211 protein-coding genes, 9 tRNA genes and 2 pseudogenes (1 of these 222 running past the window's edge) are annotated in these 230,686 nt (G+C 36.2%); 80 read left to right on the top strand and 142 right to left on the bottom strand.

The window, feature by feature from the left end; all coding sequences use genetic code 11:
* Positions 1-146 precede the first annotated feature (146 nt).
* From SKM54_RS01415 to SKM54_RS01405, 3 genes are all read left to right on the top strand, one after another.
* Positions 147-1,136 (top strand): LysR family transcriptional regulator, encoded by a 990-nt coding sequence (locus SKM54_RS01415; protein ID WP_154773415.1) that lies wholly within the window; start codon positions 147-149, stop codon positions 1,134-1,136.
* 128 nt (positions 1,137-1,264) lie between these two features.
* Positions 1,265-2,587 (top strand): hemolysin family protein, encoded by a 1,323-nt coding sequence (locus tag SKM54_RS01410; protein ID WP_311917718.1) that lies wholly within the window; start codon positions 1,265-1,267, stop codon positions 2,585-2,587.
* 398 nt (positions 2,588-2,985) lie between these two features.
* Entirely contained in the window at positions 2,986-4,326 is a 1,341-nt protein-coding gene (locus SKM54_RS01405; protein WP_321089591.1) for a CitMHS family transporter, read from the top strand.
* Between the two features lie 65 nt (positions 4,327-4,391).
* On the opposite strand, the gene SKM54_RS01400 is transcribed toward SKM54_RS01405, so the two are convergent.
* The 4 genes from SKM54_RS01400 to SKM54_RS01385 form a co-directional block, all read right to left on the bottom strand.
* Positions 4,392-4,895, bottom strand: a complete 504-nt coding sequence (locus tag SKM54_RS01400) for a hypothetical protein (protein WP_154773414.1) — start codon at positions 4,893-4,895, stop codon at positions 4,392-4,394.
* Positions 4,896-5,087: 192 nt separating this feature from the next.
* Positions 5,088-6,080, bottom strand: coding sequence for an NAD(P)H-quinone oxidoreductase (locus tag SKM54_RS01395; protein ID WP_321090900.1), 993 nt, complete (start codon positions 6,078-6,080; stop codon positions 5,088-5,090).
* Positions 6,081-6,212: 132 nt separating this feature from the next.
* Positions 6,213-6,455 carry a DUF2798 domain-containing protein gene (locus SKM54_RS01390; RefSeq protein WP_154773019.1) on the bottom strand — a complete coding sequence of 81 codons (243 nt, stop codon included), beginning with the start codon at positions 6,453-6,455 and terminating at the stop codon, positions 6,213-6,215.
* Between the two features lie 9 nt (positions 6,456-6,464).
* Positions 6,465-6,986, bottom strand: a complete 522-nt coding sequence (locus SKM54_RS01385; protein WP_407061149.1) for a PadR family transcriptional regulator — start codon at positions 6,984-6,986, stop codon at positions 6,465-6,467.
* 149 nt (positions 6,987-7,135) lie between these two features.
* On the opposite strand from SKM54_RS01385, the gene SKM54_RS01380 reads away from it, so the two are divergent.
* On the top strand, positions 7,136-7,435 hold the full coding sequence (locus tag SKM54_RS01380) for a hypothetical protein (protein ID WP_321090902.1): 300 nt from the start codon (positions 7,136-7,138) through the stop codon (positions 7,433-7,435).
* 99 nt (positions 7,436-7,534) lie between these two features.
* Here SKM54_RS01380 and cysN read toward each other — a convergent pair whose 3' ends face one another.
* Positions 7,535-9,151: a sulfate adenylyltransferase subunit CysN gene (gene cysN / locus SKM54_RS01375; protein WP_321090903.1), complete on the bottom strand. Its 1,617-nt coding sequence runs from the start codon at positions 9,149-9,151 to the stop codon at positions 7,535-7,537.
* A 160-nt stretch (positions 9,152-9,311) separates the two neighbouring features.
* Complete coding sequence (cysD, locus tag SKM54_RS01370) at positions 9,312-10,226, bottom strand: sulfate adenylyltransferase subunit CysD (RefSeq protein WP_154773023.1); 915 nt, start codon at positions 10,224-10,226, stop codon at positions 9,312-9,314.
* Between the two features lie 321 nt (positions 10,227-10,547).
* Between cysD and SKM54_RS01365 the strand changes: the two genes are divergently transcribed.
* Positions 10,548-11,090, top strand: a complete 543-nt coding sequence (locus tag SKM54_RS01365; protein ID WP_248101768.1) for a hypothetical protein — start codon at positions 10,548-10,550, stop codon at positions 11,088-11,090.
* 54 nt (positions 11,091-11,144) lie between these two features.
* On the opposite strand, the gene lysS is transcribed toward SKM54_RS01365, so the two are convergent.
* Positions 11,145-12,674 (bottom strand): lysine--tRNA ligase, encoded by a 1,530-nt coding sequence (lysS, locus tag SKM54_RS01360; RefSeq protein WP_321090904.1) that lies wholly within the window; start codon positions 12,672-12,674, stop codon positions 11,145-11,147.
* 328 nt (positions 12,675-13,002) lie between these two features.
* On the opposite strand from lysS, the gene SKM54_RS01355 reads away from it, so the two are divergent.
* Positions 13,003-13,500 (top strand): YqiA/YcfP family alpha/beta fold hydrolase, encoded by a 498-nt coding sequence (locus SKM54_RS01355; RefSeq protein WP_321090905.1) that lies wholly within the window; start codon positions 13,003-13,005, stop codon positions 13,498-13,500.
* A gap of 69 nt (positions 13,501-13,569) precedes the next feature.
* Here the strand turns inward: SKM54_RS01355 and SKM54_RS01350 are convergent, their stop codons facing one another.
* On the bottom strand, positions 13,570-14,112 hold the full coding sequence (locus SKM54_RS01350; RefSeq protein ID WP_154773027.1) for an adenine phosphoribosyltransferase: 543 nt from the start codon (positions 14,110-14,112) through the stop codon (positions 13,570-13,572).
* A gap of 494 nt (positions 14,113-14,606) precedes the next feature.
* Here SKM54_RS01350 and rubA point away from each other — a divergent pair, with 494 nt between their 5' ends.
* From rubA to oxyR, 4 genes are all read left to right on the top strand, one after another.
* Positions 14,607-14,771 (top strand): rubredoxin RubA, encoded by a 165-nt coding sequence (gene rubA, locus SKM54_RS01345; protein ID WP_321088071.1) that lies wholly within the window; start codon positions 14,607-14,609, stop codon positions 14,769-14,771.
* A gap of 66 nt (positions 14,772-14,837) precedes the next feature.
* The gene (locus tag SKM54_RS01340) at positions 14,838-16,016 is read left to right on the top strand and encodes an NAD(P)/FAD-dependent oxidoreductase (RefSeq protein WP_321090906.1); all 1,179 of its coding nucleotides are present in this window, start codon (positions 14,838-14,840) and stop codon (positions 16,014-16,016) included.
* Between the two features lie 49 nt (positions 16,017-16,065).
* Positions 16,066-17,010 (top strand): alpha/beta fold hydrolase, encoded by a 945-nt coding sequence (locus SKM54_RS01335; RefSeq protein WP_321090907.1) that lies wholly within the window; start codon positions 16,066-16,068, stop codon positions 17,008-17,010.
* Positions 17,011-17,016: 6 nt separating this feature from the next.
* A complete protein-coding gene (gene oxyR, locus SKM54_RS01330) occupies positions 17,017-17,922 on the top strand; it encodes a LysR family transcriptional regulator OxyR (protein WP_154773031.1) in 906 nt (301 codons plus the stop codon).
* Between the two features lie 63 nt (positions 17,923-17,985).
* Here the strand turns inward: oxyR and ppk1 are convergent, their stop codons facing one another.
* Together ppk1 and mtgA are read right to left on the bottom strand one after the other, a co-directional pair.
* Positions 17,986-20,067, bottom strand: a complete 2,082-nt coding sequence (ppk1, locus tag SKM54_RS01325; protein WP_321090908.1) for a polyphosphate kinase 1 — start codon at positions 20,065-20,067, stop codon at positions 17,986-17,988.
* Positions 20,068-20,188: 121 nt separating this feature from the next.
* Entirely contained in the window at positions 20,189-20,863 is a 675-nt protein-coding gene (mtgA, locus tag SKM54_RS01320; protein WP_171501297.1) for a monofunctional biosynthetic peptidoglycan transglycosylase, read from the bottom strand.
* 109 nt (positions 20,864-20,972) lie between these two features.
* Between mtgA and SKM54_RS01315 the strand changes: the two genes are divergently transcribed.
* A complete protein-coding gene (locus tag SKM54_RS01315) occupies positions 20,973-21,779 on the top strand; it encodes a rhomboid family intramembrane serine protease (protein ID WP_321090909.1) in 807 nt (268 codons plus the stop codon).
* 37 nt (positions 21,780-21,816) lie between these two features.
* Here SKM54_RS01315 and SKM54_RS01310 read toward each other — a convergent pair whose 3' ends face one another.
* The gene (locus tag SKM54_RS01310; RefSeq protein ID WP_321093703.1) at positions 21,817-24,300 is read right to left on the bottom strand and encodes an ABC transporter permease; all 2,484 of its coding nucleotides are present in this window, start codon (positions 24,298-24,300) and stop codon (positions 21,817-21,819) included.
* 2 nt (positions 24,301-24,302) lie between these two features.
* Positions 24,303-25,028 (bottom strand): ABC transporter ATP-binding protein, encoded by a 726-nt coding sequence (locus SKM54_RS01305; protein ID WP_248101777.1) that lies wholly within the window; start codon positions 25,026-25,028, stop codon positions 24,303-24,305.
* An 11-nt stretch (positions 25,029-25,039) separates the two neighbouring features.
* Between SKM54_RS01305 and SKM54_RS01300 the strand changes: the two genes are divergently transcribed.
* Positions 25,040-25,669, top strand: coding sequence for an arylesterase (locus SKM54_RS01300; protein ID WP_248101780.1), 630 nt, complete (start codon positions 25,040-25,042; stop codon positions 25,667-25,669).
* A 34-nt stretch (positions 25,670-25,703) separates the two neighbouring features.
* On the opposite strand, the gene SKM54_RS01295 is transcribed toward SKM54_RS01300, so the two are convergent.
* Positions 25,704-26,318: a carbonic anhydrase gene (locus SKM54_RS01295; protein ID WP_154773037.1), complete on the bottom strand. Its 615-nt coding sequence runs from the start codon at positions 26,316-26,318 to the stop codon at positions 25,704-25,706.
* A gap of 308 nt (positions 26,319-26,626) precedes the next feature.
* Here SKM54_RS01295 and SKM54_RS01290 point away from each other — a divergent pair, with 308 nt between their 5' ends.
* Together SKM54_RS01290 and SKM54_RS01285 are read left to right on the top strand one after the other, a co-directional pair.
* Complete coding sequence (locus SKM54_RS01290) at positions 26,627-27,661, top strand: alpha/beta fold hydrolase (protein ID WP_321090911.1); 1,035 nt, start codon at positions 26,627-26,629, stop codon at positions 27,659-27,661.
* Positions 27,662-27,676: 15 nt separating this feature from the next.
* The gene (locus SKM54_RS01285) at positions 27,677-28,678 is read left to right on the top strand and encodes a hypothetical protein (protein WP_321090912.1); all 1,002 of its coding nucleotides are present in this window, start codon (positions 27,677-27,679) and stop codon (positions 28,676-28,678) included.
* A gap of 45 nt (positions 28,679-28,723) precedes the next feature.
* Here the strand turns inward: SKM54_RS01285 and SKM54_RS01280 are convergent, their stop codons facing one another.
* From SKM54_RS01280 to nfuA, 4 genes are all read right to left on the bottom strand, one after another.
* Entirely contained in the window at positions 28,724-30,742 is a 2,019-nt protein-coding gene (locus tag SKM54_RS01280) for a ligand-gated channel protein (RefSeq protein ID WP_321090913.1), read from the bottom strand.
* Between the two features lie 213 nt (positions 30,743-30,955).
* Positions 30,956-32,236 (bottom strand): class I SAM-dependent methyltransferase, encoded by a 1,281-nt coding sequence (locus SKM54_RS01275; protein WP_321090914.1) that lies wholly within the window; start codon positions 32,234-32,236, stop codon positions 30,956-30,958.
* A 73-nt stretch (positions 32,237-32,309) separates the two neighbouring features.
* Positions 32,310-34,415, bottom strand: coding sequence for a TonB-dependent receptor domain-containing protein (locus SKM54_RS01270; RefSeq protein ID WP_321090915.1), 2,106 nt, complete (start codon positions 34,413-34,415; stop codon positions 32,310-32,312).
* A 168-nt stretch (positions 34,416-34,583) separates the two neighbouring features.
* Positions 34,584-35,222: a Fe-S biogenesis protein NfuA gene (nfuA, locus tag SKM54_RS01265; protein WP_154773043.1), complete on the bottom strand. Its 639-nt coding sequence runs from the start codon at positions 35,220-35,222 to the stop codon at positions 34,584-34,586.
* Between the two features lie 160 nt (positions 35,223-35,382).
* Here nfuA and SKM54_RS01260 point away from each other — a divergent pair, with 160 nt between their 5' ends.
* The gene (locus SKM54_RS01260) at positions 35,383-36,000 is read left to right on the top strand and encodes a rhomboid family intramembrane serine protease (protein ID WP_321089580.1); all 618 of its coding nucleotides are present in this window, start codon (positions 35,383-35,385) and stop codon (positions 35,998-36,000) included.
* Positions 36,001-36,064: 64 nt separating this feature from the next.
* On the opposite strand, the gene SKM54_RS01255 is transcribed toward SKM54_RS01260, so the two are convergent.
* A complete protein-coding gene (locus SKM54_RS01255; protein WP_248101789.1) occupies positions 36,065-36,361 on the bottom strand; it encodes a DUF7710 domain-containing protein in 297 nt (98 codons plus the stop codon).
* Between the two features lie 388 nt (positions 36,362-36,749).
* Between SKM54_RS01255 and SKM54_RS01250 the strand changes: the two genes are divergently transcribed.
* Positions 36,750-38,297, top strand: a complete 1,548-nt coding sequence (locus SKM54_RS01250; RefSeq protein WP_154773046.1) for a hypothetical protein — start codon at positions 36,750-36,752, stop codon at positions 38,295-38,297.
* A 101-nt stretch (positions 38,298-38,398) separates the two neighbouring features.
* Here the strand turns inward: SKM54_RS01250 and SKM54_RS01245 are convergent, their stop codons facing one another.
* The 3 genes from SKM54_RS01245 to SKM54_RS01235 form a co-directional block, all read right to left on the bottom strand.
* Positions 38,399-40,021 (bottom strand): inorganic phosphate transporter, encoded by a 1,623-nt coding sequence (locus tag SKM54_RS01245; RefSeq protein ID WP_154773047.1) that lies wholly within the window; start codon positions 40,019-40,021, stop codon positions 38,399-38,401.
* Between the two features lie 354 nt (positions 40,022-40,375).
* Entirely contained in the window at positions 40,376-40,894 is a 519-nt protein-coding gene (locus SKM54_RS01240; RefSeq protein WP_321090917.1) for an OmpA family protein, read from the bottom strand.
* Positions 40,895-40,954: 60 nt separating this feature from the next.
* Positions 40,955-43,954, bottom strand: coding sequence for an autotransporter outer membrane beta-barrel domain-containing protein (locus SKM54_RS01235; RefSeq protein ID WP_321090918.1), 3,000 nt, complete (start codon positions 43,952-43,954; stop codon positions 40,955-40,957).
* A gap of 336 nt (positions 43,955-44,290) precedes the next feature.
* Here SKM54_RS01235 and metH point away from each other — a divergent pair, with 336 nt between their 5' ends.
* Positions 44,291-47,977, top strand: a complete 3,687-nt coding sequence (metH, locus tag SKM54_RS01230; protein ID WP_321093700.1) for a methionine synthase — start codon at positions 44,291-44,293, stop codon at positions 47,975-47,977.
* Between the two features lie 206 nt (positions 47,978-48,183).
* Positions 48,184-49,014 carry a TIGR02391 family protein gene (locus tag SKM54_RS01225; RefSeq protein WP_321089577.1) on the top strand — a complete coding sequence of 277 codons (831 nt, stop codon included), beginning with the start codon at positions 48,184-48,186 and terminating at the stop codon, positions 49,012-49,014.
* A 92-nt stretch (positions 49,015-49,106) separates the two neighbouring features.
* Here the strand turns inward: SKM54_RS01225 and SKM54_RS01220 are convergent, their stop codons facing one another.
* From SKM54_RS01220 to SKM54_RS01195, 6 genes are all read right to left on the bottom strand, one after another.
* Positions 49,107-49,469: an endonuclease domain-containing protein gene (locus SKM54_RS01220; RefSeq protein WP_321089576.1), complete on the bottom strand. Its 363-nt coding sequence runs from the start codon at positions 49,467-49,469 to the stop codon at positions 49,107-49,109.
* A gap of 66 nt (positions 49,470-49,535) precedes the next feature.
* Positions 49,536-50,114, bottom strand: coding sequence for a nicotinamide riboside transporter PnuC (pnuC, locus tag SKM54_RS01215; RefSeq protein WP_321093698.1), 579 nt, complete (start codon positions 50,112-50,114; stop codon positions 49,536-49,538).
* A 141-nt stretch (positions 50,115-50,255) separates the two neighbouring features.
* Entirely contained in the window at positions 50,256-50,771 is a 516-nt protein-coding gene (locus SKM54_RS01210) for a hypothetical protein (RefSeq protein ID WP_321090922.1), read from the bottom strand.
* A gap of 193 nt (positions 50,772-50,964) precedes the next feature.
* Positions 50,965-51,303, bottom strand: a complete 339-nt coding sequence (locus SKM54_RS01205; protein ID WP_171501382.1) for an FKBP-type peptidyl-prolyl cis-trans isomerase — start codon at positions 51,301-51,303, stop codon at positions 50,965-50,967.
* A 203-nt stretch (positions 51,304-51,506) separates the two neighbouring features.
* Positions 51,507-52,037: a YaeQ family protein gene (locus SKM54_RS01200; protein ID WP_154772825.1), complete on the bottom strand. Its 531-nt coding sequence runs from the start codon at positions 52,035-52,037 to the stop codon at positions 51,507-51,509.
* Between the two features lie 60 nt (positions 52,038-52,097).
* Positions 52,098-53,102, bottom strand: a complete 1,005-nt coding sequence (locus SKM54_RS01195; protein ID WP_321090923.1) for a CobW family GTP-binding protein — start codon at positions 53,100-53,102, stop codon at positions 52,098-52,100.
* 406 nt (positions 53,103-53,508) lie between these two features.
* On the opposite strand from SKM54_RS01195, the gene SKM54_RS01190 reads away from it, so the two are divergent.
* Together SKM54_RS01190 and SKM54_RS01185 are read left to right on the top strand one after the other, a co-directional pair.
* Complete coding sequence (locus tag SKM54_RS01190) at positions 53,509-53,694, top strand: hypothetical protein (protein WP_154772827.1); 186 nt, start codon at positions 53,509-53,511, stop codon at positions 53,692-53,694.
* A gap of 319 nt (positions 53,695-54,013) precedes the next feature.
* Positions 54,014-55,621, top strand: a complete 1,608-nt coding sequence (locus tag SKM54_RS01185; RefSeq protein WP_321090998.1) for a bifunctional 3-(3-hydroxy-phenyl)propionate/3-hydroxycinnamic acid hydroxylase — start codon at positions 54,014-54,016, stop codon at positions 55,619-55,621.
* A gap of 111 nt (positions 55,622-55,732) precedes the next feature.
* Here the strand turns inward: SKM54_RS01185 and SKM54_RS01180 are convergent, their stop codons facing one another.
* The 9 genes from SKM54_RS01180 to SKM54_RS01140 form a co-directional block, all read right to left on the bottom strand.
* Complete coding sequence (locus SKM54_RS01180) at positions 55,733-56,305, bottom strand: hypothetical protein (protein WP_321090924.1); 573 nt, start codon at positions 56,303-56,305, stop codon at positions 55,733-55,735.
* 152 nt (positions 56,306-56,457) lie between these two features.
* Positions 56,458-57,351 (bottom strand): LysR substrate-binding domain-containing protein, encoded by an 894-nt coding sequence (locus tag SKM54_RS01175; protein WP_154772828.1) that lies wholly within the window; start codon positions 57,349-57,351, stop codon positions 56,458-56,460.
* 9 nt (positions 57,352-57,360) lie between these two features.
* Positions 57,361-58,581 carry an MFS transporter gene (locus SKM54_RS01170; RefSeq protein ID WP_407060888.1) on the bottom strand — a complete coding sequence of 407 codons (1,221 nt, stop codon included), beginning with the start codon at positions 58,579-58,581 and terminating at the stop codon, positions 57,361-57,363.
* Positions 58,571-59,137, bottom strand: a complete 567-nt coding sequence (locus SKM54_RS01165) for a TetR/AcrR family transcriptional regulator (protein ID WP_154772830.1) — start codon at positions 59,135-59,137, stop codon at positions 58,571-58,573. Before SKM54_RS01165 ends, SKM54_RS01170 begins: the two co-directional genes overlap by 11 nt.
* 135 nt (positions 59,138-59,272) lie before the next feature.
* Positions 59,273-59,788 (bottom strand): acyl-CoA thioesterase, encoded by a 516-nt coding sequence (locus tag SKM54_RS01160; protein ID WP_154772831.1) that lies wholly within the window; start codon positions 59,786-59,788, stop codon positions 59,273-59,275.
* Positions 59,789-60,095: 307 nt separating this feature from the next.
* A complete protein-coding gene (locus tag SKM54_RS01155; protein ID WP_154772832.1) occupies positions 60,096-60,281 on the bottom strand; it encodes a hypothetical protein in 186 nt (61 codons plus the stop codon).
* Between the two features lie 267 nt (positions 60,282-60,548).
* Complete coding sequence (locus SKM54_RS01150) at positions 60,549-61,535, bottom strand: patatin-like phospholipase family protein (RefSeq protein WP_321093692.1); 987 nt, start codon at positions 61,533-61,535, stop codon at positions 60,549-60,551.
* A gap of 162 nt (positions 61,536-61,697) precedes the next feature.
* Positions 61,698-63,173 carry an alanine/glycine:cation symporter family protein gene (locus SKM54_RS01145; protein ID WP_321093689.1) on the bottom strand — a complete coding sequence of 492 codons (1,476 nt, stop codon included), beginning with the start codon at positions 63,171-63,173 and terminating at the stop codon, positions 61,698-61,700.
* A 215-nt stretch (positions 63,174-63,388) separates the two neighbouring features.
* Positions 63,389-64,687: a DcaP family trimeric outer membrane transporter gene (locus SKM54_RS01140; protein WP_321093687.1), complete on the bottom strand. Its 1,299-nt coding sequence runs from the start codon at positions 64,685-64,687 to the stop codon at positions 63,389-63,391.
* Positions 64,688-65,349: 662 nt separating this feature from the next.
* On the opposite strand from SKM54_RS01140, the gene yccS reads away from it, so the two are divergent.
* From yccS to SKM54_RS01125, 3 genes are all read left to right on the top strand, one after another.
* Positions 65,350-67,524, top strand: coding sequence for a YccS family putative transporter (yccS, locus tag SKM54_RS01135; RefSeq protein WP_321093684.1), 2,175 nt, complete (start codon positions 65,350-65,352; stop codon positions 67,522-67,524).
* An 84-nt stretch (positions 67,525-67,608) separates the two neighbouring features.
* Positions 67,609-68,169 (top strand): hypothetical protein, encoded by a 561-nt coding sequence (locus tag SKM54_RS01130; RefSeq protein WP_321093682.1) that lies wholly within the window; start codon positions 67,609-67,611, stop codon positions 68,167-68,169.
* Positions 68,170-68,319: 150 nt separating this feature from the next.
* A complete protein-coding gene (locus tag SKM54_RS01125; protein ID WP_321093679.1) occupies positions 68,320-70,911 on the top strand; it encodes a sulfite reductase flavoprotein subunit alpha in 2,592 nt (863 codons plus the stop codon).
* Positions 70,912-71,028: 117 nt separating this feature from the next.
* Here SKM54_RS01125 and SKM54_RS01120 read toward each other — a convergent pair whose 3' ends face one another.
* From SKM54_RS01120 to SKM54_RS01070, 11 genes are all read right to left on the bottom strand, one after another.
* Entirely contained in the window at positions 71,029-71,487 is a 459-nt protein-coding gene (locus SKM54_RS01120) for a DUF2750 domain-containing protein (RefSeq protein WP_321090930.1), read from the bottom strand.
* A gap of 63 nt (positions 71,488-71,550) precedes the next feature.
* Positions 71,551-71,626, bottom strand: a tRNA-Val gene (locus SKM54_RS01115).
* A gap of 86 nt (positions 71,627-71,712) precedes the next feature.
* Positions 71,713-71,789 (bottom strand) — tRNA-Asp (locus tag SKM54_RS01110).
* A gap of 47 nt (positions 71,790-71,836) precedes the next feature.
* A tRNA-Val gene (locus SKM54_RS01105) sits at positions 71,837-71,912 on the bottom strand.
* Between the two features lie 29 nt (positions 71,913-71,941).
* Positions 71,942-72,018 (bottom strand) — tRNA-Asp (locus tag SKM54_RS01100).
* 12 nt (positions 72,019-72,030) lie between these two features.
* Positions 72,031-72,106, bottom strand: a tRNA-Val gene (locus SKM54_RS01095).
* 22 nt (positions 72,107-72,128) lie between these two features.
* Positions 72,129-72,205, bottom strand: a tRNA-Asp gene (locus tag SKM54_RS01090).
* Positions 72,206-72,256: 51 nt separating this feature from the next.
* Positions 72,257-72,333 (bottom strand) — tRNA-Asp (locus tag SKM54_RS01085).
* 28 nt (positions 72,334-72,361) lie between these two features.
* Positions 72,362-72,437 (bottom strand) — tRNA-Val (locus SKM54_RS01080).
* A gap of 234 nt (positions 72,438-72,671) precedes the next feature.
* Positions 72,672-73,178: a cell wall-recycling L,D-carboxypeptidase ElsL gene (gene elsL, locus SKM54_RS01075; RefSeq protein ID WP_321093677.1), complete on the bottom strand. Its 507-nt coding sequence runs from the start codon at positions 73,176-73,178 to the stop codon at positions 72,672-72,674.
* The gene (locus tag SKM54_RS01070) at positions 73,175-73,558 is read right to left on the bottom strand and encodes a YbaN family protein (RefSeq protein WP_321089567.1); all 384 of its coding nucleotides are present in this window, start codon (positions 73,556-73,558) and stop codon (positions 73,175-73,177) included. The genes elsL and SKM54_RS01070 overlap by 4 nt, the downstream gene beginning before the upstream one ends.
* 89 nt (positions 73,559-73,647) lie before the next feature.
* Between SKM54_RS01070 and SKM54_RS01065 the strand changes: the two genes are divergently transcribed.
* The 3 genes from SKM54_RS01065 (at position 73,648) to dapE (ending at position 76,025) form a co-directional block, all read left to right on the top strand.
* Positions 73,648-74,505 (top strand): DUF1853 family protein, encoded by an 858-nt coding sequence (locus SKM54_RS01065; RefSeq protein ID WP_321093675.1) that lies wholly within the window; start codon positions 73,648-73,650, stop codon positions 74,503-74,505.
* A gap of 117 nt (positions 74,506-74,622) precedes the next feature.
* On the top strand, positions 74,623-74,772 hold the full coding sequence (locus SKM54_RS01060) for an entericidin A/B family lipoprotein (RefSeq protein WP_154772843.1): 150 nt from the start codon (positions 74,623-74,625) through the stop codon (positions 74,770-74,772).
* Between the two features lie 119 nt (positions 74,773-74,891).
* Complete coding sequence (gene dapE, locus SKM54_RS01055; protein ID WP_321093673.1) at positions 74,892-76,025, top strand: succinyl-diaminopimelate desuccinylase; 1,134 nt, start codon at positions 74,892-74,894, stop codon at positions 76,023-76,025.
* A 92-nt stretch (positions 76,026-76,117) separates the two neighbouring features.
* Here dapE and SKM54_RS01050 read toward each other — a convergent pair whose 3' ends face one another.
* The 6 genes from SKM54_RS01050 to pilG all read right to left on the bottom strand — a co-directional run bounded on the left by SKM54_RS01050 (position 76,118) and on the right by pilG (position 84,987).
* Entirely contained in the window at positions 76,118-76,579 is a 462-nt protein-coding gene (locus tag SKM54_RS01050) for a hypothetical protein (protein WP_171501278.1), read from the bottom strand.
* A 4-nt stretch (positions 76,580-76,583) separates the two neighbouring features.
* A complete protein-coding gene (locus SKM54_RS01045) occupies positions 76,584-81,392 on the bottom strand; it encodes a hybrid sensor histidine kinase/response regulator (RefSeq protein WP_321093670.1) in 4,809 nt (1,602 codons plus the stop codon).
* A 155-nt stretch (positions 81,393-81,547) separates the two neighbouring features.
* Complete coding sequence (locus SKM54_RS01040) at positions 81,548-83,617, bottom strand: methyl-accepting chemotaxis protein (RefSeq protein ID WP_154772846.1); 2,070 nt, start codon at positions 83,615-83,617, stop codon at positions 81,548-81,550.
* Positions 83,618-83,673: 56 nt separating this feature from the next.
* Positions 83,674-84,204, bottom strand: a complete 531-nt coding sequence (locus SKM54_RS01035; RefSeq protein WP_154772847.1) for a chemotaxis protein CheW — start codon at positions 84,202-84,204, stop codon at positions 83,674-83,676.
* A gap of 3 nt (positions 84,205-84,207) precedes the next feature.
* Entirely contained in the window at positions 84,208-84,576 is a 369-nt protein-coding gene (locus SKM54_RS01030) for a response regulator (protein ID WP_154772848.1), read from the bottom strand.
* Positions 84,577-84,603: 27 nt separating this feature from the next.
* Entirely contained in the window at positions 84,604-84,987 is a 384-nt protein-coding gene (gene pilG, locus SKM54_RS01025; protein WP_154772849.1) for a twitching motility response regulator PilG, read from the bottom strand.
* 346 nt (positions 84,988-85,333) lie between these two features.
* Here pilG and SKM54_RS01020 point away from each other — a divergent pair, with 346 nt between their 5' ends.
* From SKM54_RS01020 to SKM54_RS01005, 4 genes are all read left to right on the top strand, one after another.
* Complete coding sequence (locus tag SKM54_RS01020) at positions 85,334-85,903, top strand: hypothetical protein (RefSeq protein WP_154772863.1); 570 nt, start codon at positions 85,334-85,336, stop codon at positions 85,901-85,903.
* A 38-nt stretch (positions 85,904-85,941) separates the two neighbouring features.
* Positions 85,942-87,060 (top strand): efflux RND transporter periplasmic adaptor subunit, encoded by a 1,119-nt coding sequence (locus SKM54_RS01015; RefSeq protein WP_154772850.1) that lies wholly within the window; start codon positions 85,942-85,944, stop codon positions 87,058-87,060.
* Between the two features lie 18 nt (positions 87,061-87,078).
* Positions 87,079-90,183, top strand: a complete 3,105-nt coding sequence (locus SKM54_RS01010; protein WP_321089563.1) for an efflux RND transporter permease subunit — start codon at positions 87,079-87,081, stop codon at positions 90,181-90,183.
* Positions 90,184-90,292: 109 nt separating this feature from the next.
* The gene (locus SKM54_RS01005; protein ID WP_321093667.1) at positions 90,293-92,008 is read left to right on the top strand and encodes a proline--tRNA ligase; all 1,716 of its coding nucleotides are present in this window, start codon (positions 90,293-90,295) and stop codon (positions 92,006-92,008) included.
* 123 nt (positions 92,009-92,131) lie between these two features.
* On the opposite strand, the gene dcd is transcribed toward SKM54_RS01005, so the two are convergent.
* Both dcd and SKM54_RS00995 read right to left on the bottom strand, forming a co-directional pair.
* Positions 92,132-92,701 (bottom strand): dCTP deaminase, encoded by a 570-nt coding sequence (gene dcd / locus SKM54_RS01000; protein ID WP_152875746.1) that lies wholly within the window; start codon positions 92,699-92,701, stop codon positions 92,132-92,134.
* A 124-nt stretch (positions 92,702-92,825) separates the two neighbouring features.
* Positions 92,826-92,915 (bottom strand): annotated as a pseudogene (locus tag SKM54_RS00995) (LysE family translocator); the annotation flags it as partial.
* A gap of 186 nt (positions 92,916-93,101) precedes the next feature.
* Between SKM54_RS00995 and SKM54_RS00990 the strand changes: the two are divergent.
* Genes SKM54_RS00990 through SKM54_RS00980 form a run of 3 tightly spaced genes read left to right on the top strand, consistent with a single transcriptional unit; the run spans position 93,102 to position 96,591 of the window.
* The gene (locus SKM54_RS00990; protein WP_311917752.1) at positions 93,102-94,100 is read left to right on the top strand and encodes a TAXI family TRAP transporter solute-binding subunit; all 999 of its coding nucleotides are present in this window, start codon (positions 93,102-93,104) and stop codon (positions 94,098-94,100) included.
* The gene (locus SKM54_RS00985) at positions 94,100-94,582 is read left to right on the top strand and encodes a DUF1850 domain-containing protein (protein WP_154772854.1); all 483 of its coding nucleotides are present in this window, start codon (positions 94,100-94,102) and stop codon (positions 94,580-94,582) included. Before SKM54_RS00990 ends, SKM54_RS00985 begins: the two co-directional genes overlap by 1 nt.
* The gene (locus tag SKM54_RS00980; protein ID WP_154772855.1) at positions 94,579-96,591 is read left to right on the top strand and encodes a TRAP transporter permease; all 2,013 of its coding nucleotides are present in this window, start codon (positions 94,579-94,581) and stop codon (positions 96,589-96,591) included. The genes SKM54_RS00985 and SKM54_RS00980 overlap by 4 nt, the downstream gene beginning before the upstream one ends.
* 48 nt (positions 96,592-96,639) lie before the next feature.
* Here SKM54_RS00980 and SKM54_RS00975 read toward each other — a convergent pair whose 3' ends face one another.
* The 3 genes from SKM54_RS00975 to SKM54_RS00965 form a co-directional block, all read right to left on the bottom strand.
* Positions 96,640-96,816: a hypothetical protein gene (locus SKM54_RS00975; protein ID WP_154772856.1), complete on the bottom strand. Its 177-nt coding sequence runs from the start codon at positions 96,814-96,816 to the stop codon at positions 96,640-96,642.
* A 173-nt stretch (positions 96,817-96,989) separates the two neighbouring features.
* Positions 96,990-98,228: an iron-sulfur cluster carrier protein ApbC gene (gene apbC, locus SKM54_RS00970; protein ID WP_321093664.1), complete on the bottom strand. Its 1,239-nt coding sequence runs from the start codon at positions 98,226-98,228 to the stop codon at positions 96,990-96,992.
* Between the two features lie 209 nt (positions 98,229-98,437).
* Entirely contained in the window at positions 98,438-98,824 is a 387-nt protein-coding gene (locus tag SKM54_RS00965) for a hypothetical protein (RefSeq protein WP_321093663.1), read from the bottom strand.
* Between the two features lie 152 nt (positions 98,825-98,976).
* On the opposite strand from SKM54_RS00965, the gene SKM54_RS00960 reads away from it, so the two are divergent.
* Positions 98,977-99,198 (top strand): DUF6500 family protein, encoded by a 222-nt coding sequence (locus SKM54_RS00960; protein ID WP_407060919.1) that lies wholly within the window; start codon positions 98,977-98,979, stop codon positions 99,196-99,198.
* 28 nt (positions 99,199-99,226) lie between these two features.
* Here SKM54_RS00960 and SKM54_RS00955 read toward each other — a convergent pair whose 3' ends face one another.
* Positions 99,227-100,024, bottom strand: a complete 798-nt coding sequence (locus tag SKM54_RS00955) for a hypothetical protein (protein WP_321093661.1) — start codon at positions 100,022-100,024, stop codon at positions 99,227-99,229.
* A 173-nt stretch (positions 100,025-100,197) separates the two neighbouring features.
* On the opposite strand from SKM54_RS00955, the gene metG reads away from it, so the two are divergent.
* Positions 100,198-102,258, top strand: coding sequence for a methionine--tRNA ligase (gene metG / locus SKM54_RS00950; protein ID WP_321093660.1), 2,061 nt, complete (start codon positions 100,198-100,200; stop codon positions 102,256-102,258).
* A gap of 157 nt (positions 102,259-102,415) precedes the next feature.
* On the opposite strand, the gene SKM54_RS00945 is transcribed toward metG, so the two are convergent.
* Positions 102,416-103,384 carry a hypothetical protein gene (locus SKM54_RS00945; RefSeq protein WP_321093658.1) on the bottom strand — a complete coding sequence of 323 codons (969 nt, stop codon included), beginning with the start codon at positions 103,382-103,384 and terminating at the stop codon, positions 102,416-102,418.
* A 148-nt stretch (positions 103,385-103,532) separates the two neighbouring features.
* Here SKM54_RS00945 and SKM54_RS00940 point away from each other — a divergent pair.
* Positions 103,533-103,655 (top strand): annotated as a pseudogene (locus tag SKM54_RS00940) (MBL fold metallo-hydrolase); the annotation flags it as partial.
* Positions 103,656-103,828: 173 nt separating this feature from the next.
* On the opposite strand, the gene SKM54_RS00935 reads toward SKM54_RS00940, so the two are convergent.
* From SKM54_RS00935 to SKM54_RS00915, 5 genes are all read right to left on the bottom strand, one after another.
* Positions 103,829-104,479: a DUF799 domain-containing protein gene (locus SKM54_RS00935; RefSeq protein ID WP_321093656.1), complete on the bottom strand. Its 651-nt coding sequence runs from the start codon at positions 104,477-104,479 to the stop codon at positions 103,829-103,831.
* A complete protein-coding gene (locus SKM54_RS00930; protein ID WP_321093653.1) occupies positions 104,476-104,850 on the bottom strand; it encodes a DUF4810 domain-containing protein in 375 nt (124 codons plus the stop codon). Before SKM54_RS00930 ends, SKM54_RS00935 begins: the two co-directional genes overlap by 4 nt.
* A 13-nt stretch (positions 104,851-104,863) precedes the next feature.
* Positions 104,864-105,538, bottom strand: coding sequence for a CsgG/HfaB family protein (locus tag SKM54_RS00925; protein ID WP_407061290.1), 675 nt, complete (start codon positions 105,536-105,538; stop codon positions 104,864-104,866).
* An 87-nt stretch (positions 105,539-105,625) separates the two neighbouring features.
* Positions 105,626-106,249, bottom strand: coding sequence for a LysE family translocator (locus tag SKM54_RS00920; RefSeq protein ID WP_248101617.1), 624 nt, complete (start codon positions 106,247-106,249; stop codon positions 105,626-105,628).
* A gap of 89 nt (positions 106,250-106,338) precedes the next feature.
* Complete coding sequence (locus SKM54_RS00915; RefSeq protein WP_321090942.1) at positions 106,339-106,521, bottom strand: NF038215 family lipoprotein; 183 nt, start codon at positions 106,519-106,521, stop codon at positions 106,339-106,341.
* A 159-nt stretch (positions 106,522-106,680) separates the two neighbouring features.
* Between SKM54_RS00915 and SKM54_RS00910 the strand changes: the two genes are divergently transcribed.
* On the top strand, positions 106,681-107,550 hold the full coding sequence (locus SKM54_RS00910) for a 1-aminocyclopropane-1-carboxylate deaminase/D-cysteine desulfhydrase (protein ID WP_321093649.1): 870 nt from the start codon (positions 106,681-106,683) through the stop codon (positions 107,548-107,550).
* Between the two features lie 60 nt (positions 107,551-107,610).
* Entirely contained in the window at positions 107,611-108,810 is a 1,200-nt protein-coding gene (locus SKM54_RS00905; protein ID WP_321093647.1) for a BaiN/RdsA family NAD(P)/FAD-dependent oxidoreductase, read from the top strand.
* A 7-nt stretch (positions 108,811-108,817) separates the two neighbouring features.
* Here the strand turns inward: SKM54_RS00905 and SKM54_RS00900 are convergent, their stop codons facing one another.
* Complete coding sequence (locus SKM54_RS00900) at positions 108,818-108,958, bottom strand: hypothetical protein (protein WP_154772534.1); 141 nt, start codon at positions 108,956-108,958, stop codon at positions 108,818-108,820.
* 140 nt (positions 108,959-109,098) lie between these two features.
* On the bottom strand, positions 109,099-109,245 hold the full coding sequence (locus SKM54_RS00895; protein WP_321090945.1) for a hypothetical protein: 147 nt from the start codon (positions 109,243-109,245) through the stop codon (positions 109,099-109,101).
* Positions 109,246-109,473: 228 nt separating this feature from the next.
* Here SKM54_RS00895 and SKM54_RS00890 point away from each other — a divergent pair, with 228 nt between their 5' ends.
* On the top strand, positions 109,474-109,896 hold the full coding sequence (locus SKM54_RS00890) for a hypothetical protein (RefSeq protein WP_154772533.1): 423 nt from the start codon (positions 109,474-109,476) through the stop codon (positions 109,894-109,896).
* 158 nt (positions 109,897-110,054) lie between these two features.
* On the opposite strand, the gene SKM54_RS00885 is transcribed toward SKM54_RS00890, so the two are convergent.
* Positions 110,055-110,816, bottom strand: coding sequence for a ferredoxin--NADP reductase (locus tag SKM54_RS00885; protein ID WP_321090947.1), 762 nt, complete (start codon positions 110,814-110,816; stop codon positions 110,055-110,057).
* 84 nt (positions 110,817-110,900) lie between these two features.
* Here SKM54_RS00885 and gigC point away from each other — a divergent pair, with 84 nt between their 5' ends.
* Positions 110,901-111,779, top strand: a complete 879-nt coding sequence (gigC, locus tag SKM54_RS00880) for a LysR family transcriptional regulator (protein WP_248101631.1) — start codon at positions 110,901-110,903, stop codon at positions 111,777-111,779.
* A gap of 80 nt (positions 111,780-111,859) precedes the next feature.
* On the opposite strand, the gene SKM54_RS00875 is transcribed toward gigC, so the two are convergent.
* The 16 genes from SKM54_RS00875 to ndhC all read right to left on the bottom strand — a co-directional run bounded on the left by SKM54_RS00875 (position 111,860) and on the right by ndhC (position 128,844).
* Positions 111,860-112,549 (bottom strand): cold shock domain-containing protein, encoded by a 690-nt coding sequence (locus SKM54_RS00875; RefSeq protein WP_321093645.1) that lies wholly within the window; start codon positions 112,547-112,549, stop codon positions 111,860-111,862.
* A 102-nt stretch (positions 112,550-112,651) separates the two neighbouring features.
* Positions 112,652-112,945 (bottom strand): cold shock domain-containing protein, encoded by a 294-nt coding sequence (locus SKM54_RS00870; protein ID WP_154772529.1) that lies wholly within the window; start codon positions 112,943-112,945, stop codon positions 112,652-112,654.
* An 83-nt stretch (positions 112,946-113,028) separates the two neighbouring features.
* A complete protein-coding gene (gene upp / locus SKM54_RS00865) occupies positions 113,029-113,664 on the bottom strand; it encodes a uracil phosphoribosyltransferase (RefSeq protein ID WP_171501248.1) in 636 nt (211 codons plus the stop codon).
* Between the two features lie 120 nt (positions 113,665-113,784).
* Positions 113,785-115,278, bottom strand: coding sequence for an NADH-quinone oxidoreductase subunit NuoN (nuoN, locus tag SKM54_RS00860; protein WP_154772528.1), 1,494 nt, complete (start codon positions 115,276-115,278; stop codon positions 113,785-113,787).
* A 3-nt stretch (positions 115,279-115,281) separates the two neighbouring features.
* Positions 115,282-116,889: an NADH-quinone oxidoreductase subunit M gene (gene nuoM, locus SKM54_RS00855; protein ID WP_248101753.1), complete on the bottom strand. Its 1,608-nt coding sequence runs from the start codon at positions 116,887-116,889 to the stop codon at positions 115,282-115,284.
* A gap of 7 nt (positions 116,890-116,896) precedes the next feature.
* Positions 116,897-118,792 (bottom strand): NADH-quinone oxidoreductase subunit L, encoded by a 1,896-nt coding sequence (gene nuoL, locus SKM54_RS00850; RefSeq protein ID WP_154772526.1) that lies wholly within the window; start codon positions 118,790-118,792, stop codon positions 116,897-116,899.
* Positions 118,789-119,097: an NADH-quinone oxidoreductase subunit NuoK gene (nuoK, locus tag SKM54_RS00845; RefSeq protein ID WP_154772525.1), complete on the bottom strand. Its 309-nt coding sequence runs from the start codon at positions 119,095-119,097 to the stop codon at positions 118,789-118,791. Before nuoK ends, nuoL begins: the two co-directional genes overlap by 4 nt.
* Complete coding sequence (gene nuoJ, locus SKM54_RS00840) at positions 119,097-119,615, bottom strand: NADH-quinone oxidoreductase subunit J (RefSeq protein WP_248101755.1); 519 nt, start codon at positions 119,613-119,615, stop codon at positions 119,097-119,099. The genes nuoK and nuoJ overlap by 1 nt, the downstream gene beginning before the upstream one ends.
* Entirely contained in the window at positions 119,615-120,157 is a 543-nt protein-coding gene (gene nuoI / locus SKM54_RS00835) for an NADH-quinone oxidoreductase subunit NuoI (protein ID WP_154772523.1), read from the bottom strand. Before nuoI ends, nuoJ begins: the two co-directional genes overlap by 1 nt.
* Before the next feature lie 18 nt (positions 120,158-120,175).
* Positions 120,176-121,192, bottom strand: a complete 1,017-nt coding sequence (nuoH, locus tag SKM54_RS00830) for an NADH-quinone oxidoreductase subunit NuoH (protein ID WP_321087753.1) — start codon at positions 121,190-121,192, stop codon at positions 120,176-120,178.
* A 3-nt stretch (positions 121,193-121,195) separates the two neighbouring features.
* Positions 121,196-123,877, bottom strand: coding sequence for an NADH-quinone oxidoreductase subunit NuoG (gene nuoG, locus SKM54_RS00825; RefSeq protein WP_321093644.1), 2,682 nt, complete (start codon positions 123,875-123,877; stop codon positions 121,196-121,198).
* A gap of 11 nt (positions 123,878-123,888) precedes the next feature.
* The gene (gene nuoF / locus SKM54_RS00820) at positions 123,889-125,217 is read right to left on the bottom strand and encodes an NADH-quinone oxidoreductase subunit NuoF (protein ID WP_154772520.1); all 1,329 of its coding nucleotides are present in this window, start codon (positions 125,215-125,217) and stop codon (positions 123,889-123,891) included.
* On the bottom strand, positions 125,214-125,723 hold the full coding sequence (gene nuoE / locus SKM54_RS00815) for an NADH-quinone oxidoreductase subunit NuoE (RefSeq protein WP_154772519.1): 510 nt from the start codon (positions 125,721-125,723) through the stop codon (positions 125,214-125,216). Before nuoE ends, nuoF begins: the two co-directional genes overlap by 4 nt.
* Before the next feature lie 14 nt (positions 125,724-125,737).
* Positions 125,738-127,525: an NADH-quinone oxidoreductase subunit C/D gene (gene nuoC, locus SKM54_RS00810; RefSeq protein WP_154772518.1), complete on the bottom strand. Its 1,788-nt coding sequence runs from the start codon at positions 127,523-127,525 to the stop codon at positions 125,738-125,740.
* A gap of 86 nt (positions 127,526-127,611) precedes the next feature.
* Positions 127,612-128,289 (bottom strand): NuoB/complex I 20 kDa subunit family protein, encoded by a 678-nt coding sequence (locus tag SKM54_RS00805; RefSeq protein ID WP_154772517.1) that lies wholly within the window; start codon positions 128,287-128,289, stop codon positions 127,612-127,614.
* A 6-nt stretch (positions 128,290-128,295) separates the two neighbouring features.
* Positions 128,296-128,844: an NADH-quinone oxidoreductase subunit A gene (ndhC, locus tag SKM54_RS00800; RefSeq protein WP_154772516.1), complete on the bottom strand. Its 549-nt coding sequence runs from the start codon at positions 128,842-128,844 to the stop codon at positions 128,296-128,298.
* 475 nt (positions 128,845-129,319) lie between these two features.
* Between ndhC and SKM54_RS00795 the strand changes: the two genes are divergently transcribed.
* A complete protein-coding gene (locus SKM54_RS00795; RefSeq protein WP_154772515.1) occupies positions 129,320-129,676 on the top strand; it encodes a hypothetical protein in 357 nt (118 codons plus the stop codon).
* Between the two features lie 65 nt (positions 129,677-129,741).
* On the opposite strand, the gene SKM54_RS00790 is transcribed toward SKM54_RS00795, so the two are convergent.
* Positions 129,742-130,650 (bottom strand): polyprenyl synthetase family protein, encoded by a 909-nt coding sequence (locus SKM54_RS00790; RefSeq protein WP_321093642.1) that lies wholly within the window; start codon positions 130,648-130,650, stop codon positions 129,742-129,744.
* Between the two features lie 209 nt (positions 130,651-130,859).
* Positions 130,860-132,050, bottom strand: coding sequence for a 2-methylaconitate cis-trans isomerase PrpF (prpF, locus tag SKM54_RS00785; protein ID WP_321093640.1), 1,191 nt, complete (start codon positions 132,048-132,050; stop codon positions 130,860-130,862).
* 317 nt (positions 132,051-132,367) lie between these two features.
* Here prpF and SKM54_RS00780 point away from each other — a divergent pair, with 317 nt between their 5' ends.
* From SKM54_RS00780 to SKM54_RS00755, 6 genes are all read left to right on the top strand, one after another.
* Positions 132,368-133,747 carry an amino acid permease gene (locus SKM54_RS00780; RefSeq protein WP_321093638.1) on the top strand — a complete coding sequence of 460 codons (1,380 nt, stop codon included), beginning with the start codon at positions 132,368-132,370 and terminating at the stop codon, positions 133,745-133,747.
* 101 nt (positions 133,748-133,848) lie between these two features.
* A tRNA-Arg gene (locus SKM54_RS00775) sits at positions 133,849-133,924 on the top strand.
* A gap of 295 nt (positions 133,925-134,219) precedes the next feature.
* Positions 134,220-135,518 carry an OmpP1/FadL family transporter gene (locus SKM54_RS00770; protein WP_321093635.1) on the top strand — a complete coding sequence of 433 codons (1,299 nt, stop codon included), beginning with the start codon at positions 134,220-134,222 and terminating at the stop codon, positions 135,516-135,518.
* A gap of 407 nt (positions 135,519-135,925) precedes the next feature.
* The gene (locus SKM54_RS00765) at positions 135,926-137,236 is read left to right on the top strand and encodes an OmpP1/FadL family transporter (RefSeq protein WP_321093632.1); all 1,311 of its coding nucleotides are present in this window, start codon (positions 135,926-135,928) and stop codon (positions 137,234-137,236) included.
* A 316-nt stretch (positions 137,237-137,552) separates the two neighbouring features.
* A complete protein-coding gene (locus SKM54_RS00760) occupies positions 137,553-138,680 on the top strand; it encodes an OmpP1/FadL family transporter (protein ID WP_321093629.1) in 1,128 nt (375 codons plus the stop codon).
* A gap of 465 nt (positions 138,681-139,145) precedes the next feature.
* Complete coding sequence (locus tag SKM54_RS00755) at positions 139,146-140,537, top strand: outer membrane protein transport protein (RefSeq protein ID WP_321093627.1); 1,392 nt, start codon at positions 139,146-139,148, stop codon at positions 140,535-140,537.
* 58 nt (positions 140,538-140,595) lie between these two features.
* On the opposite strand, the gene thrH is transcribed toward SKM54_RS00755, so the two are convergent.
* Entirely contained in the window at positions 140,596-141,213 is a 618-nt protein-coding gene (thrH, locus tag SKM54_RS00750; protein WP_154772510.1) for a bifunctional phosphoserine phosphatase/homoserine phosphotransferase ThrH, read from the bottom strand.
* 199 nt (positions 141,214-141,412) lie between these two features.
* On the opposite strand from thrH, the gene SKM54_RS00745 reads away from it, so the two are divergent.
* Both SKM54_RS00745 and SKM54_RS00740 read left to right on the top strand, forming a co-directional pair.
* On the top strand, positions 141,413-142,147 hold the full coding sequence (locus tag SKM54_RS00745) for a phosphoadenylyl-sulfate reductase (protein WP_248101660.1): 735 nt from the start codon (positions 141,413-141,415) through the stop codon (positions 142,145-142,147).
* A gap of 177 nt (positions 142,148-142,324) precedes the next feature.
* Entirely contained in the window at positions 142,325-143,695 is a 1,371-nt protein-coding gene (locus SKM54_RS00740) for a WS/DGAT/MGAT family O-acyltransferase (protein ID WP_321093624.1), read from the top strand.
* A 44-nt stretch (positions 143,696-143,739) separates the two neighbouring features.
* Here SKM54_RS00740 and SKM54_RS00735 read toward each other — a convergent pair whose 3' ends face one another.
* The 6 genes from SKM54_RS00735 to SKM54_RS00710 form a co-directional block, all read right to left on the bottom strand.
* Positions 143,740-143,910 carry a PA1571 family protein gene (locus tag SKM54_RS00735; RefSeq protein ID WP_171501247.1) on the bottom strand — a complete coding sequence of 57 codons (171 nt, stop codon included), beginning with the start codon at positions 143,908-143,910 and terminating at the stop codon, positions 143,740-143,742.
* Between the two features lie 136 nt (positions 143,911-144,046).
* Complete coding sequence (gene rng / locus SKM54_RS00730; RefSeq protein ID WP_248101666.1) at positions 144,047-145,501, bottom strand: ribonuclease G; 1,455 nt, start codon at positions 145,499-145,501, stop codon at positions 144,047-144,049.
* A 37-nt stretch (positions 145,502-145,538) separates the two neighbouring features.
* Positions 145,539-146,105, bottom strand: a complete 567-nt coding sequence (locus SKM54_RS00725; RefSeq protein WP_321089540.1) for a Maf family nucleotide pyrophosphatase — start codon at positions 146,103-146,105, stop codon at positions 145,539-145,541.
* A complete protein-coding gene (mreD, locus tag SKM54_RS00720) occupies positions 146,093-146,584 on the bottom strand; it encodes a rod shape-determining protein MreD (RefSeq protein ID WP_154772505.1) in 492 nt (163 codons plus the stop codon). Before mreD ends, SKM54_RS00725 begins: the two co-directional genes overlap by 13 nt.
* Positions 146,571-147,428 carry a rod shape-determining protein MreC gene (gene mreC, locus SKM54_RS00715; RefSeq protein WP_171501246.1) on the bottom strand — a complete coding sequence of 286 codons (858 nt, stop codon included), beginning with the start codon at positions 147,426-147,428 and terminating at the stop codon, positions 146,571-146,573. Before mreC ends, mreD begins: the two co-directional genes overlap by 14 nt.
* A 15-nt stretch (positions 147,429-147,443) precedes the next feature.
* A complete protein-coding gene (locus SKM54_RS00710) occupies positions 147,444-148,490 on the bottom strand; it encodes a rod shape-determining protein (RefSeq protein WP_171501245.1) in 1,047 nt (348 codons plus the stop codon).
* 135 nt (positions 148,491-148,625) lie between these two features.
* Between SKM54_RS00710 and gatC the strand changes: the two genes are divergently transcribed.
* Genes gatC through gatB form a run of 3 tightly spaced genes read left to right on the top strand, consistent with a single transcriptional unit; the run spans position 148,626 to position 151,951 of the window.
* On the top strand, positions 148,626-148,940 hold the full coding sequence (gatC, locus tag SKM54_RS00705; protein WP_154772504.1) for an Asp-tRNA(Asn)/Glu-tRNA(Gln) amidotransferase subunit GatC: 315 nt from the start codon (positions 148,626-148,628) through the stop codon (positions 148,938-148,940).
* Positions 148,941-148,991: 51 nt separating this feature from the next.
* The gene (gene gatA / locus SKM54_RS00700) at positions 148,992-150,470 is read left to right on the top strand and encodes an Asp-tRNA(Asn)/Glu-tRNA(Gln) amidotransferase subunit GatA (protein ID WP_321093620.1); all 1,479 of its coding nucleotides are present in this window, start codon (positions 148,992-148,994) and stop codon (positions 150,468-150,470) included.
* Complete coding sequence (gene gatB, locus SKM54_RS00695; RefSeq protein WP_321093617.1) at positions 150,470-151,951, top strand: Asp-tRNA(Asn)/Glu-tRNA(Gln) amidotransferase subunit GatB; 1,482 nt, start codon at positions 150,470-150,472, stop codon at positions 151,949-151,951. The genes gatA and gatB overlap by 1 nt, the downstream gene beginning before the upstream one ends.
* 41 nt (positions 151,952-151,992) lie before the next feature.
* Here gatB and SKM54_RS00690 read toward each other — a convergent pair whose 3' ends face one another.
* On the bottom strand, positions 151,993-153,219 hold the full coding sequence (locus SKM54_RS00690) for an SEC-C domain-containing protein (RefSeq protein WP_321093615.1): 1,227 nt from the start codon (positions 153,217-153,219) through the stop codon (positions 151,993-151,995).
* A gap of 365 nt (positions 153,220-153,584) precedes the next feature.
* Here SKM54_RS00690 and SKM54_RS00685 point away from each other — a divergent pair, with 365 nt between their 5' ends.
* Entirely contained in the window at positions 153,585-154,490 is a 906-nt protein-coding gene (locus tag SKM54_RS00685; RefSeq protein WP_321093613.1) for an NADP-dependent oxidoreductase, read from the top strand.
* A 78-nt stretch (positions 154,491-154,568) separates the two neighbouring features.
* Here the strand turns inward: SKM54_RS00685 and SKM54_RS00680 are convergent, their stop codons facing one another.
* Together SKM54_RS00680 and sbmA are read right to left on the bottom strand one after the other, a co-directional pair.
* Positions 154,569-155,069, bottom strand: coding sequence for a hypothetical protein (locus SKM54_RS00680; RefSeq protein WP_321093611.1), 501 nt, complete (start codon positions 155,067-155,069; stop codon positions 154,569-154,571).
* 103 nt (positions 155,070-155,172) lie between these two features.
* Positions 155,173-156,378, bottom strand: a complete 1,206-nt coding sequence (gene sbmA / locus SKM54_RS00675; protein WP_154772498.1) for a peptide antibiotic transporter SbmA — start codon at positions 156,376-156,378, stop codon at positions 155,173-155,175.
* Between the two features lie 273 nt (positions 156,379-156,651).
* On the opposite strand from sbmA, the gene SKM54_RS00670 reads away from it, so the two are divergent.
* On the top strand, positions 156,652-156,852 hold the full coding sequence (locus SKM54_RS00670; protein WP_321093609.1) for a hypothetical protein: 201 nt from the start codon (positions 156,652-156,654) through the stop codon (positions 156,850-156,852).
* A 40-nt stretch (positions 156,853-156,892) separates the two neighbouring features.
* Here SKM54_RS00670 and lysM read toward each other — a convergent pair whose 3' ends face one another.
* The 6 genes from lysM to SKM54_RS00640 form a co-directional block, all read right to left on the bottom strand.
* Positions 156,893-157,363 carry a peptidoglycan-binding protein LysM gene (lysM, locus tag SKM54_RS00665; RefSeq protein ID WP_154772496.1) on the bottom strand — a complete coding sequence of 157 codons (471 nt, stop codon included), beginning with the start codon at positions 157,361-157,363 and terminating at the stop codon, positions 156,893-156,895.
* A 174-nt stretch (positions 157,364-157,537) separates the two neighbouring features.
* Positions 157,538-157,774 (bottom strand): acyl carrier protein, encoded by a 237-nt coding sequence (acpP, locus tag SKM54_RS00660; protein WP_171501244.1) that lies wholly within the window; start codon positions 157,772-157,774, stop codon positions 157,538-157,540.
* An 82-nt stretch (positions 157,775-157,856) separates the two neighbouring features.
* A complete protein-coding gene (gene fabG / locus SKM54_RS00655) occupies positions 157,857-158,591 on the bottom strand; it encodes a 3-oxoacyl-ACP reductase FabG (protein WP_154772494.1) in 735 nt (244 codons plus the stop codon).
* Positions 158,588-159,574 carry an ACP S-malonyltransferase gene (gene fabD / locus SKM54_RS00650; RefSeq protein ID WP_248101698.1) on the bottom strand — a complete coding sequence of 329 codons (987 nt, stop codon included), beginning with the start codon at positions 159,572-159,574 and terminating at the stop codon, positions 158,588-158,590. The genes fabG and fabD overlap by 4 nt, the downstream gene beginning before the upstream one ends.
* A gap of 189 nt (positions 159,575-159,763) precedes the next feature.
* Positions 159,764-159,946, bottom strand: a complete 183-nt coding sequence (gene rpmF, locus SKM54_RS00645; RefSeq protein ID WP_004279227.1) for a 50S ribosomal protein L32 — start codon at positions 159,944-159,946, stop codon at positions 159,764-159,766.
* Between the two features lie 76 nt (positions 159,947-160,022).
* Entirely contained in the window at positions 160,023-160,580 is a 558-nt protein-coding gene (locus SKM54_RS00640) for a YceD family protein (protein WP_154772492.1), read from the bottom strand.
* A gap of 97 nt (positions 160,581-160,677) precedes the next feature.
* Between SKM54_RS00640 and SKM54_RS00635 the strand changes: the two genes are divergently transcribed.
* The 5 genes from SKM54_RS00635 (at position 160,678) to rluB (ending at position 164,710) form a co-directional block, all read left to right on the top strand.
* Positions 160,678-161,340, top strand: a complete 663-nt coding sequence (locus tag SKM54_RS00635) for an elongation factor P hydroxylase (protein ID WP_248101701.1) — start codon at positions 160,678-160,680, stop codon at positions 161,338-161,340.
* A gap of 82 nt (positions 161,341-161,422) precedes the next feature.
* A complete protein-coding gene (locus tag SKM54_RS00630) occupies positions 161,423-162,040 on the top strand; it encodes an L-threonylcarbamoyladenylate synthase (protein WP_154772490.1) in 618 nt (205 codons plus the stop codon).
* 243 nt (positions 162,041-162,283) lie between these two features.
* Positions 162,284-163,078 (top strand): segregation and condensation protein A, encoded by a 795-nt coding sequence (locus tag SKM54_RS00625; protein ID WP_154772489.1) that lies wholly within the window; start codon positions 162,284-162,286, stop codon positions 163,076-163,078.
* Positions 163,075-163,665, top strand: a complete 591-nt coding sequence (scpB, locus tag SKM54_RS00620) for an SMC-Scp complex subunit ScpB (protein ID WP_154772488.1) — start codon at positions 163,075-163,077, stop codon at positions 163,663-163,665. Before SKM54_RS00625 ends, scpB begins: the two co-directional genes overlap by 4 nt.
* Before the next feature lie 40 nt (positions 163,666-163,705).
* Positions 163,706-164,710 (top strand): 23S rRNA pseudouridine(2605) synthase RluB, encoded by a 1,005-nt coding sequence (gene rluB / locus SKM54_RS00615; RefSeq protein WP_321087735.1) that lies wholly within the window; start codon positions 163,706-163,708, stop codon positions 164,708-164,710.
* Between the two features lie 63 nt (positions 164,711-164,773).
* Here rluB and bioD read toward each other — a convergent pair whose 3' ends face one another.
* The 5 genes from bioD to SKM54_RS00590 form a co-directional block, all read right to left on the bottom strand.
* The gene (gene bioD / locus SKM54_RS00610) at positions 164,774-165,415 is read right to left on the bottom strand and encodes a dethiobiotin synthase (protein WP_154772486.1); all 642 of its coding nucleotides are present in this window, start codon (positions 165,413-165,415) and stop codon (positions 164,774-164,776) included.
* Positions 165,416-166,180, bottom strand: a complete 765-nt coding sequence (gene bioC, locus SKM54_RS00605) for a malonyl-ACP O-methyltransferase BioC (RefSeq protein ID WP_154772485.1) — start codon at positions 166,178-166,180, stop codon at positions 165,416-165,418.
* The gene (locus SKM54_RS00600; RefSeq protein WP_321093607.1) at positions 166,177-167,334 is read right to left on the bottom strand and encodes an 8-amino-7-oxononanoate synthase; all 1,158 of its coding nucleotides are present in this window, start codon (positions 167,332-167,334) and stop codon (positions 166,177-166,179) included. Before SKM54_RS00600 ends, bioC begins: the two co-directional genes overlap by 4 nt.
* Positions 167,331-168,626, bottom strand: coding sequence for an adenosylmethionine--8-amino-7-oxononanoate transaminase (gene bioA / locus SKM54_RS00595; protein ID WP_321093604.1), 1,296 nt, complete (start codon positions 168,624-168,626; stop codon positions 167,331-167,333). Before bioA ends, SKM54_RS00600 begins: the two co-directional genes overlap by 4 nt.
* 88 nt (positions 168,627-168,714) lie before the next feature.
* A complete protein-coding gene (locus tag SKM54_RS00590) occupies positions 168,715-169,440 on the bottom strand; it encodes a YqiA/YcfP family alpha/beta fold hydrolase (RefSeq protein ID WP_321093601.1) in 726 nt (241 codons plus the stop codon).
* 172 nt (positions 169,441-169,612) lie between these two features.
* Here SKM54_RS00590 and phoA point away from each other — a divergent pair, with 172 nt between their 5' ends.
* Complete coding sequence (gene phoA / locus SKM54_RS00585) at positions 169,613-171,031, top strand: alkaline phosphatase (RefSeq protein ID WP_321093598.1); 1,419 nt, start codon at positions 169,613-169,615, stop codon at positions 171,029-171,031.
* Between the two features lie 62 nt (positions 171,032-171,093).
* Here phoA and ftn read toward each other — a convergent pair whose 3' ends face one another.
* From ftn to SKM54_RS00550, 7 genes are all read right to left on the bottom strand, one after another.
* Positions 171,094-171,558 (bottom strand): heteropolymeric bacterioferritin subunit Ftn, encoded by a 465-nt coding sequence (ftn, locus tag SKM54_RS00580; protein ID WP_154772480.1) that lies wholly within the window; start codon positions 171,556-171,558, stop codon positions 171,094-171,096.
* Between the two features lie 193 nt (positions 171,559-171,751).
* The gene (gene rlmF / locus SKM54_RS00575; RefSeq protein ID WP_321093597.1) at positions 171,752-172,750 is read right to left on the bottom strand and encodes a 23S rRNA (adenine(1618)-N(6))-methyltransferase RlmF; all 999 of its coding nucleotides are present in this window, start codon (positions 172,748-172,750) and stop codon (positions 171,752-171,754) included.
* A gap of 234 nt (positions 172,751-172,984) precedes the next feature.
* The gene (gene ligA / locus SKM54_RS00570) at positions 172,985-175,024 is read right to left on the bottom strand and encodes an NAD-dependent DNA ligase LigA (protein ID WP_321093595.1); all 2,040 of its coding nucleotides are present in this window, start codon (positions 175,022-175,024) and stop codon (positions 172,985-172,987) included.
* A gap of 102 nt (positions 175,025-175,126) precedes the next feature.
* Positions 175,127-176,128, bottom strand: a complete 1,002-nt coding sequence (locus tag SKM54_RS00565; RefSeq protein WP_321093591.1) for a cell division protein ZipA C-terminal FtsZ-binding domain-containing protein — start codon at positions 176,126-176,128, stop codon at positions 175,127-175,129.
* A 1-nt stretch (position 176,129) separates the two neighbouring features.
* Positions 176,130-179,582, bottom strand: a complete 3,453-nt coding sequence (gene smc, locus SKM54_RS00560) for a chromosome segregation protein SMC (protein ID WP_321093587.1) — start codon at positions 179,580-179,582, stop codon at positions 176,130-176,132.
* 10 nt (positions 179,583-179,592) lie between these two features.
* Positions 179,593-180,288 (bottom strand): GntR family transcriptional regulator, encoded by a 696-nt coding sequence (locus tag SKM54_RS00555; protein WP_321089520.1) that lies wholly within the window; start codon positions 180,286-180,288, stop codon positions 179,593-179,595.
* 139 nt (positions 180,289-180,427) lie between these two features.
* The gene (locus SKM54_RS00550) at positions 180,428-181,237 is read right to left on the bottom strand and encodes a sulfite exporter TauE/SafE family protein (protein ID WP_321093585.1); all 810 of its coding nucleotides are present in this window, start codon (positions 181,235-181,237) and stop codon (positions 180,428-180,430) included.
* Positions 181,238-181,266: 29 nt separating this feature from the next.
* Here SKM54_RS00550 and SKM54_RS00545 point away from each other — a divergent pair, with 29 nt between their 5' ends.
* The 3 genes from SKM54_RS00545 (at position 181,267) to SKM54_RS00535 (ending at position 183,541) form a co-directional block, all read left to right on the top strand.
* Positions 181,267-182,046 carry a biotin--[acetyl-CoA-carboxylase] ligase gene (locus SKM54_RS00545; RefSeq protein ID WP_154772977.1) on the top strand — a complete coding sequence of 260 codons (780 nt, stop codon included), beginning with the start codon at positions 181,267-181,269 and terminating at the stop codon, positions 182,044-182,046.
* A gap of 10 nt (positions 182,047-182,056) precedes the next feature.
* The gene (locus SKM54_RS00540; protein ID WP_321093582.1) at positions 182,057-182,788 is read left to right on the top strand and encodes a type III pantothenate kinase; all 732 of its coding nucleotides are present in this window, start codon (positions 182,057-182,059) and stop codon (positions 182,786-182,788) included.
* Between the two features lie 462 nt (positions 182,789-183,250).
* Positions 183,251-183,541, top strand: a complete 291-nt coding sequence (locus tag SKM54_RS00535) for a hypothetical protein (RefSeq protein WP_321090971.1) — start codon at positions 183,251-183,253, stop codon at positions 183,539-183,541.
* A gap of 69 nt (positions 183,542-183,610) precedes the next feature.
* Here the strand turns inward: SKM54_RS00535 and ffh are convergent, their stop codons facing one another.
* Positions 183,611-185,011 (bottom strand): signal recognition particle protein, encoded by a 1,401-nt coding sequence (gene ffh, locus SKM54_RS00530; RefSeq protein ID WP_154772974.1) that lies wholly within the window; start codon positions 185,009-185,011, stop codon positions 183,611-183,613.
* 138 nt (positions 185,012-185,149) lie between these two features.
* Between ffh and SKM54_RS00525 the strand changes: the two genes are divergently transcribed.
* Positions 185,150-185,959 (top strand): cytochrome C assembly family protein, encoded by an 810-nt coding sequence (locus tag SKM54_RS00525; protein ID WP_154772973.1) that lies wholly within the window; start codon positions 185,150-185,152, stop codon positions 185,957-185,959.
* A 141-nt stretch (positions 185,960-186,100) separates the two neighbouring features.
* Here the strand turns inward: SKM54_RS00525 and SKM54_RS00520 are convergent, their stop codons facing one another.
* From SKM54_RS00520 to SKM54_RS00510, 3 genes are all read right to left on the bottom strand, one after another.
* Entirely contained in the window at positions 186,101-186,298 is a 198-nt protein-coding gene (locus tag SKM54_RS00520; RefSeq protein WP_154772972.1) for a hypothetical protein, read from the bottom strand.
* Positions 186,299-186,363: 65 nt separating this feature from the next.
* Positions 186,364-186,591, bottom strand: coding sequence for a hypothetical protein (locus SKM54_RS00515; RefSeq protein ID WP_154772971.1), 228 nt, complete (start codon positions 186,589-186,591; stop codon positions 186,364-186,366).
* A gap of 107 nt (positions 186,592-186,698) precedes the next feature.
* Positions 186,699-186,914 (bottom strand): cold-shock protein, encoded by a 216-nt coding sequence (locus tag SKM54_RS00510; protein ID WP_154772970.1) that lies wholly within the window; start codon positions 186,912-186,914, stop codon positions 186,699-186,701.
* Positions 186,915-187,373: 459 nt separating this feature from the next.
* Here SKM54_RS00510 and SKM54_RS00505 point away from each other — a divergent pair, with 459 nt between their 5' ends.
* Positions 187,374-188,303: a tRNA dihydrouridine synthase gene (locus SKM54_RS00505; protein WP_321093579.1), complete on the top strand. Its 930-nt coding sequence runs from the start codon at positions 187,374-187,376 to the stop codon at positions 188,301-188,303.
* Positions 188,304-188,359: 56 nt separating this feature from the next.
* Here the strand turns inward: SKM54_RS00505 and SKM54_RS00500 are convergent, their stop codons facing one another.
* Positions 188,360-188,470: a hypothetical protein gene (locus SKM54_RS00500; protein WP_228273451.1), complete on the bottom strand. Its 111-nt coding sequence runs from the start codon at positions 188,468-188,470 to the stop codon at positions 188,360-188,362.
* A gap of 213 nt (positions 188,471-188,683) precedes the next feature.
* Complete coding sequence (locus tag SKM54_RS00495; protein WP_321093576.1) at positions 188,684-189,715, bottom strand: molecular chaperone DnaJ; 1,032 nt, start codon at positions 189,713-189,715, stop codon at positions 188,684-188,686.
* Between the two features lie 563 nt (positions 189,716-190,278).
* Between SKM54_RS00495 and SKM54_RS00490 the strand changes: the two genes are divergently transcribed.
* From SKM54_RS00490 to SKM54_RS00465, 6 genes are all read left to right on the top strand, one after another.
* Entirely contained in the window at positions 190,279-191,223 is a 945-nt protein-coding gene (locus SKM54_RS00490; protein ID WP_321088686.1) for a transporter substrate-binding domain-containing protein, read from the top strand.
* 66 nt (positions 191,224-191,289) lie between these two features.
* On the top strand, positions 191,290-192,033 hold the full coding sequence (locus tag SKM54_RS00485; protein WP_154772966.1) for an amino acid ABC transporter permease: 744 nt from the start codon (positions 191,290-191,292) through the stop codon (positions 192,031-192,033).
* Complete coding sequence (locus SKM54_RS00480; RefSeq protein WP_248103852.1) at positions 192,033-192,716, top strand: ABC transporter permease subunit; 684 nt, start codon at positions 192,033-192,035, stop codon at positions 192,714-192,716. Before SKM54_RS00485 ends, SKM54_RS00480 begins: the two co-directional genes overlap by 1 nt.
* 14 nt (positions 192,717-192,730) lie before the next feature.
* Entirely contained in the window at positions 192,731-193,459 is a 729-nt protein-coding gene (locus tag SKM54_RS00475; protein ID WP_248103869.1) for an amino acid ABC transporter ATP-binding protein, read from the top strand.
* A 131-nt stretch (positions 193,460-193,590) separates the two neighbouring features.
* The gene (locus tag SKM54_RS00470) at positions 193,591-194,265 is read left to right on the top strand and encodes a phosphatase PAP2 family protein (protein WP_248103849.1); all 675 of its coding nucleotides are present in this window, start codon (positions 193,591-193,593) and stop codon (positions 194,263-194,265) included.
* An 82-nt stretch (positions 194,266-194,347) separates the two neighbouring features.
* Positions 194,348-195,157 carry a BUD32 family EKC/KEOPS complex subunit gene (locus SKM54_RS00465; RefSeq protein WP_248103846.1) on the top strand — a complete coding sequence of 270 codons (810 nt, stop codon included), beginning with the start codon at positions 194,348-194,350 and terminating at the stop codon, positions 195,155-195,157.
* On the opposite strand, the gene SKM54_RS00460 is transcribed toward SKM54_RS00465, so the two are convergent.
* From SKM54_RS00460 to SKM54_RS00445, 4 genes are all read right to left on the bottom strand, one after another.
* On the bottom strand, positions 195,123-196,460 hold the full coding sequence (locus SKM54_RS00460) for an ATP-binding protein (protein ID WP_321093573.1): 1,338 nt from the start codon (positions 196,458-196,460) through the stop codon (positions 195,123-195,125). The two genes, SKM54_RS00465 and SKM54_RS00460, sit on opposite strands and share 35 nt — an antisense overlap.
* 9 nt (positions 196,461-196,469) lie before the next feature.
* Positions 196,470-197,147, bottom strand: a complete 678-nt coding sequence (locus SKM54_RS00455) for a response regulator transcription factor (RefSeq protein ID WP_321093571.1) — start codon at positions 197,145-197,147, stop codon at positions 196,470-196,472.
* A 3-nt stretch (positions 197,148-197,150) separates the two neighbouring features.
* Entirely contained in the window at positions 197,151-198,827 is a 1,677-nt protein-coding gene (locus tag SKM54_RS00450) for a phosphoethanolamine transferase (protein ID WP_321093569.1), read from the bottom strand.
* 171 nt (positions 198,828-198,998) lie between these two features.
* Positions 198,999-200,252 (bottom strand): MFS transporter, encoded by a 1,254-nt coding sequence (locus SKM54_RS00445; RefSeq protein ID WP_321093567.1) that lies wholly within the window; start codon positions 200,250-200,252, stop codon positions 198,999-199,001.
* Positions 200,253-200,381: 129 nt separating this feature from the next.
* On the opposite strand from SKM54_RS00445, the gene SKM54_RS00440 reads away from it, so the two are divergent.
* The 5 genes from SKM54_RS00440 to putP all read left to right on the top strand — a co-directional run bounded on the left by SKM54_RS00440 (position 200,382) and on the right by putP (position 205,156).
* Positions 200,382-201,008 (top strand): 1-acyl-sn-glycerol-3-phosphate acyltransferase, encoded by a 627-nt coding sequence (locus tag SKM54_RS00440; protein ID WP_321093564.1) that lies wholly within the window; start codon positions 200,382-200,384, stop codon positions 201,006-201,008.
* A 62-nt stretch (positions 201,009-201,070) separates the two neighbouring features.
* The gene (locus SKM54_RS00435; RefSeq protein ID WP_321093562.1) at positions 201,071-201,988 is read left to right on the top strand and encodes a patatin-like phospholipase family protein; all 918 of its coding nucleotides are present in this window, start codon (positions 201,071-201,073) and stop codon (positions 201,986-201,988) included.
* Between the two features lie 112 nt (positions 201,989-202,100).
* On the top strand, positions 202,101-202,586 hold the full coding sequence (locus tag SKM54_RS00430; protein WP_248103904.1) for an NfeD family protein: 486 nt from the start codon (positions 202,101-202,103) through the stop codon (positions 202,584-202,586).
* Position 202,587: 1 nt separating this feature from the next.
* Positions 202,588-203,442: an SPFH domain-containing protein gene (locus tag SKM54_RS00425; protein ID WP_154772955.1), complete on the top strand. Its 855-nt coding sequence runs from the start codon at positions 202,588-202,590 to the stop codon at positions 203,440-203,442.
* Between the two features lie 223 nt (positions 203,443-203,665).
* Positions 203,666-205,156, top strand: a complete 1,491-nt coding sequence (gene putP, locus SKM54_RS00420) for a sodium/proline symporter PutP (protein WP_407061289.1) — start codon at positions 203,666-203,668, stop codon at positions 205,154-205,156.
* A 107-nt stretch (positions 205,157-205,263) separates the two neighbouring features.
* On the opposite strand, the gene bfmS is transcribed toward putP, so the two are convergent.
* Positions 205,264-206,925, bottom strand: a complete 1,662-nt coding sequence (bfmS, locus tag SKM54_RS00415) for a sensor histidine kinase BfmS (protein ID WP_321093558.1) — start codon at positions 206,923-206,925, stop codon at positions 205,264-205,266.
* Positions 206,926-206,964: 39 nt separating this feature from the next.
* Entirely contained in the window at positions 206,965-207,681 is a 717-nt protein-coding gene (bfmR, locus tag SKM54_RS00410) for a response regulator transcription factor BfmR (protein ID WP_154772953.1), read from the bottom strand.
* Between the two features lie 594 nt (positions 207,682-208,275).
* Here bfmR and SKM54_RS00405 point away from each other — a divergent pair.
* The 3 genes from SKM54_RS00405 to SKM54_RS00395 all read left to right on the top strand — a co-directional run bounded on the left by SKM54_RS00405 (position 208,276) and on the right by SKM54_RS00395 (position 214,672).
* Positions 208,276-211,107, top strand: a complete 2,832-nt coding sequence (locus tag SKM54_RS00405; protein WP_248103909.1) for a ribonucleoside-diphosphate reductase subunit alpha — start codon at positions 208,276-208,278, stop codon at positions 211,105-211,107.
* Between the two features lie 809 nt (positions 211,108-211,916).
* Entirely contained in the window at positions 211,917-213,200 is a 1,284-nt protein-coding gene (locus SKM54_RS00400; protein ID WP_154772951.1) for a ribonucleotide-diphosphate reductase subunit beta, read from the top strand.
* 86 nt (positions 213,201-213,286) lie between these two features.
* Positions 213,287-214,672, top strand: coding sequence for a coiled-coil domain-containing protein (locus SKM54_RS00395; protein WP_321093555.1), 1,386 nt, complete (start codon positions 213,287-213,289; stop codon positions 214,670-214,672).
* Between the two features lie 65 nt (positions 214,673-214,737).
* On the opposite strand, the gene SKM54_RS00390 is transcribed toward SKM54_RS00395, so the two are convergent.
* From SKM54_RS00390 to SKM54_RS00325, 14 genes are all read right to left on the bottom strand, one after another.
* Entirely contained in the window at positions 214,738-215,940 is a 1,203-nt protein-coding gene (locus SKM54_RS00390) for a hypothetical protein (protein WP_407060886.1), read from the bottom strand.
* Positions 215,941-216,329: 389 nt separating this feature from the next.
* Positions 216,330-217,970 (bottom strand): thiamine pyrophosphate-binding protein, encoded by a 1,641-nt coding sequence (locus SKM54_RS00385; protein ID WP_321089503.1) that lies wholly within the window; start codon positions 217,968-217,970, stop codon positions 216,330-216,332.
* A 48-nt stretch (positions 217,971-218,018) separates the two neighbouring features.
* Positions 218,019-219,485 carry an aldehyde dehydrogenase gene (locus tag SKM54_RS00380; RefSeq protein ID WP_321093553.1) on the bottom strand — a complete coding sequence of 489 codons (1,467 nt, stop codon included), beginning with the start codon at positions 219,483-219,485 and terminating at the stop codon, positions 218,019-218,021.
* A gap of 18 nt (positions 219,486-219,503) precedes the next feature.
* Positions 219,504-220,295: an aspartate dehydrogenase gene (locus SKM54_RS00375; RefSeq protein WP_321093550.1), complete on the bottom strand. Its 792-nt coding sequence runs from the start codon at positions 220,293-220,295 to the stop codon at positions 219,504-219,506.
* Between the two features lie 9 nt (positions 220,296-220,304).
* Entirely contained in the window at positions 220,305-221,099 is a 795-nt protein-coding gene (locus SKM54_RS00370) for an SDR family oxidoreductase (RefSeq protein ID WP_321093548.1), read from the bottom strand.
* 21 nt (positions 221,100-221,120) lie between these two features.
* The gene (locus SKM54_RS00365) at positions 221,121-221,933 is read right to left on the bottom strand and encodes an alpha/beta fold hydrolase (RefSeq protein WP_321093546.1); all 813 of its coding nucleotides are present in this window, start codon (positions 221,931-221,933) and stop codon (positions 221,121-221,123) included.
* Between the two features lie 20 nt (positions 221,934-221,953).
* On the bottom strand, positions 221,954-222,475 hold the full coding sequence (locus tag SKM54_RS00360) for a cupin domain-containing protein (RefSeq protein WP_321089497.1): 522 nt from the start codon (positions 222,473-222,475) through the stop codon (positions 221,954-221,956).
* 112 nt (positions 222,476-222,587) lie between these two features.
* Entirely contained in the window at positions 222,588-223,811 is a 1,224-nt protein-coding gene (locus tag SKM54_RS00355) for an MFS transporter (protein WP_321089496.1), read from the bottom strand.
* Between the two features lie 44 nt (positions 223,812-223,855).
* Positions 223,856-225,064, bottom strand: a complete 1,209-nt coding sequence (locus SKM54_RS00350; RefSeq protein ID WP_321093543.1) for an NAD(P)/FAD-dependent oxidoreductase — start codon at positions 225,062-225,064, stop codon at positions 223,856-223,858.
* A gap of 27 nt (positions 225,065-225,091) precedes the next feature.
* On the bottom strand, positions 225,092-226,021 hold the full coding sequence (locus SKM54_RS00345) for a VOC family protein (RefSeq protein WP_321093540.1): 930 nt from the start codon (positions 226,019-226,021) through the stop codon (positions 225,092-225,094).
* Positions 226,022-226,031: 10 nt separating this feature from the next.
* A complete protein-coding gene (locus tag SKM54_RS00340; RefSeq protein ID WP_321093537.1) occupies positions 226,032-226,796 on the bottom strand; it encodes an SDR family oxidoreductase in 765 nt (254 codons plus the stop codon).
* A complete protein-coding gene (locus tag SKM54_RS00335) occupies positions 226,789-227,856 on the bottom strand; it encodes a Rieske 2Fe-2S domain-containing protein (protein ID WP_407061288.1) in 1,068 nt (355 codons plus the stop codon). Before SKM54_RS00335 ends, SKM54_RS00340 begins: the two co-directional genes overlap by 8 nt.
* A gap of 17 nt (positions 227,857-227,873) precedes the next feature.
* Entirely contained in the window at positions 227,874-228,173 is a 300-nt protein-coding gene (locus SKM54_RS00330; protein ID WP_321093531.1) for a recombinase-like helix-turn-helix domain-containing protein, read from the bottom strand.
* A 27-nt stretch (positions 228,174-228,200) separates the two neighbouring features.
* Positions 228,201-228,506: a non-heme iron oxygenase ferredoxin subunit gene (locus tag SKM54_RS00325; protein ID WP_321089490.1), complete on the bottom strand. Its 306-nt coding sequence runs from the start codon at positions 228,504-228,506 to the stop codon at positions 228,201-228,203.
* 263 nt (positions 228,507-228,769) lie between these two features.
* Between SKM54_RS00325 and SKM54_RS00320 the strand changes: the two genes are divergently transcribed.
* Entirely contained in the window at positions 228,770-229,585 is an 816-nt protein-coding gene (locus tag SKM54_RS00320) for an IclR family transcriptional regulator (RefSeq protein ID WP_321089489.1), read from the top strand.
* A gap of 205 nt (positions 229,586-229,790) precedes the next feature.
* Here SKM54_RS00320 and SKM54_RS00315 read toward each other — a convergent pair whose 3' ends face one another.
* Positions 229,791-230,195: an NUDIX hydrolase gene (locus SKM54_RS00315; RefSeq protein ID WP_154772711.1), complete on the bottom strand. Its 405-nt coding sequence runs from the start codon at positions 230,193-230,195 to the stop codon at positions 229,791-229,793.
* An 81-nt stretch (positions 230,196-230,276) separates the two neighbouring features.
* On the bottom strand, positions 230,277-230,686 hold the 3' portion of the coding sequence (locus tag SKM54_RS00310; protein ID WP_321089487.1) for a nuclear transport factor 2 family protein. Its footprint extends 4 nt past the window's final position; the window shows 410 of its 414 coding nt (coding positions 5-414); the start codon falls outside the window, past its right edge; it ends in the stop codon at positions 230,277-230,279.

Genomic DNA, 230,686 nt, shown 5'->3' with positions numbered 1-230,686 from the left:
TCATGTCTTAATAATCATTCAATCTAAATAAATACAGTATTTTAAGATAACTAATTCGTTGTTTTTTCCATCATATTTCTACACAAATCATACTCCTTATGGCATAATCACCATAATTTCTTGATTTTATTTTCGGTATTTTCTGTATGAATCTAGAGCGGGTAGATCTTAATCTTCTTATTTATCTTGATGTACTATTACGTGAAAAAAATGTAACTCGTGCGGCAGAACAATTGGGTGTAACCCAACCTGCAATGAGTAACATTTTACGCAGACTACGCAATTTATTTAACGATCCGCTTCTCATTCGTTCTTCTGAAGGAATGACCCCAACAGAACGTGCATTAGAACTACAACCACGTATTCGTGATGCTTTATCTGATTTATCGATGATTTTGGAGCCTCGCACAGAGTTCCGCCCTTATACATCGAATCGTGTATTCCGCATTATGACTTCAGATTATGCAGAGGCAACACTAGTTCCCCGCCTAGTTAAAGCTTTACGTTCTGAAGCACCTAATGTTGTACTCGACTTTTTAACGCCAAGTGATGTGTCTTACAGAGATATGGAACAAGGTAAAGTCGATCTTGCTATTAATAGATTCAATGAAATTCCACAAAGCTTTCATCAGGTTTTAGTTTGGCGTGATAGTTTTTCTTGCTTGTTAAATCAAAAGCATCCTGCTGCTGCCAATTTAAACTTAAAAAGCTACTTAGATGCACAGCATATTTGGGTATCTAAAACAGGTATGGGCGTTGGCTTTGGTGTGAATCCTGAAAAACAAGCTGGCTTAGGCTGGATTGATCAAGCTTTAGAGCGTATTGGTCAAAAGCGTAAAATTTCAGTATTTACTCGCCACTACCAAATGCCTGCCCTTTTAGCTTCGAATGTAGATTTAATTGCAACATTACCTACACGTATTGCAAGCTTACAATCGAACAGTCAAAATCTATTAATTAAAGACCCTCCTTTTTATATTCCTGAGTTTGAATTAAAAATGGCATGGTGTCCTTTACTTCATCATCACCCTGCACATCGTTGGTTACGCCAACTTATTTTGTATGTTGCACGCCAAATGATTGAAGAAGAGAATCGTGAGTTTTTATTAAATAACACTCAAAATTCTACGTATTAATTCCTTTTTATTTATAAGTTCTTATTTATTAAGATTATCCTTTATGAACCTGAGTAAATATTTTTATATGAGCTCAGGTTAATTTGTGTTAAAAATATTCATAATAATGATGAGCCACAGGTGGATTCGTGAGCCTTTTTCAAAATATCCTGATAATTATTGTCCTTATTGCAGGGGCAGGTTTTTTATCTTTAACTGAAATTGCACTTGCTGGTGCAAGAAAAGTTAAACTTAAAATTCTTGCAGAATCGGGTGAAGACCGAGCGCAGAAGGTATTAGATTTACAGGAAAATTCAGCAGACTTTTTTGCAGCATCTCAAATTGGTTTAAATGCTGTTGCAATTTTAGGTGGTATTTTAGGTGAAGGTGCTTTTCGCCCCTATTTCCTTAATTTTGTGAATGGGTTCTACTCAGGTCCTTGGGCAGAAACCATTAGCTTCACATTATCTTTCACCCTAGTAACTTCATTATTTATTTTATTTGCAGACTTAATGCCAAAACGCTTGGCAATGATTGCACCTGAAAAAATTGCAATTTCTGTTATTAACCCTATTCAAGTATTTATTGTTGTATGTAAGCCATTGGCTTGGTTTATTAACAGTATTGCAAACGTGCTATTTAAAATATTTAAAGTAAACACAGTTCGTGATGACAACATCACTTTTGCAGATATCTCTGCTGTTATGGATGCAGGTGCCTTAGCAGGTGTTGTGCAGAAACAAGAACACCATTTCATTGAAAACGTATTTGAACTTGAAGAACGAAATGTTCCTTCAAGCATGACAACACGTGAAAACGTCGTATATTTCACTTTAAAAGAATCTGAAGAGAGTATTCGTCAAAAACTTGCACAATTTCCCTACTCGAAATTTTTAGTGTGTAGTGAAAATATTGATGATGTTATTGGCTATGTAGATGCTAAAGATATTTTGGTTCGCATCTTAAATAATCAATCTTTATTACAACTGAATGAAAATACTATTCGTAATGTTTTAACCATTCCAGATACTTTAACTCTTTCAGAATTGCTTGATCGCTTCCGCTCTAGCAAAGAAAAATTTGCTGTCGTTATTAATGAATATGCACTTGTTGTTGGCGTAATTACACTTTCAGACATTATGACAACGGTAATGGGTGACTGGGTTATACCAATAGAAGCAGATCAACAAATTATTAAACGTGATGAAAATTCATGGTTAATTGAAGGCAGCACGCCAATTGAAGACATTAAACATGCGCTTGAAATCGATGAAATGCCTGACGATGAAAACTATGAAACCTTAGCTGGCTACATGATGTACAGCTTACGTAAAATTCCACGTCCTGCTGACTTTGTTATTTACTCAGGTTTCAAATTTGAAGTTGTCGATGTAGACCATTTTAAAATTGATCAACTCTTAGTTACTCGATTAATTGATAGCTCAGACCTATTAAAAGAAGAATCAGAATAATCTGATTCTTCTTTTAATTTCACTACTATTCACATAATAAATATAACAAGCTAATTCCAACACTATCTTATTCAATAAATTTTTTATTTATGCATTCTTTTGCACTTATTTAGCTATAAAAACAAAGTAAAATTTGCGGTGAATTTAATCATTTTTACTCAGTAGATACATAGAATTACTCAATGTTACTAGTACTTACAAGCCTCCAGGCTACTTCTTAAACTATATTAAAAAAAATGAAAGATAAACTATTGTTTTATTTACACCATTTTCCAACAAAATAGCCATTTATTTCACATTTAATTCACTTTGTTTCTAATTAATCAGTTTTTCACTAGTATCGGTACGTTTTTAATAAAAAAACTAGATTTACAAACATAATTCAAAGGATTGAAACAATGCTGACCATTCTTGGTCTGAGCATGATTTTGTGCTTCATGTACTTAATCATGTCTAGACGCCTTACACCTCTTGTTGCACTTACATTAATTCCTGTTCTTTTTGCACTTATTGCATACGGTCTTAGTTTTTTTGTTGAAGGATTAGATCATATTCAGCTAAATGAATTAGGTGAAATGATGCTCGAAGGTGTGAAGAAACTAGCACCTACTGGTGTGATGTTACTTTTCGCAATCCTTTATTTTGCAGTGATGATTGATACAGGTTTGTTTGACCCCTCTGTAAAATGGATTTTACGCCTTGTAAAAGGTGATCCACTGAAAGTGGTCATGGGTACAATTACCTTAACACTCATTGTTTCTTTAGATGGTGATGGTTCTACAACGTATATGATCTGTGTGGCAGCAATGTTACCGCTATACAAACGTTTAGGTATGAGCCCTCTTATTATGGCGTGCTTAATGATGCTTGCGAGTGGCATTATGAACTTAACACCTTGGGGCGGCCCAACTGCACGTGCAGCAAGCGCATTGCATGTAGACCCAAGTGATGTATTTATTCCAATGATTTTGCCAATGATTTGCGCAATTTTCTGGCTCTATTTCGTCGGCTTTATGTATGGCCGTATGGAGCGTAAACGCTTAGGTATTGTTGAGTTAGACGTTAGCCACGGCGATTCTATTCAAATTTCGAATAACCCTGAAGCAAACCGCGCACATTTACGTTGGTTCAATGCTCTACTTACTCTTGCACTTATGGTGTCTTTAGTTCTTGGTATTTTACCAATGTCTATTTTATTCATGATTGCGCTCTGTATTGCACTTGTCGTGAACTATAAAGATATCGACATGCAAAAAGCACTTGTCGCAAGCCATGCAGGTAGTGCACTTAACGTTGTAGGTATTATTTTTGCCGCAGGTATTTTCACAGGTATTTTAGCTGGAACAGGCATGGTAGAAGCGATGTCTAAAGAGCTTGTTGCCATTATTCCTGAAAGTATGGGACCTTTTCTTGCCCCAATTACAGCAATTGTCAGCATGCCTTTAACATTCTTTATGTCGAATGATGCTTTCTACTACGGTGTACTTCCAATTCTTTCAGAAGCTGCTATTCATTATGGTATTAGCCCTGTAGAAATGGCACGTGCATCTATTGTAGGTCAGCCTGTGCATTTACTCTCTCCTCTTGTTCCATCAACTTACTTACTTGTTGGTTTAGCAGGCATTGAGTTTGGTGCACATCAAAAATTCACTATTAAATGGGCAATTTTAACCTGTTTAGTGATGCTTGCTGCAGCACTTCTATTTGGTGTATTCCCGCTTTATTCAACACTCGGTTAATCTCCAAAGTATAAAAAAAGCACCTTATAGGTGCTTTTTTATTGGTGTTAAACAAGTAATTTAAATTACTTGCTTAACAATGCATCTAAGACTGCTTGGTAGTGAATGTTAATATCATCTTCCAAAATTTTATAAGCATTATCGAACTGAACCATAGGCCAGCCTTCTTTCCAAAATGGGAAAATGTTATGCAAATCATGAGTTACTATTGCATCTTCACGGCTAATTGCTTGTGCAACTTGTGATAGTACTTGTGCTGTTTCCGCACCATCAATTGCTAAATAATCAATTCCACGTACCTTCAAAATACGAATACGGTCTTTTTTATAACGAATTTTTTTCGCCTGACCTTCATTTAAGCCTAAAGCCAAAGTCACAGCTTCAACAAAGCGCTCTTCAAATGCTGTATGCAATGATACAAGTGCTTGTTTATGTGCTTCTTGACGACCTGCTTTACCGCCATTACGAATAATCTCTTTTGCTTCTGTATTGAGCTCATCGTTTTTCATGGATTGTAAAATATCTACAATTTCGATATCGCTTAAAGATTCAGGAGATTGGTCAGTCATGAAATGCCTTTGGACAAATAAATATATAAAAACGTATTTTCGCATAAATCTGCGTGGAAATATATCTGAATCGGAAAGCGAATATTGAGACGCAATGTACTTATTAAGCCACTTTTTAAATAAAAAATCCCAACAATGCTTTAAAACACGTTGGGATTTTTCTAAATATCGCAATTAAGGCTATGAGATAGATTAAATCACCTCAACCACAACTTTACCTATATGCTCGCCTGTATCCATACATGCATGTGCATCTTGAATTTGGTCAAATTTGAATGTTTTATAAATCATTGGTAAGCATTCGCCTTTTGCCCAAAGTGGTGCAACATTAGCTTTTAAGCCTTCCGTAATTTCAGCTTTTTCTGCGGTATTACGCGCACGCATTGTCGAACCTGTAATGGTCAAGCGTTTCATCATAATTTGACCGAGTTTTACATCTTTGGCTTTTGCACCACCTAAGAATGCGATATAAACCAAGCGTCCATCACGACGTAATAGGTTTAAGTTTTGTGCTAAATATGGTGCACCCACAATATCTAAAATAACATCTACACCTGCGTTTTCTGTTGCTTCATTAATCACTTGCTCAAAGTCTTGAGTTTTGTAGTTAATGGCTGTAGTGATGTTTGAAATTGCTGTTACTTTTTCATCTGAACCCACTGTTGCAAAGGTTTTCATGCCCAAGGCATTACACAGCATAAGTGCCGTTGTACCTATTCCACTTGTACCACCATGAATGAGTACGGTTTCACCTGCTTTGGCTTTACCCATTTGGAATACGTTTGCCCAAACGGTATAGAAAGTTTCTGGAATTGCAGCCGCTTGTACATAGCTCACATTTTCAGGAATAGTTAAAGTTTGGCTTTCAGGTACAACGCAATATTCTGCGTATCCACCGCCATTGGTCAGTCCGCAAACTTTATCGCCCACTTTAAATTGTGTCACATTTTCACCAACGGCAAATACTTCGCCTGCAACTTCCAAACCCGGCACAGGTGTTACGCCTTTTGGCATTGGGTATAAACCCTGACGCTGTAAAATGTCTGGACGATTAATACCAAATGCATGTACTTTTACAAGCACTTCATCTGCTTTTGGGCTTGGAATTGCTACAGTTTCATAGGCAAGTTTATCGATATCGCCCGGTTCTGTAATAATGACTTGTTGCATGCTTGCTTGTGACATTTGCTTTTCCTTATTTATTTACTATTCATGTTTCTTGTGCTTATTTGAACATAGTTAATTCATGCTTAGAAGCCAATTTACACTTATGTCCAATGTAGAATCATCAAGTTATTAAATAGCATAACTGCATTGTTATTTTGGTGAATCAACAAATTTCATTAAAAAATTACGTACAATTGGCAATACAATTAAAATTAATGGAAATGCCAACAACCAAGATTTTGCCCAAGCAAATAACCAAAGTTCTAAAAAGTTATGTACCAATCCTAAATTTAGAATCATGTTGTAGCATGAAATCGCACCACTCATAATGCCAGATAAAATGAGTGGCATAAGCCATGTCAGATGTTTTGGATGAAATTTAATTTTGCTCATAATAATTTTTCAGCCTATATCTTTAATTTGCATTGCTGCTTGGTGAATTATTTTTGCAATACTTGCGACTTTATCAGGATGAATTTCATCATCTTGTAAATGCTGTCTAAGCGAAACTTTGAGTTGATCCATTGCTTCTTTTATTTGGGTTAATTCCACATTATTTTGAATTTTTATACGTGTATTAAAACGGCAAAGCGTTTTATCTATTTTTTGTTTTTGCGCTTGAAGATGCTCAATGCCTTTTGAATTGATGTGATATTGCTTGCGACCATCTTCGCTTAAATGAACTTCTGTATAACCTTGTTCTTCTAAGTAGTTAATGGTTGGGCAAATGGTACCCGTGCTTGGCTTGTAGTTTCCACCAACTAAGTTTGCAACGTCTTTGATAATGTCATAGCTGAATTTAGGCTGTTGTGAGATGAAATGAAGTACGAGCAATTTCATTTCGCCTGTTTCAAACAAGCGTTTTCTTGACTTTGAAGTACCATCAATTTCAGCAATAATTTCTGAGTTTGGCATAGCAAAGATATATCTTACAATTAAATAAGATATATCTTAATGTAACTTCTTAAAATTTAAAAGCATATACATTATATTTTTTGTAATATTTAATACTTCACTTATCATTCATTAAGCTTTATTTTAACTCGACTATCATTTTAATTTTAAAAAGAAAAATGGCTTCATCGCATAATCATGATATTTTTTTAGCCTCTTTCATTCCTTCACTTTTTATTGTTGGATGGACTTGGTTATTACATTTTCCATGGGATTGGGTTTTCTATACAGTAGCTGCTGTCGAGTTACTGATATTTCTAATTATTTGGGGTTTTGAACGACAAGCGAATGATGTAAAAGGCGCAAGCGGTTGGATGCTATTTTTTTCTGTCTTTTTACAATTTTTTATTTTAGTTGGAATAACTGTATTACGTCTGATTGTTTTGATTGCACAATTATTTTTTATTGGCTTTTTATAAATAAGTTTTTGAATTTCATCACTAGCTTAATTAAAATTCTCAAAGCTATACGAAAAAAAACCCGCCTGATGGCGGGTTTTTTTAAATCAGCTCAATCTATTATAGACGAACCAACTCAACAATCTTCTCAGCTAATTCTTCAACAGCATCTACAACAACAGTTGCATCTGTACCTTCAGCTACAGTTGTAATTACCACAACACCAGTTTCACGTAAAAGTGCAACTTGAGCAGCATCTAAACCTGCTTTAGCAATAGCAACTACACCTTGTTGAAGCAACAAGTTCTCAAGCACTTTAGCATTTTCCAACGCAGCTTCAGAAACAGTAATAGATGCAGGCTTTTGACCTAAACGAGCAGCACGTGCTTCCGCAGTTACAGGATTGGTATGTGCAGCCCATTCAACAGACTCCTCTACCATACCCGCACCAATCGTCACGTTATTTAAACGATCAATAAAGATGAACGAACCTGTATAACGACTGTCTTTATAACGATCAAATACAACAGGCGCATCAAACTCAACAGTTACGTTAGCAATAGAGTTCAGCTCTAAGCTTTCAACTTGCGCTTTTTCAAGCGTGTTCACATTTGTACGGAAGTTGATTGCAGTCACTTTAGCAGGAACAGTTTGCGTACCCACTTTTAAGTTATACAACTTACCAATTACAAGCGGTTGATCTGCCATCCAAACAACAGTTGCATTCACAGAACGTGAAATAAACGGCTCAGCTTGATCTGCACGAACTAGAACGTTACCACGTGAAATATCAATTTCATCATTTAACGTAAGCGTTACAGCTTGACCTGCAACAGCACGTTCTAAGTTGCCATCAAAAGTCACAATCTCTTTAACAGTTGAAGATTTACCTGATGGTAAAGCCACAATTGTATCACCAACAGAAACATCACCTAACGCAACAGTTCCACAGAAACCACGGAAGTCCAAGTTAGGGCGGTTTACATATTGAACTGGGAAACGGAAATCTTGCTTCGCAGATGTACGATTAATTTCAACTGTTTCCAACGTTTCCATCAACGTTTGACCTTGATACCAAGGTGTGCTCGCAGATTTGTTTACAACGTTATCGCCATTTAAAGCTGAAATTGGTGTAAAGATAATGTTTGCAGGTTTACGATCACCCAACTGATTAACGAAGTCGTTATATTCAGTCTGAATTTCATTGAAACGAGTTTCAGAGAATTCCACCAAGTCCATTTTGTTGATTGCAACAATAATGTTCTTAATGCCTAACAAGCTTGCAATAAATGTATGGCGACGAGTTTGAGTCTGAACACCATAACGCGCATCAATTAAGATAATCGCAAGGTCACAAGTAGATGCACCTGTCGCCATGTTACGCGTGTATTGTTCGTGCCCCGGTGTATCCGCAATAATGAACTTACGTTTTTCTGTAGAGAAATAACGGTAAGCCACATCAATGGTAATACCCTGTTCACGTTCAGCTTGTAAGCCGTCTACAAGTAAAGCCAAGTCAGGTGCATCACCTGTTGTACCTACTTTTTTAGAATCCCGCGTAACTGCTTGCAATTGATCTTCATAAATCAATTTTGAATCGTAAAGTAAACGACCAATTAAAGTCGATTTACCATCATCTACGTTACCGCAAGTTAAAAAACGCAATAAGTCTTTATTTTCGTGTTGTTTTAAATAACCCAAGATATCTTGGCTAATTAAATCTGATTGATGAGACATTGCTCAAACTCCACATATTCTTTTGAAATCGGTTTCTAATCTCTTTAATCCCTCTAAATCTCCCTTTGTTAAGGGAGACTTTGCTCCGCTTTTGAAGCCCCTCTTTTATAAAGAGGTGAGTAGCACTGCTACGCAAGGGAGATTCTTAGGGGGAAGATGCTTAGAAGTAACCCTCTTGTTTCTTCTTCTCCATCGAGCCTGCTTCATCATGGTCAATCATACGACCTTGACGTTCAGAACTTGTTGCCAAAAGCATTTCCTGAATAATTTCAGGCAATGTGTCAGCTTCAGACTCAACAGCACCAGTAAGTGGGTAACAACCCAAAGTACGGAAACGTACCGATTTCATTTGCGGAACTTCACCTTCTTTTAAAGGCATACGTTCATCATCAACCATAATCAGTGTGCCACTACGTTCAACTACAGGACGTTCTGCAGCTAAATAAAGCGGTACTAATGGAATGCTTTCCAAGTAAATGTATTGCCAAATATCAAGCTCAGTCCAGTTTGATAATGGGAACACACGAATACTTTCTCCTTTGTTCACTTTACCATTGTAAAGGTTCCAAAGTTCTGGACGTTGGTTTTTAGGATCCCAACGGTGTTTCGAATCACGGAATGAATAAACACGTTCTTTTGCACGTGATTTTTCTTCGTCACGGCGTGCGCCACCAAATGCAGCATCAAAACCGTATTTATCAAGTGCTTGTTTTAAGCCTTGAGTTTTCATGATGTCTGTATATTTAGAGCTACCATGGTCGAATGGGTTAATGCCAGCATCTACCCCTTCTTTGTTTTGATGCACGATCAAATCAAAGCCATGCTTTTTCGCCATGTTGTCACGGAACGCAATCATGTCCTTAAATTTCCAACCTGTATCTACATGTAGAAGTGGAAATGGAAGTTTTGCAGGATAGAATGCTTTGAGGGCTAAATGCAGCATGACTGCTGAATCTTTACCAATTGAATAGAGCATAACTGGGTTTTCAAACTCAGCAGCTACTTCACGGATAATATGAATACTCTCAGCTTCAAGCTGTTTTAGATGAGTAAGTCTTTCCTCATTTAACGACATGGACAACACCAGCTTAGAAAACGTGTACTTATGACACATATGAAATTTTATATACATTATAGTGATTTAGTTATTCATTCTATTGCTTGTTTTCTGATATTAATATGCAAATTCATCATATAAAGCTTTATTGATATTGCTTATTCAATATAATTAAGCACAGTATTAAAATCATTCAATTCAAATCTATTTTTTAGTTTTTTAAAATTTAAATTTTTAGAGAAAATAGTAAGCCTGTTATTCATAAAAACTATTACAAAACCCTTATATTTTACACCAAACATGATTAAATAAAGACATTCAAGCAAAAGACTTATATTTATGCCTTATAGCCATTTTGATATCGAAGCCCTTAAAAGCAGCTTAGAACAAGCAGCGCTTGCAGGCTATATCTATCAGCATCAACAACATATGTTAGTACTGCAAGAAGCATTAAATGACGATGGTTCTGCACTTAATAACTTTATTCAACACGAACATACAGCCGACCAATTAGGTCTGCAATTTGGTCTACGACTTTCGGAGAAGCAATGGCAGTTTGTTGTTGGTATTACACACAGCAACCAAGACCGTAGCTATGAAATTGGCGCAGGCAATTTAAAGGGAGATGAACGCGCATTTAACTTACTTTATGCCTTCTACAACTTCCCTAAAGGCTTTTACACCATCAACATGCCTTTAGCTTGTAACAGTCAACAACTTACACAAGCAATTGAACAACAACTTTTCCAGTTAGATAGTATGTCTTTCTTAAATACCGCTATTAAGACCAATCCTATGGGTCAACAAGTTGAATGGATGAAAGACTTTATTGTGCAGCAAGCATTAGACATGAAAGTTCGCATTCAAACTGCCCTACTTTAAGTATTATTTAAAGTACAAAAAACCCGCATTAAGCGGGTTTTTTAGTTTCACAACTTATGCATTTTTATGACGCATATGAGGGAATAAAATTACATCACGGATACTTGGCGCATTTGCAAATAACATGACCAAACGGTCAATACCAATACCCTGACCTGCTGTAGGCGGTAAACCATATTCTAATGCTTCAACGAAGTCTGCATCGTAATGCATTGCTTCATCATCACCCGCTTCTTTTTCGTCAACTTGCGCTTGGAAACGTTCTGCTTGGTCAATTGGGTCATTTAACTCAGAGAAACCATTTGCAAGTTCACGACCACCAATGAAAAATTCAAAACGGTCTGTAATATGCGGATTGTCATCATTACGACGTGCCAATGGAGAAGTTTCCGCTGGGTATTCTGTAATAAACGTAGGCTGACGAAGTTTAGTTTCAACCGTTTCTTCAAATACGATTGTTTGAAGCTTGCCTAAACCAAAACCTGGCTTCACTTGTTCTTTCAATGTTTCTTTCACGAAGTTCGCAAGGAATTCACGATCACCCACATTTTCAGGGGTAAATTCTGGGTTATGTTCAAGAATTGCATCAAACATTGAGATTTTCTTGAATGGACCTTTAAAGCTATACACTTCTTCGCCATAAGGAACATCTGTAGAACCCAAAATGTCGACTGCTAACTTCTCAAGCATTTTTTCAGTCAATTCCATCAAGTCTTTGTAATCTGCATAAGCTTGATAGAATTCAATCATTGTGAATTCTGGGTTATGACGTGTAGACACACCTTCGTTACGGAAGTTACGGTTAATTTCAAACACACGCTCAAAACCACCAACAACTAAACGTTTCAAGTAAAGTTCAGGCGCAATACGCAAGAATAATGGCATATCTAATGCATTATGATGCGTTTCAAATGGACGCGCAGAAGCACCACCCGGAATAACATGCATCATTGGTGTTTCAACTTCCATGAAACGTTGTTCAGTTAAGAACGCACGAATACCAGAAACTACTTTTGCACGAATTTCAAAAGTTTTACGTGTTTCTTCGTTTACGATTAAATCTAGGTAACGTTTACGATACTTCACTTCTGTATCTGTTAAACCATGGAATTTATCTGGAAGTGGACGTAATGATTTTGTTAATAATTCAAAATGTTCAATATGTACGTAAAGATCGCCTTTACCAGAACGACCTACATAACCTTTAACTGCAATAATATCGCCAAGGTCTAAACCTTTAATTGTTTCCAACACTTCAGGCGCAAGTTCTTTACGTGCAACATATAACTGAATACGACCAGTCATGTCTTGAATTACCATGAATGAACCACGGTTAAGCATTACACGACCAGCGACAGATACATAAACCTTTTCACCTGCTTCAATATCTTCTTTAGATACATTTGCAAATTGATCTTGTAAGTCTTGTGCGTAATGTTCACGTTTAAACGTATTTGGCCAAGGGCTAACACCCGTTTCTTTTGCTTGTTCTTGGATTTGCTTTAACTTGGCATGACGCTGTGCAATTAAATCGTTTTCGGAAATAGTTTGTTCAGAAGTCGATTGAGCGTTATTTTGCGTCATCTCTGCCTCGTAATTTAGATAAGAAATAGAAGTGGCATAGAATAGCAGATTTAGAGCATAATGCGCAGAGAGAAATACTGTTCATGTATAAAAATCTACGATGTAATACAAAATTATAAGAATTAACGCTATTTTTTATATTTTTAAAATAGTTAAAGCCTTTTCTTTTAACACAATAACATTGTTTAAAACTTAGACTAAAGCCTTAAAACCACTCAAAAAATAGACCAAAATCTAAGATGCACATTATCTTATTTAAATTAAAATTAGACTTAACCATTTGTTGAAAAATCACGTTTTAACATTTTTACTTTGTGAATAAATAATAATGACGACTTACACTTCAACAGTTTTGTTTTTTCATGGTTTGGACTCTTCAAGAGATTCAACAAAATTTCACGCGATTGATGCGCCTAAAAAATATTGTATTAACGTTGATTATCGAAATTTAAACTTTGAAACAGTCGCTCAGTTTTATCACGATATTATTGAGAAAATTAATCCACACATTATTGTGGGTCATAGCTTAGGTGGGTATTGGGCTTTATTAATGTCCTTTAAACATCAAATTCCATGCGTTATTGCTAACCCTAATTTAACACCGAATTTCCGTGACGACTATCCTCCTATTTCTGATAAAATTTTAGATCATGACATTCAGCAAATGGCATATTTAGAATTAGGTGATGAAATTTTAGATATGCACGGGACAAAAGAATTTTTAGAAAATTATATGCAAATTCAAAGCATTGAAGGCGGACATCACCGCTTAGAACATCCTGAAAGAATTAATGATTTAATTTTAGAAATAGAAAAGTCTTTTTAAGCAAATTTATTGCAATATTCAAAATAAAAAAGCCACAATTTATGTGGCTTTTTTAGTATCTAATAAAGCTTATGCAGCTACAGATTCAGGCTTAGATTTATCATCTAAAACAGTCCAAATATCTAAACCCAAATCAGCATGTAAATCTGGTAAGTCTAGGAAAATACTTGCACCAAGAACATTGTGATTACATTTTTCAGCAAGTTGTTTTACTGCTTTTAAAGTACCGCCAGTTGCAAGCACGTCATCTACAATAATAACTTTTTGGCTTTCAATTTCAGCCGACATTTCTAAACGGTCTAAACCGTATTCTAGGCTGTAACCCACACCAACAACAGGAGGTGGCAACTTACCTGCTTTACGAACCAAAATAAGCCCTTTGCCTGTACGCTGTGCAAGTAAGCTTGCTAAAACAAAGCCGCGCGCTTCTACAGCAATAAAGCTTTCAACTTCTTCAAGTTGTTTTGCAGGAATACTCGCAATAAGTGCATCAGTCAAAAGACCAATGTTATTCATAAATAATGGTGTTAGATCGTAGAAGCAGATACCTGGTTTTGGGAAATCTTGAACCGTACGAATGTGTGACCACAGAACTGTAGACTGATTACTCATGGGAGAAATTTAATAAATAGGAGAATAGTTGAATTTTACAGCTTATTTTTAGCAAGGGCTAGCAAATCAGGCTTGTATTAAAAATAATCAAACGAACCTTAAAACACTAAGTATTTGTATTTATTGCTTTATTTTTTATCTAAATATCAAATATAGATTCATCTAATTATAAAATACAGAATTAAATGGAAAAAGTCTGTTCAACTTAAGTCTAAACAACCTACTTTTATCTTTCTAGCATCATCAAATATTTATTCAGTTTAATTGTTCATTTGTTCTTTAAATTTCAACATTCCAATGATTTATGACAAGTTTTGTTCATTAATTACATACATTTTTGAAAATGCCCAATTAAAGAAAGATATTTACTTTACTTTCCCTATGTAACTGCGTAAAAATTTACGTATATATGTACGCTGATCGTCATATAAAAAGTATCTTGCCTTTTATAAGGATTTTCACTGATCTCGTTTTGATCGGTATTGGAGAGTCAAATGAAAAAATATCAATGCATCGTATGTGGATGGATTTATGACGAAGCAGAAGGTTGCCCTGAAGATGGCATCGTTGCAGGTACAAAATGGGAAGATATTCCAGATGACTGGACTTGCCCTGACTGTGGCGTTTCTAAAGTAGATTTTGAGATGATTGAAATCTAAGTATTTGCACGAAAGACCATCATCTGGTCTTTTTTATGCACTATTCATTTTAACGTGGAGATTGTTATGCATCCTATCGTCATCATTGGTTCAGGTATGGCGGGTTATACCGTAGCTCGTGAGTTCCGTAAATTAAATACAGAACAAGAACTTGTTATGATTTGTGCCGATGACGCAGTAAATTATGCAAAACCAACGCTTTCAAACGCATTAGTAGGCAACAAAGCACCAGAGCAAATTGCTTTAGGCGATGCAGAAAAAATGAGTGCTCAACTCAATATGCGCATTGAAAAAAATACGTGGGTGAAAAGCATAGATGCAGAAAATCACCTTTTAAGTTTAGAAAAAGATGGTGTTGAAACTACACTAACTTATGCAAAACTTGTTTTAGCAATTGGTGCAAATCCTATTCGCTTGGCTATTTCAGGCGATGCAAGTGATGATATTCATGTTGTAAATAACTTAAGTAACTACACCGCTTTTCGTAAGCAAATTGACCTCAATCACGATAAACGTGTCGTAATTTTAGGTGCAGGTTTAATTGGTTGTGAATTTGCCAATGACTTACAAAACACAGGTCATAAAGTTACTGTTATCGACTTAGCAACACAGCCACTTTGCCGTTTATTGCCTGCACATGTTGCATCTGCATTTAAACAAGGTTTAGAAGATACTGGCGTTCACTTTGTACTTGGTACAACAGTTGAAAAAATCTCTAAAGCAGAGAACAACAGCTATGTTGTGACTTTAGCTAATGGACAATCTTTTATTGCAGATGCCGTTCTTTCTGCAATTGGCCTACAACCGAATACAGCACTTGCAAAAGCAACAAATATTGCAACAGCTCGTGGCGTACTAACAAATAGCTCACTTGAAACAAATCAAGCAGATATTTTTGCCGTAGGTGACTGTGCTGAAGTAAACGGTACTTTACTTCCTTTTGTCATGCCAATTATGCAACAAGCACGTGCGCTTGCCAAAACGCTCAATGGCATACAAACAACAGTTCATTACCCTGCAATGCCTGTAGCTGTTAAAACACCTGCTGCGCCACTTACAGTTTTAGCTGTTCCAAATGACCTAGAGGTAACTTGGCAAACTGAAGAACTAGATGATGGTATGATTGCAAAAGCTTTCGATTCATCTGAAACTTTACGTGGCTTTGTATTATTAGGTGCGACAGCGGCAAAACAACGTTTAACATTAACTAAACTTGTTCCCGACTTGATTCCCGCATCTGTTTAAGGTTTAAATGACAAGGATGCCTAAAAGCATCCTTGTTAGGAAAATAAAAATGAATAGTGCCCTTAAATTTCAGGACTCCCCTTACACCTCTTTTATGTCAGAAACTAAAGTGACTTTAGCGAATGGCATAGAACTTCATGTAGAAGTAGGCGGTAAAAAAGATGATCCTGCCATTTTGCTCATTATGGGCTTAGGTGCACAATTACTATTTTGGCCTGATTTTTTTTGTAAAACACTTATTGATCAAGGCTTTCGTGTGATACGTTATGATAATCGAGATATAGGATTATCTAGTAAAATACGAAACAAAGGACCAAAACTAAATACCATAAAAATGATGGGTCGCTTTTCTGTTGGCTTACAAAATCAGGGAGCGCCTTATAGCCTATATGATATGGCTGAAGATGCTGCCTTGTTAATTGATCAACTTGGTCTAGAAAAAGCTCATGTGATTGGCGCTTCTATGGGCGGTATGATTGCACAAATTCTTGCATCAAATTATCCAGAAAAAGTACAAAGTCTTGGCTTACTCTTTACCAGTAATAATAAACCTTTTTTACCTTTACCTTACCCAAAACAACTTTTAAGTTTAATTGCCAAGCCAGAATCAGCAGATGAAAATGGTATTATTGATCATAGTATTCATGTGCTCAAAACCATTGGATCTCCGGGCTTTGTCAATCAACTGGAAGTCATTCAAACAGCGAAGAAACTATATCGTCGAAGTTATTACCCAACGGGTGTACTTCAACAGTTTTTAGCAATATTATGTACAGGATCATTGTTACATTTAAATAAACAGATTCAAAAGCCAACCCTTGTTGTTCATGGCTCTTGCGATCGCTTATTGCCTCCTGGGCATGGTAAAGCTGTTGCAAAAGCAATACCAGGTGCTAAGTTTGAATTAATTGAAGGAATGGGGCATGATGTCCCTCCGCACTTTATTCCTTATCTTAGCGGACTATTTGTACATCACTTTAAATCGAAAAATTAGGACACTATGGCTGCATTACCATCCCTAAGACAGCTGTCATATCTAGTTACACTGTCTGAAACGCTGCACTTCACAGAAGCCGCACGCCGCTCATTTGTAACCCAATCGACTTTGTCGGGCGGTATCATGGAGTTAGAGCGATTATTGGGTGGCGTACTCGTTGAACGTGATCGCCAAAACGTACGCTTAACTCCTTTGGGTGAACAAGTTGTTGCACGAGCTCGTGTTCTATTGGCCGATGCTCAAGATTTAATGCGTTTAAGTCGTGAAATGAGTGAACCACTTACTGGTGATTTACATCTTGGCGTTATTCCAACAATTGCACCATTTATTTTGGCGCAACTGTTAGATGAAGTGCATAAGCAACTGCCTAAAATTCAATTACATTTCCACGAAGCTCAAAGTGAAAAAATTGTAGAAAAGTTAGAATATGGCAATCTAGATATGGTTGTTCTTGCTCTTCCTTTCGATACTCGTAGCTTAAAAGTTTCTGAAATTACACGTGAAAATTTATGTTTGGTTTATCATAAATCTGACCAAAACGCGGCAAATGCGAAAACGCTAGATCAGCTTGATCTATCTCGCTTAATGTTGCTTGAAGAAGGTCATTGTTTACGTGATCATGCATTAAGCGCTTGCCCAATTGGCGAACGTAAAAATGATCATCGTTTAAAAGCAAGCTCTCTTCCTACGCTTGTAGAAATGATTTCTGCGAACCTTGGCTTTACTTTACTTCCTGAAATTGCCATTCACACCAATATGGTGAAAGCAAATCCAGATTTAATAGTGAAATCAATTGATGCTGCACCTAGCCGTACATTGGCTTTGGTTACACGTAAAAGCACACCACTTCAAAGTGAATTTGATGTTCTTTTACAAATTCTGCAAAAAATCACACAAAACTTGCAGTAATTTATTTAGCTTATTAAAAAAAGGAGTCATATTGACTCCTTTTTTTATTTTACACTTTAAAGATTATTTAATCTCAGCAAGTAATAAACGCTGTGAATTGTGTAATTCCTTACCTGCTTCAACGCTCGCACGTAACCAAGCTCCATCACTTTGCAGTAACCAAGCTTGTTGATTATCTTTTAAATACGTCAGTAAACCTTGTTGATAAATACGTTTTTTCAATGCTGGATCTACAATTGGGAAACACGCTTCAACACGATTAAATAAGTTACGATCCATCCAATCTGCACTTGAACAATAAATACGTGCATCACCATTATTACTGAAATAATAAACACGTGTATGTTCTAAGAAACGCCCCACAATTGAACGCACACGAATATTCTCAGACAAACCTGGTAAACCAGGACGCAAGCAACAAATTGAACGAATAATCAGATCAATTTGCACACCTGCTTGAGAAGCTTCGTACAATTTATTGATAAGCTGAACTTCAGTTAAAGCATTCACTTTGACAATAATTTGCGCAGGTTTTCCTGCTTTTGCATTGGCAATTTCATCATCAATGAAATTGAGCAATTGAGCATGAAGCGTAAATGGCGCATGTAAAAGCTTTTTCAGCTTCGCCATTTTGCCCATTCCTGTTAATTCTTGGAATACACGATGTACATCCTCACACAGCTCTTTATCTGTTGTAAGTAAGCCGTAGTCTGTATAAATACGAGCATTTCCTGCGTGATAATTTCCTGTGCCTAAATGCACATAGCGCACAAGTTTATTGTTTTCACGGCGTATAACCAAAATCATTTTGGCATGTGTTTTATAGCCCACAATGCCATATACAACAACAGCGCCCGCTTCTTGCAATACATTAGCTACTTCAATATTTGATTCTTCATCAAAACGTGCACGAAGCTCAATAACGGCTGTAACTTCTTTACCATTGCGTGCTGCTTCTGCAAGCACCTGAACAATTTCAGAGTCTGGACCACTACGGTATAAGGTTTGCTTAATTGCTAAAACCTGTGGATCACGTGCAGCTTCACGTAATAAGTTAATAACAGGAGCAAAAGATTCAAATGGATGATGAAGCAAAATATCTTGCTTTTGCATTGCACTAAAAATGTTTTCAGATTTTTTTAGTACTTTAGGAATAATTGGCGTGTGTGAATCGTAACGTAAATGTGGACGCTTAAAGTTTGTAAGCAAGCGTGCAAGATTTACAGGTCCATGTACTTTATAAAGTTGAGATTCGTGTAAATCAAATTCATCTAATAAATATTCATAAATATTTTTTGGGCAGTTTTGCGTCACTTCTAAACGAACTGCACGACCAAAACGACGTGAATTTAACTCACCTTTTAAAGCTTTTGCTAAATCTTCAACATCTTCATTTAATGCTAAATCTGCATTACGTGTTACGCGGAATTGGTAACAACCCGTTGCTGTCATACCTGGGAACAAGTCTGAAACATGTTCATGGATAATTGCAGACAGCATAACATGATGCTCTTTACCATCTGTTAATTCATCTGGTAAGCGTACAACGCGTGGCAATGAGCGTGGTGCAGGAACAACGGCTAAATCGATTTGACGACCAAATGCGTCTTTACCTTCCAAAGTAACAATAAAATTAAGTGACTTGTTCACTAACCGTGGAAATGGATGTGCAGGGTCTAAGCTAATTGGCGTTAATACAGGAGCAACTTGTTCTTGGAAGTATTTTTTAACCCATGCAGATTGTGCAGGTGTTAATTCGCCACGGCGTAAGAAGCAAATATCTTCTTCACGTAATTTAGGCAAAATTTCTTCATTTAAAATACGATATTGACGTTCAATCGCTTCATGCGTCGTTTTAGAAATTTTTTCTAAAACCTGCTTAGGCGTTAAACCATCTGGGCTATGACTTTCATTACCTAAATCAAGTTCTTCCATCATTCCCGCAACACGAATTTCAAAAAATTCATCTAAATTGCGAGAAAAAATAAGCAAGAAATTCATACGTTCAAGCAATGGATGAAGTGGATCTACTGCTTGCTCCAATACACGTAAATGAAAATCTAAAATTGATAATTCACGGTTAATATAACGGTCGTTATATGCGTATTCAATTTGTGTTGGAGTTTCATTAACAGCTGTATTCATAAATCACCATCATTTTTTTAAGTATGCCCATACCTATAAGTATGCTTCAAAATTGTGACAATTTCATAAAAAAAGCCCAATTAATGTGGACTTTTTATTAACTGCTTATAACATGTGCACCTTATGGAATTTGACTATAGTGCATATACTTTTGAATCATACGCTTACGATATTTCAACTTGCTGTCGTGCCGTCTATCTTGAAAATACTTAGGATTAGGTAAAATCGCTGCCAAGAAAATGGCTTGCTCACGGCTTAAGCTTTTTGAGGATTTTCCAAAATAATATTGTGTTGCAGCTTCAATTCCGTAAATATTTTCACCAAATTCCACGGAGTTTAAATACACTTCTAAAATACGTTCTTTCGACCACATTCGCTCCATCATCCAAGTAATAACGGCTTCTTGCCCTTTTCGAATGAAAGATCGTTTGTTATATAAAAATAGATTTTTTGCCAATTGCTGTGAAATAGTTGAACCGCCTGCAACTAGTTTTCCTTTGTCTTTATTGCGCTCTAAAGCAACTCGCATTCCATCCCAGTCAAAACCATTATGGCTCATGAATTTACCATCTTCTGCAGCAACAACAGCATGCTTTAAATAGTCGCTAATTTGGTCATAATCACGCCATTCATGTTTAATCGGCGTCGACATATCAGAAAAATAATCTATACGCATAAACATTGTTGTATTTACAGGATTCGTACGCCACCAAGCCAGACTTGCAAAAATCCATAATTGGATAATGAGTACAAGGCTAATCAGTAGCATCAATATACGCAGAATAAAGGCTTTCACTTTAGAGTCGTACCCCTGTCGAATTTTTTCGTGTTATCTTAGAACTTATAAGCTTTTCTAAAAAGCTTATTTTCATTGTTATCATAATTAATCATATCTCAAAAATCATATGTCCAATCAAAATCCACCAATTATTCACACAAAAGTTGAAATCCATCTGTGGTGGCTTACTGCCGTCATTATTGCCATTAATGTTGCTTTGTTTTCATGGCAAGTGATTACAGGTATGGATGTTTCAAATCCAAGTTCTGCTGATGCAATTCGGTGGGGTGCAGATTATGCACCATTAACTTTTTTAGCAGAACCATTTCGTTTATTTAGTAGTATGTTTTTCCACTTTGGGCTAATTCACCTCATGCTCAATATGTGGGCTTTATATATTTTTGGCAGTGTGGTTGAGCAGCTTTTTGGGCGTTGGTATTTTTTAGGATTGTACATTTTAGCAGGGCTTTCAGGCAGTTTATTAAGTGGATATATCTCTATTCAAGACAGCTATACCCTACTTAGTTCTAATGCAATGATTCCTGAACTACTGCCTCGTGTAGGCGCTGGTGCTTCAGGTGCTGTAATGGGCTTAGGTGCATCTTTAACGCTTTTAGCAATATTACCGCCATTAGCACGTCAAAAATTTATTCTAGATAAAAAGACCCTCATTATTGTGATGGCAATTAACTTAAGTATGGGCTTTATGATTTCAGGTATTAATAATGCCGCTCATATTGGTGGAATGTTGATGGGCTTATTGCTTACTTCTATTTGGTACTTTGGACAGAAATTTAATAAAAGTAAGCTATTCACATGGTTTGGCATTGTTCTAGGTAGCGTTCTTTGTTATTTCAGCTACCAATACTGCTTAGCTCAAGTAGAATACATTTCACCACTTTGGCAAGCATTACTTGAGCATTTAACGAATTAAATGCTCCAAGCTAAAACATAAAATGAAGATGAATCTCTTATTGATTCATCTCTCTTAAACTTTGTAATGGTGGAATTTCAGATAAATAACTTAATCTGTAACGTCCGATCAGCGCACAAAGCAACGTCATACTTAAAGGTAAAATCAACCAAATTTCCCAATGCATTTGCATCATTAAATCCATTTTATAACTAGCAATTGCACTAATTACTTCAGCAAATAAACACGCAACAATACCTGCAACCAAGCCCATAAATCCAATTTCAAAGGTCATCATTTGCTTAAGTTTTTGCTTAGAACCACCAAAAGAACGTAATAATGCAACTTCACGTTTTCGTTCTTCCATCAGTAAGTTCAAACATGCAATCAACACTAAAATTCCCGAAACACTCACCAATATCGCAAGTAAACTTATAATTTGAACCAACACGCTCACAATGCGTTTTACTTCATCCAATATAAGGCTGATATCAATAAACACCGTATTGGAAAATTGCTGAATTGTTTCAATTAATTTGGGCTTATCTTGCTCAGGAACATAGAAACTTCCTAAATAACTTCCTGCATTTTCATCCATAGTTTGTGGTGAAAATATAAAGAAAAAATTAGGACTAAAACTTTCCCACTCAACGGTTCGTAGGTTAATCACCTTGGCTTCTAATAAGCCATCAGGCAAGCTAAATGTGAGTTTATCGCCAATATGAATACCTAACTCTTTTGCGGTTTTAGCTTCTACAGAAACTTCATTTTTAGCCGTAAATTTTGCACTTCCCTCTACAATTATATTGTCTGTAGGGTATTGCTCTGATTGCGTTAAATTAAGTTCACGGCGCAAAGAGTTGTTTTGCTTAACTAATTCTTGAGCAAAAGGTTGATCATTTTTAGCAACTAATCTGCCACGAATATTTGGATATAAAGGCGTACTTTTCCATTGATTTTCATCTAACTGTTTTTTTAGTTCAGGCATATCAAATGGTGGTAAACCATATACAAATTGGTTGGGTGTTCCTTCTGGCAATTGTTGCTGCCAACGATCTAACAAATCTGTTCTTAACACAGCTAAAACTGTAATTAAACTTAACCCTAAAGCTAAAGCAGTAATTTGAAATGCAGATTGATATGGTACACGCACATAAGCCGAAACTTTCCATTTCAAGCTTTGAATAAATTTAAGAACCGCCCAAATACATGCATATAAAACAGCGCACAATACAATAATTGCGCCAATTACCCACAGCGTTAATACTAAATTTTCAGTTAAAACTACGCTAAAAATAACTAAACCTAATGTGCCTGTGAGTAACATCCAAAGCATAGATTTCACAGATTTTTCTTGTTGACGAATCACACGAATAGGCGGTGTATTTAATAATTGCATAAGACTAGGAACAACAAATCCTAAAAGTACAACTGCACTTGTCAGCATAGCTATTGGTAAAGGTCCTAACAACATATCAAGTGCTGAAAATTGCAATTCAATATGTGGGATAAGCTGTAGCATAAGCTGTAATAAAACATAGCCAAGTGCCAACCCAACAACGCATCCAACCACAATAGAAATAGCCAAAACAACAGCAAGCAAACTTAAATACGCAGTTAAAATTTGTTTTTTTGTGGAGCCAATACAACGAAGTAAAGCAATATGATATTGATTTTGCTGCACATAACGCTGACTTGTAAGCGCAATTGCAATACCACACAATAAAATTGTTAAAATATTAGCAAGTTGTAAGAAGGTATCTAAATTTGCAATTGGTTTCATCAAGCGAGTATTACCTTCACTTGCATTACAGAGCCTTAAACTATTTTGCTCATCCGCATTTGCATTATCGGCAGTTGTGTCATTTTTATTTGGCTTTACAATTGCTTTAAAAGTTTGCTCAAACTTTTTAGTATTTTTTGCATCGCCAGAAAGTAACAAGCGATGCTCAATTCGACTTCCTGTTTGAATGGCATTGGTTTTTGCTATATCTGCTTGTGAAATAATGACAGTTGGCGAAAATGCAGAAAAACCAAGCTCTTGATTCGAATCATGTTCAATTTCAGCACCCACTTTAAATTGCCCATCTGCAATATTAAGTGTGTCTCCACCTTTTACTTTCAGTAAATCCATTGCTCGTGAACTTAGCCAAACCTCACCTGACTTTATTTTCTCAGATGCATTTTCTTTGACTTTTAACTCACCACGTAAAGGAAAGGCATCATCTATTGCCTTTACATTCACCATCACAAATTGATCATTGGTAAATGCCATAGAACCAAAAACTGTCGCATTAGACTGCTGTAAATTCAGTTTTTTCGCTTCTTCACGCCATTTATTTTCTATAGGATAATTATCGGTAATGACCAAATCTGCTGCGAGCATTTCGGCCGCCTGTAAAGCAACAGCATCTTGAATTTGTTCATTACTAAACTTTAAAGCTGTAGTTGCGCTTATTGCTAAAATTAAAGCAATAATAAGCAGATAGATTCCTGAACTTTTAAAACTTTGAATAAATAAAGGTCGAAAAAGAGCATTCATTTTTATGCTTCCTGAGTTCGATCTACAAGCTGACCATTCAATAATTCATAATGTTTTTGGCATTGTTCTGCAAGCTGAACATCATGTGTAACCAAAACCAAAGTTGTTCCAATTTCTTTATTTAATTCAAAAAGTAATTGTTCAATTTCTTTTGCAGTTTCACCATCTAAATTGCCTGTTGGCTCATCTGCAAAAATAATTTTTGGATCACTAATTAATGCTCGAGCAATTGCAACACGCTGCTGTTCACCACCCGATAAAACTTTAGGTGTTTGTGTTGCTTGACGCTCTAAGCCTACTCTTTTTAATAGTGCTAATGCTTTGTTTTCAGCGTGACTATAGTTAAAGTCAGGTTTTAATCTTAAAGGTAACATCACATTTTCAAGCGCTGTTAAATGAGGTAATAGCTGAAAAGATTGAAAAACAAAACCAATATTTTTTAAACGAACTAAAGCACGTTGCTCTTCATTTAAGGTCTGAATTTGCTCACCACATACAATAAGCTGACCTGAACTTGCCTGATCCAAAGTAGCTAAAATACCCAATAGTGTTGACTTACCAGAACCTGAACGCCCTGTAATTGCAACTTGCTCACCTTGTTTTATTTCTAAATTAAGATTTTCAAAAATACTTAACTCTTTATGTGCAAGTTGTATCTTCTGACTCAATTGTTGTGCAGAAATAATTGCTTGTGGCATGATGGAATTATTCTTGGTGAAATCGGTCATATTGTCCCTGTATGCAAAGTCGCAATTCTAAAAATCGTGTATTGGCGTATATCTGTTTGGTGTGCTTCAGCATCTTGCCCATGTATGTTTCAGCAAAAACGATTATGATCGTTGGAGATAGTTTGAGTGCTGGTTATGGTGTTCAAGTTGAACAAGGCTGGGTTAATTTACTCAAAAAACGTCTTGAGCAACAATATCCCAAAAAACATAAAGTGGTCAATGCAAGTGTTAGCGGTGAAACAACTAGCGGTGCTTTAGCAAGATTACCTAAATTATTAACAACACATAAACCCAATATTGTTGTAATTGAACTGGGTGGAAATGATGGTTTACGTGGACAACCACCGCAGCTCATTCAAAAGAATTTGGCACAACTTGTAAACTTAAGCCAAAAATCGAATGCCAAAGTCATTTTATTTGGAATGAAAATTCCACCAAATTATGGCTCTGCATATCAACAAGCATTTGAAAATTCTTATAAAGTTGTAAGTAATCAATATAAAATTAAATTAATGCCTTTCTTTTTAAAAGATGTTGCAGGTAATAAAAGCTTAATGCAAAAAGACCAAATTCATCCGAATGCTAAAGCACAACCTATTTTATTAAACAATGCATACCCATATATAAAAGGCGCCTTATAAAGCGCCTTTTATTATTACTATTTATTTATAATTTTTAGAAATCGTAGAAAGTTACTTCTCCCGTTTCTAATGAGTATTCTGCGCCTACAACTTTTAACTTGCCTTGACCAATTAAATTCTCAAGTACGGCAGAACCATGACGAAGTTGATTTACGGAAGCAAATACATTTGAACGAACGGCATGTTGTGAAAGTTTTTCTAAATCATCTTTCAATTCGGTCTGCATTAAAATTTCAACGGATGGACGAACACGATTTACAATCGACATTAAGTTTGCAGAAGATGATTGTTCTGGATTCATAAGTACATCAATTGTTGAATGAATCGCACCACAATGTGTATGACCTAAAACCACAACAATTGGACAACCAAAACTATCTGCTGCAAATTCAACGCTACCCACTTGAGATGGCGCTACGATATTACCAGCAACACGAATAACAAATAGATCCCCCAACCCCTGATCAAACACCATTTCTGCGGGTACACGAGAGTCAGAACAACCTAAAATAATTGCGAATGGCTCTTGATTTCCTGCCATTTCTGCACGTTCTTGATGTGTCAAAAGCTTAGGATGACTCGTTTCACCTTGAACGAAACGCAAATTTCCTTTTTTTAAACGATCTAAAGCTTCTGCTGCTGTTAGCATTATTTCTACCACCGACCTTTTAAGTTGTCATAGTTTAATCTCATGTTTTTTGATTGTCACTTGCAAAAAATAATAGCTGCTTATTTTTTATAAGTTTGAATGAATAAATTAAAAGTGAACTTTACATGACACTTCTCACATTTTAATTTCAGCTTTAATTGAATCTTACAAAAACAAAGGATGACAGTCGGATTAAATTATTTATAATAGAATCAAATAGATTGAATAATTTTAATGCTGTTTTATAGGCAAAACATAAATCTAATATTTTAGTACATTTGTAAGAATGCAAAATTTGGGGCTCAAAAATGGAACAAATAAATATTCAATTCTTCAAATTAAGACATGCAGTTTGTATTAGTCTGGCTGTATTTTGTTCAAATTTTTCTTATGCAGACAAATTAAAAGATACAAAAAACAACGAAGCCAATATTTTACAAAATTATTTAAAACAAGAACGATCAAAAGCAGGACTTAAAACAAAAACGCTAAAAGTGGGTGATATTGTTTGGACATATAATGAAGGTGGTGATATTTCTAAGCCTACAGTTTTACTTATTCATGGTTTAGCAGGAACTCGGGATCACTGGAACCGTGTCGCACATTACTTAACACCGCACTACCATGTCATTGCTCCAGATTTACCTACAAATGGCGACACAACATTTCCCAAAAGTTTTGATATGTCTATTCCGAACATTACCTCAGAACTTAGAAACTTTGCACAAAGCATTCATATAGATAAAGACCTCCATATTGCAGGTCATTCACTAGGTGGTTCTGTTGCTACAGTTTATGCATCACAATATCCATTTGATACACAAAGCCTTTTTTTACTTAGTAGTGCAGGAATCTATAAACAGGCAAATACTCGTTATGCCAAAGATCCGAAAACGCTTAAAAATTTACTTGTTTATAAACAAGGTGATTTTGAACAAGTCATTCATAAATTAATGACCAAACCACCTAAAGTTCCTTCCGAGCTTAAAGAAGCACAAGAACAAATTTTAATTTCCAGATCAGCAAAAACAAATCAAGCAATTGACCAAATTGTTAAACTTAACCGAATTTACACGCCCGATACTTTTGCACAGCTAACACGTAATGTTGAAGCCCCTACTCTCATTATGTGGGGCAAGCAAGATCAAATTATTAATTATGAAGTTGCTAGCGAATTACATCAACTTTTAAAACGCTCAGAAAAACCAATTATTTTAAATAATGTCGGACATATGCCAATTATTGAAGCTGAAAAGCTAGTTGCTCAACATTATTTACCATTCCTTTCAAAGACACAGGACCTAAAGAATCCACTTGCTGATAAACTAATATCTTTCAACTAGGCTTTTAGAATTTTTATGCAAAAAAACCCAATGATTGAGCAACTCATAGAAGCTCATCTCGAATTTTTAGAACATGAATTTTCTCAAGCTAAAACAATTGAAGATGAGTTTTTGCATTTTCACCATTGGTTTAGAAAACAAAAACTTCAAGATATTTGGACATTTGAACAAATTAATCAGCTCATTCAAACACAAGTTTTAGCAACGCCTGCAAGCGCATTTTTAATTGAACAAATTGCTGAACATATTCGCTTTGCTTTGGTACACCCTATTAATGAAACAACTAAAATTGCAGATGCTATTCCTGTTTTAACAGTAGATAAAATTGCACAATATGTTGCAAGTAAAAGTGGTCACAGAGAGCGCCTAATCAAAACCGTTGTAAACAACCAAGCCTTTTCTGCAATGGTGACACAGCTTATTCAACATTCTATTCAAGATTATTTAGATAATTCTGCAATGGTGAAAAGCGTTCCTGGTGTTTCAAGCTTTATGAAAATTGGAAAATCTGTATTAGAAACAGTGACCGATTCCAATTTAGAAAACACCATAAATAACTATTTGCAAAAGAATATTCAAAAGTTCAGCCAAATGAGTGAACAGGTTTTAAATAATCATTTTGATGACAATAAACTTTACCATTTCCAAGCAAATTTATGGCATAAAATTAAAGACAAGCCTTTATCTGTTTTAAAAAACTATATTGAAACGCAAGATTTACCAAAAACTGTAGAAATGGGACATGAAATTTGGGATTTCATTCGCCAAACAAACTATTTAAAACAGCAAGTTCATGATGGTATTTATGCATGGTATGTACGCAATCAAGAACGCTCTTTAGATTTATTATTACGTGATTTAAATATTGATGAAGCCTTAGTTCAAAATGAATTGCAAAATTTATTAGCGCCCATTATTCAAAAAATGGTTTCTACTGAACATTTAAAAACTCGCGCTCGCTTTTATTTGGAAAAATTTTATTATTCTGAGCAAGCTCAAAAAATTCTAACGAAATAAAAAAAGCCTCCTATTGGAGGCTTTTTAGTATTTGTAGTCTATAAATTAGAACTTATAAGTTAACCCTAAATTATAACGACGACCATCTAATACATAATTATATGTATCGGTATCAATTTTCTTATCGAATAAGTTATAAACGCCTGCATTTACTTGAATTTTATCTGTAGGCTTGTAGTTTAAACCAACATCTACCATTGTATAAGCAGGTTTGCCTTTAGCCATAGAAGTACGACTTAAATAATCAGACGTTTCACTACGATAATTCACACGAGTCCAAGTACCTACTGTATCTGTTGCTTGCCAATCTACAGTGGTATTAAACATATGCTTTGGCATTTCATTCAGTGGCTTGCCTTTATTTACACCACTTTTTTGCTCTGTGTCTGTAAATGTATAATTCGCATTTAACTTAACAGAATCATTTATTTGCCAGCCAAATGTCGTTTCAACACCACGCATATTGGCTTTATCTACGTTTTCACGCAGGCTTACAAAATCAAAATTCTCACCTAACCAAGGGCAACCTGCCGAACCTGAATCACCATTACATACACGAATTTCTGTAATTTTATCTTTAAATTCACTATTAAATACAGTAATTCCTGCATTTAAATTCGCGTTATTATCCCAATTTGCCGATACTTCATAGTTAATACTTTTCTCAGGTTTCAAATCTGGATTACCAACAATTACACCATTACTTTGACCACCACCAGTTACTTGCCCCCACTCTGCAACTGTTGCACGTAAAGCCGGCGTTTTATAACCTGTAGACACACCACCTTTCACAATCCACTCATCATTTAAAGTCCAAACGCCATAAACTTTAGGACTTAAATGATCTCCAAATTTCTCATCTTTATCTAAACGAAGTGATGTTGTTAAAACAAATGGATCTGCAATTCTCCAGTTATCTTCTGCAAATAAAGCCCAGCTATAACGATCTAATTTTGAAAGAACTTTTCCATTTACTTCTAATTGATTACCTTCATCATTTAGCTCTTCTTTTAAATACATTCCCCCAAAACTAATATCATGTGAACCTAATTGGAACTGATTATTGGTATTGAACGTTGTGTTTGTTGCTTTCATTTGTCTTGAAGGATTTTCATTTTCTTCACGCTGAATATAGGAATTTGTTTTAACAGCCCCCACTTCACCTCTATGTGAAATACTGTATTCGGTACGATAGTAATCTGTTAATGAATCTGTTGGATATTCACCTTTTTTATTTGGTTTATTTTCGATGGTTTTTCCAACACTACCATTACGATTTTGAATAGAACGCTTAAAGTCAAAATCAATTGCATGTTTATCATTTGGCGTTAAGGTTAATGTTGCGCCACCTGCACGCATTTTTTGTTCTTTATAACCTCCAATAATATTATCTTCTTCACGCTTCGAATACGTAGCGTTGGCTTTTAAAGATAATAAATCTTTAATTAATGGTCCTGAAACATAAGCATTCGTTTGATGAATATTTCCGGAGTCTGAATTTTCTTGTAATGTTGTATCTACTTTTACAGCACCAGACCATTCTGTCGCAGATTTTTTAGTAATGATGTTAATTACACCGCCCATTGCATCTGAACCATAAAGTCCAGACATTGGACCACGAATTACCTCAATTCGCTCAATAGATTCAATACCTGGCAACCAACCCTGCTCAATGCCAGAATTATCACTATTTGGACGGACTGAACGTGTATTTACTTTTTTACCATCAATCATAATGACCGTATAAGCACTGCCCATACCACGAATACTAATATCACTTGAACTACCGCCACCTGTTACAACTACGCCAGGTACATCTTTAAGTGCATCAGTTACATCACGATATGCTTTTTTATTGATATCTTCTTGTGATAATACTGAAATAGTTGCAGCTGCTTTTTTAATATTCTGCTCAAACCCACTTGCGGACACAACTATCGTTTCTAATTTTGCAGTTTCAGTATTTACAGCACTTTTTTCATTATTCTTTTCTGCATAAACTACACCTGTAAGACTACTTAATATCAAACTTGCTAATATTGTTTTACTAAAATTGTGTTGCATTAGACCCACCAACTGTTAAGAAATATTAAAAAGTTGGTGGATTTTATAGCTCTATGTAAAATTAACGCAAATCATTATCATTACGACTAACATTAAATTAACAGGACTCTCTAATACAGTTACAAGATTTACATCCTGAATATATTTTCAAATATAAAAAAAACCGCCGGAGCGGTTTTGTAAATAACTTAAATATTCTTTATTTATATCCTTTTAAACATTAACCACACAGTATTTCGATAATCTTAAATGCATATTACTATCTTGCATAAAATTATTAAAACTTGTTATTTTTAAATTATTTACCGCCCCCATATCATTCTTAAAAGGATGTATAAACCCTTCATTCATCAATAAAAATATTGTTTCTATTAAAAAATATAAGTTGTTTTGAAATGGGACTAATTTAGATAAGTCACTAAGACTACAATGGTTATGCTTTAGCAGATCTAATAATGGATAAACAACATTATCATGCGCTTGAATATTCCCTATAGGGGTTTTAAACACAATTTTTTGATGTTTATCATAATCACGAATTACTTTAAATGTTATTGAGTTTAAAATATTTAACTGTTTTTCAGTTGTTACCCTTTTAGGATTTTTCTGAAAAATATCGGATCTTTGCTTAGAGTTTCTTGCAATATCTTTTAGATACTCCTTCAATGCAGGATCTTTTGTATCTTTTAAGATTTGATGCAATTTTGAAGGAATACTAATATTTTCAATGTTATCGCAAGGATTTGCACTGCCAATAAATGCCATTTTAGTTACATCAAATACACGCTCATGAACATCAACACTATAAAATGGCTGCCAATGATTTGTTAAAAACTCATGTGCTAAATATTCATCATTTTGCTCAAGCGTTTTTTGTATTTGTTGAATTTTTGGATAATCAATAAAGGCCCCCGCATCTCGTAATTGAGTAAAGAGCTCTTTACCTTTGTAAATGCCATCTAAAGAACTCATGCCATTTTTTTGATCAACCAAATTTAATAATTTTTGAATAGGTTGTAATTCAGTTGAACCTGGATAACACATGTAATGTAAATAAAAGACACCTAAATCATTAAGGTACTTAGATGCAATTTCTAAAATATTTTGCTGTTGTGTTGAAGACACCCAAGAGAATGTCCCATGATTCACAATAAAATCATATTTTTGGATATTCGTTGCTAAGAATGTTTCAAAATCTGTTTCAATAAATTCTATATTTTTTAAGTCTAGAAGCTGTACCAGTTTTTTAGCCGATTGGATATGCTCTTGATTAAAATCAATTCCCACAAATTTGCCTTGGGGATAATGTAATGCTGCAATAATTAAATTAATTCCTTTTGCACAACCAAGCTCTAAATAAGAAAAAGATTTATCTAATTCAACCGTTTTTAGCCCCATGACATCAAAGATAGTTTTTAACCAAATTGGTTGCATTTCTTTATAAAAATATACGGGATATGTCGTATCTAAAATATAACCATCTTGCTTATTCATGCTAAACCTAAAGACGTTTTTAATGCAAAGTGAACAAATAAATTGAGGGCTTTAAGCCCTCAATTCACACTATTTAGAATTTAAAATTGATTGCGAAGCTATAACGACGACCATCTAGTACCCATGCATTGCCATCATCCTGCACATTTTTATTTGCTACGTTATATATACCAGCGGCAAATTCAAGTTGGTCATCATATTTATACAAACCACCAACATCCACAAAGGTGTATGATTTCGTTTCTGTTGTTGTCACTAAATTTGTTCTTGCATTATAGCTATGTGATTCAGTATCACCTCTATAGTTTAATTGAGTCCACACTGAGAACTGATCATTGATATCCCAATCCAAACCTGCATTAAACATATGCTTCGGAATAGCGTTAAGCGAATAACCTTTCAAATCACCCGATTTTTGCTCACTGTCTGTATATGTATATGATTGCTTAAATTTTAAGTAATCCGTGATGCTGTAATCCGTAGTGAACTCAATTCCTTTTAAAACCACTTCATCAACGTTGTATTGGAATCTATAACCTGTAGAAATATAAGGTAAGTCAGGATATTCATCGTACCAACTACTACCTTCTTGTTGACTTAATGGATCTCGAGCCGTATTAGTTAATTTGTCTTTAAAGTCTGTTTTGAAAAACATTAGGTTGGTTTGCAAACCTAAATCATCATCAGTAAATGCAAAACCACCTTCATATGTTACGCTTTTTTCAGGTTTCAAATCAGGATTACCAATAATAGCTCCCCCCATTGAACCTAAAGTAAAATCTGAAGCTGCCGAACGTAATGATGGAGCTTTATATCCCGAAATTACACCACCCTTAACAATAACTTTATCCGTTGCATTGTAAACAGCATAAAGCTTTGGACTAAAATGACCACTAAAAAACTCGTTATAGTCGTAACGCCCACTTAAAGTTAAGGCTAAATTACTGGTCGGTTTCCAAGTATCCTCTGCAAAAACAGCCCATTGATAACGATCCATTTCTGTCACAGTTCCTGCTTTTAATGGATTCGCATTTGTAGATGCATCTGTTAAAGTTTCTTTTTTATAGTTAGCACCAACAGTTAAATTATTATTTTCAAAGAAATACGATCCTTGAGTATTAAGCGTAAGAGTCTCAAACTCAATACCACCTGGATTCGGTACTACAATATCTTTATTTTGCGAATCCTTACCAACAGTAACGTTTCGCCCCGTACTTGTCGTATTATCATCTTTATTGTATTGAATATAAGAATCTAGTTGTAATTGGTCATATTTTCCAGCATGAGTTAAGCTATAAATATCTCGCACAAGCTTCGTATAAGTTGATGCTGTAGTAGTTGGGTAGCTTTTTCCTGAAGTATGAGTTCGTTCTTGTGACGTGTTTGAATATTCAGCTATAAGCGTATTATTTTCATTTGGTGTGAAAATAAACTTTGTTCCCAAATCTTTTTTCTTAAATTCAGGATCACTTTCACCCGCTTCTGCTGTATTTACTTGTAAATCACTTTCATTAATATTTTGAAACCCTACTGTCACTTGTAAAGATAATAACTTATCAATCAATGGTGTATTGAGATATAAACTTGTATTAAATTCACCATTATTAACTTCATTTGAACTATCAGGATGCACATATTCAGTTCGAATACCACCCGTCATTTTATCCTGATGCTTCTTGGTAATGATATTAATTACACCTCCCATTGCATCTGAACCATATAACGATGATGCCGCACCACGAATCACTTCAATACGTTCAATTGCTTCTACTGGAGGCAAAAAATTAACCGAAGCTCCCGATATTCCACCATTTGTTGTTAATTGACCGCCATCATTCATAGGCTTTCCATCAACTAAATATAATGTGTATGAAGGTGACATACCACGAATAGAAACAGACTGATTACTCCCCCCTCCCTGTACAAAAATCCCTGGAACGTTTTTCAACACATCTGTCACATTGCTATATGATTTTTTCTCGATTTCTTCAGCCGTGATCACAGAGATCGAAGCTGGAGCTTCCGCAACATTTTGTTCATAACCACTTGCAGTCACAACAATTTTTTCTAATTGCGTTGTATTTGTTTTTTCTGTTACTTGCTCACTAGCAGCTACAGTTGTATTTAATGCAAATAAAACTGATACAGCTAAAGTATTTTTAAGAAATTTTTGCGTCATTTGAAATCAACTCATATGCAATTGAGGAGAGAATATGTAACTTTTCGTAACGCATTGTAGTGAATTTAAATCTAAATGCAACTCTTATTAATAATGATTATTATTTATTTTATGTTTTAATTAAAAAATACCCTCCAACTTTGGAGGTTATTTTTTAATATTTATGAATTACTTAAAGTAAGCACCATCGGCTTGTGTATGATCTGTTTGATCTACAACACGTCCTAACTCAGGAATATGCTGTTTTAATGTTGTTTCAACACCTTGCTTTAATGTCACGTCAATTGCTGAACAACCTTGGCAACCACCGCCAAATTTAAGAACTGCTGTTAAACCATGCTCTTCATCTTCTACAACTTCAACCAATGCACAGTTACCACCATGCCCTGCTAAGCCAGGATTAATTTCAGATTGTAAAATATAAGTAATACGCTCTTCCATTGAAGCATCTGGACCTACACGCGGAACCTTAGAGTTTGGTGCACGGAATGTAAGCTGGCCACCAAAACGGTCTTTATTGTAATCAATTACCGCATCTAATAAATATGGAATAGATGGCGCATCTACATATGCAGGAAAATCTGGGTAATCTTGTTTGTAATCTGTAGGAAGCACTTCTTCAGGAGCACTATAAGCCATACAACATTCAGCACGTGGCGTACCAGGATTTTCCACAAACACACGCACACCAATACCTGGCGTATTTTGTTTTGCTAATAAATCCGCTAAATACTCTTGAGCAGTCGGAGTAATTAATAAGTTTGGAATTTCTTCTGCAACTGCAGTGCTGGTGTTATCAGTCGACATATCAATATTTCCTCAAGCTGAAGTCGCTATTCTAACTGAAGATGCGGGGTAATTTTTAAAATTCAACTAAATTTGTCGGATTAATTATAAAAGTTCAAAATTTTAATGAATTTAATGGCATTATGGGCAATCGAAGAATAATTTCTGATTAGCTTTAACTATGTTCGAATTACCTTTTAACCATACTGTTACGATCATTATTATTACGGTGATCATCTCATTCTTGGCATTTTCCAATCAAAACTTAATGAATCGTCTTATTTTTTGGCCACCTGCTATGCAAAAAGGTCAATATGATCGATTTATTACGCATGGTTTTGTTCATGCAGATGGAATGCACTTACTTTTCAATATGTTCACTTTATTCTTCTTTGGAAGCATTATTGAAACTTTTTATCGTCAGTATTTATTCGATTTAGGCTTTGTACTATTTTATTTGGGTGGATTAATTGCCGCCATTATTCCAAGTTATTTACAACATAAAAATGATCATAGATGGGCAAGTCTTGGGGCTTCAGGTGCCGTTTCTGCTGTTTTATTTGCTTATATTTTATTTGAACCGTGGAAACTTATTTTTGTATTTTTCATTCCTGTTCCTGCCATTATTTTTGCTGTGTTATATGTTGTATATAGCATTTGGTCAGGTAAAAAAGGAAACAGTAACATTAACCACAGCGCACATTTATGGGGTGCAGCTTACGGTGTCATCATCACAATTATTATTGAACCACGCTTAATTCCACATTTTCTAAATAAGCTTTCAAATTTACCGTTCTAAGCTTAATTCATTTATAGGTATTCAAACTTAAAAGCAAAGGGATGATTCTTTCGTCTCTTTGCTTTTAAGTTTTGTCTTGCATATTTTGATGACAGAGTTCTTCACCATGTTCAAAATGCCAGTTTTGCTGATATGCAGATACAAATTTTTCAATGAAAGTTGGAGAGCGATCAATAACTGACTTTTCTTTAAAATACCCACTCTCAATCGCCCAGTCATAACAACTTTGATCGACTGGATATTCCATTAAAATACCGCTTAAATAGTTACTTTTAATCCAATCAGATGCTAAATCGAAAGATGTGAATACTGCCGATGGAAGTCCCATAGATTTGGAGGTAAATAAATAAATAGGTGACATTTACGTGAACTCTAAAAACCCAGTAGATTAATTATTACTCACTATACACTCAAAGCAATGTGACAATTGTCACATTTTACATAAATACATACTTTCTGTACGTGATTATAACCAAACCAATTTAAGTTCATTATTTATACATACCAAATTAAGTATTCCTTTGTATTCCATGCTGTTAAACCTCATAAAATAAACTCCATCATTACAATTATCACATGAATTTATTATTTCAGTTTGTACACCAAAAAGCATGACTTTAACTCACGTCATCTATATAACTTGAAACATAATCCTATTATTTTGGAAGTAAATGCCAACGGTCTAGCAAAGCTACAGCGATATTGTATACATCTGTATATTTACATCATTAATATCGAGATATTTTGCAATGTCGTCCCCTATCCTAGATGGTCTTCAATTTCCTATTCAAGAACAAAACAATAAGCCGAGTACATCAAAAACTGGGCGTGAAATTATTGCTGAAGCACTTTCAACAGTAAATCCAAGTCTTGCTCAACAAGCTATTAAAGAAAAAAATTGGCGTAAAACTTATCCTCAATATTTCAAGGCACTTGTAGAATCTGGTATTAAAACAATAAATGACCCGATTAAAATTGCTGAACTTGGCTTAAATAAAGCCCATCAATCATTTGAATTTTACCGTGATGGTCAGAAGCATTGCTTTGCTAACATTATGCAATTTGCAAATCATTCACTTCATACATTTGCTGTGAAAGGTGAAAATACTTCTGCTCCTGAATGGTATGTACCTTATCAAGGACAAAAGCTCCAAGGTGATGCGTTACTGTCTCAAATTCAAACTTGGGAAAATAACGGCATTGTAGAGCCAAGCCATGCAAATGCTTTACGTGAAGCCATTGCTCATCCTGAATGGTTCGATTTATCTGATCGAACAATGGTATTGTTTGGCGCTGCATCTGAAGCAGGCCCTTTAACTTGGTTATCTAAATGGAAAGCCAATATTGTTGCTGTAGATTTACCAAGTGAACGTGTTTGGGACAAAATTTTAAATACGGTTAAAAGCGGTAATGCAACGCTTTATGCTCCATCACAAGAAAACCTTGATGCAAATACAGATATTTCCGTATTAAAAACAAAACTTGGCGCGAATTTATTAACGCAAACACCTGAAATTGCACAATGGTTACTTGAAAAACCAAATGATTTAGACCTAGCTGCGATTGCATATTTAGATGGTGAAAAGCATGTACGTGTATCTATGGCAATGGATGCAATTATGCAATTTGTGAGTACGCATAAAGCCAATACAAGCTTAATGTTTATGTGTACCCCAACCGATGTTTATGCAATTCCAAAAGAAATTGTAGATGCATCTTCTGCAAAGTTTAATGATCGCTCACAGCTTCAAAAAACACTTTCTAAAGCCATATCATCTTTAAGCTTTAAACATTTGTTTAAAGAAAATTCAACAGAACTTTATAGCTCTGAAAATGGTAAGCAATATGGTATTGCAGACTGTTTAGTCATTGAACAAGGTCCTAACTATGCTTTAGCAAAACGCATTCAACAATGGCGTGCAACTTTAGCAAGACATATGGGACAACGTGTCAGTATTAATATTGCACCATCCACAACTACACATTCTGTAACTAAAAATCCGCTTTTAAAAGCAGCCTTTAACGGTGCAAGCTTATTTGATGTGGAAGCATTTAAACCTGAAACAACAAATGCAATTATGGCAGCGTTATGGATTCACGACTTACGTAATCCTAAATCTGTAGCAAACCCTGAAGTGAAATTAGAACATCCATTAGAACTAATGATGGAAGGTGCTAACCATGGCGGACTTTGGCGTGTTGCTTATTTAGCACGTACAGCATTACCTTTAGCAGCGCTTTATGGTTTTGCAGAAGCTAAACTTCCTAAAGCACTTAAGAAAAATCTAAACAAGTAATCTGCGTTTAATTATTTTAGATTTAAGTTTCTATTATAAAACTGCTAAAAATTACCCAATAAAAAAGCTGCCTTTTGGCAGCTTTTTTAAATTCATTAAACTTAGAATACTTTTAACAATAACCAGAACAACGCACCTGATAAACAGATTGTTGCAGGTAAAGTGAAGATCCAAGCTGAAAGAATAGTACGAACCATTTGGAAGTTCAGACCAGATTTGTTGGCAACCATCGTACCTGCTACAGCAGAGTTAAGTACGTGAGTTGTTGATACTGGCATACCAAAACCATCAGCAGCAGCAATTGTCGTCATTGCAACAAGCTCGGCAGACATACCTTGACCATAAGTCATATGTTGCTTACCAATACGCTCACCAACAGTTACAACAATACGCTTCCAACCCACCATAGTTCCTAAACCAAGAGCAAGTGCTACAGCAACTTTTACCCAAGTAGGAATATATTGTAGGAATGAATCCATATTGTCACGGTACTGATCAACTACTTTCGCTTGAGATTCATTCATTGCAGGTAAAGCTTCTGCTTTATCTAAACGTTTGAATGTTGTTGCACTCAAGTACATATCGTTACGAAGTGCAGAAACTTCAGTTTCTGGAACATCTTTTAAAGAACCGTATTGACCAACACGATCACCCAAATGATCTGTAATACTTGCCAATGCAGGTACAACAGCAGGTGTTAACTCTTTAGTTTGAATGTATGTAGTTAATACTTCACGCGCTTTTTCATCTGTAATATCTGCATGATTTGCATAAATTACTTCAGCAGCTTGTGTAGATAAATCACTGAAAGATTGAATATGTTGTTGATCTAAATTCTTGTTTAAAGAATATGCCAAAGGTACACAACCAATCAAAATCAGCATGATTAAACCCATACCTTTTTGACCATCATTTGAACCGTGCGCGAAACTTACACCTGTACAAGTGAAAATTAAAAGTGCACGAATTAATGGTGGTGGTGGCTTATTGCCTTCAGGTGGTTGGAATAATTCTAATTGTTTTTTAAAGATTTTTTTAACCAACAAGAACAACACAGCTGCAAATGCAAAACCAATTAATGGAGAAAATAAAAGTGCTTTACCTACTTTTAATACTTGCTCCATATCTACGCCAGATGCGCCACTGCTTGAATTTAGAATGTAGTTCATAATACCTACACCTAAAATAGAACCAATAAGCGTATGCGAGCTAGATGCAGGAATACCAAAATACCAAGTACCTAAGTTCCAAGTAATAGCTGCAATTAACATGGCAAAAACCATTGCAAAACCTGCACCAGAACCGACATTCATAATCAGTTCTACAGGAAGTAAAGCAATAATACCGTAAGCAACTGCACCACTTGCAACCATTACACCAAGAAAGTTACAGAAACCACACCACATTACCGCAACAGGTGCAGACAATGCATTGGTATAAATAACAGTTGCAACGGCATTGGCTGTGTCATGGAAACCATTCACAAACTCAAAACCTAAAGCAATAAATAATGCTGTTGCAAGCAAGATTACTGAATAAAGGCTTAATGCAGGTACATGAGATAAATCAGCCACCAATTGGAAGCCAATATAAATAAGCGTAGAAATAATGACTGTTAAAAACACCGGCATAAAATACTTCGGTGTTGGTACATGAACATTAGTCGACGAAATTTTCGCCGATTGTTGTACTGAATCTGAAACTGGAGATTGATTAGAATTCATGCAAGCAAGTAAAGAGGATAAGAATATCCCCTTATTGTTCAATTTAATTATGACAATTATATGACAGACCATTGTCATATAAAGTCAGTTTTTATACTTTTTTGTTGTAGTCCATCTTGTAAAATCATACAAGATAAAATATTTAATACATATAAATCAAAGTCTTAATAAAACTCCCCAATTTTTAAAACAACAATCAGCTATGTTTCATTTAATTGTAATATTTCGCATGATTGATCAAAAAAGTAGCAAAACTCTTATTTTTAATAATATGCACTATATTTATGACAGAATAATGAAGGATTTATGACAAATAAAAAGAAACCCTTAGTCTCTTTTTATTTTTACAGATTTTTATTTATTTTTTATTCCAATTATATCTAAACTTACGCGACGATCAGGTTGCAAACATGCTTTTAACGCTTCTCGTCCTTTTATATCAGTACAATTGGTAGTTACAGGTTGAAGCTTCCCTTTGCTTGAAATATTGAAATCAGTTTGTATCCCTTTGCTTAACAAATAGCTACGGATTGTTTCAGCGCGCTCCATTCCAAGTTTTAAATTATACTGTTCCGATCCTAAACGATCAGTATGCCCTGTAATATTAATTTGTTTCACAATACCATAATGACTTTTTAATTTAGCAATTAGTGTATCAAGCTCTAATTTACCTTTTGGCAACAAATCATTAATTCTAGCCTTATCGAATTTAAATAATGCATCTGCTGAAAGTTGAATTGTTTCAGTTTCATACACAACAGGTGCTGGCTCCGCAACCACTTCAAGTGGAGGACACCAACGATGGCTTACATTTCCTGCGCATGCAGTTAAAAATAATGGTGCGAATGCGAGCACAATATATATTTTTTTCATTTTATCGCCTTTCATATCAGTTTATTCATAGAGTAAATTTAAAAGGTTAATCATCGATTACTACTTCCAAGTAAATTTCAGACCTAAAGTTCCTTTATAAGTTTCACGCTTTTCTGATGTAAATGAATGCTCATAACGCCCATCAGCATAAACATAACCATGTTGGCTTATAGGTACTTGTGCACCTACTCCAACAGATCCCCATGTATTGTTATACTTTTCACTGATAGTATCTGGACCAATATTAATATCACTTTGCTTTAGAAAGTCATGAAGTACGTTGGCTGTAAAATAAATCGTATTTGTTCTTAAACCTTTAGCTTCACTATTATGCGCTAAACGAATACCCAAACGACCGCGTAAACCATGTTGATCATTTTGATCGACTGTACGGACATCATCATTAAATGAGTCTAAACCTAAATATTGATAGACTAATTGAGCTTGTGGTTCAATCATCCAACCTGATTCATTCTCTTTGTGTTCTGTTAATGCATATGGACGTCCGACTTCAGCCGAAAGGACTGCACCAAAACCATTTTGTTTTACTTCAGCTAAGCCATCAGAATTATATGTATTACGTAAATGAGAAACTTGACCTACTAAATCTATATATGAACCATTTTTATCATAGTGGGTATTGTATAAACCAAGACTAAACGCATCAGATTTTCCACTTCCTGTAAATTTATTATCTATAACTTTGCCATCAATCGCTCTGTAACGATCTTCAAAATTCAAATCGCTCCGTCCATATGAAATGTACGCACCTGTATGATTACGAGATTGTTTTTCTACATTTTCATGAATAATAAAATCGTGACCAAATTGCATTAAATATTGTTCACCATTTAAATTAAAACGGTTTTTTCCTTCCAAATCTAAATGACTACCAACTATACGCCCCCAACTTTGTCCTTTATTGTCTTTCACACATGTTCCACACTCATCCCAAGAAAGCGTCTGATTTTCACCTCGACGTTCGTGCAATGTTCCTAGTGTTGTATAACCCAATTCCATATTCGCAATCGGCATTTGAGTATAATTAGGTGTTTCAGGGTTATATATGTCGACATTTCTTTCTAAAGCTTTTGCTGTCCAGTAGTATTCATCACTGGTTCCTTGCGTACGTTTTACAAGTTGAACCTGTGAAATACCCGTTGTTCTTGCAGACCCTGTAAATGCATTTGCACCAGATTTTTCTACATAAATTACAGGTATGGTATTTATAATTTGATTGATTTGAACAACATCACCATCAATTGTATTTAATACACCATTTGGATTGACTGGTATTACACGCGTTGAACCTTGTGCGGTGCCTGTAATAGTTAATACATCAGAAAATGAGTTTGTGCCGACATCATCACCTGTGGCATTCCACAATGTATTCATTTTAATAGTTGCATTGCCGCTAGCGATGTAATTGCCATCAATTTTCAGTTTATCTCCAACTTTCCCATTGTCTAGATTAACTACACCATTATTTGAAGTAAAACTGTCCGCCTTAATAGTAAAATCAGAGATTCCCCAGTTTGCATTATTTACATCAAAACCATTTATAATTGAGTTATTAAGTACTAATATTGAAAGCTCAGATTGTGTAGCAGTACCTTTTTTAGCAAGTTGCCATACTGCACCATCGTTTAATGTCAAATCAATTGAAGAAGTGCTCCCCATTTCTGTAAGCCCCTGGATTTCACCCTCGCTCACAATCATATCTATATTTGAAGAGTTACCCACTTGTAACAAAGCGCCTTGCTTAGATGCAACTAAATGGGTTTTATCACCAGTAAAATTAAATTTAACATCTGCTTGATTATTATCAACTCTTAGCAACGATGCCGCTAAAGTGTCATTTGAAAGTGCAAAATCAGCATTATTAATATTTGCAGAAATTTCTGTAGTTGAATTTTGAACAGAGTTCGTTAAAAAGTCATTTCCTACACGAAGTGCTGAATCTTGAGAGCGGACTTTAAATTCTTTTGTTTTACTTGCTTCTAATTTTGAATCACCATAGGCTAAAACAATTGCTTCACCTTTTGCATCAGACTGATCAATGTTTACATTAGAGTTGTCACCAAAATTGAGTTGACCTGCACCCCAGCCATCTCGATTCACAAGAAAAGGACGAAAAGATCTATCTTTTTTCCCAATATGCAAAGCATTACCACCGCCATGCAAAGTAATATTGGTATTACCTAATAACTCTACAAGTGGCATCGCTCGTGTTGCTGAGTCCTGACCTGAAACATAGACACCATTGCCATATGCGGCAGTAATATCTGCCACATAGTTTCCTTTAATAACAATATGAGCTGTAGGACCAACGCCAGTCCTATTGGAAGCTCTACCGTCATTGTTTTGAATTGCTTTAATTCCTGTTACGGGTCTCTCGTCTGTTAAATCGGTTTTAACCGCAGTGAAAGAATAATTATTTTTAATTTCAATGTAATTAGTTTTATCGTTACCAGATGCCACCGCTACATCATTATATGCCTGACCAGCCATCAGACCATTAATATCGCCATTATTTGCATTCGAGAAAGTCAAATCTACATTATTAAAATAAACACTCCCACCAAAGGCTGCTCCTAATCCTGTAATAGAATATGTCCCTGCATTAACACCATCTGCAACAACAGCTAAGTTATTCCCTGTTAAAGTATTGTAGCGAATTTGTCCAGAATCATAACCGCTAGTCCCGAGAAGTATTCCTGTAGCCTCATATTTTAAATTTGTGACTTTTATATCTTGATTTTCAAGTACAAAATTTTTGCCATATTCAATGTTAGATGTAATGTGAATGTTCTTTTTATTAAGTACACCATAATCTCCATTTGGAGTATTTGCATTTAATATAGTTGAACAAGCAAATCCATTATCAGGTACGGTTGTAGTTCCACAAGTTGCAGTAAATCCAACATTTGGTGCTAAGATTAATCCGACACCCATTAAAATAGATGCCTTACTTGATGATTTTGTTTTTTTTCCAAACTCAGAACACACTACCCAAACATTAAGACCACTCGACCAAACTAATTTATATATTTTATTCATTTTAAAACACTCTTATAGGTATTATGTTACACAATTCACATATTAACTGCGGTTTATTTTTTAAACAATAGTATTTTTTTTAACCAAGTGTGACTCAGTAGTATTTTTTTAAATATATATATATAAGTTATTAATTTTTATTAATATTAAGCATCACTGAATAATTCCAATAAAAAGTTAATTTTCAATCGGTTTATCGAATTAATAATTAAGTATTTTCATATATAAATTATTTAGATCATCTATATATGTGTTTCTGAAAGAAAGTGGCGAGAAAATAACAGGCTAATCTGTTAAGATTATTACCGTTTTTTAATTCCTTCTGAGAACGTTTGAATGTCCACACTTGCCACCCTGAAAGAGCTTCTTAGCAAAAGAATTTTAATTATCGATGGTGCGATGGGTACCATGATCCAACGCCATAAATTAGAAGAAGCAGATTATCGTGGTGAACGTTTTGCAGATTGGGCATATGACCTAAAAGGCAACAATGACTTACTTGTATTAACGCAACCACAAATTATTCAAGGTATTCACGAAGCATACCTTGAAGCGGGTGCGGACATTATTGAAACCAATACCTTTAACGGTACACGTGTTTCAATGTCTGACTATCACATGGAAGATTTAGTTCCAGAAATTAACCGTGAAGCTGCACGTCTTGCTAAAGATGCATGTGCTAAATATTCTACTCCTGAAAAACCACGTTTTGTGGCAGGTGTAATTGGTCCAACTTCACGTACCACTTCTATTTCACCAAACGTAAATGATCCTGCATTTCGTAACATTACCTTCGATGCTTTAAAAGTTGACTACATAGAATCGACTAAGGCACTCATTGAAGGTGGTGTAGATATCATCTTAATTGAAACTGTTTTTGATACCTTAAATGCTAAAGCTGCAATTTTTGCGGTAAAAGAAGTATTTAAAGAGTTGGGTTACGAACTTCCAATTATGATTTCAGGCACAATTACAGATGCCTCAGGTCGTACATTAACAGGTCAAACAGCAGAAGCTTTCTGGAACTCTATGCGTCACGCAGAGCCAGTTTCTATTGGCTTTAACTGTGCCCTTGGTGCAGATGCAATGCGCCCTCACGTAAAAACATTATCTGACGTAGCAGACACATTTGTTTCAGCGCATCCAAATGCAGGCTTACCAAATGCTTTTGGTGGATACGATGAAACACCTGAAGAAACTGCTGCATTTATCAAAGAATTTGCTGAAAGTGGTTTAATTAATATTACAGGTGGTTGCTGTGGTACAACGCCTGATCACATTCGTGCAATTGCCAAAGCAGTTGAAGGCATTACACCTCGTCAAATTCCTGAAATTGAGCCTGCATGCCGTTTAAGTGGTTTAGAACCATTTAACATTACTAAAGATTCTTTATTCGTAAACGTAGGTGAACGTACCAACGTAACGGGTTCTAAGAAATTCCTTCGCTTAATTAAAGAAGAAAATTTTGCTGAAGCTTTAGATGTTGCACGCCAACAAGTTGAAGCTGGTGCTCAAGTCATCGACATCAACATGGATGAAGGCATGCTCGATTCACAAGGTGCGATGGTGCACTTCTTGAATCTTGTTGCATCTGAACCTGATATTTCACGCGTGCCAATCATGATTGACTCATCTAAATGGGAAATTATTGAAGCAGGCTTGAAATGCGTACAAGGTAAAGCGGTTGTAAACTCAATTTCGTTAAAAGAAGGTTATGACGAATTTGTAGAACGTGCGCGCCTATGCCGTCAGTATGGTGCTGCTATTATTGTGATGGCATTTGACGAAAATGGTCAGGCGGATACTGCAGAGCGTAAAAAAGAAATCTGTAAGCGTTCATACGATGTTTTAGTAAACGAAGTGGGCTTCCCTGCTGAAGATATTATTTTTGACCCGAACGTATTTGCGGTTGCAACAGGTATCGAAGAACACAATAACTACGGCGTAGACTTCATTGAAGCGACAGGTTGGATTAAACAAAACCTACCACACGCCATGATTTCAGGCGGTGTTTCTAACGTTTCGTTCTCATTCCGTGGTAACGAACCTGTACGTGAAGCTATTCACTCTGTATTCCTTTACCATGCCATTCAACAAGGCATGACAATGGGTATTGTAAATGCTGGTCAAATGGCAATTTATGATGACATTGATGCAGACTTAAAAGCTGCGGTTGAAGATGTTGTACTTAACCAAAATCAAGGTGAAAGCGGTCAAGAAGCAACTGAAAAATTACTTGCTGTTGCTGAAAAATATCGTGGTCAAGCGGGCGCACAAAAAGCAGAAGAAAACCTTGAATGGCGTAATGAACCTGTAGAAAAGCGTCTTGAATATGCTTTAGTAAAAGGTATTACAACTTACATTGACCAAGATACTGAAGAAGCACGTCTAAAATCGACTCGCCCATTGGATGTGATTGAAGGTCCATTGATGGCAGGTATGAACGTGGTTGGCGACTTATTTGGCGCAGGTAAAATGTTCTTACCACAGGTTGTAAAATCTGCACGTGTAATGAAGCAAGCTGTTGCTTGGTTAAACCCATTCATTGAAGCTGAAAAAACTCAAGCAGAAGCAAAAGGTAAAATCTTACTTGCAACGGTGAAAGGCGACGTTCACGACATTGGTAAAAACATTGTTGGCGTAGTACTCGGCTGTAACGGTTATGACATTGTTGACCTTGGCGTAATGGTACCTTGCGAGAAAATCTTACAAACTGCAATTGATGAGAAAGTCGATATTATTGGTTTGTCAGGTTTGATTACACCGTCATTGGATGAAATGGTTTTTGTTGCCAAAGAAATGCAACGTAAAGGCTTTAACATTCCACTGATGATTGGTGGTGCAACAACTTCAAAAGCACATACTGCTGTGAAAATTTCACCGCAATATCAAAATGATGGTGTTTACTACACTGCCGATGCTTCTCGTGCGGTTGGTGTTGCAACACAATTATTATCTGCTGAAATGAAGCCAAAATTAGCTGAAGATTATGCTGCGGATTATGAAAAAATTCGTGTGCGTTTAGCAAATAAACAGCCAAAAGCTGCAAAATTGTCCTATGCAGAATCTATTGAAAATGGTTTCAAAATTGACTTTGAAAAGAATGTACCAGTTAAGCCAAACTTCATTGGTTCTGAAACATTCACCAATTATCCTTTAGAAACTTTGGTTGAATATTTTGACTGGACACCATTCTTTATTTCTTGGAGTTTGGCAGGGAAATTCCCTAAAATTCTTGAAGATGAAGTAGTTGGCGAAGCTGCACGTGATTTGTATGAACAAGCACAAATCATGCTAAAAGACATTATTGAAAATAAGCGTTTTGATGCTCGTGCAACGTTCAGCATTTACCCTGCAAACCGTACAGCAGCGGATACTGTTGCTGTAACAGATGAATCTGGCAATGTTACGCATACATTTGAGCATATTCGTCAACAGTCTGACAAAGTAACAGGTAAAGCGAATTATTCTTTAGCGGACTTTATTGCGCCTAAAGATGTAGCTCAAGATTATTTAGGCGGTTTCACTGTATCTATTTTTGGTGCAGAAGAAATGTCGCAAGAATATAAAGCTAAAGGCGATGACTATAACGCTATTTTGGTTCAAGCTTTGGGTGACCGTTTTGCAGAAGCATTTGCAGAGCATTTACATCAACGTATTCGTAAGGAATTCTGGGGTTACCAAGCTTCTGAAACTTTAAACAATGATGACTTGATTAAAGAGAAGTATGTAGGTATTCGTCCTGCACCTGGCTACCCTGCTTGTCCTGAACATTCTGAAAAAGCGTCTTTATTTGATTGGTTAGGTTCTACTGAAAAAATGGGTACGTTCTTAACGTCTAGCTTTGCAATGTGGCCACCTTCATCTGTGAGCGGTTTCTATTATGCAAACCCTGAAACTGAGTACTTTAACGTGGGTAAAATCTCTGGCGATCAGTTGGAAGATTATGCGAAGCGCAAAGGTTGGACGTTGGATGAAGCGAAGCGTTGGTTAGCGCCGAATTTGGATGATTCCGTTCAATAATTTGAATTAATAAAAGCCCTCAATATGAGGGCTTTTATTTTTTTAATCCCCCTAAATCCCCCTTTTGAAAAGGGGGACTTTCGCGTATCAAATTGATACGTGATAGCTCCTCCCTTTAAAAAAAGGGAGGTTGGGAGGGATTAAATTGATATAAACAAAATGAATATTTAAAATGCTTAAATCTATGAAAAATTGAAGATTGAAAAATGGCAATAATAAAAAGCTTAGATCTAGGAAGCTTAGAAAGCATCTGTAAAACTTTAGGTGAAACTAATAATGGTCTTTCAGGAACAGAAATCACCAAGTATTTAGCTGAATGTAATATCAAAGACCTTCAACTGAACTCAACAAAATGGAAACGTTTATATGATGCTCTATACTCAAAACAAACTGAAGATCGCTGTTCCAATAATGTCTTAGCTTTTATTAAATATGTTATGCGTCCTTCACGTCATATCCATAGAAAAGAATGGTTTGAAAATATACGAACTGAATTGAATTATGTTTTGTCATTTGAAGGTTTTGAACTCACTGAAAGTGGCGAACTCAAGCAAGCAAACAAAGTTCAAACTTTTGATGAAGCCGAAGCACGCGCACAAAATTTAAGAAAAACTTTATTGGATAGAAAAATACATCCTGATGTCTTAGCATTTTGTAGAGCAGAACTACTCGTAGATAATTATTTTCATGCAGTTTTTGAAGCAACTAAAAGTATTGCTGAAAAAATTAGAGTCAAAACAAAACTTTCAAGTGATGGGGCTGAATTAGTAGATCAAGCTTTTTCGTATAAAAATAAGGTTCCTTATTTAGCCTTAAATAGTTTAACTACACAAAGTCATCAGAGTGAACAAAACGGTTTTATGCATTTACTTAAAGGGATATTTGGAACATTTAGAAATACTACAGCTCATGCTCCTAAAATCACATGGAATATAGATGAACAAGATGCTTTAGATATTTTATCAACGGTATCGTTAATTCATAGAAAATTAGACAAAGTCGTTGAAGCTAAAAAAATGTATGAAGGACAAATATAATCCCTCCTAACCTCCCTTTAAAAAGGGAGGAACTACACAAATCTACAACCGCACTTAAATTCGTGGGAAGTCCCTCTTTCTCAAAGAGGGATTTAGGGAGATTTCTGAAGACAATACTGATAAACCACTTCCACCACATCATCAATCTGCCCCATCACTTGCCCATTATCAAATCTCAACACCTTTAATCCGAGTTGAGCCAAAGCTTCATCTCGAACTCGATCTGCCTCTAAACCATCTTCCGTAAAATGCTGACTACCATCGCACTCAATCACCAAATTAACAGCAGGACAGTAAAAATCCACTATGAAATTCAAAATCGGCTTTTGCCGATAAAACTGCAAACCTAAAATTTGCTTATTACGAAGCCGTGACCAAAGTAACTTTTCAGCATCGGTCATGTTATTACGTAAATCACGCGAAGCTTGTTTTAAATTTTTATTATAAGGTTTCATTATTATTCACAAATTTTAAAAATCAGAAATTAAGCTCTCTTAAGTTAAACAAAATATTAAAATAAATTAATTAGTAACCAATTGATCTTGCTTATTTTTCACTTGAGTCCACTGGTGCCATCCCCAAGCCGCTAAACCTACAAAAGATGCATATAAAGTCGCAGTTAAATACAAATCTTTATAAATAAACATGCCTGTATAAACAATATCAACAAACACCCAAAGCACCCAAGTTGCAATATGCTTTCGGCTTGTCCAATAGGTTCCAAGTAAACTAAATGCCGCAAGTTGAGAATCTAATAAAGGTAAGGCTGCATCGGTAAAATAATGCAAACTTAAACCAAAAATGAATCCACCTATTACGGTAATAAACACATGAAACACTATTTTCTGCTTAGAAATTGGCTCAACTTTAATAACATGATCTTCTTTTTTTGTTTTCGACCAATTATAAAAACCGTATACACCTAAAAAGACGAAAACAATTTGTAAAATAGTTTCGCCATACAATTTATATTCAAAGAATAAATAACCATACAAAATATAAGCAATGAGGTTCACGCCCCAACACCAAATATTACGGCGAATAGTAAGTACTACGCCTATCACACTCACAATGACAGCAAATATTTCTAAAGGAGACATAAATTAATCGATTCCATTCTGTTGCCACATTATGAAATCATTTACGTGAATCTCAAGTCTTCTCATGTAATTTTATAAAGAAAACAGAATTTAAATTTGACGTGATAAAAGCAAAGAACAAACAGCATATTCACATAATATTTATTCAGAAATACGGTAGCTATATTGATGCTCTAAACCATCTCTATCTACATGAGTAATAAATACACCATAACGCCCCACGTAATATTCTAAGGACTGATGATAAAATCCCCAATAAATTGACCATTCTTCTAAATCTAAATTGCGTAAACTTGTTTGCGTTTGAATGGGCATTTTATTTAGCATATATTCTTGTATATTTACAGCTTGTTCTTTTTTCATTTCATGCGTTTCAGATGCTAAAAAAATTGCAGCAACATCATCAAAAAGTTGTTGTTCATATTCGTCTACCACTTCTACAATTTCTTCAGATGTATGTGTAGATGCTTTGGTCATAGAAACTTTGACACTATTTAATTTTGCAAAATACTTTGATTTAAAAGCATCATTGATTTTAATTTTACGGACAATTTGGCTACATGCAAAAACAGCAATAATAAAAACAATAAATATTAGAAACTTAACCATAAGCGCACCCACGATAAATTCACGGTTTACACCCTTTTTAATGTACATGATTTATTCAAAAAAATAAAAAACATGCTTAATTAATTAGACGCAATTCAATTTATTTTTATTTAATCAGTCATTTTCATCATTATTTATTCCCCTTTTATACTTCTAACAATACGAAGGAATAAATGAAAAAGAGAGTTCGAGCTTTATATTGAATAAGGCAACTTTTATTGCCTTATTCAATAAATAGAAATTAATCGCGAGTTTTTACATCAAACAATTCAATTTCAAAAATTAAATTTGAGTTTGCAGGAATTACTTTACCCATTTTACGTTCGCCATAAGCCAAATGTGATGGAACAATAAGTTTACGTTTACCGCCAACTTTCATCCCCATAATGCCCTGATCCCAACCTTTAATTACACGACCTGTGCCAATCACAGTTTCAAAGTAGTTACCACGGTCAATTGAAGAATCGAACTTTGTACCATCTTCCAACCAACCTGTGTAATGCGTTGTAATTAAAGCGCCTTTAACCGCTTCTTTGCCTTCACCCACTTTTAAATCAATGATTTCTAATTCTGCTGACACAGTTATTCACCTTAAAACAAATATTTCAACTTATAGTATAAACGGGATTGAACCTAAAATATGAAGTTTTACATCTTCTCTACGCTGCAATATTTGCTTAATTTTTTCGTAAGTTTTTCATCTTTATGATTATTTTTTGTATAAAAAAGAAGATGCTAACTTAAGCTAACATCTTCTTTGAAATTCTTTATAAATAAAGCAATTTATTGCAATTGAGTCCACTCAATAACAGCTTGAGCATTGTCACCAATTAACGTCCACTCACCATCCATTACGTTTAATTGCAACTGCATAGTACGTGCACATAATGCTTGAATAGCTTCTGTTGTTGCTGTTGAAAGCTGCCAAACTTCCACATTTTTCAATGTTTTCAATTTGCTATTACGTTTGTACCATTCATCTACAGATGAACCGTATGTAACCACTGCAACTTGCTTACAACGTGCGCTGGCTTTTTTGACTTTATCTTCATCTGGGCTGCCTACTTCAATCCATTTTGTAAGCTGACCTGTTAAGTCTTTTTCCCACAATGCAGGCTCATCTGTTTCAAATAAATCTTTGGTAAATTCTAAAGCTTCATCTGCATAGCGCGCATACGCCAAAATACGAACCATTAAACGCTCAATGGTTTCAGATGGATGCAATGCCATTGTCAATTGATAATCACCATATTGATGAACATCCATATTGGCAATATTCAAATCTGCTTTATAAATCGTTGCTTTCAGCGCCATGAAACTTTCCTCAAATTTGCGCCTAGCATATAAGATTTCAACTTTTTTTGCAGAGAAGATTTATTCGCTTAAATCAATTCGACATTGAAAAAGCTGTTCTTCAAAACTCAACCATTCACGTTCATTTTGATAAATAATTTCGATCCGATTATCAATGCCTTCTTGCGCAGTTTGATAGTTAAATTGATTTGGATTGAAATTAAATGATTTCCAACCTTCATTGGTATGAAAAACAGCTTTTATACGCAACCAATCTTTTTGTTCACATAATAAATCAAGCACATCATAAAAATTAAATGTCCAAATTTTAGGAAGTTTCCACCCTGCAACGCTATAACCTTGTGCGCTTTCTACATAATGATATGGCAATTGCTTAATCACAGGCTGTTCATTTGCAGTTAAGTTTTTTTGTATTTTTAATAAAGGCTGAATTAAACGCTTTTTGCCTGTATATATTTGATCTACTTCAATAATAGACAAGTTTCCTTGCGAAGTTAAAATCCATTTTTGTTGATAAGCTTCATATTCCTTTTTCAATGTTTCTAAAGCGAAAATATCACCCTCGGTCATTTTATCTTGATGTGAAATCACCACAACTTGAGCTGCTTTTAATTGATCTTGATATAAATTTTGCTGTGACCAATCTGAATCATGTAAACGTGAACCATCAATAACTGTAACTAAACTACGCATACTTAAATGTTGTAACCAATGCGGTTCTGTTAACTGTTCCAACAATTGTGCTGGATGCCCCAAGCCTGTAGGCTCAATAAAAAGACGATCAATTTTATTTTCTGAAATTAACCGAGATAACGCAATTTGCATCGGCAATTGACTGCTACAACACAAACATCCACCTAATAATTCTTGAATTGCAAAACCATTCGACTGTGGCATAAGCTGTTGATCAATTCCAATTTGACCAAACTCATTCATTAATACAGCCCAAATTTCATGTTCAGGTTTTTGGCTTAAAAGATACTGCAATACCGTTGTTTTCCCCGCCCCAAGGAAACCCGAAATAATATGTGTTGGAATAGCTTTTGTTGGCGCAATCAATTTCAAAAGAAACTTACCGTTAAATAAAACATCTGTTCATGCTACCAAGAAAAAGTCAGAGTTCAATCATCAAATCTATTTTCTAAACAATACAAACAATAATTTTTCATCAATATTTTTTATCTTTCTTTATTCTGCATTCAAAACGAATAGTTTGTACTATTTACTTTAAAACTTAGATTACTTTTCAATCAATAAAATATATTTATATACAACTTATGCTTTATTTTTAGCCGCTTTTTCACAGAAAAAAAACAAATTAAAGGCTTATGTATTTACTCAGTTAATAGAGCTGTTTCTCTTTGTTACTTTTATTGCTCAAAATAACATCAGCAATTAGCATAAACGCACTCAATATCTATGTGATGGTAGATGTTGATTTAAATATTTATATTAATTAAGGTTGCCAAAAATGAAACTTTCACAAATTTTACTTGCTACAACTATTGCTGCTGCCGCTGCGACTTCTTTTGCTGCTTCAACTGAACAAACTCCTACTCAAAATGCTGAAGCTGTAGTTGCTCAAGAACAAGGTACAGATGCTTCTGCACCTGTTGCGGCTTCTGAAGTAGCAACTTCTGAAACAGTTGCTCAATAATTATTTGAGTTTCTAAATATTGTTAAGTAATTTTCCATTTTTTAAGTTACTTAAATGTATTCAAATAGCTGAATAGCCTGACTATTCAGCTATTTTTTATATCAATATATATTTATCATAGAAAAAAATGATCATTTGATTATATTACCCAATCCCAAATTCAATATATTAATATAATTATCAATAATTTATAAATATTAATATTTCTTGCCCCATAAACCATACCTAAGTTTTACACTATCGACTAGCTTGTTCATTCCATACAAATACTTGTTAATAGCATCCAATCATTGGATTCGTGATGGAATGTAAATTCACTATGGCACATAAAACAAATTACAGCACAGAAGTTGCTATTTTGGGTGCAGGCCCTGTTGGTCTAACTATTGCCAATTATTTGAGTAAACAAGGCGTTCAAGTTACTGTTATTGAACAACTTGATCAACTCATTGACTACCCACGTGCAATTGGTATTGATGATGAATCTTTAAGAACCATTCAATCTTTAGGTTTGGTTGACCAAGTACTTCCTCATACAACACCAAATCATGCCATGCGTTTCCTCACGCCTAAAGGTCATTGCTTTGCAGATATTCAGCCTTTAACACGTGAATTTGGTTTCTCACGTCGTAATGCATTTATTCAACCTCAAGTGGATAACGTATTACTTAATGGCTTAAAACAATACGAAAAAACTGAAGTTTTATTTTCACGCAACTTAACTGAGTTTACTCAAGATGCTGAAGGCGTGACTTTAAATATTCAAACTCAAGATCAGCAAACTGAAACAATCCGTGCGAAATACTTAATTGCATGTGATGGCGGTAACTCGATTGTACGTCGTACTTTAGATATTGGTTTTGACGGTAAGACTGCACCAAACCAATGGATTGTAATTGACATCGAAAACGATCCTCTTGCAACACCACACATTTACTTATGTTGCGACCCTGTTCGTCCATACGTATCTGCTGCATTACCACACGGCATTCGTCGTTTTGAATTTATGGTTATGCCAGGTGAAACTCAGGAAGAATTAAGCAAACCTGAAAACATTGCCAAATTACTTTCTAAAGTATTACCAGATGCAGAAAATATTGAAGTTATTCGTCAACGTGTTTACACGCACAATGCACGTATTGCAGATAAATTCCGTGTAGATCGTATTTTACTTGCGGGTGATGCTGCACACATTATGCCTGTATGGCAAGGTCAAGGTTACAACAGTGGTATGCGTGATGCCTTTAACCTTGCTTGGAAAGTTGCGCTTGTTATTCAAGGTAAAGCGAAGCCTGAATTATTGGACAGCTACCAAATTGAACGTAAAGATCATGCAAAGGCGATGATTGACCTTTCTGTAATGGCAGGTCATGTACTTGCGCCACCTAAAAAATGGCATGGTGTTGTACGTGATGGTATTGCCTACGCATTGAACTACATTAAACCAATTAAGCAATACTTATTGGAAATGCGCTTTAAACCAATGCCTCAATACAACGATGGTGCTTTACTCCCACAAGCGAAGAAAAACTCTCCTGTAGGTAAAATGTTTATTCAGCCTGAAGTTAAATTAGCGTCTGGCCAAACTGTATTGCTTGATGAAGTGATTGGTAATGACTTTGCTATTGTGGCTTGGGGTGTAGATCCGAAATGGGGTCTTTCTGAAGCGACAATGAAAAAGTGGCAAGAACTTGGCGTGAAATTTATTCAAGTAATTCCTGCTGTTCAATTTGGCAATGAAAAGCGTCAACAGTTTGAAAATGTAATCACAATTGGTGACATGGGTACAGATATTCGTACTTGGTTTGGCAAAACTGAAGAATCTGTAGCTATTTTACGTCCTGACCGTTTCGTAGCTGCTCTTGCAATTCCACAAACGCTTGAACGTACAAGCCAAGCATTATTCTCTAAAATGCATGTAAGCTAAGTTAGGCTTCAGCATTAAAAAACCACGCAAATGCGTGGTTTTTTATTGAATGGAATTCTGTGCTTATTCATTTTCCATTTCGCATAATCTCCATTATGTTAAATTAGGGTATTATTCCACCTTATTGAAAATATTACTTGAAACGGATTTTCCTCCGACAGGAATCAAAAATATTAAACCAAAATCGGTTGTTTTCTCTGTAATCACTAAGTTTCCATTCTTGTCTAAGAAAGTTAGAGCTGTGTAATACATCCAAGATTGACCTAAATCAGCAACACTGTGATTTGATTTTTTTAATATTTCATATTTATTATTAAAATAAAGTGTTTTTGACTCTCTGCTTTTATCTAAATTTTCTTGGGAATATGGCAATAATTTAAGTTTGTGTTCATCAATTACTTTTTTATTTTCATCTAACATTTCAGCGATTAACTCTTGAGAACTAAATTTAGGAGTAATTCTTATGTATTTTCCATTTTTCTCATAAAGATAAAAATATCGACCTAAATCCTTAATCGGAAACTTGTCTTTTTCAGAATTATAAGATGAAGTTACAGCGAATACATAAGATTTACCTTCTGTAAACCTTTGCTGATTTTTAGATAACTCATTACTACGTGAGTCTATAGAAACACAACTGGATATTATTAATCCAATAAAAATTATAAATATAATGTTCTTCATATTTTGTAATTTCCCTAAAATTAACATAATACACGTTATACGAAATAGTTTATTTTATTCATTCAAAATTCATACCTATAACAAAACTAAAAGCCCAATCGCTACAGACTGGGCTTTTTATAAAATATTTAATCAAACAACACTGCTAAAACTTAATTAAAGCCTAAATGAAACTGATCTTTCAGCACTTTTAAAATCAAATCAATTGCAGCATTTTTTTGCCCTTTCGGATAATTCGCATAAAGCTCAATCATTGGCAAAGGTTCAATGGTATTTTTAACTACAATTTTATCGCCCAAAAGTGGAATGACATAAGCAGGAACTAAACTCCAACCCACGCCCATACCAACTAAATTCACGTTCAATAAAATATTAGTAGAATGCTGAACCACATTTACATTCAATTTAGACTTCTTAAAAAAGTCCTGAATAATTTTGTATAATTGAGGCGAAGATCCTTCATCACTAATCACAAAATTCTGCTGATTAAAACTCTTAATACTTACACTTTTTTGCGCTGCAAATGGTGAATCTTTAGGAACAATTAAAGCCAAAGGCTCTCTAAATATTTCTACAAACTCAATATCATCAGACTCATCAACATAACGTGTAAAGGCAATATCCAAATCACCTTTTTTAAGTGCTTTGAATTGATCTGCATCGGTCTGACTATGGAATTGAATATTCAAGTCAGGAAACTGTGCTCGAATATTTGGCATAATGTAAGGAAACACCTTCATTTCCGCCACAGGCACAAAACCAATATTGAGTTCCAAATCTTTCTTTTTCGCAACTTTACGCGCATCTTGAATAGCTTGTTCTGCATGCTCAAGTGAAAGTAAAGCCTGTTTTAAGAACGCTTGCCCTTCCGCTGTCAGCTCGACTTTTCTATTTGTACGTACTAATAACTGCACACCAACTTCATGCTCTAAATCTTTAATTTGCTGACTTAATGAAGGCTGTACAGTACACATACGCTTTGCAGCTTTAGTAAAGTTAAGCTCTTCAGCAATGGCAACAAAATAACGTAAATGCCTTAACTCCATGAATATCTCCTATGCACTTTTCTTTTGACTTAGTGCAGGTGCAACAGTAGCTTTATAAACTAATAGCGTTAAAACAATAATTACGCTGCATAGTAAGAATGTATTTTGAAAACCCATCCAAGAAATAAAAATACCCATAATGATTGAACCTACAGCAAGTCCAATATCGAATAACGTAAAGAATGTGGAAATTGCATGCCCCATTCTATTTTTAGGTACAGTTTGAATGGCTACTGTTTGCAAGCAAGGAAATAGCGTTCCATAACCAATACCAATGAATACCGCAGATAACCAAAGCGTCCATTGATTATTCACAAAGCTCACAAGCACCATACCAATGGCAAAGAAAATAAAGGATGGATACATCACAGCACTTGGACCTTTACGATCAAACATCTTGCCAACAAAAGGTCGTACTACAATCATAGAAACAGCAAATACAATGAAGAAAATACTTGCGTATTCAAAGAGATTTTTACTTTCGCTATAAGCTGTAATAAAACTTAAAATGCTTGAATAGGTTAAAGCGGTAAGTAACGCTACCAAACCAACAGGAATAACTTTCGTTTCAATAATGTCATGCAATGTAAGCTTGGTATTTTTCTCTTCTATTTGTTTAACTTCAGGCTGTTGCTCTGGAATTTTTAGCATTAAACAAAAAATAAAACCCACAGCCATTAATACAGAAAGTAATGCGAATAATGTATTGAAGCTGGCAAATTGAATAACCGTTAAAGCAATTAATGGTCCAATCACAACGCCCAAATTCGTAGACATTACAAAATATCCCATCCCCTCACCTTTACGATGTTCAGGAATAAAATCATTTGCAACAGGAACTGTAACCGTTGTTAAAATACTGAACCAAAAGCCATGTAGAAAACGCATAAGCAACAAAGTCCACATGCTATCAATCCAAAGATAACTCAATGCAAATAAAACAAAGAAAAGCTCTGAACCTCTAAATGTCAGTTTTTTCCCCAATTTTTGACTGATTAATCCTGAAAATGGTCGAATAGCAATAGATGAAACTAAAAACAGCGTGAGTGCTAAACCTGCTTGTTCAATGGTTCCACCCAAATCTTTCATAATATAAATGGGTAAAACAGCAAGTAATGCAAAGTAATAAGTAAAGAGAAATAAATTATTGAAAAGACAAAGAATAAATGACTTATTCCATAAACGTTGCTGAGTAATTTCGTTCATTTTAAAAGGTCCTTTACTCGGCAGAATTTTTAATCAAAATTGGGTTTAAAATAAAATCCACTAATTTTGAGATATAAACTTCATCTGGAATTTTATTAAAAAAGATAATTTGATAATGCAAAGGCGCATACAAACTATCGAGCATAATATCAAAAGGATAATCTGCAATAATCTCTTTGCGCTCTATAGAGTTTTGAAGAAGTTTTTTAACAAGCTCACGGCGTGGTAACAAATATTGTTGGAAAAATTTCCCTGCCGATTCACGATGTTCTGCCATAACAACCAATAAAGCACGCCCAACGCCTTGGCTTAATGCATGACTCAATTTCAGTAACTGTTGCTGTAAATTGAATTTTAAAGATTGATTAAAATCCAAATCAAATACCGACTCTGTTTTATAAGCAAAAGCTGAAAATACGACATCCGATTTATGCTTCCACCAACGGTAAATTGTTGATTTACCTACGCCCGCTCTGATAGCAATATCTTCAATGGTGAGTTTTGTATATTCCATTTCTTCTAGCGCTTCTATGACAGCATTTAAAATTTCATGCTGTTTCCGCGAACATTTCTCTTCCACACACCACCCAAACAAAACGATACGTATCGTTTCAATTTACAGGATTTATTCAATAAATTCCACCCAACTAAAGTGCATATTTTAATTTTTTGCAAAAAAAAGACCCCTTCAAGGGGTCTTTTTAAAGCGTAAAGCTTACTTAGATTTTTTATAAATACTGCAAGAAGGATGATGACTTTCTTGTAAACGAGCAACTTTACGATGCTCCGCAGATTCAAAACGGCAACGTTTCCAATCATTATCTAAATTTAATGCTGGAATATGTTTTGGTTTACCATTTTCATCAACAGCAACCATTGTGAAATAGCAGCTATTTGTATGGCGCACAGTACGCTTTTGAATATTTTGAGCTTCTACACGAATACCAATTTCCATAGAAGTACGACCAACATGGTTCACACTTGCAAGGAAAGTTACCATTTCACCTACATGAATAGGCTCTTTAAATGTTACTTTATCTACAGAAAGCGTAACAACATAACTACCTGAATAACGACTTGCACAAGCATAAGCTACTTGGTCAAGTAATTTTAGAATTGTTCCACCATGAACATTACCTGAAAAGTTTGCCATGTCTGGTGTCATTAAGACTGACATTGTAAGTTCAGACTGGTCATCTAATATTGGGGCAATTTGATCTAATGGGGACATTACGTTCTCTAGACTCATTCAAAGACAAAAAGATATGTGAATTATATTATATCGCTTTTTTCTATTATTTTTACCCTTAACGGTCTAAAAATATCATCATTATTTTTTATATTTATTAACCATTTCTTTTTAAAATATAGTGCAATGATAATATAAAAATCACAAACCTTTGTTTTTTATATCCTTATTAACCAACCATACTTAAAAGCTTTAATATTCAACTATTTATGTATTACAAAAATAAACAATCTAAAAATAATAATAATATAGGTAAATCCATCTACCTAGCTTATTTAAAAGTAAAAATTCACTTCGATTCTTGTGCAACTAATCTCAACATTTCTTGTGCAATATTTCCGTATTTAATAATATTTGTGCCGTCTAACTTTGCTTCTATTTCAAATGAGCCATCTACATTTTTGTTAATCACCTCAAATACAATATTTTCTACTGTTGCCATCATTACGTTTGAACCTATGTGTATGTCATTCATATACAACCCCTGTGTTAATGTTTGAAATTTTAGAAAACTAAATATTCCTTTATAGCTAAATTATAATAAAATAAGACCAAACGATAAACCTAAATTCTTGAATTAACTAATAGATTTATATTTACAAAAAATACACTAATATAAAAATAATCTTAATAATTTAAAATAAAATTGGTTTTTCAGTATGTTATTTAATCTGATATTTTTTTATTTTATTTATTAATATAAAAAAAGACCTAATAAAAGTAGGTCTTTTTTTTATAAAAATCACTCTTTCACAATTAAGCGATTAGAACGCTTTAAAAGCGGATAATTATCAATTATTTTTCTTAATTCCGGCAAAATTTTTTGTGTTGCATTCTGCCCTGCCAGCATTGTAATTTCACGTCCACTTACATCAAAAATATGCACTTTCTCTCGTAAATCTGGCTGAATCACAATATCTGCACCTTTCAATTCTTCCTGTGCTAAATGCTTTTGCATAATATTAATATTCTGATTAAACAGCCCCCAAATATTCGAAGTTTCTGTATGGACAGGTTGTGCCAGAATATCCACCGCAATCACAATATCTGCGCCTAGTTTTTTCGCCACATCTACAGGTACTGGACTAACTAAACCACCATCTACGTATTCGTCATCACCAATTTTTGTTGGTATAAACATACTTGGAATAGCAACAGAAGCACGTACTGCTTGCCCAGTATTACCATAATTAAATACAACCTTTTTGCCTTCTTTTAGTTCTGTCGCAATCACATACATGGGGATTTTTAAGGACTGTAAAGGTGTGTTATTGACTTCTTTATTGATGAAATCTTCGACTTTTTTACCTTCAAAAAAACCTTTTTTATCGAGAGTAACATCTCGTACATCATTGGCTTTTAAATTTAAGGCAATTTCTCGTAACTCACTTGAATTTTTACCACTTGCATAAAGCGAACCAACAATACTTCCCGCACTTGTTCCCACAATAAAATCTGGATGAATATGATTTTTTTCTAAAATTTCAATTGCACCAATATGTGCATAACCACGTGCTCCACCACTTCCTAAGACTAAAGCGATAATTGGTTTTTTCGCATCTTTTTTTAAGTTTTTGAAATTTATTTGGTTTGATACTTCACGAGCATCATCTAAAGTATGAGGCGCAATTGCTGCTGTCTTATTCTTGTTTTGTTGAACTTTGGGAATGCTTTGACAGCCTGTTAGAAATATTATTACACACCCAAATATAAGATTTACTTTCAACATTATTCCATTAAACGTATAAATTGACCGCGCATAATATACAAATAATTTATGGATAAATTGAAGATTTCTAGCTTAACTTTCGTTAACTTTTATAAAATTCAATTTCATAATGTTTCAAATATAAAAAAGCCTCTTATCAAAGAGGCTTTTAAAAATGACAAATTACCAAATATCTGAGTTTACTTTGTCTTTAAATTTAGGATGATCATCCATTTTAAACACAGGCTCTACAATTCCATTTTTCAACTGCGCTTTATAATCTTTAAGCAACATCATAAAGAATGGCGTGAGCAAGACAATTGCAAATAAGTTGATGACTGCCATGCTTCCCATGAATAAATCGGCCATATTCCAAATTAACGGAACACTTGTAATTGCACCAAAATAAACCATAACCAATACAAACACACGGAAAATAAACATCACTTGCTTATTGTTATTAATAAACTGAATGTTTCCTTCTGCGTAAGCATAGTTACCAATAATCGATGAGAACGCGAACATGAATAAAATGATCGCTAAGAAATCTCCGCCCCAAACACCAATCTGACTTTCTAAAGCCATTTGAGTTAAAGTCACACCCTCAAAGCCCGCATCATGATATAAACCTGAAACTAAAATAATAATAGCGGTACAAGTACATACCACAAATGTATCTACAAATACGCCAAGCATTTGTACAAGACCTTGGTTTACAGGATGCTTCACATCTGATGCTGCCGCAGCATTAGGCGCAGAACCCATACCTGCTTCGTTTGAGAATAAACCGCGTTTAATCCCTTGCATCATTGCCATAGAAACCATAGCACCAAAGAAACCACCAGCCGCTGCATCAAATTCAAATGCTTTGCTAAATATTAAATGGAAAATGTCTGGCAAAATACTGTAGTTTGCGAAAGCAATATAAAGTGCCACAGCTAAGTACAAAATAGCCATGAATGGCACAAAACTTTCAGCGACTTTAGCAATACGTTTAATACCACCAAAAATAACCATTGCTGTAAGTACAACAAGTGCTATGCCAACCCACGATACTTCTAAGTTTAAACCACCTAAATTAATAATAGGGTTTGCTTTATCCCAACCCCACGCATGTGAAGTTGCACCTACAATTGCATTGGCTTGTACAGCATTAAACACAAAACCATAAGTAAAAATGAGTGATATTGCAAAAACAACACCCAGCCATTTTTGTTTTAAACCTTGGGTAATGTAATAAGCAGGTCCACCACGGAACTGTTTATTTTCTTTATCTCTAATTTTAAATAGCTGAGCAAGTGATGATTCAACAAATGCAGAGCTCATCCCTAACAATGCAGTGAACCACATCCAAAAGACAGCACCAGGTCCACCAATCGCAATTGCAATGGCTACACCCGCTACATTACCTACACCAACTCGACTTGCTAAGCCTGTAACGAACGCCTGAAAAGGTGTAATACCATGATCATCATCACCTTCTTTACGGCTACGCTTCATTACTTTTAAGCTGTGAAAAAGCATGCGAATTTGTACACCACCTGTAATGAGTGTGTAAAAACCACCAACAGCCAAAAGAAATATAACCAAGAAATCCCAAAGGGGCGTATTAAGCGTATTGATTAAGGCTAATAAGCGTTCGTTTAAATGCTCATCCATATGCAATCCTACAAGCTTGAAATTAGAAAATTTGTTATTAAAGTTAGAATATAGTTTTTAAAAACATGAATTCACACTTTAAATGTGAACGCATTATGCATTTTATGAATAATTATTTAATTATATTTTACAATTTGCTAATAAATAAAAGAAAAAATAAACAAAAAAACAGGAGCATTAAGCTCCTGTTTTACATTTAAACATGAACGTTTAAATTAGAAATCGTATTTAGCCATAAAGCCAATATGGTTTTCTTTACCAGTCTGATTATCTACAGTATCACGCTTACCGTAAACATATTCAGCACCAAATGTAATTGGTTTAACAGGGCTATACATAACATTTAACCAAGCTTGTTGAAGCTTTTCATTATTGCTTGCTGTATCTTTATCAAAGAAGACAGCACCATAGCCTAAAGTACTACGTAACTTTGGATTAAACTTATAAGTAGCACCAACTGTTACCGCATCAAATTCAGCCAAATCAATATCATTTCCATCTGCTACATATGCAGTATTACTAGATGTATAGCCTAAATAGAAATTATCACCTTTTACATGCGAGTAATCTACATTTAAAGATAATGCATCAACTGGTTTAAAGTTAGCACCAACTGCTAAGCCCCATCCAAATTCTTTTTTATCATCATATTCTTTAGGATCAGCTTGAGTACTTGTTGCATCTACATTACGAGCACGTACTTCTTGTACTAAAGCACGAGCATTTACAACACCTTTATCAAACTTATAATCAACTTTAGCCGTAGCTGCAGGTAAACGGTTAGCATCCGCACCTTTTTCTAAAGCTACAGCATAAGATGCATTTGCATTAATCTTATCTGAATAACGTACCATTGGCGTACGTTTTGTACCTATACCAAGTGGTGAGCTAAAATCGATCATTTCTGGAACTGTTGCACCAGACAAGAAGTTAGAGGTTGTTTGACCCACTAACCAATTGTTATACGTTAAATATGCATGACGGATACGTAAAGCATCATTTGTACCAGCAAAGTCAACTTCGATTTTACCACCAACATCAGCGCCCTCTACAGGTGCTTTAAAATCTAAACCTAAACGTGTAGTTTTAGCAGTTGCATAAAAACGATCACTGTTAGGATTTTTAACATATTTAGGATTAGCAGTAGTACCTACGTTAGTACCACCTAAGTCAGCTTTATCAATGCTACTGAAAATACCATCTGCACCATCAATTTTGTATTGAGCATCGGCACGTACAAAACCATAAATATTTACATTTGCCCCAGCTTTAGACTTCAAACCCGCCAAAGTAGATTGTGGTGCAGCTTTAACTTGCTCAATTTGAGAAGCTTGCTGTAATTGAACTTGTTGTTGTTGTTGAATCAGTGTTTTTAAGGTTTCAACTTCTTGACGAAGTTGTTGAATTTGCTTTTGCTCTGCTGATGCTGCATTTGCAACCGTGCTTAACATTAAAACAGATACAGTTGCTGCTAAGCTTTTTGCTACAAACTTAGTAGTAAGCAATTGACTCATGAAATTCTCCAAAATTAAAAATTTGCGTCCGTGACTTTGTCTTTTTAAGGTTATTTATATTCCATAATAACCATAAAACTCAAAAGCTCTATAGATGATACATCTGTAACAGAAGCTTAAAGTGTAATCATTACAACATGTGTAATTTAGTTATTAATTCAATCCATGAAAAATACATTTATCGAATTATGGATTTAATGTAACAAGTTCTTACCAAGATTAAAATCAATTTTACTGAATAACTTATGAATAATTATTCAAAAAACTTATTACAATTCATATCTGTTTGTTTTTCATACTTTTAATAAGATAATTTTCACACTATTTACTTTTCCCTTATATACCTATGTATTATATTTATTCTAAAAATAGAAAGCTTTTTAATTAATATATAATAAGTATGATTTTTTATACTTAAAACACCAAGAAAAATCACTTTATTTATTTAGTAAAAAATATAAAACATACTCAACAAAGAAAATTAAACCATATAATTTCAACAACTTAAAAATATTGTGTTTTTTTAGCTTTTATCCATACTTTTACAATATTCTTTAAAGACAAAATTAATATACACATAGTATGATTTACTACAATTATTAAGTTCTTTCATCGGTTCTCAACCTGAAATATCTATCACTAAATAAATGAAGGGATATGTTTTGAAATCTTGGCTTACGCGTCTAAAACAAGCGACTTATAACACGACGTTTATGTACAACATTCGGATGATTATTGCATTTTCAGGAACTGCGTTTTTACCCTACTTTATGGGAAATCAATTAGCGACGATCCCTTTAACACTAGGTGTTGTTGCGGCAGGAATTAGCGATATTGATGACCGCTTTTCAGCTCGGCTTCAAAACCAACTTTATACTTATTTAGGCTTTTTCATTACAGCAACATCTATTCAACTACTTTTCCCACATCCTGTTTTGTTTGCTTGTGGACTCATTATTTCTTGTATCTGTCTAATCTTATTAGGTTCTTTAGGTAGAAGATACGCCACAATTGCATATGGCTGTTTGGTTGTTTCTGTCTATTCAATGCTGGGGGTTCATCTTTTTGAGGATTGGTATATTCAGCCTGCTTTATTGGTAATAGGCGCAGCATGGTATGGATTAATTTCTACTATTAGTTTCCTACTTTTTCCTGTTCGTGAAGTACAAGATAAAATTTCACAATCATATTCATCTTTAGGTGATTTTCTTTTTGCAAAATCCAATCTTTTTGATGTAGATATGACGCCTGAAAGCTATCAACAAAGCATGATTGATTTATCATTAGAAAATGGGAAATTAGTTGGAATTTTCAACCAAGTTAAGACTGTTTTACTCACACGCTTAAAAGGTGACCGTGGGCAAAAGGATACCCGTCGTAGCTTACAATATTATTTTGTTGCTCAAGATATTCATGAACGTGCAGATTCAGCACATATTGATTATCAAAAATTAGCAAAAATTTTCGAACATAGCGATGTACTTTTCCGCTTCCAACGTATTTTGGCTTTACAGGGAAAAGCCTGTAAAGATTTAAGTCAAAGCATTATGAAGCGTGAAGTTTATAATCATAATCTTCGCTTTAAACATGCCTTTCAAAATTTAAAACATTCACTTGAAAAATTAAAAGAAGATGATGCATTCGACCAAATCTGGGTAAATGCACTTTATTCGCTATATCAAAATTTAAAATCCATTGATGCTCAACTTAAAAACCTTGAAACAGAACGTAATATTTCTCTAGATAAGTCTAAGCATATTGAAAACCAACTTAAAGACGATGACTTAAAAGGTTGGGATGACATTGTCGTGCGTATTCGACAAAACTTAACACCTGAATCTGTATTGTTCCGTCATGCTATCCGATTATCTTTGGTGCTTTTAGTTGCGTATATTTTCGTACAAGTAACAGATATTCAATATGGCTATTGGGTTCTATTAACAGCATTATTTGTTATCCAGCCTAACTTTAACGCCACAAAACGACGTTTAAGATTGCGAATAATCGGTACGCTCATTGGTATTATTATTGGCTATGCCATCTTGTATTTCATTCCTTCTATCGAAGGTCAATTACTTCTACTCATTATTAGTGGTGTATTATTCTTCGAATTACGCAGTAAGCAATACGCACAAGCGACTGCCTTTATTACCATTCTTGCATTAATTAACTTTAATTTAGATGGTTTAGGTTTTGCCGCTGCCTTCCCGCGTATGATTGATACGCTTATTGGCTGTGCTTTAGCTTGGCTTGGTGTGACTTTTATTTTTCCAGACTGGAAATTTAGACGCTTACCACGCAATATTTCACGTTCACTTAATGCACAAAGTAATTATTTAGCAGAAATTATTGAACAATATAAAACAGGCAGAAATAACGGATTAACGTATCGCGTTGTTCGACGTGCTGCGCATAATTCAGATGCAGATGTAGCATCATTAATATCTACCTTAGCAACCGAACCAGATTTTGACCAAGATCAGAAAGCACTTGCCTTTGAATTTTTATGTTTAAACCACACTTTCTTAAGTTATATCGCGGCTTTAGGTGCACATAGAGAAAAAATTGAAGATCAAGAGATTTTAGCATTGCTAGATCAAGCGCTGAATGATATTAATGGTGCATTACTTCGAGATGAAGTACCAGATTTAAGTGCTCAGAACATGCTACAAAAAATTCGTCAACGCTTAACGCTAAATACAGATGAAGACCAAAAATCTCTCATTATTTTACAGCAATTATCTTTGATGATGAGTATATTGAATCAACTTAGTCGCTTAAAGCAAAGCTTGAGTCATGATAGAGATGAACATTCAACAGAATTAGCATCTTTATAAATAGGATGAATTTGCAACAATATACTCCTGATATGTCTCAATTAATGCTACACTTTTTACAGTTCTGAATTTGTTAATTTTACTATGACCGCGAAAAATTTATACGCTTATACATTACAACCTGTGAGCTACGAAATCTCTGAAGCTGAGCAACGCCATGCTCAACTGACAATTTGGCGTAGTACCAATAAAATTGGCATGAAAGCTTGGGCTATCATGGGTGTTGTTACTTTACTTTCTATTTTGGGTATCGTTCTACTGAAAAACTATTCAACAATTTTCTGTTGGGTGGCACTTGTCAGTGTTGTGACTTACTACTTAGTTCGTCGCTTTGGCTTAGAATGGTATGTTAAACGCAAAATGAACGAATTCCCTGTTCAAGATATTGCAGGTATCCGTTTAGGTGTTCAACCTCACGGTATTGTGATGCGCCAAAAAATGGGGCTTCAAGAAGGTGTCGGTAGTGTTGCTTGGAAAGATATCTATGAATGGTACAACACACCAGAATTTCTGCTCGTTAACTTCAAAGTTAAAGATCAGCAAGGTGCATACATTTTGCCAAAACGTTTAGATTCTAAAAACTTCTCTTTTAATACAATTCGTAAGCATTTAAAAGAAACTGTTGGTGAAGCTAAAACCATTTAAGATTTAATCATCACTATAAGACCTCCCATTCATGGAGGTTTTATTTTGATCTAATTACTATTGAGAATAATTATTATTTAAATAATTCATTATCCCTTCAATATCTTCATATATAATTACAATTAATTTATTTATAACTACGCCTTTCTCATGTTTAAGAAAATATTTTTTCAATTACATTGGTTTCTTGGAATAAGTGCTGGACTCATTCTTGCCCTTATGGGAGTTACAGGTGCAATTTATTCATACGAACAACAAATTTTAAAGGCCATCAACCAAGATAGCTATGTTGTACAAGTTCCAAACTCAGAAAAACTCACACCCGCTCAAATTTTTCAGCAGTTTAGTCAAGAAAATCCAGACTCTAAAATAAATAGTATTACGGTTGCGAAAGATCCTACAGCCTCATCTACGGTTAATATTGCAAAAGAAGGTGCGCGTCGTGGCGTAAATGTCATGATTAACCCGTATACAGCAGAAACTTTACCTGCAATTAAAGGGCAAGAATTCTTTCAGTTTATACAACAATTACATCGAAATTTAACTGTTGGGCCTGTAGGTAAACAAATTACTGGTGCTTGTACACTTATTCTAATTTTCTTTGTATTGAGTGGCTTATATTTACGCTGGCCCAAAAAGCATTCATTCAAGCAATGGTTTGCAGTTAAACCCAAATTAAAGGGTCGCAATTTTATTTGGGATTTACACGCAGTTGTTGGTACTTGGGTTGTAACATTCTATCTATTACTTGCATGTACAGGCTTGTATTGGTCATACGATTGGTGGCGCAATGGCATGTTCAAAGTACTTGGTGTTGAACGCCCACAGCCTCAAATGCAAGTTAATCAGCCTCGTCCTGAAACACCTGTAGCAGGTAAAAATCCACAAAGTGCTGAAAAAAAATCACCTAAAAATAAAGATGATGGTTTAAGCCCTGAACAAATCAATATTGCATTAACTCAAACTTGGAATGGTTTTAATAGCCAAATTGGTCGTGACTACTCTACTCTTACCTTAACTATTCCAAAGAAACCAAATGGTGAAATGGAATTAAGCTTTGTAGATGCCATTCCACAACATGAACGTGCACGCAATAAAGCCACTTTTGACTATAAATCTTCAGAATTAAAAGATGTCGAAATTTATGAAGATAAAAAGTTAAATGAAAAAATCATGAGCAGCATGTTACCTGTGCATAGAGGCAGTTTCTTTGGTCCTGTGTATCAGTTCTTTGCAATGATTTCATCATTATTAATGCCATTATTCTTTGTTACAGGATGGATGCTTTACCTGAAACGTCGTAAGCAAAAGAAATTAACGCTTGCCGCACGTAATTCACAAGTTGGTTTCACCATAGATCCTAATGCAAAACCTTGGCTAATTGTATACGCATCCCAAACAGGTGTTTCAGAACAACTTGCTTGGAGTACAGCAACAAGCTTACAAGAAGCTCATCAACCTGTAACTGTGAAATCTGCACAGCAAATTACATTGCAAGATTTAAAAAATACAGAACAAATTTTATTTGTTGCCAGTACTTATGGCACAGGTGAAGCACCAGATTTAGCATCAAGTTTTGTTAAAAAAATCTTGAATTCATCTGTCGATTTAAGTCATTTGAACTATGCTGTTTTAGCATTAGGTTCAAAAGAATATGCTGATAGCTATTGTAGTTTTGGTCATGCTATTAATACATGGCTTAAAAACAATAAAGCAACAGCTCTTTTCGATGTGATTGAGGTCGATAACGCGAACAAAGATCATATTCAGCAATGGAATACTGCACTCGCTCAAGCAACGAAACTCGACTTACAAAATGTATCTATTGATAAAACTTTTGATCAATGGACACTTAAAAACCGTAAGCTATTAAATGCTCACAGTTTAGGTGCCCCTGCATTTAGTATTGAGCTTAGCCCTAATCACGATGCTATTTGGCAAGCGGGTGATATTGCTGAAATTCAACCAGGAAATAGCCCAAAACGAATTCAGCAATTTATGCTTAAACACCAAATTACTGAGAACTTGAAAGTTGATTCTTCTGGCATTCGAATTGAACAAGCATTGTTATATAAAGATTTAACACGTGAAATTGAACCATTTGCAAATTTGGATCATTTACTAGAACAACTTGTTGACTTACCAACGCGTGAATATTCAATTGCAAGCATCCCATCTCAGCAAGTTTTAAGACTCGTTGTGCGCCAACAATCGGATAATCTTGCTCAGCTTGGGCTTGGTTCAGGTTGGTTAACCGAATATTCTAAATTAAATACCACAATTAATTTACGTATTCGTACCAATGAATCGTTCCATTTAATTGATGATAATAGACCAATTATTTGTATTGGTAATGGTACGGGCATTGCAGGATTAATGAGCTTAATTCATTCACGTGTTCGTCAAAATTATTCGCAGAATTGGTTAATTTTCGGCGAACGTCAAATTCAATACGATTATTTCTTCCAAGAAACAATTGAAGCTTGGCAAAATATGGGAATGCTTCAGCGCTTAGATCTTGCATTCTCTAGAGACCAAGCTGAGAAAATTTACGTTCATCACAAGCTCACTGAAAATGCTGATGCACTTAAAAAATGGATTGCTGATGGCGCTGTCATTTATGTTTGCGGCAGTATTGATGGTATGGCCTCAGATGTAGATCGTACACTGAATGAAATTTTAGGTGAAAATACGCTAGATCAACTTCGCCAAGATGGTCGTTACAGACGCGATGTTTATTAACCTCATCTTCCATTAATAAAGTTGAAGTATTAAATAATAAAAACCCGAGTTTTAGGACTCGGGTTTTTATTTGTGTGACTTAAATATGCATTACTTATTAAGTGATTAGATTCTAGATTAATGAATTCTAATATTTCGAGGTAATGGCAAATCTAATTTTTCATAAAGATCTGGTCTAGATATATATAGTTTATATAACGTTGATTTTAAATCTAATAACATTTTTTCAGGATTAACTTGAATATTTCGACCTTCAGGCGATAAATTCAATGAAAGAATATATTTAGCTTCCTTTAAATAAGGAATAATTTTTTCTAAAAATAATTTTAATGTGACTTTTTGGATTTTGTAATTAGCCCAATCACCATGCATTAACATACTTGCTAAATTTTTATGACTCCAAATAGCAAAGCTTTGCTGACCTGTATGCGTTGCACATAACGCCCACCCTTCATTATATAAACCAAACACATAACCTTGAGTAATAATTGTGTCTAAAAAATTTAGATAATTATCTTGAATGCTAATATCGGATTTAGCTGTTGATTTAGGTTTACGGTAATATGGATTTTTCATAATAAATATTGCTATTTAATTTGAGTTTTATAATATGTGTATTTTTTATTATTTTCAAATATATGGTGGGCGCTGACGGGATCGAACCGCCGACATTCTGCTTGTAAGGCAGACGCTCTACCAACTGAGCTAAGCGCCCTGAAGAATAAAAACAACGCTGTTGTTTCTATGATGCAAGAAAAGACCTGCTTTGAATATACATTTTCCACTTCAGGGAATGAAAAATGGCGCAGCGGACGGGACTCGAACCCGCGACCCTCGGCGTGACAGGCCGATATTCTAACCAACTGAACTACCGCTGCATCGCTATACTTATTTCTAAGCATTTATCTTTTAATTAAATAAAAGATGGTGGGCGCTGACGGGATCGAACCGCCGACATTCTGCTTGTAAGGCAGACGCTCTACCAACTGAGCTAAGCGCCCTTAAAGGGTCAAACATTTTGATTTTAAGATGGCGCAGCGGACGGGACTCGAACCCGCGACCCTCGGCGTGACAGGCCGATATTCTAACCAACTGAACTACCGCTGCATCATAAAAATCTGGTGGGCGCTGACGGGATCGAACCGCCGACATTCTGCTTGTAAGGCAGACGCTCTACCAACTGAGCTAAGCGCCCTTTAAAAGTTTTATTACGTAAATGGCGCAGCGGACGGGACTCGAACCCGCGACCCTCGGCGTGACAGGCCGATATTCTAACCAACTGAACTACCGCTGCACTTACATAATATCGCTATTAAAGCACAAACAACTTATTAAGAACTTAAAATGGCGCAGCGGACGGGACTCGAACCCGCGACCCTCGGCGTGACAGGCCGATATTCTAACCAACTGAACTACCGCTGCATTAAGCATCTTAACTTTGAAAGAAGCTTGGTGGGCGCTGACGGGATCGAACCGCCGACATTCTGCTTGTAAGGCAGACGCTCTACCAACTGAGCTAAGCGCCCTTTCAAATCGACTTCATCGCTTGATGAGGTGCATTATAGAGAATCCTGACGGTGTGTCAAACGCTTTTGTAACTGTTTTCCACATTTTAAGTTCGAGTGATTAAAAAATAGGTTATTAGATTCAAAAACAAGCAAATTCTGTGTTTTTTATAGAATTTAAGATTAGTCTTTAAATACTCACCCATACTTTTTTTAATAAAAAACTAAAAATCTGTATATTTATTTCGCCTTTTTCTAAATATTCAGCAATTTTTTTTCAGAAATATAGACCAATGCCTTCTCTGAAATTAAATCGAATAGCTCAATAACATCTACATTTCGCATTCGAATACAACCATGTGACTTAGGAATACCCATAGGTTCTGTATCTGGTGTTCCATGTATATAGATATAACGCTTGAATGTGTCACAGCCCTTACCCAAATTAAAGCCTTCCTCTAAACCACTCAACCAAAGTATGCGAGATAATATCCAATCTTTTTCTGGAAATGCTTCTGCTAAATCTTGATTATAGATTTCTCCAGTTTCTTTTCGAGCAATAAAAACGGTATTTTCAGGTGTATTCTCACCTACCTTTAATGCAACTTCATGCCAGCCTCTAGGTGTTTTACCTGAATTTTCTTGTTCGCCAATACCATTCAACCCACTCGAAATCACATAAAATTTATTGTGCTTTGGCAGATATAAAATTTGTTCTTCTAAATCTACTAAAATATCAGCTTGCTCTAAAGCATATTTCATTGCTCTACCTCATCTGCTTTAACAAGTGGTTCAGGTCTTAACCATAGCCAAATTGCAACAATCAACATCGTAACATCTGTAAATATTTTAACGCCAAGTGGCGCACTCGTTAATAACATGAGTATTCCACTAATAAACATCATAATACTTGCGAACCATTTTGCCTTTCTTGGTACAGTTCCATTTGCACGCCATGCTTTTAATGTCGGCCCATATTTAGGATGATTTAATAACCAAGCATCCATTTGCGGCCAACCTTTAGATGCCGCCCAAGCTGCTAATATAAGAAAAACGGTTGTTGGCATACCTGGCAATAATGCCCCTATAAAGCCAAGTATTACGAAGATGATAACCAAACTTCGCCAAAACAACGTTCTCATAGATTTTTCCTACGTATATCATTTTTGTAGTATAAGAGGTTTTAAATGATTATCCGTTGCATTTCTGCACTTTTTAGCTTGGATTTAACATGCCCTACGCTCCAACATCATCATTCGTAGAACCTTGGCTAAAATATAAAACTCCAATTGTTCGTCAACTTGCATTTGCTCTTGCTAGTCCAAATATTTTATCTCGCATTCCTAATGAGCTAAATATTCAACATTCTTTTAATCTTCATTCAAATGAACATTGGTTAGAACTTTATAATAACTATGACAGTCGTTTAAATGCGCTTGATTTAGACAGTACAGAACTTGATGTTTTTCTAGCAAAACTTAAAAGCACGCGCTTAGGCTTACGTTTTGAAATGTTTTTTTGGTTTTGGTTACTCGATGATAAATATCATCATTACAAATTATTAGCGCACAGCATTCAAATTATTGATGGACCGAAAACAGTTGGCGAACTCGACTTCCTCATATTCAACAATAAAGAAAACCGTATTGAACATTGGGAGGTTGCGCTTAAATATTATTTAGCAGAAAAAGATTTATCACTGCCCTTTTGGTACGGCTTAAATAGAAGTGACACTTTCGCTAGAAAACTTAATCATTTTACTCAAAAGCAGTTTCAATTTAGCCATGCATTGGATTATGAAATTTCACACAAATTTGCGGTAATGAAAGGGCAATTATTTCTACCTGAACATTCAAAAAACAACTTACAACCGAATTGGATTAATACAAATAGACGTTTAGGAGTTTGGGGAACTTCTATTAAAGATTCGTCTCAAGATTTTTATAGATTAAGTCGGCAAGAATGGATTTGTCCTCATATAGAAAAAAGCAGTGAAACAGCGCTGTGGTGGACAGATGGTTTATATTTACAACCAGAAACTCAAAACTTTTATATGTATAGAAATGCAAATTTATTAAAGCTTTATTGATCGCAAAGTGAGCTACATTTGTTTACTTAAGCACCATAAAAAATCAACAATACTTTTCAGATTATTTTTTAATCTAATTAGGTAATAAAAATTTAACCTAAAGGTATGGAATACATTATGAAAAAAATCCTTGTTGCTTCAATCGCTCTTGCATTTGTTTTAACTGGTTGTAATACCGTAAAGGGTGTGGGTCAAGATGTTTCTAAAGCAGGTGATGCTGTAAGTAAAACAGCAGAAAAAACATCGCAAGAAATTCGTAATAATTAATTCGCTTTAATTATGCTGTACAGCCCTATCTTCGATAGGGTTTTTTTATGTGTAAAAATTCCACTTATGTTTCACTTTCGCCTATTATAGGAACACTTTTTTAATGTGTTTTTATTGGTATGACTCAGTCTGAAACTCTTGAGCTTAGCTTACAATTATTGCGCCAACCTTCGGTGACCCCTGTTGATCATACTTGCCAAGACATTATGGCAAAACGCTTAGAAAAAATTGGGTTCAATATTGAAAACATGCGTTTTGATGATGTTGATAATCTTTGGGCGCGTAAAGGCACAGAAGCTCCTGTATTTTGTTTTGCAGGTCATACCGATGTTGTACCTACAGGCAACTTAGATGCTTGGAATTCCGATCCATTTGCACCAGAAATCCGTGATGGGAAATTATATGGTCGTGGTAGTGCAGACATGAAAACTGCACTTGCGGCAATGGTTGTTGCATCTGAACGCTTTGTCAAAAAACATCCTAATCATAAAGGTTCTATTGCATTTTTAATTACATCAGATGAAGAAGGTCCTTCAATTAACGGCACTGTTAAAGTGATTGAAACTTTAGAAGCGCGTAATGAAAAAATGGATTGGTGTTTAGTTGGCGAGCCATCTAGTACAAATAAACTTGGCGATATTGTTAAAAATGGTCGTCGTGGTTCTTTAAATGCCAATTTAACGGTTAAAGGCAAACAAGGTCATGTTGCATATCCGCACCTTGCGGTTAACCCAATTCACAGCTTTTCTAAAGCACTTGCTGAATTATGCGAAACAGTTTGGGACAACGGAAACGAATATTTCCCTGCAACAACTTTCCAAGTTTCAAATATTAACTCTGGTACAGGCGCAACAAATGTTATTCCCGGTACATTAAATACGCTATTTAACTTCCGTTATTCAACTGAAGTAACTGCTGAAGAATTAAAAGCGCGCACATTAGAAATTTTAGATCGACATAATGTTGAATATGAAATTTCTTGGACGCTTTCAGGTTTACCATTTTTAACGCCTGTTGGTGAATTGGTAAATGCTGCAAAAAGTGCAATTTTAAATGTGACTGGCGTAGAAACAGAGCTATCTACAAGTGGTGGCACTTCAGATGGTCGTTTCATTGCTCCTACAGGCGCTCAGGTGCTTGAATTAGGTGTTTTGAATGCAACCATTCACCAAATTAACGAACATGTAAATGTCGATGATTTAGAGCCTCTTGCTGAAATTTATGAACAAATTTTAGAAAATTTATTGGCTTAATGTTTTCACAAAATATTAAATATTTTTAAGACATAAAAAAGGAACTCCGCGGAGTTCCTTTTTTATTTGTATTCAACTTAATAAGTAAATACTTATTTAATGCCAAGAGATAGCTGAATATTGGCAATATGCGGAATATGGTAGTCTTTATCGCCCATTTTCACATATTGGAAAATTGTAGTATCAGAATTTTCTCGCTCATCATCTACAATTTCAGAAATACGCAAACGTACTGTTTTAGGCATTTCATTGCACATTAATGCAAAACGCTGATCAATATCATCACCTTCAATAACCAAAGCAACGCCTAATGTTTTATCTGGATGACATACAGAATAAACAGGTAAGCTTAAATCATGCCAATCTACAGTTTTCACTTTTGTGGGACTATCGAGTGCTGAAAGTACAATGTTTTGCGGAATCAACATTGGAGATTTATTGTGACATTCAACAATATAGGCATCGATAAATCCCGTCGAAACAGTGATTAAATGATGTAATTCTTGCTGACTAATCTGATCAATCAGTGATGAACTTACTGAATTTTGACTCACTTAATCACCCCTGTTTTGCTGCCAATAAAGTTTCAATATTCGCAAGTAGCTCTGCTTCTTGGAACGGTTTACCCATGTAGTTATTCACGCCTAAACTGAATGCACGCTCACGGTGTTTTTCACCTGTACGAGATGTAATCATAATAATAGGCAAGTCTTGGTGAAGATCATGATGTCGTACATGACTTGTTACCTCAAAACCATCCATACGTGGCATCTCAATATCAAGTAACATTAAATCTGGTTTCACATTTTCAAGTTGCTCAACCGCATCTACACCATCTTTTGCTGTTACAACATCGTAACCTTGGCGCTCTAACAAACGTGTTGTTACCTTACGAACTGTTACTGAGTCATCGACAATCATTACTAAGCGACGTGCATCATTACGTTGAATATCACGTTGTTTCGTAGTTACTTGCTGACGCTTCGTTGCTTGTACCTGACGAGCAATGCCTTGGCTATCTAGAATTAGACAAACATGACCATCACCCATAATCGTTGCGCCAGCAATTGCACCTACTTTAGAGAACTGTTGTCCAATTGGTTTCACTACAATTTGGCTACGTGAACCTACAAGTTGATCGACCAATAATCCAATCGTTTGCCCCGCACTACCTTTAATTAGAATAACAGGTAATGAATGTCCAACATTATTTAAACGTGGTACAGGCTGATTACTAATAAACTCTGAGATATAACGTAATTTATAGCTCTCATTGTCAATTTTGAAATAATCATCTTTACTATTGAAGTAAGTCTCAAGTGCAGCAGGTGCAATTCGAACAATACGTTCAATTTGTGCAAGTGGTAATGCAAATTGTTGATCGCCTGCTTTCACCATTAAGGCATCACTTACCGCTACCGTTGTAGGTACACGAATACTAAATGATGTGCCTTTACCTAATGTTGAATCTACAGTGACATGACCACCAAGTGCTTTAATTCCACTTTGTACAATGTCTAGACCAACACCACGTCCTGAAATTTGCGTAACTTCTTTAGCGGTACTAAAACCAGAATGGAAGATAAACTGTAAGATTTCTTGTTTATCTAACTCTTGGTCTTCAGTAATTAAGCCCTGTTTCAATGCTTTTGCTTTAATAACGTTATGGTCAATACCTTTACCATCATCGCTAAAAGTTACAATTACATCTGTACCTTGACGGCTAATATTTAATTCAATAACACCAACTTCTGGCTTTTTAGCAGCTAATCGATCTTCTGGATTTTCAATACCATGGTCAATTGCATTACGAAGCATGTGTTCAAATGGCGTCACTAAACGCTCAAGCGTTGTACGGTCTAATTCGCCTTCCGTGTTGTGAACAACAAGTTCCGTTGGACGGTTTAGAGATGATGCTGTTTGACGCACAATACGCTGTAAACGTGGCAATAAGCGTGAGAAAGGTACCAAACGTGTACGCATCAAACTTTCTTGAATTTCAGATTGAATACGTGATTGTTGTAATAACAGACCTTCTGCACCACGAATTTTATCGGCTAAGGTATTTTTAAAATCGACCAAATCGGAAGTAGATTCGGCAAGTGATTTAGACAATTGGTTTAAAGATGAATATTGGTCCATCTCTAATGGGTCAAAGTCTTCATAGCGTGAATTTTCACTACCATGCTTCGCAAGAATTTGCGACTCAAGCTCACCTTCCATTCGACGTAACTGATCCGCTAAACGCTGAATCGCCTGTTCCATCTCATACAAAGTACCGTTGAATTGTCCCAATTCCATTTCAATACGTGAACGGTTAATTGAGTTTTCACCAGATAAATCAATCATCTTCTCGACTAAATCTGCCGAGATACGAATCATCTCATTACTGTTGTCATCTTGATTAACATCATCCCACTCACCCAGCATTGCAGGTGGTTCTGTACCATCACCTTGAATAAATTCGAAGCTTGCAGTGCTGTCAATTAAATCAACTTGTGCAATGCGTTCTGGTAATTGTGCTGTTACATCCACATATTCAATAGCCGTTAAACTTGCATTTAGACCATCGAAGTTTGTGTAATCTCGTTTAAAGATTGCTTGTTTTAACCACGCGACAGTTGTGAATAACAAGTTGTCATAAGCATTCGAGTTAAATTGATGGAATGCAAATTGCTCTAGCGTATTTTCGAGCTGATAAGAAATAACAGCAACTGGTTCTAACTCAATCATACGTGCACCGCCTTTTAAGCTATGTACGGCACGTTGTAATTGAAGTAAAACGCTACGATTACTTCTGTCATCAATCCATTGTTGAATTAAACTTTCAGTTGTTTCTAAAAGCTCTTCTGCTTCTTCAAGGAATGATTCTTCTGCAATTTCATGCAGACTTTGTTCTTCAGCATTTCTTTCAGTTTTTACTGAGTCAGTAAAATCAACATTCGAAATTTCTTGTTGAAGATTTTCAGCAGGTGCTAATTCTTCAGGCAAATCAAAAGAAAGCGTTTCGCTAGATTGGAATGATATTGTGTTTTCAATTTCATTTATTTCTACTGAAACTGCTGTTTCAGTACGATCTTGAAGTGTCTCAATTTCAATAACAGGCTGAACTTCTGCTTCAATCAATTCAGTGCTAGCGACTTCTTGACCTTGTGTAATTGCCACAATGTTCTGAAGAATATTCACTGTTTCAGTTGCAGGATAATCAATAGCATCATCACGAATTGCTTGAATACGATCTGAAACATCATCTTGAACCAAACGAATTACGCTAATTAATGCGGGCGAAGCTTCAAATTGATTATTGATTAATCGCTCATAAATACTTTCTAAGTTATGCGTGATTAAACCAATATTTTTTGCAGAAATCATATTTGCACCACCTTTTAAGGTATGCAAATAACGCATTAAATTGGTTAAAGATGTTCTATTTTCATGGTCTTTCGTCCATGTATCGACTTCCTGATCGATAGAACCTAAAAGCTCATCTGCTTCTTCAAGGAAAATATCAAGTAAGTCTAAATCGAAATCACGGTTGGTAAGCTCTGAATCAACAGCCAATCGATCTGATGCAATACGCTGTGATAACTGCGCTAAATTAAAACCTGAGCCTTGTTCTGTTACTTGAATAGGTGTTGGCGGAGTATCTAAAGTGCTAAGCTCTAGAGCTTTTTCTTCAGTAGATTCAGTAATTTCTAAAGCGGTACTTTCAGTTTCAAATTCAAGCGTATTTGATTCTTTAATTTGAGGAGAAGGTTCTTCAAGAGTTAATTCTGAAGTATCTGTATCAGCAAAACCAATAGCATCAACATTTAAATCAAGCGAAGTTTTTTGCTGCGGTTCAACAGAATCCGTTGGAAAGCTTTCAATATCTTGTTGAATAAATGCAGATAAGTTTTGAAGTGCGTTCAAGTCATCTTCGCTTAAAGTCACACGCTGACTTGATGCCAAACTATCGAATAAATAAATTAATTTTTGATGAACTATATTAAATACATCATAAGCATAATCTGAATTTAATAGCTGTGGCTTTTCTAACAACGCATCGTAAGCAGCTTTCAGCTCTTTACTGAGGTGATGAATACTTTCAGCAGCTTTAACTTGCGTACCTTCTACTAAAAGTTGTGCTTGAGCACTTAATTGACGTAAGTACTGCTGATCATTTGCTAATTGGTCAAACTCAAATTCAGCATCAAGCAAGCGATCAATATTCAAATCCATCAACTTAGTGACAATACCTTGCGTGTTTTCGCTGACTTCAGCATGTTGTCCAGCAAACTCAAATTGATTCCAATTTTCTAGAAACTCATCAAAAATTGACTGCAAGTTGTCACGTGATGCAGATTGTTTTAATTGCTCAAGATAGTTTTGAATAAACTCTGAATATTGCAACAAAGCAGACAGTTCTTGGTAAGTAACGTCTAAGCCTTCTTCTACCAGTGTTTTAAACAAATGTTCAAGTTTGGTACTTGCATCAAAAATATGGTCTAAATCGACCATAGTCGAGCTACCGCGCAAAGTATGTAATGCACGAATTAAATTGTTGTACTCTTTTTCAGTCACATTTTCACTGCTTAAAAAAGAGCGAATAACACTAAGGTGTTCTTCTGCTTCTTCCACAAAAATTTCAATTGTTTCTGCAAGCAATGTACTTTGCTCAATGTCAGCAATTGCTGATTCTGAAGTCGTTACAGATTTTTCAACCTGCTCATTCGCTTCATGTAGAAAATCAACTGCTTCAATTGTATCTTGAATAGGTTCAAACGCAGCTTCTTGTGAAACTGGCTCAACCATTTCAAAGTTTTCAATATTTAAACCGTCAACAGCTGCTTCTTGTAATTCAATCTCAAGACCTGTAGATGAGTTTTCATCTTCAAGCGTATTGGCTAATTGCAATACATCTTCTAAAGCAGGCTCTAAGCTTAGCTGTTGTTGTAAGTACTGCCCAATCAACACTAAAGGTCTTAAATCGATAGCTGTTGGTTGAACATTTCTGAATAACGGATAAAGCTTAAATTTATAAATTTTATAAACAGTCGCAACAAATTGCTCAATTTGAGTTGTTGGCTGAATTGCGCCTGCTAAAATACGGTTTAAAAGGTCTTCAACTGCCCATGCAACTTCACCAGCAGAGCGCGCGCCAACCATACGTCCAGAACCTTTTAAAGTGTGGAAATGACGACGTATTGTTTTAAGTACTTCAGTATCTGTTGAATTTGCCAACCACGATTCAAGCAACGGCTCTAACTCTTCGAAGATTTCTTCTATTTCTTCGACGAAAATTTCTAGAATTTCTTCATCTTGCTCAAGATAACTATCTTCAGGAAGCGTTGTAGATTCAACTAAATTTTTTAATATTTCTTTCATAGCTAAGGCTTCTTACGTTATCCGCACCGAAAGGCACTTAAACTGAATCTGGAATAAAGATGCACTCCTTTATGAAGGAAAATGCATCGTTACAAATTTCTGAATGGGTGTATCCATTTCTAAAAATAGATACACCGTCCCCAAGCTGTTAAGCCTTATTCAGGTAATTTAAAGTCAGTTACAGATTCACGTAATGATTCTGCCATACCTGCAAGCTCAGATACCGAACGTGCTGTATCAAATGTAGCACCTGTAGTTTGCGATGTAATTTCCTGTACAACGTTCATCGTTGTTGCAATATGACTTGCAGATGCAGACTGAAGTTTCGCAGCATCAGAAATGTTCGCAATCAGTTTTGCCAAGTTATTCGATACTGTTTGAATTTCATCTAAGGCAACACCCGCATCCTTAGATAAGTTCGCACCACGTACAACCTCTGAAGTCGTTTGTTCCATTGAAATAACGGCTTCGTTTGTATCCGTTTGAATCGTTTTAACCAGTGTTTCAATCTGTTTAGTCGCAGATGCTGAACGCTCAGCTAGACGCTGTACTTCGTCGGCAACCACGGCGAAACCACGACCGGCCTCACCCGCCATAGATGCTTGAATTGCTGCGTTTAATGCCAAGATGTTCGTTTGGTCTGCAATATCGTTAATAAGTGCAACGATGTTACCAATTTCTTGTGAAGATTCACCCAAACGCTTAATACGTTTAGACGTTTCTTGGATCTGTTCACGAATGATATCCATACCATCAATAGAACGGTTTACAACTTCCGCACCGTTAGATGCAATTTGTACAGAACGTTCCGCAACCGTAGCAGATTCTTCAGCGTTTGAAGATACTTGGTCAATTGACAGTGCCATTTCGTTAATTGCCGCAGACGCGCCTGCAATTTCTTGTGCCTGATGCTCAGATGCTTCCGCTAACTGGTTCGTAATACCCTGCGTGTTCGCAGTATATTGTGCAATTTCTTGGGAAGTTTCGTTAATACGTGATACAAGGTCACGTAATTGGTCAATTGCGAAGTTAATAGAATCGGCAATTGCCCCCGTAAAGTCTTCGGATACTGTTGCGTATGAACGTAAGTCACCGTCCGCTAAGTCGGCAATCTCATCAAGTAAACGTAAAATCGCATTTTGGTTACGGTCATACTCATCTTGTAAACGTGTTACACGTTGCTTATCTGCATCACCACGAAGAGTAAGTAATTTATAAACAACTACTAAGAATGCAATAAGTGCCAAAATTAAAACAATTGCTGGAACAACAATGTATAAACCAGAACCACTAGAAACTTGGTTTAAGTTTTTCAATAGTTCATCAGATTTTGCAAAAATTTCAGAAGATGCTTTTCGAACTTGTACAATTTGTTCTGAGTTTTTCAGTACAACAGCAGCAGCAGATTTCAATACATTTTCATAATCTGCTTGAATACTTTCAAGTGAAGCACGTAAATCTGCATTTTCAATACGTTGTACGCCAAGTTCAGCACTACCATTTAATTGTGCATTTAAGTACAAACCAAATGTCTCTGTATCTACGCTGAAGTCATCCGCTGTTTCACGTGAGTTTTCAACACCAACCAATACAGAACTAATTGAACGTAAAATACGCTCTGCAAGGAATACTTGGTTTTTAGCAATAATTACCTGAGTACTAGACAAATTTTGACGTGCCATTTGGTCAACCATCAAGTTATATTCTGCCTGAATACCAGGAATCGCTTCGCCAATTGCAATATTTGTATCATATAAAGTATTGATGAATTTTTGTTGTGAAACAATCAAATCAATATTTTTAGATACTTTTGCCCAATCATTTTCAACAGCTTGAAGTTCTGCTGAAGATGAATTACCGCTTTTTACAACATCTAAGTTACGATTGAACTCAGCCTGCAAGCTTTTTAACTTATCAATTGACTCTTTTGTACCAGAGGCAGTTGCTTCAGTCGCTTGACGAGATACTGTTTGAGATAATAAACGTAAATCACCCAAGCTTTGAGTTAAGCTATTTGAATGGGGAACTGTATAGAACAATGATAAAAGACTGAGTGTAGCAATTAAAAGAGCAGCTACAGCGGCTATAAGTAATGGTTTTGATTTATCAGTGTCACCAAATACACGTGCGTACTGATCAATTTGCGGTTGAAGTTTTTTTGCCAGTGCCGATTCTTTTTTTGGACTGACTTCACCCGTATTTTTCTTTTTAAACTTAAAGCCCATTCAGCTTTCCCCCGATTACAAATCTTGCCCTTTCAAAGAAGGTGAGATTGTTAATTTTAAAAATTTATTGATGCATTCAGATACTTAGGATTCTTTAATAATTGACTAAATAAGAAAACGTTCCACTGCTGATTATGTTGTTGAAAATAACCCTGACAGTATTCTTGTAAATTTTTATCCAAACTTGGATGTTTAGAAAAAAAGCTTTTCTTATTAAAGTGCTGAATCCCCAAAACCTGATCTACAACTAAACCGACATAATGATCATTATGGCTAATGCACATCACTTTTTGAGTGCGTGTATTTTGACTTTTTTGACCTGAAATATAATGCGCTAAGTCTGAAACTGACAACAAACGCCCACGAATATTCGAAAGTCCAACTACCCAAGGTTGAGTATTTGGCACATATGTATATTTTGGTGGATAAATAACTTCAGATACTTCCCCTAATGGAGCAACAAAATATTGCCCCATCATTTCAAAAGCAATGCCAGACCATCGGTTTACTTCGTTTTCAGTTGAAGCGTAGTTTTTATTGCCACGCTTGGACAACCGAAGTAATTCGATAAATCCATTCGCTGCCATATTTTAACCTGCGTTCAGTTGTTGTTTAATCACTTCGATCAGCTGGTTTTCATCTACTGGCTTAGTTAAATAATCACTTGCCCCCTGACGTTTACCCCAAACACGGTCAGTTGCTTGATCTTTTGTACTTACAATAACAATTGGAATATGCTTTGTTGTCGCACCACGCGAAATTTGACGTGTTGCTTGGAAACCATTTACACCTGGCATAACAACATCCATTAAAACCAAATCTGGCAATTCAGCTTGTGCAACAGTTACACCATCTGCGCCATTTGCAGCTTCTAGCACATCATAGCCATGCTTAGTTAAGATTTCTCTAAAACGAAAAGTTTCCGTTGGTGAGTCATCCACAATTAAAATACGAGCCATAGTTTTCCCCAATAACAGCCATTTATCTTATGCAGAAACGTGATTACGGATCGCGTTTAGCAATTCATCCTTGCTAAATGGTTTAGTCAAATATTCATCTGAACCCACAACACGACCTTTAGCCTGATCAAATAAGCCATCTTTACTTGACAACATAATGACAGGAGTATTTTGATAGTTTTGAGAGTTTTTGATGAGTGCACATGTTTGATAGCCATCTAAACGAGGCATCATAATATCAACAAATACAATATCCGGATTTGCATCAGCAATTTTGGACAATGCTTCAAACCCATCTACCGCAGTGACAACTTCATAACCTTCGCGTTGCAATAATGTTTCTGCAGTTCGGCGAATAGTTTTTGAATCATCAATCACCATAACTTTAAGATTTTGGTGTTTATCGTCCATTTAACTGACCCTTCTCATTTTGGATAAGCGATTTATTTGTAATTCAATACAGATTGTAGGTATTTTTAACATATCTTCACTTGAACTTTCAATGAACATATTTCTTACAAATATGCACTTTTAGCAATAATACACAAACAGCTTCACACTTTATAAGAATCAACGATTTTTTTTTGAGTGATATAAAGTTAATATAGATGAAACTATTCTAAAATCACTTCATTATTACTTTAAAATAAGTAATTTAGTCAACTTTATCTTGGGGAAAAAAGTGAACTGGAACGTGCAGAATCCTGAACTAGGAATAAGTGAATATCATCTAAGAATAAGAAAAGTTATTCTACTGATGTTACTTTGCTTATACCCAATTGTAAGTTATGCAAACAACACGACAAAAGCTACTTGGTATCGTTATTACGATAGTCGTGGAATTGCCAATATTAGCTCGACTGTCACTCCTGCGCACATTCGTCATGGCTATGAAGCACTCGACAAAAATATGCAGGTGATTAAGCGAAATAAAGCTTATAGTGTTGAAGCTGACTTAAAACAAGCTCCACAACGTGAAGCCCAAGCAAAGCGACTAGAAAACGACCAAAAACTTAAAAAAGCGTATAACAATAGTAAAGTTGCTACACAAAAACGAGATATTGCTTTAAAAGCAATTCAAAAACAAATTGACTTCCAACAAGCTCAATTAAAACAATTACAAACCGATCGTGTTCAATTTAAACGTGAAGAAATGGAATATACACGTAAAGGTAAAGCAGTCCCTGAAAACTTAAAAAAGAGTCTGTCTTATAACCTGAGCAACTTGAACTCATTAAAACAAAATATTCAATCTTTACAAGTGACTTATTTCAATACACAAACCGAATACGACAAAATTATTGCACGACTCAAAGTAATTGAATAAATTGAACTTTCACATACTCCTATAATCAGGATAAAGTCATGCACTTAAAGGCAACATTATTAACAACACATTTATCTACGTCTATTCGTATGACAACACTATGTGTATGTATTGCCTTAAGTGCTTGCAGTAAAGATACGCCTAATCAAGCTTTGCCTGAAAACAATAAAATTGAATTAATTCAAGCAGATCTTATTCAATTTAAAAATGGTAATGCTGTAGAAAAAACAGCCTTTACAGGTACAATTCGCGCAGTAAATCAAAGTAGTATTCAAGCACAAGTGACTGCAACAGCAACAACAGTGAATACTGAAGTGGGTCAAAGTGTTTCAAAAGGACAAGTACTTGTTCGCCTTAATAACCAAGATAATGCAGCACGACTTGCACAAGCCCAAGCAAATTTAAATTCTGCACAAGCACAAGCCAATCAAGCAAAAAACATGATGCAACGCAAAAAGCGTTTGTTAGATCAGGGCTTTATTTCCAAAGTAGAATTTGAACAAAGTGAACTTGATTATAAAAGCCAATTGGAAAATGCTCGCGCGCAACAAGCCAATGTCAATATCGCTCAAAAAGCCAATCAAGATGGCGTTATTACAAGTCCTATTAATGGCGTTATTACAAAACGCCAAATCGAACCTGGGCAAACCGTTGCAGCAGGACAAACCATTTTTGAGATTGTTGATATAAACGAATTAGAACTTCAGGCAAAAATTCCAAGCGATGCTCAATCTGCTTTAAAAATTGGTCAAGAAGTCGAATTTAATATTCAAGGTAATTCACAAAAGCTTTCTGCTGTTATTTCTAGAATTTCTCCAATTGCAGATTTAAACAGCCGTCAAATTGAGTTTTTTGCAAAACCAAACAGTGCTATCAACTCTTTAAGTATTGGTGCATTTGTGGATGGCAATATTTTATCTGCACAGCAAATTTCAGGACAAATTATTCCGCTTGATAGCATTGTGAATGCAACTACTCAGCCTTATGTATGGGTTGTTCGTCAAAATAAAATTGCCAAAGTGAACATTCAAATTTTAGAACAACGCTACAGCGACAATTCTGCAATTGTTTCAGGTTTACAATCCAACGATGTCATTAGCCGAATTAAATTTACAGATCAGGACATCCACAAAGACGTGATCATTAGTAAAAACTAAAAATTAGGATACTTATTTATGTGGTTAACACGAATTAGTGTGAAATATCCCGTTTTTACTATCATGATGATGTTCTGTTTGATGGTATTAGGTTTAGCTTCTTGGCAACGTATGGGAGTTGAAGAATTCCCCGATGTCGACTTCCCTTTTGTGGTGGTTTATACAAATTATCCGGGTGCTTCGCCTGAAACTGTAGAATCTGAAATTACAAAAAAAATGGAAGACCAAATCAATACGATTTCAGGTCTAAAACAAGTAACTTCTCAATCTAGCGAAGGCTTGTCTACCATTGTTGCAGAATTTAATTTAGATATTTCATCATCTGTTGCCGCGCAAGATGTTCGCGATAAAATTTCGCCTGTAACGTCACAATTTCGAGATGAAGTTCAAGACCCTATTGTAGAAAGATACGACCCAACCACTAGCCCAATTATGTCTATTGTGTTTGAGTCGAATAATATGTCGCTTCGAGATTTAAGTTCTTACTTGGATCAACGCATTATTCCTCAGCTTAAAACTGTAGCAGGCGTAGGTACAGTCAACTTATTGGGCGATGCACAACGTCAAATTCGCATTCAGGTGAATCCACAAAAACTTCAAAGCTTTGGTATTGGTATAGACCAAGTTATTAATACACTAAAAGCTGAAAATGTAGATATTCCTGGCGGTACGTTAAAACAGCCCAACTCTGAACTTGTTGTTGAAATTAAATCTAAAATTATTCATCCATTTGCATTTGGCGATTTAATTGTTGCCAATAAAAACGGCGCACCTATTTATTTAAAACAAGTTGCAACTGTTGAAGATAGCCAAGCGGAAATGGAAACAAGTGCCTTTTTAAATGGTAAATCTGCCGTTGCTGTAGATATTTTAAGAAGCTCCGATTCCAATGTGATTGATGTTGTCGATAACATGTATCAAACCCTTGATGATGTAAATGCACAATTACCTCAAGGCACAACTGCAAAAGTGGTTGTAGATACATCCAAAGGTATTCGAGGCAGTATTAAAGATGTTGCACGCACCATTATTGAAGGTGCTGTTTTAGCCATTTTAATTGTTCTGCTTTTCCTTGGCTCCTTCCGTTCTACCGTTATTACAGGTTTAACTTTACCTATTGCACTATTGGGTACACTTGCCTTTATTTGGGCATTTGGCTTCACCATTAACATGATGACCCTGCTCGCCCTATCTTTAAGTATTGGTTTACTTATTGATGATGCCATTGTGGTACGTGAAAATATTGTACGCCATGCAGACATGGGCAAAGATCATGTTAGCGCAGCCTTAGACGGCACCAAAGAAATTGGTTTAGCTGTATTGGCAACAACCTTAACGATTGTTGCAGTGTTCCTACCTGTTGCCTTTATGGGCGGTATTATTGGACGCTTCTTCTATCAGTTTGGTGTAACTGTAAGTATTGCTGTTCTTATTTCAATGTTTGTCAGTTTTACACTCGATCCAATGCTTTCAGCACACTGGGCAGAAAAGCATAACCCAAATAAAAAACCAAACCGTGTAGAACGTTTCTTTAGTTGGATTTCAGGCAAAATTGATCGGCTAAACATTCATTATGAAAAGCTTCTTAAGCTTGCTTTAAAGTTCCGCTTACTCACTTTACTCATTGCTGTCGCTTCGTTATTTGGCGCTTTAGGGTTATCTAAATTTGTAGGTACAGAGTTCGTTCCTGTTCCAGACAAAGGCGAAATTCGCATTAAATTCGAAACACCTGTAAATGCATCTTTAGAATATTCACAAGCCAAGTTACAACAGGTCGATGCCATTATTCGTCAACATCCTGAAGTAAAAGTTACTTATGGATCAATTAACAGCACAACAGATCGTGGGAAAAACCATGTCAGCATTCGTGTATCTGTTACACCTCGTTCTGAACGAACTCAAACATTATCTGACTTAAACAATGAATTCCGTGATCGCTTAAAATCTGTTGCAGGTATAACTGTCACCTCTGTTGCATCTGCCGATGAAGTTGTTTCAGGTGGTAAAAAACCTGTGATGATTTCTATTAAAGGTCCAGACTTAGACGAACTTCAAAAAATTTCCGACCGCTTTATGGCTGAAATTGCAAAAGTTGATGGCATTGTCGATTTAGAAAGCTCATTTAAAGAACCAAAACCAACTTTAAATGTGCAAATTAATCGTGTTTTGGCAAGTGATTTAGGACTTTCGGTAAATCAAATTGCTAATGTGGTTCGCCCACTTATTGCAGGTGATGATGTTACAACTTGGCAAGATGAAAATGGCGAAACTTATGATGTAAATCTGCGTCTTACGGAAGATCAACGTCGCCTTCCAAGTGACGTGCAAAACATGTATTTAAGTTCACAAAAAACCGATGCCGATAACAACACAATTCTTATTCCTTTAGCTTCTGTGGCTAAGTTTGAAGAAACCTTAGGTGCATCACAAATTAACCGTCGTGATTTATCTCGTGAAATATTAATTGAAGCAAATACATCGGGTCGTCCTACGGGAGATATTGGTGCTGACATTACTAAAATTCAGCAAGACTTTAAATTACCTGTTGGTTATAGCTTCGATACGCAAGGCTCAAATAAAGACATGGCAGAATCGGCAGGTTATGCACTGACTGCAATTACCCTATCGATTGTGTTTATTTATATTGTGTTAGGTTCGCAGTTTAATAGCTTTATTCACCCTGCTGCGATTATGGCATCTTTGCCTTTATCACTCATTGGCGTATTCCTTGCCTTGTTCTTATTCAATTCGACCATGAATTTATTTTCCATTATCGGCATTATTATGCTTATGGGCTTGGTCACTAAAAATGCCATTTTACTCATCGACTTTATTAAAAAAGCCATGGATAAAGGCACAAGCCGATACGATGCAATTATTGAAGCAGGTAAAACCCGTTTGCGTCCAATTTTAATGACCACAAGTGCAATGGTGATGGGTATGGTACCGCTTGCACTTGGTTTAGGTGAAGGTGGCGAACAAAGTGCACCTATGGCGCATGCAGTCATTGGTGGTGTGATTACCTCTACACTACTCACCTTAGTTGTTGTTCCTGTGATTTTTACCTATTTAGACGATTTTAAAAACTTTATGATGCGTCAAACCAAAAAAATCATGTCATAATTTCCCTAGACCATATTTTCCAAAATATTGGGGTGAGATACACAAATGCTCACCTCATTTTTTATTGTATACTCTTTGCTTTCACGCAAAATTTATTAGGACAGTTTCCATGCGCGCGAGTCGCTTTTTATTTGCAACGTTAAGAGAAACCCCAAATGATGCTGAAGTTATTTCACATCAGCTTATGTTACGCGCGGGGATGATTCGTAAATTGGCTTCAGGTTTATATACTTGGTTACCAATGGGCGTTCGCGTATTAAATAAAGTTGAAGCGATTGTTCGCGAAGAAATGGATCGAGCAGGTTCACTTCAAGTACTTATGCCTGTGACTCAACCTGCATCTTTATGGGAAGAATCAGGTCGTTATGTTCAATACGGTCCAGAATTATTACGCTTTAAAGACCGACATACAAACGACTTTGTACTTGGGCCTACACACGAAGAAGTCATTACAGACTTAGCGCGTAACGAATTAAAAAGTTATAAGCAACTTCCTGCAAACTTCTATCAAGTTCAAACAAAATTTCGTGACGAAATTCGTCCACGTTTTGGTGTAATGCGTTCACGTGAATTCATTATGAAAGATGCATACTCTTTCCACGTAGACCAAGCATCATTACAAGAAACTTATGATGTGATGTACGATGCTTATTGCAAAATCTTCACACGTTTAGGCTTAAACTTCCGTCCTGTTCAAGCAGATACAGGTTCTATTGGTGGTTCGGGTTCTCACGAATTCCACGTATTGGCTTCAAGTGGTGAAGACGATATCGCATTCTCTACAGAATCTGATTACGCTGCTAACGTTGAAATGGCTGAATCTGTTTTAGTTGGCGAACGTGCTGCACCTACTCAAGCATTAACAATTGTTGATACTCCAAATCAAAAAACAATTGCAGATGTATCTGCATTCTTAAATTCAGATCCTGCTCAATCTGTTAAAGCATTATTGGTTCAAGGTGTTGCAGAAGAAGGTAAAGCGACTCCTGTTGTTGCTTTATTCTTACGTGGCGACCACGAACTGAATGAAATTAAAGCAGAGAAGCATCCATTAATTGCATCACCGCTTACTTTTGCAACAGAAGAACAAATTGCAAAATTTGGCTTAACGCCAGGTTTCTGCGGTCCACAAGGTTTAGTTGAAAAAGGCTTAACCGTTATTATTGACCGTGCAGCCTCTGTTCTTTCTGACTTCGTTGCTGGTGCAAATGAAGTAGACAAACATGCAACAGGCGTAAACTGGGAACGTGATGCAAAATTCACTGAAGTTTATGACTTACGTAATGTGGTTGAAGGCGATCCATCTCCAGATGGTAAAGGTACACTTCAAATTAAACGTGGTATTGAAGTCGGTCACATCTTCCAATTGGGTCAAAAATACTCAGAAGCTTTAGGCTGTAAAGTATTGGGTGATGATGGCAAACCTTTAGTTGTAACTATGGGTTGTTACGGCATTGGTGTTACACGTGTTGTAGCATCTGCAATTGAACAAAACTTTGACGATAAAGGTATTATTTGGCCTGCTGCCATTGCACCTTTTGACGTTGCAATTGTTCCAATGAATGCACACAAATCTCCACGTACTGTAGAAGCTGCTGAAGCACTTTATGCAGAATTAACAGCTGCGGGTTACGATGTACTTCTTGATGATCGTAACGAACGTCCGGGTGTTAAATTCTCTGACATCGAATTAACAGGTATTCCACACCGCATCGTCATTGGTGAAAAAGGTTTGGATGCAGGTACATTCGAATATAAAGGTCGTACAGATGCAGAATCTACGAACTTAACGAAAGACGAGTTACTTGCAAAAGTGACTAAGTAATTTTTACAGTAAAAGTATTTCTTTTAATTTCCTTTAATTAGGGAATTAAAAGAAACTAAAAGTTCATACTAAATACAAAAAAATCCCGCTAAATAGCGGGATTTTTTTACTTTATTTAAAACATTAAGCTTTAGGTAAAGTTACGCCTGTTTGACCTTGGTATTTACCACCACGGTCTTTATAAGATGTTTCACATACTTCGTCAGATTCGAAGAACAACATTTGAGCAACACCCTCACCTGCATAAATATAAGCTGGTAGGTTTGTAGTGTTTGAGAATTCTAAAGTCACGTGACCTTCCCACTCAGGCTCAAGTGGTGTTACGTTTACAATAATACCGCAACGAGCATATGTAGATTTACCCAAACAAACAGTCAACACATTACGTGGAATACGGAAATATTCTACTGTACGCGCCAATGCAAATGAGTTCGGTGGAATAATACAAACATCTGCTTCAATATCGACAAAGCATTTATCATCGAAATTTTTCGGATCTACAATTGCAGAATGCACGTTTGTGAATACTTTAAATTCACGCGCACAACGCACATCATACCCATAACTTGAAACACCGTATGAAATAAGCTTTTGACCATTTTCATCTAAACGGACTTGGTTTTCAGCATACGGTTCAATCATGCCGTGTTTTTCGCTCATTTCGCGAATCCAGCGATCCGATTTTATTGCCATTGAGTTCTATCCAAATAATGCTAAATAATTCACTGCGAAGTACTTTAACTGAAATCTGACTTAATGAAAATAAGCCTATGCATCTTAGTTTCAATTCAGCTGAAGGAATGCGATGAATGTCCCATCAAAGGCTTAGAATTACAGAATAACTTAATGGAATTGATAAGCTCAGCAAAACCAAAGATGCAGTTTTTTGCAAATTGCTTTGGTTTAATCAGCAAAGTTGTTTAAATAGAAAAAATCATAATCTTTCAAAATAACAGCCATAAAAAAAATTGAAATCGAACATAAAAAATACTACCAAAACACTAAAGAATAGGTTAATTTCTAAATGCTGATTTAATAAACAAAAATTCGAGATTTAAGTAAAAATAGCACCAATAAAACAGTGAGGAATAAAATGAATAAATGGATGAAAGTAACTTTAGCATCAATTGTATTTGCGGGTATTTCAGCTTGTTCAAGTGAAAAATCAACAAGCAATGACAATAAAATAGAAGCATCTGCACAGACAAATAAATTACAAACAAAATTTGTTAATATCGCAACAGGTGGTGCTTCTGGTCCATATAACGTAATTGGAACTAGTCTTGCTGAAATCTATAACAAGACCTATGGTGTGAACTCAAAAACACAGACTACAGGTGCATCTGTGGAGAACTTGAACCTACTTAAACAAAATAAAGTGGAAATGGCATTCGTAATGAGTGACAGTTTAACTGAAGCTTTAAATGGTACAGGTAGCTTCAAAGATGCCAAAATTGAAAATGTTCAGCAAATATCTGCTCTTTATCCAAATTACGTACAAATTGTCACATCCAAAAAGACAGGTATTAAAAATATTGAAGACCTCAAAGGCAAACGTATTGCAGTTGGTGCACAAAATTCAGGTGTGGAAGTAAATGCACGTACACTATTGAATGGTTTTGGCATTACCTACAATGACGTTAAAGTTGACTACCTAGGTTATGCAGAAGCAGCTGATGCGCTTAAAGGTGGAAAAATTGATGCAGCCTTCTTAACTAGTGGTATTCCAAACTCATCACTTATGGAACTGCAACAAGGCTTCGATTTACAAATCGTTGGTATAAACCCCGAAAAAGTAAAAGAAATTGCAAAAAACCAATCATATTTCTTATCTCTAAATATTCCGAAAGGCACTTATGGCAACGATGTAGATATCCCAACTGCAGCAATTATGAATGCTTTAGTAATTCGCTCAGATATTTCTGAAGAAGATGGCTATAAACTTACCAAAACTTTTTTTGATAGCTTGAGTCAATTAGCAAATTCACACCAAGCGGCAACTGAAATCAACCTAGAAAATGCTCAGTCAGGGGCTGTTATCCCCTTACATCCAGGTGCTAAACGCTACTTTACTGAATTAAATAAGAAGTAATGAAGCATTATAAAAGTGCAGTTTTTACTGCACTTTTTTCTCTTTGTCTTATTGTAACGTGGATAATACTAACCCGATCGACAGTCATTACTGAGGTTCGAACGACACTTTTCACATGTACAATAAGTTCACAAGATTTTAGCTTACAGTGGAAGCATTCCGTTGAAAAAACTCAATGGGTTGAGTATTACCAACGTCATCAAGATCACTTTATCCTTCAATATACAGATGTGATTTCTTTTGGTGCAGGTACACCATCTGATTACCCAATTATTTTTCAAAAAAATGGTGTGATAAGAATGCAAGTAGATCAAAAAATATCTGATATTCGATGGACAGTTTCTAAAAATATGCAAGGAACAATCCTTGTAAAGAATAAAATTTGGCCTATTTATCAACATCTTCCCACTTACAGCATCATTGAAATAAGCCCTCAACTTTACCCATTATGGAAGACTTGGCAATTCGGAGAATGCGTATGACACAATCAGAAAATAAAGTTGTGATTGAACAATTAGATGAAAAACAGCAGCAAGAAATTTTAGAAAAATATGATCGAGAATCAGTAACTCGCACTCCAGCAAGTAAATCAATTAAATGGTTTATTGCAGCAATCGCAATTGCATATTCGCTTTTTCATTTATTTATTACTTTCAACCCCTTACCAGAACTCATTCAACGTGCTGCACACGTAGCTATTGGTCTCGTTTTAGTCTTCTTATTATATCCTGCTCGTTTGAGTAGTTCTCGTCAAAGTATCAATTGGTTTGATTGGATTCTTGCTCTCGCATCATTTTCCACACTCATTTATATTTGGATTGAATACCAAGATATTATGACCACACGTGGTGGAATTCCTAATAGTCTTGATATCGTCTTTGCCATTATGGCAGTAATACTTGTTGTAGAAGCAGCACGGCGTGTTATGGGATGGATGCTACCAATTTTAGGCTTAATCTTTTTATCTTATCCTTTCTTTAGTCACTACAATTGGATTCCAGATCGCTTGCTTACGCGCCAATATACAATTAGTGATATTTTCGGACAAATGTATTTAAAAACTGAAGGTTTATATTCATCTGCAATTGGTGCTTCCGTTACTTTCATTTTTCTATTCATTTTATTTGGTGCATTTCTTGCTAAATCTGGAATGGGAAAATTATTTAACGATTTAGCAATGGCACTTGCAGGTCATAAACAAGGTGGACCTGCTAAAGTCGCTGTTATCTCTAGTGGTTTCATGGGAAGTATTAATGGTACAGCTGTTGCCAACGTTGTAGGTACAGGCTCATTTACAATCCCGCTTATGAAAAAAATTGGCTACCATAAAAACTTTGCTGGTGCTGTAGAGGCAAGTGCTTCTGTTGGTGGTCAAATTTTACCACCAGTTATGGGTGCAAGTGCTTTTATTATGGCTGAAACCACTGGAGTAAGTTACGGAACTATTGCGCTTGCAGCAACCTTACCTGCACTCCTGTATTATTTAGGTGTTATGGCGCAAGTTCACTATCGAGCAGGTCGAGATAACTTAAAAGGCGTACCAAAAGCCGATTTACCACGTGTAAAAGAAGTACTTAAAGAGCGTGGTCATTTACTTATTCCAATAGTCGCTTTAGTGTTTTTCTTATTCCAGTCAATTCCTGTCAGTTATGCTGCAGTCTATACCATTCTACTAACCATAGTGGTTGCAGCTTTTAGAAAAACCACACGCATGGGGATTAAGGAAATTCTCGAAGCCTTAGAAGATGGTGCAAAACAATCACTTTCTGTGATGGCTGCCTGTGCTGTAGTCGGAATTATTATTGGAGTTGTTAGCTTAACGAGCTTTGGTTCAGTAATGACTTCATCAATTATGAGCATTGGTGCAGGAAGTTTATTTCTCACGCTTTTCTTCACCATGATTGCTTCAATGATTTTAGGCATGGGACTTCCGTCTATTCCTGCCTACATTATTACGGCAACAATGGCTGCACCCGCTTTAGCTAATTTTGATATTCCAATTTTAGTTGCACACATGTTTGTCTTCTATTTCGGATTATTTGCCAATATTACACCACCTGTTGCTCTTGCCGCCTTTGCAGGTGCAGGTATTGCAGGTGGTGATCCAATGCGAACAGGCTTCCAAGCACTCAAACTTTCGCTTGCAGGTTTTATTATACCGTTCTTATTTGTTTACAACCCTGCCATGCTAATGATTGATACAACCAATGTTGCTGTAAATGCTCGTGAATTTGCACTTCCTGCTTGGACTACCGTAATTAGTATTATTATAACTTCTGTTGTTGGAATTTTAGCCTTAGGTGCAGCAGTTGAAGGTTATTTTAAAACTGAACTTAATTTCTTCTGGCGAATCTTCTTAGGTATTGGTGCTTTAGGCATGATCATTCCTGAAACAATCACCGATATTATTGGCATTATTTTAGTCGTTATTGCACTTTCCATTAATATACTAAAGGCGAAAAAGGAAAGTAAGCCTAGTTTAGCATCCTAGATTTCAAAAAAGAGGGCTATTGCCCTCTTTTTTAAAACTAAACAAATCTTATTTATTTGTTTCAGCAGATGCAGTTACTTGCTCTTGATCCGTAGAAGCTGTTTTGTCTTTCGCTTGAACAAACTCCGCAGGAAAATCGACATTATTAATAATTGCTGCAGAAACATTGAAAGAAATAGCACTTAAAGAGAAAATAGCAGCTGCTAAAATTTTAGTAAAATTCATAATACAAAACCATTCTGTTGTTGCAGGGAGAACTCTATTTTAGAAATTAAAATTAGAGTAAATAATCACAAAATAAGGTGTTTTTTAACCGCTTATCGGATTATGAATAAATCACATAATTTTTCAGCAATAAAAAAGCCCATCATCAGATGAGCTTTTTATGAGTATAAATCTTAAAAAATACGGCTTTGATCTTTTTCTACTTTTGGTAGTTTCTCTGCAATCTTTTTCGCAATTTCCATATAGTTTTCTGCCGCGGCATCACCTGCAATAACAGAAGGTTTACCTGCATCTGCATTTTCACGAATAGATGCATTTAAAGGTAAACGACCAAGTAATGGAATTTGATATTGCTCAGAAAGTTTGTCGCCACCACCTGTACCAAAAATTTGTTCTTCATGACCACAGCTCGAGCAAATATGTGTCGACATATTTTCAATAACGCCCATCACAGGAATTTGAACACGATTGAACAACTCAATTCCTTTTGTAGCATCTAGCAATGCTACGTTTTGCGGAGTCGTTACAATAACTGCGCCTGTAACAGGAATACGCTGTGCCAATGTTAATTGAATATCGCCTGTACCTGGTGGCATATCAATCACAAGTACATCTAAATCTGGCCATAATGTTTGATTAAACAACTGCATAAGTGCGCCTGTTGCTTTAGGCCCACGCCATGCGACAGGAGTGTTGTTATCCCCTGTTAAATGCCCAATTGAAAGTACCGCCATGCCATACGCTTCAATTGGAACAAATTGTTCAGCTTCAATCATGGGTGTACGACCTGCATTTCCTAACATTGTAGGAATACTTGGACCGTAAATATCGGCATCTAACACACCAACTTTTAAGCCTAGTTTTTGTAGTGCAAGCGCAAGGTTTACAGTTGTTGTAGATTTACCCACACCGCCTTTACCCGAAGACACCAAAATCACGTTTTGAATACGTGGATGTTTTGGCACATCACGTTGTTGCGGTGCAGCTTTTTGAATAGGTGGATTATTTGGATCTTCTTCTGCTTTTGTAGAACCAGATGCATCAACAACAGGTGGTAAGTTAGATTTTGCCGTTTCAGCTTTTGGTGTAGAACAGCTTTCACCTTCTTTGTGGTCATGACCACAACCACCTGTTTTTTGCTGAATAACGTGCATGTTCAATTCTGTAATGCCACATTTTTCCAAAGCATCCGCTAAATCATCATGAATTTTTTGTAAATCGTCGGCTTCAGCAGGTACAGTATTTATAGAAATTTGTAGGATATTTCCTTCTACATTGACCTGAGTAATTCGATCTTTTAATAAATTTGTCGAATTTGGTAAAACATAATTTTGAAGCACATTTTGGATTTCTTCTTCATTCACCCCTTTTGCAGGTGAAAAGACAGATTTAAGTGAAGAAAGCCACGACATACAATTACTCCAAGTCTGGATATACAGCAGAATGCCATAGTTTAACCATTATTTAGTCGAAGGTTAAGCAAAGTTCACCACTGTTTATTAAATTCTTACCAAATTAGTTGGTTTTATTAGTTCTATTATGTTGTCTATACAATTTAAAAAGCGCCAAGTATGCAAATGCTTGGCGCTTTTACTTTATAACATTTGAATATTAAGAAGAATTAGCCTTTAAACTTATTTAAAATATCTGATGCTTTTTTCTGAAGCTCATCTAATTTTTCAGTTGCTTGAACTTTTAAATCATCAAATTTTTCGGAAGCATCATGTTTTAACTCTTGCGCTTTTAACTTCGCTTCATCAAGTTTTTGACTTGCTTCAGTTTTTAAATGATCTAACTTATCTTTCAAATCGCCTTGATGTTCATTGGCATTATTTTTCAAATCATTTAATGCCTTTTCGCCTTCAAGTTTTGCTTCCTTTGCAGAATGCTTAACATCATCTACAAGCTTTTCGCCTTCTAGCTGAACTTCTTTCGCTTTCAGTTTTACATCTTCACCAAGTTCAGCCGCTTTATTCTTTAAATCATCTAAATTATTTGTATTCGACATCACATTACCCTCGTTGTTATTAAATTGGTTTAATCATTATTTATACAGATAAATCTGTGAAAAACATTCAAATTTATGAAAACGTAACAAACTAAATACATAAAATTTCGTATAGTAAAAGCAATTCATATTTTTCAAGAACACGAATTAACATGTTGAATCAATTATTAAAAGAGAAAATTATTAAAATCTGTAATGAGAAAATAGAAAAGAAGGGAGAAAATGTCGGCTTATCTTTTTATGCTTTTTTTGCCAATAAAAATGATGATCCTGAAACTTTAATGTACGTTGCAACATGGTGGATTCAAACACATCAGCTTGATCATTTTGAAAAAGCGATAAAAATAAAGCAGCTTATTTCACAAGAAACATAAACTGCTTTATTTAAATTGGCATAATTTTTTAAGCGCGAACTGTGCTCATAAAACTTACAGCAGAGAACAACCAAATAAACAAAATAAAGCTTCGTTCTTGGTTAAAATGTTCTACATCCGTACCGTGTAAAATATTATGGCGCGTTGCTGTTACTACAGAACTGCTATCCATTTTATAGGCATTAATTTCAGCAAAATAACGGTTTAACTCGCATGCAATTTTAGACTTATGCCACAAGCTTTTAATTTCATTACCTTTTAAGCCGGGTACAATTTTGTAGACATCGACAAACTTTGTACCGTTTTGCTTTAAGAAACCTGTTTGCAAAAGTACTTCCGTTAAAATACCTTCCAATTGTGAATATAAAACAGGAATGCATCCTGCGTAAAAACCAAGTTTATACAGCTTTAATGCTTCTAAAATTACCAGTCTACGCTGTGCTTTAGTTTCTCCAATTTCAAGCGCATCAAATGCTTTTAACATTTCAGTTTGAAAATGTTCGCCATTAATTACATCTAATAATTTAAATTCGGCTGCATTTTCAAAGTTTTGGTTTTCACGCCAAAAGTACAATAAATTTAAAGCATCATTGGCAACTTTTTCACCTAAAGGCTGATCGAGTTGTTCTGCCAAAACATTAAAATATTCTTCATTTTCCACTAAGCCATTTAAAGTCTGAATCAGAAAAGCATGTTCATCTGCTGAAATAGCTTCTAAATATTGTTCTGCCTCTTTTAAAATCTGACTACCCAACTGTTTGTTTCGCTGTTCATTTTGCGGAATACGCGTTACAGGTTGGTCGAAATCAAAATCATCATCGATCATGGGTATATCACTCTTAGGGCATTACTTTAATAGGCTATTATCGCTGTTATTGCCTTTGCAATATATAAATATTTACTTTATGAAAAGATTTCACTGAAACCTTTGTGCATATATGCAATATCTCATGTAAAATTACGCCCATTGCATAAAATACGAATGAGAGAGTTATATCCGTGCGTAATATTTTAGTTACTAACGCCCTTCCTTACGCCAATGGTCCAATCCATATGGGTCACTTACTCGGTTATATCCAAGCAGATATTTGGGTTCGTGCCATGCGTGCAATGGGTCATAACGTGACTTATGTATGTGCGGATGATGCTCACGGTACAGCAATTATGCTACGTGCTGAAGCAAATGGCATTTCACCAGAAGCGCAAATTGCCAATGTTCAAAAAGAACATATGCGTGATTTTGATGGCTTTGGTGTTCATTTTGACCATTATGACTCTACAAATAGCGATGAAAACAAAACTCGCTCTGAAGAAATTTATATTAAAAACCGTGAAGCAGGCAATATTGCTGTGCGTCCTGTTTCTCAGTTATTCGACCCTGAAAAAGGCATGTTCTTGTCAGATCGCTTCATTAAAGGCACATGCCCAAAATGTAAAGCGGAAGATCAATACGGCGATTCATGCGAAGTTTGCGGTACAACATATAACGCAACTGAACTACTCAATCCAAAATCAACTTTAAGCGGTGCAGCACCTGTAGAAAAATCTTCAGATCATTACTTCTTTAAACTTCCAAACTTTGCAGAATACTTGCAAAAATGGACACGTGATGAAGGTCGTTTACCTGTTTCAATTGCGAACAAGTTAGATGAATGGTTCGAAAATGGCTTAAACGATTGGGATATTTCACGTGATGCGCCATATTTTGGTTTTGAAATTCCAGATGCGCCAAACAAATATTTCTACGTTTGGGTAGATGCGCCAATTGGTTATATGTCTAGTTTTGAAAACTACATTAAAACTAAACGTCCTGAATTAAGCTTTGACGATTATTGGAAAAAAGATTCTAAAAATGAGGTGTATCACTTCATTGGTAAAGATATTGTTTATTTCCACGCTTTGTTCTGGCCTGCAATGCTTGAAGGTGCAAACTACCGTACGCCAACAGGCTTATTCGTAAATGGTTTCTTGACTGTAAATGGTCAAAAAATGTCTAAATCTCGTGGTACGTTTATTAAAGCTGAAACGTATTTAGAGCATTTAAACCCTGAATATTTACGTTACTACTTCGCCTCTAAACTTTCTGACAAGGTTGAAGATTCTGACTTAAACCTTGATGATTTCGTTCAAAAAGTGAATTCTGACTTGGTTGGTAAAGTGGTGAACATCGCAAGTCGTTGTGCGAAATTCATCAACACGAAATTTGATAACAAACTTTCTGCGACTTGTGCAGAACCTGAGTTGGTTCAAAGCTTTATTGATGCGGGTGATTCAATTGCGAAAGCATATGAAGATCGTGAATTCTCGGCTGCTATTCGTGAAATTATGGGTCTTGCTGACAAAGCCAACCAATATATTGATGAGAAAAAGCCTTGGGCACTTGCGAAAATTGAAGGTGAAGAACAACAAGTTCATGATGTGTGTTCTGTAGGTATTAACCTGTTCCGTCAATTAGCGGTTTACCTTGCACCTGTACTTCCAACATTGGCAGATCAAGTTCAAGCGTTCTTACAGTTAGACAGCTTCAACTTCGAATCTCGTAAGCAAGTATTGGTTACACATGAAATTGCATTGTTCCAACCTTTAATGCAACGTGTTGACCCTAAAGCTGTGGCTGCAATGGTCGATGCCTCTAAAGATTCTTTAGCTGCCCCTGCGGAAGCACCAAAAGCTGAAAAGAAAAAAGAAAAGAAAGTTGCTGAGAAAAAGCCTGAGCCTAAAGTTGGTGAGGCTGAAATTATTGGCATTGAAGACTTTATGAAAGTTGACCTACGTGTGGCTGAAGTTTTAGAAGCTGCAACAGTTGAAGGTTCTGACAAGCTCCTTCAATTGACGTTAAATGTGGGTGAAGTTGAGCCACGTAACGTATTCAGTGGTATTCGTGAGTTCTACCAACCTGAAGATTTAAAAGGTAAATTGGTGGTGATGGTTGCTAACCTTGCACCACGTAAAATGCGCTTTGGTATTTCAAACGGTATGGTTTTAGCTGCGGGTAATGGTGAAGGTGTTTGGGTGATTTCACCTGAATCTGGTGCTAAAGCTGGTGATAAAGTGTCTTAATTGTTGGATTAAGATTAGAAAAAGCCTCTACGCTGTAGGGGCTTTTTCTATTGGTTTATTACCTCTCCCTAGCCCTCTCCTAAAAGGAGAGGGAAATTCCTTTTGAACTCCAAAGCGGTATTCAATCAATTGCCCCGACAAAAGTAACAATTGATATTTATTCTTCTTGGATTTTTTCCCACTGATGCATGCAGTAACTACAATATCCTTCATTCCAAGTAACTTCCTCTGGACATAAACTAGCTGAACATCGTTCACATTCATGGTTAGCACTTTCCTCGCAGCATAAACAAACCCCCTCTTCCATAGAATACGTTTCTTCACCACACTCTGGACATACTGTATAAGGATCAGAACCACCATCTTTATAATGGTGATAACCATAGTTCCTTTCACAATCAATTGAAACTGCTGAATTAATTACTTGTTCGAATGAGAGTTCAACATTACAAGCCACACATTCATAGTTGGTATATTTAGCTGACATTTGTGTTTCGATAGGCTTTAACAAATCTGAACCACAATTTGAACATACTGCATCTTTTATTAAAATTTCTTGTTTTGCTGAAAAATAAGTATTTTGATCCAGTGTGTGTAAGCATTCTAGTTTTTCTTTATCATAAACATTTTTGACATCAAGTAATTTTTGCCAATAATCCTGTCCTAATAGTTTAGATGGTTCCTCATTCAAATACGCTCGAACAAAATCATTAATAATATTAAAACCATGAGTTAATATTGCTTGTATCGCTTTAGGATTTTCGTTACTAAAATAATGCTCTACATTGTTTCTATACTCTTGTATTTTTTCTAAACTCTCCCATTCCACCTCTATTTCAAATTCATTAAATTTATTAACTATACCTTTGAAGTTTATTGTGTTATTTCCAACTCCGATAAAGCTTTCATTTCCATCTTTATCAATTATTTTCTTATGTTTAACTTTAATATATAAATCATTAGAGCCTATTGGACTTAAATCCGCTAAATGACTCTTAAATAGCAATAAGATCCCCGAGAATAGATTTCGTGTACATGAAACCAATCTTTTAGGATTTTCATCGATTAATTCATAGTCATCAATCCCCAAGTGAATAGAATCAATTGCGTTTTGCAAAATAGTCATTTTTTAATCCTTTATAATTATCTTAAACAATTTATCTATTCACTTCATTTAAGACAAGTGATAAACCGAAATATCTCCTTAAACCAATAACAAATACATAAAAACCTCAAAATTTCTATTCCTCAAACTTTCTCCAAGCACCAAAAATATCACTACATAAGCAATTGAATTAACAACCATTCCAATACAAAAACAAGTCGCGGGCTACTACCACCATCAAATCGGCAATACCAAAATCACTGACCTACTTGATGGTACAAATAACCTTAATTTATTACTTAACAAATAATAAAAAACCCCTATAGATAGAGGCTTTTTATTGCAAATCAAAAATGAACTATTCAACTGCAATCATTACTTTCATCGCATTTTCATCTGCGCATGCTTAAACACATCATAGATTTTTTAAAACTCATCAAATTTAAAATCATGCGTTAAGAATCATTATCTAGAACTATGCTGAAGCGCCCTCGGTCCATACATCAAACCTTTATTCCGCTCATCAACACGAAATAATTTTGAACTTACAGACTTAGACACATCGTAACCTGCATCCCCCACCTGATTCGAAATTTGATCAATCAAAGCAGATACAAGCAAACCCGTTAAAGTATCAGAATCATTACTACGCTCACTGCTTTCTTTACCCTGCCAAAGCAAAGCACCTGTATTTAAACTCACAAGCTTGGCTTCAACCTCAACAGTCACAGTTGTATCAATCACTTTATACTGAGAACCATACTTTTTCACTTTCAAATACAAAGCAGCATCTGCACCAAAAATTTCTTTGAGCTTTTTCAAAGGAATATTTTGCGCGTCAAAACCATTGGTCACACCATTTTCTTTCAGCATGGTGTCTACAACAGTCACCGGAAAAACATAGTATCCTGCTTCTGCAAGTGGAGGCGTTACCGTAGACCAAAAACTATTGGTTGCACGTGTATCAGGCGATTCGTTTACAGGTGGCAATACCAAAATTGAAGCAGGTACATTCGCCATATAAACCGATCTATCTACCACTTGATCTGCTACAGCATAGCTAGAAAATAAAGCGCAACTTAAAACAATACTTGTGAAAAAACTAAACTTTTTCATTTTTTCACTCCACTTGAATTTGTAGCGCCCATACGTTGTAACAAACGGTTCATCAACACTGTAGATTCAGGATAAACCTGTTTTTCAAGCTGAAAATACATTGCAGCACGTTGTGAATTTTGAACATCTAAATTCAATAATCCCAAATGACCATACAACCCAGGTGGCACTGCTCTATTTTCTGCTTTAGATTTTTCAATATCTTTTTCAAGACGTGCTATTTGCTCTAAAGGCGATACTTTCGATCTTTCACTCATATAATTATAAGTTTGTTGAGGAAATTCTCCCCAACGATACAAAGATGTTTCTCCACCGCCACATCCAACCAAAACAAGGCTAAGTGCAATAAGAGCTAAAACTGTTTTTTTCATCAGTTAAAACCTATTAGCGAGTAGACCATTTGCCCGATTGAACATCTAAAACAAGATTATTTACGGCTTCACGTATCGCTAAATCGAGCACTTTACCGTTTAAAGTAGAATCGTAAGATGCGTTTGAGCCAAAGCCTAAAATTTCACGTTCACTTAACGCATATTGGCCTGCACCTTGTACAGAATGAATAATTTCAGCAGTGCGTACATCCACCACATTTAAGTTCACTTTTGCATAGGCAATTTGTGTTTTTCCACGACCTAAAATACCAAATAACTGATGATCACCAACTTCTTTACGACCAAATTCAGAAACATCACCTGTTAATACATAGCGTGCGCCTTTAATGGCTTGGTTAGATTTTGAATAACCTGCTTCTTGTTGTAATTCAGATAAATTGTCGCGGTTTAAAACAGAGAAATAACCTGTTTGCTGTAAATGTGTTTCTAAAATTGTTTTTGCTTGACCACCTAAACGGTCAACATTGTCTGAAAAAATACCGCGCATATAACTTGAACGGTTGTCGAATTTACCAATAGAAACAGGTGTTTTAACGCCCGTATAACGTGCAGCAGTAGTTGCCGATGTTACCTGCGGTGCTTGAATTGTTTTTGAAGTTTCAACCGTTGAACATGCTGTAAGAGATAGACAACCTAAAGCGGTTAAAAGTAATGTTTTTTGAATCATCTTATTTGTCCTTTAAGGCTACAATTTTTGCGTAGTTTAAAGGACAAACTTTTTTATATTGTTTATTTTGTGTACTAAGTCACAATTTTACTTCATACCAAAAATCAGCTTTATACCTAAAATTGTCATGACTCCACCTGCAATACGGTCAAATATTTTCTTAAATTTTAAATAGACTTTACGTGGTTTTTCTGCCGAAAGTGCCATAGCAACAAGCGAATACCAACCTGCGTCAATAAAGAAGCAAAGAATAGGTAAAACAAAATAGTAATATGTTGGAATTTCTTTTGGTAACAATGCAGTAAATACACTGGCTAAAATAATTGCAATTTTAGGATTACTTAATTGAACCACTAAACCCGATCTATACGCTTGTGAAAATGACATTCTTGTAGCAGGATCATTATTCATACTAATAGGTTCTTTCGCATGGCGAATAATTTTATAAGCAAGCCAAAGCAAATATATACCACCACATATTTTTAAAATTAAATATGCAGATGGCACAGCCAATAAAATAGCTTGTAAACCTAATACAGCCAATAAACCAAATAATGCTGCACCCGTACCTGTACCTAAAGCCGTGAATAAACCATGTTTACGTGAAACAGCAATTGAATTTTTTGCGACATAAATAAATGCAGGACCAGGACTCACCGCACCTAACACTAAGGCAAAAGCAATCGAGCATAGAATTAAGAATGATTCCACAAAACACCTTGGAAATATGTGCAAAAAATTTGTGCAAGTTTACGCTTTCACGTAGAAATTTGCTTTAAAAATTTAATAAGTGCATAAGGTTATTTCTGCTTTTCTTGTGTATTTTCTAACTTATCAACTTTATAGTCTTTGTCATGTGCAGGAACACCACCAATAATCATGGTTCGTGATTCTATTTTGTGCTGCTGTGCCGTTTGTTGCGTATCACAAGCCACAATATTCAATAAGCCAAATGTTATTAAAACTAGGGTTGTATATTTCATATCAAATCCCTCTTCCTTATTCTCACTTTTAGCATAGCATTTGCGCTTAAAATTTAAACATTTTATTTTTATATTGAAGTTCTTTAAAACAAATAGATTCCTCTAGCATTTTATTTATCGTTAAAATTAGCCTTATATACATTAAAATATTTAAAATTTATGTTTGATAAAATTGCCGAAAATATCCCTGAACAACACATTTCAATGCACGGCGTTTCTATAACTATTAAACGTTTAGATTTAGTTCATCCTGCAATTTCAGGCAATAAATTCTTTAAGCTCAAATACAACTTTATAGAAGCAAAAAACTTAGGCTATTCAGGTGTATTAACCTTTGGCGGTGCATTTTCAAATCACATTGCTGCAACTGCATTTGCAGCACACCAGTTTGATTTTAAAAGTGTTGGAATTATTCGTGGTGAAGAACTCGCAAATAAATCTTTAAATCATACGTTAAAGACCGCACAAGAATTTGGCATGCAACTAAAATTCATTTCTCGTGAACAATATCGCTTAAAAGATTCATCTGAATTTTTAGCTAACTTAAAACAACAATATCCGAATTATTATATTATTCCTGAAGGTGGAACCAATGATCTTGCGATTCAAGGCTGCAAGGAAATTTTAACTGAACCGAACAAACACAACTTTGACTTAATTTGCTGTGCTGTAGGAACAGGCGGTACGATTACAGGCATTATTGAAGCGAGTTCAGAGCATCAAAAAATACTTGGATTTTCTGCGTTAAAAGGCAATTTTTTAACACAAGAAGTTCAAACAAAAACTCAAAAGAATAATTGGCAAATTACCGATGAATTTTGTTGTGGTGGTTATGCCAAAACCACACCTGAACTTTTAGCGTTTATGCAAAATTTTGAAACAGAATTTGGTATTGAATTGGAACAGGTTTATACCGCAAAAATGTTGTTTGGACTTTCCCAAATGATTCAACAAAAGCGTATTGAGCCATCTACAAGAATTTTGGCAATTCATACAGGTGGCTTACAAGGTCGGCTTAAATCAGAATAAGTCTGAAAGTCAGCGTAAAATTGTCTATAATGCCCTGCTTTTATCTCCTGTGAGTTTGTCATGTCTACAAATCAGTATGATGTCTTAGTTTTAGGTGCAGGTGCATCTGGTTTAATGACAGCTTATATGGCGGCTCAACGTGGGCGTAAAGTTGTGGTGGTTGAAAAAGCCAATAAAGTAGGTAAAAAAATTTTAATGTCTGGTGGCGGTAAATGTAACTTTACTAATCTATATGTAGAGCCATCTAACTTCATTTCTCATAATCCACATTTTGTTATTTCTGCTTTATCTCGATATACCAATTGGGATTTTATTGGCATGGTTTGCGAATATGGTATTGAGTATGAAGAACGCAAACATGGGCAATTATTCACCCAAAATGGTGCAAAAGAAATTTTGTCTATGCTCTTGGCAGAATGTGACAAAACAGGTTTAGTCGATATAAAAACAAACTGTGAAGTGAAAGCTGTAAATGCAATAGATGATCAAGGTTTTCAGGTTGCAACCAATATTGGTTATTTCCAAGCAGAATCTGTTGTGGTTGCTTCTGGTGGATTATCTATTCCAACTTTAGGCGGTTCTGCAATTGGTTATGAAATTGCTAAACAATTTGGTCACCATGTTTACCCTACTCGTGCAGGACTTGTTCCATTTACTTTCACAGATGGATTTAAAGAAGTGACCACTCGCCTGAGTGGTAATGCGGTAGAAGCAACACTTTCAAATGACTTAAATAGCTTTACAGAAGCTTTACTATTCACGCATCGTGGTTTAAGCGGTCCAAGTTCACTACAACTTTCTAATTATTGGGATGCAGGTCAAAGCTTCAAAATTGACTTTTTACCTTCTGTAGATTTAAAAGATTTCTTCAAAGCAAAAAAACAAAGTCAGCCAAAAGTTTTATTACGTACTTTGCTTTCTGAATACTTCCCAAAAAGTGTAGTTGCAGAATTACAGCAACTTATTTGGGCGGAACAAGCAGAAATATCTATTGCAAATATTAGTGATGAAAAACTCGAGCACATTGCTTCACGTTTACATGCATTTGAAGTTAAACCATCAGGAACTGAAGGTTATAGAACAGCAGAAGTCACTTTAGGTGGTGTAGATACAACCGAAGTTTCATCGAAAACAATGGAAAGTAAAAAACAAAAAGGCTTGTATTTTGTAGGTGAAATTTTAGATGTGACAGGACATTTAGGTGGTTTTAACTTCCAATGGGCATGGTCTTCTGCGCATGCCGCATCGGAATATGTTTAAGTAAAAGTTATTCTAAATAGTCTGTTTTAAATAAAGAAGTTTTACTCTCTTGTACACGTTCAATTGTGCGATCCATTTTCTCTACCGCTTTTGCAATATGTAAAGGCGGCATTGAAGTATTTAAAGTTTTCATTACTGTATTCATCATTTTTAAAATCCCCATTTTAAAATTCCTTATTATGTCAAAATTTATATATTCAATAAAAATACTACATAAACATTAAGATTTTATTAAATTGCTATAATTTACAATAAACAAAATATACCAATATTTTAATTATCTTGATGTTACTCTGAATCTTTAGGTGTAGTGTCATGCTTTGCTTTCGGCTTATTTTTTGCAAAAACAAACTTATATGCACTAACAAGAAGCCCGGCTGTTAAGCCAGCGATCACTAAAGGTGCAACATTTTTACTGTTTTTTTTGTTTGTCATATTCACTCCTTGAATATTTAAAATATTAATTTTTACATCAACTTCTTACTTCTATTTTTTACTTTTTGTACGATATTTAGACTGCCATAGTTTTTATCTATTTTACAATTTTTATTTGATAAATTTTGTACACAAAGCTTCTAGAATTTTTAGTTAAACTAGATATGTGCCTGTTACCTTTAAATTTGAGCTATACTGTGCGCCCAATTTATGCACTTTAAGAGTTATATGGCGTATCGTCAGCAAAGTGTAACGCTTGATCTAGACACTGACGTCACACATCAATGTTCATTGCACTACACTCGTGACCAACACTTAATTGGTATTATCGAGTTTAATAAACCATCTTATATTCTAAAATGGGGCGATTTGGAATATTTCCGTCGTCGTACAGAAGAGCTTTCTGTTATGCCATTTCCAGAATGTATTAATGCAATGGTCATCGACATTCGAAATATTGTGGCATTTCTAGATAACGAAGTCCCTATTATTCCATGGCGCTTGCTTGAAGAAGAATGTCCTATTCGTCTTGTTGTTCCACATGACCGTTTGGAACATTACATGGGAATTTTTGAGCCAACATGGTTAACATCAGATGTTGAAACAGCAATTCAAGAACTCCGTGAGTTTATGGATATGTTTGTTCACTAATGTATATTAAATAAAAAAACCTCCAATTCGGAGGTTTTTTTGTTTCCATAACTCCTCCCTTTCTTAAAGGGAGGTTGGGAGGGATTCGATTCTGAATAATATAGCCAATAGAATCCACCCCAAACCCCTCCTTTTAAAAAGGAGGGGCTTCAAAACTATTACCAATAATTCTCAACGGCAATATTCCCTTCACCACGACGGTTCATGGTCAATCCGCGCGCTTTTAACGCTTCTTTGGTGTCTTCAACCATTTCAGGATTACCACACAGCATAATATGCGTTGTTTCAGGATTAAACTCTAAACCAACTGCCTTTTCTAATTCGCCATTTTCAATAAGTATAGGTAAACGATCATGTAAAGGCGCTTCTGGGTCACGCGTAATAATTGGTGTGAACCTAAAACCTGTATGCCCTTCACCAAATGTTTCAGCAATTTCTTGAATACGATCTGCATAAGCAAGTTCTGAAGCTGTACGTACGCTATAAACCAAATTAATATTTTTATAATTTTTCCATGTTTCAAAATCTTGAAGCATTGAAATAAATGGTGCTAAACCCGTACCTGTACCTAATAACCATAAGTCTTGTGGCAATGGTAATTGATAACGTGCAAGGGTTAAGTATCCATAAGGAATCTTTTCTAAATAAAGCTCATCGCCTACTTTTAAGTGCTGTAAGTTCGATGTAAATGCGCCATCTGGTACGACAATAGAAAAAAACTCTAATGTTTCATCAAATGGTGAAGAAACCACTGAATATGCACGTACAACAAGCTCATCTCCCACTTTTAAACCAATACGAGCAAATTGACCTGCTGTAAATTTAAAGTGCGATGGACGTGTCATGGTGAAACTAAAGAGTGTATTGGTCCAACGATGTACAGATAAAACTTTTTCTAGACTAAATTTTTCAAATGACATGATTTGTACGTGGCATGAAAGACTGCGCTCATGTTAGCATGGCATTATAATTTGTGAATAACTTTAAATGTTAAGGCTCAACCCATGCGCATGACATTACGCCAATTGGCTGTTTTTGTAGCAGTCGCTCAGGAAGGTACAGTCACTAAAGCTAGTGATGCAGTAAAGCTCACTCAAAGTGCTGCAAGTATGGCTTTAGCAGACCTAGAAGATGGCTTAGGTGCTCCTCTGTTTGACCGCTTAGGTAAACGACTGCAACTTAATGACTTAGGTCGTTTTTTGCTTCCCCAAGCCCTCGAAATTTTAGGTCGATGTGATGCTTTTGAACAAGCAGCGAAAGGCGAGCTTCAAAGTATCGATTTAAGACTGGGTGCAACACTGACTATTAGTGATTATTTGATGCCTGATCTTATGGCGAATTTCTTAAAAGTTCAGCCCCAAGCTCACCTACAACTTCAAGTAGGCAATACGCGTCAAATGATTGAAGCTGTTAATCAATTCCAGCTTGATTTAGCGCTCATTGAAGGCTCATGTCATTTACCTCAACTGCAATGTATTCATTGGCGTGATGATGAATTAGCTGTATGTTGCTCACCAGATCATCCTTTAGCAAAATTAAATCGTGCATTAACGATTAATGATTTTAAAGATGTGCAATGGATTTTACGTGAGGAAGGTTCAGGTACACGTGAAGTATTCGACAATGCCATTTTAAAAGACCTACCCGATGCAAACATTCGTTTAACCTTAGGCCATAACGAGGCAATTTTAAAAATTGTTGCAGGCGGTTTGGGAATGTCTTGTATTTCTAAACTTGCAATTGAGCCTTTACTTGAAAAAGAGCAGCTTGTTATTTTAGAAACACCATTTTGGCAATTGGCTCGACCATTATACATGCTCGTCCATCGTCAAAAATACCAAGGCCCTGGTCTAAAAGCATTTATGAAATATTGCGACGAATAATCTAAAAAATTAAATAAAAAAGTGCCTTCATGGCACTTTTTTATTATCTAATAAATAACTAAAACTGAAAAATTCATAGACTATCGCCCAAACTGTCTTTCACACGGCACACCGTCATTATTGCCATCCATTTTCACATTTGGACAGTGTCTTAAAAAGTATACGGCTTCTTCATAAGAACGCATCTGTGAACAATGTGTTCGACCATCACAACTAAATGACTGATTCTTTTCTACAGCCTTTTGCCTTTCTATATAAACAGATTGAACTCTGCGCTCTTCTTTTTCAGGTAATGGAACAACATCTGGTAAATGACTTAAACCTTCTTTTATTTTTTCTGTTGCTTGTAGCTGCTCTTCTTTCAACTGTTCAACTTTAGTTTGTTGATTAAGCTGATAAGTTTGATATTTTTCGTAAACTTTGTAACCCAATACAACAATAATAACTAAACCAATTATAGTAATGATTTTCCCTAAATAGCCTTTAGATTCTCTAGGCTCTCTAGATTTATATTGATGATATTCTTCATGCATCACATCAATAGCATCTAATTCTGAATCGCTATAATCTGCACGCACAATATAAACAGCTTTGCGTTTACCAAATTCTTCCGCAATACGAAATTTTAATGATTCACCAATTTGTGGCTCAACTTGTCTATTTGGAAAATCTTTAATATGAAAAAATAAATCTCTATCATCATTTTCTATTTCAATAAAACCAAATCCTCTATCTTGATGGTAACTCTTAACTTTCCCCTCAGAAAACATAAATATCCCCTATTTTTATAGTTTATTATTCTAATAAAAAAAGAGGCATATCGCCTCTTTTAAAATTCATTATTTTATAAATTTACTTAAATAACATCAGTATTATTTACGGAAGTTTGATAATAGCGATGTTGTAATCGACTTATTATGTGTTGCGATCTTTGTTTTTTTCGCTTTTGCAGACTTATCTTCAACACGTGCAATTTTTACAGCTTTAAATTTATCGCCATTTTCAACAGCAATAAATTGTACACGCTCGTTACGCTTAGGTTCGCCTTCGGCAGCAGGAAAATCTGAAATATGGAAAAAGATATCTCCTTCAGCCGTACCAATAAAGCCGAAACCTTTAGCAGAATCGTACTGTTTAATTTTACCCTGATGAACTTCATCTTTCATATTCATTACCCTATTCTTAAAACCAATCTATGCATTATATAAAAAAGAGGCTGTAGAAGCCCCTTTTTTAATTCATCTTAAAATTAATCTTTTTGTACAGAACCAAAGATTTTGTCGCCTGCATCACCAAGACCAGGAACAATATAACCTTGTTCGTTTAAGCCATCATCAATTGAAGCTGTAAACATTACTACATCTGGATGTGCTTCTTCTACGCGCTTAATACCTTCTGGTGCCGCAACAAGAACCATAACACGAATATCTTTACAGCCACTTGCTTTCAATACATCAATTGCTGCTACTAAAGATGAACCTGTTGCAAGCATTGGATCAATGATCATTGCAATACGGTTTTCTACATCTGGTACTAATTTTTTATAATAGGTACGAGCTTCTAAAGTTTTTTCATCACGCTCTAAACCAAGTACTGAAACTTTTGCACTTGGAATTAGGTTTAAGAAACCATCTAACATGCCAATACCTGCACGTAAAATTGGCACAACTGTAATTTTTTTACCCGCAATACGCTGAGTTGTCACTGGACCAGCCCAACCATCAATTTCATGATTGCACATTGGTAAATCTTTAGTCGCTTCATAAGTAAGTAACATTGTTACTTCTTGAGCAAGCTCACGGAAGTTTTTAGTACTAATTTCAGCACGACGAAGTAAACCAAGTTTATGTCGAATTAATGGATGTTGAATTTCATGGATAGCCACGGGAGAACACCTAAAAGGGTAAATAAATTTTCACCATTATAAATGTATTTTGCCTTTTGAAAAAATAAAAAAGCCCCCAATTTGGAGGCTTTTTTAAATTACGTCGATCTTTTATCTAAATTAACGTGAACTCATCATCATATGTAGCGGAGATAAAATTTCAGATTGTACAGCTAAGCTAATAATTGGATCTGGATAAATACCAATCACCAATACAGCTAGAGCAGCTAACAACACCATAATACCGCCCACTTTTTGACCCCAATGATCTACAGCATCAATACGTGGGTTTTCTGGTGGTGTCATGTACATTACGATAATTACACGTAAGTAGTAATACAAGCCAATACCTGAACCTAACACAATCATTGCAGCAAGGAACCAATGTTGAGCTGTAACAGCAGCCATTACAATAAGGAACTTACCAATGAAGCCTGCTGTTAATGGAATACCAGCAAGTGATAGCATCATTACTGTTAATACAGCAGTTAATACTGGACGACGCCAGAATAAACCACGGTACTCAGCAAGACTCTCTGCTTCATCTGAATTGTTATATGGGCTAGACATAAGCGCTACAACACCAAATGCACCAATTGTAGTAATTACATACGTAATCACGTAAACAGATACATTACCAAGGCTTGCAAACGTTAAGCTAATTAAACCAATTAACAAGTAACCAAAATGAGCAATTGAAGAGTAAGCTAAAATACGTTTTAAGTTCACTTGACGAACTGCAAGTAAGTTACCTACAACAATAGATAACACAGCAATAACAGTTAAAATTGTTACTACAGATTGAACTGCAATTGCACCTGAAGAAAGTAAATAACGTACAAACAAACCAATTGTTGCAACTTTCGCAGCTGTTGCCAAGAAAGTTACGATTGGCGCTGGAGCACCGGCATAAACGTCTGGTGTCCATTTATGGAATGGCGCAAGAGACAATTTAAATGCTACAGCAAAAATAATGAATGCCATACCAATCAACACAAGCGGTTGATTTAGGTTTTGCAACAATGCTTGAACAGAATCATAGAATGATAATGAACCTGTGTACGCATAAATATATGCCATACCCATTAATAGCATTGCAGAAGCTGTTGCTGAAAGTACAAGATACTTCACACCTGCTTCTAAAGATTTAGAACGCTGATGCGTATATGCCAATAAGCCATATACAGGAATCGACATTAACTCAAGGCTAATGAAGAAAGAAGCATAATGAGAACTTGCAACCATTAACATTGCACCCGTTACCGAGCCCAACATTAAAATATACAATTCTTCGCGGTTGTCTTTATATGACTCAATATAAGCATGAGACAAAGTACAACAAGCAAGTGCTGCAATTAAAATTAACAACTGATAAAGCATTGTAAATGGATCAACCATAAACATGCCCATCACGTTTGATGGCGTAAATGAGCCACCAAACATTGTGATTAAAATTAAACCAACAGCAAGGTTTAAACCAACCACTGAAGCTGTTGCAATTAAATTATGATTACGTTTAATTGCAGTGAGAATCATCACGACGATCATAGTCAACGCTACGATCATCACAGGAGCCAATGGCATAAGCTCAGAAAATGACATTGTGAAGTTCATGACTTATTGGATCCCCACATTTTCAGGTTGAATAGCTGCTTGTTGAACAACTTCAACGACTTCTTGAACTGGGATGTAGCTATGAGCCAACCACGCCATGCTTGAATTAGAAATATCAAGGAATGATTGTGGGTAGATACCAAGCCATACAAGACCAAGAGCACATACTAGAAGAATAACAACTTCACGCGCATTTAAGTCTTTTAACGGACTTGCATAATGTTGTTTTTGTTCTTCATTTGGCGTACCAAATAATGTTTTGTGAATCAGGATTAAACCGTAAAGACCTGCAAACACTAAACTTACAGCAGCAATAATTGTGAATACTGGGAACTTAGCGAATGAACCCATAAGAATCAGGAATTCACCAATAAAGTTACCTAAACCAGGAATACCCACAAGTGCAGCAACGAAGAACATTAAGAAGAATGGTAAATATTGGAATTGACCACGAATACCGCCCATAAGACGTAAATCACGTGTATGTAAACGCTCGTACACTTGACCACACATAATGAACAATGCAGCAGATGATAAGCCATGCGCTAACATCATGATCATTAAGCCTTGGAACGTAAGGACATTACCTGCATAAATTGCAAGTAATACGAAGCCCATGTGCGAAATAGATGTGTACGCAAGTAAGCGTTTCATATCTGTTTGCTGGAATGCACACCAAGCACCGTAGAAAATACCAATTAAACCTAGAATAATTGCAATATCTGCAAATTGTGCAGAAGCCGCTGGGAAGAATGGAATTACGAAACGTAATAAACCATAAGCAGCAGTCTTAATTAAGATACCTGCAAGATCGACAGAACCCGCTGTAGGTGCTTGAGCATGCGCATCTGGTAACCAACCGTGTAATGGGAAAACAGGAAGTTTTACCGCAAAACCGATAAATAAACAGATCATGAAGCCATAAGCAAATGCAGGATACGTCGCTTCTAATTGGTGAGCAGCCATTAATAAATCATTATAAGCAAAGCTAATTTGACCTGTAACAGCCATCGCATTAAAGATCACAAGACCTAAAATACCAATAAGCATGATTAGACCAGCGACTTGCGTATAAATGAAGAATTTAGTTGCAGCATAAACGCGTGACTTACCATCTGCTCCTGAATGACCCCAAAGTGCGATCAAGAAGTAGATAGGTACAAGCATCATCTCCCAGAAGAAGAAGAACAAGAACAAGTCAATTGCTAAGAATACGCCAATTACACCACCTAAAGACCATAAAAGGTTTAAGTGGAAGAAGCCAACATTCTTCTGAATTTCACCCCATGAACAGCCAACTGCAAGTACACCCAGTAATGCAGTTAAACCAACCATAAGAAGTGATAAACCATCCACAGCTAAGTGAATGTTAATGCCTAAAGATTTAATCCATTCAAGATGGAATTCTGCTGCCCAAACTGGTGTTGACTGTAAAGAATAGTCATAACCACCCTGAGCCCAAAGCACAACGGTAAGCACTAATGTAACAAGCATACCAATAAGTGCGATGTAACGCGGTAAGTGTTGGTCAACCTTGTCGACTAACCAACATGCAAAACCTGCAATGAACGGTACAAGGATCAGTGCGGGTAAAATCCAATTGTTTGTGATTTCCATCTTATTTCCCCACAACCTGAGTCACGATCAAAATCATCAATAACACAATAATGCCCAAAGCCATGCTTGATGCATATTCGCGTAACGAACCAGTTTGACGTGAACTTGTAAAGCTATGACCACCTTTAACAATAGCTGGTAGCATTAACCACAAACCATCAATTGGATCACGACCTAAAATCTTCGCAAGAAGTAAGTATGGTTTTACAAATACGATGTCATACAACGCATCAAAACCAAGTGCATTACGACAGATATTTACAAGACCAGCACCGAAGCAAGTGTTTGCAAATGCTTGAACTGCTTTGTATGCAAAAGCAAATAAGATTACACCAACCACAAGACCTGTTAATGCAACTGCAATAGCGACATATTCAGCACCATGTGCGCCAGCCTCTAAAGCTTCTGGAATAATAAATGCTGGAATGCGAGCTGCATCAAGAATGCTCATTACAGGCGCTTTCAATACAATTGCAGCACCAGTAGAAAGTACAGCAAGAATTGATAAAGGCAACCAATAAGTCACGCCTTTAATTTCGTGATATGCAGTTTTTTCTTCACCAAAGAATACAACCCAAATTAAACGGAATGTATAAATTGAAGTTAAGAAAGCACCTGCTACACCTGCCCAATATAGGCAGTTATAAAGTGGAATACCTGCAATATGACTTTGTGTCCAAACTGCAGCTAAAATTGCATCTTTCGAGAAGAAACCAATCGTTAAGAATGGAATCGCTGCCAATGCACCGCCACCAATCGCGAAGCAAGCGAATAAGAATTTATTACGCTTGAACAAACCACCCATTTTGAAGATGTTTTGTTCGTGATGGTAAGCAAGAATCACCGCACCTGAAGACAAGAATAATAATGCCTTAAAGAATGCGTGAGTAAGCATGTGGAATAAACCTGCTTGGTACGCTTCAGCACCAACAGCCATAAACATATAACCTAACTGGCTCATTGTTGAGTAAGCCAAAATACGTTTGATGTCTGTTTGAACCAATGCTGCAAAGCCAGCTACAAGTAATGTCACAGCACCTGTTACAGAAATGAATAACATCACTTCTGGCGCAAGTTCAAATACTGAGAACATACGGCAGCATAAGTAAACACCCGCTGTAACCATTGTTGCTGCGTGAATTAATGCAGAAACTGGTGTAGGACCAGCCATCGCATCTGCCAACCATGTTTGCAATGGAATTTGAGCAGATTTACCAGCAGCACCTAAGAACAACATTAACGCTGTCCAAATGGTAATAGATGAACTTTGTGTCATTACATTTGCTGCATTTTCTACGATGTATTGCGTATTTAACGTACCAAATTGTTGATATAACAAGAACAGTGCGATAAGTAAGAATACGTCACCAACACGCGTAACAGTGAATGCTTTAATTGCAGCAAAACCGTTTGCAGGTGTTTGGTAGTAGTAACCAATAAGCAAGTATGAGCAAAGACCCACGCCTTCCCAACCTAAGAATAACAATGCTAAGTTGTCGCCTAATACTAGAAGCAACATGCTTGTTACGAATAAGTTGAAATAAGAGAAGAAACGCGCAAAGTCTTCTTCACCACGCATGTACCATGATGCAAAGATGTGAATTAAGAAACCCACACCTGTAATCATGCCCATCATTAATAATGATAGACCATCTAAATGTAAGCTAAAGCCTGGTGCTAAACCTGCAACATTGAACCAAGTCCAAAGATGTTGAGTTGTTGCAACCGATCCATTATTTACAAAATCGATGCCTGCAATAAGTGCAAATAAAGCTGAAAGTCCAACAGAACCCACACCAATAATTGCAGCTACATTTTCAGGAAGCTTGTTGCGTCCTGCCGCTAAAAGGATAAAACCAATGAGCGGAAATAATACTGTTAGATATAAATAACTCATCCGCGCATCTCACTAGCAGCATCCACATCCAAATGATGGAAGCGATGGTAAAACTGAAGCACGATCGCAAGGCCGATACACGCCTCTGCCGCAGCAAGCGTTAAGATCAAGATGAACATGATTTGACCATCTGGTTGTGCCCATGCACTACCTGCCAATACAAACGCTAAAGCAGCAGCGTTCATCATGATTTCAAGGCTCATTAAAATAAATAATAGGTTGCGTCGAACCATTACACCGTAAAAACCAAGTGCAAAAAGAATGGTCGCAACGATCAAACCGTGTTCTAAAGGAATGTGACCCATTATTCTTTTTCCTCTTCAGCACTTGGTTCACGTTTACCGATATGAAATGCTGCAACAAGTGCTGCTAGCAATAACATTGCGGCAACTTCAACCAACAATAAGTAGTGAGTAAAGAGCGCTTGACCAACTTCTTTAGGACCAACAATTTCTTGTCCCATAAGTGCAACACTTTGTGTGTAGTCAGATCCAAGCATCCAAACAAGTAATAAGCCCATTAAGAAGCTCATTAATGCAGGATATGCCCATGCAGATGATGTTAACCATTTGCTTTCTTGTTCAACTGTATCTTGACCAAGGTTAAGCATCATCACAACGAACACGAATAACACCATGATCGCGCCAGCATAAACAATAATTTCAAGCGCACCAGCAAATGGTGCACCAACGATCATGAACATACCTGCAACAGCAAGTAATGACACGATCAAGCTTAATAAAGCGTGTACAGGGTTCGTGTTTGTTACAACACGAACTGTAGAGACAATGGCCACAAGTGCCATCAAATAAAATGGCCACATCATGGTAATAGACTCCGTACATCAACTGGCGCACTTTCACGTTGCGCTTGACCTTTATCTTTACCGTTTACAGCCATACCCGTTACGCGGTAGAAGTTATAGTCAGGATATTTACCAGGACCTGAAATAAGTAAGTTTTCTTTCTCATATACAAGGTCTTGACGCACATACTCACCTAATTCGAAATCAGGTGTCATTTGAATTGCAGTCGTTGGACATGCTTCTTCACACATACCGCAGAAAATACAACGTGAGAAGTTGATACGGAAAAACTCTGGGTACCAACGACCATCTTCTTTTTCTGCTTTTTGTAGTGAAATACAACCTACTGGGCAAGCAACCGCACATAAGTTACAAGCAACACAACGCTCTTCACCATCTGGGTCGCGTGTTAACACAATACGACCACGGAAACGTGGTGGCACGATATCTTCAGCTTTCACTTCCGGATATAAAATGGTGTCACGTTTACGTGTCACATGGCTAAACACCATAAATAACGAACGAACGATTGACCCAAATCCAGCTAGAAACTTAAACATTTTATTCTCCCTGCTGTCTTAGGCCTGATTCATCAGAATCATAGCACCAGTAACCAAAAGGTTTACCAATGCCAATGGCAAGCAAATTTTCCAACCAAAATTCATTACTTGGTCATAACGTGGACGCATTAATGAACCACGTGCCAATACAAACATCATTACAAAGAATGCTGTTTTAATGATGAACCAGAATGCAGCTGGAATGAATGGAATATCTAAGTTGAATGGCGCTAACCAACCACCAAAGAACAAAGTTACGATAAGTGCTGAAATAAGTACCACGTTTACATATTCTGCAACGAAGAACATACCCCATTTCATACCACCGTACTCTACATGGTAACCTTCTGCCAATTCTTGTTCAGCTTCTGGTTGGTCAAATGGATGACGGTGAGTTACCGCAACACCCGCAACCACAAAGATTAAGAAACCTAAGAATTGTGGAATCACAAACCAAACATCACGTTGTGCTTCTACAATTTCACGCATGTTGAATGAGCCTGCAATTGCAACCACACCCATGAGTGAAATACCCAAGAACACTTCGTAAGAAATAGTTTGAGCCGCAGAACGTAAACCACCCAGTAACGCATATTTGTTATTTGATGACCAACCACCGAAAAGTACTGCGTAAACTGCAATACCTGCCATTGCCATAAAAAACAATAAGCCAATGCTCATGTCTGCAACACCTAAATAAGGTGATACAGGAATAACCATGAACGATAGCACCGCAGTTGCCATCGCAACTGCTGGAGCCATACGGAAAGTTAATTTGTCTACGAATTTTGGAGTCCAGTCTTCTTTGAACATGATTTTAAGCATGTCGGCAACAATCTGGAACATACCACCCGGACCTACACGATTCGGACCATAACGGTCTTGCCATAAGCCCAGTAAACGACGCTCAATAAAAGACATCAAAGCTGCAATCAATACCACAACAAGTAAGATTACAATCGCTTGCAGAACTGAATAGGCGATTGGCCAGTTTTCAGCCCAAATCGGCGTTTGACGGATTAATTCTTGTTCCATGAATTACGCTCCTACCGCGACTGAAACAGGCTCTGCAAGAGATACCGTTGGTGCTAGACCAATTGGGTAACCAATATAACCTGTTGGTAAGTATTCAATCACTTGAACAGGAAGAACAATTGAAGTGTCCCCTGCTTTAACAGTAATTGTTTGACCATCTTGGACATTTAAGCGTGCTGCATCTTGCTCACCTACTGCAAATACTGCATCAGGAATACGCGATTCCATTGCAGGTGTTTTCACAGTAAATTCACCAGAACCAAAGATATGATGCATAGGTACAAGGCGGAAGCTTTCGGCATTCACAAGCACAGGTGCTGGAGCTACGAAAGTACGCACAGGACGTTTAGCTAAACGATCAAATAAACGAACACCTGAATCACCACCTTTTAATGAACCACCCACTTTATCTTGGAATTTGTTCCAAGCTTGCGGAGAGTTCCAACCTGCAGACCATGCAAATGGTACAAGCGGAGACGGAGTTTGATTACCTACATAACCTTCCATAGAGAATGTTAATGCAGAATCTCTATCCGTAGGTTGTTTAGGCTCATGAATAGACAATGGCGCACGCATAGATGTACGACCAGAGTAACGACGTGGTTCACGCGCAACTTTAAGACCATGTACACGGAAACCAGCATCTGGAGCTACATCTTGAATTGCTTCTAAAGCAGGTACGTTTTTCGTAACCGTTTCAATGACATCATCAAGAACAGTCCAAGAAATCGCTTTGCCTTTCACGCCTGTTTCTAAAGCGTGTAACCAGCGCCAAGATTCTTTGATTGCAAGTTCAGGTTTGTAGTAGCTTGGGTCATACACTTGGTAGAAACGTTGTGCACGGCCTTCTTGCGATACCACAGTACCATCACCTTCAGCGAAGCTTGCAGCAGAAAGAACAACAGATGCTTTCTTCACAGTTGCTGTTTCAGCATGATCAAGCACAATAACATCTTTCGCTTTCGCTAAAGCTGCATCCACTTGTTTTGCTGGTAAACGACGGTAAAGGTCATTTTCTACAACAATAATTGCATCGTAATCTTGTGCAAATGCTTGCTCTAGGCTGTTACCACCTAAAATTGCTAAGCCCATTGAGTTCACTTCAGGAACAGTCAATGTAAGACCTGCATTACCAAGATTCTGTGCAACTTGTGCAGCAGCTTCCATAATTGCAGCGTCTTGTAAGCTTGTACCAGAGATAATCAATGGCTTTTTCGCAGCTTTTAATGTGTCAGCGATGGTTTGAGCAAATGCTTTTGCATCTTCATCAAGACCAAGAATCGCTTCGCCTTTAACGCCAGCAGCCACAGCAAAGCCTAAACGCGCGATATCGTTAGGAGAAGCAACAACTTCACCCGTTGCAACATCCGCTAAGCGTGTTTGCGTTGCAGCAAGAATGTAAATTGGAGATTTTTCATCTTGACCAATACGTTGAACAGGTTCTGCCAACCATTCTTGAGTGCGACGTTCTGCAGCCATTTCTTTTGCTTTATTTTTCGCAGCTTGGCGAACAGATAAAGCCATACGTGGCGCAGTTTGAGTTAAATCTTCACCCAAAATCAACACAGCATCATAGCTTTCAATTTCACGCATATTCGGGTTGTATACACCCTCTGTTTGCATAATTGAAGCTGCTAATTCAACAAGACTTTGCTCTTTTTGAGACATACCTGTTGAATAGTTTTCTTGACCCACTAATTCACGAAGCGCGAAGTTAGATTCAAGAGATGCACGTGGTGAACCAATACCCAATACTTTTTTACCTTGGATATTTTCAATAACTGTATCAAGTGCTTTGTCTACAGAAACTGTAGTTACGTTGTCACCTGTACGGAATTGTGGTTGACGAGGACGATCAGCGTTATTCACATAACCTGTACCGAAACGACCTTTATCGCATAGGAAGTATTGGTTTACTTCGCCGTTGAAACGGTTTTCTACACGACGTAATTCGCCATAACGCTCACCCGGAGAAATGTTACAACCTGAAGAACAGCCTTGGCATACGCTTGGCGCATACTGCATGTCCCATTTACGGTTATAGCGTTCAGAATGAGTTTTATCTGTGAACACACCTGTTGGACATACTTCAGTCAAGTTACCAGAGAATTCAGATTCTAAAGTACCTGATTCCGGACGACCAAAGTAAACACGTGATGCACTTGCATACACGCCAAAGTCTGTACCACCGGCATAATCTTTGTAGTAACGAACACAACGGTAACATGCGATACAACGGTTCATTTCATGAGAAATAAACGAGCCTAGCTCTTGGTTGTAATGCGTACGTTTTGTGAAACGGTAACGACGACGATCATGCTGTGTCATCACAGTCATATCTTGTAAATGACAATGACCACCTTCTTCACATACTGGACAGTCGTGTGGGTGGTTTGTCATTAAAAATTCAACAATAGAAGCACGGAAATCTTTTGCTTCTTTGTCTTCAATCGAAATATAGGTATTGTCAGACGCAGGCGTCATACATGACATAACCAAGCGACCACGTGTATCTTCCGGGTTCGCATATTGGGTCACAGCACATTGACGGCAAGAACCGACAGAACCTAAGGATGGATGCCAACAAAAGTATGGAATATCAATACCCAAAGACAAACATGCTTGTAGCAAGTTCTCTGAACCATCGACTTCATACGATTTGCCATCGACATGAATTGTAGCCATAGTCGAATTCCTTAAGCTTGTTCTACGTTGCTAATTTGAGCAGCAGCATCAACTACTTTTGCTTCAAATTCGCCACGGAAATGTTTGAGTGCGCCCATAAGCGGTTCCATCGCACCAGGTGCGTGAGCACAGAAAGTTTTACCAATCCAAAGCTTACGAGTAAGTTCTTGTAAGTGATCAATATCTTCTTTCTTACCTGTGCCATCTTCAAGTGCTTTAAGCGCTTTAACAGCCCAAGGTAAACCATCACGACATGGTGTGCAGAAACCACAAGATTCACGTGCAAAGAATTCTTCTAAGTTACGTGTTGCAGAAACCATACATTGAGTTTCATCAACAACCATAAGCAAACACGTACCTAAACGTGAACCTGCTTTCATAATGCTTTCAGCATCCATTGGCAAGTCAATGTGTTCAGCCGCTAAGAAGTCAGTCGAAGCACCACCTGGTAACCATGCTTTAAGCTTTAAGCCATCACGCATACCGCCCGCATGATCTTCGATCACTTCGCGCGCAGTTGTACCAAATGGAAGTTCCCATAAACCTGGGAATTTCACTTTACCTGATGCACCATAAATTTTTGTGCCCGGATCTTTCGACTTACCTTCAGATAAACCGATATACCATTCAGGACCACGAAGCATGATTGCTGGTAAGTTGTTGTACGTCTCTACGTTGTTCACAATTGTAGGACGACCCCAAGCACCTGCAACTTGTGGGAATGGCGGTTTAGTACGAGGGTTTGCACGACGACCTTCAAGCGAGTTAATCAATGCAGTTTCTTCACCGCAAATATAACGACCCGCGCCAGTATGTACGTGTAAATCGAAGTTCCAACCTGTACCTAGGATGTTTTCACCTAAGTAACCTTTAGCACGAACTTGCTCTAATGCTTCATTTAAGTATTGAGCAGCTTCAATGTACTCACCACGGATGAAGATATAACCTTGTGTTGCTTCAAGCGTATAGCCTGCAATCAACATACCTTCAATTAATTGATGTGGAAGTTTTTCCATCAACAAACGGTCTTTGAAAGTACCTGGTTCCATTTCATCGGCATTACAAATCAGGTAACGAGGACCGCCATCATTTGGCGCCATCAATGACCATTTAATCCCTGCTGGGAAACCTGCACCACCACGACCTTTTACAGTTGCAGCTTTAATTACGTCTAATACTTCAGCAGGTTTCATGCCCAATGCTTTTTTAAAGCCTGCATAGCCTTCTAAAGCTTCGTAATCGTCTGCACTGCGTACTGCTTCCTGTTTACTTAAGCGCCATGTTAATGGATGAGTTTCTGGGTTGCCGTCGCCATAAATTGGTTTTGGTTCAGTATTCATACATACTTCTCCAATAACTGTTTAACTGAAGAAACTTCCACTAAACCGTGAGTATCTTCATTAATCATTAAGGTTGGACCTTTGTCACAGTTACCTAAACAGCAAATTGGCAAAATAGTAAAACGACCATCAGCGGTTGTTTGACCAAATGAAATGCCTAATTCACGTTGAAAAGCTTCTGCTAAAGTTTCCGCGCCCATTAAGAAGCATGCAATTGAATCACATAATAAAATTACGTTGCGACCTACAGGTTGGCGATAAATGCGGTTATAGAAAGTAGCAACACCTTCTAAATCTGCAACTGTCATGCTTAGCATTTGAGCAATTGCATTCATTTGCGCATCATCTACCCAACCATTACGGCGTTGTACACACTTCAATGCATCTAAACATGCAGCACGTGGGTACGGATAGTGACCAATGTGATGTTCAATTTCATGAATTTCTTCCGAAGTTAAAATTCCTTCAACCGTCACACGTGGTTTTTTATCTGTCAAAATCATCATAATGCGTTTACCCCTTAGCGATCCACGTCAGCCATTACGACGTCAATTGTCGCTAAATAAATGATCAAGTCAGACATTAAGCTGCCGTTAATCACAGAAGGCATTTGCTGTAAATGCGTGAAGGTTGGTGTACGAATACGAGTACGGTAACTCATTGTTGACTTATCAGAAGTCAAGTAGTAGTTAGACGCACCTTTTACCACTTCAGCCATTACAGATGCTTCACCTGCAGGCATTACAGGACCCCAAGATACGCTCAAGAAGTGCGTAATTAGAGTTTCAATATCTTGTAATGTCTTATCTTTTGGTGGTGGAACAGCCAATGGATGATCAGCTTTATAAGCACCAGAAGGCATGTTATCTAAACATTGCTTAATGATTTTCAGTGATTCTTCAATTTCACGGAAGTGAACCATTACGCGCGCATAAGCATCACCTTCGTACTCTAATGGCACATCAAAGTCATAATTTTCGTAACCGCTATACGGACGATATTTACGAACGTCGAAATCGATACCTGTAGCACGTAAACCAGTACCAGTTACACCCCAAGCCAATGCAGATTTAGCATCATATTGCGCTACACCTTGTGTACGACCCATGAATACAGAGTTGCGTAAAGCAGCTGTGTAGTATTCATTCATACGCTTCGGCATCCAATCAAGGATTTCACGGATGAGATGTTGCCAGTTATTTGGAAGATCGTGCGCAGTACCGCCAATACGGAACCAAGCTGGGTGCATACGGTAACCAGTGATCGCTTCAATTGCGTCATAAATCTTTTGACGATCTGCGAACATATAGAATACTGGTGTCATACCGCCGGCATCCTGAATCGCTGTACCAATAAACAATAAGTGGTTATTAATACGGAACAATTCAGACATCATTACACGAATACATTGTGCACGGTCAGGAACAGTAATTCCTGCCATTTGCTCTACGCCCATTACATAAGGCATGTTTTGAGCACAACCACCTAGGTAGTCGACACGGTCTGTATACGGAATGAATGAATGCCAAGTTTGACGTTCAGCCATCTTTTCCACACCACGGTGGTGATAACCGATGTCAGGCACACAGTCTTTCACTTCTTCACCGTCCAACTGCAAGACAATACGGAATGCACCGTGCGCAGATGGATGGTTAGGACCCAAGTTCAAGAACATGAAATCTTCATCATCATTTCCACGTTTTAGACCCCAATCTTCAGGTACAAAACGTAAATGTTCTTGTTCGAAATCTTGTTTCGCTTGGTTTTGCATGTACGGCGTATATTCAGTCGCACGTGCAGAGTATTCTTTACGAAGTGGGTGACCTTCCCAATATGTAGGTAACAAAATACGACGGAGCATTGGATGCCCTTCGAAATTAATACCGAACATATCGTAAGCTTCACGCTCGTACCAGTTGGCATTTGGCCAAATGTTGGTTGCTGTAGGAAGATTTACATCATTCTCACTTAATGCAACTTTAATACGAATATCACTATTTCGTTCTAACGATAACAAGTGATAGAACACTGTAAAGTCAGATGCAGGTAAACCGTCACGGTGTGTACGTAAACGCTCATCTACAGCAGATAAGTCGAATAACATCACATAAGGACGATCAACTTTACGCAAGAACATTAAAACGTCTTGTACACGCGCGCGCTCAACCCAGACTGTTGGAAAATCTTCAAAAGTCGTTTGCACATAGAAGTTCTCACCAAATTTGGTTTTGAGCTCTTCTACAATTGCAAATGCAGGGCGTGAATCAACTGGAGTTGATTCTGGCATAGCAATGTCAGTTTCAGCCATTGGCTTGGCTTCCTATTTTATACAAATTCAGTCAATTTAAACGACAACTACACCCTTACAGGTGCATCAAAAATTTGTCACTTAAATTATTTAATTTCATCCATCGAGCGTAAGTTTTTCACAGCAATACGCTCTGCATTCTTACGATCACGTTCTGGCTGCATCTTTGGCTTATACACTGGCTTAAGATCATCACCAATCACCGCTGAAAGTGGACGACGCTCGAGTTGAATTTGGTCTTGTAACAACATTAAAGCTTGAATTAAAGCTTCAGGGCGTGGTGGGCAACCAGGAATATAAACATCCACTGGAATAATTTTATCTACGCCTTGTACCACTGAATAAATGTCGTACATACCACCCGAGTTTGCACATGCACCCATCGAGATTACCCATTTAGGCTCAAGCATTTGTTCATACAAACGCTGAATTACAGGCGCCATTTTTACAAAGCAAGTACCTGCAACAATCATCAAATCGGCTTGACGTGGCGAAGCACGAATTACTTCAGCACCAAAACGTGACAAGTCATGCACGCCTGTTAAAGTCGTTGCATACTCTACGTAGCAACAAGATGTACCAAAGTTAAACGGCCAAACTGAGTTTTTACGACCCCAGTTTACTGCTGTATGTGCCAAATCTTCTAAACGAGTCATGAACACATTTTTATTCACTTCATCTTCAAGCGGATCTGTAACGATTTGACGCTCTTGAAGTGGATATTGATCAGCATCCGGATTCGCACGGGTTAAGGTGTATTTCATCCCGTATTACTCCTTGTCAGATGATGCAGTCGGTGTTTTAGATTTCACACGACCAGAAGATTGCGCTGGAATTTGACCCGTAGGATCCATTACCAACTCTTCAATTGAATTAAAGCGTGTAATTTCAGCTATATCCATATTTGGAGAACCGATTTTAGCTTTAATACCAGCAGCTTTACGCTTATCAGATGGAGCCCAGTTAAGTGCGCCAGTTGATAATTCATAAATCAAACCAACAAGTAAAACTAAAATAAATACAGCAGCTGTAGCAAAACCAACCCATCCTACTTCACGAACTGAAACAGCCCATGCGTATAGATAAAGAGCTTCTAAGTCGAAGACAACAAAGAAGATTGCCACTAAATAGAATTTAGCAGACAAGCGAATACGTGCACCACCGGCACCTACAACACCAGACTCGAATTGTTCTTGCTTAGCTCGACCCCACGACTTACCCCCAAGGAGTAACGGGACAGTGAGCATAAAAACGCATAAAAATGTAACGCCGATCACGAAGGCAATAATTGCCCATTCGTATGGAGTAATGGCACTCATGCGGGGATAACTCCTGGCAGGCCTATTTATTAACAAAGAATGTATGTATTGGCCTTCAAATACACCAAACACAAAATTAATCCCGCCAATTGTACCTGATTTATGATTTCACTTGCTAGCTTATAACACTTAGTCTTTCGGATGATTTTTTCATCATTTTCTATCTTTTTTTTAATTTATGTGCACTTATAAGGCTTTGAATCACTTATATTCCTTAAAAATTTAAAATGTAAATTTATTTTCACAGCTGTAAAAATATTATTTTATTCTTTATTTTCTTAAAATATGATTTCAAAAAGAATATTTAAAACCAATGTTTAACAATACTAACAATTATTATCATTTTATGATTTTTAGATCTAATTTATTTTTTGTAATCTTTTGCAAAACCATCATTAAAGCTGTTTAACTCTTCAACAGAAGTATGCTATTTCTATATTATTCAATTAAAACTAGACAATAAGGGCGTAAATACATGAAGTTAGATATTTCTTATAAACCAAATTATTTTTTATACGCACAACTTATTATTCGACATATTGAAAATTACGTTAGCAAACACCCAGATGCAGAAAATGCGATTTTCGATCTGCGCGATATCTACGAATTATTCCGTCAAGATAAAGCATCTTCAACAACCAATTTAGACGGCATTTTAAATATTGCAGATGAATACAAAGTTGAAACTTTAAATGGCGATAAAAAGCTCATTAGTAAGTACGCGATTAATGTTGCAGATAACTCATTATTAATTGATTTCGACCCTGATGCCCTTCAAGCGATTAAGGCAGGCAAGAAAATCATTGTTCCCGACGCAACAATCACAGAGTAAGAAATTAAAAAAAAGCGTGTTTAAATAACACGCTTTTTTACATCTAAAATAATCAATTCAAACTTTCACTTTTTGCGTTCTAATAAAAATTTCGAAATAGATACCAACTCTTCAGCAGAATCGCCAAAGTATTCTAAGGTTTCAAAAGCTTGATCATGCAATTGTTTTGCATATTCAATAGCTTTATCTAAGCCCATAAGTGCAGGATAAGTCGATTTCTCTACCAACTCATCCTTCCCTGCCGTTTTTCCCAAAACTTCAGTTTCAGCAGTAATATCTAAAATATCGTCTTGAACTTGAAATGCCAAACCAATCGCTTGTGCATATTCACGTAACTTAGGTAGTGCAACATCTACACCATCAAAAATAGTAATTGCAGACATCATGACTGCAGCAGAAATTAATGCACCTGTTTTATTGCGATGAATATTTTCCAAAGCTTCTTGATCTACACGCTTACCTTCTGCTTGCAAATCTAAAACTTGACCACAAACCATTTTCGATGAAGCCGTTGCTAAAATTTGCATTTGTTTTAAAACAATTGAAGCATCTACCGCAGGTCCTTGATCAAACAAGCGACTGCCCAAAATTTCAAATGCCATCGATTGTAAAATATCACCTGCAAGCAAGGCTGTATCTTCACCATAAGCAACATGACACGTCGGCTGACCACGACGCAATAAATCATTATCCATACATGGCAAATCATCATGTGCTAACGAATAGCAATGAATTAGTTCAATTGCAACTGCGGCACGACGTACAGCAGCATAGTTTGAATTTGGTTTTATAGATGCTGTTGCATAAGCCAATGCAGGTCTAACACGCTTACCACCCAACATTACCGCATGATGCACCGCACCTTTTAAAGGTTCAGGGATCGCAAAAGCATCCAAAGCCATTAACAAATCTTGTTGAATTCTTTGCTGCGCTGCGGAAAGTACATTATTTTGTATGTCTAGTGATAATGACACGTGAGCCTCTATAATTTTATAAATCCCAACTTAAAATTAACCAGTTTATAAATAGTCAATTTAACTGCTGGCTATTGTACATATAAATAGATATTCATTCCTTCCTTTTACTGCATTAACTTATATCAACAATCACACTTCTTCATTTTTAATTAAGCAAATAAAAACACCTCCAATAAAAGAGGTGTTTTCAAAATCTTCAATATTTACTATTTCAAACTATCAGCAGGAATTCTTACCCAACCTTCCATCAATATTCTTGCACTTCGGCTCATCACTGCTTTTTTCACAACCCATTGATCATTTTCTTTTATTGCTTGCGCACCTACACGTAAAGTCCCAGATGGATGTCCAAAACGTACCGCTTCTCGCTCACCACCACCTGCAGCTAAATTTACTAATGTTCCCGGAATAGCAGCTGCTGTACCAATAGCAACCGCAGCCGTTCCCATCATTGCGTGATGAAGTTTCCCCATAGAAAGCGCACGAACCAACAAATCTGTATCTTCAGCTTTAACTTCCTTTGCACTTGAAGATGTATAAGATTTTGATGGTGCAACAAATGCAATTTTAGGCGTATGTTGACGGTTAGCCGCTTCAGAAATATTTTGAATGAGCCCCATCTGTTTTGCACCATAGGCACGAATAGTTTCAAATTTTTCTAAAATTTTCGTATCACTATTAATTACATCTTGTAGTTCCGTTCCATCCAAACCAAGTTCTGATGCATTTAGAAATATAGTTGGAATACCTGCATTTATAAATGTTGCCTGATATGTTCCAATATTTGGTACATCCAAAGTATCTACAAGATTTCCTGTTGGAAACATTGCACCGCCATCTTCACCATCATCTGCCGGATCTAAAAATTCAATTTGAACTTCAGCAGCGGGGAAAGTCACTCCATCTAATTCAAAATCACCTGTTTCTTGAACTTGACCATTTGTAATAGGTACATGTGCAAGAATCGTTTTCCCAATATTTTTCTGCCAAATATGAACCGTGCAAATACCATTTTCAGGAATTTTTTTCGCACAAACCAATCCATTATTAATTGCAAAAGCACCAACCGCAGCGGTTAAATTTCCACAGTTACCACTCCAATCTACAAAAGGTTTATCTATAGCAACTTGTCCAAATAAATAATCTACATCGTGATTTTCTTGCGTGCTTTTAGCCAAAATTACTGTTTTACTTGTACTTGATGTTGCCCCACCCATTCCATCTACTTGTTTTCCATAAGGATCTGGACTTCCAATCACACGAAGTAGAACTTGATCTCTTATTTTTCCTGCAACTTGAGCTTCTTGGGGTAAATCGTCTAATTTAAAAAAAACACCTTTGCTTGTACCGCCACGCATATATATTGCTGGAATTTTGATTTGTGCTGCAAAACTCATTTAAATATCCCTATAATCTTTCTTATGACAATTATTCTATGTCTCAAAACTAGCATACTGTGTTTTTAATTTTATTGTATGCACACATGACTTAAGTATAAAAAACCAACATACTCAAAAAATAATTAAATTATTATTTTTAATGTTTGCACCTTCAGTTCAATTTATTTGCTTGATTATCATCATCTTTATATATATTTTATTTATAAATATTTTTTATCAATATCATAACTTTAGTTCACATTTAGCGTTCTACTAGGCTAAATACAAGCGATCTATTACAATCTCAATACTTATTCATTGTCGGGCTGAAAAACTTGAATAAAAATACTACTGAACTTCAGCGTGGCTTAAAGAACCGTCATATCCAATTAATTGCCATGGGTGGTGCAATTGGTACGGGCTTATTCTTAGGTTCCGCTCATGTCATTCAATCTGCAGGTCCATCCATTATTTTGGGTTATGCAATTGGTGGCTTTATTGCTTTTTTAATTATGCGCCAATTGGGCGAAATGATTGTTCATGAACCTGTTGCAGGCTCATTTAGTCACTTTGCATATAAATATTGGGGTAAATTCCCAGGCTTTTTAACAGGCTGGAACTACTGGATTCTATATATTTTAGTTGCAATGACAGAGCTTACTGCCGTTGCAAAATATATTAATTACTGGTGGCCTCATATTCCTGCATGGGCTTCTGTACTCTTCTTCTTCATTATTATTACGCTTATTAACCTAGGTAATGTGAAGTTTTACGGAGAATCAGAATTCTGGCTGTCTATTATTAAAGTAGCTGCCGTTGTTTCTATGATTATTTTCGGTATTTTCTTACTGTTTACCGCAGATGCAAACTCAACTGCATCGTTTAGTAATCTTTGGACACAAGGTGGATTCTTCCCAAATGGGTTTGAAGGTCTATTCTTTATGCTCGCCTTCCTTATGTTCGCATTTGGTGGTATTGAGCTTATTGGTATGGCTGCTGCTGAAGCCGATAATCCTAAGAAAACAATTCCAAAAGCAATTAACCAAGTTGTTTTTCGTATTTTAATTTTCTATGTCGGTTCACTTACAATTCTTTTATCTTTAGTGCCTTGGAATCAGTTAGAACTTGGCGGATTAGATAAAAGTCCATTTGTAATGATTTTTAGCCAACTTGGTATTAACTGGGCTGCGCATTTACTGAACTTCATTATTTTAACTGCTGCACTTTCTGTTTATAACAGTGGTATGTATGCCAACAGCCGTATGCTTTACAGTTTGGCAAAACAAGGGAATGCACCAAAAGTATTTGCGAAAGTAAATAAGCAAGGTGTTCCAATTCCTGCTGTATTACTTTCTGCTGCATTAATTTTTGGTTGTGTACTTTTAAACTACTTTGTGCCAGAAAAAGCATTAAGCAATCTTATTTATATTGTTGTGGGTGCGCTCGTTCTAAACTGGGCAATGATTACACTTACCCATTTGCAATTTAGACGTGCAAAACGCATTTTGAATTTTAAAACTTCTTATACTGCGCTTTGGTCACCAATTAGTAACTATATTGTTTTAATCTTTATTGCACTTATTCTTTTCATTATGTGGAAAGAAGGCTTAATGGGCGCTGTGATTATGATTCCTATTTGGATCACATTCATGTTAGTGCTTTTCGACCGGCTAAATCCTAAAGATTTAAGCGATGTAAAAGTCGACAGCGATTAAGTTAAAAGTCTATAAAATTTAAAAAGTTATTACTTCGGTAGTAACTTTTTTTTTGCATTTTTTTAAGCTAAAGTAGCCATCTAAAATAATAATCCAGCTTTGCGCCCTTAGCTTAATTGGATAGAGCCGTTACCTCCTAAGTGACAGACGTGGGTTCGAATCCCGCAGGGTGCACCAACCATATTGTTTTTAATATATTTTTAAAATAAAAAATACTTTATTAAGACTTTTTTTATATAAAAAAACCTGTTTAATATTTAATCAAAATCTTTATTTGAAAGATTCAACCCAAAATACAATTAGTATTTAGATTTTTAAAACATCTTAATCCTTACAAATTCACTTAATTAGTGAAGCAAAAAGCTACACAAATATAATTTTTAATGTTAAATTCCAAAACAATAAAACAACACATTTCACACTTTATATTACAACTGCAGATTATTTCGCTATAAACACCAAGGGAATTACTATGAAATTAAACCAACTTTATGTTGCTACATTAATAGCAACATTGCCTGCAACTAGCCTGTTTGCAGCTGCACTTGAACGCTCTAATCAATCAATTTCTGCCTTTCTAGAATCAGGAAATTATATTGAAGCAGGGTTTGATGTTGTAGATCAAAATATATCTAGTAAAATAGCCAACAATCTAGTCGGGAACTTAAACAATTCAGGCTACAATTCAAGTCGCAATCTTGATGTTGGCACTCCTGTAAACAATACTACAATCGTACCCAATATTGCGTTAAAAATCCAAGCCACAGAAAAACTATCTGCCGGATTAATTTATGATCAACCTTTTGGCATACACACCCATTATACTGATGCATCTCGCTATTTCGGTGTAAACAATAATAGTACCGAGGTTAAAATTGATACCAAAAATATTACTTTATTATTTGGATATAAACCTGTAGAAAACATTCAACTCTTTATAGGACCTGTGTATCAAGAATTTAAAGGTTTCTTAGATTTAGAAGGATCGCATGCAACACGTGTATCTACAACATCTAGATACTATGAGGCCCATATGCCAAAAGACGAAGCATTTGGCTGGCTAACAGGCTTAGCTTATAGCAATATCGATTACGGTATTAAATCATCTTTAACTTACCGATCTGCAATTAAACATGAATTCAAAAGTAATGAGCCAATTGTAGACTTCGGTAATAGCACAACAAATATACCTATGACTGATATCCGCAATACGGCCATTCAAAAAAATTCAATATTTAAAACACCTCAGTCAGTAAATCTTAGCATTAGTAAAGAGCTTAACCCCAAAACAACCACATCAGCAAATATACGATGGGTTGATTGGAGTAATTTTGAACTTTTCCTACCATATTATTCAGCAAGAGCTAATGCAACAGCTCCTTCTGTATCTTCCTCACCAGCTCCATCTATTGGTAAAAGTGGTGGCTACAATCCAATCGCCTATGAAAAAGATCAATGGTCAATTAATTTAGGATTAGACCACAAACTCAATGAAAATTGGAAAGTAAGTGGCTCTTTAGGTTGGGATTCTGGTGTAGGTGAATATATCTCTCACTACACTCCAATTAATGGTTCATGGAGTGCTGGTGTAGGCGTACAATTTAGCCCTGCATCTAATTATTTTGTACAAACAGGTATTAAATATATTTGGTTAGATGATGTTAAAGGCCAACATGCAAAGCAAGTTTCTGAAAACTCAAATCTTTATGATACAGAATTTAATGATAATCATGCTTTAAGCTATGACTTTAAAATTGGTTACCGCTTCTAATTTTTTAAGATAACGTACATTTAAAAAAGGTCATTCATTGAATGGCCTTTTTTATATTTTCAATATTCAACTTATACATTGTGACATTTACACTATTTTTCACTTAAAAAATGCACATCCATAATAAAAATATCATTTTTTTAACTTTTTTTATACCCTTTAGTTCAAAAAATAATTCTTTATATTTCATATATTAAACAATAAACAATGTACTAAATATAAGTTCCAATCTATATTTTGAACACAAAACAACCAGTAAAGTTTTTATAGAGTATTTACTCTTATTTTAATTGTGATACTTTTATTGCATGGAGTAACTTTTGATTACGGTTTGTAAAGCCGTTATCTCCAATCACCACAAACTAAACAAAAAAGTGATGAGACTTACATTCAAGGGAAAATGAACAATGAAATTAAAAACTCTTAGCACAGCTATGATTCTTGCAACTGTACCAATGACTGGTGCTTTTGCAGCAGCATTGGATCGCTCAGGTCAATCTATTTCAGCTTTTTTACAGCCTGGTAACTATGCAGAAGCGGGTATTTCTGTTCTAGATGCAAATGTTTCGGGTAAAACACATAGTAATTATGATGCTGGGAGTGGCAATGTTGCAGCAGCTGGCATAAATAACTCTGATGTAGGATCAATGGCAGATAATTACTACTTCCCTACAGCAGCAGTTAAAATTCAAGCTAATGAAAACTTTTCTATCGGTCTTCTTTATGACCAACCATTCGGCGCAGCTGCATCATATAAAACTAATACTAAAACAACACCAACTTTAGGCGCTCCAGGAAGTGCTGGTGCTGGCATCAGTAATATTGGTGTATTCCATGATGGACAAGGTAATGGTACATCTGTTGAAGTTGACACTCACAGCTTGTCATTAATTTTAGGTTACCAGCCAACAAAAAATTGGAATCTATATGCTGGTGCTGTATATCAACAAGTTGAAGGAAATGTTGAACTTTATGGTACTGCTTATGGTGGCAAAAATGGTCTAAATGGCTATAAAGCTCAAATTGATAAAGATGGTGATTATGGATGGCTAGCTGGTATTGCATACCAAATTCCAGAAATTGCATTAAAAGCAGCTGTAACATATCGCTCAGAAATTAAGCACAACATTAAAATCAAAGAGAGCTCATCAGCACCTTTAGAATCAAACCTAGGGACTGTAGTGAATATGAATAATGGTGGTGGTGATACAAATATTACAACCCCTCAGTCTGTAAACATTGATTTCCAAACTGGTATTATGGAAAACACTGTTGCTTTTGCTAATGTACGCTGGGTTAATTGGAAAGATTTTTCTATTCGTCCATATGCATTTAGCAAAGCTGCAGCATCTGCAACCCAAGCTACTGGTGGAAAAGGTTTTGACCTAGTTGCTTATTCAAAAGACCAATGGTCTGCAAACGTTGGTGTTGGTCGTAAACTATCTGAAAAATGGGGTGCTAACGTTTCTGTAGGTTGGGATTCAGGTGCAGGTAACCCTGTAACAACACTTGGGCCAACTGAAGGCTATTGGAATGTGGGTGTAGGTGCACAATATAGCCCTGCACCAGATTACTTCATCCAAGCTGGCGTTAAATACTTCTGGCTAGGTGATGCTAAAGCACAGTCTGGTGCACAATTCGGCACAGATCAATATATTGCCGATTTCGAGGGTAACCATGCAATTGGCTATGGTCTGAAAATTGGTTACAAATTCTAAAAAATTAAACTCTTAGTTTTAAATCTAAAAGACCATTCATTTGAATGGTCTTTTTTATTGTAAAAGATTAAGTTTTTATATTTATGTTTTATTTGTTGAAATTTCAAGCAATCGAGTAACAAACTGCATAAATCCAGCTTTTATATAATTCCACTTATTAATCATAAACATAGCTTTATTTATTAGATTAATTACTCTAGATCCGTGTTTATTTAACCTCGTAAGTTTATGTTTTTATAAATTCGAGTATTTACTCTTTTTTAATTTGTGTTACTTTTCCACCACTTTTAGTTACAAATAGCATCAGGGAAAGACCATGAAGCTCAACAAACTTTGTCTTGCACTTACACTAATTACATTTCCTTTAAGCACAATGGCTGCTGGCTTAGATCGTTCAGGTCAATCTATTTCAGCATTTTTACAGCCTGGTAATTATGCAGAAGCAGGTCTTTCTGTATTAGACCCAACTGTTGAAGGTACAGACAATAATGGCAATACAGTAAGTGACATGGGGGATGACTATGTTTTTGCTTCTGCTGCTGTAAAAATTCAAGCAACAGATAAAATTTCATTTGGTTTACTATACGACCAACCCTTTGGTGCAGATGCTCAATATGGTGTTGATGGTTCTGATTTTGCCTCTACCGCACTAAATGAAGGCACAAGTGTAAAAGTTCGTACCAACAATATTACTGCTTTAGTAGGTTACCAACCTACAGAAAACTGGAATTTTTATGCAGGTCCAGTATGGCAAACGGTTGAAGCTGATATTGCATTACGTGGTGCAGCATATAGCTCATTAAGTGGATACAACATTCAAGTTGATCAAAAAGAAGCTTATGGTTGGGCAGCAGGTTTTGCTTATTCAAAACCTGAAATTGCTTTAAAAGCTGCGGTTACATATCGCTCTGAAATTAAGCATAAAGCAAGCTCTTTCGAAAATCACAATGCTACACCTTTATATGATACTTATTCATCTGTAGAAGCTATTACCCCACAATCTGTAAATATTGATTTACAAACTGGCGTTTCACAAAACACTTTAGTTTTTGCTAATTTACGTTGGGTACATTGGGATCAATTTGTTGTAAGCCCTAATTTACTTAATAGCTTAGCAAAACAAGATTTAATCTCTTATTCAGATGATCAATACTCAGCAACTATTGGCGCATCACACAAATTCAATAGTAAATGGGCTGCTACTGCTGCTGTAGGTTATGACTCTGGCGCAGGTAACCCTGTGACTACACTTGGCCCAACAGAAGGTTATTGGAGTGTTGGTTTAGGTGGTCAATATAGCCCTGCTGAAAACTATTTCATTCAAGCTGGTGTTAAATACTTCTGGTTAGGTGATGCAACTGCTCAAACTGGCAGTAACCCCGTTGGTGAATTCACCAATAACCATGCAATTGGTTATGGTATGAAAATTGGTTATAAGTTCTAATATTTAGAATATAAAAAAGGCGCTTAATGCGCCTTTTTTCAATCTTATCTTCTTATAAAAATTTATAATTTTCTTATTAATATTCTTTGACTATCTGAAATGATATTGTATTTAAAATCATGCTTATCCCCCTTAACGCCATAAAATCATCACACTTATCCATTAATAATTTTTTAAATATTTTTACCAAATGATTAATAATTAAACAATTGATAAAATACCTATTTATATATTATATTTTAATAATTACATTTTAATAATACATATCAACATCTTAACGAATTAATAACCTTAAAAAAACATGTCAATAGTAAAAATGACAGGATTTTTATTTTTTAGAGCATTTACTCTTTTTTTTATTCTGCTATTTTCCGATAACGATATGAAAATAAATGAAATACATATCACGTTTCTACCTAACACATTGATTGGTGTTATTTGAGTCACTCAAGGAAATTAATAAGTATGAAATTAAAAACTTTAACCAGTGCTATTTTATTATCTAGTTTTGCTACAACTGGGGCATTTGCAGCGGCATTAGATCGTTCAGGTCAATCAATTCAGTCATTTTTACAGCCTGGGAATTATGTTGAAGCTGGTGTTTCTTTATTAGATGCTAATGTAAGTGGGAAACTAAATTCAGATTTTAGCATGCCAAGTAGTTCTCCTTCCCTATCTCAAGATATCCAAGGTAGTAACCTTGGAGATATGGCTGAAAGCTATCACTTTTACAATGCAGCTTTTAAAGCTCAAATGACAGATAAGCTTTCTTTTGGATTGATTTACGATCAACCTTTTGGAGCCAATGCTAAATATTCTGATAAAGATACAAGATTTAAACCATCAGGTACTAATATAGGTCAATTAGGTAACAGAGAAATTGGTGCTTTCACTTACGGTAATGAAGCAACAAATGTTGAAGTAGATACAAAAAATTTATCTTTCATATTTGGATTCCAACCTACTAAAAACTGGAATATCTATGCAGGCCCAGTATATCAAGTAGTGAGTGGTAAAGTTAACCTCCATGGAGCAGCCTATGGCCCATTAGGCGGAGTCATCTGCCTGTCTGCTACTTCTTGCTCGGGTACAGCTAATATTAAAGATGGTCCAACAACAACTTCTCGATATACAGGATATAAAGCAAAAATTGATGATAATTCATCTGTAGGTTGGCTCGCAGGTTTTGCATATCAAATTCCAGAAATTGCACTTAAAGCTTCATTAACATATCGTTCTGAAATTTCACATAGTGTAATGATTGAAGAACAAATGCCTTCAAATATTTTAATGGGAACTAAAGTTCCATTAATGAATAAAGGTAAATATGAAATTGCAGAGACCAAAATTAAAACACCACAATCTTTAAATTTAGATTTCCAAACCGGTATTATGGAAAATACTGTTGCATTTGCGCAGTTACGTTGGGTGGATTGGTCTAATTTTAAAATACGACCAAACAAATTTGGCCAATTATCTTCTCAATTAACTCAAACCGCTGCTGGTACTCCGCGTGGTTTTGATTTAATCGCTTACGAAAAAGATCAAATTTCCGCAAACGTTGGTGTTGGTCGTAAGTTCAATGACCAATGGGCTGGTACCGTTATGGTTGGATGGGATTCTGGTGCAGGAAATCCTGTATCTACACTTGGACCAACAAATGGTTACTGGAGTGTTGGTCTTGGTGGTCAGTATAGCCCTACTCCACAATCATTTATTCAAGCAGGTGTTAAATATTTTGCACTAGGCGATGCAAAAGCACAGGTTGCTAGTTATTTTGGCACAGATATCACAGCTGCTGAATTCGAGAACAACCATGCCATTGGTTACAGCATGAAAATTGGTTATAAATTCTAATACTTAGAATATAAAAAAGGCGCTTAATGCGCCTTTTTTACTATTTAACCTATATAAATTAAGCAGGAATATCACGGTTTGAAGCATTACGAATTGCTTCTTTTAATGCAGCATAGCCATGAATTGGTGGAAATTGTGGAAACTCTGCAATCACATTTTCAGGTGCATCAAATAAGAAGCCTGCATCTGCTTCGCCAAGCATTGTTGTGTCATTGTAAGAATCGCCTGCCGCAATCACACGGAAATTTAAACCATGTAATGCTTGAACAGCTTTACGTTTTTGATCTGGCTGGCGAAGTTTATAATTTGTAATAACGCCATTTTCATCAGTTTCTAATTTATGACAGAAAATTGTAGGCCAACCCAATTGCTTCATTAATGGATGAGCAAATTCATAGAATGTATCTGACAAAATAATCAATTGGAAATGTGTACTTACCCATTCAACAAACTCTTTTGCACCTTCAAAAGGTCCCATTTCAGCAATTACATCTTGAATATCGTTTAAGCCCAAACCATGTTCTTTTAAAATATTTAAACGCTGAGTCATCAAAACATCATAATCAGGAATATCACGTGTTGTCGCTTCTAACTCTTTAATTCCAGTTTTCTTTGCGAAATTAATCCAAATCTCTGGAACTAAAACCCCTTCTAAATCAAGACAAACAACTTCCATGATATTCCCCTTTTATCTGCATGAAAAATTTAGCACTATCATAACTGAAGCATTTTAATAACAGTATTGCTTTATAAATCTATTTTCTTCATAAGTATTTATTTTTTAGTGATAAGTCTGTTATTTCATTTCTATTAAAATGCATGTGAAATAAATTAATATAGGTTTAGATGTAGCCAAGCCTATAGCCAGGACACTCATGACAACTATCCCTACAATTGATCTTGTCGATGCTCTTGCATCTGAATATACAGACAAATCTCCTAATGAAATTTTAGAACTTGCACTTAGCCAAGAAGGTGAAATTGCCATTTCATTTTCAGGTGCAGAAGATGTTGTTCTTATTGATATGGCATCACATTTAGGTAAACCCTTTCGTGTTTTTAGTTTAGACACTGGTCGCCTTCATGCTGAAACGTATCAATTTATAGACCAAGTTCGTAAACATTATAAAATTGATATTGAAATATGTTTTCCTGAATCGAGTGCAGTTCAAGAATTGGTAACAAATAAAGGCTTCTTTAGTTTTTATCAAGATGATCACAAAGAATGTTGCGGTATTCGTAAAGTTCAACCACTTCGTAAAAAACTTGCAACTTTAGATGGTTGGATTACAGGTCAACGTAAAGATCAAAGCCCTGGCACTCGTACAGAAATTCCTGTTATTCAACATGATGTAGGATTTTCAGGCGAAGGTAAGCAGCTTATTAAATATAATCCGCTTGCAAACTGGTCTAGTGCTGATGTTTGGAATTATATTCGTATGATGGAAATTCCATATAATCCATTACATGAACGTGGTTTTACTTCTATTGGATGTGAACCATGTACACGCCCTGTTTTACCTAATCAACATGAACGTGAAGGTCGTTGGTGGTGGGAAGAAGCAACACATAAAGAATGTGGTTTGCATTCGGGCAACTTGAAAAAATAATCCCAAATAGATATTTCTAAAATTAACCACGTTTATCGTGGTTTTTTAGACTTATGCATACATATTAATTCATTCTTTTTTATCAAATAACCGCTATAATTTCATAATATTTAAATAATACTAATAAGGCCGCTCATACAGGAGTAGCGTTAGCATTGCAATGAGGCAACCAGCAATATGCGTCCATTACACCCGATTGATTTTATTTTTCTTTCCCTAGAAAAACGTCAACAACCTATGCATGTAGGCGGTCTCTTTTTATTCCAAATTCCAGACAATGCACCTGCTTCTTTTATTCAAGACTTAGTTGCCGATATTCGCACTTCAAAATCTATTCCAATTCCACCTTTTAACAACAAATTGAATGGATTATTTTGGGATGAAGACCAAGAGTTCGATTTAGATCATCACTTTAGACATATTGCACTTCCACAACCAGGTCGTATTCGTGAATTACTCACTTATATTTCACAAGAGCACAGCGCATTACTTGACCGTGCTAAGCCATTATGGACATGCAATATTATTGAAGGTATTGAAGGCAATCGTTTTGCAATGTATTTCAAAATACATCATGCAATGGTAGATGGTATTGCAGGCATGCGCCTTGTTGAAAAATCTTTATCACACGATCCAGATGCCAAAAGTATTGTTCCACCTTGGTGTGTTGAAGGACCTCGTGCAAAGCGCCTAAAACAGCCTAAATCGAGTAAAATTAAAGGCTTCATCGCTACAGTTAAAAGCCAATTAGAATCGACTCCAGGCGTGCTTTACGAATTATCTCAAACCATTACCAAAGATATTGGGCGCAACCCAGATTATGTTTCTAGCTTTCAGGCACCGAGCAGTATTTTAAATCAGCGTGTTAGTTCATCTCGTCGTTTTGCTGCACAATCTTATGAATTTTCACGCTTAACTGCGATTGCTAAGGCGCTCAATGTCACAATTAACGACGTTGTTCTTGCAGTATGTTCAGGTGCTTTAAGAGAATATCTAATTACACAAAATGCTTTGCCAAAGAAACCATTAATTGCCATGGTACCTGCATCTGTACGTGATGATAATTCAGACCTATCAAACCGTATCACTATGATTTTGGCAAATTTAGGTACACATAAAGAAGAACCTTTAGAGCGTTTACAAATAATTCGTCGTAGCATGTTAAATGCGAAACAAAAATTTAAGCGTATGAACTCAAGTCAAATTCTAAATTACAGTGCTTTTGTTTATAGTGCAGCAGGTTTGAATATTGCATCTGGCTTAATGCCAAAACGCCAAGCCTTCAACCTTGTTATTTCGAATGTTCCAGGGCCATCCGAGCCTTTATACTGGAATGGTGCAAAATTAGATGCCTTGTACCCTGCTTCTATTGTGTTAGATGGTCAGGCACTTAATATTACAATGACAAGCTATTTAGATAAGTTGGAAGTTGGCCTAACTGCATGTCGCAATGCTTTGCCTAAAATGCAGAATTTACTTACCCACTTAGAAGAAGAAATTCAAAATTTTGAACTATTGATTAAAGATATAGAAATTTTAAAAATATAAAATTAAAGACAAAAAAATAAGGGGTTATAAAAAGCCCCTTATTTTTAATTCTTAATTTTACGACATTGATTTAACAACTGAGTACATACATTACGCACCATTGTTGACGTAATTTGTACTTCTTTACCTTCAGCATCCACTAAATATGAATGATTTTTTGTTGTTGAATCTAAAACTTTTAAGCCTTTTTTTACGATTGCTTTGCTCATACTCATCTTTTTTATCTCACTTGCTTAAGCTATTTCGAGTGCTGAAATAGCTTTGGCTATTACATGAGTTAAGTATTAGTAATTCACAAATAAAAGTAAAATCAGAGATGTAACAACTGTTTAGCGATATTCTGTTACAATTTTAACTTAAAATGATATCATATTGCTCTTGCGTATATAAATTCTCGACTTGGAATTTTATTACACGATTCACAAAATGCTCTAAATCTGCGACAGCCGTCGCTTCTGCCGTTAAAAGTCGATCAATTACCAAAGGATGGGCAACAACAGTAAAGCCACTCTGAGATTCAAATGCACGTGCATATCTCATGATCTCTCGAAATATTTCGTAACAAATTGACTCCGCCGTTTTCACATATCCACGCCCTTGACAGGTTGGACACGACTCACAAAGCAAATGTTCAAGTGATTCACGTGTACGCTTGCGCGTCATTTCAACCAAGCCAAGCTCTGACACTTGCGTAATTTTTGTTTTTGCATGATCACGTTCTAGCATACGCTCAAATTGCGATAAAACTTCTTCTCTATGATGTGCTTCTTGCATATCAATAAAGTCAATAATAATGATGCCGCCTAAGTTTCGAAGACGTAGCTGACGCACAATAACTTGCGTCGCTTCCATATTGGTTTTAAATACCGTGTCTTCTAAAGATCGACCACCTACATATGACCCTGTATTTACATCAATAGTGGTCATTGCTTCGGTCTGATCAATCATCAAATAACCGCCAGACTTTAAAGCCACACGTGTTTGTAGTGCTTTTTGAATATCTTCTTCAACATTGTATAAATCGAAGATTGGACGCTCACCAGGATAATGAAGAAGACGATCCTTCATATTTGGTACAAACTCTTCTACAAACTCTTGAAGCTTAGAGAAAACTTCACGTGAATCTATATGGATTTTAGCTGTATTTTCATTTGCTAAATCGCGTATTACACGCTGTGGAAGTGGTAACTCTTCAAATATTAAGGAAGGCACAGCAATACTTTTTTGTTTACGCTGAATATGTTCCCAAAGCTTCGCAAGATATGCCATATCTTGTGCAATAGCTTCTTCCTCAACACCATCTGCAGCCGTACGAACAATAACAGAGCCAGGTAGCTTATGCGTTTCCTGAATACGCTCAATCATGCTTCTCAAACGATCACGCTCTTCGCTAGACTCAATGCGTTGCGACACACCTATATGATTACCATAAGGCATGAGAACTAAATAGCGAGATGGAATGGAAAGATCAGTACTTAGACGAGCACCTTTCGTGCCCAACATGTCTTTCATAACTTGAACAGTTAAAATCTGCCCAACATGTAAAAGATCAAAAACATTCGGTGCTGGTTGATTCTTAGGCCAAACCATATCGTTAATATGCAAAAATGCCGTACGTGATAAACCAATATCCACAAACGCAGCTTGCATACCTGGTAGCACACGAACAATTTTACCTTTGTAGATATTACCCACTAAACCACGTTTAGCATCACGCTCAACGAACAGCTCATTGACTGTGCCATTTTGAATTAATGCAACCCGACACTCCATTGGGGTTACATTAATCAGTAACTCTTCAGACATAACAAAACTCAAGACATTATAAAATTCTTTTCAGCAGTTAATTTAGTGCCTTAACTGTCTGTAATAACTGTGCTGTTTCATGCAATGGCAAGCCCACCACATTGGTATAGCTACCTAAAATCTTTGAAATATAGCGAGCTGCAATACCTTGAATTGCATAGCCCCCTGCTTTTCCTATTGGCTCACCTGTGTCCCAATAACTTTCCATATCATTAAGACTGAGCGTTTGAAACTCCACTTCTGTGCATACCACTATACTTAATTTTTCTTGTTTTGTGTGTACGCATACCCCAGTAAAAACATTATGCTTTCGCCCCGACATTAATTGCCACATTTCAAAAGCATGTTGTTTAGATTCAGGCTTACCTAAAATATGATGATCCACTGCCACTGTTGTATCTGCAGCAATAATAATTGAGTTTGGATATTGCTGAAAAACTGCTTCAGCTTTTGTGCAAGCCAAACGCTCAACATATTGCTTAACAGATTCTTGTTCTAAAACAGACTCATCAATATCTGGACTATGAATATCGAAGTTTAGACCAAGTTGCTGTAAAAGTTCACGTCTGCGTGGTGAACTTGAAGCTAGAATTATATGCGCCATTTTTTAAACATATAATAAAAAACTGGCCAAACTAAAATTGTACTAAGCAAAGGTTGCCAATGACGTGCGAGTGGGAAATTCATCCCCCACAACACTTGTAATATAAATATAAAAGCAATGTGGACTGTAATTGCCAGTAATGCGATGACCCAAATATTCGCAAATGTCAGTATTCGTCGCTCACGAGTAAAGTATCGAGCAAAAAAAGTAATACAGACAAAACTTAAAGCATTTAAGCCCAAAGGTGCATCCATAAGTAAATCTGCAAACAAGCCTGTTCCAAATGCAAACCAAACACCACACCATGTTGGCTGACACATTACCCAAAACAGCATCACCATGAACATAAATGCAGGACGCCATCCTGAAAGATCATACGACAATGGATAAACAGTTAATACAGAAGCAAGAATTACTGAAAAAATAATTGGAAATAATGGATCAGATGGTTTTTTTGTGGCTAATTTAGCGATCGGCATCTGGTTGCTCCTGCGCTAAAGAATTTGAAAATAACACAACCACATGATGACCACCCGCCAATTGAGCTGCAGGTGTAATATCAATATGCGCAAACTCACCCGTGTTATGTCTACTTACTTTTGCTACAGTTCCCACCAAATAACCCGCAGGAAAACTTTCACCCAAACCTGAACTATAAACTTTCTCACCCACTTTAATATCGGCACTTGTTGGAACATACTCCATTTTCAGCATACCTAAATCGCCTGTACCAGACACAATTGCACGCATTCCACTACGTTCTAAACGCACAGATAATGAATGCTCTTTGTCGGATAACAACATAACACGACTACTACGAGGTAATACTGAAATGATTTGCCCCATAATCCCCTTATCATCAAGTACGGTTTGTCCGACCTTTAACTGATTATGAGAACCACGGTTAATCACAATAATATGACGTAAAGGATCTGCATCTGTTCCAATAACTTCAGAAATTTCCATACGACCATCTAAAATAAGGGGCGTATCTAATAAACCTCTTAAGCGGGTATTTTCGGCAGAAAGTTCTGAAAGTTTTTGTAAGCGTACATTTGCCTGTAAAAGTTCAGCTTGCATTGCTGTATTTTCACGGCGCAATTGAGCTTCAGACTTACTTTGACGGCTTAGCCATTCTCTCGACAATACAGGATAACTTGCCACGGCATATATTGGATTAAAAGCCGTAGACAAGACATCTCTTGCAGGTTGAACCACGTGTGGCATGCGCCAATTAAAAAATAGCACAACCAAACACGTAATTACCGCAATAATAAAAGAGCGAAAAGATGGCGGTTGTCTTGAAAACAGATTTGCTTGCACCCGCCTTTCCTTTTATTAGCCTACAAATAACATATCGTGGTTTGGATTATCGAATAATTCTAATACTTTACCACCACCACGTGTTACGCAAGTCAGTGGCTCTTCCGCAACAACAACAGGCAATCCTGTTTCTTGTGCTAGAAGCTTGTCTAAATTGCGAAGTAATGCACCACCACCTGTTAATACAATACCGCGTTCTGCGATATCTGAAGATAATTCAGGAGGTGTTTGTTCAAGTGCAGATTTAACCGCTTGAACAATACTTTGTAACGGGTCTGAAATAGCTTGTGAAATTTCATCTGAAGTTACAGTAATTGAACGCGGCACACCTTCTGCAAGATTACGACCACGAACTTCAATTTCTAAAGGTTTTTCACCTTCATTTGGCATTGCCATGCCTACTTCTTTCTTAATATTTTCTGCAGTTGTTTCACCAATTACACAACCATGCGCTTTACGTACATAGTTAATAATTTGCTCATCAAACACATCACCACCAATACGTAGTGAATCTGCATATACACAACCTTGTAGAGAAATAATTGCGATTTCAGTGGTACCACCACCAACATCTACAACCATAGAACCACAAGCTTGCTCAACAGGCATACCTGCACCAATAGCAGCTGCCATTGGTTCTTCAATTAATCGCACATCACGTGCGCCAGCATTGTATACTGCTTCACGAATTGCGCGACGTTCAACCAATGTAGACTTACATGGAACACAAACCACTACACGAGGTGCTGGTGGAAATAAGCGTTTTTCATGTACTTTACTTATAAATTGGTTCAACATAGTTTCTGTGACTTCAAAGTCAGCAATAACGCCGTCTTTCATTGGGCGAATTGCAGAAATATTTGCTGGCGTACGGCCTAACATCTGTTTAGCATCAAGGCCTACAGCGGCAACGATTTTTTGAGAACCACTATGACGGATTGCCACAACTGTGGGCTCGTTTAATATAATGCCCCGTCCTGGAGCATAAATAAGGGTATTCGCTGTACCAAGGTCTATGGCCAAGTCTGGTGAAAACAAGCCAATTAGTCGTTTTAGAATCACGGAGTCGTTCTCTATTAATCGTTATGTGAGCGCAAGCGACAACTTTAACTAAATGTGATGATTTGAACAAGTCAATCGCTTATTATATCGCATGATATTTTTGATTTTTTTTTAATACTGATTTTAGGTGATGTTATGTCTACATCAGATGCACAGCATTCTGAAGATTTAAATGCACAAACCGTATCACAGATTGCACACCTTGCGCGACTTTCTTTAAATGACGCACAATCTACTGAATACGCTGAAAGTTTAAATAAAATTCTAGGAATGATGGACACGTTAAAGAGCATCGACACTGACGGTGTAGAGCCTTTAAAGAGCCCATTTGACAATCCTCAACCATTACGTGAAGACGTGGTGACTGAAAATAATCACCGCGAAGAATATCAAGCTGTAGCTCCTGCTGTTCAGGAAGGCTTGTACTTAGTTCCTCGTGTGATCGAATAATTTTTTATTCAGTTGACCATTTATTTCATATATACGTAAAGAATACTTCATATGTCAGATTTACATCGCTTATCGATTCGTGAACTTTCAGAGGGTTTAGCACAAGCCAAATTCTCATCACGAGAACTTACCGAACATTATTTAAAGCGTATCGCAAAAATTGATACGCAAGTTCAATCTTATATTACGGTTACAGCCGAACAAGCTTTAGCTCAAGCAGATGCTGCCGATGCAGCTATTAAAGCAGGTCATGCAACTACGCTTACCGGCTTACCTATTGCACATAAAGATATTTTTTGTACCCAAGGCATTAAAACCACTGCTGGTTCTAAAATGCTGGATAATTTTATCTCTCCTTACGACGCAACCGTTGTAGCGAAAGGTAAAGCTGCGGGCTTAGTAACACTTGGTAAAGTAAACATGGACGAATTTGCCATGGGCTCTACCTCGGAAAACCCGCATTTTGGTTCTACAAAAAACCCTTGGAACTTAGAACACGTTCCGGGTGGCTCTTCTGGTGGTTCTGCTGCGGTTGTCGCTGCCGATTTAGCACCCTTTGCTACAGGTACAGATACTGGCGGTTCAATTCGTCAACCTGCATCTTTCTGTGGCTTAACAGGTTTAAAACCAACATACGGTCGTGTATCTCGTTTTGGTATGATTGCTTATGCATCATCAATGGATCAAGGCGGTCCAATGGCACGTTCTGCTGAAGACTGTGCATACCTGATGAACGTAATGGCAGGTCACGATGCAAAAGACTCAACATCTGTACAAAAAGAAGTTGATGACTATGTTTCAAACCTAAATGGTACATCTGTAAAAGGTTTACGTATTGGTATTCCTAAACAGTACTTCAATGTTCAAGGTTTAGATGCAGACGTTAAAGCACGTGTTGAAGAATCTCTTAAAAAGTTAGAAGAAATGGGGGCAATTCTTGTTGAGATTGACCTCAACATGACTGAAGCTTATGTTCCAACTTACTACCTCATTGCACCTGCTGAAGCATCTTCAAACTTACAACGTTTTGATGGTGTTCGTTACGGCTACCGCTGTGAAAACCCTGTTGACTTAATGGACTTGTACAAACGTTCTCGTTCAGAAGGTTTTGGAACAGAAGTTCAACGTCGTATCTTAATTGGCACCTATGCGTTATCTGCGGGTTACTACGATGCGTACTACGTGAAAGCGCAAAAAGTACGTCGTTTAATTCAACAAGATTTCTTAAAAGCTTTTGAATCTGTAGATGTAATTGCAGCACCTTCTGCACCAACAACTGCATATAAAATTGGTGCAAATTTAAGCCCAACTGAAATGTATTTGGGCGACATTTACACATTGGCAGTGAACTTAGCTGGCTTACCTGCAATTAACGCGCCTGTTGGTTTCGACAAAAACAACTTACCTGTTGGCTTACAGCTTATTGGTAACTACTGGTCAGAATCTCAATTATTGTCTGTGGTACATCAGTATCAACAAGCAACAGATTGGCATACCAAACGTGCGGCAATTGCAGAGGAGAATGCATAATGGCTCAAGCTCAAAAAACAGCTAAACCAAAATCTCTTTTGATTGATGGCTGGGAAGTCGTTATTGGTATCGAGATTCACACACAGCTTGCAACGAATTCTAAAATTTTCTCAGGTTCTTCAACTGTTTTTGGTAACGACCCAAACACACAAGCAAGCCTTGTAGATTTAGCAATGCCGGGCGTATTACCTGTATTAAATAAAGAAGTGGTTGATTTAGCAATTCGCTTTGGTTTGGGTATTGATGCTTACATCGACCAAGCTTCTGTATTTGCACGTAAAAACTACTTCTACCCAGATTCTCCTAAAGGCTACCAAATTAGCCAAATGGACAACCCAATTGTGGGCTTGGGTCATATCGACATTCAGCTTGAAGATGGCACTGTAAAACGCATTGGCGTAACACGTGCGCATTTAGAGGAAGATGCAGGTAAATCAATTCATGACCAATTTGAAGGCATGTCAGGTATCGACTTGAACCGTGCAGGTACACCGCTTCTTGAAATTGTATCTGAACCAGATATGCGTTCTGTTGAAGAAGCTGTTGCCTACATTAAAGCGATTCACACGCTTGTTCGTTGGTTAGGTATTTCTGACGGTAACATGGCGGAAGGTTCATTCCGTTGTGACTGTAACGTATCTTTACGTCGTCCGGGTAATGAATTTGGTACACGTTGTGAATTGAAAAACTTAAACTCATTCCGTTTCATTGAACAAGCGATTAATGTTGAAATTGAACGTCAAATGGAAATTTTGGAATGGGATGGCACAATCGACCAAGAAACACGTTTGTTCGATCCTGTGAAAATGGAAACGCGTTCAATGCGTTCTAAAGAAGAAGCGAACGATTACCGCTACTTCCCTGACCCAGACTTGTTACCTGTGATTATTGCAGATGAGCAAATTGAAGCAATTAAAGCGACTATGCCTGAGCTTCCTGCTGCACGTCGTGCGCGTTTTGTAGCGGACTTTGGCGTAACTGAGTACGATGCTCACGTTTTAACGCTTACACGTGAAATGTCAGAGTTTTATGAAGAAGTCGTGAAAGCTGCTGGTGGCGCTACACAAGGTAAAGTTGCTGCAAACTGGGTAATGGGTGAATTCTCAGGTGCTTTAAACAAAGCAGGCTTAGAATTAGCGGATTCTCCTGTAACAGCAGAAAAACTTGGCGGTATGATTGCACGTATTGTGGACAACACGATTAACGGCAAAATTGCGAAACAAGTGTTTGGCTTTATGTGGGAAGAAGGCAAAACTGCGGATGAAGTGATTGCGGAAAAAGGCTTGAAACAGGAAACTGATACAGGCGCAATTGAAGCAATTATTAAGGAAGTGCTTGCTGCGAACGAGAAGATGGTTGAAGAGTATAAATCTGGTAAAGAGAAAGCTTTCAACGGTCTTGTTGGTCAAGTAATGAAAGCAGCGAAAGGTAAAGCTAACCCTGCTCAAGTGAATGAATTGATGAAGAAATTGATTGGTTGATCTGATCTTAAAAAAAACCCGCGAAAGCGGGTTTTTTTTATTTAATCCACTCCATGACATTTTTTAAATTTCTTACCGCTTTGACAAGGACATGGTTCATTCCTTTGGACACCCTTGAAACGCTCTAAAATTATTTTCCTTTCCTCTTGGACTCTAAAATTATTTTCCAATTGAGTTAACTTTTTCCCGAGTACGTCATCAAGAAATAAATTGGGATTCCAACCTTGAAGAATTTTTGAAATAAAAAAATTTTCTACTAATGAAACCGCAACTCCTAGAGGAGTATTAACAATCCCAATGATTGTTGGCACAATCCATTTGAGTAAGTTTATTTTTGAACTTAAACCATGCTCTTTTAATAATTCATAATAAATATCCTGTTCGGATACATCAGGATTTGCAAACCAATTTCTAAAAAGTTTAGAGTTAAAACTTTCTCTTATATCTAGAATTTGATCTATTTCAATACTTCCTTTCTTAAACATTTGATAGAAATTAGGAATCCTTTTATTTTCACTAACCCTTTCAAATAATTCTACCTTTTCATTGCCATTGTTAATTTTTCCAATACTTGAAATAAACTTTGATCCTAAATAATCTTTTGCATAATCATCCATAATACTATTTGATAAATCATGCCTATTTTGCAACTGCAAACTATCTACAATTTCATACAGTCTTAGAACCTCGAAGGTAGTCTTATAATCTAGATTATTAAAGTTGATATTTTCTTCATTTTTTATAATTTCTATATTTTTTATAAATATTGAATCATCACGTTCATCTTTATTAATAAGTGCATTGTCAAAATATTGAACTATTTTCGATCTATGACTTTCATTAACAGAGTATTTTTTATAATTTCTATCCAAATCATGCAATCCACCTAAATACATAAGTGGTTCAACTTCATACCTAGTCTTATTGAGTAATAAATTTTTACTTCTATGAACAATAACATTAGGATTTTGAAATCTTGGAATTATTTTAATTAGCTTTCGTTCGAGAAACTTAGTTGAGTTTTCAACACCTATGAAACTAACGACTTTTAAAAAATCTTCGTCATTTATATAAATATCATCGTATAGCATTAAACTTAAAAAAAGTTTTTCGATACTATTTTCGATCAAAGTTCTATATTCATCGCCTTTCACGAAACCTGAATATCTGTATTCTACTTGTTGAACTTCTTTTCCATTCTTATCAAGACTTCGAAAAGTTCCTAAAAGTGAAGGGAAATTAGAAAGCAACACATGATTATGATTCATTAATTTTAATCTCAATTTATTATTCTTTTACAAAAACTTGAAGCACATTAAAAGTCTAAAATATTCAAATATTTTATTCTTTTCAGTATTAAATAATATTCTCTATATCCAAACTCGAATACTTGAGACTTATTCACGACCCTCACCCCCTTGCGCAACAGTATTGCTCATCCCAATGGGAGAGGGAGTTTCACATAAGCTATTTGATACGCGTAGTTCCCTCTCCTTCTAGGAGAGGGTCAGGGAGAGGATTAACAATTAAAGAGATAAAAAAACAAGAAAACACTGTCCCATTTTTAGCACTGTCGTAGCACAAAACGCCTTTCTATAATCAAAAACATAACTCAAGAAATAGGCATAAACACATGAACACAACAATCCTCCTTGCACACGCATACGGACAATCAAACGTACTTGAATTAGAACCGCATACACTCCCAAAACTCGCTAAAGGTATGGCACGCATTCAAGTCAAAGCTTCAGGCATTAACCCAATTGATGCACGTCGTATGACAGGTGAATTCAAACACGCAGCCCTCCCCCAAACCTTTGGTACAGAGTTCGCAGGCGTTATTACAGAAGTTGAAGAAAATCAAATACAATGGAAAGTTGGCGATGAAGTACTAGGTTCAGGCGGTGCATTTACACACGCCACTGTTATTGATGTTCCTATAGAAAATCTTATTCAAAAACCAAGTAATATAAATTGGGCTACCGCAGGAACATTAGCAGGTGTTTCACAAACAGCAATGACCATTTTAAATGAAATGGGTCCCGCACAATCACTACTAATTCATGGTGGTTCAGGTGGTGTCGGATCTATTCTTATTCAACTTGCAGTCAACAAAGGCATTCATGTAGTTGCAACAGCCTCTGCAAAAAACCAAGAACATCTTCAACAATTGGGCGCAAAAGCCGTTGTTTATGGCGATGGATTAACCGAAAAATTAGAAGCAATACATCCTGAAAAATTTGATGTTTCAATTGATATGGTTGGTAATGAAGAAGCAACGCAAGCTTCTCTTAAAACAGTAAAATCAGGTGGTTTTATGGGAACTATTGCAGGTCGTAAATTGAGTTCAAATAAAATTAAACCTGTTTGGGTAAAACGAAATCCTGCCAATTTAAAATATGTTGTAAATGGTATAGCGGAAGGAAAAATTAAATGGGTGGTAAGTCGCGAGTATCCATTTGAGCAAGCTCAACAAGCTTATGCAGATATTCTAGACGGTCATACCAAAGGAAAAAGCGTCTTAATCTTTAACGACTAATTTTACCAAATCATTAAATCTCAAAAGCAGAAAAGATAGATGGAATAATCGCTATCTTTTCTGCTTTTCACGCAATAATTAACGTGTAACACCTAACTTATTAAACAACTCAGGGGTTAAAAAAGTCGTAACTAACTTACTCAAATCTAAATAACGAACCAAACCTTTGTACTGATCTTTGATTTCAGGTGTTTTTAAAATTTGCTCACCCGTTTCCTGTCCTAACTCTTGAAAACTATCACCCACCGCTTGCAAGCCATCTGTCTGAATTACTGCTTTTGTTTCAGCAGAACACTGATCTACCAAAATACGCTGTAAAACTTGCGCTAAGTTTTTATCTAAACCATCACGCTGTTCGGTTGTGATCTGACTAAAACTTTGCAAATCAGGATGCGCAGACAACGCCACAAACGTCCATTGAAGCACGACTTTTTTATCAGCATCTGTTGTAGATTTCACCAAACAATCACTCAACTTATCTACCGTAGCACTTGCAGATGCCATTTGCGTTGCACCCATTAAAGCCGAAACTACCAATAAAGATAAACCGAATTTCGTGCATTTTTTTGTAAAATTCATAATGTTAAAACCTTTCATTTTTCTAATGCCAAAATATAAATAATATGCTTAAAAGCTATGTTCAATATAAAACAAAAAGCCCGCAATATGCGGGCAAATTCTTTTAGTTTTGTTTATCTTCCAATACAGACTCAAATGCTCTTAGACGCTTATAAATTGAAAGTAATTCAATAATAACAGGCCAAGATTCAATTAAATATTGGAATGACTCACGCACTTTTCCAAAGACATTACTAATTTGCATCATTAAACCAAGCGTAATTGCACCTGCCGCAATACTTGGGAACAACACGAATAAACCGTATAAATTATCAAGTTGCATGTACCAAATACGCACCATATTGAAGTAAGCGTAATGGAAATATAAGCGGAAATAATTAAAACGAACTTTGGAAAATAAATCTTTTAAAGTTTGAGGATCTGCCCGCTCATGATAATCCTCACCATAAACCAACTCTTTACGATAAGCCGCTTCAACCTTTTGGTTATTAAATTCCAAACCAGGAAGCTTAATACCTACAAGCATAAGAACCACAGTACCAAATACCGCCCAACCAATTGCAGCCCACATCAGCGCATGTGGAATTTCACCAATAATTGGTAAAGATTTCACATGATCAGACAATTGGAACAACACAGGTAAGAAAGCAATTAAAGTCATTAATGCTTGAATAAAACTTACACCCAATGCTTCAGTGGTTTTGGCAAAACGCATCGTATCTTCCTGAATACGTTGCGATGCACCTTCAATATGACGCAATTGCTCCCAGTGTGCTGTGTAATAATTATTCATTGCCGTACGCCAGCGGAAAATATAATGGCTTACAAAGAATAGGTTGAACACTGCAATTGTGACATAAACCATTGCAATGTATAAAAATGTGAGCGTACCTGTGTAAAGGTCTTGAATATCTCCACCACCACTACCAAGCATTTTTTGAATTAGGTCATAAAATGGACTATACCAAGCATTAATCACTAAACTTGTTTGAACCGAGAACCAAATATTAAATAAAATAAATGCAGAACCCCAAACAGACCAACCCTGCCAAGGATTATCAGATTTGAATTTCCAGAAAATTGCAAAAATTGTAGTAGAAATAAAAAACCACAAGTAAAACCAAATGAATTGCGCAGACCAAAAGCGTGAAACACCAATTGGTAAAACAGCTTCATGATAGTCTTTTGCAAAACCTAAATATTGCCCCCAAGTATTACCACCTGAATACCACAATACGCAGTTAATAATGAACCATAAAACAAGTGAGCCAAAAAACCATTTTGGGTTTGGGAAGAATGATTTAAACATTTAATTTAGTTAGACCTTTATTATTAATTTCTAAAACGTATGCATCATAATGCCAAAAAATATAAACGATAGAAACGAATTATTTTTATTTGTATATATTTGATTAACTTCAATTCTATACATCAATCTTTTAGTTTTAACTTAGATTCAATCTGAATTAAAAAACAATATGTAAACACGATATATTTCACACTATTTAAAAAAATAGCATATAATTCACACTGCATAAATAATAAACATAAAATCCAACTCAATATCTAAACAGAGGTATTTATGGAAACATATCTTATAGAATTATTAGAAGAAATTGTCTTAACAAAAGAAGACTGCCCACCGATTACATTTGAAAAAGGCACAATTCTTAAAGTACTTATGCAAACACCTTCTGCACTTCTTGTATCTTCCGACTCAAATTTTAATTTCACAATTCATACTTCAGAAGAAAATAAAGTCTGGAGAAATTTCAAAGAATAAAAAAGGCACATATTGCGCCTTTTTTATTTAGTTGATGTGTTTACTCAGGAATACGTAGAACTTGTCCCGGGAAAATATCGTCTGCATTTTTTAACAAGGGTCTATTTGCTTCAAAAATTTTGTTGTACTTGTTTGCATCACCATAAAATTCTTTTGAGATTTTAGATAAATTATCACCCGATTTAACTGTATAAAACTTACTTTCTGGTTCTGGTGTTACTACTGTTAATTGATCATCTACCTGTGCAACATGGTCAATATTACCCACAGCAAGAATAATTTTTTCTCTATCTGCCTGATTCTGAACCTGTCCAACTACTGTAGCCAAATCTGTTGTCGCATTATAAGACACGCTTAAACCTGAAATAGGCAAACCCAAGCTTTTGATATGTCCAAGCAATTTATTTGCAACTTCTTGAGCAGTTGGTTCTGCTGCCACCGGTGCTACTTGCGGCTCTGCGGCTGCTGTGTTTTTTTTACCAATGCCTTTCACAAAATCAAAAAGACCCATTATTTTCTCCTTATTGTATTTTAAATATTTATCGCTCTATTTTTATAACTTTTAAACCTACTCTTGAATACCAACATCTGATGAAAAAACGTTATTTTATGTAAAGATCATTATTCAGGCATAAAAAAGCCACCTAAAAGGTGGCTTTTTATTCAGCAAAGCTGAAATCGACAATTAACCAAGTTTCTTAGAAACATAGTCAATAGCAGATTGAACAGTTGTGATTTCGTTAGAATCTTCATCTGGAATAGTGATGTCGAAATCGTTTTCGAAAGACATTACTAATTCTACTAGATCAAGAGAGTCTGCACCTAAGTCATCCATGAAAGATGCTTCGTTTTTAATCTCTTCTGCTTTAAGACCAAGTTGTTCTGCAACTGCTTGCTTAACACGTAGTTCGATATCGCTCACAGGAATTCTCCTCATTGCTTGTGGCGTTTTTAATGCCGTTAGTTTAATTGAATCTAGAAAATATTGAAAGTTTATACATGACTTAGTTCATGTATAAACCACCATTTACATGTAAAACAGTTCCAGTGATATAACTTGCTTTTTCACTTGCAAGGAAACTCACTGCATTCGCGATATCTTGTGGGTCACCTAAACGGTTTAATGCCACTTGATCACTCATTTTTTTACGAATTTCTTCGCTTAATTGTTCAGTCATTTCTGTTGCAATAAAACCAGGTGCAACAGCATTTACTGTAATTTGACGGCTACCCATTTCTTTTGCAAGGCTACGACCAAATGCTTCAATACCTGCTTTTGCAGCAGAGTAGTTCGCTTGACCAGGGTTTGCAAAATGCGCAACAACAGAACTAATATTTACAATGCGACCAAAACGAGCTTTTGTCATGCCTTTTAAAACACGTTTAGATAAACGATAAACGGCTTTTAAATGAATGTTTAGGATGTCATCCCAATCATCTTCAGACATACGTAATAATAAATTATCTTTGGTAATACCTGCATTATTAATTAAAGCAAGGACTGGACCATAGTTTTGTTCGATATCTGTTACCAATACATCAATAGCAGCGCCATCACGCACATCTAGTAATTTACCCACACCATTTTCAGCAAAAGCAGCAGAAAGCTTTTCTGCACCCGCTTCTGATGTTGCAGTACCTACAACAAAATAACCATCTTTAATAAGTTGCTGAGCAATGGCAGCGCCAATTCCTCGGCTTGCGCCTGTCACTAATGCGACTTTGCGTTCCTGTGTCATGCAATTTTCCCTTCAGCCACTAAAATGGCATTTAGTGCATCTTCCAAACGAGCTTTTGTATCAAGTGGACATGCTTTCTCAATTTTTGGTAAACGTTTTGCTAAGTTTGCCAATACATTACCTGGACCGCACTCTACAATGTACTCAACGCCTTCATCTTGAAGGAATTGTAATGTTTTTGTCCATTGTACAGATTGGTATAACTGTGCTGTAAGTGCTTGGCGTAACCCTGCAACATCTGTTGCAATTCCCGCATTTACATTTTGTATTACAGGAATACGAGGTAGCTCAATGGCAGTTTGTTCCAACGCTTCTGCAAACTGTTCCGCTGCAGGTTTCATTAATGAACAGTGCGATGGTACAGAAACAGGTAAGCCAATTGCTTTACCACCATTTTCTTTAGCAGCCGCCATTACCGCTTCTACTAAAGCTTTATCGCCCGCAATAACAACCTGTCCAGCAGCATTGTAGTTCGCAGCTTCTACCGAGCCACGACCTTGTACGTTAATTTGTTCGCAAAGCTCAAGTACTTTTGCATCTTCTAAACCTAGAATAGCAGCCATAGCACCTAAACCTTGAGGCACCGCACTTTGCATAAGCTTACCACGCAAGTTAACTAACTTTGCAGCATCACCTAGGCTTAATGCACCCGCAGCAACCAATGCGCTGTATTCACCTAGTGAATGACCCGCTAAATATTTTGGTGCAACACCACCCGACTCCAACCAAACGCGCCATAATGCAACGCTCGCTGTAAGTAATACAGGTTGTGTAAATTCTGTCTGATCTAAACCTTCACCAGTTTGCGCAATGTGCCATAAATCGAAGCCAACTGCTTGAGATGCTTCAGCAAAAGTTTCTTGAACACTACTAAATTGTTCTGCAATTTCAGCTAGCATTCCTACTTTTTGTGAACCTTGACCAGGAAACACAAATGCAGTTTTTGTTGCTTGAGCTGCTTGTTCTAGTTGGTTAGCAGACATAAAAAATCCTTGAATGAAGAGCAATTATTATTTAACAAACGATTAAATAATCAACAAACTCTTATGTAAGCCTATTTTCGGAAAGGAATTTAACACTTATTTTTTGTTTTAGTAATTGCCAAATGCAACAAAAAAAGGGAGCTTTCGCTCCCTTTTTCTCATTAAGCTTAACGCTTAATACATCTTCAATTATTCAGCAGATGCTTTAGCGAATAATTGACGACCACGGTAGATACCGTCTTTAGATACGTGGTGACGACGATGAGTTTCACCAGTAGCTTGGTCTACAGTTAATGCATTCTCAGTTAAAGCGTCATGTGAACGGCGCATGTCACGGCGAGAGCGACTTTTACGGTTTTGCTGAACGGCCATGATGGCTCCTTACAAATATCGAAAAATGGATCAGAACAAATTCAGTTGTCTTATACTTATCAGTATAACACAAAAATTAGTTAAGTTTACCCTTCAAACTTGCCAAAATATCAAACGGGTTATCTCGTTTTTCTTCAGCAAGCTCTTCTACGGCAGGTTGGTGCTTATGTTCACAAAACTCATGTTTCGCAGACAAAGGCATCAACAATAACAATTCATCTTCCATAAGAGAAAGTAAATCAGCGGTTGCAGGCGCATCAAAGCTACCTTTAGTCGTTGCTTCACTCTCACCTAGTACGATGAAATCAGCATCCTCATCCAAGCGCTCTATCAGTGACTCATCATCTACAAGAGCTAAATGAAAATCTGAAACGAGGTTAATTTCAACAGGGTTCAAACAGCGTTGACATTCTACTGAAACTTTCGTTTCAACATGACCACTTAGCCACACAATACGATGATATGCATCCATTGATAGCTTACAGTCTATGTTAATCAATTGATCATCAATTGATCCAACAGCTTCACGGGATATACGAACAAAACGAGATAGTGGCAGTGTTCCTGCCCATACGAAGCCTTGTTCGGCCCATTTAAACGGCTCAATCTGTGCCGGAAAGGTATTTGCTGACATAATTTAGGCGGCAATTCTACAAATTCATAAGTACTCTGTCAAAGATTAAGATACAATTTTGTACTTATTTAGACAGACCAATTGGGTAAATTCAGTCATGCATCTGTTGCAGCCGCAAACAGAAGTGAGTATTTCATCACTTGTTAGCACACTTCCAACCGCTGATTCTGACAGTTCACTCGAGCAAGTGCAACTTTCTTCATGGGTGAATTTATCATCAGAAGCAGAACAAGTTGATTGGCTCATCTTACACTTTAATCATTGGTTTTCCCACCTTAATGTGACGCTTGTTAAAGGTGATTTTGAACCCGAGTATTTTCCTGCAACAGAAACAGCACCTGCACGTATTCAATTTGCACATGGTTTTTTCAATAGTGCTTTGCATGAAATTAGCCACTGGACTATTGCAGGAGATAAGCGTCGCCTGCTTCCAGACTTAGGGTATTGGTACGCTCCCGATGGTCGAACAGCAGATCAACAAGCTTTATTTGAACAAGTTGAAATTAAACCACAAGCTATTGAATGGTTATTTGCGCAATCTTTTGGTCGTAGATTCCGTGTATCTTTAGATAACTTAACCGGTGAAGGTGGTAATGGTGCTACATTTAAAGACAATGTATTTGCCCAAGTTCAACGTTATTTTTCAGGAGAAGCCAAACTTCCACGCGATGCAGCACTATTTATTGAATATATTTGCATGTGCGTTCGAGGTGGCAAAAGATTACAAAGTGATGAGTTTATTCGTGAATTATTAGATTAATTTTTACAATCCATAATTCATCTCTTGAAACACTATTTAATCTCAAGAGATAATGAGTGAAAAATCATCAGGAGAATAAAATATGTTGCATTTAAGAATCCATCCTGAAGATCCTCAAGCAAGACTTATTAGTCAAGCTGTTGAACGCATTCGTGCAGGTGATGTTGTTGTTTACCCTACCGATGCTGCTTATGCAATTGGTTGCCAAATTGGTAATAAAAATGCAATGGAGCGTATTTCACAAATTCGTGGTTTAGGTCCAAAACATCAATACGCCATTATTTGTGCAGATTTATCTGATATTTCAACTTATGCAAAAGTTGATAATGCCATGTATCGACTACTTAAAAACAATACCCCTGCCGTAACTACATTTATTTTACCTGCAACAAGTGAAGTTCCTAAACGCTTAATGCACCCTAAAAAGAAAACGATTGGTTTACGCATTCCAAGCAATCCAATTTGCCAAATGCTTTTAAAAGAGTTAGGTGAACCTTTAATTACCAGTACGCTTATTTTGCCCGGTCAATCTGACCCAATTGATGATCCATACGATATTGAAATGCAACTTTCAAAACGGATAGATGTTTTAATTGATAGCGGCTTAGGCACATTAAATACAACAAGCATTATCGATTTATCTGGCAGCAACCCAGAAATTATTCGTCGTGGTGTTGGTGATGTGAGTGCTTTTGAATGAGTTTGAGTGAACTTAATTCATTCAAAAGTAACAATAAAAATAAAGTTCTTTATTATTACGGAAGTAAATACCATGTATTTATTTCCGATTTTTATACAAATGTTCAGGTAATTTGATTTATTTAAAAGCAAAAATCCATTAAACTGTATGTGTTTTATTTCTTCGCTATCTCTCAGCACTCCCTTAATAAGCCGAGCAGCATAGCTTTCATGCTTTTGAAAATTCGCGTGGCCTATAATTGTAATGACTCAAACTGTCCATGAATTGGTGGAACAACCACAACACATCCGCGTAATGGATGAGTGGCAAGATACCATTCCCGAAGATTTATACATTCCCCCTGCTGCATTCGAAATTCTTTTAGAACATTTCGAAGGACCACTCGATTTTTTAATTTACCTGATTCAAAAAAGCGGTTTCGACTTATTACAACTTGATATCGCACCTATTGCCTCTCAATATTTATCTTATATGGATGCAATGAAAACTTTAAATATTGAGTTAACCGCAGATTATATGGTGATGGCAGCTTTACTTGCAGATTTAAAATCTCGTTTGCTCCTACCAAAAGCACCGTCTATTTCTGCAATTGAAAAAGATCCTAAACAAGAATTAATAGATCGCTTAGAAACATATTTACGCATTAAACAAGCGGCTGAACGTTTAGGTCAAATGCCTGTTCTAGACCGTGATACATTCCCGACCAATGTAAACTTTGGACAAGTGAATGTGAATAATGTGGGTTATGCGGCAGAGCAATTACGTGATGCTTTGCTTTGTGTTTTTAATAGACCTGAACCTGTAACGCATCAAATTTTACAAGAACCTGTTGCGCTTGAAGAACGAATTGCTTATATCGAATATAAAATTCAATCTGGTGAAGTACTACAATTCGAAGAACTTTTAAAGCCAAGCCAAGGTCGTATGGGCATGGTTGTTACATTCATGGCGATTTTAGAGCTTACTCGTCAGCAAAAAATTTCAATTGTCGCAACAGGTATAGATGCACCACTTGCAATTCAAGGAGCACATGTATGAATGATGAAACAATCACACCTTTAAGTGAAGGTGAAAATCATCATGAAATATTAATGCAGCTTGAAGCCATCATTTTTGCAAGTGAATCTCCTGTGTCTTTAGCAAGACTGAAAGAAGCGTTCCAAGATCAATTTACAAAGAAACAATTAAGTCAATTTTTACAACAGCTTGCCATGTTACAACATGGTCGATCTATTGAATTAATTGAAACAGCACAAGGTTATCGTTTCCAAGTTAGAGCAAAGTATAGAAACTTAATTACTCAAACTTGGCCTGAACGTCCTGTGCGCTTGTCTCCAACTATGTTGGAAACACTATCTGTTATTGCGTATCACCAACCTGTTACGCGCGCAGATATTGAACAAATTCGTGGAGTTACGGTAAATAGTCAAATTTTGCGTACATTATTTGATTGGAACTGGATTAAAGAATCTGGTTTTCGTGAACTCCCTGGAAGACCTGCGTTGTTAGTCACAACGTCACAATTTTTAAATGCTTTTGGCCTGTCGTCTCTTGGTCAATTGCCTCCCTTACAGGATGCCAAGGAAGCTTTTATGGCGCTCGATGCAAATGCACCGAAGTCGTAAATAGGTGAACTGTTATGATTATTTCTAAGGTTATGCTGTCATGAGTGAAAAATTGCAAAAGGTGCTTGCACGCGTTGGTTTGGGTTCTCGCCGTTATATGGAAGAAGTCATTGCTGCTGGTCGTGTAAGCGTCAACGGTCAAGTAGCCCAAGTGGGTGAACGCATCGAACCTACCGATGAGCTTCGCATCGACGGTCGTAAAGTGCAGTTTCAAATTGAAGATGAAATTCGTCGTCGTGTTCTGATTTATTACAAACCAGAAGGTGAAATTTGTTCTCGTAACGACCCTGAAAACCGTCCAACTGTATTCGAACAATTACCGCAAATTCCAGGTGATCGTTGGGTTATGGTTGGTCGTTTAGATATTAACTCTACAGGTTTATTACTTTTCACAAATGATGGTGAACTTGCAAACCGCTTAATGCACCCTTCAAATGAAATTGAACGTGAATATGCTGTTCGTGTAATGGGTGAAGTAACGCCTGCGATTGTTAAAAACATGACCAATGGTGTTGTATTAGATGATGGTCCTGCGAAGTTTGAATCTTTCTCTGAAATTGGCGGTGAAGGTATTAACCGTTGGTTCCAAGTTGTAGTGAAAGAAGGTCGTAACCGTGAGGTTCGTCGTATTTTTGAATCTCAAGGTTTAAAAGTAAGCCGCCTACTTCGTACACGTTACGGCACAGTTATTCTTCCACGTGAATTACGCACAGGTCGTTGGATGGAGCTGGATAAACAGGACATCGATAACTTAACAAAATCTGTAGAACTTAAACCACGTCAAGGTACTGGCTTATTTGGTATGGCTAAACGTCGTAACGAACGTATGCAAGACAAACCAATGGCTGCACGTCGTGGTGGTTACTTACGTCAACAACGTCGTGACACAGATGAAGTTGAAGCTAAACCGAACTTTGACCGTCGTGGCGACAATGCTCCTGCTCGTCGTGAACGTCGCGATGACAACTTTGGTAACCGTGAGCGTCGTGACGAAAATGCGCCACGTAAACCATATGGCGTAAATAAAGGCTTTAAGAAATACTAATTTCTTTTCCCTTGATTAAAGCTAAAAAAACCACTCAATTGAGTGGTTTTTTACTTTCTCAAATTAATGCATTACAGGAATATCAAGCCACTTTGCCTGTGGAAAATGCTGCGCTAAATACACTTTTAAATATTCTGCGGTATCTTTTGAAATTAAAGCATCTTGAGATTCATGCGCTAAATTATATGCCAACGCATACAATTCAATACCTCGCGCTTTTAAAGCCTCTAAACTTAATAAGGTATGATTAATACTACCTAAACGCCCTGAACTTACTAAAATAACAGGTAAATGTTGTTGTTGAATATAATCAATACTGAGCATCTCTTTCGTTAAGGGAACCATTAAGCCCCCTGCACCCTCTAATAAAACTCGATCATATTTACTTGCCAACTGTTGAGTTGCATCTTCAATTTTAGCGAAATCAATTTCACGACCATCTATTTGTGTCGCTAAATGTGGCGATGCAGGATAACTAAAAATTTCAGGCATGGTAAGTTTAATTTCATCTTCAGGAAACCACCCCATATTCATAATTTCACGATGCTTTTCAATATCTTCCGAAATATCAAGATTACCTGTTTGCACAAGCTTTTGCGTAATGGTTCGAATACCTTCCGCATTCCACAATTTAGCTAAATAACCTGTGCAATAGGTCTTCCCAATACCCGTATCTATTCCACTAACAAAAATAACATTAGACATTTAAATGCTCCGTGCAATGCAATAAATAGGGTGATAAGTCAGTAAATATTGCTGACTTTCTAACTTAAATTGCTCATAGTTTTTATAGAAATCCGCCAAACTTTGCTTCGTCCAACGAAATTGATTTGATGTTGCTGTCACGCCTGTTGCTTTTAAATGCTGCAAAACATTTCTAGGCTGATCGAAACTTATTTCTATTGTTTCTTCTTGTATTAAAAGTAATTCAAAGCCTGCTTGATTCAGTTTTTCTTTCAATTTTTTAGAAGATAAATAACTTAAACCCTGTCCTGTCAGTTGCTTAATTTCATGTAGATTTTTTTCACCAAACGTCGAAAAAATAAAATAACCTTCAGGTAATAATGCTTGCTTAGACTTTTCCAAAACAACACTTAAGTCATTCACCCATTGCAACGCAGACGCAGAAACTATCGCATTTAATTGTTGAGGAAATTCTAGCTGTTCAATATCACCAATTTGCCATTCAATACTTTGCAATGAATCATCTAAAAAATTAGATTTCACCTCATCATACAAATCATTCAACATATATTTTTGGCTATTGAAGTACTGCCACATTAAATGGGTTAAATTTCCTGTGCCACAACCAATTTCAAAAATTCGATCTTGCTGTTTCGGTATATTTTGCTCTGAAATAAGTGCCAATAAATGTTCACAAATTTGCTTTTGTACTACCGCATTTTGTGTATAACTTTCATGTGCACGTGCAAAATGTTGTGCAACTTTTACATGATTTACAACATTCATAGCAACTTAACCAACTGTGCTAAATCTTCATCTTTAACATGTGTGTTTAGGCAAATACGTAAACGTGAACTTCCCTTGGGTACAGTAGGTGGACGTACAGGCATAATATAAAAGCCTGCTTGCTGTAAATATTGTGCTTTCTCTACTGTTTCTTGAGAATCACCAATAATCACAGGCACAATTTGCGATGTAGATGGGCAACTAAACCCTTTCTGTTTCACTTGATCTATGAATTGCTTACTCATACTTTGCAAATGCTTTCGCTCTGTTAGCATAGCTGTCATACGCTTCAAAATGAATTGAGTCCATGCCATAGAAATAGGTGGCTGTGCGGTACTAAAAATTAGGGGGCGCATAGTATTAATTAAGTAATCACGAATAATTTCATGACAAATTAAATAACCACCTACCGAGGCAAGTGCCTTACCAAATGTTCCCACTAAAAAGTCGATATCATCAATAACACCATACTCTTCTGCACAGCCCAAGCCTTGTTGACCACGCACACCTATTGCATGTGCTTCATCAACATAAAGCATCACTTTTGAATATTGATGTTTTAGATTAACCAAGGCACGCAAGTTCGTTTCGTCACCATCCATACTAAAAATAGACTCAGTAACCACAATAATGCGTTGTATGCTTTCATCTGCATGATAGCTTTCAAGCAAATTTGCTAAATGTTGTAAATCGTTATGACGATAGCGCACATATTTCGCAGAAGATAAACGAATACCATCAATAATACTGGCATGTACCAATTTATCGGCAAGCACTAGCGTTTTGCTGTCACAAAGTGCAGGCAAAATGCCAATATTCATGTGATAACCACTGTTAAATAGCAGTGCAGATCGACCATGAAAAAGTTGACTTAAACTTTGTTCAAGTTCTTTATATTCAAGAAAATTACCTGTGAGCAATCTTGAAGATGACGAACTCATTACACGCTGAACATTTGGTGTCTCATCAAAAAATTGTTCGCGTAATTGTATATTTGAAGCCAAACCTAAATAATCATTGGAAGATAAATTCAGCATATTCTGCTGATTGATTTCAATATAACGACCATGTTGAATGTTCGATTTAAACTGTCGGAAATTACCTTGTTGCTTAAGTACATCTAAAACTTCTGCATAGTGATTTAACAAGTTCATGACACTTGCTCCTGCATAGCTTTCACCACATGCACAACACCATTTAACAATGTTGTTAATTCATTATCGGCAATGACATAAGGTGGCATTACATATACCAATTTTCCGAATGGTCTGACCCAAACTCCTTGTTCAACAAATTGTGCTTGTAGTGTTTTCATATCCACTGAGGTTTTTAGTTCTACCACACCAATTGCACCTAAAACACGTACATCATCAACATAAGAAAGTGATGCTAAATCTGCCAATTTTTCTTTGAGTTTTCGCTCAATTCTTTGAATATTTTCTTGCCAATTTTGTGACAATAATAATTGCGTACTTTTTAACGCAACTGCACATGCAAGCGGATTTGCCATAAAGGTTGGTCCATGCATAAACACACCTGCTTCACCTTGGCTAATGGTTTCAGCAACTTCAGTTGAAGTTAAAGTTGCTGAAAGTGTCATATACCCACCTGTTAAGCCTTTCCCTATACACATAATATCGGGCTGAACTTGTGCATGTTCCCAAGCAAATAATTTACCTGTACGCCCAAAACCTGTGGCAATTTCATCAAAAATCATCAACACATTATATTTTTCGCATAATAATTTGGCTTGGCGTAAATATTCAGGATGATAAAAGCGCATACCTCCTGCACCTTGCACAATTGGCTCTATAATTAAAGCGGCAATGTTTTGATGATGTTGCGCTAAAGCTTGCTCTAACTCTTCAATATCTTGAGAGTTCCATTCATCTTCAAAGCGAGTTTTAGGTGCAGAAACAAAAATACGATTGGGCAAACTTGTTCCAAAAACTTGATGCATTCCTGTGACAGGATCACATACCGACATCGCATTCCAAGTATCCCCGTGGTAACCCGAACGTGTGGTTATAAAGTTAGTTTTTTCTGGTTGTTTTCTTGCCGACCAATATTGCACAGCCATTTTCAACGCGACTTCTACCGCGACCGAACCTGAATCTGCATAGAAAATTTTGGTTAAATTGGGCGGTGTAATTTCTAAAAGTAAACGCCCTAACTGAATAGCAGGATCATGAGTTAATCCACCAAACATCATGTGTGACATTTTTTCTAATTGTTCTGTCACCGCTTTATTCAGTTCAGGATGGTTATAACCGTGAATTGCACACCACCAAGATGACATACCATCAATCAAAACACGACCATCTTCAAGATAAATACGTGCACCCTCCGCCCTTTCTACTTTGAAACACGGCAAAGGATTAATCATAGACGTATAGGGATGCCACAGATGTTGTTGATCAAATTCTAAATCTGTTAATTCACTCATCCCACACTCCATGCAGATATATTTTTTTCATTGAGGCATCTTAAACCTGCATAAAGAAGAAATAAATTGCGAGAAAAGCCAGTTATGTTCAGATTTGTTTAATTTTACTTAAATATTGGGATATTTTGCTAATTACATCTTCGGTATTAAATATTGGGAAGCCATGTGATCCCGAATTCAGCTCTACCTCTAAAAAGTTTGCAGATAATTTCTGAAGATTTCTTGCAACTTTGTAACTAACTAAGAAATCTTGTTTTGCAAAAACATGCAGTTGATGACCTGTATATTTTTCTAAGATATCTACATTATTTAACTGCTCCAAACAATTTAATCCTGCATTTAGAACATCTAAATTTTGTGGTTGTATTAAACTTTGCAATGTTAAAAAATCTTGCTTGGTATTTTCTGTACCCTGACACACCATAAAACCAAATTTCTTTAAGGTTGCAACGGCATCTGTTTTAAATGACTGCTTAAAGGCTTGAAATGTCGGTTGATCCATTGCTGTTTGCCAGTTTTCATTGGCAACAAAACATGGATTTGAACCTAAAGTGATAAGAACTTTATTTTGCTGATATTGTTTTGAAATTTCATCTGCCAAAATTGTGGCAAGCTGACCACCTAAAGACCAACCAATTAGAACATCAAAATCTTTTGCTATTTCAACATTCTTCTGTAAAATCTCTGCATCTAAAACATCAAAAATATTCAACAATTTAACCTGAAAATCGGCTGATTCAAGTTGTTGTTTTAAGGGTTGCAAAAGTTTTGTTCCACCGCCCCAACCTGTAATGAGCAAAACATTTTTTTTCAAAATAATTCCATGTGCTTAAATTGTTCTATCTGCTGATTATCTCAAGAGATATCTTCAACAGCAAAACAAAATCGATCATTTGGTTAAAAAATTTAAACACTGTTGTAATCATTTTTAAATATAAAAGTCTTAGCTTAATTTGAAAATATCTCACTCAAAGCCCAAGACACTAATGAAATTTAAATTATTATTACTACCGTTTTTAGTTGCCGGTTTCTCTGCTTGTAGCACTGTAAATACACCCACAAATGTAACAAATGGACAAACGCTTCAACCATCAGCAAAAGGCGATTTAACAAGCTTTGGTGGCGCAACTCGCTTAAAAGAAGATCGTACTGAAGCGTTAAAAGCGTCTATTAATAACCGCCCCGTAAAACATGTCATTTTGTTTATTGGTGATGGTACAAGCGATTCTGAACTCACATCTGCTCGTAACTATGCAGAAGGTGCATCGGGCTATTTTAAAGGTTTAGATGTATTACCATTTACAGGCTCATACACAAATTATTCTATTGATAAAGATAAAACAATTAATTACGTAACAGATTCTGCCGCTTCTGCTTCTGCTTGGGCAACAGGCACAAAAACCTATAACGGCGCATTAGGAATAGATATTCATGCTAAACCGCATGAATCCATTCTCTCTTTGGCAAAAAAAGCAGGATATGCGACGGGTAACGTCACCACTACTGAACTTCAAGATGCAACACCTGCGGCACTTATCGCGCATGTCACATCACGTAAATGCTATGGTCCAAAAGCAACTTCTGAAAAATGTCCTACAAACGCACTCGAAAATGGTGGCTTAGGTTCTGTCACTGAACAGCTTTTACAAGCACGTGCAGATGTCACTTTAGGTGGAGGACTTACAACTTTTAATGAAAAAGCAAAAGCTGGAAAGTTTAAGGATCAAACACTTTTAGATCAGGCAAAATCTTTAAATTATCAAGTTGTACAAGACTTAGATGGCTTAAATGCCCTTCAAGAAGCCAGTCAAAATAAACCCGTTTTAGGCTTATTTGCAGATGGTAATTTACCCGTATCTTGGGTTGGACCAAATGCAGAACTCAATGGCAATTTACGTGCAGCTGAAAAATGTAAGATCAATCCTGAACGTAGCGTATCTACACCTAGCTTAAAAGCAATGACTGCAAAAGCAATTGAGTTACTTCAACAAAATGAAAAAGGCTTTTTCTTACAAGTTGAAAGTGGCTCTATTGATAAAGCCAATCATGTTGCCGATGCTTGTGGTCAAATTGGTGAAACTGTCGCTTTAGATGATGCAGTTCAAGTAGCACTTGAGTTTGCAAAGAATAATCCAGACACTTTAATTATTGTAACGGGCGACCATGCACATACAAGTCAAATTATTCCTAATGAATCGAAAAGCCCAGGTAAAACAGTCAAGCTTCTTACTAAAGACAATGCACCAATGACCATTAACTATGCAACGTCTACAACGGAAAGCCAAGAACATACAGGTGCTCAAGTTCATACTGCTGCTTATGGTCCACATGCTGCAAATATTTCGGGCTTAATTGATCAAACTGATATGTTCTTTATTATGAAAAATGCTTTAGGGATTAAATAATTCATAATGTTTGAGCAATAAAAAAATCCCGCTCAATGCGGGATTTTTTAATCATCTCAATTTTACATTTGAGATTGAATATAGTTTTGTAGACCAATCAATTCGATTAAGCGAATTTGCTTTTCTAACCAATAAGTATGATCTTCTTCTGTATCTGCCATTTGCTGACGAAGCATATCACGGGTAATGTAATCGCCTTTTTCTTCACAAAGTTTTACGCCTTGTGCAAGTTTTTCACGTACATGATATTCAAGTTTTAAATCTGCTTTTAAGCAAGACACAACATCTGTACCCACTTCAATATCTTCACGATTCATGTTTGGCGTTCCTTCAAGGAACAATACACGACGGATGATAGCATCGGCATGTTGAGCTTCTTCTTGCATTTCATGATCAATGCGTTCGAAGATTTTGGTTAAGCCCCAATCTTCATACATACGTGAATGAATAAGGTATTGGTCACGAGCAGCCAGTTCACCACCAATTAACATGTTTAGATAGTCTACGACTTCTGGATTGCCACGCATTTTCAATACTCCATACATTTATGCAATTATTATGGACAATTCATCCACTATTTGCAAAGACTTTAATTTGTAAGTTAATGATTTTTATAAAATTAAAATGAGAAGTACTTGCATTTGCAGTTGTATTTAATGAATACCCACTTATAAAACAATATGTTGCAAATCATGATATTCACTTCAACAAACAAAATCACTAATTTTTGGATTGGTTAATATTTGTAACATCAATCCAACGTTCATTTTTCCATGCTTGCTGTTGCTTTGAATCTAAAAAAGTCCAAGCCACAAAACGACTCTCTTTTTGCCCCTGCGCCATTTTGATGGTTTTCACATCTACTGCACCGCTTTTACGCAAAGTATTTAAGAGCTTAGGCAATGTTGTTTTCTTTGAAACGAGCGTACTAAACCAAAGACATTGCTCAGCAAATTGTGTGCTCTCTTGTACCATCTGACAAACGAATCGTTCTTCGCCTCCGTCACACCATAATTCATTCTTTTGCCCGCCAAAATTTAACACCACTTTAGTTCGATCAACAGGCTTACCAATTTTTCTTAATTTTTGCGTTGCTGTGGCATTTGCTTCATCTTGCGAAGCATGAAATGGTGGGTTACACAGGGTCAAGTCAAAACGATCTGTAGGTTTAATCACACCTTTGAAAATAAGACTCGGGGTCTTTTGCAAGCGAATCTTAATCCCTTTTCTTAAATTCGGATTTGCTTCCACAATAAATTGAGCACTTTTCACCGATGCCGAATGAATATCTGAGCCGACAAATTTCCAACCATAGCTTTGACGCCCAATAATCGGATAAATACAATTCGCACCCACCCCAATATCCAATACATGAATTTTGTGTCCAGTTGGAACCTGACCGTTATTATGAACACTCAACAAGTCAGCCAAATAGTGAATATAGTCAGCTCTACCTGGAATAGGTGGGCAAAGATAATCTTGAGGAATATCCCAATATTGAATGTCATAAAAATGCTTAAGCAATGCTTTATTCAGCATTTTCACAGCGAGTGGATCAGAAAAGTTGATTGAAAGATCATTATATTGATTTGGACTAACAAAAGGCGCAAGTTCCGGACAGCTCTTGATTAACTGTGGAAAATCGTAACGACTGCGATGCAGATTTCGTACATGTAATTCCGATTTTTGTTGCGGAAAAGATTTCTTTGCTTGCGCCATGTGTATGCCAATCATAAACGGGAGAACAGAATTTATAAGGCAGGATTTATACCTGCAAACGAATCGATATTGTACGTGAATTCAACTTACATTGCTGAGCCTGTATTGCTCCATTTATTTGTCTTGTTCAGAATACAATGAGTGAATCCTAGCATTCTAAAATAGTCATAAAAAAGACACCAAAAGATTTATCATCCTCCGTGTCTTTTAAATTTAGGTCATTTTAGAGAAAAATTAACCCTCGATTTGACCATGCTCTTTCATCAAAGCAATAAACTGCTCTTCATTTAAAACTGGAATGCCCAATTTTTCGGCTTTCTCAAGTTTCGAACCTGCTTTTTCACCTGCAACTACACATTTGGTTTTACCCGACACGCTACCGCTAACACGCGCACCTAAAGCTTGAAGCAATTGCGTTGCTTCATCACGCCCCATAGATGAAAGCGTGCCTGTAACCACCCAGCTTTCACCATTCAATGGCTGACGTGTTGGCGCAACTGGTGCATCCCAATGAATCCCTGCCGCAATTAAACGATCAACTACTTCTAAATTATGTGGTGCTTGGAAAAAGTCGATAATCCATTCAGCGGTAATATCGCCAACATCGGGTGTTTTCTTTAATGCTTCCAAATCTGCTGCTCGAAGTGCTTCTAAAGTTTGAAAGGTATTGGCAAGCATACGTGCTGTTGTTTCACCTACACCACGAATACCCAATGCAAAAATAAAACTCGCAAAGCTTGTTTTCTTACTGTTTTCAATTGAGTCGATAAGATTTTGAACTGACTTTTCACCCATTTTTTCAATAGTGAGTAATTTCTCACGATGTTCATGCAAATGATAAATATCGGCAACATCTTTGAGTAAATCTAAATGTAATAAAGATTCTGCCCAACGATCACCCAAGCCTTCAATATCCATTGCTTTACGTGAAACAAAATGACGAATGGCTTCAATACGTTGTGCAGCGCAATATAAACCACCCGAACAACGCGCCAATGCTTCACCTTCAGGCATAACCACAGGCGATGAACACACAGGACAATTTTCTGGAAGATGTACTTCTACTGTATCGACAGGACGGAATTCAGGCCAAACTTTCTCAACCTTCGGAATCACATCGCCACTACGGTAAACGCTGACTGTATCGCCTACACGCACATCTAAACGATGAATTTCACCAATATTATGCAAAGTAACATTTGAAACTATTACACCGCCCACAGCAACAGGGTTTAAACGCGCAACAGGTGTCAGCGTTCCTGTACGCCCAACTTGCCAATCAATATTTTCTACTGTTGTTAAAGCAGCCACCGCAGGAAATTTATAGGCAGTTGCCCAACGTGGTTCACGACTTAAAAAGCCTAATTTTTGTTGTTGATTCAGGTCATTTACTTTAATGACCATACCATCAATTTCCACGCTTAAATTTGGTCGCTCTTGGTTAATTTGTTCATATGCTTTTTGCACATCTTGAATGCTTTCACATACAAAATGACGTTCACCCACAGCAAAACCAAATTGTGTAAGCCATTCTAAGCTTGCAGACATTGTGGTTTGACCATGATGCGGTACACACTGCGCAATACCATAAGCATAAAATGCGAGTGGACGAGATGCTGCAATGTTTGGGTCGAGCTGACGTAAACTACCCGCAGCTGCATTACGTGGATTGGCAAAAGTTTTTTCGCCTTTTGCTTCATTTTCAGCATTCAGTTTTTCAAAACCCGACTTAGGCATAAGCACTTCACCTCGAACTTCTAAAAGTTCAGGAATAGCGCCTTTGTCTGAAGATAAAACTTTTGGCAAATTACGAATCGTTTTTACATTTTGGGTAATATCTTCGCCTGTTTCGCCATCGCCACGGGTTACACCACGGACTAAAACACCATTTTCATACCACAATGAAATGGCTAAACCATCAAATTTCAACTCGACATCATATTCAATTTTCTGATTAGGCAAGCGCTCTTCAATGCGTCGAGCAAAAGCAAATAACTCTTCTTGGTTAAAAACATTGCCCAAAGACAACATTGGAACAACATGCGTAATGCTTTCAAATTTTGATAAAGGTGAGCCACCTACTTTGTTCGTTGGTGTATCAGTTTGAATAAGATCAGGATATTGTTCTTCTAGTGCTTTAAGTTGATGAAATAACTGATCATACTCACTATCTTCGATTGTAGGCTGATCCATTACGTAATAAGCGTGATTATGCTGTGCAAGTAATTGAATCAATTGTCGCATTTGTGCAACAACAGTCGAATGTTGTGTCATATATTCACCATAAAAAAGGGCGGTATTCCGCCCTAAAGTTTTTGCATAATGCGTATTATAGAAAGCTAAAAGTCAGCTTTCAATTCACTTAAACGAATTCGCTTAAGCTTTTGCAGATCGACCTGAACGGTAATCAATTGCTTGATGACGCCAGTATTCTCTAAGTTGTGGTGTAAGTTCAAAATTATCTTGATCGTACACAGTACCTTCAATTTCACGTGCGATAAGTCCTGCTATACTGACCATTGTATCGAAGGCATGTTGAACATCGCCATGAGGAAGCGCAAGGAATAATGCTAAACCTTTTACTTCTTCTGTAGATAAAGTTTCTAAGTCGAAGCCCTCTGTGCCCAATTCAGAATCTACAATCTTCAATGCAGAAAATAGCAACTTCGTTCCATCTTCATTATAACGATGGAAACATTTCATTTCGCCAAAACGTAAACCATATTTAAGTAATACTTTTAACGTTTTTTCACCCGAAAGAACTCGTCCTTTCGCTAATATGTTCAAAGCAATAAATGATTCTGCTGTCACTAAAGTGCATTCATCATCTACCATTTTTTGTTCATATAAATGCGCATCTAAAATGCTACTTTCTTCTGAAAATTCAGAGATTTCCGCTTTTTCAATATTGCTGTTTAAGCTAAAAGTTGGTTCTGCTTTTGCATCTTTACTTACAACAGCTTCATTTGTAGGGGCTACTTCTTTCGCAATATCATCAGCTAAATTTTCAACTTTTTTAGATGATTCTTCATCATTTTCAATTGTTGATTTTTCTTTAGTAATTTCTTCATTCACTACACTTTCAGATGCTTTTGCTAAGTCTTCATTCAGCTTAGGTTCGTCTTTATCAAATTCGAACTCTGCCTGAACTTGTTGAGTATCTAAAGTTGGTTCAACACGAACTTTTTCGTCTGAATCGGTTGTTTGTAGCTGATCACGAACATGTCTTGGAATAATTGGCTTTTGACAATCTTCATTAAATTGCAATTCACTTTCTAATGAAGGTGCTGTATCTCTTGGTTTTTTAAAAATAAGTTTCAAGCCGAACGCCATAATAACAACGGCAATTGCAATTCCGACAAGTGTAGTAATTTCCATTCTATGCCTCCGCTACTAAGCCGTATTCAGCTGCTTCTTCTAAATTTACGGTCACTAATTTTGATGTTCCTGGCTCTGGCATGGTCACCCCGAGTAAATCTGTTGCCATGGTCATTGCCAATTTATTATGTGTAATGTAAATGAACTGAACCTGTTCCGATAGTTCTTTTACAAGATTACAAAAACGACCTACATTTGCATCGTCTAAAGGTGCATCAACTTCATCAAGCACACAAAATGGCGCAGGGTTTAATCTAAAAATTGCAAAAACCAATGCAAGCGCAGTTAATGCTTTTTCACCACCAGAAAGTAAAGCAAGCGAACTGTTCTTTTTACCTGGTGGACGCGCCATCAGTTTAACACCAGATTGCCAATCATCTTCTAAACTTAAACTTGCTTCTCCACCATCAAATACTTTTGGAAATAGGTTTTGAAGCTCTGCATTGACTTGATCAAAAGTCGTCATAAACAATTTACGTGTTTCTTGATCAATACTTTTCATTGCCGCTTGCAACTGATCAACTGTTTTATTTAAGTCTTCAATTTGATGACTTAGTTCTGCATAACGTGTCGATACTTCTTCATATTCTTCAGAAGCTGCCAAATTTACCGCACCAATTTTTTCAAATTGCTGTTGAGCTTTTTCAAGCTTCTGTTGATGTGAAACTAAGTCTATATTTAAGCCTGTTATTACTTCACTATTCAACTCTTTTAACTGATCTGAATAATGCTGTAAATCAGATTTTGCTGCTTGCCAAGCCAAACGCTTCGCTTCAAGTTCAGTTCGAAGCTTTTCATCTTGTTGTTGATGTTGATGACGTTGCTCAGTCAAACTTTGTTGTTTTTCTTGAATATTGTTTAGTTCAACCTGCCACTCACCCCAAGTTTTTTGCAGTTTTTCTGTTTTTTCGAGCTGTTCAGCATATTGGTCTTGCAACGCAGGTAGCTCTAACTGCACAGGATCTACAAACTTTTTCGCTTGTTCCATTTGCGCCAAAATTTGTTGATATTGCGCCTTTAAGAACGATGCATCTTTTTCTAAAAGTTCAACTTGCTGTTTTGTTTGTACAGATTGACGGCGTACAAGTTCTAATTCTTGTTGTGAATGTTGTAAATCTTGCTGTGAACTTTCAATACGTTCATTCAGCTCATCTACCTGAAACTGCATGGTTTTATAGTTTGGTAAAACCTGCTCAAGCTTTAAATTCAATGAATGCAAATCAATTTCTAAATCATCTTTTTGCATGGCATCTTCTTCTAATTGCTCATCAAGCTGTTGTAGCTGATTTTGCAATTGTTGCTTTTGCACACTAAAAGCCTGTGCTGCACTTTGTACTTTAGCCAAACTCAAATCTACATTTTGCAACGATTTTTGTGCTTGTTTAAGCTGTTCTTGCAGGTCTTGAATGGTTTTTTGCAAAGCTTGAACTTGCTGTAAAATTTCAGGCAATAAGGCTTCGGCTTGTTGAAGCGAGCTTAATTTTTCCGCCAAAGTATGTTCAATTTCATCTAAACGAATTTTATGACTTAGCGCACCTTGTCCAGCTTGAGATGCATCATCATAAAACAAACCAATCACCCAATCTGCACCAACATGATAACCATCTAAAGTCAAAATACTTTGACCATTTAAAAGCTTAGATTGGAGCTTCAAGGCTTGCGCTAAATTTTCTGCAACTGCAACCTGTTGCCACAATGAATGCTGTGGCGTTTCAATCCAATCGGCTAAACAAGGAAGCTGTTCCAACTGAATTTTGTCTTTTTTTTCAGACAGTTTTAACTGACGCGCAATGCTTTCTTGAAACGTGTTTGATGCTTCTAAAATCTGTGCAGACAACCATTTAGATAAGAACTTTTCAACTAAATTTGCTTGAGCTTTGCCATTTTCAGTTAGCTTTAAACTCTGCATAAGTTGTTCGCCCTGAACATTTGTTTTAGGGCTATTTTTAATCATGAGCTGATTTAAATTCTTTTGTTCAGATTCTAAAACTTGAATTTCAGACTTAAGCTGATTTACTTCAGTTTTTTGCTGTGAATACTGCTCTTGTACTACATCTGATTCAGCTTTTTGGCTTTGAAGTGCTAATTCTAAAGTTTCTATTACTTGGCTAAATTGCGCTTTATCTTTTTCTAACTGATCAACATCATCTTGCTGATATTGATTTTGAATTTGTTGTGCTTGTTGCTGCAACGTTTCCTTTTGCTGTTCTATTCGAACAATATTTTTTGTTAGCTGTTCACTTTGCGCAATCATTTGCATTTTTTGCTGCTGTTGCTTTTCAACTTGCGCCTTAATTTGCTCAAATTGTTGAACTGCTTGTTGTTGCTGTACTTTTAAATCATTAAAACCTTGAGATTGATTTTGACTTTGACCTTCTTGTACTTGCAATTGCTCGGTTTGGCTTTCTTGTTGCTCTTGTAAAGTTTCCAATTGCAACTCAATAAGCTGTAAGCGCTCTTTAGTTTGAACTTTCTGCTCTTCTAATTGAGACAATGTCGATGTGTTTTGCTGCAATAAACTTTGCTTTTGTTCCAAAGTCATTTTCAGCTCAGCCAGTTTTTTCTCTGCCTGTTGCCATTCATTTTGTAATGGTGTCGATTGTTGAATTAAACGTTGGAACAATTCACTTGTTGCCGTTAAATCATGTTCAAGCGTATTCAGTTCTGAACGTACCAATTTAAAAGTATCGCCCAAACTATTAAGATGAACTGTATATTCTTCCTGCAAACGTGTGCTGTGTTCACATTGGAAAGATAAAACTTCAATTTTGATTGTACGAATTTGCGTTTCTAATTCTTTATATTGAACCGCTGCTTCAGACTGACGCTTTAAGGTTTTTAATTGTGAGCGAAGTTCTGATGCAATATCATCTAAACGAGATAAATTTTGCGTGGTATGTTCTAAGTGCAACATCGTTTCACGACGACGCGCCTGATAACGTGAAACCCCTGCGGCTTCTTCAATAAAGACCCGCATTTCTTCAGGTTTTGCATCAATTAAACGGTTAATCATGCCCTGTTCAATGACTGCATAAGAACGCGGACCTAAACCTGTTCCTAAGAAAATATCGGTAATATCACGACGACGGCACTTTGTTCCATTCAGAAAGTATTCAGACTTACCATCACGGTTCACCTGACGACGCACAGCTAGTTCATTGTATGCGTTATACGCTCCACCTAATTTTCCATAAGTGTTGTCAAAACGAAGCTCTACACTTGCCACCCCAACAGGTTTACGCTTTGCTGTTCCTGTAAAAATAACGTCTTGCATACTACCGCCACGTAATTGACGAGCGCTAGACTCCCCCATTACCCAACGAATGGCATCAATTACATTAGATTTACCACAGCCGTTTGGCCCCACAACTGCAGTACGGTTTGCTTTAAAATTTAGTGTTGTGCTATCGGCAAATGATTTAAAGCCGGAAAGTTTTAAGCTGCTTAAACGCATAATGTCCTAATTAACGGCGCGAGCGTCTTGCCCACGCAAGTTCTATTTGTTTCATTCGTGTTAGAGATTCCAACACTAAATCACGCAAGTGTCGACAAAAATCTTGCATATTTATGGCTGCTTGTTGCGAATTTCTACTTACAATCTCAATCACCACAAGTTTAAACAATTCTAACGATTCTTGTAGTTCTGTTTTTGAAGTATTTAATGTTAAAAAATAGCTTCTACGCAGTGATGGTAACAGCTCTTTATAATATTTCATCAAATACGAATTATTCACTTCTTCTTGATGTTTGAATAACTCATTAAATATTAAATCGTAAAAATTTTCCGTATGCCCTAAATTACATTCTTTAGTTAATTTTTCTAATAATTTTTTTAAATTTTCAATTTCATATGCAGGCAAAGTATCTGCTAAACGCTCTACAATTTTTCCTAGCAATATACCCAACATATCAAACAAAGCAGAAACCTGTTGTGCCGACATTTCCGACACAACAGCACCACGGCGTGGATAAATTTCAATTAAATGTGTACGCTCCAACAAAAGTAAAGCTTCACGTATAGAGCCTCGACTTACGTCAAGTTCATCCGCAAAACGTATTTCTTGAATGCGCTCACCTTCAACCAATTCACCATTGATAATCTGTTCAGCAATATGCTGTGAAATCTGCTCAGATAAGCTATCTGTTTCATATTGTTGCATACTGTTCCTATCTTGTTTTTATATAGATGCACATGCTGGTTTTAATTAACCATTCATCTATATTTAAAGATAAAAACAACATTAAACTATGACATTGTTAGACAATTTCTTGTCTATACAGTCAACTCAAAAAAATCTATTAAAAGAAACTAGATAAACCTTTCACAACAAAATATAGCCCAACTGTTGTCAGCAAGCCTGCAAAACATTTTTTTAACATTGCTGGTGACAAAATGTGTGCAACTTTTGCCCCAACTTTTGCTGTAATAAAACTCATCACACTAATGCCAATAAATGCATAAATATGAATATAGCCAATGGTATTTGGTACTTCTACACGTGTCGCATGACCAAACCACATAAACCCTAAAGCACCTGCCAATGCAATAGGCAAGCCACATGCAGCAGAAGTCGCAACAGATTTTTGCATTACCACACCACATTTATTTAAAAATGGCACGGTTAAACTGCCACCACCAATACCAAATATTGCAGATGCCACACCAATACCGCCACCAGCTAAAACTTGCACACCCGTAGATGGTAAATGTTTAGTTGGATCAATAACTGCATTTGCACCTGTAAACATTTTGAAAGCAACCCAAAGTGCAAAGAAACCAATTAAAAGTTGTAAACCCTGCCCTGAAAGTAAATCTGCAATACCTGCACCTAAAAAAGCACCCACAACCAAACCTGGTGCTAAATTACGAACAACATTCCAAAGCACGGCACCTTTTTTATGATGCGCAGATACAGAACTTATTGAAGTTACAATAATTGTTGCCAAAGATGTTCCAACAGCCATATGCATAATGACGCTTGGATCATAATTTAAATGGGTAAATACAACATAGAGAATTGGTACAATAATTAAACCACCACCCACGCCAAATAAGCCTGCGGTAAATCCTGCAATTGCACCAATCAACAAATATATGATTAACTCCATGTTTTACTTTCCCATATTTAAAAATTCAAATGGATTTAGATACTCGCCTACTTCAACAAAAACTCACAGAAGCAAATCATCTTCCTGAAGTTTTAATCCTAAAGCCTGTGACAACGTCCACCAATGATGATGTACGTGAAGTGGCTTTAAAAGGGATTAATAGCGTTTTAATTTGCAGTCGCAAACAAACGCAAGGAAGAGGTCAAAATCAAAGACCGTGGATTTCACCTGAAGGCAATATCTATTTAAGCACATTGCTAAATTTACAAACACCCATAGATGGTAGGCTAGCACTCGAAATTGCGCTAAATATCATTCAAATGCCTAGCTTTGATGCGCTTGGTTTAAAAGTTAAATGGCCTAACGATATTTACTTTAATCATCAAAAATTAGGCGGAATTTTAGTAGAGCCGATCTCATCACACCAAGCAGTTGTAGGTGTTGGAATTAATGTTTCACCTGTTAAAGATTCTACAATTCATCAAGATATTACATCACTTGAAGAAATTGGCTTAAAACCAATTGATCGCTTAACTTTAATTGCAGAGTTGTATTTAGCCATTCAGCAAGCAGGACAATGGTTTAATCACAATTGCTATAATTTAGCAGCCCGATTTAATCATCATGCGGCATTTATAAATCAAACGATAGAATTTGAACATCAGTCCTTGGAATTAAAGAATGGAAGTATAGAAACTTCTGGCGAGTTTCTAGGAATTCAAAATGATGGTGCTATTATTTTAAAATCTGAAACAGAAACATCATCTTTTTACCAAGGACGTATGCGCCTACTTAACCCAATTAAATAGAGTATAAGCAATGAAAAGTTTATGGTTAGATATTGGTAATACTCGACTTAAATATTGGGTTACTGAAAATAATCAAGTCGTTGAACATGCCGCAGAATTACATTTACAATCTCCTGCCGATTTATTATTAGGATTAATTCAACATTTTAAAAATTTAGGCATTCATCAAGCTGGCGTATCTTCTGTTCAAGATTTACAAAGTAATGAACGCATTCGCAACATTTTAAAGCAACTTAACGTTCCCATTATTTGTGCAAAAGTTCACGCAGAATATGCAGGTTTAAGCTGCGGATATGACAACACAACACAGTTAGGTATAGACCGTTGGCTACAAGTTCTTGCAGTTGCTAATAATACAAATGAAAAATATTGTGTAATTAGTTGTGGCACGGCTTTAACTATTGATTTAGCAGACGGATTAAATCATTTAGGTGGTTATATTCTGCCAAATTTATATTTACAACGTGACTCACTTATTCAAAATACCAAAGGCATTAAAATTCCAGATGCTGCTTTTGATGAACTTAGTCCAGGTCGAAATACGATTGATGCAGTTCATCATGGCATATTATTAGGTTTAGTCAGTATTATTAAAAATGTACTTGAACAAAGCCCACGCAAACTTATTTTAACAGGTGGCGATGCACCATTATTTGCTAAGTTTTTGGCTGAATATAATCCAATTATAGAACCTGATTTATTACTTCAAGGTTTACAAAAATATATTCTTCATCAAAATTAAACTCATTTATCTTGGTAAGTAATTAACACCTAAAGATTTAATTAAACTTAGTATTTTTAGGTGTTTATCCTCTAAATTAAATATTACTCCCAACAACTTAAGAAACCCTGATATATAAATTAAATATCAAAACAAATATTTTATGTCTGATTAAAATTTTATTAGTCATCTATTTGGCTTTATCTTATTTTAAGCATACATTTTCTTATTCTATAAATTATAATTTATTGATAAATAAAACATATCTACTTTTTATAATTCATATTTATTCTCACAATTAGATATTTCATCTATTATTTTTTTAATCATCGGCATAATCTTCATAACCACTATATTAGTGTCAATGATAGAAAATGACTACGCACATAAATTTTATAAATAATTACGCTAATACAAAAATATTTTAACAGGCTGATAACATTCGATTTTTAAGTATATTGATTGTTACACGGAAGAAATTCAATGAGCCAACACCCAAGAGATGAAAACATCTTTTCTTTAGCAACCTTGCTTTATGCACGCTTAAGAAAAGTGAATAGTCGGGTTATTGATGTTGTTTATTTAATGCAAAATCCTGAATATGCACTTCATGCCGCAAATTTAGCATTAGAAACAAATGATGCAGAATTACAAGGGTACGCAATTCGTTTAAAATTAGCACTAGATCTTCATGATGATGAAGAGCAGTCTAGTCCTCAAACTAAGAAACCAGATACTGTAGATGAAGGACATGTTAGCTTTAGTCTTTTCTAGTCTTTAACAATTCTTAGCCCCAATAAAAAAGGCGCATTAAGCGCCTTTTTTATGATTTAAATTCGATAATTATTTCTTATTACCAAATAGTGGCCCCATACCACCACCGCCACCGAATTGCTTTTGCAAGCCCCCCAATGAACGCATCATTTTTGCCATACCCGATGGATTCGCAAATTTCTTCATCATTTTTGCCATTTGAGCATGTTGTTTAATCAGTTTATTCACTTCTGAAACATCCATACCACAACCTGCAGCAATACGCTTTTTACGGCTTGGGTTCATCAAATCTGGATTGCGACGTTCTTTCAGTGTCATAGACTGAATAATCGCTTCCATTTTCTTCACTTGTTTTTCTGGGTTAGCTTGTGCAAGTGCGTCTTGTAGACCTGCATTGCTCATACCTGGCAACTTGTCTAAGAAGCCCATCATGCCGCCCATTTTATTCATTTGTTCAAATTGCATAAGCATATCTTCAAAGTTGAAGCTTCCGCCTTTTTGCAATTTTTTCGCCATTTTTTCGGCTTTTTCTTTGTCGACTTTACGCTCAAGCTCTTCGACTAAAGAAAGTACGTCACCCATACCTAAAATACGTTGTGCAACACGTTCAGGATGGAATGGTTCTAAGGCATCAAGCTTTTCGCCCATACCTAAGAATTTAATTGGCTTACCTGTAATTGCACGAACAGAAAGTGCCGCACCACCGCGCGCATCACCATCAGTTTTCGTTAAAATTACACCTGTAAGCGGTAATGCATCATTAAAGGCTTTTGCTGTATTTGCAGCATCCTGACCTGTCATTGCATCTACAACAAACAAGGTTTCAGTTGGCTTAATTGCAGTATGAAGCTCTTTAATTTCGTCCATCATGTCTTCATCGACATGTAAACGACCTGCTGTATCGACAATTAAAACATCAGCAAATTGGATTTTTGCTTGCTCAATTGCACGAGTTGCAATCGTAATTGGTTTTTCATCTGCACTAGATTCAAAGAAAATTGCGCCTACTTCGCCAGCAACAGTTTGTAACTGTTTAATTGCCGCGGGACGGTAAACATCGGCAGAAACCATTGCCACTTTTTTCTTTTGACGTTCTTGTAAGAAACGTGCAAGTTTTGCAGCAGTTGTGGTTTTACCCGCACCTTGCAAACCTGCCAATAAAATAACAACTGGTGGTTTTGCTGCTAGGTCTAGGCTTTCATTCGCCTCACCCATCATTTTGGTCAATTCGTTATGTACAATTTTAACGAAGGCTTGACCTGGTGATAACTGTGTCATCACCTCTTGACCCAATGCTTCTTCCTTAACTTTCGCGATGAATTCACGAGTTACAGGTAATGCAACATCGGCTTCCAGAAGTGCCATACGCACTTCACGTAACGTATCTTTAATATTGTCTTCGGTTAGCTGCCCGGAGCCAGTAACATTTCTTAAACTCTGCGTGAGTCGTTCTGTTAAGGTATCAAACATTGCAAAATCCGCTTAAAATAACTAGTAGCAAAAAAATGTTTCTTAAAATAGAAAATTTATGCATAGAATGCTATAGGATACTTTAGTTCGAGTAGAATTTATATAAATGAATATTCATCATCCTGAAAAAGGTTTGTCATGATTAGCCTGCCTCTGGTTTATACAGTCTTAGCTTTGGTCGCATACGTAACTGCTTTTTGGTATTTATTAAGTCATTTAATATCAAAAAATGATACAAACCAATGGTTTTTTGGTGTTGTACTAGGTTTAGGCTTAGTTCTGCATGGTGCTGTCTTATATAACGATATGTTAACGCCAGCAGGAATTAATTATGATGTTTTCAATCTTGTATCCTTTACTTCTGGCCTAATGCTATTACTCAGTGCGCTTTTTAGTACTTATCGGCCTGTTGCTGCCATGAATTTGCTCGGCATCCCTGTTGCTGCAACGGGTTTAATTTTAGGTTTTGCATTTAGCAAAGATAAACAACTCATTGAATCCTCTTCTATTTATTTAGATATTCATATTATTCTTTCTTTATCTGCTTATGCCGTTCTATTAATGGCGACTATTCAAGCCGTTATTTTGTGGTTCCAAAATCGTGAATTAAAAAACAAACAAAAACGTCGCATTTGGGTAAGTTTATTGCCATCTTTCCAAGCAATGGAAACCTTATTATTCGATATGCTGATTGCAGGGTTTGCTTTATTAACTGTTGCTTTAGGTTTTGGATTTTTCACCATTGAAAACTTCTTTGGTCAGCATTTAGCGCACAAAACCGCATTTAGTATTGTGTCTTGGTTTATTTACGGCTCGCTACTTATTGGACATTACAAATTTGGTTGGCGTGGTCAAAAAGCCATTCGCTTTACCATTATGGGATTCTTCTTATTAGCTCTTGGTTTTATTGGTTCTAAGTTTGTATTGGAAATGATTTTGGGTAGATAACTTCACCCTATTTCAAGTATTAATCATTTCCGAACGATTAAAAGCAAAAAAGCCCAATTAAAAAATTTGGGCTTTTTATTTATCGTCATTTATATATTTAAATGACTTTTAATACAGCAAGTATTCAAACAAACTTATATTTTAAATAACTTTAAAAATTCGACCACTCGAAACACTCTGAAAAAACATTTCAAAGCTTGGTCTAATATCTTCACCATCAACTGTAATATGTTTGATATTTGAGTGCGATTGCGTATTAACAAACTCAGAATCGACTGTCGCTTGAATTGCATGTTTAACACCAAACTGATCTTTAACGTAAATACTTTGCTTTAACATATATTCCCTTAATAATAATGTAATGTTCAAAAATGAATTAAATTTAATATTTCTTAATTTTATTTCTAATTAAATTTCTGATTTAATTTAAATAATTGGTGTAAAGATGTATAAAAGCTACAGCCATCTAAATTCAAATCAACCTCTATACCAGAAGATAAAAGAACTCGTTTACCCACTTCAACTGACTTTAAACCTTGACGCGTATTTTGTAATCTATTCAGTGGAATTAATGAAACAATAATTTCAGTACCATTTTTTGATTTTGCTATTAAATCATTTATTTTTAGCAACTTATTTCCTATATTTGAATTTTATAAATTAAAAAAACAACTAAAAAATTAAATTTTAAAGTCTAAAAAAGCACTCGAAAGTGCTTTTTATTACTGCTTATTGTTACTTAGATAGCAACAATATTTACAGCATTCGGTCCTTTCTGACCTTGAGCAATACTGAATTCAACAAGTTGACCTTCAATAAGTGTTTTAAAACCTGAACTTGAAATTTCGCTGAAATGAGCAAAAACGTCTGGACCTGATTCTTGTTGAATGAAACCAAAACCTTTAGTTTCGTTGAACCACTTTACAGTACCTTTAACAACATTTGAGTTTGACATAATATATCCTACTAATTTTTAATAATTTTAAGCCAATGTTTTTTGACTAGCTTTAACTTTGAAATAATAAAGAATGAGACTTAAAATCTGAAAAAACGAAGGATTATGACTAAAACTGCGATACTTAAAGAAGATTTACCGAAACGAGACTTTTTTCTAGTTAAGTTAACTATACACTAAAAAACCATTTAATCAAGTTTTCTTATATATATATTTAATTATTTTATAAAAAGTTTAAAAACCTTCATCTACATTAACTTAAGACAAGTTTCATTCAACACAACATTCACTCATCTTAGATAAAGGCTATAAATAAACCATCATCAAATGGATTTTTCCTCTTAAATATTGTCAAATTACGTTAAGAAATTTCACACAATAATCCTATCCATACCTTTCCCTAGACATCTACTCTAAAAAAACGTATAACACCCTTTTTTCATCATCAGGTAAAACACTTTGAAACTTGTGCTTGCACCCATGGAAGGCTTAACTGACCCAATTATGCGAGATGTACTTACATCCGTAGGCAGTTTCGACTGGTGTGTAACCGAATTCATTCGTGTCACCAACTCTGTTTTACCCGACCATATCTTTTATCAATATTGCCCAGAACTACTCAACGATGGCAAAACGGCAGCAGGAACACCTGTGCATGTTCAATTTTTAGGAAATGATCCTGAAATGCTCGCAGCCAATGCAGTTCGTGTAGCAGAACTTGGCGCACCTGCCATTGATATGAACTTTGGTTGCCCTGCAAAAACAGTCAATAAACACCGTGGCGGTTCTGTTTTACTCGATGAACCTGAAGTTGTACACGAACTAGTAAAAGCAGTGCGAGATGCTGTACCAAGTCATATTCCTGTATCTGCAAAAATGCGTTTAGGCTATATGGACACAAACTTCATGCTTGAAAATGCACATGCAATTGAAGATGCAGGCGCAGCATGGGTAACAGTTCACGCACGTACTAAAGCAGATGGTTATACACCACCAGCTTTTTGGGATCAGTTAAATCCTATTCGTGAAGCACTCAAAATTAATGTGATTGCTAACGGTGAAATTTGGACAAATGCAGATGCAAAACAGTGCCAATTAGAATCTGGCTGTGAAGACTTAATGATTGGTCGTGGTGCAGTAACAACACCAGATTTAACACAATGTATTCGCCAAAATACAGATGAACCACTTATTACATGGAATGAATTATTGGAACTTCAAATTCGTTTCTTGAATGGTTCGTATAAAAAAGAAATGAATATGGTTGGTCGTTATAAACAATGGTTAGGCATGATGTCTAAGCATTATCCTGAAGCAAAAACCTTATGGGATGATGTAAAACGCGTAAGACCATTAGATGAAATTATTGAAAAACTGAAGTCGTATTAAAACAAAAGCCGAATTCAATATTCGGCTTTTTTCTTTTTATAGTATTTTTAAATTTCTTACAGAAGATAATCGATAAACAAAAAGCCTACTGCTGTTCCTATACAGGAATAGAGCACCAGAATGAAAAATACAAAGCTTGCTTTATTTTTCTTCTTTAGAAAATTCATTCTACTGCCCCATATAAAAAATAAAAGTGCTTCATCATAGCGCATTTTTTAGTTAAGTACTTAATTCAAAAGTATTAATAGCTATATGATATTTCTTTATAATTAGATTTTACTATCAAAAAAGATACTCCATTATTGAACATATCCAAACTAACACACTTTTTCTGACATTAAAGTTACCCACTGTGAGTTTATTTAGAACATTTTTAAATGCTACAAAACACCTTTTTCTAATAACATTTCCAACCCACTCTCTTTCCCCATAAAACTAAGCCTTTGCTTCTCAGCTTTAAATTGCTGTTTCACTGCTGACACATCCACATCGATCTGCTTATACAAATCCATAATGTTCAGTTGTCCTTTAGATTTTTTCACCAAAATTTTGGCTTTATTTGACCACACCAACGAATCGATTAATTCCTGAATCTGCATTTTCAACGCTTGGCTTTGTGCTTCTAAAGATTGCTGATAAAACTTCACTTGTTCTGCGCTTAAACCCTTATTTGAACCATTTTTATTTTGCTCTACTTCTAGTTGAAACTTTAGTAAAAAGAATAAATCTTCTTGCTCATATGCTTCATTAGCACGTTGTAAAAGCTCGGTCTTTTCAACTTTTTTACTTTCATCAAGTTCACGGTCAGGGTGAATAATAGCGGCAATTTTTAAATATACAGTTTTAAGCGATTGATTCACTAGCATTGAAGCCTTGGCTTGTTTTTCTTGCTGACGTTTTAATTTAGCTTGCTCACGTGCTTGAACATATTCATCGGTATTCCAATTTTCAACATCATCATGAGGATTCAAACTTTGCGTTAAATCACCATCCAACTCCTGAATTTTCTTTTTGCTTTTCTTATTCTTTGCATATTCTTCAGCTTGTTCATAATAAGTAAATAGCGAATCAACTTCTTTAGACTGAGTTTGATCTAAAAATTTTGAATTTTTTAAGAGCTTTACCAAAGTCTGAATTTTAGTTTCAACTTGAGCTTTATCTAACTTACTTAAACCATAAACGTTTAAGCTATTCCAAAGCACCTGCATTTGCTGAAATAACGTTACATATAAACTACGATAAGCAGGCATCAACTCTTTTTGACTATAACTATGAATATCAGCTTGCGCCTGTTTCCATTCTTCAAGTAATAATTTTTGCTGCTCAATTTCATCAATCAAACGCTTCAGCTTTTGATGCTGCGGTGAAACTTCAAGAACAGTTTGAAAAGTGGTTTTAAGTTCAGAAGACATACATTTTGAGCAAGATGAAAACCTAATTATAGCGCATGATCAAAAATAATAAGATGAATAACACAATCAATAAAAATAGATTTTTTTATAAACAAATTCTAAAAATTAGAAAATTATTTCAAATACTTTCAATGTATTATTAATACATAAAAACGATAACTAAAATATTAGATTTATAATTATCTCTTTCATTTAAGAGAGAATTATTCATTTTTTCTACATTTAAATAGTTTTGTAGCCAAAACATATTAGTTACAAAATGTAACTAGCTTCTCATAATGGTGTATTTATACACGAATTTATGTATATTTTAACAACAATCTTTGAAAATTAATTGTCACGGAAGGCATATAAATTAAGGGTTATTACAAAACAAAATGACAACTTGATCACTATTTAGCCTCAAATAAACTGTGAAATTATTTTCCTTGAGCAAAGAGTAATAACTCGCATAAGATAAATACGGGTTACTTATTTGCAATATTAAATACATCTTTTATACAAAAAGCGTATTTAATACATCAAAACCAAAACAGAAATAATTATAGAAACGGAGTTTATACATGAAGTTCAAACACACCACTCTATCTGTTCTTTGTACAGGTGCTCTTATGCTTGGTCTAAGCGCATGTAGCAATGACAAAGCTCCTGCTGCTACAGACTCAGCATCATCTGATACTGCAGCTACTTCGGGGACATTAGACAAAATCAAAAAATCTGGAACTATTGTTCTTGGCTACCGAGACTCATCTATTCCATTTTCTTATATTGCAGATAATCCAACACAACCTGTTGGTTATGCACACGACCTACAATTGAAAGTAGTTGAAGCAGTTAAAAAAGAACTTAACCTTCCAGACCTAAAAGTACGCTACAACCTTGTAACAAGCCAAAATCGTATTCCTTTAGTTTCTAACGGTACTGTTGACTTAGAATGTGGTTCTACAACAAATAATAAAGAACGCCAACAGCAAGTTGACTTCTCAGTAGGTTTCTTCCAAGTAGGTTCGCGCTTACTTACAGCTACAGATTCTGGTGTTAAAGATTTTGCTGATCTTAAAGGTAAAAAACTTGTAACAACTGCGGGTACAACTTCTGAACGTTATATCCGTCAGCATGAAAAAGAGTTAGGCATTGGCGAAATTATTTCTGCTAAAGACCATGCTGAATCTTTCTTAATGCTTCAAAGTGGCCGTGCTGCTGCATTTATGATGGATGACATTTTACTTGCTGGTGAAAAATCTAAAGCAATTAATCCTGAAAAATGGGTAATTGTTGGTACTGCACCAATTCAAGAGATTTACGGTTGTATGCTTCGTAAAGGTGATACTGGCTTTAAGCAAGTTGTTGACGGTGCAATTACTGAAACGTACAAATCAGGTCAAATCAACGAAATGTACAAAAAATGGTTCCAATCTGCAGTTCCACCAAAAAATATCAACTTAAATTTCGAAATGTCTGATCAATTAAAAGCATTAATTGCCAATCCGCATGACCGAGATGAATAAGCTTTAAAATAATAAATAAATACGTCAGGCAAAATTCTATTTTGCCTGACTATTTTCGGAGTCACTATGAATTATAGTTGGAACTGGGGAGTTTTATTTCAGTCCACTGGCATTGGTAGCACAACCTACCTAGATTGGGTTCTTACAGGACTTGGCTGGTTGTTCGTTATTGCTATTGTTGCATGGTCTATTGCTATGGTGCTTGGAAGCATCTTAGGGATTATGCGCACTTTACCCAATAAAACTGCACGAAATATCGGTTCAGCATATGTTACTGTTTTCCGTAACGTACCCTTACTAATACAATTATTTATTTGGTTCTATGTCGTACCAAATTTTTTACCAGGCCCAATTCACTCATGGTGGATTACAGATTTAGGTGCAAATACAACTGCCCTTATTTCTGCAAGTATTGGTCTTGGATTATTTACGGCTGCTCGTGTTTGCGAACAAGTGCGTACAGGTATTGAAGCTCTACCGCAAGGTCAAATCAATGCTGGTTATGCAATGGGCTTTAGCACATTCCAGTTGTATCGCTACGTTATTCTCCCTCAATCGTTTCGTACTATTTTACCGCCGCTAAGTTCTGAACTTACAAACTGTGTAAAAAATACATCGGTTGCGTCTTTGGTTGGTGTATCTGAAATTATTTCACAAATGAAAACTATCAGTGAATACACTCAAAATACCATCGAAATTTATACCTTTATCACCATCATTTTCATTGTGATTAACGTTTGCCTACTTAAGGGAATGTTGATGCTTGAAAAGCGTTTGCGTGTTCCTGGTCTAATTGCAGGAGATAAATAATGGAATGGCTCACTGCATTTTTCACTGACCTTCAATTATCAGCACCAGCTTTGTGGCATGGTTTTTCAATCACACTAAAAGTTGTTGTAATTGCAACAATTGGTGGTATCGCGATTGGTACAATCCTTGCGTTAATGCGTTTATCATCTAATAAGATTTTGAATGTTATTGCACAAAGTTATGTCAATTTATTCCGCTCGATTCCATTACTTTTAGTATTGATGTGGTTCTATTTTGCGGTTCCATTTTTATATACCGCAATCACTGGAAATTACTTAACCATCGATACTGCTTTGGTTTCAAGTATTGTTGCATTCATGCTCTTTGAAGCTGCTTATTTCTCTGAAATTGTCCGTGCAGGTATTCAATCTATCCCACGTGGGCAAACAGCAGCAGCTCAAGCATTAGGTATGACTTACGGTCAATCTATGCGACTCATTATTCTCCCTCAAGCATTCCGTAAAATGACGCCTTTGCTTTTACAGCAAACCATTATTTTATTCCAAGATTCGACCATGGTTTATGCCATCGGCTTGCTTGATTTCTTCCGCACAAACTATGTCCGTGGTGACCTTATGGCACTACTTACGCAATATATTCTATTCGCGGGCTTGGTATATTTCACTGTAAGTATGATCGCAACTTATGCCGTTAAAAAATTACAAAGGAGGTTAAGTGTATGACAGATAGTAAAGTAATGATTGACCTCCAAAATGTGAGCAAGTGGTACAACAAAGACTTTCAGGTACTTACTGATTGCACAACACAAATTCGTCAAGGTGAAGTGGTTGTTGTTTGTGGTCCATCTGGCTCAGGTAAATCGACACTTATTAAAACAGTAAATGGCTTAGAACCATTTCAACAAGGTCAAATTACGGTAGATGGTATTTCCATTAATGACCCTAAAACTGACTTAACAAAATTACGTAGTCGCGTAGGTATGGTGTTCCAACACTTCGAGTTGTTCCCTCACCTAAGCATTACGGAAAACTTAACGATTGCTCAAGTAAAAGTACTTGGTCGATCTGAAGAAGAAGCGAAGAAAAAAGGCTTAGCTTACTTAGACCGCGTTGGTTTAAGCGCGCATGCAAATAAATTCCCTTCTCAACTTTCTGGCGGTCAACAGCAACGTGTTGCTATTGCACGTGCATTAAGTATGGACCCTATTGCAATGTTGTTCGATGAACCAACATCTGCTCTAGATCCTGAAATGATTAATGAAGTACTTGATGTAATGGTTGAGCTTGCAAAAGAAGGTATGACCATGATGTGTGTAACACACGAAATGGGCTTTGCTCGTCAGGTTGCAAACCGTGTGATCTTCATGGATCAAGGTAAAATTGTAGAAGACTGTACAAAAGACGAATTCTTTACAACAAAACGTAGTGATCGTGCTCAACAGTTCTTAGATAAGATTCTTCACTAATTGAATCTTAACAATAAAAAAGCAGATCAAATGATCTGCTTTTTTTATACCTTTTATGATATTTGATGAGTTTTTAAGCTTTTTTTAAGGCGTGTTTTGTTTAATTCATCTTATTTATTTTCATTTATATTATGAAAGAACTAAGCCAATTTTTTTTAATACAAAGTGCAATCTTAATTATAAGTTTTTCCATTTTGTGGTTTTACATCCCTGTAGGCGGTAGTTTAGATTTATATCTCATTTCCCCTTGGGTAGATGTGCTTGGAAAATTCCCTCTAAGAGATAATTGGTATTTAGCAACCTTAAATCATCGGTATGTTAAAAATATTATTATCTTAATTTACAGTTATTATTTTTTTGCATGGGTGACATCTTTTAAGTTTCCAAAATTTAAACCACTACGTCACGATTATGCATATTTCTTTTTTATCTCAATGCTATGTACTATTTTAATAGGCATTATAAAAGCGCATTCAGCACATGCTTGCCCTTGGGATATGACGATACCCACAGCTACAGGTTCTACATGGAATTTTAACGCAATCGATGGCCATTGCTTTCCTGGTGGTCATGCATCCACAGGTTTTGCATTAATGACAGGTTATTTTTTGTATTTTAAAACAGACTCAAAACGAGCATACTTCTTCTTAATTTCAGGGCTTATTTTAGGCTTTGCAATGGGATGGGCTCAAATGATGCGTGGCGCACATTTTTTAAGCCATAACTTATGGACAGCTTGGTTTATATGGCTTATCAATTTCATTAGCTATATTTCAATCCATTTATTCAAATTACTAAAAACTTAAATGATGATATTTGTAGCTTTCCATGACCCATTAATTGAATTTAGTTAAAATATAGTTCAATTTAATTTACATTGGTAAAATAGTGCTTAGAATTTATGCTAATTTTTTAAAAGAACATGCTTCAGAACAAGAAAATTCTGTTCAATCTTATATAATTAATCATCAAAAAATTTGGCTTAAAAAAGCATCTCAACGCCACTCAACGTGGATATACCTTCCCTTACAATGGTTTTCAAAATTGCTTGGCTTAAGCATGCTTGCACCTGTACCGAATCATGGTGGTGAAGAAGCAATTGCTTGTGAAATTAGCCGCATTAAAACATTAAAAAAATTAGATATTCATGTTCCAGACATTCTTGCACATCAAAATAATGCTTTTATATTAAAAGATGCATCTCCAAATGGAGAGCCTGTAACTCAACTTGAACATGCGCTTTCAATCCAAGAAACATCAGAACAACGCTTAACATTATTTAGCAAGGCTATTAAAGCTCTTGAAAACATCCATCAGAAAAATAGTTATTTAAGTGAAGCCTTTGCTCGAAATATTTTAGTGGGCACAGATCAAGAATTTTCATTCATTGATTTTGAAACTGATCCTGGTCAATATTTAAGTTTAAAAGATTGTCATACTCGTGATTGGCTATGTTTTATTTTTTCTACCACTCACCGCTTTGAAGAGCATGAACTTAATCAAGCCTCTAAACTACTTGTTAATACACTTAAATCCAATCCAGATGTATTTAATGATATTTGTCGTGTTGGGCGCAAAATCACATGGTTACTTAAACTAAAACCGGAAAAATTAGGAAACGATGGAAAACGGCTTACAAAGTGTATTTCCATACTTAAAATGCTTAATAATCAGCGTGAATTAAATTATGTTTCATAATTGGTAGTTTTACAGTTACTTTTAGACCACCCAAATTTTCGCTCTTTGAAAATTCTAAACTTCCCCGCAAGTGTTGAATGGCTTTGTCTACAATAGATAAGCCTAAACCACTGCCAATTTCATTATGATTATGGATGCGATAAAAACGCTTTTTAATATTATCAAATTGCGAAACATCAATTCCTGAACCACTATCCTCTACTATAATAACGGCTTGGCTATTCTCTCGTGAAATAGAAACATTAATAATGCCCTTTTCAGGTGTATATTTAATCGCATTATCAATTAAATTATAAATGATAGAATGCACAGCGTATTCTTGTGTAAACAGCTCAATTTTTTGCTGTTCATCCATTCCTAAGTCTATTTCTTTTTGTAATGCAAACTGAATTAACTGTTCCACACAACCGACTGTTAACTGATTTAAATCAAATAATTGTGCTTCTTCATTGTAAACAGATGAATCCTGTTTTGCTAAACTCAATAACTGACTCACTAAATGCTGAACACGCACCAAACCTTTACTTAAGTTTTTAATTGCAGGATCATTTGGAAACTGTTGCAATAAAATTTTAGTTTGTAAATTCAATGCTGTAATTGGTGTTCTAAGCTCGTGTGCAGCATCTGCAGTAAACTGTTTTTGCTCTTGTTGTGAAGATAAAATTCGTTCAAAAAGATGGTTCATTTCTTGAATGGTTGGGGTAATTTCTTCGGGGTATTGATTCGCTTGAATAGGTTTTAATTCATATGCGCCTCGCTTTATTAATTCATCTTTAAAATCATCTAAAGGCTTTAAGTTCCTACGAATAACCCAAATTAAGCTCCATAATGCAAAAGGTAAAAATAGCACATATGGAATAAACATATTTAGCGCCAACTCAAAAGCTAAGCTCTTACGAACTGAATTTTGTTGACTTACCTGAATTTGATATTTTTCAGATGGAAGCACATATGTGTGCCACTCATCATGTATTGTATTATGTGAATAGAAGCCCTTTTTCTTAACTGGTGCTACCAATAAATTTAATTCATCATTTAAGTGATCTTGTTGATCATAAGCCCAAACATCAACAAATAAATCTTCTTCGTGATAACGCTCATGTGCATCAAAATCACTTCGTGCTGGCTGAGGCTGATGGTCTGCTACACGTTCTGCCAAATTTTGCATCTGAGCATCTAAAATTTCATCAATCTCTTCAAGTGCAATTCGATACGCAGAAAAAATAAGTAAGCAGCCTAATACCACACTAAATATGGAAACATAAATTATCAGGCGTTTTTTTAAAGAGTAATGAGCCTTCATTTAAGTGTCCTAAAGTTGGCCAAGTCTGTAGCCTAAACCACGTATCGTACGAATAAAGTCTTTACCCAACTTATTACGTAAATGATGAATATAAACTTCTATCGTATTACTATTAATTTCTGTATCGAAATCATATAACTTATCTTCTAAATTACTTTTTGAAAAAATTTTATTTGGGTGGCTAACTAAAGGTAAAAGAATTGCCCACTCTCTATTAGACAGATCAATATATTCACCTTTAAATTTCACTAAATGTTGTTCAATATCTAAAATTAAATCGCCATATTTTATAATATTAGTATTTTCAAGCTTTGAGTTTTTCCCACCTGCACGGCGTAATAATGCATAAATTCTGGCAAGCAATTCATCAAATTCATAAGGTTTAATTAAGTAATCATCCGCGCCTTGATTTAAACCATCTACGCGATTTTGCAACTGATCTCTTGCAGAAATTATTAATACAGGTAAATGTGCATAATTTTGACGTATTTGCTTCAAAACCTGCATACCATCCATCATAGGTAAGCCCAAATCAAGCAAAACTATATCAAATTGACTCTGTTGCAGACAGCGCAATCCTTCTAAACCATTATTCACCCACTCCACGTCATATCCGTGATATTTCAATAAAGTTTGAGTGGATTCTGCAATCATAAAATCATCTTCAATAATGAGAACTTTACTCATAATTTATGCTCGTGTTTTGGCATTACATTGATTAAACATATTTAGCTTTGAATCTAACACTTTTGTGTTAATTCCAAGTAAAGATAACATTGATGGAAATAAATTATCTTGACTAAATTGTTGATTTTTTCGTTGATTCAAACAATCTAATTCATGCGAAATTGATTGTTTCCATTGAGGTGAAAACCACATTAACATTGGAACATGGGTTTGCTGACTTGGTGCAATTGCATAAGGAGCACCATGCAAATATAGCCCCTTTTCACCTGTAGATTCGCCATGATCTGACAAATACCAAAAACCTGTTTGATATTTTTCATTCTGTTTAAGCGTATCAATTAATTCATTTAACACTTGATCAGTATATAAAATTGTATTGTCATAAGAGTTAATTAAAGCTTCTTGACTACATCCTTGAATGGCATTTGTATCGCATGTTGGTTTGAACTTTTTAAACTCATCTGTTGAGCGCTTAAAGTATGCAGGACCATGACTACCCATTTGATGTAATACAATTAAACGTGGTACTTTATCTTTATCAGGAATTTTTCCTAAGTACAATTTTAAGCTATCAACCAAAATTCCATCTAAACATTCACCTGAGTTATCACACCACTTTTGCTTTAATTCTTTAGATATTTCAAATTCTTCAACTCGATCACATGCGCCTTTACAACCAGAGTTATTATCTATCCAAGTCACCTTGTATCCTGCTCGTTGAGCAATATCTAATAATCCCTCACGGTGACTTGCAAGTTCTTCATCATAAGCATCTCTTGGCATACCAGAAAACATACAAGGTACTGAAACAGCTGTTGCTGTACCGCAAGAACTCACCTGACTAAAATTAATAATGTCTTGTTTAGATAGCTTTGGATTTGTATTTTTTGAATAACCATTTAATGAAAAGCTTTCTGCACGTGCTGTTTCACCAACCACTAACACCATCAGTTTAAGTTTATTTAAACTACCTATTTTTTCAACCAAATGTGCATCACTGCCATAAGTTAGTAATGGTAAGTTCTTTTTAGGTGCTTTTTTATGAAAATATGATGTTGTAGAAGCAATTGCATTCTGCGGTGAAATCATTCCTTTTAGGTCACGATGCTCGCGAAAGATTGCTGCAAAATCGACATAGAAACTAAATAATAATCCACCGATAATAGCTAAAGATGCAAAACTATAAACAGCTTTCTTTAATAGCATTTTAAGTGCAGCTTCATCTTTTAAGCGGACAAGTAAGATAGCAAAAACTGGCAAAACAATTGCACCAGACATCCAAGTTAAAAGCTGTGGTGAAAGTAAGTCATTTACTTCTTTTATGTCAGTTTGCATCATATTTTGAACTTGGTCTGAAGTTATTATTATTCCCAAGCTATTCACGAAATATGAACTAAATCCACCAATAACAATTAAAATTATTGCGAATACTTTTGCAGTCCACTTCCAAGCAAAAAGTTGCATGACAAGATTATAAAAAGCGATGACAATACAAATTGTTGCTGTAATAAAAAGACCAGCTTTAAAACCTTGATATGGCGTGAGTTCATTTACTTTTTCATAAAATCCAATATTTAGAATAATACCAAGCCATAAAGCGATCAATAAATTGAATTGACCTAAGCTAATAGGCTTAATTTTATTTCTTAGCTGGCTTAATTTTGCTTTTAAATTTTGCATAAAAATTTTATCAAAGGGAAAATCCAATGACTTAAGGTAAAATTTAAAACTTAAAAAATACTTAAATTAGAATTTTTAATTTATATGGAAATAATAAAAATATTTAGAAGCTTAATTTATGGATAAGTTTCTTATTTTTTTATAGAATTCATTAAGTGATAAACTTAATTATTAAGAGGGTGATTTATTTAGTTTTGACCATTTGATAATGGGCATAATTGTAATTAACGCAATCAAACATATTATACATAAATAGATTTTATAGCCCAAAATATCACCAAAAATCCCACTCAGACTATATAAAGCACCACTTACAGTTGCCATAATTGCGACTTGAAAAGTGAAATCTGTCCCTGCGAAATCTTTACGGCTATATTGCATTACCAAAGTCAGCATTACGACTAACAACATAGAAGACACCATATCTTCTAATGCATTCACGCTATAAATTAACCACCGTGAAATTTGTATTTTTGCTTCAAATAAATATGCCAAATATGCATATGCGGACAAACTAAAAACTTTTAAAATTGAAAAACTCAGCAATGCATTTGTTCTAGAAATAAATTTCAAACTTAGTCCTGCTATTCCTGCACCGACAAGCGCAGCGAAAGCACCGAGCATCGTCACATAAATACCAATTTGTGAAAAACTTAAACCCATATCAACCATTAATGGTTTCAATAATGGTCCAGATAAACCATCTGCAACTTTAAAAGTTACAAGAACAATCAACCATGACATCAACAAAGGCGTTTGAGTAAAATAAAATAAATATGCTTTTACATTTGCCCATTCAAATTGAATCTTATTATTCTGATGCTGTTTACTTTTATGCTGTGGCTCTTTCGTCAATAAAATAGGAAGCGTATTTAAAGCAACTAATCCAGCCAATACCAAAAACGTCATTTGCCAATTGAGCCAATCTAAAGCCCATAAAATTGCACCACCACCAACAATAAAACCCAATCTTGAACCGATAACCTGAAAGGTATTCCCCCATTGTTGTTGTTCATTTTTCAAAATATTTACAGCCAAGCCATCTGTTGCAATATCTTGCGTTGCTCCAATTAAATTCATACTGAGCAAAACAACAAAAAATGCCACTAAATACACAGGCTGATTTAAAGATCCAATTGGAATAAATGAAAGTGCAATAAGCACAAAAATAGTTAATAACTGTGTTGGAATAATCCAAGATCTATAATGACCTAATTTTTGATGTCCAAATTTATCGACCAATGGCGCCCAAAATATTTTGATTGACCAAGGCAACATAAGTAAGCCAAAACCACCAATATGTGCAAGTGAGACACCCTGAGCCCTTAAAATAACAGGTAAAGCATGAGTCATAAAACCTACAGGTAGACCTTGCGCCCAATATAATGAAAACAAAATAAGATAAACATTACGTAAATTAGACATAAAATTCCTAAGCAGATAATATTTTTGTACTTATACACATAAGGCATATCGTATTCTGCCAATGATCATATCCATATTAAAGCTTAAAATTTCTATATAATCTTACTTTTCAATTAAGATAAAAATAATATGAAAAAATTTCCGACATTACCGCCTTTAGTTCCACATCGAAACTCGAGTGTTTATACACAAATGATGTTTAAGCGTATTTTTCTAGCTCAAGGTTGGGAAATGCATGGCGAATTTCCAAATTTGCCAAAAGCCGTCGCTATTATTTCTCCGCATACATCTAATATAGATGCTTGGTACGGTTTTCTAGCCCTACTCGGTTTAAATATAAAAATTACTATATTTGGTAAGCATTCACTGTTTAAAACACCGTTAAAACCAATTTTAGAATGGATTGGCGTGATTCCTGTTGTACGAAACTCACCACAAGGATATACGCAACAAATTGCAGATATTATTGCGTCTAAAGAACAAATTTGGGTCGGAATGGCGCCCGAAGGTACACGTAAAGAAGCAGAAAAGATTCGTAGCGGTTTTTATCATATTGCCGATACAGCACAAATTCCAATTGTTATGTTTGCATTCGATTATCAGCATAAAGTTATTCGAATTTTAGGAACATTTGAAACAACAGGCAATTATGAGCAAGATTTAGAAAGCATCTTAAAAATTTATGAAGGTAAATTTTCACCTAAACATGAAAAGTGGTTAGCAAAGCCGTTACAAAAGCATTGGAAAAAAGACTAGCAAAATACTCTACTTTTTGGTGATATGTGCTCATTATTTGTTTAATTCATTTTGTTTAATTTATGAAATTATTTCATCTCCCCCTTCTTGCCATTCTTGGTTTAAGCTTATTTGGTTGCGACAAAGCAACGAAAACAACACCGCAAACTACAGCAATTAAAGCACGTGAACCCGTTATTGCTATTGCTCTTGGTGGCGGTGGTGCAAAAGGTTTTGCTCATATTGGTGTCATTAAAGTTCTTGAATCTCATGGCATTAAAGCCAAAATTGTGACAGGAACAAGTGCAGGTAGTTTTGTTGGTAGTTTATATGCAAGCGGAAAATCACCTTATCAACTACAGCAAATTGCGTTGAATTTTAAAGAATCAGATATTCGAGATTTAACATTAAATAGACAAGGCATTTTGCTTGGTCAAAAGCTACAAGACTATGTCAATAAAAATGTCTCAAATAAACCCATGGAAAAATTTCCAATTCGCTTTGCTGCCGTTGCTACACGTTTAGACAATGGTAGAAAAGTTGAGTTTATTAAAGGCAATGCAGGACAAGCTGTTCGTGCATCTTGCAGCATTCCTAACGTATTTGTACCTGCCACTATTGCAGGTGTTAAGTATGTAGATGGCGGTTTAGTTAGCCCAATTCCTGTAAAAACTGCAAAAGATATGGGTGCAGACCTTGTAATTGCAGTCGATATTTCTGCTCGCCCTGAAGGTGGAAAAGCCACAAGTATGTTTGGTTTACTCGATCAAACCATTAATATTATGGGACAACAAAGTATTAATGAAGAGCTCAAACAAGCCAATATCGTGATTCAACCTAAAGTTGGTCATATTGGAACGCTCGATTTAAAAGCAAGTCATGAAACCATTTTAGCGGGTGAGAAAGCGACTCAGCTCAAAATTCATGCCATTAATAAAGCTATTGCAGATTTCAAAAAATCACCTGCTGCATTGAAACCCGCGCCTAGAGCTAAATTTTAAAATCAAGAAATTTGCTATATGCACATAGGTTTGCATCTGTTAAATTGATATAGATGACTCGTCATCTATATCAAACATTTCCTTATTCATTACTAATACAAAGAGAAAATGTATGGAATTAATTTTGGAACCGTGGCATTGGTTTGTATTGGGTATTGCTTTAATTCTATCTGAATTAATGCTTCCAGCTTTTGCTGCACTTTGGTTTGGCATAGGCGCTATTTTAGTTGGAGTTTTACTTTGGCTATTTCCATCTATGGGGCAAACAGCTCAAATTATTACTTGGATTATCCTTTCCGTTCTAGCAACTGTCTTTTGGTTTAAATACATCAAACCACTTTCTATAGATAAAACCAAAGCAGGTTTATCTCGTGAAGCAACAATTGGACAAGTTGGAATGGTCATTCAAAATAATTTAGAACATGACCAAATTAAAGTTCGATTCCCAATGCCTGTATTAGGTTCTGATGAATGGAATTGCCGTACACAATCGTATGTACAAGTTGGCGATCGCGTTCGTGTAATCGATATTTTAGGCAACGATTTAGTTGTACAGGCACACACCACCAATTATGAAAATGAAAAAGTGAGTAAATAAAATGTCAGCTGGTTCTATTATTGTATTGGCGTTTTTAGCCTTTGTTGCAATAACAATTTTTAAAGGCGTACGTATTGTTCCACAAGGTTATAAATGGATTGTACAGCGCTTAGGTAAATACCATACAACACTTGGTCCTGGTCTAAACTTTGTTATTCCGTATATTGACGAAGTTGCATATAAAGTTACAACGAAAGACATCGTACTTGACATTCCATCACAAGAAGTAATTTCACGTGATAACGCGGTTCTTTTAATGAATGCTGTTGCGTACATTAACTTAACAACGCCTGAAAAAGCTGTTTATGGTATTGAAAACTACACGTGGGCAATTCAAAACATGGTTCAAACTTCACTACGTTCAATTGTAGGTGAAATGGACTTAGATGATGCTTTATCTTCACGTGACCATATTAAAGCAAAGCTTAAAGCTGCTATTTCAGATGATATTGCAGATTGGGGTATTACGCTTAAAACTGTAGAAATTCAAGATATTAAACCATCTCACACCATGCAAACTGCGATGGAAGAACAAGCTGCTGCAGAACGTCAACGTCGTGCAACAGTAACGAAAGCAGATGGTGAAAAACAAGCTGCTATTCTTGAGGCTGATGGTCGTTTAGAAGCATCTCGTCGTGATGCAGAAGCACAAATTGTTCTAGCGGAATCTTCACAACGTGCAATTGAATTAGTAACTTCAGCAGTTGGCGATAAAGAAATTCCTGTTGCTTACTTATTAGGTGAACAATATGTGAAAGCTATGCAAGATATGTCTAAATCGAATAATGCAAAAACTGTTGTGCTTCCTGCCGATATTTTAAGTACTATTCGCGGCATTATGGGTCGTGGAAACTAAAAAACTAAAGCTATAAACTTCACACAATATGGGTAGCAGATTTGCTACCCATATTTTTTTTGCTTACGATAAAACCGCAATTATTAATAAATTTTGTATAAAATTACTATTTATTTTTAAACTTATATATGATTAGCAAACAAGTTTTAAGTGAAGCTAATTAAAAGCCTTAAAAAATTCACTTTAAAACACAGTTTCTATATATCCTGACATGGACATAGTTATGAATTTAAATCCTACATTAATAACCTTTTTATTCTATATCGTCGCCATGGTTTTCATTGGTCTCATGGCTTACCGCGCAACCACTAACTTTTCAGACTATATTCTTGGCGGAAGACGCTTAGGTAGTTTCGTTACTGCACTTTCAGCAGGCGCATCTGACATGAGTGGTTGGTTACTCATGGGCTTACCTGGTGCGATTTATCTTGCAGGTCTTTCTGAAGCTTGGATTGCAATTGGTCTTATTATTGGTGCTTGGATCAACTGGTATTTAGTTGCTGGTCGATTACGTGTACATACAGAAGTTCAAAATAACGCTCTTACTCTACCAGACTATTTTGCTAACCGCTTTAACGACAATAAGAAAATTTTACGTATTGCGTCTGCATTTATTATTTTAATTTTCTTCGCAATTTACTGTGCTTCAGGCATGGTTGCTGGTGCGCGTTTATTCGAAAGTATGTTTGAAATGTCTTACAGCACAGCATTATGGGTAAGTGCTTTAGCAACTATTAGCTATGTATTTATTGGTGGTTTCTTGGCAGTAAGCTGGACAGATACCATTCAAGCTGGCTTGATGATTTTTGCACTTTTACTAACACCAATTGTTGCTATTTTAACGTTCTCCGACCTATCTCAAGTGACAATGGCACTTGAAGCAGCTCGTCCACAAGCCATGAATATCATGGGTGATTTAAGCTTTATTGCCATTATTTCATTACTTGCTTGGGGCTTAGGCTACTTTGGTCAACCGCACATTCTTGTACGCTTTATGGCTGCGGACTCTGTAAAATCTATTCCAAATGCGCGTCGTATTGGCATGACATGGATGATTTTATGTTTAGGTGGTGCAGTTGCTGCAGGTTTTATTGGTATTGCTTATTTCCAACAACATCCTGAATTGGCTGCGGTTGTAAATGCAAACCCTGAAACCGTATTCATGGAATTAACTAAAATTTTATTTAACCCATGGATTGCAGGTATTGTTTTAGCGGCAATTTTGGCAGCCGTAATGAGTACATTAAGCTGCCAATTACTTGTATGTTCAAGCACTTTAACTGAAGATTTCTACAAAACATTTATCCGCAAAGCAGCATCTCAAAATGAGTTGGTTTGGGTAGGTCGTTTAATGGTTCTTCTTATTGCTGTTCTTGCAATTTGGTTAGCTGCAAATCCTGAATCTAAAGTACTTGGTTTAGTGGCTTATGCTTGGGCTGGTTTTGGTGCTGCATTCGGTCCACTTATTATTTTATCGTTATTCTGGAAACGTATGACTTTAAATGGTGCTTTAGTGGGTATGGTACTTGGTGCTGCTATTGTAATTATTTGGAAAAACTTCTTTGCCGAAACAGGTCTTTATGAAATTGTACCTGGCTTTATTTGTTCATTCATTGCCATTATTGTGGTGAGTTTATTAGATAAAGAACCAAGCCAAGATATTACAGATCGCTTCAATGAAGCAGATCAGTTATATATCGATTCAACTAAATAACTTAAAGCTTTCTTTTAAATGAAACAAAAAAGCCAGTTTTCTAACTGGCTTTTTTACATTTTCAACTATTTAAAACACATCTAAATACTCAGAGTTTTAAAACTTAATTATTCAGATTTACCGTCTATCATACCTTTTAAATAGTTCTTTTTTTCTGATTTAAAGCGCTTTGCAGGCCATGTCATAATAAATCTTGCACCACCTAAAGTCGGGCTTTCATCTACTCTAATTTCACCGCCAAACCAATATGCAATACGACTTACAATAGATAAACCTAGACCATAACCACCCGATGCACGAGTACGACTATCATCTAAACGAGCAAATGCTTCAAAAACACGTTCCCGATCTTGTTCTGGAATACCCGCACCATCATCTTCAACACAAATATAAGCTTTACCATGATCATTCACACCACCACTAATCATTACTTTGTTATCACAATAACGAATGGCATTGCCTACTAAGTTTTGAACAACGCGATGTAAATAACGATATTCGGCATCCACTTGTAAATATTCAGGAGGTGCATTCAATATTATTTCTTTTTGCGTTTTTAATGCTTCAGTTTCCGTTGCAACTTGCTCTAAAACCTCAAGCAATACTACTTTTTCATAATCGAATGATGGTGTACCTTGCTCTAACTTAGCATAAGTCATAATTTCATCAATAAGATTATTTAGCGCCTCAATATCTTTATCGATCATATCAACTTGCTGAAGTCGACTGTCATAGTCATCATCTTCGGCTAGCATTTCCATACCAAAGCGAATTCGAGCAACAGGTGTTCTTAATTCATGCGACACCGCACGCATTAATTCACGTTGCGCTTCAATTAAACGCTGAATATGGTCGGACATGCTGTTATAGCTTGATGCCAAACTTGCCATTTCATCAGAACCATCAACAGGCAATCGGATACTCATATCGCCTGCTTTCATTCCATTTAAAGCATGATTTACTTGGCGAACCTTACGTTGCATTGGCACGAGTAAACCATATACGCCTAAACTTAAAACAAACAAACTAAGTAGCGTAATACCTGCTGCCAATTGAACTGGCATCCAATTAAACAGTGGAATTGGTCCTAAAACCAAAACTTGTGAATAGGAGTTCGACATTGGCGAAACAATAGAAACATTAGTACCACGCGTTGTCGCATTATCACGATACAGCACAATACTATGATCTAAACGTAATCGACCAATTTGTTCAGAATCTAAGGGTAAATTTTGAATGTTTTCAATACTGACAGAGTATGAAAATTTAGATTGCAGCTTCTGAAGATATTCTTTTTCTTGACCAGGATAATAAACAAGATAATCCATAATGAAAACGGGTAAAGCTTTCATTTGACGCTCATTAAAATTATCTACACGTATGTAAATATAATGATTAGGATCATCTTTTATTCCTAAAATGACATAAGTAACAGCATTACTTGCATCATAACGAACAGCGGCTTTTTGCTCATCTATTCGTTTTTTTTCGGTTCTGGTTAAACTAACTTTGTTTGCATCAATAAAATATATGGGTAATTCCAATAAGTCAGATGCATCTGAAATCCAATCTAATTTTTGTTGCGCATTCGGTTGTCTAGAAATACCTTCTGTAATGATATAAGAAATACCATCTGTCAAAGATTCTCTATATTCTTGCGCACGTTGATAGTTAATGATCTGCACCAACAGATAACCGAAAAGTGCGACCAAAACTACCAATATGACTAAACCGCCATATATGCGCAAAAATATACTGTGTTTAAACACGAGAATGTCCTGTTCTAGACCAGAAAACGCTTAATTCAATTACATACCGTTGGTTTCTTTAACGAATAAGTAACCTTTACTACGTACTGTTTTAATACGTTTAGGGTTTTCTGGATCATCACCAATTTTTGGACGAATACGCGAAATGCGTACATCAATTGAACGGTCTTGACCATCGTATTCAATACCACGTAAACGCTCGAAGATATCTTCACGAGATAAAATACGACCTGCGTTTGAAGCCAATAACCATAACAAATCATATTCAGCACTTGTAAAGTCAACAAGCTCGCCATGCAAAGTTACTGAACGGCCACCGTTATCAATAACTAAGTCATCAAATTCGATACGTTGTGCAACTTCGTCTTCAGGTGCTTTGTCTGTACGACGAAGCAATGCACGAATACGTGCTAAAAGTACGCGCGGTTGAACTGGTTTAGCAACATAGTCATCTGCACCCATTTCAAGACCAAGTACTTGATCCATATCTTCTGTACGTGCGGTTAACATTAAAATAGGTTGATGGTAATGCGGACGAACTTCACGACAAATGGTTAAGCCATCTGCACCAGGAAGCATAACGTCGAGTACAACCATATCTGGTTGTTCTGCAATAATGCGACGAATGGCACGATTGCCATCTGGTTCTACCCCAACTTCTAGTCCATTACGGATTAAATATTCTTGAGTCAGACGTGCAAGACGCTCATCATCTTCAACAATCAAAATTTTAGGTAACTTTTCTTCTTGGCTCATTAGGTGCCCCTTTATTAGTCATTACGTATTCTTTATAAATCCAAGAGATACGCTTAAATATATATCTGCAATATACACACGTTTACATTGTAAACAAGATTCCGTTCACCAAACTGATACATCAAAGTTGTATTTTGTTATATTTCTTTACGCATTGAATTATTTAAAGTTTTCATTTTTATAGGGGTTTTGACCTATTTATTAGAAATAAAATTTTACAATTAGTGTTAAATTTGATCTATTTCATTATTTGATCAGAAACTGTCTGCTTGTTCTTACCCTTTTTTACTTATCCACAAGTTTATCTATAAGCACTTAATACGACCTTTGTTATGCTATGTCCTTGTGTCATAAGACATCATCAAGCCACACACAAAAAATGATTATTTTTTTGTAAATAAAGATTAAAAAACTACGAAAGAAAAAAGAGAAATGTCAATATTGATCTAAGCTATTTTTTCCCGTATCTTGTGTCTAATTCAACTTTAAACCACTAAGTCTTGTGTTTATCCCTCACACACTGTGGCCTATTTTTCGCCCAGTTCAAATGGTCCATAAACATAAAAATAGATGACATATGGAGCTATGCTGACAATGAGCGTAATCACATCAACACCCGGCCAAATTCAGGTGATTAAACGCACCGGTGATGTTGCTGCTTTTGATGCAGAAAAAATTGCCGTTGCAATTGGTAAAGCATTTTTAGCGGTTGAAGGCCAACAGAGCACAGACTCTAGCCGAGTTCATGACCGTATTTCTCAGCTTACAGAAATGGTATTAAACACATTTAAACGTCGTTTGCCTTCTGGCGGTACTATTCATATTGAAGAAATTCAAGACCAAGTAGAACTTGCACTTATGCGCACTGGGGAACAAAAAGTTGCACGTTCTTATGTAATTTATCGTGAACAACGCGCTGAAGCACGTAAGCAAACAAATGAGCATCATCACCCTACGCTACAAATTACAGGTACAAATGGTCAGCTTGCACCTTTAGATTTAAGCCGCCTTCAAGCAACAATTGAAAAAGCGAGCGAAGGTTTAGAAGGTATTGATGTTCAAGCGATTATCGAAGAAACAGTTAAAAACCTTTATAACGGTGTAAAAGCGACTGACATCTCTACAACAATGATGATGGCTACGCGTACTCGTATTGAACAAGAACCAAACTACACGTATGTAACTGCGCGTTTATTACGTGACAACTTAGTTGCAACTGGTCTTGAGTTCTTAGGTTTATCTACAGATACTTTAGAAAATGATGCTTTAGAAACATTCTTGAAAAAAGGTGTTGAGCTTGAGCTTCTTTCTCCAGAATTATTAAACTTTGACCTTGAAAAATTGGCAGCGGCAATTAAACCTGAACGCTCTAACCAATTTACATATTTAGGTCTTCAAACTTTATTTGACCGTTACTTCATTCATTCAGATGACGTTCGTTTTGAATTACCGCAATTATTCTTCATGCGTGTTTCAATGGGCTTGTCATTAAACGAAGAAAACCGTGAAGATCGTGCAATTGAGTTCTATAACTTATTGTCTAGCTTTGACTACATGGCTTCTACGCCTACGTTGTTCAACTCAGGGACTTTACGTCCACAGCTATCTAGCTGCTACTTAACTACAATCGCAGATGACCTATACAACATTTATGGTTCTATGCGTGACAATGCCCTTCTTTCTAAATGGGCTGGTGGTTTAGGTAATGACTGGACACCTGTTCGTGCATTGAACTCTTATATCAAAGGCACAAACGGTAAATCTCAAGGTGTTGTTCCATTCCTTAAAGTGGCAAACGATACAGCTGTTGCGGTAAACCAAGGTGGTAAACGTAAAGGTGCAGTTTGTGCATACTTAGAAACTTGGCACTTAGACATCGAAGAATTCCTTGAACTTCGTAAGAACACTGGTGACGACCGTCGTCGTACACATGACATGAACACAGCGAACTGGGTTCCTGACTTATTCATGCAACGTGTATTTGAAGATGCTGAATGGACACTATTCACGCCATCTGAAACTCCAGATTTGCATGACTTAACAGGTAAAGAATTTGCTGAACGTTATGCACATTACGAAGCAATTGCCAAAGAAACTGACATGCTTCATAAGAAAGTACGTGCAAAAGACTTATGGCGCAAAATGCTTTCTATGTTGTTTGAAACAGGTCACCCGTGGATCACATTCAAAGACGTTTGTAACTTACGTTCACCACAACAACATGTTGGCGTAGTTCACTCATCTAACTTATGTACAGAAATCACGCTTAATACAAACCAAGACGAAATTGCGGTATGTAACTTAGGTTCGATTAACCTTGTACAACACGTTCAAGGTGGTGTTTTAGACCGTGAAAAACTTGCTCGTACAGTAAAAACTGCTGTTCGCATGTTAGATAACGTAATTGACATCAACTACTACGCTGTTGAACAAGCTCGCAACTCGAACTTGAAACATCGTCCAGTGGGTATGGGTATCATGGGCTTCCAAGATGCTTTATACGAAATGCAAATTGCTTACGGTTCAGATGCAGCGGTTGATTTTGCTGATGAATCTATGGAAGTGATTTCTTACTACGCAATTGCAACATCTAGCGATTTAGCAATTGAACGTGGTGCGTATGAAACATTTAAAGGTTCATTATGGGATCAAGGTATTTTACCAATTGACTCATTAGACCTTGTTGCAAAATCACGCCCAGAACGCATGTTCGAAGTTGACCGTACAACTCGTTTGGATTGGGACACTTTACGTGCCAAAGTTCAAAAAGACGGTATGCGTAACTCTAACGTAATGGCGATTGCTCCAACTGCAACAATCTCTAACATTTGTGGTGTTTCTCAGTCTATCGAGCCTACTTTCCAAAACCTTTATGTGAAATCTAACCTTTCTGGTGAATTCACAGTGATCAACCCGTACTTAGTACGTGCGTTAAAAGATCGTGGTCTTTGGGATTCTGTAATGGTGAACGACCTTAAACACTTCGAAGGTTCTGTTCAGAAGATTTCTCGTATTCCTGAAGAATTAAAAGCAATCTTCGCAACTGCATTTGAAGTTGAACCACGTTGGATTGTTGACGCTGCATCTCGTCGTCAAAAATGGATCGATCAAGCACAGTCTCTTAACCTTTACATCTCTGGTGCAAACGGTAAGAAACTAGATATGACGTACAAAATGGCGTGGTTACGTGGTCTTAAGACAACTTATTACCTTCGTGCATTAGGTGCGACATCTGCAGAGAAATCTACAATTAACACTGGCGCGTTAAATGCTGTTAAAGCAACTGCAACTGCCGCTCCTGTTGTTGCAGCACCTGTAGTAGAAGCGAAAAAACCTGAAGCTGTTGAAGAAGAAGGTTTTGGTCAAGCAGCTCCTGTACCAATGGCATGTTCAATTGACAACCCAGATTGTGAGGCTTGTCAGTAAGCTGACAACCTCCCCTAACCCCTCCTAAAAGGAGGGGGATCACATCTATTAATCTTAAGGTGTGAAAGTCCCTCTTTTTAAAGAGGGATTTAGGGAGATTCCAAACTGAATACAAATAAAATAGGAGGTGCGGATTTAAAGACTTATAAAATTTAAGCAATAAAAAATGGCCTATCACAAGTGACAGACCATTGTTTTGAAAACCCAAGCTTTCAGAGGAAATACTTCCCTGAATGACTAAAGTATTCGATGTTAAATTTTTCGACGACTTAACAAAGAATACTTTAGCAAAGTTTAGGGTTCGAGTCACTCCTCTGAAAGCATCTTTTACAAAAAGGAAATGCTGATGAGAATAAGTTGCTCACTGGATAAGCCTGTTAGTGTTTGTAACTATATTCGCTTTCGATTTAATCGTTGGGAAAAAGTGCAAGCTCATTGCAGAAGCTATCCAAATCAAGCCCAATTAAGCTTGTGGTAAAACTTAAGAGGCTGAAAAGCCTCTTAACTTAAATACAAGGAAACAACCATGCTTCATATGACTCATAACTACATGTTAGGACTAGCAGCCTTGGTCATTTCCTTTTTTGTTTTGTTTTATATCCCGCTTGGCTACATTTGGGTAAAAGCAAGAGAACAAAAGCGTAATCAAAATAAGTAGTGTGGAACTTTGCTTTTTTCGAACAAGATTAAAACAAAGCTTGGTAAAACTTAATTTTGCTTACACAAATTAAGCGTATAGTAGGGACATCTGAACTTCGTAAGTTAGATGTCTAAATAAAAGATATAAAGCAACGAAGAGAGAATTTAATATGTCTATCCTAAGTTGGGACGATTTCGAAGATGATTCGCAAAAACCGGCTGCACCTGAACACAAGTCTGCGCCCGTCGAACCGCAAAAAACGACTAATTCGCAGATTGTATCTGATGAGCGCAACGAACCGTCGAGTGTGGCAGCTCCACAGCCCGCTCGCACCGCTGCAAGAACATCAACAGATTCAACCGATCCGTTGGCAAGAGCATCTAACGCTTTAGAAACTTTAGATGTTGCACCTGGTCTTGAAGAACTTGAGATGGGTGCTCAGCGTGTACAAGTTGACGACAAAGCAATGATTAACTGTCGTGCTGACTTGAACCAACTTGTACCATTTAAATACGAATGGGCTTGGCAAAAGTATCTAGATGGTTGTGCAAACCACTGGATGCCTCAAGAAGTTAACATGAACCACGACATCGCGCTTTGGAAGTCTGAAAATGGCTTAACTGAAGACGAACGTACCATTGTTATGCGTTCTTTAGGTTTCTTCTCTACTGCCGATTCTTTGGTTGCAAACAACTTAGTTCTTGCGATTTATCGTCATATTACTAACCCTGAATGCCGTCAATACATTTTACGTCAAGCATTTGAAGAAGCGATTCATACGCACGCTTACCAATACTGTATCGAATCTTTAGGTATGGATGAAGGCGAAGTCTTCAACATGTACCGTGAAGTTCCGTCTGTAGCTCGTAAAGCAGCTTGGGGCTTGAAATATACTCAATCTTTAAGCGACCCTACTTTCAAAACAGGTACACCTGAAAACGACCAAATTTTGCTTCGCAACTTGATCGCATTCTACTGTGTTCTTGAAGGTATTTTCTTCTACTGTGGTTTCAGCCAAATTTTATCTATGGGTCGTCGTAATAAGATGAACGGTGTTGCTGAGCAATTCCAATACATTTTACGTGATGAATCTATGCACTTGAACTTTGGTATCGATATGATTAACCAAATCAAGATCGAAAACCCTAGTCTTTGGACTGCTGAATTCCAAGAAGAAATCGTTCAAATGATTCTTGAAGGTACTATGCTTGAAATCGAATATGCGCGTGACACGATGCCACGTGGTGTATTGGGTATGAATGCCGCGATGATGGAAGAATACTTGAAGTTTATTGCTAACCGTCGTTTAGCTCAGTTGGGCTTACCTGAACAATTTGCTGGTGTAACGAATCCGTTCCAGTGGATGTCTGAAATGATGGACTTACGTAAAGAGAAGAACTTCTTTGAAACTCGCGTAACGGATTACCAAACTGGTGGCGCGTTAAGCTGGTAATAGCTTTTTAGATTTATTTCTAAAAAGGGAGGGTTAATCCCTCCCTTTTTTTATTGCTTTATAACAAATTTAAAAACGGGGCAGAAATGAGTTTACAAGTTGATATCGAGTTAATAAATACTAAGACAGATGAGTTATTAAGCAAAGAAGTAAATGAAGAGTTGTTCGTTGAAGTTTACCAAGCAAAAAACTTATCAAATACAAAAATAGAAAATACTAATCAGTTAGTTAAACTTTTTAAAAATGAGACAACACAATATAAATTATCTAATCAGATAGGAAGGATTATATTTGATGACTTTATCTTCGTAGATACGATAGGATTTAAGCCTGAAAAATTAGGTAAATTTGAGTTAAATTACACAACAATAACTAATATTTCCAAAAAAATAACTGCTGAAAAACTAAATGATAAAGGTCGAATTGTTTTTACAATTAAAGATGCTATTTCTAGCTTCAATATAATCTATGATAAAACCGTACTATTTTCCTCAAAACAAAAATCTATAACCATCTCTAATTTATGGATTTTTGGCTTAAATTTACAAGATTTTAATAAGGAATTAGATTATCTAAAAAATCTATATAATGATCGCGATAATTTCTTAAGCGAGTTCAACGAGCTCAAACTTGAAATTAACAATGGTAGAGGTGAACTCAATCAAAAGAAAAATGAAACTGATCAATATATTTTAGAAAAAGAAAATTTAATTGAGGAGTTAGAGGAAAATATTAAAAGTTTAGAAACTACTAAAGGTGACTTAAAATCTATTATACAAAATTTAGATACACAAAAAGCAACTTTAGAATCTCAGATTTCCGCTAAAAACACAGAATTAGATAGATTAAATTCGAATAACGAAAACTTAAAAAAAGATAATCAAGATATTGAGAATGAAATATCAAAATTAAAGGAACGAAAAGAAGCATTAGCTAAAGAAGTAAACTTAGTTCCTGATAATTTAATAGGTTTTAATCAAAGAACTAATGAATCAAAAAGAACATATTATTGGTTATGTACCATACCATTATTAATGTTATGTATATTATTTATGTGTGCTTGGTTAAATATCACATCGCTTGCAAGTTCAGAAAATATTAATACTTTAGAACAAGCTTATGTTTTGATAATACAACGCTTACCATTAACCTTATTAATAATAACATTGGTATCAATTTTAATTGCTTTACTATATAAAATGCTTAGGTATCTAATGGAAGTACAACAACAAGAGTTAACTCTATCAAAAATTAGTGTTCTTGCTCGAGACATTGCAGATAGTGAATATCAAAACTCACAAGAAGATGAAAAACAAGAGCATAGAATTAAATATAAAATGCAATTAATACGGGATTACTTTAATTCTGAATTTAAAAGGTATCAAGAATTCGTTCAAACTGAAAAAAATGAAGATAATAAATCCAACATAAATATACCTTTACAATTAAAACGACCAATAAATAAAAAATAACAATCACCACAAATTATTTAAATATAAAAAAGCCCTCAATTGAGGGCTTTTTTATATTTAAGTGCTTAGAACGTAAATCCTAAATTAAGATTTACACGATATAACCACTTATCTGAATACTTAGAGTCTTGTCCAGAAGTTAAGCCTGTACCATTTTGTGCACCACCCAAAATGTTCGCATTCTTAGCCCAAGTATAATCAGCCCATACCATAAACGGCTTTGCAATGAACATCGCACCTGTTGTATTCATTTGAGATGATTTCCAGTCACTTTTCGCTTTATCTAAGTAGCTGTAGTCATTGTAAAAACGAACTGCTTTTAACTTACCCATATTCTTAATTGGTAATGTATAAGCAAGATTTACACTAGATACAGTCCCTTCAGAAGCAATAAAGTACGATGGTGTTAAACCATTTGCACCCATGAGTGTTCTATTGTTATCAACACCTTCAGGGTTTTTAGCATCGTATTCATACTGAATAATCGATGATTGTAAATTCCAACGCTTATAATTACTGTTTGTATGAATACCTACAGCATGATATTTACCATCATCTTTTGTTTCTGTGTTATATAACTCTGAAATTGAGCCAGAGAAGCCAACTTCGTGTTTACCAAGACTTTCCGTATCAAACTTATGCACAACACGCGCATTAAACTGGTTGCGTTTTTCGTTTTGGTATCCAGATTGGAACGGTAAATGATTTTCTGATAAATCATCAAAAGTTGCAGCTTCAGGTGAATAACGTAAGTCTGCATCTAGCATACGTGGGTAATAACCCAACTTTACATCCCAATTAGCATTGTCAAAGTTCCAATTCACACCAGGCGCAATGTTGTTGCCATAACCTAAGAAAAATGGAATGTGATATGTCCAACCATTTTGTGGATATGGATAAATTGCAAATGGTTTATAAACCAAACCTGCTTCTATGCTTTGCTTCTCATCTATTTTGTATCCAACATAAGCCTTTTCAATAGATGTCATTTCTTGATCTTGAATGATTGGACTTGCGTTAAAATAAAAATCTCCATAATTTCCTTTTAAATCTAAACGGAAAATATCGAAATCTAATTTACCTGCACCACGGTTTGTACTCTCATCCCACTGTTCATAGCGATGATTAAAACGAAGTACACCACCTACTTTAAATGAGTTTGCTCCATCTTCACTCTTCCACTCTAAAGGATCATCTTTCGCATGTAACAATGGACTTGCTGATGCCATAAGTAAGAGTGCAGTTGTCCCTAACAGTACTTTTTTCATAGTTTACCCCTTCGATACACACTCAATCCATATGTTTTACATATAAAACTTTGTTTGTATCAGATGTTATGTAAAAAAAATTAGCTTTAAATAGATTCGCTAATGGTGCTTAAACTTCAGTATCTTAATAATTCAAAACAACACTAAAGTTTTCAGTGAGTCGTCTATTTTTAGATACAACTTTCTGAAGATTTCCTTTCCACGTTTATGTTCCTTAAGTAATTTACCTACCTAAACTGAACACTTTTTAGTAAAGACTAAAATTTATTGATCTCTTAATTTCACTTATTTTTTGGACGGTCTTTACTTATTTTCATTTTTTATTCAAAGAACTGAGCACCTAACGTATTAAATACTCAGTAAAATTTATGATGAATGATTATTTCAAATTAATACAATTTCTTTTGTGGTGGACCTGCAAATTTAAGCGGACCAATAGAATTCATATCTAGCTCAATCACGGCTGGACCATTCAAATTAATCGCTTCTTGAATTGCAGTTTTGAACTCCTCAGCACTGCCCACTTTCCAGCTTTTCACGCCCATAGATTCACCTAAGGCTTGATAATCTGGTGTGTGCAATTCATTGAAATATTGACGACCACCAAAGTAATTATTTTGAATGCCGCGCATTACGCCATAACCACCATCATTCATGACCATAAGAACCATGTCGGTATTTTCTTGTGCCATTGTGGCAATTTCACCAATACCAAGCATTAAGCCACCATCACCCACTAAGCCAACAACTTTCTTTGTTGGGTTTGCAATAGATGCTCCAATGGCATGTGCAAGACCTAAGCCAATTGCACCTGCAAGTGAGTGAATATTTTTATTTGGTGTTTGGACTGGGAATAAACGGCTTCCCCAAGTGCTTCCCGACATTGTAATGTCACGAACAAAAATGCCATCTTCAGGAAGTGCTGCACGTAAATGATCACAAATGAGGGCATATTGATCCATTTGCGTACGTAAAGCTTCTATTGCGTTTTCACGAGCTGCTTTAATTTCTGCATCGTAAGCTGCATCTACTTTTGATACGCCTGATAATGCATTTACAACACGTGCAAGCGTGTCTTTTGCATCTGCACAAACAAATTGACCAATTTTGTAGTTACGTTGTTGTGCGACTGGATTTGCATCGACCTGAATAATATTTTCAGGGAACACCACCGAATAAGTTTTGGTTTCATTACTACGTAAGCGTGACCCCACCACAACCAATAAATCTGCATCTTGTAGTAATTTTTCAACAGCTGCTGAGTTATGGAATGCGCCTAATGTACGTGGATGATTATCTGCCAAAACACCACGTGCATGCGTAGATGACACAACAGGAATACCTAAGTCTGCAATGGCTTTAACTTCTTCAACTGCATTTAAAGTACCGCCACCAATCCAAAATACTGGACGTTTTGCAGTTTTAATCGCATCTGCAATTAAACTTACTTCTGCATCTTCAGCAATAGGAAGTTGTAGCGCTTTTACAGGACCTAAGTTTGCAGGTAAATCAATTTCTGCTGCTTGAACATCAATTGGAATTTCAACACTAACAGGTCCCATTGGCACTGTGGTTGCCACACGAATGGCTTCACGAATGACACCTACCGCATTGTCTGGGCTGGTAATACGAAATGCAGCTTTGCTTGATGCTTTTAAGAAAGTCAGCTGGTCTTTGGTTTCATGAATGAAGCTTGCATCACGGTCTAAATATTCACGTTCTACTTGACCTGTTAAATGCAATACTGGGCTTCCTGCATTCATTGCTTCAATCAGTGAACCTACAGCATTACCCGCGCCTGCACCTGTACTGGTTAGTGCAACGCCTAAACCTGTAAAACGTGAATGTGAATCTGCCATGGTCACACAACCAGCTTCACCACGTGCTGCAACAAAACGAATCTTTTCACGACGACCTACTGCATCTGCAATAGGTAAGTTATGAATAGAAATTACCCCATAAATACTATCTACTTGGTGCTGTTCTAATACACGTGCGATTGCTTCGCCTACATTTACTCTTTCTGTCATTTTTTCATTCCTTAAATTTTAAATTTCTAATACAACCTTCAATGTGTATTAATCAGACCAAGGGTTTGCTTGTTCGTTTAAACCTAAATAAATGCTTTTCTGTTGCATGTAAGACAAAATGCCTAGACGACCTTTTTCACGACCAATCCCACTGTCTTTAAAGCCACCGAATGGCGCACTAATCGAGAATTTTTTGTAGGTGTTAATCCATACTGTTCCGACTTCTAAAGTACGGGCAATTTTCCATGCTTTACGATAGCTTTCAGTCCAGATACCAGCTGCCAAGCCAAAGCAACTGTCATTTGCTTGCTCAATTAAGTCTTGTTCATTGTCGTAAGACATCACTACAAGAACAGGTCCAAAAATTTCTTCTTGGCATGTTTGCGCGCTATTTTTTAAGCCTGTAATAATGGTTGGTTTGTAGAAACTACCTTTGGCAAATTCACCGTCAGTAATGGCTTCACCACCTGTGACAACTGTTCCGCCCTCAGACTTTGCAAGTTCTACATAACGATGCACAGACTCCAAATGTTTTTGGTTAATCAGCGAACCCATATGAACATTTGGTGTTTCAGGATGACCTACGCGTAAACCTTCGGTAATTTCAACAAGGCGTTTTAAAAATTGCTCATAAATAGATTGATGAATAAATAAACGTGAACCTGCAATACATGCCTGACCAGCCGAACTGAAAATACCGTAAGCAATCCCTTTTGCAGCAATTTCAATATCTGCATCTGGGAATACAATTGTTGGTGATTTACCACCAAGCTCTAACGAAGTCGTAATCAGTTTTTCTGCTGCAATATGCGCTAAATGACGACCTGTCGTTGTACCACCTGTAAATGAAATTTTGCGTACCAAAGGATGTTGTGCAATCGCATCACCAATTACTGAACCACGACCAACAAGTACACTTAAAATACCTTTTGGTAAGCCTGCTTCTTCAAAAATTTTCGCAAGCTCTAACGCAATCAGTGATGTCGCTTCAGCAGGTTTTAAAATAACTGCATTCCCTGCTGCAATTGCAGGTGCAAGTTTTTGTACTTCACTGGCAATCGGTGAATTCCAAGGTGTGATTGCTGCAACCACACCAACAGGCTCATACACGCTCATGGTCATGAAATCTGGTGCGCGTTGAGTTGTTAACTCTTCATTAAAAGTTTCACATGCAGCCGCATTAAAACGTGCAGTTGCCGCAGCACTCATCACTAAAGCACGTGTTTCAGATAAAGGTTTACCATTGTCACGTGTTTGCAGTTTTGAAAGTTCATCGGCACGTGACTCAATAATATCTGCCACGCGATATAAAATTTTTGCACGCTCATGCGGTAATGAATTACGCCATTCGGGCTTACGCCAAGCTTGATCTGCTTTTACAATCGCTTCTTCAACATCTTCTAAAGTTGCTGTTGAAATTTCGGCATTTACTGAGTTATCTGCTGGAAATAGGCTTTGAATCACATTCCCTCGACCAAGACGCCACTCACCTGCAATATAAATTTCTTTTACCATGGCACTCACCTATCCCTTTTAAATCTGAATTGCGTCTACGCTATTTCTGCATGCACGAATGACACTCAATGCAGCCAATGTTGATGTTTTCGGATTACTTTCCAAAGGCACACCAATCATTTCTATACTCATTTGACCAAAGCGACCTTCTGCCACAATGGTGTGTTTGTTTTGACTAATATTTGGATCGACCGTAAGCTCTACCATCGTTTCATCCATACCAATGCCAGCTAAAGCAATGGTTGCCGCCACATTGGCATTTGCAGGAAAATTCAATGCAGCTTCACGGGCTGTTCCTGTATAAAATACTGTTGCTTCTTTTACGTTATCTAAATCAATGAGTTTTTCTGCATAACTACCACGCCAGCTATTTGGGCTTTTACAACCTTTATAAGTCACTTTCTCAAGTCCACCTTCTTTCGCTGCGGCAATGCCATCAATTCCTGCAATTGCACCTGCTAATAAGTGAAGATGTGCCCCTGACTTTTCCGCAGTTTTTTGCAATTTTTCGAAAAATGCAGGATCTGCCAATGTGCCTACAGAAATCAGACCAATCGTCCAACCGCGTTTCAACACATCTAAAGCATGTTCTTTAACCGCAGCTTGCCCTGCAACCTCAATGACATAATCAGGCTCACCTAAACAGTCATCGATTTTAGAAATGACATGTACATCTGCTGCGACCTTTTGCTTTACAGCGTCAACACTACGCTCAGGTACAACCACCCATTTCAATTCAAGATCTTTTGGCAAATGACTACACACTTCATTTGCCATTGCTCCAAATCCAATCATCATTAACTGTTTCATATATTCACCTTATAGATGCTTATTGAAGCCGCCAGACACATCAATGGTTGAACCTGTTGTGTATGAAGCCAATGGTGATGCTAAGAAAACAAGCGCGCGAGCTGGTTCTTCAGGCTTACCTAAACGTGCCATTGGAATGCCACGTTTTTTCGCTATATTGCCAATCCATTCTTCCCAAGATTGATCTTGGTCAGAACGGTCTGCAAAACGGCGTTTCCATTGTGCAGATTCAACCATGCCCAATAAAATTGAATTGACGCGAATGTTGTATTGAGAAAACTCATGTGCCAACGAATGCGTTAAGTTCAACAAAGCAGCACGTGCTGAAGAAGTCGCAATCATGTGAGGCTCTGGCTGTAACGCAAGTAGTGAATTTACGTTGGTAATAGAACCAAAATTCGACTGTTTTAAAGCCGGTAAAAATGCTTTTACAGGATGTAATACGCTAAAATATTTCAGCTCAATTTCTTTTAGCCAATCTTCATCTTCCGTGTTTTCAAAGTTTGAAACACGTCCCTGACCTGCGTTATTAATTAAGATATCTACACCACCAAATTCTTTTTCAACGTTGTTTGCAAATTGAATAACGTCTTGTTTATCTAAAACATTACAAGTTGCTGTTAATACTTTTGCATTTGGATAACGCGATAAAATAAATTCTTTCGATTCCGCTAAGCGTTGTTCATTACGCCCACACCATGCGACATTGGCACCTTCAGCAACAAGCAATTCAACTGTTGCTAGCCCAATACCCGACGAGCCACCTGTAACAACTGCATTTTTTCCATTCAATTGGAAGCTCATATCCTTAACTCACATAAACGCTTACTTAAGCGATAATAAAATTTGATTAAATTGCTCTGCTTGGTCGAGATAACTCAAATGCCCAGCATCTTCAATTTGATAGCAATGACCGAATTTATATGTATCTGCCAATGCTTGAATATCTTGTGCAGGTGTAATGCCATCTGACATGCCCATTACCACATGCGTATTTTTTTGCTGTTCTCGCAAATAACTTTGTATTGAGTCGTAAGCCAATAAATAAGATGCATGCGTAAAACCATCTAAGCTGATGTCTTGCATAACAGCGGTAATCAGTTCCATCGCATTTTGTGTTGCATGTGCAACTAAATAAGGTCCACGTGAATTAGCCATTCCCGTTGCACCAAGTTCTTTCAACATTTTCGGTCTTTTTTCAAAAACATCTTGTTGTTTCTGAGCATCAAAATCTTTATATCCTTGCGCTACATTCGCAAGAACTAAAGCATTTACGCATTCAGGGTATAAAGCATTAAATGCTGCTGCCTGTAATGCACCCAATGAATGCCCAACTAAAATAATATTGTTTAAATTCAATGCATCTAACATGCCTTTTAAACGCTTTGCATAATCAGTTGCATTGGGTTGTGCTGTATTTAATAAATCAGATTCTCCATAGCCTGGTGCATCCCAAGCAATGATATGAAAGTCATGGCTTAAATCTTGAAGTTGTCTGATCCAAGAACCTGAACCGGAACTAATACCGTGGAGCAATACCAAAGTTTTACCTTGTCCTGCTTCTCTGTAAGACTGCTTCACGCCATTAAATTGAACAGTTTTCAATTCAACTTGTGCGAGTTGTGCGATATAAGTCATGACTTCGAATCCTAAATAAATTAACGCTCGATTTGAGACAATGGATGCTCAGGCGGGTAGTTCGGAATTGTTGGCTTTCCTGTACCTAACATCACACACATCAACGCATCTTCAGTACCTGGGTTAAACAAACCACGGTAAATACCAGGTGGAATTGAAATCAAATCACGCTCTTTTAAACGTGTAGAAAATTTCTGACCTTCATGCTCAATGAACAAATCAATTTCGCCACGAAGCATGAAAAACACTTCTTCAACATCATGATGAATATGCAATGGACCTTCACACTGAGGTGGTAGAACCATTGTTGAAAATGTAAAGTTTTCCGCAGGAACTGTGTTGCTATCACTCGCTACACCTGTAGCGCCAGTACCCATATAACGCATTTGAGCACGGCGATATTTAGGATCGTAATCTGCTTGGAATTTCAAAGCATCAAAATCGTATTTACGAGTTTCAAAGCGAGCAATACGTCCACCAATCCACTCTTCTAAAGTTTTGTCTTCTGGTTGTTTCCAAGATTCAAATTGTTGAGTTGACATGAAACTCACTCCTTTAAGTTTTGGACTGAATCGTAATAACTTTTGATTTCATCAGTCCGTTTGTTAAATTCTTGTTTTCCAATCACAGCTTGTGACAAGTAAACTTTTAGTTTTAGTAACGCTTCAATAATGGAGCAAGGAAGAACGAACCAACGACTGCAACTACAGCAAGGAATGTAATACCTAAATTGAAACTGCCTGTTTGCATCACAATTGCACCAATAATGACTGGAGCCGCTGCACTGGCAAAGTTACCTAAACCATTGAAGATTCCACCTGCTGTAGCACCAACGTCTGCTGTTGTAATACGGGCAAGTAATGCAAATACCGCAGCAACACCAAAGCCCCAAGCCATCGCACTTAATGACATTGCTAAAATTACGACCATTGGATTTGTTGCAATAACCATTAGGTACATGAAAATACCCGCGACAAATAAGCCACCACTCACTTGAATTGCACGCTTACCAAGCTTGTCAGAGAAGACAGCACCTACAATTTCACCAATCAACATCGCAATGAATGGGAAGCTTGAGTAAATACCAAACTCTTTCAAGTTGAAGCCTTTGTCTTGAATAAGATATGACGGCACCCAACTGTTTAGACCCCACAAATAAGTCATCAAGGCAATGTTAAAAATACAAATAAGCCAGAATGCACTATTGGTAAGAAGCTTTTTAGTATTCGCTAGGTGCTCTTTAAAATTCACACGCTTAGCAACACCCGCTAAATCGACAGTACGTTTTAACTCTAAGTTACGTAAACCGAAGTAAACCAATGCCATAACAACAAGTGTTAATGCTGCCATTACAAAGAATGTTGAATGCCAATCGTAATGAGCTAAAACATATGCAGTAATTGGGAAACCAAGGAAAGCACCAATTGGTGTACCTAGTAAAAACATTGTAGATGCACGAGCTTGCTGACGATCAGTATAGGTTTGCTTAACAATGGTATATGCCAATGCAAACAAAGGACCTTCAGCTAAACCAAGTAAAATTCGAAGTACAACAAGTGTTGTGAAGTCTGAGGTAAATCCCATTGCTAACATGAGTAAACCCCATGAAGCTACACTCCAAAACAACATTTTCTTAGGACAAAAAATATCTCCCAAGAAACTTAAGAACATTGATGAAAAACCATATGCCAGCAAGAAACTGGTCATTAGCCATCCTAGTTTTGCCTTGTCGTTACCAATTCCCATTACATCTAAAAATGTAGAATCGGAAAACAATACTGCAATACTAATCTTGTCAAAAAATGCGAGAACAACGCAGATCATCAAAATGATGGCTGGTGTCCAATGTTTTATACCTGTCTTAGTTTCACTTTCCATGATACGTTCCTTCGAATATGCGCTAAGTGATATTCCTGGCTCTGCTATTTCAATTTCATTAAATTAAAATCTAAATCTTGTAGTTGTTGTGGATCGAGCTCTTTAGCACTTGCTAACCATCTTTTTGCAAGTTTGACTAACTTCGCTTCATTCACTGCAATCATGTTAATAAGCTGATTTTTTTCATTGAGATAGAAAAAGCATTGCTGAGTAGAATTTGTTTTACGTATAACCACCTGAGAGGTTTGTTCAGGCTGATACGTCCCCAAAATTTGAATATTGCATTGATATTGATCTGACCATAACCAAGGAATATCTTGATATGGTGTTAGATCACCTAACATTGATTTTGCTGCTGAAATTGCTTGGTTTTGTGCATTTGCCCAAGACTGAATGCAGTAACCTAAAGATGGATGTATTGCGACATCACCGGCTGCATAAATATCTGGATCAGATGACTGACCATACTCATTCACAACAATGCCATCTTTAACATCTAGTGATGCAGCAGTTGCTAATTCTTTTGCAATTTCAGCGCCTGCACCAACCACTACACAATCAAATATATGTGTACCGCTATCCACGTTTTGCACTTCAATTTTCTGACTTTCAACTTCATTCAGATTTAATTGAGTCGCATTTAAATGAATCTTTGTGCCTGCATCTTCATGTAAGTTTTTTAGAAATATGGAAACTTCAGGACTTACGCTTCTTGCACAAAGGCGAGAACCATATTCAAAAATTTCAACATTTTTTCCTTGCTTACGTGCTGTTGCTGCAATTTCAAGACCAATCCAACCACCGCCAATAACAGCAATATTTTGTGCAGTCTTAAATTGTTCTGCTAAATTTTGGCAATCTTGAATATCTCTCATCGTGTAAACATTTTTAAGTTCTGACCATTGCGCAACAGGAATACGAGCACGGCTTCCAGTTGCAATGAGCAACTTGTCATATGAAAGCGTTTTTCCACTTTTTAATTGAACCGTTTTAGCAAATTTATCTATGTTCACAGCCAAATCGGGTTTGTGCCAAATCACTGAAAACTCATCAAGTTGCTCTGCGGTAAATAAATTTAGGCTTTCTACAGTCGCTTCTTTCGAAAGTACTTGCTTAGACAAAGGCGGACGCTCGTAAAAAACGCTGTCTTCGTTAGAAACAACATGAATTTCACCGTCATATCCTTGGGTTCGTAGCGTATGAACTGCCCAACCCGCAGCTTGCCCAGCACCTACAATCACAATTTTATTCATGTTGTCGATATCCTTATCTTCTATTCGTTACGCTGGTTTAACTTGGCGACGTGTTTCGTGGTCTAAACCACCTTCAATCGCCCACTCCGTAAAGAGTTCTAAACGATGCTCTTCTTCACGTGGTTGCCATTCTTCTGTTAAATAATCATCGTTGGTGTAGTACTCAAAAGCTCCACCCAATGGCGAATTCACATACCAAAAATACGCAGATGAAATAGGATGGCGACCAGGCCCAATAAAGGTTGACCATTGCTGACGGTTCATACTCAAACCACCACCAATCACTTCATGAATATCACGAACAACAAAGGCAACATGGTTTAAACCAGCAGGTTTATTCGGAATAGAAAGCAAGAACAAATCATGATGGAAACCTTCACCACGACAACGTAAAAATGCGCCACGGTTTGTGTAAGCATCAGATAAATGGAAGCCTAATTTTTCAATATAGAAAGCTTGGGTAGTTTTTAAATCTGGTGTGAAAAATACAACATGACCAATATCAACAGGCTCTGCTTTTTCATAAACAGGACTTGCTGCGTTCACACGCTGAATATTGCCAAACTGATTAATACCCTCAGTTTTCGCTTGAGAAATTTCTTTGGTAATTGTCTTTTTAAAAACAATGGTCATACCATTTGGATCAAGACATTCAACTTGACTATCCGTAGCATTGAACTTTGGTTCAGCAGAAAGTTTTGCTTTTAAAGCGTCAAGGTCTTGATCATTTTCAACACCCCAAGTCACTTCACGTAAAGTAGAACCTGCCTCAATGGCTTCTGGTAAACGTTCATCTGCTATATCAAATAAATAAACTTTGCAGCCATTTTGTGTTTGATATAAATCTGTACCTTCAATATCTGAAGTAGTTGCTGTTAAACCAAAATCTGCCAAAAACGTTTTTGCTTCAGCTCGGTCTTCAACACCAAATTTTAGAACTTCAATACCTGTAATCATGTGTTGCTCCTTAATTAAATACAAAGCCGCCATTCACAGGAATGTTTTGACCCGTCACAAAAGAAGACATATCTGAAAGTAGATAAATCGCTGTGCCGTTCAAATCCTGTGGATGTTGTTGACGTTGTATTGCTCTTCCATTGACATACAAATCATGACGAGCCTGAGGTACATATTCCGTTGCTTCTACTAGCGTTAAACCTGGGCTAATGGTGTTGACACAAATATTGTCTTCACCTAACTCACGTGCCATAGAACGGGTCATTGAAATAATTGCCCCCTTACTTGCAACATAAGCCATTAAACGCTGAGCACCCCACATTGCGGTGTCCGATGCAATATTGACAATTTTTCCTGAACCCGACTTTTTCAAATGTGGAACGCATGCTTGTGTCACCAACCAAGTGCCTTTTACATTAACAGTCATCACTCGATCCCAAAGATCTTCGTCATATTCCATGAGTGACACACCGCCAACACCTGTTGCCAAAGCGGCACAGTTAATTAAGCCATCTAGACCATTTAATGTTGCAACCGCTTGATCTACCGCTTTCTGAACAGATGCTTTTTGACTTAAATCAATTTCAACTGCAGAAACATCTAATCCTTGTTCAGAGAGTACCTTCGCTTCTTGACGAACCAAGTCCACCAAAATATCTGCCATCACAACCGATGCGCCAGCTTCAGCAGCAGCTTGAGCGAAATCACGCCCTAAACCACGTGCAGCACCTGTCACAAGAATGCGTTTACCCGCTAAAATTGGCAGATTAGCCATGAGATGCTTCCTTCATTTCAATGCGGTTTTCATTTTGAGAACCTTGAAGTGTTGCAAATTTTTTAAGCTGCTTTTCTGCTTCTTTTTTCATGAGGCGACGTAAGCGTGATAAACCAACATCATGCTGATAAAGGAATTCGTGTTTACGGGCATTTGGTGCAAGATTTTCTAAAATAATGCGGTCTTGTTCTAATACATCCCAATGCAATTGCTCTAAATGATTGCGGTATAAGAAACGCCATACATTACGTTGCCAACCTGAAACTTTACGACAACGCCAGAAGAATACACGTGTATTGTTTTCATCAATTGGGGTCGCAAAACCAACAATCCAGAATTCACCACCTGGACCAAACTGTTTACGATAAGGAATAGATAAACGTAACCAAGCAGCACCTGTTTGACCGTATTCAACCCAGTCAAAGTTCACACCTGTTTGACCTTCTTTTTCAAAAACAAAACCATCTTTCGTTGGACGATGTTTCATTTCTGCAGTTTTTTCACCATCTGCCATTGAGTGCGATGTGCAATGCAAATAAGTACCGTGCATCGGATCCATCACATTATCTACTGCATATTGATGGTTCACTTTCCAGTCTGCCATGCAAAGAAATGAACTCCATTCTTCGCTTGCGAGTTGATCTGGAAGCACCAGTTCAGCAGGTGCTTCGTTGTCGTCAATACCAAACCAAATGAAAATTGCACCGTGTAATTCTTGAACTTGATACGTTTTTACGCAGTCACTGCCTTTTAATGGGCAATCGTGAACCGCAGGTACATCTTCCACCACACCATCATGACGAACTTCAACACCGTGATACCAACATGCAATACGGTTACCTAAGTTCCAACCTAATGATAGACGCGCACCACGGTGCGGACAGCGATCTTCCAATGCATGAACTTGCCCTTTGTCATCACGCCATACAACAATATTTTCGCCTAAACGTGTAATACCAACAGGGTTAGAACCCACTTCCCAACTTGCCAATACTGGATACCATTGGTCACGTAAACCAAGATCTAAATATTGTTCAACATTCATTTCTGCAATAGTCATCATGATGTCCTTATCTGTTAATAACCTAAACGTTGCATTTCAGCGGAAAAGCTTCCAACTGACCATAAATCACCAGATTCATCTCTAAACCCTTGACCATTTAATGCATTCACTAAGTCATCTAATTCAGTTACACCATTGGTGAATGCAGTAATTAAATGCTGAACAAAATCTTGCTCATACGGGCTTGGTTCTTTGTAGCGGTTTTGCCATACCAAGTGCTCGACTTGACCTGGAATTTGAATATTATTAATACCTGCATCGCTTGAAGGTGTTGCATTAATCCATCTAGCTAGCTTTTCGTTATATTGCTTCATTTGATCTCTTCCCTAATCACACAATTTTTAAAGTTGAATTTGAATTTCTTCGTTCTCAACTCGAACGGGATATGTGCATAAATCGCGACAACCTGGGCCACTCTCTAAACGCCCAGTTGGAATATCGAAAATTGCCTCATGTAATGGACATTCAACTGTTGAATCTTCAATGAAACCTTCAGTTAATAAAGCAAATGCATGAGGACAAACATTTTCTATTGCGAAATAATTTTCATTAATAAAAAAAACACCAATTTTTTTATCATTGATCTCAATTGCCTTCGGCTCTTCTTCTGCTACATCATCTACTTTACAAACAGAAATCCAATTCACGAGACCATCTCCATGTTTTACCAACAAAACTTTATTTAATATTTAAAACATAGTATGAGGATAAGCTTTAACTAAAATATTTGTCAATTAATATTTAAAGCATAAATTCAGCAACTTATATAAAATAAATATCTTGTAACGTTTTAAATAATAAATTATGTTTTGTATATAAACATTGTGCAGTTTATCCAAGCTCGCTAAAATATAGTGCATGGCATCCCTCTTTCGGGGCAAACATTAATATAGTTAAGGCAAACTTACTGATGAATTCGACTGAAGTAGAAGTAATGCTAGATCAAGAAGTTAATAAAAATGAGGACCGCTACTTAGTACCTGGCTTAATACGAGGCTTAGCAATTCTTGCATTATTTGACGAAGATAATCAGGAAATGACGATTTCTGAAATTGCAGAAAAAATTGATGTGAATCGTTCTAGCGCATTTCGCTTAATTTACACATTAGAGCATTGTGGATACCTAAGAAAACTATCCCAAAAAACTTATGCTCTAGATAGCCGAGTAATGTCTTTAGGGTTTAATAGTCTATCTAAACAATCCCTTAACGAGCTTTCATCGCCAATTATGAAAGAGTTACGGGATCGTATAAAAATAGCTGTACATTTGTCTATTTTAGAAGGCACAAATGTTGTATTTATCAATAATGTACAATCTATGGGGGCATTTACTAGCACCCTTCAAATTGGTACACATTGGCCTGCGCATGCAACTGTTATTGGTCAACTTATGTTGTCTAGATTACCAACACCCGAAGTAAAAAGACGTTATAAAGACTTTAGCGATTGGAAAGTTTTTTCTGAACGTACACCACATGATTTAGAGAGCTTACTTGCTCGACTTGAACACGTTAGAAAAGAACCTTTTATGGTGAGCTGGGGACATTTCAATGCTGACATGGCAGCTTGCGCAGCACCTGTTTACAATCAATCAAATAAGGAAATGATTGCAGTATTATCTGTGAGTTGCCCAATAAGCACATACGATGAAGAAACATTCCACACAAAAGTTTCTCAAAGCGTCATCCACCATGCAGATAAAATTTCAAAATTTATTTATATATAAAACAATATATGTAAATATTTTTTAGAAAATATATTCCTTTAAATAAAAAAGATGCTCCTCCTTGGTGCATTTTTTTTTGCTTTATTTAAAGGTAATTGGAATTTAATAATTCAGAGGTTTTTTTCATCTAACAATTACTTTTCCGCATTAATTTCTTTTATATATAAAAAGTATTATTTATTTTTGTGCAATGAAAAATTAAAACCTAAAACACCCGACTTACCACTTCCCCATTAAATAAAATACAATCTTGTACGCGTTGTTTCTGCACAGAACTTAACTCATCTACAGAAAACCATCTAAATTCAGAATGCTCTGAACTCAATTTAATATTTGAATTTTCAGCTAAATGACATTTAAATAAAAATGCATGTGAGGTTACCGCAGAGTGAAAATACACACCAGATAAGTAGTCTATATGTATATCGCAGCCCAACTCTTCTTTGCATTCACGAATAAGTGCAGCATGTATGGTTTCCCCCATATCCAACCCACCACCAGGCAATCCCCAAGCACAATTGGTATAAGTTGCTTTTAGCAATAGAACTTCATTATTTTCATTGAGTATGACGGCATGTGAACTTAGCCTATAAAAATCGTCAAATGCCATATTTTTTCCCAATTTAAATTAGATTTAAAATTTACACAGTAAAATAAATACAATAAGTATTACAAATACCTTCATTACCCTTTAATGTAGTGAGTTCGGTATAGAAATATGTTGATGTGCAACCTTCCATTTACCTTGAATTTTCTCAAAACAAAACGTTGTTCGACACCAAGGTAAATTTAACGCTCGCGTTGTATCAGCATAATCAATTTTGGAATAACAATGCATAAACGCTAAATCTGATTTCGCATGAATTTCTACCTTTCGTCTATATACACGTACATCATCGACAAAATCACTACTATACTTTTCCCACAATTGTTTAAGTTCACTAACATTATTTTGCTGACTACTCACGTCAAACACCTTAAAGTGATCTGAACACATATCAGTTATTGCTTGTAAATCTAAACTTTCAATAGCCCTATCCCATTGTTTTATTTTAAATAAAATTTCTTGTGCATTATGTTTATCGCCAATTAACTGAACAA

Source organism: Acinetobacter faecalis (assembly GCF_034187745.1).
GTDB lineage: Bacteria > Pseudomonadota > Gammaproteobacteria > Pseudomonadales > Moraxellaceae > Acinetobacter > Acinetobacter faecalis.
The sequence above is the reverse complement of the archived record's forward strand: the minus strand, read 5'-3'. Positions and strand labels throughout refer to the sequence as shown.

Bases quoted from the DNA above. Each gene is read 5' to 3' on its own strand.
- SKM54_RS01415 (WP_154773415.1), top strand. From the start codon at position 147: ATGAATCTAGAGCGGGTAGATCTTAATCTTCTTATTTATCTTGATGTA.
- SKM54_RS01405 (WP_321089591.1), top strand. From the start codon at position 2,986: ATGCTGACCATTCTTGGTCTGAGCATGATTTTGTGCTTCATGTACTTA.
- SKM54_RS01400 (WP_154773414.1), bottom strand. From the start codon at position 4,895: ATGACTGACCAATCTCCTGAATCTTTAAGCGATATCGAAATTGTAGAT.
- SKM54_RS01395 (WP_321090900.1), bottom strand. From the start codon at position 6,080: ATGTCACAAGCAAGCATGCAACAAGTCATTATTACAGAACCGGGCGAT.
- SKM54_RS01390 (WP_154773019.1), bottom strand. From the start codon at position 6,455: ATGAGCAAAATTAAATTTCATCCAAAACATCTGACATGGCTTATGCCA.
- SKM54_RS01380 (WP_321090902.1), top strand. From the start codon at position 7,136: ATGGCTTCATCGCATAATCATGATATTTTTTTAGCCTCTTTCATTCCT.
- cysN (WP_321090903.1), bottom strand. From the start codon at position 9,151: ATGTCTCATCAATCAGATTTAATTAGCCAAGATATCTTGGGTTATTTA.
- cysD (WP_154773023.1), bottom strand. From the start codon at position 10,226: ATGTCGTTAAATGAGGAAAGACTTACTCATCTAAAACAGCTTGAAGCT.
- SKM54_RS01365 (WP_248101768.1), top strand. From the start codon at position 10,548: ATGCCTTATAGCCATTTTGATATCGAAGCCCTTAAAAGCAGCTTAGAA.
- lysS (WP_321090904.1), bottom strand. From the start codon at position 12,674: ATGACGCAAAATAACGCTCAATCGACTTCTGAACAAACTATTTCCGAA.
- SKM54_RS01355 (WP_321090905.1), top strand. From the start codon at position 13,003: ATGACGACTTACACTTCAACAGTTTTGTTTTTTCATGGTTTGGACTCT.
- SKM54_RS01350 (WP_154773027.1), bottom strand. From the start codon at position 14,112: ATGAGTAATCAGTCTACAGTTCTGTGGTCACACATTCGTACGGTTCAA.
- rubA (WP_321088071.1), top strand. From the start codon at position 14,607: ATGAAAAAATATCAATGCATCGTATGTGGATGGATTTATGACGAAGCA.
- SKM54_RS01340 (WP_321090906.1), top strand. From the start codon at position 14,838: ATGCATCCTATCGTCATCATTGGTTCAGGTATGGCGGGTTATACCGTA.
- SKM54_RS01335 (WP_321090907.1), top strand. From the start codon at position 16,066: ATGAATAGTGCCCTTAAATTTCAGGACTCCCCTTACACCTCTTTTATG.
- oxyR (WP_154773031.1), top strand. From the start codon at position 17,017: ATGGCTGCATTACCATCCCTAAGACAGCTGTCATATCTAGTTACACTG.
- ppk1 (WP_321090908.1), bottom strand. From the start codon at position 20,067: ATGAATACAGCTGTTAATGAAACTCCAACACAAATTGAATACGCATAT.
- SKM54_RS01315 (WP_321090909.1), top strand. From the start codon at position 20,973: ATGTCCAATCAAAATCCACCAATTATTCACACAAAAGTTGAAATCCAT.
- SKM54_RS01310 (WP_321093703.1), bottom strand. From the start codon at position 24,300: ATGAATGCTCTTTTTCGACCTTTATTTATTCAAAGTTTTAAAAGTTCA.
- SKM54_RS01305 (WP_248101777.1), bottom strand. From the start codon at position 25,028: ATGACCGATTTCACCAAGAATAATTCCATCATGCCACAAGCAATTATT.
- SKM54_RS01300 (WP_248101780.1), top strand. From the start codon at position 25,040: ATGCAAAGTCGCAATTCTAAAAATCGTGTATTGGCGTATATCTGTTTG.
- SKM54_RS01295 (WP_154773037.1), bottom strand. From the start codon at position 26,318: ATGCTAACAGCAGCAGAAGCTTTAGATCGTTTAAAAAAAGGAAATTTG.
- SKM54_RS01290 (WP_321090911.1), top strand. From the start codon at position 26,627: ATGGAACAAATAAATATTCAATTCTTCAAATTAAGACATGCAGTTTGT.
- SKM54_RS01285 (WP_321090912.1), top strand. From the start codon at position 27,677: ATGCAAAAAAACCCAATGATTGAGCAACTCATAGAAGCTCATCTCGAA.
- SKM54_RS01280 (WP_321090913.1), bottom strand. From the start codon at position 30,742: ATGCAACACAATTTTAGTAAAACAATATTAGCAAGTTTGATATTAAGT.
- SKM54_RS01275 (WP_321090914.1), bottom strand. From the start codon at position 32,236: ATGAATAAGCAAGATGGTTATATTTTAGATACGACATATCCCGTATAT.
- SKM54_RS01270 (WP_321090915.1), bottom strand. From the start codon at position 34,415: ATGACGCAAAAATTTCTTAAAAATACTTTAGCTGTATCAGTTTTATTT.
- nfuA (WP_154773043.1), bottom strand. From the start codon at position 35,222: ATGTCGACTGATAACACCAGCACTGCAGTTGCAGAAGAAATTCCAAAC.
- SKM54_RS01260 (WP_321089580.1), top strand. From the start codon at position 35,383: ATGTTCGAATTACCTTTTAACCATACTGTTACGATCATTATTATTACG.
- SKM54_RS01255 (WP_248101789.1), bottom strand. From the start codon at position 36,361: ATGTCACCTATTTATTTATTTACCTCCAAATCTATGGGACTTCCATCG.
- SKM54_RS01250 (WP_154773046.1), top strand. From the start codon at position 36,750: ATGTCGTCCCCTATCCTAGATGGTCTTCAATTTCCTATTCAAGAACAA.
- SKM54_RS01245 (WP_154773047.1), bottom strand. From the start codon at position 40,021: ATGAATTCTAATCAATCTCCAGTTTCAGATTCAGTACAACAATCGGCG.
- SKM54_RS01240 (WP_321090917.1), bottom strand. From the start codon at position 40,894: ATGAAAAAAATATATATTGTGCTCGCATTCGCACCATTATTTTTAACT.
- SKM54_RS01235 (WP_321090918.1), bottom strand. From the start codon at position 43,954: ATGAATAAAATATATAAATTAGTTTGGTCGAGTGGTCTTAATGTTTGG.
- metH (WP_321093700.1), top strand. From the start codon at position 44,291: ATGTCCACACTTGCCACCCTGAAAGAGCTTCTTAGCAAAAGAATTTTA.
- SKM54_RS01225 (WP_321089577.1), top strand. From the start codon at position 48,184: ATGGCAATAATAAAAAGCTTAGATCTAGGAAGCTTAGAAAGCATCTGT.
- SKM54_RS01220 (WP_321089576.1), bottom strand. From the start codon at position 49,469: ATGAAACCTTATAATAAAAATTTAAAACAAGCTTCGCGTGATTTACGT.
- pnuC (WP_321093698.1), bottom strand. From the start codon at position 50,114: ATGTCTCCTTTAGAAATATTTGCTGTCATTGTGAGTGTGATAGGCGTA.
- SKM54_RS01210 (WP_321090922.1), bottom strand. From the start codon at position 50,771: ATGTACATTAAAAAGGGTGTAAACCGTGAATTTATCGTGGGTGCGCTT.
- SKM54_RS01200 (WP_154772825.1), bottom strand. From the start codon at position 52,037: ATGGCGCTGAAAGCAACGATTTATAAAGCAGATTTGAATATTGCCAAT.
- SKM54_RS01190 (WP_154772827.1), top strand. From the start codon at position 53,509: ATGAAACTTTCACAAATTTTACTTGCTACAACTATTGCTGCTGCCGCT.
- SKM54_RS01185 (WP_321090998.1), top strand. From the start codon at position 54,014: ATGGCACATAAAACAAATTACAGCACAGAAGTTGCTATTTTGGGTGCA.
- SKM54_RS01180 (WP_321090924.1), bottom strand. From the start codon at position 56,305: ATGAAGAACATTATATTTATAATTTTTATTGGATTAATAATATCCAGT.
- SKM54_RS01175 (WP_154772828.1), bottom strand. From the start codon at position 57,351: ATGGAGTTAAGGCATTTACGTTATTTTGTTGCCATTGCTGAAGAGCTT.
- SKM54_RS01160 (WP_154772831.1), bottom strand. From the start codon at position 59,788: ATGTCCCCATTAGATCAAATTGCCCCAATATTAGATGACCAGTCTGAA.
- SKM54_RS01155 (WP_154772832.1), bottom strand. From the start codon at position 60,281: ATGAATGACATACACATAGGTTCAAACGTAATGATGGCAACAGTAGAA.
- SKM54_RS01150 (WP_321093692.1), bottom strand. From the start codon at position 61,535: ATGTTGAAAGTAAATCTTATATTTGGGTGTGTAATAATATTTCTAACA.
- SKM54_RS01145 (WP_321093689.1), bottom strand. From the start codon at position 63,173: ATGGATGAGCATTTAAACGAACGCTTATTAGCCTTAATCAATACGCTT.
- SKM54_RS01140 (WP_321093687.1), bottom strand. From the start codon at position 64,687: ATGAGTCAATTGCTTACTACTAAGTTTGTAGCAAAAAGCTTAGCAGCA.
- SKM54_RS01130 (WP_321093682.1), top strand. From the start codon at position 67,609: ATGACCGCGAAAAATTTATACGCTTATACATTACAACCTGTGAGCTAC.
- SKM54_RS01125 (WP_321093679.1), top strand. From the start codon at position 68,320: ATGTTTAAGAAAATATTTTTTCAATTACATTGGTTTCTTGGAATAAGT.
- SKM54_RS01120 (WP_321090930.1), bottom strand. From the start codon at position 71,487: ATGAAAAATCCATATTACCGTAAACCTAAATCAACAGCTAAATCCGAT.
- elsL (WP_321093677.1), bottom strand. From the start codon at position 73,178: ATGAAATATGCTTTAGAGCAAGCTGATATTTTAGTAGATTTAGAAGAA.
- SKM54_RS01070 (WP_321089567.1), bottom strand. From the start codon at position 73,558: ATGAGAACGTTGTTTTGGCGAAGTTTGGTTATCATCTTCGTAATACTT.
- SKM54_RS01065 (WP_321093675.1), top strand. From the start codon at position 73,648: ATGCCCTACGCTCCAACATCATCATTCGTAGAACCTTGGCTAAAATAT.
- SKM54_RS01060 (WP_154772843.1), top strand. From the start codon at position 74,623: ATGAAAAAAATCCTTGTTGCTTCAATCGCTCTTGCATTTGTTTTAACT.
- dapE (WP_321093673.1), top strand. From the start codon at position 74,892: ATGACTCAGTCTGAAACTCTTGAGCTTAGCTTACAATTATTGCGCCAA.
- SKM54_RS01045 (WP_321093670.1), bottom strand. From the start codon at position 81,392: ATGAAAGAAATATTAAAAAATTTAGTTGAATCTACAACGCTTCCTGAA.
- SKM54_RS01040 (WP_154772846.1), bottom strand. From the start codon at position 83,617: ATGGGCTTTAAGTTTAAAAAGAAAAATACGGGTGAAGTCAGTCCAAAA.
- SKM54_RS01035 (WP_154772847.1), bottom strand. From the start codon at position 84,204: ATGGCAGCGAATGGATTTATCGAATTACTTCGGTTGTCCAAGCGTGGC.
- SKM54_RS01030 (WP_154772848.1), bottom strand. From the start codon at position 84,576: ATGGCTCGTATTTTAATTGTGGATGACTCACCAACGGAAACTTTTCGT.
- pilG (WP_154772849.1), bottom strand. From the start codon at position 84,987: ATGGACGATAAACACCAAAATCTTAAAGTTATGGTGATTGATGATTCA.
- SKM54_RS01020 (WP_154772863.1), top strand. From the start codon at position 85,334: ATGTTACTTTGCTTATACCCAATTGTAAGTTATGCAAACAACACGACA.
- SKM54_RS01015 (WP_154772850.1), top strand. From the start codon at position 85,942: ATGCACTTAAAGGCAACATTATTAACAACACATTTATCTACGTCTATT.
- SKM54_RS01010 (WP_321089563.1), top strand. From the start codon at position 87,079: ATGTGGTTAACACGAATTAGTGTGAAATATCCCGTTTTTACTATCATG.
- SKM54_RS01005 (WP_321093667.1), top strand. From the start codon at position 90,293: ATGCGCGCGAGTCGCTTTTTATTTGCAACGTTAAGAGAAACCCCAAAT.
- dcd (WP_152875746.1), bottom strand. From the start codon at position 92,701: ATGGCAATAAAATCGGATCGCTGGATTCGCGAAATGAGCGAAAAACAC.
- SKM54_RS00990 (WP_311917752.1), top strand. From the start codon at position 93,102: ATGAATAAATGGATGAAAGTAACTTTAGCATCAATTGTATTTGCGGGT.
- SKM54_RS00985 (WP_154772854.1), top strand. From the start codon at position 94,100: ATGAAGCATTATAAAAGTGCAGTTTTTACTGCACTTTTTTCTCTTTGT.
- SKM54_RS00980 (WP_154772855.1), top strand. From the start codon at position 94,579: ATGACACAATCAGAAAATAAAGTTGTGATTGAACAATTAGATGAAAAA.
- SKM54_RS00975 (WP_154772856.1), bottom strand. From the start codon at position 96,816: ATGAATTTTACTAAAATTTTAGCAGCTGCTATTTTCTCTTTAAGTGCT.
- apbC (WP_321093664.1), bottom strand. From the start codon at position 98,228: ATGTCGTGGCTTTCTTCACTTAAATCTGTCTTTTCACCTGCAAAAGGG.
- SKM54_RS00965 (WP_321093663.1), bottom strand. From the start codon at position 98,824: ATGTCGAATACAAATAATTTAGATGATTTAAAGAATAAAGCGGCTGAA.
- SKM54_RS00960 (WP_407060919.1), top strand. From the start codon at position 98,977: ATGTTGAATCAATTATTAAAAGAGAAAATTATTAAAATCTGTAATGAG.
- SKM54_RS00955 (WP_321093661.1), bottom strand. From the start codon at position 100,024: ATGATCGATGATGATTTTGATTTCGACCAACCTGTAACGCGTATTCCG.
- SKM54_RS00945 (WP_321093658.1), bottom strand. From the start codon at position 103,384: ATGACTATTTTGCAAAACGCAATTGATTCTATTCACTTGGGGATTGAT.
- SKM54_RS00935 (WP_321093656.1), bottom strand. From the start codon at position 104,479: ATGAAAAAGTTTAGTTTTTTCACAAGTATTGTTTTAAGTTGCGCTTTA.
- SKM54_RS00930 (WP_321093653.1), bottom strand. From the start codon at position 104,850: ATGAAAAAAACAGTTTTAGCTCTTATTGCACTTAGCCTTGTTTTGGTT.
- SKM54_RS00925 (WP_407061290.1), bottom strand. From the start codon at position 105,538: ATGATTCAAAAAACATTACTTTTAACCGCTTTAGGTTGTCTATCTCTT.
- SKM54_RS00915 (WP_321090942.1), bottom strand. From the start codon at position 106,521: ATGAAATATACAACCCTAGTTTTAATAACATTTGGCTTATTGAATATT.
- SKM54_RS00910 (WP_321093649.1), top strand. From the start codon at position 106,681: ATGTTTGATAAAATTGCCGAAAATATCCCTGAACAACACATTTCAATG.
- SKM54_RS00905 (WP_321093647.1), top strand. From the start codon at position 107,611: ATGTCTACAAATCAGTATGATGTCTTAGTTTTAGGTGCAGGTGCATCT.
- SKM54_RS00900 (WP_154772534.1), bottom strand. From the start codon at position 108,958: ATGATGAATACAGTAATGAAAACTTTAAATACTTCAATGCCGCCTTTA.
- SKM54_RS00895 (WP_321090945.1), bottom strand. From the start codon at position 109,245: ATGACAAACAAAAAAAACAGTAAAAATGTTGCACCTTTAGTGATCGCT.
- SKM54_RS00890 (WP_154772533.1), top strand. From the start codon at position 109,474: ATGGCGTATCGTCAGCAAAGTGTAACGCTTGATCTAGACACTGACGTC.
- SKM54_RS00885 (WP_321090947.1), bottom strand. From the start codon at position 110,816: ATGTCATTTGAAAAATTTAGTCTAGAAAAAGTTTTATCTGTACATCGT.
- gigC (WP_248101631.1), top strand. From the start codon at position 110,901: ATGCGCATGACATTACGCCAATTGGCTGTTTTTGTAGCAGTCGCTCAG.
- SKM54_RS00875 (WP_321093645.1), bottom strand. From the start codon at position 112,549: ATGTTTTCTGAGGGGAAAGTTAAGAGTTACCATCAAGATAGAGGATTT.
- SKM54_RS00870 (WP_154772529.1), bottom strand. From the start codon at position 112,945: ATGAAAGATGAAGTTCATCAGGGTAAAATTAAACAGTACGATTCTGCT.
- nuoN (WP_154772528.1), bottom strand. From the start codon at position 115,278: ATGAACTTCACAATGTCATTTTCTGAGCTTATGCCATTGGCTCCTGTG.
- nuoL (WP_154772526.1), bottom strand. From the start codon at position 118,792: ATGAGTTATTTATATCTAACAGTATTATTTCCGCTCATTGGTTTTATC.
- nuoK (WP_154772525.1), bottom strand. From the start codon at position 119,097: ATGGGTCACATTCCTTTAGAACACGGTTTGATCGTTGCGACCATTCTT.
- nuoJ (WP_248101755.1), bottom strand. From the start codon at position 119,615: ATGTGGCCATTTTATTTGATGGCACTTGTGGCCATTGTCTCTACAGTT.
- nuoI (WP_154772523.1), bottom strand. From the start codon at position 120,157: ATGTTTAAGTTTCTAGCTGGATTTGGGTCAATCGTTCGTTCGTTATTT.
- nuoH (WP_321087753.1), bottom strand. From the start codon at position 121,192: ATGGAACAAGAATTAATCCGTCAAACGCCGATTTGGGCTGAAAACTGG.
- nuoG (WP_321093644.1), bottom strand. From the start codon at position 123,877: ATGGCTACAATTCATGTCGATGGCAAATCGTATGAAGTCGATGGTTCA.
- nuoF (WP_154772520.1), bottom strand. From the start codon at position 125,217: ATGAATACTGAACCAAAACCAATTTATGGCGACGGCAACCCAGAAACT.
- nuoE (WP_154772519.1), bottom strand. From the start codon at position 125,723: ATGATGATTTTGACAGATAAAAAACCACGTGTGACGGTTGAAGGAATT.
- nuoC (WP_154772518.1), bottom strand. From the start codon at position 127,525: ATGGCTGAAACTGACATTGCTATGCCAGAATCAACTCCAGTTGATTCA.
- SKM54_RS00805 (WP_154772517.1), bottom strand. From the start codon at position 128,289: ATGAAATACACCTTAACCCGTGCGAATCCGGATGCTGATCAATATCCA.
- ndhC (WP_154772516.1), bottom strand. From the start codon at position 128,844: ATGAGTGCCATTACTCCATACGAATGGGCAATTATTGCCTTCGTGATC.
- SKM54_RS00795 (WP_154772515.1), top strand. From the start codon at position 129,320: ATGAAGTTAGATATTTCTTATAAACCAAATTATTTTTTATACGCACAA.
- prpF (WP_321093640.1), bottom strand. From the start codon at position 132,050: ATGAGTTTTGCAGCACAAATCAAAATTCCAGCAATATATATGCGTGGC.
- SKM54_RS00770 (WP_321093635.1), top strand. From the start codon at position 134,220: ATGAAATTAAACCAACTTTATGTTGCTACATTAATAGCAACATTGCCT.
- SKM54_RS00765 (WP_321093632.1), top strand. From the start codon at position 135,926: ATGAAATTAAAAACTCTTAGCACAGCTATGATTCTTGCAACTGTACCA.
- SKM54_RS00760 (WP_321093629.1), top strand. From the start codon at position 137,553: ATGAAGCTCAACAAACTTTGTCTTGCACTTACACTAATTACATTTCCT.
- SKM54_RS00755 (WP_321093627.1), top strand. From the start codon at position 139,146: ATGAAATTAAAAACTTTAACCAGTGCTATTTTATTATCTAGTTTTGCT.
- thrH (WP_154772510.1), bottom strand. From the start codon at position 141,213: ATGGAAGTTGTTTGTCTTGATTTAGAAGGGGTTTTAGTTCCAGAGATT.
- SKM54_RS00745 (WP_248101660.1), top strand. From the start codon at position 141,413: ATGACAACTATCCCTACAATTGATCTTGTCGATGCTCTTGCATCTGAA.
- SKM54_RS00740 (WP_321093624.1), top strand. From the start codon at position 142,325: ATGCGTCCATTACACCCGATTGATTTTATTTTTCTTTCCCTAGAAAAA.
- SKM54_RS00735 (WP_171501247.1), bottom strand. From the start codon at position 143,910: ATGAGTATGAGCAAAGCAATCGTAAAAAAAGGCTTAAAAGTTTTAGAT.
- rng (WP_248101666.1), bottom strand. From the start codon at position 145,501: ATGTCTGAAGAGTTACTGATTAATGTAACCCCAATGGAGTGTCGGGTT.
- SKM54_RS00725 (WP_321089540.1), bottom strand. From the start codon at position 146,105: ATGGCGCATATAATTCTAGCTTCAAGTTCACCACGCAGACGTGAACTT.
- mreD (WP_154772505.1), bottom strand. From the start codon at position 146,584: ATGCCGATCGCTAAATTAGCCACAAAAAAACCATCTGATCCATTATTT.
- gatC (WP_154772504.1), top strand. From the start codon at position 148,626: ATGTCTACATCAGATGCACAGCATTCTGAAGATTTAAATGCACAAACC.
- gatA (WP_321093620.1), top strand. From the start codon at position 148,992: ATGTCAGATTTACATCGCTTATCGATTCGTGAACTTTCAGAGGGTTTA.
- gatB (WP_321093617.1), top strand. From the start codon at position 150,470: ATGGCTCAAGCTCAAAAAACAGCTAAACCAAAATCTCTTTTGATTGAT.
- SKM54_RS00690 (WP_321093615.1), bottom strand. From the start codon at position 153,219: ATGAATCATAATCATGTGTTGCTTTCTAATTTCCCTTCACTTTTAGGA.
- SKM54_RS00685 (WP_321093613.1), top strand. From the start codon at position 153,585: ATGAACACAACAATCCTCCTTGCACACGCATACGGACAATCAAACGTA.
- SKM54_RS00680 (WP_321093611.1), bottom strand. From the start codon at position 155,069: ATGAATTTTACAAAAAAATGCACGAAATTCGGTTTATCTTTATTGGTA.
- sbmA (WP_154772498.1), bottom strand. From the start codon at position 156,378: ATGTTTAAATCATTCTTCCCAAACCCAAAATGGTTTTTTGGCTCACTT.
- SKM54_RS00670 (WP_321093609.1), top strand. From the start codon at position 156,652: ATGGAAACATATCTTATAGAATTATTAGAAGAAATTGTCTTAACAAAA.
- lysM (WP_154772496.1), bottom strand. From the start codon at position 157,363: ATGGGTCTTTTTGATTTTGTGAAAGGCATTGGTAAAAAAAACACAGCA.
- fabG (WP_154772494.1), bottom strand. From the start codon at position 158,591: ATGACACAGGAACGCAAAGTCGCATTAGTGACAGGCGCAAGCCGAGGA.
- fabD (WP_248101698.1), bottom strand. From the start codon at position 159,574: ATGTCTGCTAACCAACTAGAACAAGCAGCTCAAGCAACAAAAACTGCA.
- rpmF (WP_004279227.1), bottom strand. From the start codon at position 159,946: ATGGCCGTTCAGCAAAACCGTAAAAGTCGCTCTCGCCGTGACATGCGC.
- SKM54_RS00640 (WP_154772492.1), bottom strand. From the start codon at position 160,580: ATGTCAGCAAATACCTTTCCGGCACAGATTGAGCCGTTTAAATGGGCC.
- SKM54_RS00635 (WP_248101701.1), top strand. From the start codon at position 160,678: ATGCATCTGTTGCAGCCGCAAACAGAAGTGAGTATTTCATCACTTGTT.
- SKM54_RS00630 (WP_154772490.1), top strand. From the start codon at position 161,423: ATGTTGCATTTAAGAATCCATCCTGAAGATCCTCAAGCAAGACTTATT.
- SKM54_RS00625 (WP_154772489.1), top strand. From the start codon at position 162,284: ATGACTCAAACTGTCCATGAATTGGTGGAACAACCACAACACATCCGC.
- scpB (WP_154772488.1), top strand. From the start codon at position 163,075: ATGAATGATGAAACAATCACACCTTTAAGTGAAGGTGAAAATCATCAT.
- rluB (WP_321087735.1), top strand. From the start codon at position 163,706: ATGAGTGAAAAATTGCAAAAGGTGCTTGCACGCGTTGGTTTGGGTTCT.
- bioD (WP_154772486.1), bottom strand. From the start codon at position 165,415: ATGTCTAATGTTATTTTTGTTAGTGGAATAGATACGGGTATTGGGAAG.
- bioC (WP_154772485.1), bottom strand. From the start codon at position 166,180: ATGAATGTTGTAAATCATGTAAAAGTTGCACAACATTTTGCACGTGCA.
- SKM54_RS00600 (WP_321093607.1), bottom strand. From the start codon at position 167,334: ATGAACTTGTTAAATCACTATGCAGAAGTTTTAGATGTACTTAAGCAA.
- bioA (WP_321093604.1), bottom strand. From the start codon at position 168,626: ATGAGTGAATTAACAGATTTAGAATTTGATCAACAACATCTGTGGCAT.
- phoA (WP_321093598.1), top strand. From the start codon at position 169,613: ATGAAATTTAAATTATTATTACTACCGTTTTTAGTTGCCGGTTTCTCT.
- ftn (WP_154772480.1), bottom strand. From the start codon at position 171,558: ATGCGTGGCAATCCAGAAGTCGTAGACTATCTAAACATGTTAATTGGT.
- rlmF (WP_321093597.1), bottom strand. From the start codon at position 172,750: ATGGCGCAAGCAAAGAAATCTTTTCCGCAACAAAAATCGGAATTACAT.
- ligA (WP_321093595.1), bottom strand. From the start codon at position 175,024: ATGACACAACATTCGACTGTTGTTGCACAAATGCGACAATTGATTCAA.
- SKM54_RS00565 (WP_321093591.1), bottom strand. From the start codon at position 176,128: ATGGAAATTACTACACTTGTCGGAATTGCAATTGCCGTTGTTATTATG.
- smc (WP_321093587.1), bottom strand. From the start codon at position 179,582: ATGCGTTTAAGCAGCTTAAAACTTTCCGGCTTTAAATCATTTGCCGAT.
- SKM54_RS00555 (WP_321089520.1), bottom strand. From the start codon at position 180,288: ATGCAACAATATGAAACAGATAGCTTATCTGAGCAGATTTCACAGCAT.
- SKM54_RS00550 (WP_321093585.1), bottom strand. From the start codon at position 181,237: ATGGAGTTAATCATATATTTGTTGATTGGTGCAATTGCAGGATTTACC.
- SKM54_RS00545 (WP_154772977.1), top strand. From the start codon at position 181,267: ATGGATTTAGATACTCGCCTACTTCAACAAAAACTCACAGAAGCAAAT.
- SKM54_RS00540 (WP_321093582.1), top strand. From the start codon at position 182,057: ATGAAAAGTTTATGGTTAGATATTGGTAATACTCGACTTAAATATTGG.
- SKM54_RS00535 (WP_321090971.1), top strand. From the start codon at position 183,251: ATGAGCCAACACCCAAGAGATGAAAACATCTTTTCTTTAGCAACCTTG.
- ffh (WP_154772974.1), bottom strand. From the start codon at position 185,011: ATGTTTGATACCTTAACAGAACGACTCACGCAGAGTTTAAGAAATGTT.
- SKM54_RS00525 (WP_154772973.1), top strand. From the start codon at position 185,150: ATGATTAGCCTGCCTCTGGTTTATACAGTCTTAGCTTTGGTCGCATAC.
- SKM54_RS00520 (WP_154772972.1), bottom strand. From the start codon at position 186,298: ATGTTAAAGCAAAGTATTTACGTTAAAGATCAGTTTGGTGTTAAACAT.
- SKM54_RS00510 (WP_154772970.1), bottom strand. From the start codon at position 186,914: ATGTCAAACTCAAATGTTGTTAAAGGTACTGTAAAGTGGTTCAACGAA.
- SKM54_RS00500 (WP_228273451.1), bottom strand. From the start codon at position 188,470: ATGAATTTTCTAAAGAAGAAAAATAAAGCAAGCTTTGTATTTTTCATT.
- SKM54_RS00495 (WP_321093576.1), bottom strand. From the start codon at position 189,715: ATGTCTTCTGAACTTAAAACCACTTTTCAAACTGTTCTTGAAGTTTCA.
- SKM54_RS00490 (WP_321088686.1), top strand. From the start codon at position 190,279: ATGAAGTTCAAACACACCACTCTATCTGTTCTTTGTACAGGTGCTCTT.
- SKM54_RS00485 (WP_154772966.1), top strand. From the start codon at position 191,290: ATGAATTATAGTTGGAACTGGGGAGTTTTATTTCAGTCCACTGGCATT.
- SKM54_RS00480 (WP_248103852.1), top strand. From the start codon at position 192,033: ATGGAATGGCTCACTGCATTTTTCACTGACCTTCAATTATCAGCACCA.
- SKM54_RS00475 (WP_248103869.1), top strand. From the start codon at position 192,731: ATGATTGACCTCCAAAATGTGAGCAAGTGGTACAACAAAGACTTTCAG.
- SKM54_RS00470 (WP_248103849.1), top strand. From the start codon at position 193,591: ATGAAAGAACTAAGCCAATTTTTTTTAATACAAAGTGCAATCTTAATT.
- SKM54_RS00460 (WP_321093573.1), bottom strand. From the start codon at position 196,460: ATGAAGGCTCATTACTCTTTAAAAAAACGCCTGATAATTTATGTTTCC.
- SKM54_RS00455 (WP_321093571.1), bottom strand. From the start codon at position 197,147: ATGAGTAAAGTTCTCATTATTGAAGATGATTTTATGATTGCAGAATCC.
- SKM54_RS00450 (WP_321093569.1), bottom strand. From the start codon at position 198,827: ATGCAAAATTTAAAAGCAAAATTAAGCCAGCTAAGAAATAAAATTAAG.
- SKM54_RS00445 (WP_321093567.1), bottom strand. From the start codon at position 200,252: ATGTCTAATTTACGTAATGTTTATCTTATTTTGTTTTCATTATATTGG.
- SKM54_RS00440 (WP_321093564.1), top strand. From the start codon at position 200,382: ATGAAAAAATTTCCGACATTACCGCCTTTAGTTCCACATCGAAACTCG.
- SKM54_RS00435 (WP_321093562.1), top strand. From the start codon at position 201,071: ATGAAATTATTTCATCTCCCCCTTCTTGCCATTCTTGGTTTAAGCTTA.
- SKM54_RS00430 (WP_248103904.1), top strand. From the start codon at position 202,101: ATGGAATTAATTTTGGAACCGTGGCATTGGTTTGTATTGGGTATTGCT.
- SKM54_RS00425 (WP_154772955.1), top strand. From the start codon at position 202,588: ATGTCAGCTGGTTCTATTATTGTATTGGCGTTTTTAGCCTTTGTTGCA.
- putP (WP_407061289.1), top strand. From the start codon at position 203,666: ATGAATTTAAATCCTACATTAATAACCTTTTTATTCTATATCGTCGCC.
- bfmR (WP_154772953.1), bottom strand. From the start codon at position 207,681: ATGAGCCAAGAAGAAAAGTTACCTAAAATTTTGATTGTTGAAGATGAT.
- SKM54_RS00405 (WP_248103909.1), top strand. From the start codon at position 208,276: ATGAGCGTAATCACATCAACACCCGGCCAAATTCAGGTGATTAAACGC.
- SKM54_RS00400 (WP_154772951.1), top strand. From the start codon at position 211,917: ATGTCTATCCTAAGTTGGGACGATTTCGAAGATGATTCGCAAAAACCG.
- SKM54_RS00395 (WP_321093555.1), top strand. From the start codon at position 213,287: ATGAGTTTACAAGTTGATATCGAGTTAATAAATACTAAGACAGATGAG.
- SKM54_RS00390 (WP_407060886.1), bottom strand. From the start codon at position 215,940: ATGAAAAAAGTACTGTTAGGGACAACTGCACTCTTACTTATGGCATCA.
- SKM54_RS00385 (WP_321089503.1), bottom strand. From the start codon at position 217,970: ATGACAGAAAGAGTAAATGTAGGCGAAGCAATCGCACGTGTATTAGAA.
- SKM54_RS00380 (WP_321093553.1), bottom strand. From the start codon at position 219,485: ATGGTAAAAGAAATTTATATTGCAGGTGAGTGGCGTCTTGGTCGAGGG.
- SKM54_RS00375 (WP_321093550.1), bottom strand. From the start codon at position 220,295: ATGAAACAGTTAATGATGATTGGATTTGGAGCAATGGCAAATGAAGTG.
- SKM54_RS00370 (WP_321093548.1), bottom strand. From the start codon at position 221,099: ATGAGCTTCCAATTGAATGGAAAAAATGCAGTTGTTACAGGTGGCTCG.
- SKM54_RS00365 (WP_321093546.1), bottom strand. From the start codon at position 221,933: ATGACTTATATCGCACAACTCGCACAAGTTGAATTGAAAACTGTTCAA.
- SKM54_RS00360 (WP_321089497.1), bottom strand. From the start codon at position 222,475: ATGTCAACTCAACAATTTGAATCTTGGAAACAACCAGAAGACAAAACT.
- SKM54_RS00355 (WP_321089496.1), bottom strand. From the start codon at position 223,811: ATGGAAAGTGAAACTAAGACAGGTATAAAACATTGGACACCAGCCATC.
- SKM54_RS00350 (WP_321093543.1), bottom strand. From the start codon at position 225,064: ATGAATAAAATTGTGATTGTAGGTGCTGGGCAAGCTGCGGGTTGGGCA.
- SKM54_RS00345 (WP_321093540.1), bottom strand. From the start codon at position 226,021: ATGATTACAGGTATTGAAGTTCTAAAATTTGGTGTTGAAGACCGAGCT.
- SKM54_RS00340 (WP_321093537.1), bottom strand. From the start codon at position 226,796: ATGGCTAATCTGCCAATTTTAGCGGGTAAACGCATTCTTGTGACAGGT.
- SKM54_RS00335 (WP_407061288.1), bottom strand. From the start codon at position 227,856: ATGACTATTGCAGAAATGAATGTTGAACAATATTTAGATCTTGGTTTA.
- SKM54_RS00330 (WP_321093531.1), bottom strand. From the start codon at position 228,173: ATGAAGCAATATAACGAAAAGCTAGCTAGATGGATTAATGCAACACCT.
- SKM54_RS00320 (WP_321089489.1), top strand. From the start codon at position 228,770: ATGAATTCGACTGAAGTAGAAGTAATGCTAGATCAAGAAGTTAATAAA.
- SKM54_RS00315 (WP_154772711.1), bottom strand. From the start codon at position 230,195: ATGGCATTTGACGATTTTTATAGGCTAAGTTCACATGCCGTCATACTC.